Genomic DNA, 230,686 nt, shown 5'->3' on the forward strand with positions numbered 1-230,686 from the left:
GCGCGCGCCACCCGTAATGCCTTGGCTTTGGCGGAACGTTTCGGCGTTCCCGGCCTGCCGGTGGCGCAGGGGGCCAAGTTCCCGCTGGTGCAGTCGCCGTTGCCCCACCCGGAGTTTGTGCATGGCGCGGACGGCCTGGGCAATGTGAATTATGATCCGCCCACAGCGCAGGCAGTGGCTCAGAGCGCTGCGGAGTTTATCATCGAACAGGCCAACCGCCTCAACGGTGAGTTGACGGTAGTGGCGATCGGGCCGCTGACCAACTTGGCCCTTGCACTTAAGCTGGACCCGGAATTGCCGGGCAAATTGCGCTCTCTGGTGATCATGGGGGGGACCGTCGACGAGCCGGGCAACGTTTCTCCCGTGGCGGAAGCCAACTTCCTTTCCGACCCCCATGCGGCGGATGTGGTGTTGGGCGCGGACTGGCCTGTTGTTGTCGTGGGCCTGGATGTGACTCACAAAATCATTCTTACCGACAGCAATCTAATGCAACTGCGCGATAAGGCTGGCGAGACTGGTAAGCTGTTATGGGATGCCAGCCGGTTTTACGTGAATTACTACTCCAATACCGGCGCTGCGTCCGGGCATGACGAAGCGGGTTGCTGTATGCATGACGCTGCGGCGGTGGCTTATGTTGTGGCCCCTGAACTGTTCACCTGCATCAGCGGCCCGGCCCGGGTGATCAGCGAAGGCGTTGGAGCAGGGCAGTTAACGATTAATCGCAAGGGCTACACTTACCTGCTCAAGCATTGGGAAGAACGTCCCGCCGCCAAGGTTTGTATGGACCTGGAGGTGGAGAAAGTACGCTCTTTGTTCCTGGATACGATCATCCAGCACAAAGTGCGCTGAACTGATAAGTAGAATAATGACGGTAACGAACTTCTCATGATAAAAGGCCCTTGTATTCCAAGGGCCTTTTGCGAAGTGAGCGTTACTGAGCGGCCACGGGCGTTTAAGAATAACTCAGCTTAGGGCTTGGGTCTGTTGGCGATTGCTTTCGCCGCCCCTTTTTGGCTATTTTCCCTTTCTCATTGCCGGAGTCGCGACTCGGCGGCGTAGCCAGCTCGCCGGGGCCTCCACTGTGAGTGATGAAAAAATGTTTCAAAATCGGCGCTGTTCCCAGAGGACAACGGGCCCGGATATAAAAACAGAAAGGAAAAACACATGGTAGCAAAGCAACGCAAACTGGGCCTGGCCATTCTGGCGGCCTGTTCATTGACGGTGGTCGCCTGCGCCCCGATGCAAACGGGGCCGCAGAAAGACAAGACATACCAAATCACCCTCTTGCACACCAATGATCACCACGGCCGCTTCTGGCCCAACAAATACGGCGAATACGGCCTGGCGGCGCGTAAATCCCTGGTGGATGAGATCCGTCAGGAGGTGAAGGCGGAAGGCGGTCATGTATTGCTGCTGTCCGGCGGCGACATTAATACTGGCGTTCCCGAGTCCGATCTGCAGGACGCCGAGCCGGATTTCAAAGGCATGAACATGGTGGGCTACGACGCCATGGCTATCGGCAACCATGAGTTTGACAACCCCCTCGACATTCTGCGTATGCAGGAGCAATGGGCGAATTTCCCCTTCCTGGCGGCCAATATCTACGACTCCAACGGCAAGCGATTGTTCGAGCCATACAAGATTTTCAACATTGATGGTTTGCGTATTGGCGTGATGGGTTTGACGACGGAAGACACCAAGAAACTGGGCAACCCCGAGTTTATTGACGCGGTGCAGTTCACTAAGCCAACGGATGAAGCCGCGCAAGTGTTGCCGGAGCTGAAGAAAAAAGCGGATATCGTTATCGCCGCTACTCACATGGGGCACTATGTTGACGCCAATTATGGCATTAACGCGCCGGGCGACGTGACCTTGGCGCGCACAGTTCCCGGCATTGACGTGATTGTCGGCGGCCACTCTCAGGACCCTGTGTGTATGACCGGTGAAAACCAGGCCAATGAGTCATACCAGCCAGGCGACCCCTGTATGCCGGATGTTCAGAACGGAACCTTGATCATGCAGGCCCATGAGTGGGGTAAATATGTGGGGCGTGCGGATCTGGAATACCGCAATGGCCAACTGAAACTGGTTAAATATCAGTTGATTCCCGTTAACCTGAAGAAAAAGGTCAAAAACGCGCAGGGTGAAGACGAGCGCGTGTTCGTGAGTGAAGAGATCAAGCCGGATCAGAAAGTGCTGGCCTTCCTGCAACCCTATCAGGACAAAGGTCAGGAGCAACTGAATCAGGTCGTGGGCAATGTGGACAAGCGTTTGGAAGGCGACCGCAATGTTGTGCGTTTCAAACCCACCAACCTGGGCCACCTGATTGCGGCGGCGCAAATGGAAAAGGTTAAAGCGGATCTGGCGGTAATGAATTCCGGCGGCGTTCGCGACAGCATCGACGCTGGCCCCATCACCTACAAAGAAGTGCTGATGGTGCAGCCTTTCGCCAACATGGTCAGCTCAGTGGACCTGAGTGGTAAGGAGCTACTGGACTACCTGCGCGTTGTAGCTGAAAAACCAGTGGACAGCGGCGCTTTCGCCCAGTTCGCGGGCGTACGGCTGGAGGTGGTTGGCGGCAAGCTGAAGTCCGCCAAGGTCAACGGCAAGTCTATCAATCCGAAGCAAACTTACCGCATGGCTATCAACAGCTATATCGCCTCAGGTGGTGACGGATACCCCAAAATCGATACCCATCCCGGCTACGTGAACAGTGGATTCGTCGATGCGGAAGTGTTGATGACCTACCTGAAGAAACACTCTCCGGTTAAAGCGGCGGATCACGAAAAAGCGGAAGTTATCCGTAAATAAGCTTCTCCGAACAGAAAGCGCCTCAGCTTCCCCTTTCTCCTGGCATAAAACATAAATGGAGAAAGGGGGGCTTCGTTTCCCTTCTTCTGTCTTCTGTATTTTCCACTCAGAAAAAACTAATCCATCCGGCGATACATCACGTCCGTTCGAAGCACGTATTTGATTCCGGCTTTGACCTCGCAGCCTTCATGGAATATCTCGTGTTGAAACGCCAGCGCCAAACCCGGCTTAGGCGAAATTTTGACTTCCGGCGACACAAAAAATCCAGTTTCGCCGCCCGCTTCAACTTCATTCAGATATAGCAGCAAGGTGTAAAAGCTACGCTCGTCTTTTGAACGCCCGTAAAAGCCGTCAGAGTGAGGGGCGAACTTCATCCCTGGTTTGTAACGGTAGCATCGGAACAGCTCATTCAGACCGGCAATAGACCATCCAAATACGGTCTGAGGCAGCTCACTCTTTAGTTTCTGGTACAGGCAGGCGGCATAGTCAGGGTCGCTTTTCATCACCCTTTCGTTATTTCGATAGTCAGGTTTATAGACTTCGCCTTTATGCGTGTGAAGGGGAGCGATCTGAGGATTCTGATTATCAATGAACTGAATCCACTGATGGCATTCCTGCACAGTAATAATCTCTTCCACGGTGGAAATATATGGGGCGCTATGATCAATATTCATATGGATTTGCGGGCTGGATTATTAGGCGAAGAGAGCATTTTATGACGGCGTTTATTCTACCATTTTTTGCGTGCTTTTAGGGTTTTTTGTTGGTTGTTATGTTTGGTTAACTAATTGAAAATAAAGTGTTTAACTTGTTTTTTTGTGAAGGCTTGACTGGCTTTTCGGCGGAGTCATCAGGAGGTCAAATTGAGGCGCCAGTTGGATATCTCGAGAGCCTAAATCCGTTTATTAATCCTGAAAACGACCGGGCCTGCGCAGGGCAGGCCCGGTCTCTGTCTTCTCAGGTTCGTCGAATACGCGCGTAATTATTCCTTCTTCTTCAAATAAGCGCCTGGACATGCCCAAATATGCGCATCGGACAGAGGCTGATAGAAGACCCAGAGCGTGTCTTTAAGCGTCGCTATGGCGAGAGGCGTATCTGAGTTGCGGAATACGCCGGAGACCGCGCTGGAGCCACTCCAGCCCGCCTCGGCCAGGGTGCCGTATCCATTGCTGGTGGTGTCGTTTTCGGCCGGATTATAGGAAACCGGGTTGGCGGGCGTCAGTGTGCCGCTGATGGAGAAAGTTTCGAATAGCAGTTGTCCGTTAGCCGGTCCATTGGAGCATCGGTTGTGCGCCAGATAGACGACGCCATTCAGGGTTGCGGCGGCTAATTCTCCTGAGGCGCCGACGCCTTCCGCGACCGGTTCATCTTCATTCGGCGTTACCGGATTGGGCGCTTCGCTGAAGTGGTTCAGGGAGAAGGCGCTGGCCGACCACTGATTCACCGTGGTGTCGTCATAAGGGCCGGCGTATTTGCTGTTTTCCACAGTCACCTTATTGAATTCTCCGGTGTTATAGCTCATACAGGCTAACTGTCCGGTTTTCACAATCTTATAGATCAACAAAATAGTAGGCCCCAGGGCCGTGAGCGTGAAAGGACCTTCGCTGTGGGTGCAAATAGCGGGGGAGGGCCCCTGCCAGGCTCCATTGTTGAAGGTCAGGCTGTGCAGTTTCTGAGTCGCATTATCACGGTAGATCAGCATAAATCCTGGCTGATGCGGGATGCTGGTCAGGGCGATTTCTTCGACTTCTCCGGTATCGGGCGTTTCCGCCAACCGCCAACCGTTTTCAAGATCGTAGTGCTTGATGATCAGTCGCTTATTCGAGTCTCGATAGGCCAGCGTGAGCCCTTCTGCGTTGGAGGCCAAATGCAGGTAGCCATCGCCATCCTCGGCGACGGCGACTTCCGGTGACCATCTATGGCCGTCAAACACACTGCATTTCAGCGTTCCATCTATGTCCGCGCTGACCACATAGAGTTCATCCTGGTAGGCGGCGGCGCTCAGGTTCTGCTTGCCGCCAAGGGGTGTTTCTCTCGGAGGCAGCCACTTGAAAGACTTGCCCCACAGGAACTGAAACCAATTGGCGTCTCTGTCGTTTTTTTGCAGATCTCCGAGGTTGAAGTTCTTTTCGATAGTTCTGAGCAGACTGTAATGGTTATAGCCCTCGGTCTGTTTGCCGGGCTTGATCATGTCCCCGAGAAGGACGGTGTAAATCTGGTTGGGGCCGTCATAGGTGTATTTTTTGCCCTTGTCATAAAAGGCTTCGAAATCGGCTTCGTCGTAAGTGACGACCACCAGGGTTTTCGGCGGCAGTTTGCTGTTGGGTCCGGGAAAGTTCAGGCCGGCGAAAAACGATTGCAGCCATCTTGCCTGCTGGTCCACCAAAACCGGGGCTCGCTCGCCATTCAGACTGTTGTTGAGCGTACCCACCAGATAATGGCCGTCATTCCACATATTGGGCGTGAACCAGGCGTATTCAGGAAAGTCGCCGTTAAGCAGGTCGCGCCAGAACCCGGCTTCGTTGTCTATTTTTTTCCAGCGCTCCTGATTGTCCAGAATGTTTTTGAAGGATGAAAACGGATTGTGCTTGATGACATAGGGATAATGGTCGCGAGGCTTGAAGTTTTCGGGAACCCAGGGCGTATCGTCGGGGACGTAGCTGTCCATATAGGCTTTCCAGCGTAAATTCTGCGGAGAAGCCTCAATGAGGTCCACTATAGTTTTCTGGGGGAGGGGTTGCGGCTGCTCATCATCGCTGACATTGCAGAGTTCGCCGGCGATGGAGGTTATATAGTTGGTCTGGGAAGGATGCATGACGCCGAAGCTGTTGGTCAGCTCTATTCCCTGAGCGGCCAGATTACGCATGTATTCGTTCTCCTGCACGTAACCCCGGTACTCGTTCTCAAACATGATGATCAGGACATGATCAAAGACGCGCTCTTCCATAAAACCTCCCTGGCTTCGCTGATCGCTTCTTCATGGGCGCTGACTGATAGCCGTTTTTTACAGTCTACTGATGGTCAGTATAGACGTTTTTTTGATCACTCAGATGACTGGGTTTAGTTGCCTGGCCAGTAAGCCTTGCGCGCCAGCCTGCTTGAGCTTGTGTGTGAAATGCAGTGTATAGTCGCCTATGGTGTGGAAATGAATGAAAAAGGAAAGCGTGACAGGGGTAAGGATGTAACGTTGAGATTATTAACGGGGCCAGGCCCGGTCGTCGCAGACAAATAGAAGGAAGTTATTTGTCCGCCTGATTAATAGTGTGACTTGAACAAGGTGACGAGATTTGGACAAAGAAATACAGGATGAAATGATCCAGGAAATAGGCTCATTGATCATAAACCATAATAATTACGCCAAGGATCAATGGCGCGCTATCGCTTTGGTCGGCGACTTTTCCGATGGAATGGAGGCGATGCATGGCTATGCGTACTTTGAAGACGGTGAGTTTGCGTCACGAATAGCAGGCTTTGACTGTCTGGATAAAATTCAGGAATTGCGTGAGGAAATGATCAAGTGTGGCGACAAGGGGTGGAGCCAGTGTTTAATTCATATTGTCAGGCCAGACCTTCAAATAACAATTCGATTTGAGTACGAGAACCCTAAGCGCTGGTCTCCAGGAAAGGTGGCGCTTGATATGCGTGACTTTGCTGAACTCTTAAAGCCTTCCTTTTAAAGGTTGGCGAGTTAGGCGTTCGACCTGTTATTCGATGAGATTCGGAGACGTGTCAGCCTAACAAAAAAAGGCGACCTTGCGGCCGCCTTTTTTCGGGGACTTAGCGTGAAAATCGGTTCTTAGTGGAACTGATCTTCTTCAGTTGAGCCGGTCAGAGCGGTTACTGAAGACTGACCGCCCTGGATAACGGTGGTCATGTCGTCGAAGTAGCCGGTGCCGACTTCTTGCTGGTGAGCAACGAAGGTGTAACCCCGTTCCGCAGCAGCAAATTCGGTTTCCTGCAGTTCCACGTATGCGGACATGTCGTTGCGAGCGTATTTGTACGCCAAGTCGAACATGTTGTACCACATGTTGTGGATGCCCGCCAAAGTAATGAACTGGAACTTGTAGCCCATGGCTGACAGTTCGCGCTGGAACTTGGCGATGGTGGCGTCGTCCAGGTTCTTCTTCCAGTTGAAGGAAGGAGAGCAGTTGTAGGACAACAGTTGGTCTGGGTATTCCTTCTTGATCGCTTCCGCGAATTTCCTGGCTTCAGCCAGGTCCGGGGTCGCCGTTTCACACCACAGCAGGTCCGCATATGGCGCGTAAGCCAGACCGCGAGCGATGGCCTGGTCAATACCGGCCTTAACGCGGTAGAAGCCTTCGGAAGTACGGTCGCCAGTGACGAACGGCTTGTCGTAGTCGTCGCAGTCGGAAGTCAGCAGATCCGCCGCGTTGGCGTCAGTACGCGCCAGAACGATGGTGGATGTGCCGGAAACGTCAGCGGCAAGACGGGCTGCGATTAGTTTCTGTACAGCTTCTTGAGTCGGAACCAGAACTTTTCCGCCCATGTGGCCGCACTTCTTAACGGAAGCCAACTGGTCTTCGAAGTGAACGCCGGAGGCGCCTGCTTCGATCATGGCGCGCATCAGTTCGTAAGCGTTCAACACGCCGCCGAAACCGGCTTCCGCGTCTGCGACGATCGGAGCGAAGTAATCAATGTAGCCTTCGTCGCCTGGGTTCAGGCCTTTTTTCCACTGAATCTGGTCGGCGCGACGGAAAGAGTTGTTGATGCGCTTAACGACGGCTGGGACAGAGTCCACCGGGTACAGAGACTGATCCGGGAACATGGACATGTAGGAGTTGTTGTCCGCAGCAACCTGCCAGCCTGACAGGTAGATAGCCTGGATGCCTGCTTTAACCTGTTGTACGGCCTGACCACCAGTCAGAGCGCCCATGGCGTTTACGAAGTCCTTCTCAGGACGAAAAGCGGGCTTGGCGCCTTCATTGATCAGCTTCCACAGCTTCTCAGCGCCGCGCTTGGCGATAGTGTTCTCGATTTTCAGGGAACCACGCAGGCGCACTACGTCTTCAGCAGAGTAGGTGCGTCTTACGCCTTTCCAACGTGGGTTCTCCGCCCAATCCTTCTCGATGGCTGCTATTTCTTCAGCGCGATTATAATTTCCAGTTGTCATCGCTCAACGACCCTCTTTTGGTTTAGTTGAATTTTTGTACGAGACAAAGTGTACGACTTTAGTCATAATTTCTTAAATTTATAGTTTTTATTTTCGGTATTCGTAAAATGAATGTAAGTCGTATCGATTTGAATTTATTGGTCTTTCTTGACGTTTTGCTACGCGAAAAAAGCGTCACTAAGGCGGCGAATCATTTGGGAATTACACAGCCGGCGATGAGCAATGGTCTGCGTCGTCTGCGGGATATGTTTGGCGATCCATTGCTGGTGCGCACCAGTGAAGGCATGACGGCGACGGCGCGCGCGCTGGAGTTGCAGCCGATGGTGCGGTCGATTCTGTCCGATATAGACATGGTGGTGCAGCCGAAAGAGGTGTTTTCACCGGCCACCAGTCGCCGCGTCTTTCGCATTATGGCCAGCGACTATGCGGAAAGTACGCTGATTCCTGCACTGCTGCGTCACCTGCGCAGAGTGGCGCCGAATATCATTCTGGATGTGTTGACCCCCAGTGACGTCAGCTTTCTCGATGTGGAGCAGGGCAGGGTTGATATGGCGATCAACCGTTTTGATAAAATGCCTCAGTCTTTTCATCAGAAAACCATATGGGAGGACAGCTTTTCCTGCTTGCTGAGCGTGCATAACCCGTTGGTGTTTGATTTCACCCTGGAAAATTATCTGAACGCCAATCACATTTGGGTCAGTAAAACCGGCTTTGGCGTGGGCGTGGGCGTCAACCCCAAGGATGTGCAGCGTTTGGGATGGGTGGATGAAGCGCTGACCCGTTTGGGGCGAAAGCGGAAGATCAGCGTGTTTACCCGCCACTACCAGGTGGCGATGTTGCTCGCGCAGCAGCATGACCTGATCGCCACTTTGCCGAGTCGCGCTGCGCTGTTGACCCTGGACAGTCCGGGGGTAGTGGTCAAAGAGCCGCCTTTTCCCATTCCGCCGATCGAGCTGAAAATGGCGTGGAGCCCGCTGTTGCAGAACAATTCAGATCATCGCTGGCTGCGTCAATTGATTACTGAAGTCGCCAACGAACCCGAAGAGAGGGAGACCCGGGCGAAGGATTGACGCCAGGAGCCCCGTGCGCTCTCGTCGCTGACGGTTCAGGATTTTTGCATGACATCCACCAGCTTATTGTTCAGCTCCAATATCTGCTTGGCCATATTTTCCATCAGCGCCAGACAGGTGCGCGGCTGGTTGCGAATCAGAAAGATAAACTCATCCATGGGCGCGGACATGACCGTGCAAGGGCGGTCGGCGATGACGGTGGCGGTGCGCGGTGTTTTGGTCAACGCCGCCATAGCGCCAAAGATTTCATTGGGACCGACCTTGCCGACCAGTTGATCCTTCACATATACCGACGCTTCGCCGCTGATCAGGTCGAATACTTCGTCGGCGGGGTCGCCCTCATGAATGATCACCTCTCCCTGTTTGAAAGACTTGAAAGAAGTGTGAGTTTCATTCTGAGTGTCGAGACCGTGGCAGCAAGCTTCGGCGAAAAAGGCCGAGATTTGCATGAGATACTCTTTGAAATGCACCGAACCAGCAGCGGCGTCGCGAAAGCGTTTTTTGCTGATCTGCGCCAGCGTGGCGGGGCCGTCTGAGCGGATGATCGGTTCTGGGAAGCCTGATAGCACTTGAATGCCGATCAAGTCTCCTGGTTCAAAATGGTAAATCGGGCGGTCATCCGTCGCCGCCTCCAGCTCGCCGGATTCCACGAAATACAGATAGTCGCCGTCGAACTCCCGGTATAAGTCGTCGACGTAGTCGAATTTGACGCTATCGCACAGTATCTTGATGGCGTCATACAGTTTGACGCTGCTCTGGGTGACGTTTGCGCCCAGGGCCTGCAGCCTGTCCGTTGTGCTATTGATGAAACGCATGGTGTTAGTTCCCCCGCAGAGACGGACTATTGTTGTTCCATAAGCAAAAGACCTTCCACATGGACGCCAGGGTCGTCATATTGCTGCAAGTCGAATGAGCCGGCGAAGGCGTCTCCCGGCGCGACGAAAATGCCGTTGAGATTGCCAGTGACACAGTCGCTGCAATTGACGGAACCGCTGATATTTCCGCTCAGCACATGAAGGTAGGCCTGGGCGTCCTGATAAGAGCCTGAGAGCTGGCTGTTCCAGTTCTGGCTGGCGGTGCTGATGTCCAGCAGGCCATTGCTGATGACGCCGCTATCGAAGTCCACTTGAAAAGAGCCGTTGACGGCGGTGACCGACCCGTCTGAACCGCTGCCGATAAAGTCGCCGGTGGTGGCGAAGTTTGCAGTTCCCGTCAGCTCGGTGGTGTTGGCGGCTTCCGCTGACAGCCAGTAGACCGAACGCTCCTCGGATTCGTAGACGTCGGGATGGGCTACATCGTCGTAAACGTGTATGCCGGCGGTGGCGGATGATTTCCATAGTCCCCAACTGATATTGCTGCGGCCGCCCACGCTGGGGTCAAATTTTTCCAGCACGGCGTCGCCGCGCCGCACTACAGTGTAAGGTTCGGGAAAGTTATCCGGGTCGAAAAACATGACAGTGGCGGGGGGGCTGCCGGAGCCAGGATCGTCTACATCCGGCAGGATGAAAACCGGCGCGCCGTTGGCGTCGAATACGATTTTCAGGTTAGCGGACTGGGAGCCGTCGATACTGCCGTAGCCATAAGTCCCTTCCATGATGCCGCCCAGCGTGCCGGCGATATCCGTGCTGGAGGCGGAGGAGGAGATGGGGGCATAGGTCACCAGACCAAACAGTAAGGTGACGTCTCCGGTGGTGGTGTAAAACTCCAGCTTGCCGGGGTTCTGCATGGACTCGCGTACGCCGATGGGCGCGCCGGAGAGAGACAGGTCGTCGTCAATATCGGCGATGAGGCCGGCCAGATCGGTAATATTGTCCTGCAGCATGATGGTGACGGTATTAATCGGCGGCGCGCCGCCAGAGCTGCTGAAGGAATATTCGATATTGAACGTCACCGGGCCCGCGCTGGTGTAATCGAAAGGCGTGATCGTCTGGGGCGCGATGATGGTGGCGAGCACTTCTTCGCCAGCTCCGGTCACCACGGCGGCGCCGAATATGCGGTCATTGATGAACTGCTCATATTCGGCGACGGTCAGGCGCGGGTCCTGAGTGGAGGGGCCGGAGTCGTCGTCAGGCGGTTCCGGCGTCAGCTCGCCGCTCAAGTCAGGGTTGGTGTCGGTGAAATTAGTGGTTTCCGGGTCGCTGACGAGGTTAACCGGATTGGATTCGGCAAGCGTCGTCGCAGAGATCAGTTCCGCGTCGCTGTTGTCGGTGCTGGCGGTTGTGTCATCGGTGAAACCATCGGGTGACGTTTTGACTTCGCCAGTCGCCGCTGTTTGGCCTGGCGAAGTCGATGTGCTTTCGCTTTCTTTATCAGTCTCCTCTGCGGAGTCGGCGTTGTTTGCGGTCGATCCCTGGGAGCGTGAGCGGCGGGCTTCCTTCGGGATGGGAATACTTTGCTGCATTTCAGGCGGCGCTTGTAAGAGGCCTTGCGGGGCCTGGCCGGGTGTAACGGCGGAGAAACGGAAGGCGACATCTTCGCCCAGGTCTAGGGCTCCGGCGGTATTCTCTATCCGCAGGCCACCTTGCCAGACTGCCAGCAGCAGCCTTTGTCCGCTGCCTTCCAGCGCTTCGTAGTGAGTGCCGCGGATACCTATGCTGGCCGCGTGGGTGGAGACTTTGTAGGCGTCGCTGTCGCCTTTGCCGATGGACCCTGTAATAGTGCGGAATCCCCCTTCCAGCAGCTGCATGATGGCGGCCCCGCCTTTATCCTCGTCTCCAGGCGAATATTCCTCAATGGTGAAGCGGGTGTTTTCCCGCAGCGTCATCAGGGCTTTGTCGGTGAATCTCAGTTGCAACATGGAGTCCGCCCCGGTAGTGAGCGTATCTCCCACATAAATAGCGGCGCGGCGGTTCAGCGGGCGTTCTTCGCCATTATTCCCCATCGCAGTGGCGTCGCCGCGGGACATAATTACTTTTCCCGCCTCTAATGGCGCAGCGCCGGCCACTGACGCAAGCAAGCCGTACGTCATCATTACGGCGGCGAACACGGGGCGCATAAGTTCTCGCATAAGGGAACCTCCTTAAAACCGCCAACGGATGCGGAATTCTCCGCGCCATCGGGTGTAGTCATATAAATCCAGATTGCTTTGATTGTCTGTGTAGGACAGCTCGGCGAGGGCGCTTAGCTCATGGGTGAGCTTCCATTCGCCGCCGGCGTTGAACTGGGAGGATTTATCATCGCGCACTTCCCCGAACACCGGATTTTCCGCTTTGTAATCAGCGAAAAAGCCCGAGTACCCCAAGTACGGCGTCAGGGTGGGAGACAGCTTGTAGCTAAGCCGATAGCCCAGGCTGTAGAAATCTTTGGCGAGAGAGGCGGCGTCCTGTTCCCGTGGGTTTTCCGTTCCGGCGAATACACTGAGGGTGTGCAGGAGTCTGGCGCGAGGAACAAGCAAAGACAGGCCGGTAAGCGGTTGGTAGTTGTTCAGGAGCGGGTTGGCGAAAGAATCTTTGATGAATACGCCGGCGTAGAAGAACGTCAGCAAATGCGCATTCCATTGTTCTCGCCACTGCATGAATGCGCCGGTGTTGCGCTGGTAGTCTTCGGTATCCAGCAGCACATGTTGATAGGAAGCGCCAGCCTCTAATTCCCGTCGGGAGCGACTGTACTTCCAGGAGGCGCTGAGGCGGGCGGAGTCGAGGTCAAAGTCGCTGTTTTCAAAGTTGTGCTTGTGTTGACTGTCGAACTCCATCTTGGCGGCGTTTAACTGTGAAACCGGGTGTTCGTAAGCGAAACTGGTGCGCAATGCGGCGTAGCCGCTTTCGGTTTCCTGGGCGGAATCGGGCAGCTCAAACAGACCGACGAAGCGCTCGTCGGTGGCGTTGTTAATGTTGCTGTCATAACCGCCGCCTAGCCCAATGTAGCCGCGCCAGCGTCGCTGTCTTTCGTGCTCGCGTTCATCCAGCGCGGCGAGAAAGCGAGCGATGTTGTCTTTGACGGCGGGGGGCGGCTCTCTGGCCAGAACGATAAGAAACTGCTCTCGCGCAGCGCCATACTGCTGCAAGTTAAAGAGCGTCCTCGCGTATTCCAGACGGAAACGGTCATTGTCCGGATACAGCGCTGTGAGCCTTTCGAACATAAATTGCGCTTCTGGATAGTGTCCGCTCTGCAGGGCGGCCATACCGAAATAGAAATCGAACTCCGGGTCCCCCTCCATGTTCTCCATCTGCTCGGAGCCGAGTCGATAGGCCTGTTCATAGTCGGCTGTGGCGTTCAGCGACTTCAAGGTCGCAGTGATTGAGCTACTCTTAACGGAGTCCTGCGCGAAGGCGGGTAAGCCCCACATTATCAGCAAAATCAGTAACGGGCGGCGAGTTTTTTGGTTTATCAACAAAGCGATAATTCCTTTTGCCGATGGCTACGGAAACATCCAGTGCTTTAAGTCTAGAAAGAGAGCGTGATTTTGCCAGCCGCAGTTTTTTCGGAGTCGGCAATAAATTGATGAATTGCAACAAGTTCACATGCGAACGATTTCTGGGTTTCTCAAACATCTTCCCGCACTGCTGATCGCTGTGGTCATGATCGGCTGGCAGTTGATCACGCAGTCAGGCGATCGTTCTTTGTTGAATCGCCTCGATTATGTGTTCTACGACTGGCGGGCGCAGACGGCGGCGCTTTTCACCAGGGCGGAGTTGTACACGGACGTGGTGATTGTGGATATTGATGAGGAGTCCATCCAGCGTGAAGGACGCTGGCCCTGGAGTCGCGCACGTGTAGCGGCTCTGGTGGAGGCCCTGCAAGAGTCCGGCGCCGCGGTGGTGGCGTTTGACGTGGTGTTCTCTGAATCTGAAAGTAATAACTTTATTGAATCCGTGGCGGCCTCCGCCGGGCCCGATCTTAGTGACGAAGAGCGCGCAGCGCTCAATCGTATCGCCATGTCCTGGCGGCCGGATGAACAACTGGCGGAACGTTTGGCGGAGATCGATACGGTGCTTGGGTTCTTCATGCACTTGGACACGTCGATGCAAATCGGCAGGCTGCCGAATCCACTAACCTCAGCGCCGGCAGGCAATGTCCTGATCAATGCCTCTGGCTATGCCGCGCCGCTATTGGAGTTGCAGGATGAGGCGGCGGGAAGCGGGTTTGTCACTACTTTTCCGGATGCGGACGGCGTGATTCGACGCACGCCCCTTTTCATGTCCCACGATGGCTCTGTCTATCCCTCCTTGGCGCTGGCGGCGGCGATGACCTATTTGCTCATGGACGAAGTGGAACTGGAGTTTACTCCTTTGGGCGTAGTGCAGGCCGTGAGCGGCATGCGTCTGACAGATGCGCTCGTGCGCACCGACGCCGTCGGCAGGGTGATGATTCCCTACCGGCAGGGTCGAGGGCAGTTCCGGTATATTCCCGCCTGGCTGGCGTTGGCGGGCGGGCTTGCGCCCCAGGAGCTGGAAGGCAAGCTGGTGTTTGTAGGGACGTCCGCTATCGGTCTTGCTGACCTTGTCAGCACGCCTTTCGCCACCGTTTTCCCCGGGGTGGAGGTGCAGGCGCTGGTGGCGCAAGGGTTGCTGCGAGGCGAATTTCCTTATCGTCCGGTATGGGAGCCAGGGGCTGTGCTGGTGTTTCAGCTGCTTTTATTGCTGTTGCTGGTATGGGTGCTGCCGGGGCGTCGTCCCCTGACGATGGTGCTGGCGGCGATTATGATCAGTCTTTTGTTGGTGGCGGTGAACACGTTGATATGGACACGCTGGCGTATGGATTTTCCCATGATCAGTACACTGTTGCTGGCCCAGGGCGTTTTTGGCTGGTATCTGGTGACGGAATTTATTCATGAGTACGCCGTTGAGCGACGTGTTCGCGGCATGTTTGCGCAATATGTGCCGCCCGCGCATATCGACCGCATGTTGGATAACCCTGAGCAATACTCCATGGCGGGGGAGAGTAAGGAACTGACGGTGCTGTTCTCTGATATTCGCAGCTTCACCACCATTTCCGAGCAGTTATCCGCCGCACAACTGAAAGAACTACTGAATCTCTACTTTACGCCGATTACAGAGTCTATTTTTCGCAATGACGGCACCATCGATAAGTATGTCGGCGATATGGTCATGGCTTTCTGGGGCGCGCCGGTGGACGATCCGGAGCATGCGGAAAAAGCGGTCAAAACCGCTATGGAGATGCAAGCGATCACCCGGCGCTTGTCTTCCGAACTCACAGCAAAAGGCTTTCCCCCTATTCAAATTGGCGTGGGGATCAATACCGGCCTGATGAATGTGGGCGATATGGGATCGCAGTATCGCAAGGCCTATACAGTGTTGGGGGACGCGGTGAATCTGGGCTCCCGGCTGGAGGGACTGACCAAGTTCTATGGCGTGGACGTCCTGGTGGGAGAAACGACGGTAAAGGCGACCGAGGGATACGCCTTTCGCTTCTGTGACCGTATTCAAGTGAAAGGCAAGGATATTCCAGTGGACGCCTACGAACCATTGGGAGAAAAGGGACGGCTCGACGCGGTGACCTTGAATCGTCTGACCCGCTACCAAAGAGCGATCGAGTGTTACAGGGCGCGGCAATGGGAGCAGGCGGACGCTATTTTTCAGCAGTTGCAGCTAGAAGATCCAAGCTGTCGTTTGTACGGCCTGTATAGGGAGCGGATCAGCGGTTTGAGGCGACAAACGTTGCCGGAGAACTGGGATGGCGTCTATCGCCACACCTCCAAATAACGGCGCGTAGAAAACCTGAGTGCGAAAGTGGAACGCCGGGGCTATAGGGAGAACTGACGCAGTTCCTGTGAAACCTGACTGTGCTGCAATAAACGCATGAACTCATCTTTAAGGCGCTTCACCGTACCGGGGTCCTGGTAGCAGCAGAACCCTTCCCACTTTTCGTAATGGTGGCGCAGCAAGACGCCGTCATCGTCGATCAGGACATAAACCTGTTCGGGGAAGCTCAGCTCTGGGTTGAGCATTTTAATTTCAATGTTGGAGGTTAACCGACGGGCGAGGGCGAGCAACTGGTTGCTCTGCGCCACGGGCGTCTTGGGCGCGCCCAGTAGAATTTTAATCTGAGTGGCGCGGCCACTCCGGGCGAGACGGCTCAATGCGTCCAATACGTCGGGATTGTCCAGGACATTTTTTTCCAGATCCCAGGTCAGGATTAAAGCGCTTTGTTTCGCCTGGGAGGTAAGCGACTTGAGGTGCTCCAGATAGTCGGGCTCGGCGTGGATGCGATACACGCGTTCGTCTTGTCCCAGGGCAGTGGCGGCTTCGACTTTGGCGGTTCCTAACGTCAGCTCCATGCGCTGATGCAGGGAGCCGGCTTCTTCATGAGGAGAGCCCAACGCCTGGAAACCTTCATTGGCGTAGAGAGACGTGGCGTCGATGTTGGCGCTGAGCGTCAGATGATTGAATCCCTCTGAGCGGGCGTAGCCGATAACAAACTTGAGCAAACTCCTGGCGATACCCTGGCGGCGAAACTCCGGCAGCACAGCCAGGCGACCGAATTTCGCCTTTTCCGGCGACAGGCGCACCAGACGGGCGACCGCCAGGTTGCGGTCCTCCACGTCTTTCACCAGAAAGTGAACGGCGTTCTCGTCCTTGTTGTCCCACTCCAGTTCCGGGGGAACGCCTTGTTCTTCTACAAACACCTGTTGGCGGATCGCACGCAGTTCGCTCTCGTTTTCCAACCAAGTCGTAATGCGGGTGTACTTAAGCGTCGTCATCGTCCCAATCTTCCTCGTCGTCATCGAAGCCTTCTAACACCAGACTGCCTCTATTCAACAAGGAACTCAACAACTTCAATGCGTCCTTATCGGCGCTCCACGGCAGCAGCCGTTCGCGGTCTACGTTGTTGCTGCGGCACAGTATTTCCACCAGAGGAGCAAAGCGCTCATCGGCGTCATAAGCCTCGCCGTCGACGGCGAACATAACGCGGCGCGCGCCAGCCTCTTCATACAGACTGTAGGTGTAGCGGGAGCCTTCATTCCAGCGCCATTGGATTTCCTGATCCTGCAGCGACTCGCCTGCGTCTTCCGGCGAAAGTCGCATAGCTGCGTCCAGCGGCGGCACGGCGGCGTCAAACTTGGGCGCGCTGATAAAGCGACCGAAGCTGCGGCGGAGCCCTGCTTCGTCATCCAGCAGGGCCTGTAAGCGGGATCTGATGTCTGCAAAAACGTCGTCGCTTATCAGACCCGGATTGCTCAATGGCGCTTCGGTGGCGTCATGCAGGTGAGTGGATAAAGCGGGGTTCTCGAACCAATCGTCCGCCAGCGCGGACATCAGCTCCGCGTAGGTGGGGGAGCGAAAGCCTACCGAAAGGGTGATGCAGGATGTTTCCGCGACGCCGTAGTGGGCGTAACCTGGCGGTAAGTACAGCGCGTCGCCCGGCTCCAGCACCCATTCTTCCGTCTGCTCGAAATTTTGCAGGATACGCAATGGCGTGCCGTCTACACGGGGCGATTGGTCATCGCAGGGCGGGCCGATGCGCCAGCGGCGAGCGCCTGTAGCCTGGATGAGAAAAACGTCGTAATGATCGAAGTGCGGACCCACGCTGCCGCCTGGGGGCGCGAAACTGGCCATGATGTCATCCACACGCCAGTTGGGCAGGAAGCGGAAGCGGTCGAGCAAATCGGCGATTTCCGGAACCCAGGTGTCCAGCCCCTGCACTAAGAGGGTCCAGCCCTGATGAGGCATGTTCTCCAGCTTTTCAATGGAAAACGGGCCATGCTCAAGTTGCCAGGGCTGACCGTTCAGCTCTTCATAGACCAAGCGGGATTCAACTTCTTCTTCCGTGGCGAGCCCCGCCAGATCATTCTCATCCAGCGGACATTCGTAACCGGGCAACAAGCCGCGAATGATCAGCGGCTTCTTTTGCCAGTAATGCGCGAGGAAGTCGGCGACGCTGATGTCGCCCAAGTGAGTCAACATATCGCCGTTACTCGCCGCTATAGTCTTTGATGCGCGCAGCCTGCTCTGCGGCGTTGCCGGTGTAAGTCGCCGGCGTCATGGCAAGCAGACGCTGCTTGGCTTCTTCCGGGATTTTCAGGGATTCAATGAAAGGCTTCATCGCTTCTTGGGTAATCGCTTTGCCGCGGGTCAGTTCTTTCAGCTTCTCGTAGGCGCCTTCAATACGATAGCGACGCATGACGGTCTGAATCGGTTCCGCCAGTACTTCCCAGCTTTGATTCAGGTCTTCGTCCAGACGCATGGGGTTCAACTCCAGCTTGCCCAAGCCTTTAAGAGTAGAGTGATAAGCGATCAAGGACTGCGCCAAACCAACGCCCAGATTACGCAATACAGTGGAGTCAGTCAGGTCGCGCTGCCAGCGGGAAACCGGCAGTTTGCGGCTCAGGTGCTCCATCACCGCATTGGCGATGCCAAGATTGCCCTCGGAGTTTTCAAAATCAATCGGGTTGACTTTGTGAGGCATGGTGGAAGAACCGACTTCGCCGGCCACCGCTTTCTGCTTGAAGTAACCCAGGGAAATGTAGCCCCATACGTCGCGGTTCAGGTCGATCAGGATGGTGTTGTAGCGACAAACTGCGTCAAAGGCCTCGGCGATAAAATCATGGGGTTCGATCTGAGTGGTGTACGGGTTCCATTCCAGCCCCAGTTCCTTGATCAGATCCTGTGCGTGGGCTTCCCAATTTACATCGGGATAGGCGCTCAAGTGCGCGTTGTAGTTGCCAACGGCGCCGTTGATCTTGCCCAGCATTTTGATCTGGCGAATCTGCGCCATTTGTCTTTTCAGACGAGCGACCACATTGGCAAGCTCTTTGCCAACCGTCGTGGGGGATGCAGTTTGGCCGTGCGTGCGGGACAGCATGGGCTGAGCGGCGAAGTTCAGAGCCAGTTCTTCCAGTCTGGCGACGACCTGCTGCATGACCGGCAGCACTACGTCCTGCACGCCGCGTTTCAGCATCAGGGAGTAAGACAGGTTATTGATGTCTTCCGAGGTGCAGGCGAAGTGGACGAACTCATTGATGTCCGTAAGGATTTTAGGGGCGCCTTCGCGTTTGAACTGTTCTTTGATAAAATACTCCACCGCTTTCACATCGTGATTGGTGGTGCGCTCGATTTCCTTGACGCGGGAAGCGTCTTCCAGCGACAGATTCTCATAAATAGCGGTCAGAAAGGCCGTAGTGGCGTCGTCAAAAACGGGAACTTCTGGGATACCGGGATTGGCGGCCAGTTGCAGCAGCCATTTGATTTCCACTTCAATCCGCGCTTTGATCAGACCAAACTCACTGAAGATCGGCCGCAAATCGGCGACCTTACCGGCGTAACGGCCGTCGACGGGGGAGAGTGCTGTCAGCTCGTTAAGTATCATGTTTCTATCTCTTGCAGCGGTTGAACAAACGTTGAATTCTAACATTAAAGGGGCGTGCGATCAGCGCAACATGCCATTGGCGATCTGCAGTATCTTTTTGCGCATGAAGAACAGTTTCCAGCGTCGTCCGCCGACCTGTCTCCACAACACGGCGGCGCGAATGCCAGCCAGTAGCAGGGCGCGAATTTTATCGGCGTTTTCATCCACTCTCAGGAATCTGGGGTCGCCAGTCACCTGTATACGCTGAGGGAAGGTGCTGATGGTATCGCTGTACAGAGAGGCGAAAGCGCTGATGATATTGGTGTGTGTGGGTTCGAAATGCAAAGTCTGGGTGTTTATTTGCGCGATGCGCTGACTCATAACGTCCAGCATATCGCCACGCTTGTTCACCTTGCCTTCCAGATACAGGAGCGTCAGGGCGTAACGCACGACATCCACTTTTTTGCGGTCCTGCTTTCTCTCCAGTACGGCGATCAACTCTTTCAAGCCCAGTTGCAAGCCATAAATATCGCCATACACATCCAGAGTTGAGGTCGCATCGACCTTGAGCAGGCTTTTCAGACTGCATTCGTAGCTGGTTGGAGCGACAGTACCTTGCTTGGCCAATTGATCCACCAACGCGGCGGACTGAAAAACGCCCGCCAACGCTATCACTTGATTCTCAAGGTTATAGGACAATGTCGACAGACTCCTATTTGAATACGGATTCGATAACGCCGCCGCCCAGGCAGCGCGCGCCATCATAAAATACAACTGACTGGCCGGGGGTGACCGCCCGCTGGCGTTTATCAAAAGTCACCCTTACGCCGCCATCCTGCACATCCACCCGACATAACTGATCGGGTTGACGATAACGGGTTTTTGCGTAGCAGGAGAAGGAGGATTTGGCGGGAACGCCATTAATCCAATCCAGCTTGCTGGCGGTGAGGCCGGCGCTGAACAGGCGAGGGTGATCGCCGCCCTGGGCGACGACCAGTTCATTGTTGTCGAGATCTTTCTCCACCACATACCAGGGCGCGTCGTCATACCCTTTCAGGCCGCCAATGCCGAGGCCCTGGCGCTGACCGATAGTGTGGTACATCAAGCCCTGATGACGGCCGATCTCTTCGCCTTTATCCGTTACGATTTTCCCAGGCTGGGCGGGCAGGTAGGTTTTTAGAAAGTCGGAAAACTTACGCTCGCCGATGAAGCAGATGCCGGTGCTGTCCTTTTTGTCATGGGTGATCAAATCCAGCTCCCGGGCAATGCGGCGAACTTCTTTCTTCAATAGACCGCCGACCGGGAATAAGGTTCGCGCCAGCGCCTGACCAGGGACGGCATGGAGAAAGTAGCTCTGTTCTTTGCTGGGGTCCGCGCCTTTCATCAGGTAGGTGTGTTCGCCAAAGCGGGAGAACTGAGCGTAATGGCCGGTGGCGATAAGGTCGCCGCCAAGGGCTTGGGCGTAGTCCAGGAAGGCTTTGAATTTGATTTCTTTGTTGCACAGAATATCCGGGTTTGGCGTTCGTCCTGCGCGATATTCATCCAGGAAATGCTCGAAAACGCGGTCCCAGTATTCGGCGGAAAAGCTTGCCGTGTGCAACTTGATGCCCAGTTTGTCGCAGACTTTTTGAGCGTCCTCCAGATCGGAAAGCGCGGTGCAGTATTCGGTGCCGTCATCCTCATCCCAGTTTTTCATGAACAAACCTTCGACTTCGTAGCCGAGAGCTTTTAGGAGATAGGCGGATACAGAAGAGTCGACTCCTCCGGAAATGCCAACGATGACGCGTTGATTACGATGTGTGGACATGCTTTAAACTTTCAGGGCTTGAATTGACTAAGGGACGCCAAGACTTCAGGGTGAAAAAACGCCCTATTATAGGCGTCCGCCAGCAAGATTTCTAAAGTTTCATTAACCGGCGCCGGAATTTGCGCATGAGCCTTAAATTTTGTGGTGGCGAATCGTGTCCAGGGGCAAGCGACGTCCTGCAAGATAATCTTCCAGACAGAGCCTTACCAGATCGCTACGCAAAGGGAGTTCGCCATTAAGGAGCTGGGTATGGGACAGCCAGTGGATGGCGCTGATGTCCGAATCCAGTGTGCGTCCGGTTTGACGTAAGGCGCGCGCGCTGAAGCAGTAGCGGTGATAAACCGTCTCTGGGTCAGGCGTATTCAGGACATATATCCCGATAAAGTTTTCCAGCTCCACTTCCCACCCGGTTTCTTCAAGCGTCTCACGGAGAACCGCGCCAAATATGCTTTCGCCTTTTTCGATATGGCCCGCCGGCTGATTTAGTACGGCGCGCCCGTCAATCTCTTCCTCTACAAACAGGAATTTATCGTCTTGGGGGATGATCGCGGCCACAACGGCTCTAGGGCTCCACACCATAAAAATGCTCCGAATATTTGTGTTAGCGTTTTTTGAAACGAACGACTTTTTGAGGATTTCTGCGACTGGAGGTTGGGGCTTTCTGTGAGGCATGCACATGCTCCTCCCGCCACTCTCCAGGCTGTAAGCCATTAATGCTCCAGGGGCCGATACTGTATCGGATCAAACGCAAGGTTGGGAACCCTACGGCGGCGGTCATGCGCCGAACCTGTCTGTTTCTGCCTTCAAAGAGGGTTAAGGCGATCCAGCTGGTTGGGATGTTTTTACGTTGCCGGATGGGAGGGTCGCGCTCCCAGACTTCGGGCGGACTAATGAGGCTGGCGTGCGCGGGACGAGTAGGGCCGTCATTGAGCATTACCCCTTTTTCCAGTCTGCGTAACGCGGCCTCGCCAATGACGCCCTCAACTTGCACCCAGTAAGTTTTCGGGAGTTTAAATTTCGGTTGACTGATGCGCGCCTGAATCGCGCCGTCATCCGTCAGCAGCAGTAACCCTTCAGAGTCGTAATCCAGTCTGCCTGCGGCGTATACGCCAGGCTTGTCGATAAAGTCAGATAGGGTGGCGCGTCCTTGGGAGTCGTTAAACTGGGTCAGGACGTTCATGGGCTTGTTGAATACGACTAAAATAGCCATTGCTCGGAGTTACCAACTTCTGTAATAAAATTACGGTTTTCGTAGTGCTATACTATGGGCGCGGTAATAAAACTACAAAACGCTCCTGCTTCACACCGCTCGGTGGAAGCTTCTTTCTGTTCGATAGTATGGAATAACACAAACTTTAAACCTACGGAGTAGAGAATGGGATACCAAAAGATCAGAGTTCCTGCCGACGGTGACAAAATCACGGTAAACGCGGACCTGTCCATGAATGTCCCCAATCATCCAATTATACCTTTCATCGAAGGCGATGGGATTGGCGTCGACATTACCCCTCCAATGATCAAAGTTGTCAATGCGGCAGTTGAAAAAGCCTATGGCTCCAAACGCGCCATCGCCTGGATGGAAATCTATTCAGGCGAGAAGGCGACCAAGGTGTATGGACCCAATGACTGGCTGCCTGAGGAGACTTTGGAGGCGTTGCGGGAATTCTCTATTGGTATCAAGGGACCGCTGACTACACCTGTCGGTGGAGGCATTCGGTCCCTGAACGTTGCGCTGCGGCAGGAGCTTGATCTCTATGTCTGTATGCGTCCGGTGCGCTGGTTTAAGGGCGTGCCCAGCCCGGTGGTGGCGCCGCAGAAAACCGATATGGTGATTTTCCGAGAGAACTCTGAGGACATCTACGCAGGGATCGAATGGAAAGCGAACAGCCCGGAAGCGCAAAAAATCATCCGTTTTCTACGCGAAGAAATGGGCGTCACAAAGATTCGTTTTCCTGATAATTGCGGCATCGGCGTCAAGCCTGTGTCGGAAGAAGGCACTAAGCGTCTGGTGAGAAAAGCGATTCAATATGCGATTGATAATGACAAGCCGTCGGTGACCTTGGTCCATAAAGGCAACATTATGAAGTACACTGAGGGCGCATTTAAGGACTGGGGCTATGAACTGGCGGTGGAGCGTTTCGGGGCGGAGCCTTTGGATGGCGGACCATGGCGCGCATTCAAAAACCCGAAAACAGGGCGCCAAATTGTCATTAAAGACGTTATTGCCGATGCGTTCCTGCAGCAAATTCTGATGCGCCCGGAAGATTACAGCGTCATTGCGACACTGAACCTGAACGGCGACTATATTTCCGACGCTTTGGCGGCGGAAGTCGGGGGAATCGGCATTGCGCCGGGCGCCAACATCGGCGGCAGCGTGGCCTTGTTTGAAGCGACGCACGGCACGGCGCCGAAGTATGCGGGTCAGGACAAGGTGAATCCCGGGTCGTTGATCCTTTCGGCAGAGATGATGCTGCGTCATATGGGATGGGAAGAGGCGGCGGATCTGATCTTGAACGGCATGGCGGGCGCCATAGAAGCCAAAACAGTGACCTACGACTTTGAGCGCTTAATGCCGGACGCGACTTTACTGAAAACCTCTGAGTTTGGTGACGCGGTCATCAGGCATATGAAGTAGGATTTTACATCCGTCGGAAACTAAAAAGCCCCGCACTCTGCGGGGCTTTTTTCGCCATCTCGTTTGTGTTTATCGCCATGGTCTGGCGTACATAAAGATGATGGCGCAAAGGCGGTGATTTGGCCGATTGATGTCGCAAGCAGGGCAAAACACGCCCCGTACAAGCCGGAGCATGTTTGGAATTACAAGTATCCGGATGGTTGCTAAGCTAGGCGCTTGCGGCCATTGGCGTCCTTGAATTCTCTTTTGATTTATTCTCGACTGATTCGGTTTTGGCGGCGCTTTCAGGGCCTTCCGCAGTTTCCGTTTCAGGATTTTTCGAGGATTTTTCTGGTTCGGATTCTAACGGAACAATATTGACCGCGTGGAATCCTTTGCCGCTGGGCTGTGCGTCAAAATTAACAGCTTGTCCCGCTTTCAGCGTCTTATATCCTTCCATTTGGATTGACGAGAAGTGGACGAACAGATCTTCTTTGCAGAGATCGCCGTTTCCTTCATCAGCGATGATAAAGCCGTAGCCCTTGGCATTATTGAACCATTTTACTTTACCTTGAGGCATGATCGACTCCCTTGTCTCCATAGAGATGGGCTTTTACCCTAGTTATTTTTGTCTATTGGCCAGTCCACTCTAATTTTACTACTTTCGCTTTACTACTGAAGCACCGGTAGCAGCAGTACAACAATTCGAGTATCTCGGCCTAGTTTGCTACCAATGCAGATAGTATTATAAAGCAGCGCATATTGAAAGTAACCGGCCAAAAGGCTGGGCCCATTGAAGTTTGGATGGGGCGACTCCACTTTTATAATTGGCGTATAGTGTAGTTGGCGGGCAGTTATTGTGTTGCAAAAAAGAGCTCAGAGCTGGTTGCCGGAAAGTTACGAACTACTGTAAAAATTTAACTAAATTATTCAATCCGGCTATGGGTAAAGTTGAAAATAGTCTACTAATATTAAATCAGGACAACGATGGCCTGGAGGATGAAGGGAACCAAGATGGGGACCACCCCGGGAGTCTAGCGCTAGCGCCTGAGAAACCGGCGCTGAAGCGGCCTTCGATGTATCAGGTTGTTATGTTGAATGACGACTATACACCGATGGACTTCGTTGTTGAGGTGTTGATAAGGTTTTTCAACATGTCGGAACCTAAGGCTACGCAAGTTATGCTGGCGGTGCATACCCAAGGGCGTGCAGTATGTGGAGTGTTCACCAGGGATATCGCTGAGTCGAAGGCGGCTCAGGTAAACCAATACTCGTCCGAGTGTGAACACCCACTGCTATGTGAGATAGAAAGAGCGGATTAGTCATTCCTGAGGTGCCAAATGCTAAGTAAAGACCTCGAATTAACTCTTAATGCAGCTTTCAAAAGCGCGCGCGAGAAACGTCATGAATTCATGACAGTCGAGCACCTTTTGCTTGCCCTGCTCGACAATGATTCAGCGCTGAAAGTGTTAACAGCATGCGGTGCGGATCTGGGTCAGCTGCGTAACGAGCTTTCGGAGTTTGTTGATTCGACTACGCCGTTGATTCCGAACAATGATCCGGAGCGGGAAACTCAGCCGACTCTTGGGTTTCAACGGGTGCTTCAAAGAGCCGTATTTCATGTCCAGTCTTCAGGCAAAAAAGAAGTGACTGGCGCTAATGTACTGGTCGCTATTTTTAGCGAACAGGAAAGTCAGGCGGTGTACGTCCTGAAGAAACAGAATGTCGCTCGTATTGACGTGGTTAATTATATCAGTCATGGCATTTCCAAAGTTTCCGGCGACCGTGAACAGGACGAGGAACACGAACACCAGGAGGAAGGCTTGGAAGAGGGCGGCGGTTCAAAACCTTTGGAATCGTACGCAACCAATCTGAATGAGCAGGCCAGACTGGGGCGGATTGATCCTTTAATCGGTCGTGACAAAGAGCTGGAAAGAGTCATGCAGATTCTTTCGCGCCGGCGTAAAAACAACCCGCTACTGGTGGGTGAGGCCGGTGTTGGTAAAACCGCTATCGCTGAAGGTCTGGCGAAGCAGATTGTTGAAGGCAACGTGCCAGATATCATCAAAGACGCTGTGGTCTATTCTCTGGACCTTGGCGCGCTGCTCGCAGGAACTAAATATCGTGGCGACTTTGAAAAACGTTTTAAAGCGTTACTGAAAGAATTGAAGCGCCAAACCAAGTCCATTCTGTTTATTGACGAGATTCATACGATTATTGGCGCAGGTTCCGCTTCCGGCGGCGTGATGGATGCTTCAAATCTATTGAAACCGTTGTTGAGTTCCGGTGAAATTCGCTGTATCGGCTCAACCACCTTCACTGAATTCCGCGGCATATTTGAGAAAGACAGCGCCTTGGCGCGTCGTTTCCAGAAGATTGACGTAGTCGAGCCTTCCGTTAACGATACCTATCTGATTCTGAAAGGTCTCAAGCGGCAGTTTGAGAAGCATCATGAAGTCGAGTATACCGATGCTGCGCTGCGTTCCGCTGCGGATTTGGCGGATCGCTATATCAATGATCGCCACATGCCGGATAAGGCGATTGACGTGATTGATGAGGCGGGGGCCAGCCAGAGGCTGAAGCCAGAGGCTGAGCGCGCCAAGATCATTGATATTCATATTGTCGAAAGCGTTGTGGCGTCGATCGCCAGGATTCCGCCGAAAACAGTTTCCTCTTCAGACAAAGACAAGCTGCGTAACCTGCAGCGCAACCTCAAGATGGTGGTGTTTGGTCAAGATCCTGCCATTGAGGCGTTGGTGACTGCTATCAAACTCTCCAGAGCGGGCCTGAAGTCAGAAGGCAAACCTGAAGGTTCATTCCTGTTTGCCGGTCCTACTGGGGTTGGTAAGACGGAGGTGACTCGTCAGTTGGCCAAAATTCTCGGTGTGGAGCTGGTGCGTTTTGATATGTCCGAATACATGGAAAGGCACACTGTTTCCCGCTTGATTGGCGCGCCTCCCGGCTATGTCGGATTTGATCAGGGCGGCTTGCTGACAGAAGCGGTGAATAAGAATCCTCACTGCGTGTTACTGCTGGATGAGATTGAGAAGGCGCACCCGGAAGTCTTTAACTTGCTTCTACAGGTGATGGACCATGGCACTTTGACTGACAACAATGGCCGTAAGGCGGATTTCCGCCACGTCATATTGGTAATGACCACCAACGCCGGCGCTGAAGAGATGAGTCGTCGCTCAATCGGTTTCCGGACTCAGGATCACACCACTGATGGTATGGAAATTATTACCAAGACCTTTACGCCAGAGTTTAGAAACCGTCTTGATGGGATCATTCAGTTTGGTCCATTGGACACTACAACGATTACTCATGTGGTGGACAAGTTCCTGACCGAAATGCAGGCGCAGCTGGACGATAAGCGTATTCTTCTGGAGTTCGATACTGAAGCCAAAGCATGGCTGGCGGTGCATGGATATGACGAGAAGATGGGGGCGAGACCCATGGCTCGGCTTATTCAGGAGAATATCAAGAAGCCTCTTGCCGAACAGATCCTGTTCGGAGATTTGGCGGAGTGCGGCGGCACGGTGTTTGTCAGCGTGAAAGACGACAAGCTGGACTTTAAGTATGTGCCGGAGCGTGAGCTGCTGGATGAGTCCACGCATTAATTGGAAAGGGTGTTGGAAACTAAAAAAGGGGCGATAAGCCCCTTTTTTATTTCGCCTGATTAAATGACCGCATAGTTGCCGGTGATTTATGAATCTTCCCAGCTATAGAACTTGCTTAGAATGTTCTGGCGGCGATATGGGAAAATTAATGTGAGGTATTAGCGGGCGCGGTATACGATGCGACCTTTGCTCAGGTCGTAGGGGGTCATTTCTACTTTGACTTTGTCTCCAGTCAGAATGCGGATGTAGTTTTTGCGCATCTTCCCAGAAATGTGGGCAGTCACAACATGACCATTTTCGAGTTGAACCCTAAACATTGTATTGGGAAGGGTGTCAATGATGGTCCCTTCCATTTCAATATTACCTTCTTTCGCCATTCAGCTTTGTCCTCATGAAATTCGTGTTAAGCGCAAAAAGTTAAAAAATAGTAAGCGCTTTTTAAAGAGAGCGAATTTTGCCTTAATTATAACCAAAGTGCAAAAGCCAATTCTTTATTATCTGGATAATCAGCCTCTATTTCGCAAATTTTTCGGGTTGACGTCGAGATAAGGTCGTTTTGTTATCCAGAGATGTATGAATATTAGCCGTTAAATGGTGATCCAGGAGTCTCTGACTAACACTTGAATAGGTCTGTAATTGGTTTTGTAGGACATTTTTCGGCAGCCTCGAATCCAGTATCCCAGATATAAATAGGGGAGGCGTTGCTCTCGTGCGAATTGAAGCTGCCAAAGAATGGCGTAGACGCCCAGTGCGCGCTTGTCTTCATTGGGGTCGAAGAACGTATAGATGGCAGAGAGGCCGTCGGTGGTTCTGTCTGTCACTGCGATAGCGAGCAACTTGCTATCCTTGCGAAACTCAATAAACAGGGTTTCTGATCGAGCCTCCAGCAAGAACGACTCATACTGGTCCAGCGTGGGGGGGTACATATCCCCGTCCTGGTGTCGGGCGCTGATATAGCGTTGATAAAGCGCAAAATGTTCTTGTTCGAACTGGGCGGAGCGCAGACGTACCGTCAAGTCTGAGTTGCGCTTCCAGGTGCGTTCCTGGCTTCGCGTACGGTTAAATTCTTCCGTGGGGATGCGCACGGCGATGCAGGCGTTGCAACCATTGCAGCGAGGCTTGTAGTAATGATTGCCGCTGCGACGGAAACCCAGTTGCGACAACCGAGTGTACAGGTCCAGGTTAATGTCCGCTTTAGGGTCCACAAACATGGTGGTGGCCAGGCGATCGTCTAGGTAACTGCACGGGTGTTCCGGCGTAGCGTAAAAAACCAGAGTCCTTAAGTTCGACATCGTCAGTAGCCTGTGGGGTCTATCGTCATCTTCCAGGGGTGTGAGAAATCGGCTCGCACCTCTATTTCTAGTATAGATAAAAACTCTTTTCTTGAAATCTGGCAAGCCCCTAAAGAGAGAAGGTGCGGATTGGGCACCTGGCAGTCAATCAGTCGATAGCCCCAGGCGTGCAATTGCCGAACTAAAGTGATGAAAGCGGCTTTGGATGCGTTGGTTTCTTTGGAGAACATAGACTCGCCAAAAAAGCAGCGACCGATGGCGAGGCCATACAGGCCTCCCACCAGTTCAGACTCCCGCCATACTTCAATACTGTGAGCGACGCCAATCTGATGGAGATCACTGTATGCCTGTAGCATGTCCCGGGTTATCCAGGTTTCGTTTGAGTAGGATCGCGGAGCGGCGCAGGCCTGCACTACCAGGGTGAAATGCTGGTCGAAACTGTAAGTTAGCCCGCTGTTACGAAGAAAGCGGCGCATGCTGCGGGATATATGCAGGTCTTCGTGTCGAATGATGCAGCGTGGATCGGGAGACCACCATAGTATCGGCTGGTCCTCACTGAACCAGGGAAAAATGCCGTTTTCATACGCCAGACGTAAGCGGGCGGGATGAAGATCGCCGCCGACACAGAGCAGGCCGTTTGGGTCCTTCAAGGCGCTGTCAGGATGAGGAAACCATAGGTTTTCATCTAACCAGGGTAGGGCGGGCATAGAAATGAATCTTGCTGGGCTTGTTTTAATACACAATATTGAAGAAAGCGGAAACAAAAACGCCCATTAGGTTTAATGGGCGTTTAGGCGCATTCCCGGTGGGATTATTGGTCCAGGAACTTCTCGGCGTCAAGTGCGGCCATGCAGCCAAAGCCCGCCGAAGTTACCGCTTGACGGTATATGTGGTCGGCGACGTCGCCTGCTGCGAATACGCCAGGAACGCTGGTTTGGGTCGCGGCGCCTTCAGAACCAGAGCGAATTTTGATGTAGCCGTCTTTCATGTCCAGTTGGCCAGCGAAAATGTCAGTATTGGGCTTGTGACCAATAGCGATAAAGACGCCTGTCACTTCCAGTTCCTGGGTGCTGTCGTCCTTGGTGCTGCGCAGGCGCAGGCCCGTTACGCCAGAGTCGTCGCCGAGGACTTCATCCAGGGTATGATCCCAAATGATCTTGATGTTGCCGTTCTGCTCTTTTTCAAACAGTTTGTCCTGCAGGATTTTCTCCGCCCGCAATTTATCGCGGCGGTGCACCAGAGTGACTTCCGCTGCAATATTGGACAAGTAAAGCGCTTCCTCAACGGCAGTATTGCCACCGCCGATAACGGCGACTTTCTGCTTGCGATAAAAGAACCCGTCGCAGGTGGCGCAAGCGCTGACGCCTTTGCCTTTGAACGCTTCTTCTGAATCCAGGCCGAGATACTGAGCGGAAGCGCCTGTGGCGATGATCAGCGCGTCACAGGTGTATTCGCCGTTGTCGCCTTTCAGGCGGAAGGGACGCTGGCTCAGATCTGTTTCGTTGATGTGGTCGAAAATGATTTCGGTGTCAAAGCGCTCCGCATGCTTTTGCATGCGCTGCATCAGCTCTGGGCCTTGCACGCCAGCATCGTCGCCGGGCCAGTTGTCTACATCCGTGGTGGTGGTCAATTGTCCGCCCATTTGCATGCCGGTGATGATAACCGGATTCAGGTTGGCGCGGGCTGCGTAAACCGCAGCGGTGTAGCCGGCGGGGCCGGAGCCGAGAATAAGCAGTTTAATGTGCCTGGTTTCTTTACTCATTGACGTTCCTTAATGCTGAAATAAAACAATGCCTGGTACGGACCCCTTGCCGTTGTATCCAATGATCCCTGTGGCTGGAAGGCATTAAAAATAATGCGCTTAAAGTACCATATTTGTTTAACTGGATTGATTATATTTGGTTATGGGGCATATAGAGCTACGTAATTATAGGCGACGTAGTCTTCAGACTACGGTCACTTCTCTCAGTATTTGGGTGGTTAACGGATAATGCTCCGCACGGCTTGAGCCCCCGAGTCGGTGTTCGACGACGGCCGGCAGGACAGTCTGGACATCGTCGGGCAGCACATGTTGTCGGCCTTCCAGTAATGCCCAGCCTTTAGCGGCCCGCAATAGTGCGATAGCTCCACGCGGCGATATGCCGTCTTTAAAGCCGCTGTGGCTGCGAGTGTAGGCGATGATGCGCTGTATATAGTCTATGAGCGGGTCAGTGGCTCGCACTTCCAATACTTTCGCTTGCAGATCCGCCAGTACGTCTGGCGGCATAACAGGCTGTAACTTGCTCAGCAGCGAGCGGCGATCACTGCCTTTTAGCAGTTCGCGCTCGGCTTCCGGCGGTGGATAGCCGAGGTGAATGCGCATGAAGAAGCGGTCCATTTGCGACTCTGGCAGCAAAAAGGTGCCGGACTGGTCGGATGGGTTCTGAGTCGCAATGACGAAGAATGGCTTCGGAAGCGTGTAAGTGGTTCCTTCAACGCTGATCTGGCGTTCTTCCATGGCTTCCAGCAAGGCGCTCTGAGCCTTGGGCGTGGCGCGATTGATTTCGTCGGCCAGCACCAGCTGTGCGAACAGGGGGCCTTTGTGAAAAGTGAACTCACTTTTATTTTTATCGAAAAGGTTAATCCCAATCAGGTCTGAAGGCAGCAGATCGCTGGTGAACTGCACCCGGTTGTAACTCAGGCCCAGGGTTTGCGCCATGGCGTGGGAAAGGGTGGTTTTGCCCATGCCGGGCAGATCTTCTATCAGCAGGTGCCCTTGGCAGAGGAGGGAGGTGAGTGCGAGCCTGATCTGATGCTCTTTGCCTAAAACTACTTTGCCAATCTGTGCGACGGCCTGTCTGACGGTTTCTGTCATGATTCGTCCAATCAGTGATTAACGGTCATCAGTCGGCTGCGCGCCGCGCTGATTGTATGAGAATTATAGTCGCCCCAGGATAATTTGGGCGCTAAATAGAGAAGCGGACGTGAAGTCCGCTTCTGGCTCCAACTAGTCGATATAACGACGAGTCAGGTTTTGGTAGGCGTCTACTCTACGGTCGCGCAGATAAGGCCAGATGCGGCGGACGTCATCCGTGCGCTGCAGGTCAATCTCGGCGGCGATAACCTGCACGCTGGAGTCGTCGGCCTGCCGCAGGATTTCGCCCTGCTGTCCGGCGATAAAGCTGTTGCCCCAAAACAAACTGCCGGGAGATTGTTGCGAAGGATCGGGTTCTTGACCAACGCGGTTAGCGACGATAACCGGCAACCCGTTGGCTACGGCGTGAGCTCGCTGGATGGTAATCCAGGCATCCAGCTGGCGTTTGTGTTCGGCTTGATCGTCACGTACGTCCCAACCGATAGCGGTGGGGTAGATCAGTATGTCCGCGCCAGCCAGCGCCATCAATCTCGCCGCTTCTGGATACCACTGATCCCAGCACACCAGCACGCCCAGTTTGCCGACAGAGGTCTGGATTGGTTTGAAACCCGCCTCAGTATCGGCGTCGCCAGGGGTGAAGTAAAACTTCTCATAAAAGCCGGGGTCGTCGGGAATGTGCATTTTGCGGTATTTGCCGACCAGTGAGCCGTCTTTTTCCAGTACGACTGCCGTATTGTGATATAGGCCAGGCGCGCGTTTCTCAAACAGGGACCCGACGATCACCACATTGTGTTTGCGTGCGCACTCGGACAGAAATTCGGTGGTCGGGCCGGGAATCGGCTCCGCCAAATTGAATACGTCGACGTCTTCCGTCTGACAGAAGTACAGGGTGGCGTGCAGTTCCTGTAACACGATCAGTTCGGCGCCTTGCGCCGCAGCCTGAGCGATAAGCTCCGCCGTCAGGGCAAGACTTTTTTCTTTCTCAGGAAAGCTCTGCTGCTGGAGGGCCGCCACCTGTAAGGTGGTTTTTTTCATCAGATTACCCCCTCTGGTAATTGCATGGTGACACAGTGGAGGCTTCCATGCTGTTCAATCAGACTGCGACAGTCAATGGCTTCAATGTTTCGATCAGGAAAGCATGATTGAATGGCGTCCAGCGCCGCCTGATCTTCGGGGACTCCATACACAGGGACCAGCACAGCTTCGTTGATGATCAGAAAGTTGGCGTAGGTTGCTGGCAGGCGCTGGCCGTCTTCATCATAGGCGGCGCTCGCCATTGGCAGTGGAACCAGTTTGTAAGGGGCTCCGTCCGCATCCACGAATGACTGCAATTGTTTTTCCATCGCCGACAATTCTGCGTAGTGCTCATCTTCTGTATCCAGGCACTGTACGTAGCAAATAGTGCGTTCATCGCAGAAGCGGGCGAGCGTATCAATATGGCTGTCGGTATCGTCTCCAGCCAAATAGCCGTGATCCAGCCACAAAGTTCGTTTGACGCCCAAATGCTCCGCCATAACGGCTTCCACTTTTTCTTTAGTGGCGTCTGGATTGCGCGTTGGCGTCAACAAGCAGGCGGAGGTGGTCAGCAGCGTTCCGCGCCCATCCGTCTCAATCGAGCCGCCTTCCAGAATATAGGGGATATGGCGTAAGGCGGCGCCGTCAAACGCGCCCAACTCGTAAAGCGTAGCGGTTATCTGGTCGTCTTTTTCGGAATCAAACTTTCCACCCCAGGCGTTGAAGTGGAAATCCAGCAGCACCGGCTCTTCATTGTCGTAAATGGTGATGGGCCCGTGGTCCCTGCTCCAGGTGTCGTTTGACGGGGCGCAGAACAGCGCCACTTTTTCAGGAGGCACGCCGTTTTCGTGCAATGCGTCGGCGATCGCCTCCAGGCGCGGAAACGACTGACAGTTAATGACCAGATTCTGGTATTTGCATACCGCTATGGCGATTTCCAAAAAAGTTCTGTCAACCTCTTCCAGGCGGTCGGCCCAGTCGGTTTGCTCATGAGGCCAAGTCAGCAGAACGGCGCACTGCGGCGCCCATTCAGGAGGCAGGACAATAGTGCTCACTGGTTAATCCATCGTAAACAGTTTAAGGGGCGAGTAGTTTACGGTTTGACAGGCTTAAGTACAGTATGAATTACGCGATCGCCCTCAAAATATACGGAATAGCTTCCGTACTCCCATATTGTGATTGGCGGGTCTCCGACCGGGCCTTTGACATGAGAGGGGCTGCCGTAGCGTTTTTCCACTGAACTCATGGTTTGGCCTGTGCGTGGCGTATCCATGCCGGCGTTTGATGAGCCTTGTTGCATGACGGGGGTGACTAGCTCATCGGCGGTGGCCAACGGCGCCAGACTGATTAAAGCGACAGCGAATAACTTATTCCAAGAATTTAGCATCGACTTATTCCTAAATTCGTTTCTTTAACATACTAGTCTAGCTGTATTTAGCTGATTAGACACTTAAAATTTCATACGCAAGTCTTTGTCATTAATTGAATAACGCTCTTGGATTTGCGTAGCGTCACTATCTTATTCCAGTTGGCGCCTGCGTTGCTGTTGCTGGGTTCTCAGAATGTGTCTTGCAATGATTTGTCGCTGCGATTCGCTGAAATTAATGAAATTGACTCGCGTAATAAAACCGTCTCCGTTTTCCTGCTCGTAGCTCAGGGCGTGCTCAGGATGCTCTTTGACGGACTCTGAGCTGACCACTTCGGCTTCGGTGAGAATGGATATGTAACTTGGCACCAGCGTCGCCTTCAGAATCAGCTGCAGGCCCGTGCGTTCTTGTTGGGCGCTGACAAAAGCCATACCGCCCTCGCTCAGGTCGATGAACTGAAGTCTATCCTCGTTGACGTCTGTCTCCACCAGCGCGAGCGTGCGGGCGATCAAGTCGACTTTTTTGTTGAACACCTTCAGCAGCGCCGCCAGAGAGCGGTCCTTTTCCGCAACATGGCTCATCAGCTTGGCGGTCTCCAGGTCCAGGCTTTGTAACTCATTCAGCATCTCGAAATAGACCGGGTGTCGATAGAATTCCGCCATTGCGTGATTGCTTGCAGTGCGTTCCTGATACTCAACCAAAGCCTGGTCATGAATTCGGTAATAATCCCTCCGGTTATCTGATGTGACGTCTGGATCGGACATATTAATAAACCGTAGTAGTGAAACACTTATTAATAGATTATAGTTTTACGCCGCTTAATTTGGGCTAATTAACTTATCCGCTTAAGCGGCCAGTCGGAAGCTCCCATCCGATCACACTTTCAGGCGGCGATTTAAGCCCGCCAACAAGCCAACAATTAATACCAGGTGCTCTGTGGATGTATAAACCCTTATCTCTATTTATAGGCTTGCGCTACACCTCGGCGAAGCGAGATAACCACTTTATTTCTTTTATCTCCTTAACGTCCATGATTGGGTTGATTCTTGGGGTGCTGGTGTTGATCACGGTCATGTCCGTCATGAATGGCTTTGATCGGGAGTTGCGGCAGCGAATATTGGGAATGGTTCCGCACGCCGTGATTAAAAGCCATGACCCTATGGGCAGTTGGCGGGAAGTCAAAGAGTTTGCTTTGCAGCATCCACAAGTGGAGGGCGTTGCGCCATTCGTCTATGCGCAGGGCATGGCGACAGCGGCGGGAAATGTACACGGCATCATGATTAACGGTATTGATCCTGAAGCGGAGAAGGGCGTTTCCATTGTTCAGAACCATCTAATCTCCGGCAGTCTGGATGATTTGAAACCGGGGGAGTTTGGTATTGTTCTTGGCGATATATTGGCTAGCTACATGCGCGCCAGAGTAGGGGACAAAATTACGGTTATCTTACCTGAAGCTTCGGTAACCCCTGCGGGCGTATTCCCCAGAATGAAGCGATTTACGGTGAAAGGGATATTCAGTGTGGGGGCTGAATTAGACAGTACGCTGGCGATTATCAATATTGAAGATGCAGCCAGGATAAAGCGCCTGGGGGATTCTGTAGAGGGCGTGCGCCTTAAGCTGACGAATTTGTTTGATGCTTCAAAAGTGTCCCGGACAATTGTGGCGGAATTAGGCAGCGGGTATTACGCCAGCGACTGGACGCGGACCCACGGTAATTTGTTTCAAGCTATCCAGATGGAAAAGACTATGGTTGGATTGCTGTTGATGTTCATCGTTGCGGTGGCGGCGTTTAACATTGTTTCCACCCTGGTAATGGTTGTCACGGACAAGAAAGCGGATATAGCGATACTGCGCACGATGGGCGCGACCCCCGGCAATATTTTGCGCATTTTTATGGTTCAAGGCTTGTTTATAGGGGTTGTGGGGACCGCTTTGGGCGTTCTGCTGGGTTGTCTGCTGGCGGTTAATATCAGTGATATGATCGCTTGGTTTGAGAAGGCGGCGGGTATTCAGTTACTGAGCTCCGATGTGTATTTCATCAGTTACCTCCCCTCCGATTTGCAGTGGGGGGATGTCGCGTTGATTAGCGCGGTTACTCTGACTATCAGCTTTGTTGCGACTATGTATCCCGCATGGCGCGCGTCCAAAATCGAGCCGGCGGAGGCGTTGAGATATGAGTAGTCCAGTATTGAAATGCCAATCTGTGCATAAGGTGTATGTACAGGGAAAAGAGTCTATTGAAGTTCTGCGTGGCGTTAATATTGCGCTTTACCCAGAGCAGACCGTCGCCATTGTTGGCGCATCCGGCTCAGGGAAATCCACGTTGCTGAATATTATGGGCGCTTTGGATCATCCAAGTTCAGGCTCTATCAGCATCTCCGGGCAAGATGTGAGCGATATGGATGAAAAAGCCAAGGCCAGGCTGCGCAACGCTCATGTCGGTTTTGTCTATCAGTTCCATCATCTTTTACCTGAGTTTAGCGCGCTGGAAAACGTCTGTATGCCTTTGCTATTGAGAGGCGTTGCAGTCAAGGAAGCTAAAAAGGAAGCGGAATATTGGCTGGGGCGTGTGGGTTTGTCGCACCGGCTCAAGCATCGCCCTGGGCAGTTGTCTGGTGGTGAGCGCCAACGTGTGGCGATAGCTCGCGCGCTTTCTCCCAGGCCGTCTTGTGTTTTGATGGACGAGCCTACCGGTAACCTGGACCCGGAGACCGCAGAATCTGTGCAGGCGCTGTTATGGGATCTGGTTCGTCAGAATCAGACCTCGTTTGTGTTGGTGACCCATGATTACAGATTGGCGGCGCGCATGGATGAGCAATACTCTTTAGAAGAAGGCGTATTGGCGAAAGTGGCGCCCAACTCTTTGTAAAATAACCATTGCGGCGCATGTCGTCGCGGAAATAAAAAAGGCGGACCCGGATAGGGAACCGCCTTTTTTATTAAGGAAACCCCGAAAGTTTTACAGGGATTAGCCCATCTTTTTGAGCAGCATTTGCTCTAACTTAACTTGATCCTCGGCGAACTTACGAATGCCTTCGGCCAGTTTTTCCGTCGCCATGGCGTCTTCGTTCATGCCCCAGCGGAAAGCGGCTTCAGTAAGAGGCGCGTCGCGTTCTGCACTGGGCTGCTCGGAGGATAGAGCGCGAGTCAATTCGCCGGAGTCTGCTTCCAGATCGTTCAACAGCTCGGGGCTGATAGTCAATTTATCGCAGCCTGACAGGGCTTCAATTTGTCCGGCATGGCGGAAGCTGGCGCCCATTACGATAGTGTTATAGCCGCGTGACTTGTAGAACTCGTAGATTGACTTGACTGACTTCACGCCCGGATCTTCGTCGACGGAAATCTCATCTTTGTTCCACTTGGCCTTGTACCAGTCATAGATACGCCCAACAAATGGCGAAATAAGAAATACGCCGGCTTCAGCGCAAGCTACGGCTTGCGTGAAGGAAAACAGCAGCGTCAGGTTGCAGCGAATGCCTTGCTTTTCCAGCACCTCTGCGGCGCGAATACCTTCCCAGGTAGAAGCGATTTTAATCAGAATGCGGTCTTTGCCAACGCCCACGTCACTGTAAAGCTTGATCAGCTGCTTGGCTTTGTCGATGGTGGCGTTGGTATCAAAAGATAAGCGAGCGTCCACTTCGGTAGAAATATATCCCGATATGACTTTAGAGATTTCTTTGCCGATGGAAACTGACAGATAGTCGATAGCGTGGGCCACGGCTTCCTGAGGTGCGGACGCTTGTTGCTTGCCATAGTTAAGTGCGTCGTTGACCAGGCTTTCATAGACGGGTAGAGACGCAGCCTTCAGCAGCAATGAAGGGTTGGTGGTTGCGTCGTCAGGTTTGTGCTTTTTGATTGCTTCGATATCGCCTGTGTCGGCGACAACGGAAGTCATTTGGCGTAATTGCTCGAGCTTGCTTAAAGCCATTGTATTTTTATCCCTGGGTTGGTTCTTTCAGACCGCCTCGGAGGCGGTGTTCAGAGAGTTGGACTGTTTGTATGAAGATACTATATCTAAAGCGTCTCTAAAAACAGTCGGTGAGGCGGTGCGTTTGATGGCGTTTTCGCTTAAATATCTGCGAAACTGTTTCCCACCTTTTTGGCCATGAAACAACCCCAGCGCATGTCGCGCCATATGCCAGACCGCAACGCCGTTCTGATAGTTGCGTTCGATATACTCTAGAAACTGATAGCCGATATCCGTAGCGCTGAAGCTTGGCGGCGGACAGTGAAACAGACGATGGTCCACGTCCGCCAGCATCCATGGTCTCTGGTAGGCTTCGCGTCCGATCATGACCCCGTCGACTTCCTGTAAGTGGCTTTCCGATTCGTCCATGGTTTTTATGCCGCCATTGATAATGATCTCAAGTTCCGGAAAGGTTTGCTTGATCAAATAGGCGCGCGGATAAATCAGCGGCGGAATTTCCCGGTTCTCCTTCGGGCTGAGTCCTTTAAGGATCGCCTTGCGCGCATGAATGATAAAGGTGGAGCAGCCTGCTGCTTTGACGGTGCGGACAAAGTTCAGTAAGAACTCTTCAGAGTCCTGGTCATCAATGCCTATGCGGTGTTTGACCGTCACTGGGATGGAAACTGCCGAGCACATTGCGGCCACGCATTCCGCCACTCGCTCAGGATATCCCATCAGACAGGCGCCGATCATGTTGTTCTGTACGCGGTCGCTGGGGCAACCTACATTCAGGTTGATTTCATCATAGCCCCAGTCTTCGCAGATCTTGGCGCACTCCTTTAATTCATCAGGATTGCTGCCGCCAAGCTGGACGGCGATGGGGTGCTCTTCCGCATTGAAATCCAGAAAACGGTTGCGGTCCCCATGTATGATGGCGCCGGTGGTCACCATCTCGGTATATAAATAGGTATGTCTGGAAAGGAGACGGGCGAGGTAACGGTAATGCCGGTCTGTCCAATCCATCATCGGGGCCACGGAAAAGCGGCGAAGTCCTGAAATGCCTGAATTTATTCGCTTAGTGCTTGATTTTGTTGACATACTGCGTTGTATAAAACTGTACTTTCTTGTGCAAGATTAGGCGGTTTTATACGATTGGCGCACCACTGGGGTGCGCCATGATCCACTAAAAATGCACCATGGAATTTTAGGAAAGTGCACCAGCAATTGCGGTGCAAAATTCGTCCGGAAGGCAGTATAACATGGCAACCATCATCAAGCGTAAAGCCAAAGGCGGCAGTGCCCGCTATCGAGTGCAGATTAGAACGTGTTCACGATCTTCTGAGTAACAAGACCAAGAACGCCACATGGACGAATTGCAGACTGGTGTTAAGCCAGCGCTCGCAGTTTTTCCACAACAGCCGCCGATTTTTGTCGGGGCAGGCAAAGCTGTGCTCTGCGATCCAGCGCTTGGGCATGCTCACCCAGTATGTCTCGTACTCCCTGGGCGAAGGGCTCCCCTGTGTAGCCGCTGTCACACAACAGACTTTGCACGCGGTTCAGAACCGGTTTGCAGCGCTCGAGCGCCTGCAACACCCCCTTGCGGTCGGTCACATCAGCTGTACTGATCGCCACGGCATGCGGCAGACCTTGCGTATCAACCGCAATGTGGCGTTCCCGTATCTCGCGGGCCGCGCCAACCTGATTTTTTTAACGCCCACTCAAGCAGGTTCACTCCACTTGGCAAAGTACGAGTGCACCGTGCGCCACTTGGGGACGTCGCTGGGCAGGGCCCTCCACTGGCAACCGGTGCGCAGCAGATACAGCACCCCGCAAAACACCTCATACAAATCTATCGTTCGGGGCTTGGTTTTGCGCCGCGCCTGCACCAGCAACGGCTGAATCTTCTCGAGTTGTTCGCAACTGATGTCGCTCGGGTATCTCTTGGTTCGCATCTTTTCGTCTTCTCAGATACGAACAAGATTGTTAACACGTTCTAAGGCGCGGCAAGGGCAGAGGGCTAAAAGCGTCAGACGCCGCCACGTTCCCTTTGTGCGCGCCCTGTCATATGCAGTTTGACCAAGTCAAGGAACTGACGAAGACGGAACGGGAGCAACTGACCATGGACTGGCTTGCCTGGACGCATATCCAACTTATTGAAAACGAACTGATAGAGGTAAAACGATGAGACGAGCAGTAGATGAAACCGCGTGGTTACTGGAACAGTGGGCGAGGTGGTCTAAATTTAATACAGATAACGTGGGCTATCCGTCGTCCACGCCATTTGCGCGGATGGCGGGGAGTTCGGTGCGGTCGCCGGTGATTACGGATCAGGAAGCTGCCAAGGTGGATATGGCTGTTTCCAAGTTGCGGGCGCGTGATGGAGTGATGGGGGAGGTAGTTTGTCTATACTACATGGCCGGTGAGAACTTGTTTTATGTGGTCCGACATATACCTAAGTTGATCGGCGTAAAGCTGACATTTTAGTTAAGTCAGGAACTGCGTGGATCGACTCAGTGCTTCATTCTGCTGCGGTTGTAGATTGAAATAACCCGTAGGGTGGGTGTAACGAATATAGTAAGAAGGACCTATGAAATTTTCAATTAAAGATTACACCGGTACAGAGTACTCATTCGAAGATATTGATAGCTTATTTGAATTTTTGAGTGAAGAGGCAAGTTATTGGAGTAGGTGCTTCGAAAGGGCTTCAAAAAAAAATGATGGAAATATTCCGAACTTACTTAATTCACATAGAAGGTTGGATGAGTTGGCTAAAATGGTTGGTGACTTAAAGGCTGATGGCAATGCTTATGAGGATGCTCAGGAGAAAGGGATCGAAAAATTGTCTAATAAATCTGCTGGTATCAATAAGGTGTGGATTTCTAGACTAAGCAAATATACAAGCAGCTATGTTAAATATTCTCTGGATTTTGGTTTCGAAATAGGAGCTGCTTTCTTAGATACAGTCCTTTCCAGGGGGGGAGTGGCTATTTCTGTTGGAACGGCACCTAAACTCTATGGCGCTATCTTGGCGTTTAACTATGAATTCCCATTTCTAAATGGTAGTAATATTAAAGAAAATAATAACGTTGATGATTTGAGTGAACATTTCTTTAAAGTTTTTGAGGGTAAGGTTAAAGAATTTTCTCAGATTGTCGACAACAATGTATTGGAGTATGAAAAAGCAAGAAATGAATGGACTGGTCAGTTTGCTGAAGCCAAAGACGACTGCTTACACTATACGAATTCTCAAAAGGAAAAGTTGGATAATATAATTGCTAAAAATAAAGATGAAATGAAAGTATTGGCACAGGTTTATGAAGAAGAGCTTCGATTGAGGAAGCCCGCAGAATATTGGCGAAGAGTTGCTAAGAAGTATGGAAGGCAAGGCAATTTTTGGTGTTCGCTATTAATCGTATCTGTTATTGCTGGACTTTATCATTTAGGACGAATTTACAGTGAATGGGTTTCTGGAGTACATACTACGCTTGGGCTAAATACTGTGCAGGGAGTAATAATTCTAGGAGCTACTGTTGCATTCTTTGGGTATTATTTGAAAGTTTTATCTAAGCTAGTATTTAGCTCATTTCATTTAATGAGAGATGCGGAGGAGAGGCGACAACTAACTTATTTATACTTATCACTTAGTAAAGATAAGGCTATTGATGAGACCTCTCGAGATATTGTTTTGCAATCTCTTTTTAGCCGTTCTGATACTGGGTTGCTATCATCTGATTCGTCACCAACAATGCCTGGGATACCTGATGTTGTTAAATCAATCCCCAAGTCGTCTAATTAATTCTGCGAAGATATGCGTGTTTTATTGGAGATGTTTTTATATATGGCTTTTTGGATTGTGTTATGAATAGAACCCCGCCCGTTTCAGTTGTTCGAGCTTTGAGAAAGGAAGTAGGATTTGGATGTCCAGTTGAGAATTGTGGTAATCCTTACTTAGAGTGGCATCATTTTGATCCGCCATGGGCAGAGTGTAATCATCATAACCCTGAGGGGATGATTGCTTTATGCAGGATGCATCATATACAAGCGGATAATGGCGCATTTACATTAAATCAATTGCAGAGACTAAAACAGAAAGGGAGAGAAAATTGGGGGAATGTAAGTGAGCGATTTAATTGGATGAGAAATGAGTTGGTGTTTGTGGTGAGTAACTATTTTGTCTTAGAGCCTAAAGTTTTTTTTCGATATCAAAATAAGCCTTTGATATGGTTTGAGCGAAATGAAGATGGTATGTTTATGGTTAATTTTTATGCATTTCTGCGCTCGCCGGATAAGAGATTTTGTATTGATAATAATGTTTGGTATTTGGCAGGATGTGAATCTGATGTTGTATGTCCACCAGCGGGGAAATATCTCAATGTAGAGTATGATAATGGGGACAAATTTGAAATAAAATTTAAACAAGTTAGTGGAGTGGACGAGGCGATAAGTTCATTTGGCAGTGAAGGATTTAGTGAGTGGGGTATAAATTATCCGGTTACGTTTGTAGAGCTTGTTGTAAAAGGGCCTGGAACTATATTTGATAATAGAGGAGGTATAAGAAGTGTTTTTGATACTAAGGGAGGATTTTTTGAGAGGCCTGGAGTGGTTTTCAATGTTATGAGTGATGACTATTACTGAGATTTTTTGTGCTTGATTTTTTGTTTGGAGACTTGTACGTATTTTTTGTGTCCTATGCTCCCATTTTGTTCTTTGCTTTTGTTATTTTCTCGGCGGTATTATGGGAGGATCATGAGGCTCGTCTTTTCCTGGTTTCTTTTTTGTCTCTGATACTTGTTTGCTATTTTGTTTATAATTTTGGCGGGATGTCATTTGTATTTATATTTTTCTTTGTTTTGGTTTTTGAATTTGTTGATATGTATAGGCGTGGAATTGGTTGTCAACAAATTTGTAGTGTGCTTTGGAGGGTGGTGCGTAACTCTTTTATTATATATATTCTATTTGTATTAATTGCTGGGCTGTTTTTTTAGATTTTTGCCCTTGGAAGGGTGGGTGATTTGATGCGGGTTTTGTTGATTTGTTATATTGATGGAGAGAGGCCTGTTAATGTTGTATATGCATTGCAAACTCTCTCGTATAGGTCGTCATACGTAATTATTTCATCAACTCTGAACTGTCTAATAAGCTGCCCTTTGTATCGATTCATATCTTCTATGTTGCTGAATTTTTCTTGTTGAGATCTGCTTATTATTATGCAGGTTTTACATTTGCTGTTTATTCCTGGGTAATCGTTTCTTATTTCGTTATAGTGCTCGCTTATGAAATCGGTCCACTCAGCAATTTGATATGCAGCCTGACTAACTTCTGCGCGAGGGTGGCCTTGAACTGTTGCTACCCTTTTTGATGCTCTTTCTAGTTCGATTAGTTTATATGACTGATCTGGGTAGCAGACTATAAAGTCTGGTTCAAGGTATTTCTTTCCTATAGGGCTTTTGTGATCGACGGGATAATGTAGCTGTGGTTTGCTAATGCAACTTCCATATACGTCAAGTAGTATTGGGTTATTCTCTATTAGCTTGTGAAAGGTTTCCTCTTTGTCATCGCTCTGAAAAAGAAGTATTCCCTTGAATTCATTAATCGCTTTTTCTAGCTTGCTAAGTCTGTTTGTATAGTTTTCAATCCAGTTATTTAAAGACCCAAGAGTTAAAGTGCCATGGACTTTTTCGTCTGCTGAAATAGATAGGGCTCTAGCGAAGTCTCTCCTTAAATCATTGCTGATGCGCAATTTAATATTTCTTGTACTCCACCCGATTTCGTCGCTATAATTATATATTTCCAAATAATTGAAAAACCTCCTGCTATTAAGGTCTGCCGGGAAAAAACCAAACTTTTGAATGATGGTTGGCTCTCCTAGGTTTAGTTCTTTGTTGATTATGTAGTTGTCAATAATTATCCCAAGTGCGCCGAAAGTTAGGGAAGAAACCAAATCCCGGAGATCTGTTTTTACTAAGGTTAAATTGAGGGTTATATTTAATTTTTCATGTGTAAGGGCTCGTGATTCAGAGATGTTTTTTATCCTACCTCTCCATATTCTTGTTGGAATGTAATCCTTGGCGACGCATCTGTATATTCCAATGTTTCCTTTTATGTTGTTTTCTTTTAATGTATCGATTATATGTTCGGGTGTGCTTGTTGGTTCAGTATCAACTTTTATTGCTGGTCCGCCAGCCACAAACCAAGCGTGTTGTGGCTCCTCTTTAACTTCCGAAATCACAACCCCATTATTCGCTAAAAAAACATCAAACTCTTTTGCAGATATAAAGGGCGATACTGAAATGCGTGGATATCCTGCACCCTCTGGTGGGGTGGATGTGAATTTTTCGTACTCTGATCGATATAATGATATATATTTAATTATATAGTCACTTAGTTGATCTAGGTCCATGTTCGCTATACAAGGTAAGATAGATTATCGTTAGTTAGTGGATGGAATCTCCCCCCACCTAGTAGTATAAGCAGGAGAAAGCCTCCCTCGTTTCATTCCCCAGGGCTGTTGAATACCCTGTCCAGCAAACCAAACAACGCCACCTGTTCCCCTATTAAGCTTATCCAATGTCTCCATAAGCTCCACACTACCGCGCCTCCCTTCGTCCTCTTCGAATAGATGACGCTGACAAACCCCAGGAGGAGAGAAGTCACAAAGCATTACTCCGGCCTTCAAATAGCGATAGCCATCCCGCCAGATCCTCTCCAGTAACACCCTGGCATGCTCTATAAAATCGCGGGTATCGTCAGAAGGAAAAGGCAGCTTTCCGGTTGCTGCATCGGAGTAGTATGGTTCACCTTTGGAGAATTTGCCTGTCTGACATGTAGCGGTAACTGCGTAAAATCAACACTGTGCTATCTTTAGTTTACAGCCTGCGGACTCCCGCAGTTTGACAAAGCAGGCGCTCGAGTTAGAGGCGACCAACCCTATAGACATTGGACTTGGATCAATGAATCGATATGAATAGGTCCAGGGCGATACTTGTCACAATCATTACAGGTTTGCTGGCGGTGGCTGCACCAATTTTATTCGCCCTCCATATTGCAGACCAACAAGGGAAAAACATTGAGAAAAATCGAGTGCTTAGCTTTGCGAGAGAAGCTTTAAGCCGCTCAGACCGGGCTGCAGACCAGATATACGAAGGCATAGATCGTCTATCGAGCGCTCCTGATCCTTGCTCCCCCTCACAGCTTTTTCTAATGAGGGACATCGACCTTTCTTCAAGCCAGATACAAGCCATAGGATGGGTGTCTAATAATATTTTGAAATGCTCTTCTTTGGGGGCTTCTGGAACAATGCAGATAGACCTTGGTGATCCAGATGTTGTGACGACCACTGGTAGCAGGCTGCGTACAAATGTAACGTTTCCGTTTGCCAAAGATAGTGCATTTACTGTTGTTGAGCGTAATGGATATGCCGCCATCATCCATAAGGACTTACCCATTGACGTAGTCACTGAGTCCAGCGATATATCGATTGCAACCGTAACCCCTGAAAATAGAAAAGTACGCAGCTTGCGTGGGCATATTAATGTTGAGTGGATGAGTCGGCTCGGTGAGCTGCAGGAGGTAACCTTTGTAGAGCAACAGTATGTTGTGGCAGTGGTGCGCTCTAAGCGTTACGCAACGGCTGTGATAGCTGCCTTACCTATTCATTATTTAAGGGCTCAGACAAGAGAAGCTGCGCTAATATTGGTTCCTACGGGGTTGGCTGCAGGCGCAGTTCTGATATGGGCGATCTTGTATGTGGTTCGTTTGCAAATGGCTTTGCCGACACTGCTTAAAGTTGCATTGCGCCGCAAAGAACTCTTTCTTGTGTACCAGCCTATTGTCGACTTGCGAAGCGGACGTTGGATTGGAGCGGAGGCGCTAGTTAGGTGGCGTAGACCAAGCGGAGAGTTAGTTCGGCCTGACCTGTTTATTCAGGTAGCGGAGGATACAGGCTATATACAGAAAGTAACCGAGCAGGTGATAGAAATCGCTGCTCGTGACGCCTCAAATATTTTCAGAAAATTCCCTTATTTCCATATTGGTATCAACTTGGCGGCTGCAGACCTACAGTCCCATCATACAATCGAATTACTAGAAGACCTGATGCGAGAGACGAGCGCAAGCGATGGAAACATTCTGATAGAGGCTACCGAGCGGGGCTTTATGAATACAACCATCGCTCAAGAGATAATGCGCAAAATCAGAGCAAAAGGAATTCGCATTGCGATTGATGATTTCGGAACTGGTTATTCGAGTCTTTCATATTTGGAAAGTTTTGAGCTGGACTACCTGAAGATAGATAAATCATTTGTCGATAAAATAGGCACAGAGGCTGCGACAAGCCAAGTTGTGCCTCATATCATCGAGATGGCGAAAGACTTGCAGCTGGAAATGATTGCGGAAGGGGTCGAAACCGAAGCCCAGGCCCGTTACCTTCGTGACAGTGGGGTTCAATTTGCGCAAGGGTGGTTGTTCAGTAAGCCATTGCCGTACAGTGAATTGCAGTCAAAGCTACGTGACCTCGATGACTCCCTAAGCGGTAGCCATCCCGCCAGATCCTCTCCAGTAGCACCCGGGCAAGCTCTATAAAATCGCGGGTATCGTCAGAAGGAAAAGGCGGGTTTCCGGTTGCTGCATTGGAGTAGTATGGTTCACCTTTGGAGAATTTGCCGGTTTGTTCTGCTTCTCCCAAGTCGCCATATACTTCTGAATTAACTCTCCCAGAAGCCCCTCCTTACTGTATTGCTTAATTTTTTCACTCAGATAATCGGCATACCCTATACAGTTGGAGGTCTTACTGAAAGCTATGTAAATGCCTTCTTCAGTGATGGGGGTAGGTAGGAACTCCAGTTGACGATTTAGATTGAGTTCTTCAGCAAGGCTAATTCCCGGATAGAGGCCGTATAGGAAGTAATCAAGGCGACCTGCCATCGTCATGCCATATAACTGCTCAAATTGCCCCACCCGCTCAAGATTCAAGTGTTGTTTGGCGAACTCATCAAACTCGACGCCAAAGCTGTCTCCTAGCCGGGCGCCGCCTTTCTTCCCTTTCAGGTCTTCCCAGGATTTAAACGGAAATCCATGCCCTTCTTTTACAAATATGACATTGGGATCGGACATAAAGGGTGGTTGAACAAAGTGGAGTAAGGCGCGGCGTTCCTCACTAATGTACAAACCTGAAATCATATCGACGCTATCCGTGCTCGCTAAGACGCGTTTCCATGGCCCCTTGTATTTGGACTCCACTTTAACGCCTTTGTCTGCCATGGCCAGTTCTACGATTTCGATCGCAACGCCGATAATGCGATGCGGGTTTTGTTTATCTTGCCAAGATATAGGGGGGTAGTTAGGGTCGCTGGTGACGGTCAGACTTACACAGTTTTTTGCCCATACGGGCTCTTGCAGTAATGCTGTGAGCAATATAATTACCCATCGCTTCATGGGCTCCCCCTCTACTATGCCCAGGGGGCGGTAAGGTGGCTCAACATGATGAGTCCCAAAAAGAGGGGGCTGTCCCCCCCTTCAGAATGATGTACTGAAGAATTTATACAAATAATAAGACTAGTCTAAAGGGGGGCTGACCGCCACTAACAAGCTCATATGGCTCTAACGGCCTATTCTTTTGATAGGCGTAGTGACTCGCTGCTTAAGGGGTTTCATGAGAAAAGGAGGTCCAGTGTGTTTACCTCTATACGATCAACTGGTCCACCGCAAGAACCTGTCGAACGTGACCCATTCGGTGACGCTCTCCAGCCTACCAAGGCAGCGAGGCATAGCCGGCGTCTTTCTATGGGCGAAGCCTTTTGACGAGTCGGAGTTTCCGGCGGCGTTCGATTTGGAGGACTTCACGGTCGCCCAGATTTTCACGCTGTCGGAAGTCTACAATCTGGGCTGTATGAACGCCCTGGGCGAAGGTCAGATGCTGGTCTGCGCTGAAAGCGGCGACATTGAGATAGGCGACTACATTGTCACATCAAGCCGCCCTGGCATTGGTATGCGCCAGGAAGATGACGTGCTGCGCAGCTACACCATCGCGGAGGCCCGCGAGGCGGTTAACTGGACAGAGGAGGAAAGCGACGAGAGATTGATCTCGTGTAAGTATCTTTGTGGTTGAGCAGAATGGGCCTGAATTTGTCAGGCCCTGCATGTTTGTTGTGAGTTAGAACTTAAGGTTTTCCGCTTTGATGTTTACCCACTTATCCTCATCCTTTGTGAAGGCAAATTCAGGGATTGTAATTTCAAGGCTTTGAGCGTCGATTGCATAAAGCTCCGCCGACATTGGCCTTTTGATGGCGATTACATGTTCCCCGTCTTTTACTCCCGCATACCACCACGTCTCAGAGGAGTTGTTGATGGTATCTTCGAACTTAGCTTCTAAGCTTTGCTTATCAATTGGTTTCATATCAGCGTTGCACCCCGTGATCATTGATGCTACTGCCAGCATTAACAGGAATCGTTTTATCATGAACTTGATCCAGCATTTTTGAGAACTTTAGGACTGGTTTTGCTTGTTGGGTCTTTAAGGTTCTTTATTTAAAATTGTAAGAGGGAAGCCTCTTTTTTATATCTAAATGAATCACTCACGATATAAAAAATATAATCAAGTGTAATTCGACATATGGTATAGGCCAAACAGGCTGCCGAAGGCATTGGCAACATGCCGGTCCTTGTTGGTGTGGCGAGTCAGATTTCGCACTGGTCGGATATTGTTCCCTCGCAGGAAGAGGTATAGCTGACGCACTTCAGCCTTTGTTGCCTCTATTCAGGTTATGTGCGTAGATCGCTTCCATCACAAGGGCGTATGGCGTCCAAGTTAAAATGATCAAGACGCTGAAGAAAACGCTCGAACCGATATGTATCCAGCTAGCGCCCGCTGAGTACGCCAGTGCGAGTAAAGTGAGAAAAGCGGCGATGGACACTAGCCCAAACCTCTTGCGTTCAATAAGAGCGCGGTATAAATGCTCTCTGGCTACAATGAAAAAAAACGCGATCCCGATAAATAGGAGCCCTGATTCTATCTGTGAATCCGCTGGATCTTGGCTGCAAAGCAGGTTTACGCCGAAGGAAAAGTTGATGGGAGAGAATACCAAAGAAATATGATGATGTGGGTTACTCTTAATGTAATCGCATGTAATTGAAAGCCAATGGCCCTCTTTAGTCTCGTTTTTGGTCAGGAACGAGACCCAGAAAGGCGCCGCCAGGAAGAAACCTAGAAACAGCAGCATGGCGAGAGCGATAACCAAGGAAGATACCTCTGTGACGGATGTCAGATTTTACATTTCATAAAGATAATTTCTCATCATCTTTCGATTTATGAGTATAAGATACGCGCCCTGAAAAGTGTTGGTGCATGAAGTGCTGCGTTAGGTGGTGCTCGCCATGACAGTATTAATTGAGATGATTAAATGATTTACGAGCATAAACGAAATACCAATATCGGCGTCGGCTTGGGCGTCATAATGCAGTTGTGGGGAAAATCCATGAGCAGCGCCAGTCCAACAATGGGATTTATCGTCGTCTTATTGGGTATCGTCCTCTTTGTCTGGGGTTGCGGACAATATGCGAAAAGCAAAGGGTATTCAGGTGTTTGGGGGGGGCTCGGACTTTTCAGCTTGATTGGCCTGATCATTCTGGTTTTTATGAAAGATAGAGATCGGTAGCCAGGCATCCTGGCCATTTTATGCGCCTTCCCAGGGCGCATAGTCCTTCTGTGTTGTTGCAAGCACTCCTTAAATCATCTATCTCTTAGTATTCAGACTGCGATCGGAATCGGCCGCTATGAATCTGGGCATTCGAACCCTGCTATCTCTCACCCTCGCCGGAATAGTCTTTATCACCACTAGCCTGGTGAATGGGATTATCGACTATGAGGCTTCGCACCGGTTACGGAATGAGCTGGGAGAGCAGTATTCTGAGCTCGCCTATCAAATGGCGGATCGATTAGACAGGGAAATGTTCGAAAGGCTCAGTGACATGATTAATGTGTCCAGTCTCCCCACTATCCGCAATCTCAATGGCTCCCAGGCGGAGCTGCAGCGCAACATTCTGGAAACTCTCAAGCGAACTTACGGCTACTACGCCTGGGTGGGGCTCACTGATGTTAACGGTGTAGTGCTCAGGGCTACAGGGGGCTTGATGGAGGGAATGGACGTCTCCGGCTTGCCTTGGTGGAAAGAAGGGCATCTCGCCCCTTATGTTGGCGATGTAAGAGACAGCGAGTTACTTGATCGTTATCCGCGTCAGGGCGACCCGACGCGACCTCTGCGTATTGTGGACTTTGCTGCGCCTATTCTCGGGCTGGATGGCGCGCAAATTGGAGTGATGGGCGCTCATCTCAACTGGGACTGGGTTAAAGAGGCTGCTTCCAGCCTGCTGCAGCAACGCAATAGGGATATTGAGTTGCTGGTGCTTTCAAAGGATGGCGATGTCCTGCTGGCGCCCGAAAATACGCCTTTTACGAAGGTGTCGCTTCCTGACTCGCTTAAAGGCAACGAAACCCACATTATGACTTGGCCGGACGGTAAGAAGTATTTGACGGGTTTTTCCGGCACCAAGGGTTTCCTGGAGTACTCCGGGCTTGGCTGGACGGTGATTGCGCGGAGAGAAGTCTCGCAGGCTCTTGGCCCGGTTCGACGTCTCAGCGCTGCTATATGGATGTGGGGCGGCTCGATTACTGTCATTTTTGCAATGATTGGCTGGATGGTCGCGGCGCGCATTTCCCGACCACTACGGGAATTGGCGGCTTCCGCTGAAGCGGTTGAGCGTACTGATGGTCGATTGGCGTACTCGGAGGCATTCGCTCCCAGAGAAATTCGCGGATTGGCGGCGGCTTTGCAAGATATGCTGGACAAGTTGCGTAACCGGGAGGAAACGCTGAGACGTCAGTATTCAGAGCTGCAGATGCTGTACGAGGGGTCTCCAGTGGGGATCGTTATGATCGGGCGGGATTTAAACTGCCTGCGCATCAACAGTCGCCTGGCGGACTGGTTTGAGCTGGATAATACCCAGGTGGTGGGGCGCAGTATCAATGAAATCTCCAGCGAGCTGATAGAGTGGACAAAACCGGTGGTATTGCAAGTCCTGGCTTCCGGGGCCCCGGAGTTTGGCATTGAAATGAAAATGAAGGGGGGCGGGGCAGGGAAGACGCGTCACTTCTTGGCCTCTTGTCTGCCCTTGTTTGAGGAGGGAAAAGCCTCCGCAGTGGGTGTGGCGCTGTTGATCAGCGAGATGACTGCGCAGCGGCAGGCTGAGTACTTCGCCACCCATGATACGTTGACTGGGCTTCCTAACCGACGCTTTCTATCCACTTTTATTACACAAGAGCTGGCCGTGGCGAGGCGACAGAACAAGAAAGTCGCCGCGCTGTATCTGGATCTTGACCGTTTCAAAGACGTCAATGACACCCATGGGCATAGCGTTGGAGATGCGCTGCTTCAGGAGGTGACACGGCGATTGCGTCAGGTGGTGCGTGAATCGGATTTGATCGTCAGATTGGGGGGCGACGAGTTTGTGGTGGTGCTTCTGGATATCAAGGGAGTTTCCGATCTTACGCGGCTTGCGGAAAGTATCATCAGGAGTCTATCCGCTACATACCTTTTTGGAAGTGCGGAGGTGCGCACGTCTCCCAGTATTGGCATCGCCGTCTATCCTGATGACGTCTCGGGCGAGTCACAACTGCTTTCCTGCGCGGATGAGGCCATGTACGAAGCTAAAAAAAGCGGTCCTGGGCAGTATCGGCATTACGCTGACCTGCATGGCAAAGAGGAATATTAATATGGCAATGATACTGGCATGTTGATAATCAGGCGCATGGATGCGCCTGCGCGGCGGCTGGCCGCGGGAGACAGGGCCTGACATGTGCGTGCCCTGTCGTTGCAGACAAATAGAAGGAAGCTATTTGTCTGCCTGATTAATAGTTTGGATCTGTAGCGTTACAACACGCAGACGTTTCACGCATAGGCATTTACTCATCGTCTTGCGTCCTGTATTTAATGATCGCCAAAGTAAGCATTTCATGTGGCTATCAGTTAAGGAGAAGCATGTACGATCAATCCGTTATCGTCTTTGAACGCTATTTGAAGCGATTGTCCGCCATGATGAACCGACTGGAGACGTTTGCCGACACGGCCTCCAAGCAAAAAGCGATACTTCAAACAAGCCTCGCGCCCAATATGTTCCCTCTTGTTCAGCAGGTACGCACGACTATCAGTTTTTCTCTGCGGACCTGTTATCCGTTGGCGGGGCTGGAGATTCCGGAGATAGAATCTCGTGAAGACACTATTGCAGATCTGCGTCGACAGATTAAGGAGGCCGGGCGCTATTTGCAGGCTTTGCCAGCGAATGATTTTGCAACAGCGGCGGAACGGGAAATTGTGACGAAAGCCGGATTCAAAGAACTGCGATTGGATGGCGAAACCTTTCTTACCCAATATGCGTTGCCGAACTTTTTCTTTCATCTCAGCATGGTCTACGCGATTTTACGATATTGCGGGGCTCCGGTCGGGAAGGGGGACTTTGATGGCTTTCATGAGTATCCTCCGGGATTTGCATTTTGAGCCCCCATGAACATCGACCTTTGCGTTTCGGTTGCTTTCGACCGGAAAGAGGTGATCTATACTGAGGTGGCTTAATCGCCTGTTGCGCTCGGTGCGCAAACTAAAATCAATATGAGGAGAGTGATCCATGGAAAAGTTGTCCGGCGAACCTGAAAAGGGGAGTAAGACTGACCGTATTGAAGAGCAGTATTCGTTCAAGTCCCGTTTTGTGTTTATTTTCGGCGAGGTTAATCATGAGATGGCGCAAGCGACCTGTCAGCGCTTGATAGCCTTGGCGGAAGATTCTGAAGACCCTATCAGAGTGCTGATATCCTCTCCGGGTGGCCATGTGGAGTCGGGGGACGCTATTCACGACATTATTCGCTTTATCCGCGCGCCGGTAATTACGGTGGGCGCCGGGTGGGTCGCCAGCGCGGGAACGCATATTTACTTGGCGGCGGAGAAAGAGCGTCGTGTCTGTTTGCCCAATACGCGCTTTATGATTCACCAACCTGGCGGTGGCGCTGGCGGCCCTGCTTCGGATATCGCAATTCAGGCGAAAGAGATTTTGAGAGCCCGTGAGCGTATCGCCCATGTTGTCGCCAGGCAGACGGGTAAACCGTTTGAGAAAGTATTGGTGGATATAGAAAGGGATTTCTGGATGAGTCCAGAAGAGGCGATGGACTATGGGATTGTCTCTCGTGTAGTCGAATCCTACAAAGACCTTCAGTAGATTTAATATTCCCTAAAATTTCATGAGCGCCATTTAAAGCGCTCATGATTTCCTTATAACGATATATATAACCGACATTGTCATATATATACTTTTGGAACGAAAAATAGATAACAATCTGTCTCTATATTTTTCCCAGTCTACTGATACTAAATAATTTTTTTAAGTCATTTGGCTCTAGAGCATAGGAAAAAATACCAGCCTCGTCACTATCCTATTCAGCCGATAAAATTGAAACTTGCAACATTCTTCTCAAAAATATTAAAAAAATTGAATCACTGAGAAACTTTTTGGAAAACATGTTGTATTCTCAAATGACCGGTGGACCTCTCATGCATATAAAGTCGTTATCAAAATCCAGTGCGTTCTCCGGCAGTAACCCCTGATGGGGGCTATTCGCTCTTTTCCATTTATCCAGCGCTCGTAGTAGAGGGAATAGGCCCGTATCAGGGCTCTATCAATAAGGAACTAATAAGGAATTCAGTATGAGGAAAAGTACTGCTTTGGGATTCGTAACTTTGTTGGCGTGCAGTTTTATGTCCACTATCACGGCGGCCGAAACGGCTCCTGTTGATAACTCGCCAGCAAACGTTCCTGCTATTCACTCTAAGTTTACCCCGCCCGGATTTATCAAACTCGCTAATGAAAAACGCATGATGGCCAGCGCCGCCGCCCGGGAAATTAATCCAGCGGACCTTGTGCGGCAATTAAAGGAAAATAACGGTAGCGTTTCGGTCGCCAATGTACTGAAGGATGTAAAAGGATTATCCAATTCATTCGTTAATCAAGCGCAAAGCGCAGAAAGAAGTATCCTGAGCAAGAAAGGCGTGCGCACCAAAGGGGAAACATTACTTGAGTTACGTATAGCCGCTCCGCAGATGATGTCGCAATTGCAGGAGGGGGTAGAGCCTCTCTATGCATATGAGCCGGATGGAGATGAATCTACCTGGCAATATATTGAAGCCTATGACAGTAATGGCGGTTTGCACTTGCTGGACGTCTGGAGTATGCCGGAGCGGCCGGTAGTCGTCGTCGACATCAATGCGAAAAAGGATATGCAGCTCGGTCTGGCGCAAATGCGTGAGGTTTTTTCTCGCTCCGCATCTAAATCCATTCAGATAAATAAAGCCCAGTCGGATAGCATCAATGTGACCATACTGGACAGTATCCGTTTGGGAGATGATGAGGAGCCATGGATCTCGGGCAACGCTGAGGTATACGCGATTGTGACTGGCGTTGATCCCAGCAGAGATGAGCCGGCGCTGGACATTGTGGATATGCCTTATCTCGATGAAGATGGTAAAACCTATTACCCCAACCAGGTTGTCGTTTATTGGGATAGATATCGTTGGGGCGCCGCGAATATCATTCTGATGGAGCATGACGATAACACCAACTATCAAACGTTGGCGCAAAAACTTCTAACTACCGCTGCTCAAGTGCTTTCGGCGCTGGGACAACCGGAGATTGGAGCGTTGGTGGCTTTGGGTAGCGGGATTGTCGAGCTGATGCCTGAGCACTGGTTCAGTAACGACGATGACTATTTGGACTCTTTCTATACACTTGAAAAGAGTATGCACTATGGGAATCACATGGGTGTATCGGGTAATGCGATGACGACTATGAGGCCCTACACGCTGAATGGAATTAAATAATTGTAAATAAGCAGGCGCGCTAACACGTCTGCTTTAAAAGTTAGGCCCCTCCGAGGCAGTATATTACTGCCTCGGAGGGGCCTTCCGAATGCCTCAATATTATTCCAGAACAATCAAGCTACGGTTCTTCTCCACGGTTTTCTCACCAATACCTTTAACCAGCGCCAACTCGGATATATCCTTGAAAGGGCCATTGGTAGTGCGAAACTCTATAATAGCTTCGGCTTTTTTAAGTCCGACGCCATTTAGTGCTTTTGCTAATGCTTCGGCGTCCGCTGTATTAATATTCACTACGTTCTGTTGTTCGGCCGATTGTGTTTGTTGCGGCGCGGAGTCCGTAGCGAATGAAACATTAGCGAAAGCGAGAGTAAAAGCGAAGAAAATAACTGATAGCAGTTTTTGCATGTGAAATCACTCCATTGAAGTATTTGATTTAATATCCACCGGTCCCGGTGGTGGCGCTATTATGCTCAATGCGCATAAAAAAGCTGTACGCTTTATTCTGAATTTTTTGTAAGAAATAACGTACGGCTGTAAGAAATGCTCCATACACCCCTTGATATTTATTTATTTTTAATTACATTGTTATGTGATGATTGTAAACCTGATCGAATAACCCCGGAGCTATAAATGAATAAACTATCTGCTTATATTGAAGCAAAAGCCGCCTACGAAGATCTCAAGAAGAAAATTGAAGCGTTGGAGAGCGACGAGAGTGTTAAGAAAAACCTGGAGTTTCAAAAGAAACTACAGGACTTAATGGATAAATACGGGGTATCCAAAGAAGATGTCGTTCGTATGTGGAAGAAAGACGAGAAACCCAGTGCGACAGATAAACGTCGCGGCGTTCGTCCTTTGAAAGTATACAAAAACCCTCATACTGACGAAGTTGTTAAAACCCGCGGCGGCAACCATAAAGTGCTGAACGAATGGCGCGGTAAATACGGTAAAGAAACCGTCGACAGCTGGATCAGCTAAGCTTTTGGCGCTACCAGCAACGCTTTTTGGCCGGTAGCGCGCACCATTTTAGTTACCTAATGCATTGATTTGGTTAAATAATGCTCAAAAATTAATTTTCCCCGCTTCCTACACATTCCAAAACATCTCTCCTATAATCCTTTTAAATAGCTGTATCTAATTATAATAACGCCAGCTCTCCTAATAAGAGTGGTATCAGACAACTACAAAAATCGGTAATAAGGGTGAAGGAATCACTAATTCCGGGGAGGAAGTCTGTACTTGCCTTGCTCCTGGTCTGGTCACTTAATACGCATGGTTCGCCATGGGCGGATACTGACGACATCCGTCTGCGCCACAGCCTGCAGCTTCTTGTAGATTCAGGGTATGCGAACCTGAATATAATGGCGTGGCCTGTTTCCTGGTCCAGCATTGATAGAGAGTTGATGCTGATTGACCGCTCCAGTCTCCCTTCCAATCGTATCCGTACGGCCTTTGACTATCTTCAGTTTGAGCTGCACCGCTATAAGACTGAATCGCTCCATTTGGAGGCGCAGTTTTATGCTTCCAACCGCTCTCCTTTTCTGAAAGGCTTTGGTGATAACTTTACAGAAAAAAATGAAGCTTGGTTTCAAGCAGAGTTTTTAGGAAGTTCCTGGGCTGCGGGACTTCGTGTTGGCGGTGTGAATGGAGATTATGATGATGTCCCGACTTTCAGGGCGGACGGCTCCTATTTTGCCGGCCTGTTGGGAAACTGGGTTTTGGGCGTAGGGGCCATAGATCGCTGGTGGGGCCCAGGCTGGCAGTCCAGCCTTGTTCTCTCTGATAACGCGAGACCGGTCCCTGGTGTGTTCATCCGACGTAATGCTGACACTTCGTTTGAGAGTCGCTGGCTTTCTTGGTTAGGGCCATGGAGTTTAGAAATGTTTGGCGGTCAGCTGGAAGGCGATCGTGCGATTCCAGAAGCCAGGTTGCTGGGCGCCCGATTCTCGTTCAGACCATTGCAAAACTTAGAACTAGGTCTTTACAGGGTAGCCCAGTGGGGAGGGGAGGGGCGCCCTCAATCAATGTCCAGTCTGATGGACTTACTGTTGGGAAGAGACAACATCGGCGATGGTGGCGTAACGGCGGAGAACGAACCTGGAAACCAGCTGGGAGGCGTCGACCTTCGTTTTTCGTTTAATTTCTTTTCATTGCCTTCAGCTTTGTATCTGCAGATGGTGGGAGAAGATGAGGCTGGAGGATTGCCGTCCAAGCGATTATGGCTCGGCGGCTATGAAAGCTCATTTAATCTCAATGAATGGGATTATGGCTTTTTTCTTGAAGCTGCAACGACCTCCGCTGGAGGGGTCTTTGGTTCCCTTTCTTCCAATGTCGCGTACAACCATCAAACATATCTGACAGGTTATAGATATCAAGGACGCTCTATCGGCGCCTCCGTGGATAATGATGCGGAAATTTACTCTATTGGGATGCGTTTAATTTCACCAGGCTCTACCGTAATAACTGGCTCCATTTCGACAGTGCGAGCAAATATTGATAGTGCGCGTACAGCCCATTCGCCCAGTGGTGAGCTTTATGAAGAGTCGCTATGGGAAGCAAAGCTGACATATCAGAGCGAATGGGGGCGTTTACGGTATGAGTTGGGAAGTGATTATTACTCTGATGAGCTAAGCAACGACTATGCCTCCAGCGGCGAATTTCAGTTTTGGCTTCAAGGGACATACAGATTTTAATAATGAAGAGCTTATCTATGCACAATATGTATAAAGCTATCGCGATTTTATTTCTCTGGGGCTGGAGTATGATCTCTGGCGCACAGACGCTAACGCAAGAGCAAGTGCAGCAGTTTCTCTCGCTTCCAGAGGCGCAGCAAAAGGCGTTGGCTCAGCAGTATGGCCTGGATATAAACGCATTAAAAAAGTCACAAACTACCACAAACAGTAAGAGGCTTGAGCCCGCCCCGGAATCGCCTGTTAGGCCGTTGCCTTCTGATGAAGAAGAGCGCTTTAGGGACAGCGATGTCCCTAATAATCGCATGGAAGAATATGGATATGATTGGGAGCCGGACGAAGATTATTACTCCTATGAGCAAGACTGGCTATTGCGAGATGATGGCCCTCCTGCTGAAAGAGATCAGCGTCAACGTTCAAGGTATGAGGAAGAGAGGGGCTCGTACTCAAGAGAGAGCAGAGAGGAAAATAAAGAGCGCTATTATAAGGATCGGCGCAGCGAGCAGTTCAGGAGTGAGGCATCCTCTACCGCCGGTAAGTTGAAGCCATTTGGTTATGATTTATTCGCCGGCGCACCGACCACGTTTGCGCCAGTCACTGAAATTCCCATACCCGCAGAATATATCGTTGGACCTGGAGATACCATTCGGGTGCAGATGTTTGGCAAAGAAAACCAACTGCACGAGTTGATAGTAACCAGGGACGGTCAGATTCAGATACCTCAAATAGGCCCCATTTCCGTAGCGGGTTTATCTTTCAACGAATTGAAAGATCAATTAACACGCTTGATTCAACAAAAATTTATTGGTGTTGAGAGTGCGATTTCTCTTGGCGAGTTAAGAAGCATAAGAGTGTTTATTTTAGGGGAGGCCAGGACGCCGGGAGCGTATTCGGTAAGTTCATTATCTACTATGACCAATGCTCTGTTTGTCAGCGGAGGAGTCAGGTCTACTGGTTCGTTGCGTGATATTCAGCTAAAGCGTCAAGGTAAACTGGTTTCTACTTTGGATTTGTATGACTTGCTGTTGCGTGGAGATACAAGCGCTGACAGGCGCTTGCAGCCTGGCGATGTCATTTTTATTCCTCCTAAAGGTAAAGCAGTGGGCGTTGATGGTTATGTCCAGCGTCCAGCTATCTATGAACTGAGAAATGAAAAGGTGATATCCGAAGTCGTAGAGTTGGCTGGGGGGCTTCGGGCAGAGGCCTATCCGAAATTTACTAAGGTGGAGCGGGTCGCCGATGGCTTTAAAAAAACGGTTCAGGATGTGAACCTTCTTACCAAGCAGGGAGAAAGGTTTGGCATTAAAAATGGCGACTTAATTACCGTCGGCGCAGTGGATGATCTTGTGGAAGGCTACGTAAAAATCCTGGGTGAAGTCAGCCGTCCAGGCGTTTACGACTGGAGTCCCGGCATGAGGGTTAGTGACGTGTTGCACTCAATTAAGTCGGGATTGAAGCCTTTGGCGGATTTGGACTATGCGCTGATAGTGAGAGAAAAGAGCGCTTACAAAGATATCGAAGTTATCCACGTCAAACTGGGAGAAGCGCTATCCAGGCCGGATAGTTCTGCGAATGTGGCGATGCTCGACAAGGACCGATTACTGGTCTTCGATAAGTATCGTAGTAGAAGCAAGATGTTGGCGGGGGTGTTGAGAAAATTAAAGGCTCAATCCAGTCCGACGGAGAAAGAGAAGACTTTTTCTGTGCTCGGGACCGCTCGCCTGCAAGGTAAATTTCCTCTACCCGCCAATTACTCAGCGAAAGAGGCGATCATGGCCGCAGGGGGGATAGATCCGGCGGTGACTGATCTCAACTACGCAGTATTAGTGAGAGAAATTAACCCCCGAGGCGATATTGTTGTCCAGTACTTGGATTTAGTGGATATCTTTTCAGACAAGGCGCGTGCGGGCTACGTTATCAATCCTCTGGATAAGCTTATCCTCTTTAACAAGGACGCTAGCAGGATGCCGCTCCTGGATGACGTTATAGGCAGATTAAGAGAACAGGCTCGGCCTGGTCATCCACCTCAGTATGTAACTATTGGTGGAGCAGTGAAGTTCCCTGGTTCATATCCGATTACGGAAAACTTTTCACTCGATCGATTAATTCGCGCAGCAGGAGGCTTGCTCGACTCTTCATATACGTTGCAGGCAGAGATCTCACGAATCAATGTCTCTTCTGCAAAAAGTGATCTGGAAGTATTCAATACACCAGTAAGCTCTTTAGACAATAGCCGTACGAGTCAGCTGAAGGCGATGGACAAGGTATTTATAAAAACTATACCTGAGTACGCGGAGCGGTATACGGTTACTTTGGCAGGCGAAGTTCAGTTTCCTGGTGAGTATGTGGTTAGAAAGGGAGAGACATTGTCACAGGTAATTCAGCGAGCAGGAGGCCTCAGCTCGAATGCATTTATAAAGGGCGCGATCTATACAAGGGAGCGTCTTGCAGAGTTGGAAGCTGAAAGACTGAAGGAAGCGGAAGCCCGCTTGAAGAGGGACTTGGTTTCACTGGAGCTGCAACTAGCTAGAGAGGGCAAACCAGGAGAGGAAATACTCCCGGCTGACTTAAGCACATTGGAAAATTTACTTTCCCAAGTTAAAGAAAGTAAGCCATTGGGTCGCTTGGTTATTGACTTGAATGCGCTGATGCAGGGAGATCAAAAACAGGATGTCATTCTTCAGGAGGGCGACAAACTAATCGTCCCACCAACTACGCAGTCTGTAACGGTTATTGGGGAAGTTCAGTTTTCCACCAGCCACATTTTTTATCAGAACCTTTCTGTTGAAGACTATATTAAACGCAGTGGAGGAGAAACTGCGCAGGCTGATGCTGGTCGTACATATGTTGTAAGGGCAAATGGTTCGGTTTGGCTCCCAGGAAGCTCCCCCTGGTTTAGTCAAGGCGCTGAGAAAGTGGGTCCAGGAGATACTATTGTTGTGCCTTTGGAGACAGACCGGCTTAGCAAGTTGCAGCTATGGACTAACGTCAGTCAGATCTTCTATCAGATCGCATTAGGGGCGGCGGCGGTGGCGAGTTTATAGGGAGAGTAATTTCTTGGTATATCTATACTAACGTAGTTATTGTTACTTTAGTCAGGAGGGAATATGGAGAGATCATCTATCCAATCAGGAAGAAAAATTATCTTCTCAGTGGACTATTGAACTATGGAAAGAAAGACTTTTCCTGTTATAGAGACATATAAGGATAATGAGGTCAGCCTCAGGGATATACTTCTCACTCTGTGGAAGGGAAAGTGGATAATTATATCCCTTACAGTATTGTCTTTGGTTGCCGCCTTAGTAATGGCAAAAAATCAACCTAATATATATAAGTCATCTATATTGTTAGTCCCGGCCCAGGAGGAGCAAAAAGGAGGACTTGCAGGAATTGCGGGTCAATTTGGAGGGTTGGCCAGCATTGCAGGGATAAATATTGGCGGAGGGAAGTCTGATGTGGCTGAGGCGTTGGCTATCTTGAAATCTCAGGAATTTCTGACGCGCTTCTTAAAGGATGAGCAGATTAAGTCCTCTTTGTTCATTGAGAATTGGAATAAAGAAAGTGGCCAGTGGGAGAAAAAAGACTCTTTTCTGGGTAGTCTGTGGGGGAGACTTAAAGGTGATTCGAATCCCAAAGACCCTTCATCGCTTGAGCCTTCGTGGCAAAAAACGTATCAGCTTTTTATAAGCAAGCATCTAAGTGTATCAGAAGATCCTAAATCCGGGTTGGTGACCGTTTCGGTGATGGCCTATGAGCCGGAAGACGCTGCGCATTGGGCGGCACTACTGATTGATAAGCTTAATAGCCATGTCAGGCTGCAAAAAAAAGCTGAAGCTGAAAGAAGCATAGAATATCTAAACAACCAGATTAAATTAACTTTAAACGCGGAAATGCAACGGGTTTTGTATCAGTTGGTCGAGGCGCAGGCGAAGGTGGCTATGCTGGCTAGCGTCAGAGACGATTATGTTTTCAGGGTGATAGATCCTGCCTTTATTCCTGAGCAGAAATATAAACCGAATAGATTTCAAATGGTTATTGTCGGCGGTATCGCTGGATGCGTTTTTGGCGTTTTACTGGTTCTGTTTATTCAAATTATTACTGAAAAAAAACAAAGTGAATGAGCCTGAGTCTGCTGTTCTTGAACTATCACTTTTCACATAAATGATATGAGGGCTCCTCAAGCTAATGTGTGGAATAGGCGGTTTTTATTATAAACCATTACAGAGCATGCCGCCGAATGGCGCTGCGCTGTTACAAGGAATGTTGGCGAAACAGCGGCATCGCGGTCCAGACGCATCTTCCTATTGGCTTAACGACTCCCAAACAGTAGGACTCTGTCACTCCCGGCTGGCTATAGTCGACTTATCTCCACAAGGGAACCAACCCATGCACAGCTATTGTGGAAAATTGACTGTAGTTTTTAATGGGGAAATATATAACTACAAAGAGTTAAGAACTAAATATGAGGCGCTGGGCTATACATTCAACACCCGCTCTGACACTGAGGTTTTGCTGGTCGCTTACCAAGCGCGAGGAAAGTCTTTTCTCGAAGAGCTAAGAGGAATGTTTTCTCTAGCTCTATTTGATCATCAAAAAAGTATCTTGATTTGCGCGCGAGACCCTATAGGAAAAAAGCCTTTTATATACGCTGAAACTAAAAGCGGATTTTATTTCTCTTCTGAAATTCCGGCGCTAGATATGGTCAAGGATGTTGATAGATGTATTGACCACAATGCGTTAGCGGCAATGCTCTTACATAATCTACGTCACATTCCTGAGCCCCACACAGCATTTCAAGGGGTGAAAAAGCTGCGTCCGGGACACGCCATTGTGGTTTGCGAAGGACGTTTAGAGTCGATGTGGCGCCACTGGAGCCCTGCTCCTGGAATGGTGAAAGGCGCTGGCGAACTGCGGGAAATTATTGAAAATGCAGTCGCAATCAGGTCACAAGCTGATGTGCCTGTTGGTGCGCTGTTATCTGGCGGAGTCGATAGCTCAGCTATTGTCGCAATGATGAAAAAGCATACAAGTCACACTATTCGCACCTATGCTTTTGGTTCCGGACCTGGTGATGAGGACTTATGCCGGGCGAGAAAAATGGCGAAATATTTTGGTGTGCGGCATAAGGAATTTTACTTCGACGCTAATCGGCAGTTTCAGGTTTTTAAAAGTATATTGGCGACTTTCGGTGAGCCGATAATGCTGTTGCCATTGATACATACTTATGAAATGTCTGAAGCGATTCATGAAGACGGGATTAAAGTCGTGATGAGCGGCAATGGCGCTGATGAATTGTTTTTTGGATACACCGGGCACTTTCATACCGCGAAAATATCAAGGTTGCTGAATGGCGTAGCTCTGTTTCTTGCGTGCGCCCGCGTCGCTCCGGATAGTTGGAGAAAAGGGCCTCTGAAGTTTCTACTGGAAAGGCCGGGGCTCAGAAAGGCTGCATATTATAGATATAAAGCTGCTGAGCAATGGCCTTTAATTATACCGCCGGACATAGCTCGGACTATGCTGAACTATGTGTCTGAGGAAATGAGTTACTGGGGGCCGCTGCTGCCAAATAAAGACTTTATTGACGAATCTAATTACTTGGCGCTGTTAATTGAGAACTCGCACTCTATAACAATTGCGTCAGACTTGCCCGCTATGATGGCGTCAGTAGAGTTCCGAGCCCCTTTTCTTGATAGGGAAGTTATTTCCGCCGCTATGGGAATAAGCTATAGAGATAAGGTGCGCAAAGGGGGCAGCGGGGTAGGTCTGAAACATATTCTCAGAGAAGCAGTTAAAGACTTAATACCAGAAGAAATACTTTTTGCGCCCAAACGTGGCTTTGGTATGGGTATTCAAGAAGAAGATGTTCTGAAAGGCCCCTGGCGTCAAATTGGAGAGCGGATTTTTGCAGAAGCGGATGATTGTGAGGGAATGTTTGACGCAAAAAACTTGAATAGTGTCTGGAGCCGATATCTAGGAGGAGACAGCCACGTTGACACCAGCACCGTAGCGAGACTCTTCGCCATTCAACTGTGGAGGAATCATGAGAGCGCTAACTTCTGAAGCGGAGGCCCTTTGGCGGGATTTTTTGAATAACTCTGATAACAGAGGACATGCTGAGCGAAACTTACAAGGAGAAAACCTCCAGCGCCATTATGAAGCATGCTCTCAGTCATCGCGTGGCGTTGTTAGGTGGGTCTCTCAGTTTGCCGACAGAAATCATGTAAAAAGTATCCTTGAAGTCGGCTCGTCTATTGGCATGAATTGCATTGCGCTTGCTGAAGAGTATCCAGAGGCTAGGGTTACGGGCATTGAACCGGAAGGTGAGGCTGTCAAAGTGGCTGAAGCCCTATCCAAGGACGTCGCCTCCTGCCGGTTCATTCAAGGTTTTGGCGAAAACATGCCTTTTGAGGATGGTGAGTTTGACCTGATTTTATGCAGCACTGTTATTGAGCATGTCAAAGACGTAGATAAGGTCATAAGCGAAATGTCGCGGGTGCTATCGAAGAATGGGGTCATATATATCGAAGCGCCAAACTATATATGGCCTTATGAGCCCCATCTACAGATATGGACGGTTCCAAAGCTGGGTAAGAAATGGATGGCGTTGAGTGCTCTGGCGCAAGGTAAAAGCAGGCATATTCAGTTTCTAGACCATTTGCAGCTGGTAACGCCTCATCAGATCAGGAGGCTGTTACTGAAAAATGGACTTCTTGTTAGAAATGTATTTTCGGAAAAAGTGGAGCGATCACTATTGGGAAATTCTATTGAAATAAAGGCCTATCCTGGAATTGCAAAAGCCCTGCGCTTTATGAACAAGTTAGGTATAGCTAAGTCCATAATTAATATTATTTTTACTATAGGGCTTTACCCAAGTCTTATGTATGTCGCAAAAAAGGGATAGTGCGTTGTTTGCCTTGGCGTCAATAAAAATAATAAAGCCGTACCTAAGCACTCTCTCAAGTGGTTATGTTCTCATGTTTGTAACAATGTTGGCTCAGCTTGTTACCATACCCTTATATCTTGGTAGTTACGAAAAATGGGGTTTTGGCGTGATATCCATGATGCTGGCGGTAGTTCCCCTTATGGCGCTGGGTATAACTTGGGTTAGTGGCGGTGGAATGCGGTTAATGGGGGAGGCTGTAGCAAAAAACGATATAGTCGGCGCTCGTCGGATTTATTCGGCCTCTAAATATTTGTTTACATTATATGGGGTTGTTGTCGCTTTTATTTTAGCTGCGATAGGCATTTCTTTTCAGGATTACTGGATTGATGATGCTCCAAATTATTATACAAGAGAAGACTTGCATTATTTGATAATAAGCTTTTGTGTATATATTGTTGTCCAATATGAGTTTTCCTCTGAATTGGCAGCATTCGCAGCGACAAAGAAGCAGCATGAAGGGAATATTATTCAAATTATTAACCCAATAGTTATGGCTGCCGCTGTATATGTTATGATTTTGTTTGGGGTTGGAATTCAGTCTGTTTTTATTTCAATGACTTTAGGCTACTTGGTGATGCGTGTATGTACTCATTATTATTGGCGTCGGGTTTCAACGTATGGGAACTATGTTGTTCTATTAAGTCCGGATAGGGAACAAATAGAAGCAACGGCTGATATGCTTAAAGATTATGCTGTGAGCTATTCCATATATGGAGTGTTACTGCTTTTTCTTTTTTCAGACGTCATAATTGTAGGGTATTTAATGGGAGCGGAAGCTGCTGCTACTCTCGCTCTTATTTGGAAAATTCCCAACCTTCTTATGCAGACGCTATGGCGGGTGCCTATTTATGCTGAGCCTTATGTTATTCATATGGATGCTAAAGGTGAAATGGAAAAACTACGAAGTCTATTTAAAAAAGGATTCTTTGCATACTCCTTAATGTGTTTCATTGCTGCATCTGTTTTTTACATTATAGGGGAGGATGTTTTGCAATTATGGGTGGGGAATATTCCGGATTTAAAGGGCGATTTTAAATTTTTGATGTGCGCTGGCGCAATATTTTTTCTAAGCCTTTCGCGATGGCCAATTAGTTTTCTTTATGCGATGGTTAAACTACGTATGCTGATAAAAGTTATGGCAGTGGAACTGTTAGTTAAAGTTTTTTTTGTGATATTTTTTTATAACTACCATGGGTTTATTTCTCCTATCGTTGCTATTAATGTTGAGTACATTTTAGGATTGGCTCTGGCATATTATTTCATAATAAAAAGAGAGAGATTGGCCTGATGAAGATGCTAGCAATTCATGTCGGTCATAATTCCACTGTCGCAGCGATGGAAGATGGTGAGATTAAAGGCGCATTAAGTCAGGAAAAACTGGATAACAAGAAAAACTCGGCTGACTTTCCTATTGATGCTATTCAGGCGCTTTGCAATGAGTTGGGTTGGCGTACGGATGAGATTGATAAGGTATTAATAGCAAGTCTGGAAGTGTTTCCTGAGATATGCTACGACTATTTGTTCGGTTCCACACCAGAAACCCAAACTTCGTTAAGTATCGCAGAACTTATAAAGAAAGCTGAGAAAGGAATTGCGGGACGCATAGCGCCTAAAGCATTCGACAGGCTAAGGACAATGCGAGCAAATCAGCTGAAAGAAATGGGGGGAGAGGAACTTCAAGCTAATATAAAAAAGGCTGGGCTGGAATGTAAAGCTGTAGAGCATATTGAGCACCATACCTGTCATGCTCGTGCGGCCTTCCATTCTTTTGCTTCTACGCCTTCATCAAAAGACGCGCTTATTTTTACTTTGGATGGTAGTGGCGACGGTTTGTGTGCGACTGTCAGCATTGCTCGCGCCAACGGGAGGTGGGAGAGAATAGCCGAGACGCCGATGAGATCTTCCCTGGGAGGAATATACAGTAACACCACGCGATTTCTGGGCATGAAGATCTTGGAACATGAATATAAAGTTATGGGACTGGCTCCTTATGCTAAAAGCTACTATATGAAAACCTATGAAAGGTTATTCAAGCCAGTCATAGATCTGGACCCACTAAACTCGCTTAGCTTCGCTGCTAAAGTGGATACGACAAAATTCTATGATTACCTAGTTGAGAATGCAGTTGGAGAGCGTTTCGATAATATCGCAGCTGCATTACAGCATCTGACTGAGGACCTGTGCGTTAGATGGGTTAAAAAAGGTATTGAGAAAACTGGGCTGCGGAATATATATGTCGGCGGCGGAGTCTTTATGAATGTCAAATTAAACCAGAGAGTTAAGGATTTGGCTGAAGTTGATACAGTGTGCTTTATGCCTTCATGTGGGGATGAGTCAAATCCTATTGGGGCGTGTTATGACTATGCGGCGAGAAACCGTCAGCCTACCAAGCCCTTAAAAGACCTGTTTTTAGGTATTGGCTACTCACGCGTAGAGTTGGTCAACTATATAGAGAAGACTCGACTGAGTGAGAAGTATCAAATTCAGGAATTCGATGATATCGAGCTGAAAATAGCGCAGTTGCTTGCAAGTAAAAATGTAGTCGCCAGATTTCATGGGCGATGTGAGTGGGGCGCGCGCTCTTTGGGTAATAGGGCGATATTGGCGCACCCAAGTTATATGGAAAGTTTCTATATTGTGAATGACTTAATTAAGTCGAGAGACTTTTGGATGCCATTCGCCCCCAGTATTTTGGAAGAGAGCGCGCCTCTCTATCTGCAGAACTATGATCCCGATAAGTCTGAAGCGCCCTATATGATATGTACATATCAAGCGACGGAACAAGGCGTTTCGGAATTGCGGGCGGCAATTCACCAAGGTGATCATACGCTTAGGCCGCAAGTTGTTAAAAAGTCGATAAATCCTGACTATTACAAGCTGATTAATGAGTTTAAGAGCCTTTCTGGCGTAGGAGCTGTTTTGAATACGAGCTTTAATCTCCATGGCTATCCATTAGTGGCTACGCCGGGCCAGGCGATCATGACATTTGAAAACTCAGGGTTGCGCTACTTGGCGCTCGGAACGTTCTTGATATCAAAAGTTTAACTCTGTTTATTTCTCTGACAAAGGTGCGCAATTATGAACGACATTGTACGGCTCTCAGAAGATAGAGTAGCTTACTTTGATCATGACTCCACTGCTGTACATGCTGTTTCTCCAGTTGTAAACATAGTTCGCTCCCTTTTGGGAAGTCCGACTTCAGTAAACTTACTTGATGTCGGAGGAGGAAATGGGACTTTTTTAGATACCATGCTGAACTCTATGCCGGAATCAAGAGGGACAATTGTCGAAATGAGCCCGGCAATGGCTGGCAAAAACGCATCTCGTCATAACAAAGTAGTTGTGTGTGATAACTACTTGGATTGGGCAAATAGAAAGCTAGATAGCGATGAGAGATTTGACGTCATATTTTTCAACTTTGTACTTCATCACTTCGTTGGAGATAGTTGGGGTTCCTCGGTGGAATTGCAGAGAAAAGCCTTGGAAGTGTCTAAAAGCCTACTTAAAGAAAACGGCGTTATTGTCGTGTACGAAATTCACTATAATGGTGGTGTATTTGACGAAATAACAAGCAAAATTATATATGGTGTTTCATCTAGTAGAATATTGGCGCCAGTTGCCAAAATTATGGGATCTAATACTGCAGGGTTTGGCGTATGTTTCCATTCTGAACCTTTTTGGATAGATCTATTTTGTAAGCAAGGATTGGTATGTAAGAAAGAGTATGTGATTATGAAAGGTGTTTTTAGGGGGGTGTTACCAAAAATACATAAGTTTCTCCTAAACATTAAAAGCATGAATTATAAGATCCACTTTATTGGAAGTGAGTAGAGATGCTTTTAGCTTTTCTGGCTACTTCTTGTGCTTTAATTGTTGGCCTTTGGCTATACGATACATACCGTGTTGGAATTTCTAAATCCTGCTTAAATCATTTTTGGTTTTTTTCATTGTTATGGATAATCTATTTTCCTTTTAGAGGGGTATTAATAGATCAAGGGATCATATCTCTTCAAGTTACTAGGGACTGGCAGGAATCAGATCTTGTTACCTCACTTTTTGTTGCATCTTTGTTCTGGATTTTTGTACTGATTGGGTATTTGTCCTTGAAAGGAGCTAATCGAGATTTATCAGTAAAAGGAGGGCCGCGGATACAGTTTTCAAGTTTCAAGATACTTCTTCTTGTTGGGCTTGCATGGGCGTTCTTGTTTAGTAGAGTTATTCACGAAGGTGTTTTTGTCCCTTTTCATGGCAATGAGCAAAATGAGATGAGAACCGGAGGGGGGCATATATTTTTGTTTTCGGAACTATATTCGAATGCTTTTTTTTCTTATATATGCATATTCTTGATATACAAAAAAAAGCCGGCTTCAGATGGCGCATTTTTATTGGTTGTCTCTGCGGTTCTGCTCACATCTCTTGCAATGACTGTAGCATTAGCCTCTAGGCGAATAATATCAATGACAATTTTTGTTTTGGCGGTGTGCTTTGTTGTGAGAAGAGGAAAGGGGACTTTTCTTGCACCTGCGCTAATACTTTCTTCAATTTTTCTTGCGCCGCTACTTCATACTTTGAGATATACAGACCCATATTTACTTATATCTGATGATGTGTCTGTTTGGAAGATTATACTTAATACATTTGTACTGAGAAACTTTCTCACCTCGTTATCCTCCTCATTTGAAGGTATCGATCACTTGGCGGCATTTCTGGAAAAGTCTGATCTCAATCAGCTTCTTTTTGGCGTCGATGGTGGTATGGCTTGGGTGTTCAATCTTCTTCTAGGAGCTGTTCCCAGAGCCATTTGGTCCAGTAAACCAGAAATATATGGAAGCATATCTGAGCAGCAGTTCCTTTATCCATGGATGTATGAAAATGGTTCTGCTACTACAACGCTGCCCTCTAGTTTTGTTGTTGATTTTATCTTTGGGATGGGAATATTTGTTGGGCTCTTGATTTCATTTTTTATGGGGAGACTATTTAAAGTTCTTTATATCAAGATGTGGATGCTGGAAGAAAATTACGCAGGGAAAGCTATATCTATATTTATTCTGGCTAATTTGTTTAATATTGTCAGGGGGGGCACAGGCTTTGCTCAGCCATTAATAATATTTTTAATCGCTTCTGTAATCGTATTAGGTGCTGGTCGGGTGTTCAGGGAATCCAAGTCTATAATTAAAGCGGTGTTAAATTTTAATGGAGATAGTCTTAAAAGTGATGCTGGGAATGGTTTGACTATAAGGTAGGGTTGAGATTATGGATGCAATATATTTCTATCCCCATGGCTATTTTAGAGATCGACAACTTGACACGGTTAGGCACTGGCCGGGCGAAGTCGCTAATCCTGACGTAGGAAAGCAGTCAGGAAAACAGGTAACCTCAAAAAAGTCTGTTGCAAGTGCGGGAATAAAGTCCTGGGTTACCAGAATTCCTTTAATAAACTTCAAAACCAGGCCGAGAGAAATTGATAGTCATGTAGTTGTGTATGTCTGGGGGGCATTAGTTTTAACAGGTAAGTTTATTGTGGATTTAGATAATCCATATAGCTTAACGGGATATAATATACGTGCATTCAATTTGTATAAATATATTTTGAAAATAGTTCTTCTTTCTGGACGGTGTTTGCAAATTCGGTGTATGAGCCATGCTTGTCTTGAAAATCTGCGGCTAACACTTGGGGAAAAGGTCGCTGCCAAAGCTGTTGTAACTTACCCGTATATGCCTGTTGTTAGAAAATCGGAAGACATATTTGCCTCAGATGAAAGAAAAATTATAAAGTTTTTATATATATCAACTCAATTTGATATAAAGGGGGGGAGGGCTCTTGTAAATGCATTCTTGAATGCTTACAAGGATAACCCCAATATCACTTTGGAGATGATTACTCACCTGCCTGAGCAATATAGAGCTGCTGTCGCGAGTTGTCCTGGCATAAGTCTCCATCCTGCCGAGTTTAGCAGGCAGGAAATAGCGGAGAGATTTATGAGTCACTGTGATGTGCTGATTCATCCAACTTATGTGGACTCATTTGGTATGGTGGTGTTAGAGGCCATGTCATATGGAATGGCCTTAATCGCCACAGATGTGTACGCCATATCCGAGATGGTTAGAGATGAGAAGAACGGCATTTTATTAGAGCCCCCAGTATCTATATGGAATAAATATCTTCCCTCCTATTACTACTACAAACTGGGAAAAATTAAATCCTTGATTGAAAAGGCGGATGACACATTATTTTCGCATAGTCTGGAGAAGGCGATTTTATATGTGGCGGAGGATAAAGAGCGCTTACTGCGTTACAGAAGGAATAGCCTTCGAATATTTTTGAAGGAGTTTAGTCGACATGCTGCTTAGTGTCATTGTTCCAGCATTTAATGCCAGCGAGACTGTCCGAGCGACCTTGAAAAGTATAAGTGTCGCCCTTGGTAACGCTGACTTCGACGTAGAAGCGGTGGTGGTTGATGACGGTAGTGATGACGGTGTTTTGCTCGCGGCTGCGGTGACGGAGTTTCCATTTGTGCGCTTGGTTAGGCATGAAGTAAATAAAGGTATGTGCGCTGCGCGAAACACTGGAATAAAGGCCAGTCGTGGCGATTTTGTTACGATTCTGGACGCGGATGATGAGTTTGTCGAAGGCTGGCCGGATCGTCTTGCCTCTATTATTTCTGAGTGGCCGCAGGATTGCTTATTGTGCTACAGCGCATGTGTAAACTCTAACGGCGTTTCTACTGTGTCTGAACCGAATTATAGAGGGAGACTGACATACGAAGATCTTCTTAACGAAAGGCGCTCTGGGGAATATTTGCCTGTTTTTCGTGGAAATTTTGTAAGAAGTCAACTATATCATGACTTAGGATTACGCAAGTCTTGTGGAATAGTAAGTTACTTATATTTTGCAAGAGAAAGTAACTTTTGGGTTACGCCTATTGTGTTGAGGATATATCACGATCAAAGGCAGGGATCTGTTTCCAGCGGTTGGTTAACAGAAAAGAAAGCCAGAGAAACCGCCTTATGTTACGAGAGACTATTTCAGGAATTCAGCGCTGAATATCGGCGATATGCTCCTAAAGTCTATCACACCAAAATGTTGCGCTACGCCATATATCGAAAAGTCGGGAACTTATCTGGCGTATGGACGCCCTGGTTGCGCGGTTTTTCCTTTCGAGCTGTGCCTGAATTTCTAGCTACGGCTTTCATTCTTGTTATGGGGGAGGGGGTAATGCGCCCTCTTATAATGTTCGCACGTAGAATCGGAGTGCTGAGAAAATATGGATAATACACTGGATGACTCTGAATTTTATGAAGATTTTTGGAGGGATGCGGGATACCAGTATACCTATGCGATGGATTCAGCGGTCAGGGACCGTTTCCCAGCGATTGAGAAAGTCTGGGGAGGGCTGAGGCGGCCGCACCGGGTTCTTGATTTCGGCTGCGGCAATGGAGTTCTGTCTTACTGGATGTATCAAAACAGCTTTGCTTATAAGGTGCTGGGCGTAGATGTAAGCAAAACCGGGGTTCGTAATGCGCACCGCGAGTTTGCGCAGCCAGGATTGGACTACAGAGTTATTACGTCACCGATGAACGTCAGACAGTTGGGCGCGTTTGATGCTGTGGTTTCTTCTCATGTGCTTGAGCATATTCCAGATGTTGATGAGGCGCTGACGTCATTAAAAGGAGTTGCTAAGTGGTATGTATTTGAGGTGCCTATAGAGGACTGTCTTTTCCAGACCCTTAAATGGACTGTGTTAAAGAAACCAAGACATGAGAATGCGCTTGGCCATGTGCAGTTTTGGACTCGGAAAAGCTTTCGTGACTTATTGTCCAGGCATGGGTACGTTGTCGTGCGCGACTATCATTACGCATCGGCGCCGTTTTCTCCTTATAACCCAAGCTGGGTCAGAATGATGGAAAAATTACTCCTGCGGACAGCTGGACTGAATCTGTACTCTAAAATCATGGCTACTCATTACGTTGTATTGGCATGCGAGAACCCCTGGAAATAATAACTGTAATTTCGTTTGAAAGGCTGAATTTCACTAATGAAACTAAAACCGGAAGAGTTGATAACAAATGCTTTTAGTATAAGCCTGTCTCACCGCTGCATCTCTATTGTGTTATTGGGGCGGGAGGCCAATTGATTAAAATACGGCTGGTTGTAATTAAATAATACGGATGACACGAGAGAAGCCTTTCTGTGAAAGTTTTAATATTATTTACCAGTAGTGAATTAGGCGGGGCGGAGCGTAGTCTGACTAAAATGGCCCGAGCGGCTACACAATCAACTCCAGAGGTTAAGTATTTCTTGGGTACGCTGGATGGAGAAGGGCCATGGTGTGAATGGTCTACTGGAATAGGTATGTCGCCACTTCCATTTGGAAGGCGTGAAGGAAGACATGGGCGGATAGGACTATTGGCGGTACTTAGCGCTATCAGGTTCGTTCGAGAAAGAAATATAGACATTATATATACTATCGGTTTCCGTTCTTCTGTTCTTCTTAGAGTATTTAGATGGTTTATGCCGGGTGTGAAAATTGTTCAAGGCGTTAGGTGGAACCCGAATTCAACAAGTAGATTGGATGTTTGGTTCCGGCGCATAGAAAGTTGCGCGCACAGAATAACTGACGCTTATATCACCAACTCAGCTGCGGCGTACAATACTTTACTTAAACTTGGCGTTCCCAGAGACAAACTTACTACGGCCTACAATGGTCTAGATGCTATGCCTTCTGCTGCAGACTCGCGGATACAGACTCCTCCTGTCGTCATTACAATCGCAAATTTAAATTATCGAAAGGGGTATGAACTATACCTGCACGCCATCTCGAAAGTAGTGACGGAGGTCCCTTCCGCTCAGTTTATATTTTTGGGGAGGGATGACATAAAAGGGGTCATTCAAGGCAAGATAAGCTCAATGAACCTGGATGGATGGATCACATACGCAGGGTTCCAGCAGGACGTAAGCTCTTATCTTCGGTCGTCCTCTTTGATGGTATTGCCCTCGCTTTATTGTGAAGGATGTCCTACTTCCGTTATGGAGGCGATGAGCCACGGGGTGCCAGTAGTGGCTTATGCAATAGATGGTATTCCTGAGTTAGTGGAGTCTGGAAAAGAGGGTTTTTTGATTGATCAGGTTGGCGATATTGACGCATTGGCGGACGCTATCGTCAACATCTTGAGAGATCCGGAGTTACGAAGCGAACTATCTGTCGCCGCCAGATCAAAGGCGGAAACCAGTTTCTCTATCGTCACCTGTTGTAAGTCTCATGAGGTTTGTTGGAACAAACTGATCAGCCAGATAGAACCACTGGCCGCCTATGACGGGAAGTAAATAAGGCGGGGGGTTAAAGGAATAAAGGTTTATGCTGCGCTAGCCGATAGCGCCGCGATAATGTGGAAGCTCCTGTTTATGTGTGGAATCTTTGGTTGGATTGGCGCTCGGTTAAATGTGCAACACGCGAATCAAATGCTGGACCAGTTGGCGCATAGAGGGCCGGATGATCGTGGGGAATGGTTTTACCCCGAACATAAAGCCTGGCTTGGGCATCGTCGTCTCTCTATTTTAGATTTAAGCCGCGCAGGCAGGCAGCCCATGCTGAGTGAAAATGGGCGTTGGGCGCTGACCTTCAATGGAGAAATATATAATTTCAGACAAATAAGGCGTCAGTTGTTGGACATTGGTTGTCATTTTACAGGAAGTTCGGACACGGAAGTTTTATTAAGGAGTATCGAGCAATATGGCGTCATGGAGACTTTAGAGCGGCTGGTCGGAATGTTTGCTTTCGCCGCCTATGATGTTAGCGATAGAAAACTTTATTTGGCGCGCGACCGTATGGGGGTCAAACCGCTGTATTACACTGTCAACGGAGAGGAAATCGCCTTCTCCTCTGAGCTGGGGCCTCTAAGGCGATTGCCTTGGTTTGACGCTCAGTTAAATAGTGATGCGATGCATGCTTACTTTCGGTACTTGGCTGTACCCGCTCCGGTTTCTATTTTTAAACAGATATTAAAATTAAAGCCTGGTGTTGTGATCGAATGGTCTCAATCGTTGGGAGTGAGAGAGCGCGCTTACTGGTCAGTTACTGAATCTGTCAGTAAAGGGCTGCTGAGTAGAAAGGAAAAAGACCCTCTCGATATTTCAAGAGCTGCGGACGAAATGGAGTCGCTTCTCAGTGAAGCAGTATCCCTAAGGATGGTTTCTGATGTGCCGTTAGGAGTTTTTTTATCTGGTGGAGTGGACTCCTCGCTTGTCGCTGCAATGATGCGCAAACTGTCAGATAAGGATATTTCCTCCTTTTCTATCGGCTTTGAAGAGCAGTCACACGACGAGTCGGGTTATGCGAGAGACGTGGCGCGCAGTTTGCGGCTTAAACATCACGAAGCCGTACTAACGGAGCGTGATGCGATAGATTTAGTTCCTGAAATTGCCGGCGCACAAGATGAACCATTTGCTGACAACAGCGTTATTCCCACTTATCTATTAAGTAAATTCACGCGTGAAAAAGTCACGGTAGCGCTTTCAGGCGATGGGGGGGATGAACTGTTCGCCGGATATCCCCGTTATTTTTGGGGCGATCGAATAAGTTCGTTAAGAAAGATATTGACCCCGCTGGGGGCGAGGGCGGTAAGCGGATTATTGAAATCTGCGCCTGTTTCTTTTTGGGACGGATTTATTCATCGCTTGACGAGTGGGCGGTATACCGGCAGCGAGGGGTTGGCCTATAGGGTTCGTCGATTCGCCGACTATCTTTCCATTCCAGAAAGTGAGGCGTATAGAAAGATCATATCAGTTTGGGATACGCCTGGTATCTTGGTTGGCGTAAGAGAGTTGCAGGATCTGGGGTCTTGCATTGATCAATATCCTGACATCCCATGGTCTGAACAGATGATGGCTTGTGATCAGGAGCATTACTTGCCCAACGATATTTTGATGAAAGTAGATTGGGCGTCTATGCGATGCTCTCTGGAGGCGAGAGAACCTTTGCTTGATCATCGTCTGGTCGAGTGGTCTTGGACTTTGCCTTTTCGATTAAAAAAAGCAGATGGCGTGGACCAGGGCAAACGGGTGATGAGGGAGTTGCTGTATCGGTATGTGCCGTCGCACCTGATAGAACGGCCAAAGAAAGGGTTCGGGCTACCTATGGATCGGTGGCTTAGAGGGTCCCTCCGCGATTGGGCGGAGTCTCTCTTGGATAGAACGGCGATGGAGCGCTCCTGTCTGATAAATTCCGATTATGTGACGAATATGTGGAGACGCCATATAGGCGGAGAAAACTTCTCTTCACGATTATGGACAATACTTGTGTTTAGAAGTTGGGAAGAGAGAGTTTTGCTGAGCCGTAGAAAAGAAGTAGTTGCTCCACCGGTGGCGCTCGTTTGATAGGGCGATTCCGGAATACCCGTAATTATAAAACTACTAAGGGGGTGTCTGGTGTGTGGTATAGCAGGCTTTTGGGATACTGCGACGATAACTAAAAAACCGGAAAGCGTATTGCGCAATATGGCGAACGCCATTCGCTATCGGGGCCCAGATGATTTTGGCGTATGGCATGACCCGACCACAGGGATTGGTCTGGCGCACCAAAGACTATCTATCCAGGATTTATCTGAGTTAGGCCATCAGCCTATGACATCGCAAAGTGGGCGATATACCATTATTTTTAATGGTGAAATTTATAACTTTATTTCATTGCGAACTGGACTGGAGAAAATCGGGTATAAGTTTCATGGCCACTCTGATACAGAAGTTATACTTGCATTAATTGAAGAAAGAGGAATAGAAGACTCCTTAAGGGCAATGGTGGGAATGTTTGCTATCGCTCTATGGGATAAATTTGCAGATAAGTTATATTTGATTCGCGACCGTTATGGTGAAAAACCTTTATACTATGGCGTATGTGAAGGTGTCCTGTTGTTTTCTTCTGAGTTGAAGGCTATAAGGGCTCACCCCTGCTTTAATAGTGATATTGACAGAGATGTTCTGTCGACATATTTAAGATTTAATTACATACCTACCCCCTATTGTATTTATAAAGGGTTTAGAAAAGCCGTTCCGGGTACTTATCTTGTATTTTATGCTGGAAACTTTTCTCAGCCGGAGTGCGTTAGTTATTGGACTGTGTTTGATGACGCCAATTCACCACGAGATTCATTTTCCGGCGATGACCATGAGGCAATTGATAAATTAGAGCAGGTGTTGCTGGATACTATCAGCGACAAGATGATTGCGGATGTGCCCTTGGGGGCTTTCCTATCTGGCGGCGTCGATTCCTCAACAATTGTGGCGCTGATGCAAAAGCAAAGCCGAAGGAAGGTAAGAACGTTTTCTATTGGCTTTCATGAAGATGCTTACAATGAGGCTCACTATGCGAAAGAGGTTGCGTCCTATCTGAATACCGAACATACAGAGTTATATGTAACGCCTGAGATGGCGCAATCAGTTATTCCAGACTTACCTTTAATATATGACGAGCCATTCGCTGATGTATCCCAGATACCGACATATCTCGTTTCTCAGCTTGCGCGGCAGCATGTAACTGTTTCGTTGTCTGGAGATGGGGGAGATGAACTTTTTGGCGGATATACCAGGTATTCTTGGGCGACGAGCATTTGGAGGGCAATGAGATATGTTCCGCTGCCGTTTCGGCGGGCGGCTCAGGCTTTAATCAGCGGCGTGTCTGTTGAGCGGTGGAACAGCGTTGCGAGCCTCATAAGTCCATTGACGCCATCACAATTCAAACATTCGCATCCTGGAGATAAACTTCATAAGTTAGCTGGCGTTCTCAGTTCTACGAGTGGAGTCGATGTATACCGCTACTTAGTTTCTCAGTCTAAAAGCCCAGACCTTCTAGTAAAAGGAGGTAGGGAGTTGCCCACTGCATTGAACGATCCATCAGCTTGGGGGGCGTCCCTGGATTTCAGCGAGCAAATGATGTTGATGGATCAACTCAGCTATTTGCGTGATGACATCCTGACCAAGGTAGATCGGGCGGCGATGGCCGTAAGCCTGGAAACCAGAGTTCCCTTTCTGGATCATCGCGTTACCCAGCTTGCCTGGCGCCTCCCTTTATCTCTCAAAGTCAGAGATGGAAAGGGGAAATGGATTTTGCGGCAGGTTCTATACAAATATGTGCCAGAAAAACTTATTGAGCGTCCAAAAACCGGGTTTGGCGTGCCAATTGCTGAATGGCTGAGAAGGGATCTGAGGGAGTGGGCTGAGTCGCTTCTATCCCCTGAAGCGTTATCAGTCTCGGACTGTTGGAATATTGATGTGGTCAGGGGCAAGTGGATCGAGCATGTGACAGGAAGGAGAAATTGGTGGTATGAAATTTGGGGTGTGCTGATGTTCCAGGCATGGCGCTTTTCCATTGATGATCGATTTGTCACCGGTGCGAAGAGCTTTAAGAAAGAGGTGGAAGCGAATACGTAAAGGAATACGATAATGAACAGAAAAATAATATTTTGTTCTAATACTTCCTGGTATTTATTCAAGTTCCGACGATCTACAATCGTCAGGCTACTCAAAGAAGGATGCACTGTGTATTGCCTTGCTCCTTACGATAACTATTCGAAAAAGCTATTAGAGCTTGGCGCTGAGTTTGTCGATATAAAAATGGACGGAAAGAGTATCAATCCATTCAAGGAACTCGGTGTCTTTTACGAAATATTTGGCGCTATTAGACGTATAAAGCCGAACTATGTATTTAATTTTACTCCTAAGATGAACCTATATAGTGGGCTTGTCTGCAGGACTATGGGGATACTTTATTCGAATAACATATCTGGTCTCGGCACAGCGTTTATTCACGACACTTTTGTTTACCGACTTGCTAGAAAGCTACTTGGCTTTTCCAATAAGGGGGCGCACAGAGTCTTTTTTCAGAATGAAGATGATAAATGCTTGTTTGAGCGGTTGAATCTCATAAAGCGGCAGGGCGTTGATATCCTGCCTGGGTCTGGGGTAAATACCGAAGAATTTTGTTTCTCCCCATTACCTGATGGTCCAATAGTATTCTTGATGATAGCGAGACTAATTGCTGATAAGGGCGTTCGAGAATTCGCTATGGCGTCTAAGGTGGTCAGGGAAAAGCATCCTGATGTTAAATGCATACTGGTTGGCCCGATGGGTGTAAGTAATAAAACCGCCATCTGTGAGGAGGAGATTACTGATTGGGAAAATGAAGGATGGATTGAATATCTAGGCTATCAAGAAGATGTCAGGCCATTGATCGGCCAGTCCCATGTTGTAGTGCTGCCTTCCTACCGCGAGGGGATGCCGAGAGTGATTCTTGAGGCGGCGAGTATGGGAAGGCCTGCTATAGTGACTGATGCTCCAGGGTGTCGGCAGTCAGTGGAGGCGGGGAGGACGGGGTTCCTCTGTCAGCTTCAGAGCGTGGAAGATTTAGCGCGAGTAATGCTTGAAGTTGTTGAGCTCGATCGTAAGCGGCTTTCACAGATGGGAATGGCTGCCCGCAGCAGGGTAGAAAAAGCATTCTCGGAGGTCTATGTCATTAATCGTGCATTAGAATGTGTTGAATTCTTGTGCTGATAAGGGCCAAGAATTTAATTCTATCTCCCGTCTGGAAAAACCTAAGCAAAAAAATAGAAAGCGTCTAAGCTGAATAATACGAATCCTATCAGGTCGGACATAGATCTGATAGTTCCTATATCTAAGGTGGAGCCCTGCTTGAGCGGTCTATTTGGGCGCGATTTATAGTGGGAAGTGGAAGTACAAGTTCCGGATTGGGATTGCGACTTGCGCAATGCAGGTTAAGTCACCGGAAAAAGCCAAGAAGTTAAGTAGTACCAGCTCTTTGACGTTCGCGCTCTATGCGCGGGGGCGTTCTATTAGCTGTATTTACTCATCTCTGGCCAGGCCAGAGCACCATTAACTGGTTCTATTCGAAGAATAAGAAGGGTGTATGGACGCGTTATTTCAGTTGGCTTTCTACAGTTTGGTGTTGGTAGGGACAATTGTTCTGCATAAAATTTTGATTCCGATGTCGCAAAAGTTGGAACTGGTCGATGTGCCGGGAGGACGCAAGGCTCACGATGGAAAAGTTCCCTTAGTCGGCGGCGTAGCTATGTTCTTCGGGTTTTGCGTTAGCGGCGTCATCCTCACTCACGGAAACGAATACTTCCTGCTCTTACTTGTCGCATTGGTAATTATCTTAACGACTGGCATTCTGGATGACTTAAATGAGTTGGGAGTGAAAACGCGCTTTGCCGCGCAAACTGCAGCAACCATGGTCATGATGATTTTTGGCGGAGTATCTCTGCAGAGTATGGGGAATCTCGTCGGAGTTGGGGAGGTGACTCTTGGCGTGTTGGCATTGCCTGTTACTGTGTTCTGCGTCGTTGGGGTGATAAATGCCCTCAATATGGCGGATGGAGTAGATGGGTTGGCGGGGGGAGTTAGTCTTGTCACCTTTATTGGATTTTATGTTCTAAGTCTGTTTGGAGGGGATGGACTTTTTAAGTCAGGCATACTCCTCTTATACATAAGCGTTATAGCGGCATTTCTCTACTTTAATATGCGTGGCCCTGGACAGCCTAAAGCTCGGGTGTTTATGGGGGACGCTGGCAGCATGTTTCTCGGGTTCTCAATAGCATGGTTTTCCATAGATTTGTCACAAGGCGATCATCAGGTTATGAGGCCCGTAACCGCTCTATGGGTTTTCGCAGTCCCATTATTCGACACTTGTAGAGTCATGGCGAGAAGAGTGAAGTTTGGGCGTTCGCCTTTTACTGCAGGTAGAGACCATATTCATCATATTCTTCTGGATCATGGCATTTCTATTAGCCGAGCCGTTTTTATGATTGTAGGCGGACACTTCACCCTGGTCGCATTTGGCGTTGTAGGAGAAATAATGGGCATTCCTGAATATCTTATGTTTCCCTTGTTTATCTTTGCATTTATTGCGTACAGCTTGGTAGTGAATGTGCTTGATAGTAAGCGTGTGAAACACAGTTCTTCATTGTGACGATGGGCTGCAAATGGATTTGGCTACTCTAAACAATTTTGATCACTAACTAATACTGGATATTGCAAGGTATAATGCAAAAGGATTCGAAATAGAGACGTTAGTTCATCAATGAATGTTTTGATAACCGGTTGTACAGGCTTTGTCGGCTCCGCGTTGGCGGCTGAAGCCGCTTCGCGAGGCTACGTGGTGACTGGTACTTCCCGTAGCGCTGATCAGCATCCGCAGTTTCCCGGAAAAATGGAGTTGGCTCCAGCCTATGAGAACGATGGCTGGATTGGTTTACTGCGCGGAGTAGACGTACTTATTCATTGCGCAGCTCGAGTTCACCAAGTCAAAGAGGACGCAGCTGAACCGTTGGCGGAGTTTCGCGCAGCGAATACAGAGGCAACCCGACTGTTGGCGTCTTGGGCCGTTAAGGCTGGCGTTAAGAAGTTTATTTACCTCAGCACCATCAAAGTCAATGGAGAGGGTAGCTCTCCCGGACGGCCATTTACTCCATCGGACCCTCCAAACCCGCTTTCTCCTTACGCTATATCCAAGTGGGAAGGGGAGTGCGCTTTACGCGAGGTCGCTGCAGGGGCGGAGATGTCTTACGAGATAATTCGTCCACCTCTGGTATATGGCGAAGGCGCCAAGGGAAATCTGGCTATATTGGAAAAGCTGGCGAAGTTGCGTGCGCCTTTGCCATTAGCCGGAGTAGAAAATCGGCGCAGCTTAATCAGTCGTGAAAATCTGGTGGATGTTATTCTCCGCTGTGCGGAGGCCCTGAATGTTGAGCCGGGTGCGGGAAATGTATGGCTGGTTTCCGATGGCTACTCCGTAACCACCAGCCAGATTTACCTTTCTTTATGTTGCTCCATGAATATTAAAGGGCGAGTTTTCAGTCTTCCCGGTCCTCTTAAATCGCTTATGTTCCATGCGTTGGAACGCATTGGCATACAGGAAAAACTCTTCGGAAACTTGGAAGTAGATTGCTCGGCGACAATGTCGGGATTGAATTGGCGTCCTGCGCCGGGTATTCGATAATATTGGCATGAATCGCCGCCAACAGACGCTGTTGGCGCACAGACTGCGGTTGCCTCTTATAGAAAAAGGTCGAATTTATCTTTTCTCGCTAAGCACTTACCTTTTGAGGTAAAGGCGCTGGCTTCTATCAGTGGATTGCCGGTCCCATCAAAGAATTACAAAAAGCCGTGTTTCGGGTGAAGGGCCTCCGAAATTGCGGTTTTGCTATATAACGGTTTATTTATGATCGGCATCGAGCACATCAGTACGTATTTGCCAGAGGGACGAGTTAACAATCTGGAGCGTCAGGAGCAGTTCAACGTTAGTGAGACCTTTTTGACCGAGAAGACCGGTATGCGGTATCTGGCGGTAAAAGAGGAAGGGGAAGAGACCTCCGACTTGTGTGTAAAGGCGTTTCGACGTTTGGAGGGTGAGCTTGGGCCGCTTGCGAGCGATATCGAATGCCTTGTTGTCTGTACGCAAAACCCAGACGCCTATGGCGTTCCCCATGCTTCCGCAATAGTTCACGGCAAGCTCGGATTACCAGTTCATTGCGCCTGCTTTGACGTCTCTCTCGCCTGTTCAGGGTATGTCTACAGCGTCTCCATCGTGAAAGCCTTTATGGAAGCTAACGGCTACAAAAAAGGCGTTCTCATCACAGCGGACCCATATTCGAAAATTATCGATATGTCCGACAAAAATACCTCTCTTCTTTTTGGCGACGCCGCTACCGCCACTTTATTCAGCGATAAGCCTAAATGGCGGATTGGCAAATGCGTTTTTGGTACCGATGGCGCCCGCAACGCAGCCATACGCGTACGTGCGGAAGATCGGAAATTCGAGATGGCAGGTAGAGCAGTGCTCGACTTTTGCGCCAATGTCGTTCCTGAAAATATTCACGCCACTTTAGCTCAAAACGACTGTATTTTGGGCGACATCGACAAGTTCATCCTCCATCAAGGCAGCAAGTTCATCGTAGATATGGTGATCAAACGCATGAAACTTGACCCCGCCAAAGTTCCCTTCGAAGCCGCTGATTACGGCAACACAGTCTCTTCTTCCATTCCAATGATTCTCGCCAATGAGAAAATGGCTAAGAAAGTGGTCATTTCTGGGTTTGGCGTAGGCTTGTCTTGGGGGAGTTGTGTACTTTCAAAAGCCTCTGATGGCTGATATTCGCTGTTAGTGTGGGCTAAGTTGCCTGTTACAGATGGATACATTTTGGTGCTGATTATAGCGTCGCCGGTTATGTAAGCGCGCATTAAAACCTGTTAAACTTCGCGCCGCTGCTAGAGCCTCTGTAACAAAAAGTAATGTCGCATTGCTTGGAGAGCTTGCAGCTAGATAATTCGCGGCTTCTAGACGTTTGTCGCCTGTGTGACTTTTCCGTTGCATCGTCTTGGCGGCGAAGAAAGATAGCCTTATCACAGCTCTATACTCAATATGGAATGAGTCTTGGATACTTTGGTTCTGCTTATTACCTTGGGCTTGGCTTCCTATACATTAACTGGATGGGCCACGAGTATGCGCTAGCAAACAAGGTGCTGGATGTTCCGAGCGCACGCAGCTCTCATTCTGCTCCCACCCCTAGAGGCGGCGGAGTTGCGATAGCCACTTGTATGCTAATAGCACTCCCCTTTTTAGAGATAAAGTACAGCGGGATCTTATGGTCCACTTTGGCGCTCCTGGCTTTGGTTGGTTACATCGACGATCACCGTGGCCTGGGTTTTAAAGTGCGTCTTCTGTTTCAGGTGGCGTGTGCATACTCGCTTATATGCTTCGTGAGTGAATTCGGTGACTTTCGCCTTTTTGCGAGGGATGGCTTTAATATTCCCAGTTGGGCGTCAATCCTGCTGGGGGTGTTGGGAATCGTCTGGGTTACGAACCTGTATAATTTCATGGATGGAATTGATGGAATTGCCGCTGCCGAAGCCATTTTTGTTGCACTGTCTTTAGGAGGAGTATACGCATACTCTGGAGAGCGTGAATGGGCTGGTTTTATGCTGGCGGTTGCTGTGTCGAGTCTGGGCTTTTTATGTTGGAACTGGGCGCCGGCGAAGATATTTATGGGAGACATTGGGAGTGTTTCTTTAGGGTGGTTGTTCGGCGGAGCAATGCTAATTAGTGAGCGGGATACTCAAATTGGAATTTGGGTGTACCTTATTTTAATGGCTGCATTTATTGGCGATGCAACCATTACATTGCTGGCTAGGCTTTTAAACCGGGAGAAGGTCTGGCTCCCACATCGCACCCATTTGTACCAGCTGATGAGCGTAAAGCTCGGAGATCATCGTAAAGTTAATTATTTATTGATATTCGTTAATGTTGTGTGGTTGCTTCCCATGGCGTTATCCGCTTTCATGATGCCAGATTGGGCATGGGGCTTTGCGGTAGTAGCTTATTCTCCTCTTCTGCTGACTTGTGCAGTGACGAGGGGGCGACTGATTGAAAATTCCAAGGCTGAGGAATGTTAAAGTGCTGGAAACACTGTTGAATGCCTCAAGGCGAACCAAACGGGTTTTTTCTGTAATTGCTGATTCACTATTTATTCTTTTTGCTTTCTGGGCTGCGATGAGTTTGCGGCTGGATGAGGTGTATCTTAGTTTTGACGCAAATCAGGTTGGGGTACTTGGTGTTACTATTGCGACAAGCATTTTCTTTTTTGCTCGCCTTGGCTTGTATCGAGCAGTAATCCGCTTTATGAGCAACCATGCAATGATGGCGGTGTTTATCGGGGCCTCATTTTCGGGGCTGATGTTGGCGAGTATGGGCTTTTTAGTTAAGGCGTTTATTCCCAGATCTGTTCCTTTTATGTACTGGTGCTTTGTTCTCCTGATGGTTGGTGGGTCTAGAATGCTGGTCCGCGCTTATTTGCACAATAAGCTGATTAAACCCAAGGAAAAGGTTGTTATATATGGCGCTGGCCATGCTGGCGTTCAATTGGCTATTGCTTTATCGCAGGGGAGCGATTATCAACCTGTATTGTATGTGGATGACGACAAGCGTAAACAGGGAAGTATTGTGCAAGGGCTACATGTTTACTCCCCTGCTGAGCTTGATGAGCTTATCAAAGACTATAAAGTAAAGAAGGTTTTGTTGGCTATTAGTGATGCGCCACAAAGCACCAAACGTTTGATACTTCGGTTTCTTGAGCCTTTTCCTGTGGAGGTTCTTAAAATTCCCAGCTTTACAGATCTGATTGAAGGTAAGTCGAAAATTCAAGAACTCAGAAGTGTAGAAATTGAAGACTTATTGGGAAGAGACTGTGTCGAGCCGGATATGGACTTAATGCTTTCATGTGCGCAAAACAAGAATGTTATGGTGACCGGAGCAGGTGGTTCCATAGGTTCCGAGTTGTGTCGCCAATTGGTCAGGCTAGCTCCTATTAAGCTGGTCCTTCTTGAGCAATCTGAATTTGCGCTTTATGAAATAACCAAGGCTCTATCGGAAATATGTGCGCTCCGGAATCTGCAGGTTGATCTGGTTCCTGTGTTAGGATCTGTCACCAACAAAGATTTAATCGGAAGTGTCGTCGCGAACTACGGTATACATACCCTTTACCATGCTGCGGCTTATAAACATGTTCCGATTGTAGAGCGAAATGCTATCGAGGGCGCTAAAAATAACGTACTAGGCACCTATTACGCTGCCTTGGCGGCTAGAACACATGGGGTGGAAAAGTTCGTGCTCATTTCCACTGATAAGGCTGTAAAGCCTGTTAATGTTATGGGGCAGACTAAGCGTGCAGCTGAGATTATTGTTAGAAAAATGGCGGAAAAACCCTCTCAAACAACTTTTTGCTCAGTAAGATTTGGCAATGTGCTTGGTTCTTCTGGATCTGTTGTTCCGTTATTTCGTGATCAGATCAAGAGAGGCGGACCTGTGACAGTCACTCACCCGGATGTGACGAGATTTTTTATGACTATTCCGGAAGCCGCTCAATTGGTGATACAAGCGGGAGGAATGGCTGATGGCGATGGTGAGGTGTTCGTATTGGATATGGGAACTCCAATTAAAATAAAAGACCTGGCGTATAAGATGGTCCATCTCATGGGGCTGGATGTTAAGGATGAAGATAACCCTGATGGTAATATTGAAATAGTTTATACGGGGCTGCGTCAGGGGGAAAAGCTTCATGAGCAGCTTTTTGATGAGGACGATGGGTTCGGCACTTCTCATAGTCGAATTTGGCGGGCCAGGCAGTCCAGAATGAGAGACTTTAATATGGAAAGTTACGCTGTAGCCCTTCTCAAGGCGTGCGAAGCACAATTGGAAGAGGTCGTGAAAAAGCTGCTGTTGCAAATTGTGGATAGTGACGCTGTGCAAGATCAAGGCTACCAAAATGTCGCGCTAACTCAATACCAGGGCAATGTTGTTGGCCTCGTTAAGTAAGCTTGTAGAGGGGCTTTTGTCACTTTTGGTTATTCCTGTTTATCTGATTTGATTTGTTCAAAGTGGTGTAGCCATCACTAATATATTCTGCTGTATGGCTTCCGCCATTAATTATGAGTGTAGATTATGAAGATATTGGTAACCGGTGGAGCTGGATTTATTGGTTCCGCTGTTGTTAGGTATATTATTAACTGTACTGGTGACAGTGTTGTAAATGTAGACAAGCTAACCTATGCCGGTAATTTGGATAATTTGTCTAACATTGAAAATAGCGAACGCTATGAATTTGTACAAGCGGATATTTGTGATAGGGCCGTTATAGCTAATGTGCTCTCAAGCTATAAGCCTGACGCTGTTATGCATCTGGCCGCTGAGTCGCATGTAGACCGTTCAATTGATGGTCCAGGCGATTTTATTCAGACAAACATTGTCGGGACTTATACCTTGTTGGAAGAGTCTCGCAAATACTGGCTGAAAATGCCGACAGAGCGAAAAAACGCATTTCGCTTTCACCATATCTCTACTGATGAGGTATTTGGGGATCTGGATGGCGTTACTGATCTTTTTACTGAAGATACGCCATATGCGCCTAGTTCCCCTTATTCCGCGAGCAAAGCCAGCTCTGACCATCTGGTTAGAGCATGGGGACGAACTTATGGTTTGCCAGTGATTGTGACAAACTGCTCGAATAACTATGGTCCATACCACTTCCCTGAGAAACTCATCCCCCTCATGATTCTCAATGCGCTTGAGGGACGTCCTCTGCCCGTATATGGGAAGGGGGATCAAATAAGGGATTGGCTATATGTCGAGGACCATGCTGCTGCGCTATACAAAGTGGTGAGCGAAGGTGTTGTAGGAGAGACCTACAATATTGGTGGCCATAACGAGAAAAAGAATATTGAAGTTGTTCAGGCAATCTGCCAGTTATTAGAGGAGCTGGTTCCTAATAAACCTCAAGGCGTATCGTGTTATCAAGACTTGATTTCTTTCGTAAAAGATCGCCCAGGGCACGATGTGCGTTACGCCATTGATGCGTCAAAAATCCAACGGGAGTTGGGGTGGGTTCCTGCGGAGACGTTTGAGAGCGGACTCAGAAAAACCGTTGAATGGTATTTGACTAATAGTGCCTGGTGGCAAAGAGTGCTTGATGGTTCATACAAGGGGGAGAGATTGGGTCTTGGTTACTAGAGGCCATATCTTTTTGTTGGGATGCGGTAAGCGTATAAGATCGCTTGGTTTTTAATTAGTGTGGCGGGGAACAGGTAGTTAGGATGAAAGGTATTGTATTGGCGGGTGGTTCAGGAACGCGGCTGCACCCGATCACGCGGGGAGTATCCAAGCAATTGCTCCCAATCTACGATAAACCGATGATTTACTACCCTATTTCAGTATTAATGCTGGCTGGAATCAGGGATATCCTCATCATATCGACTCCGGATGATTTGCCTTACTTCAAAAAGATGTTGGGAGACGGTGCGGATTTTGGCGTAACGCTTGCGTACGCTGAGCAGCCATCCCCCGATGGCCTCGCGCAGGCCTTTATAATCGGTGAAGATTTCATTGGCGACGACAGTGTGTGTTTGGTGTTGGGCGATAATATTTTTTATGGGGAACACTTTTCCGATAAATTGAAAATCGCTGCTCAAAAGGACAAGGGCGCTACAGTTTTTGGCTATTTTGTGAATGATCCTGAGCGGTTTGGCGTCGTTGAATTTGATCCACAAGGAAGGGCTGTTTCTATCGAAGAAAAGCCTGAGAGTCCTAAATCAAACTATGCGGTGACAGGCCTGTACTTCTACGATAATGACGTGGTGAGTATAGCTAAGTCGGTTCGCCCCTCAGAAAGGGGGGAGCTTGAGATAACTTCTGTCAACAAAGTATACCTCGAACGCGGTGATCTCAATGTGACTCAGCTGGGTCGTGGATTTGCTTGGCTGGATACAGGGACCCACGACAGCTTGCTGGAAGCTGCGCACTTTGTGAAAACAATTGAGTCTAGACAGGGGCTCAAGATAGCGTGCTTAGAGGAAATTGCTTTTCATAATGGATGGCTAACGAAAGAAAGGCTGCTGGAACAAGCAAGTATGCTTTCAAAGACCGGATATGGTCAGTACTTGATGCACTTGGTTAAAAAGCAACTTTGATATAAGAGATTATGAAAGTTATACAGACGAAGTTGAGCGGCGTTGTGATTATTGAGCCCAGAGTATTTGGTGACCACCGCGGTTTTTTTATGGAAACCTATCAGGTTGCCAGATATCGTAATGAAGCTGGAATTGAGTTGGAGTTTGTGCAAGACAATCACTCACGTTCTGGGCGTGGAGTCCTGCGAGGGCTGCATTTTCAGAAGACTAAGCCCCAGGGCAAATTGGTCAGAGTGACTCAGGGGGAGGTTTTTGATGTAGCGGTAGATTTGCGCAAAGGGTCGTCTACTTATGGTCAGTGGGAGGGCGTTATTCTCTCAGGAGAAAATCATCTTCAGTTTTACATACCCCCGGGATTCGCACATGGCTTCTGTGTATTAAGTGAGACAGCAGACTTTCAATACAAGTGCACGGATTATTATGATCCAGCGGATGAAGGTGGTTTGATATGGAATGATCCCGATATTGGTATAGTCTGGCCTATAGAGAGTCCAAACTTATCTCAAAAGGATTTGGCTCTGCCAACTTTGCGTGAGATAGGAGGTGACTAATGGAAATTATGGTGACTGGCGCAACCGGGCAGTTAGGTTGGGAGTTGGCTAGAAGCTTATCAATGCTCGGAAGAGTTCGTGCTCTTGGTCGTAATCAGTGTGATTTGAATGATCCCGGTTCGCTGAGGGCCGTGGTAAGAGATATTAAGCCAGATGTGATTGTAAATGCGGCCGCCTATACTGCCGTAGATAAAGCTGAGTCGGATAGGGGTGGGGCTATGCGCGTAAACTCTGATTCAGTTGCGGTTTTAGCCGAGGAGGCTAAGAATTGCGGAGCGTTGTTTGTCCACTATTCAACAGACTACGTTTTTAATGGTGAGAAAGGCGCGCCTTATGTAGAGGTTGATCCGGTTTGCCCAATAAATACCTACGGCTACAGTAAGCTTTCTGGGGAAAATCTAATACGGCAGGTTGATGGAAACTATCTGATCTTTCGGACTAGTTGGGTATATGCATCGCGGGGGAAGAACTTTCTGCTGACCATGCTTAACTTGGCTCAAACTAAAGAAGTCTTGAGTGTTGTGTCGGATCAACGAGGGGCTCCGACATGGGCGCGCGATTTGGCGCAAATGACTTTGTTATCCGTCTATAAGTCAATCCATGCTATTCACAACAACTCCTTTAAGTCAGGGATATACAATTTAGCTTCCTCGGGCGAAACTTCTTGGCATGGCTTTGCATCTTATCTTATTGAGGAGTTTAAGAGTCAGTCAGGTGGCGGGGCTGGCCAAGTACTGGTTAAGGATATTAATAAGGTAACGTCCGACTTCTATAAGACCGATGCGACCAGGCCTGCATATTCAAAGTTGGATGCGACTAAGTTTGAAGACGAATTCCAGGTTTTTATGCCGGACTGGAAAGATTCATGTCGTTTGTGTATCGCCGATATAATTGCTGGTTTGACGAGATAGTAGTAAGTAAGTTATTTCCTCCCCCTCCTTTTTGTTTTTATCTGAGCGGAATTAAAGTGAGAGGGCGATATGTGTGTAAAAGAGGTATAAGCACTTTAGTATACGTCTTGGTCTAGTAAGGGTTTAAGTACATGGTGAGTGAAGTGAGAAAAGATGACTCATCCAATCTGACTGTATCGTGCGTGGTATTTGACTCAGACTATGACTTGCTTGGTAGATGTCTCACATCATTATCTGACTCAAGCCTTCAACTGGGAATTCAGGTGAGGGTTATAGTTGTAAATAACTCTGAAAGCTGCGATCTGAAGCTCAAATCGTTTTTGGCGAAGCTGGAAAGCAAGTTCTCGTTTTCTCTTGAGTTAATATCCAGACATGGAAATGTTGGGTATGCCAAGGGAAACAATCTCGCTTTTGATAGGATTAACTCTACCTATCACCTGATACTGAACCCGGATGTTATTCTAGCCCCTGACACGCTAACTAGAGGCTTGGCATTGTTGGATGCGGATAGCAGTTTATCGCTTGTATCGCCTGCGTCCTTTGATTATCTTTGCGGACCAATTCAGTACCTATGCAAACGCTACCCTTCCTTTCTAGTCCTTTTTCTCCGTTTTATTAAGTCACCATGGCTAAATGCTCGTTTTAGTCGCGCACTATCGGAGTATGAATATAGACAAGAGACTGACTCTGGAGTCAGCTTTTCTCCCGAGATAGTCAGCGGCTGTTTTATGTTGTGTCGAACTTCGGCTTTGAAGAAAGTGGGCGGTTTTGACGAGCGCTTTTTTTTATACTTTGAAGACTTTGATCTATCGCTGAGGATGGGGAAAGTTGGTAAAGTGGTTTATTTGCCGGAAATGAAAATTCAGCATTATGGGGGAGGCGCAGGGCGCAAAGGATGGAAGCACGTTAGAATGTTTATCGTGTCTGCTGCTAAGTTTTTTCATAAGCACGGCCTAAAGTGGATCTGATTTTATCAATTTTGGGGAGTAGCAATGCTTACTGCGATCATTCTCTGCGGCGGCTCAGGCACGCGTCTTTGGCCATTATCCAGAGAAACCTATCCTAAGCAGTTTTTAAGCTTGGCGGCTGACGGCAGTCTGTTGGCTGAGACAATCGCCCGAGTGGCGGCGGTTGATAAACACGCTCATTTAAGCGTGGTCTCCAATGAAGATCACCGTTTCCTGGTGGCGGCTACATTGCAGGTGCAGTGTCCGTCCTCAAAGAAAAATATCATTCTTGAACCTTGCGCCCGTAACACGGCTCCGGCGATTGCTTTGGCGGCATTGGACGCTATCTCGTCTGATAAAGAGGCTGTTTTACTGGTATTGCCGGCGGACCATGTGATTCGCAATGTGACTGCTTTTGCTGAAGCGGTAAAGATCGGTGAGCAAGCGGCGGCGCAGGGCAAATTGGTGACCTTTGGTATTGTGCCGGATTCCCCTCATACGGGTTATGGGTATATCAAAGCGAATGTTGGCGATAAAGATTGGGCGCCGGTAGAGCAGTTTGTTGAGAAGCCGGATCTTGATACAGCCAAAAGTTACGTAGACTCAGGAAATTATTTCTGGAACAGCGGCATGTTCATGTTTCGTGCAGATCGTTATCTGGACGAGCTGAAAAAGTTTCGCCCGGATATTTATGATGCTTGTGTTAAAGCATACGCCGGCAAGTCCTCTGACTTGGATTTCGTGCGCGTGGATAAGCAGGCGTTTTCTGACTGTCCGGATGATTCCATTGACTATGCGGTGATGGAAAAGACCTCCGATGCAGTTGTGATTTCACTTGACGCGGGATGGAGCGATGTCGGCTCCTGGTCGACCCTGTGGGAAATACAGGATAAAGACGTAGCCGGAAATGTGTGTCGTGGCGATGTCATCACTGAAGACGTTGAAGGTTCTTACATTCACTCTGAAGGCCGCTTGATCGCGGCGATCGGTCTGAAAAATCACGTTATTGTGGAAACGGATGATGTGGTCCTGGTGGCGGACAAAGAGCGTGTGCAGGATGTTAAAAAGCTGGTGGCGCAAGTCAAACAGCAGAACCGCGCTGAACACCGCTTCCATAAGAAAGTGCATCGACCATGGGGGACTTACGAAGGTATCGCTATATCTGATCGCTTTCAGGTGAAGCGGATTGTGGTGAATCCAGGCGGTACGCTCTCCTTGCAAAAGCACCACCATCGCGCAGAGCACTGGGTGGTAGTGAAAGGAACAGCAAGCGTTACCCGCGGTGACGAGGTAATGCTGCTGAGTGAAGATCAGTCAACCTACATACCGCTTGGGGTTGTGCATCGCCTGGAGAATCCAGGGGTGATTCCACTTGAACTCATCGAAGTGCAGACGGGAAGTTATCTGGGAGAGGATGACATCGTGCGCTTTGAGGATACCTACGGGCGATCATAAGCAAACGCTGGAGCGCACCGCGCGGTGCGCTTTTTTGATGGCTTAATCAGTCGCTGCAGCTCAGCGGTTGCTCAGGCACTCCAGTACTCTTTTCACCATACCGCGATAGTAATCTGAATACGTTGTGTATTCGCTTCCCATTGGGTCTATTTCTGTGATCGCCAGGTTGGGGATTGTGAAAAAGCGGTCTATGGCGGCGGCGCGATATTGTGGTTCGACCACGATACAGGCTTGCAAAGAGATGGCTTTCGACTTTATCTCCGAGAGATGGCGGGCTCCTGGGGAAGTTTCAGGTTGCAGCGCGACGACATCTACGATATTCAGGCTTAACTCATTGGCGAAATAATTGAACCCGTTATGGTAGGTGAGCAGATTCTTGTGACTGAGCTGCTGCGCAGCCATTTGCGACGTGTCCGTTAGCTGTCGCATTTGTGTTTGATATTTCCTGGCCAGCGCCTGATAGTCGGCCCCGATGGGGTCTATTCGGGAGAGCGTCTCCGCCAGGTTTAAGGCGATGGCGCCAGCTACATTCGCGCTTAACCAGACATGAGGGTCGTGAGCTCCATCGTGACTGTGATCATGTGAATCGTCTTGTCTGGACTGGTTGAACGCCAGCAGTAGGGCATCCTGGCTGCTCTCCAGATAGCTGAGGGCGTCTACTTTCTCCAGTTGTGAATATTTCTCCAGAATTTTCGGAAGGAACCGCTCCAGCTCCGGCCCTACCCATAAAAATACGTCCGCCGCTTGCAGACGGCGCGCATCGCTGGGCTTGAGCTGATACATATGAGGGCTGGCCATCGGCGGAAGTAAATAATCTACTTGCACTGTATCGCCAAACGCTTCGTTGACGATCAAGCTTAACGGTTTGATGGAGGTCAGCACTTTGATTTTATCCGCCGCCTGGGCGGGTAGTGTGGACAGGTTGAGCAAAAGCAAGACTTTGAATAATTGTGACAGCGTGCGAATGATTGACTGCATGGTTTTCTGGATAATGCGGCGTTTCGCCTTGAGAGTTTCAGGAAAGGTTATAACATAACATTATACAAATAACCTGGGGCTTTTGATAGCTATTACGCTAAACTCTGCGCGAGTTTGATTGAATTGGTATATGCTTGTCTTAGAACGAAAATCAAGGGAAAAGAATACTATGCCTCCAAAATTTGGTGCTCGCAGTGGCATATTGACGTTAACCATAAAAGACAAAGCAGTTCTGTATGCTGCTTACATGCCTTTTGTTCGTAATGGTGGACTGTTTATTCCTACCTCCAAGAACTACCAATTGGGCGATGAGGTCTTTTTGCTGTTGAACCTGATGGATGAGCCGGAAAAAATTCCGGTGGCGGGTAAAGTGGTCTGGGTGACGCCGAAAGGCGCTCAGGGTAACCGCGCCGCGGGCATCGGCGTGCAGTTCAACAGCGACGATGAGACGGCGAAGAACAAGATCGAGACCTATCTGGCTGGAGCGTTGAACTCCGATCGTCCGACGCATACTATGTGATTGCGCGCTGTTCAGGTCACGCCGGAGGCCGGCTGACTCGGCCTCATGTCCTGAGCCCATTCTTTTTTCTACAGACCACACTTAAAGATGTTGATAGATTCCCATTGTCATTTGGATCGTATTGATCTGTCCCAGGCTGACGGTGACTTGACCGTCGCTTTGAACCAGGCGCGAGCGCGTGGAGTTTCCGGTTTCCTTTGTGTTGATATCGATTTAGATAACTTCAACGATGTCTACCGCATCGCCCAAGTCTACGATGACGTCTGGTGCTCTGCGGGCGTGCATCCCTTGGCAAAAATGAACGCGGCGGATTTAAGTCCTGATCATCTTACCCAGTTGGCGATGTCTGGCGATAAGGTTGTCGCTGTGGGCGAGTGCGGGCTGGATTACTATTACGATCAGGACAGCAAAGCCAACCAGCAGGAAATGTTTGAAAAGCAATTGAGCGTGGCGTGCGATCTCGGCAAACCGGTCATCGTGCACACTCGCGAGGCGCGGGAAGATACGCTTCACCTGTTGAGAAAGTACTCCGCAAAGGGGCTGCAGGGCGTTTTGCATTGCTTCACCGAAAGCTGGGATATGGCGAAAGCGGCGTTGGACCTGGACTTCTATATTTCGTTTTCCGGCATCATCACCTTTCGTAATGCGGAAGAGTTGCGAGAGGTCGTGAAAAAGACGCCGATAGAGCGCTTGTTGGTGGAGACCGACTCTCCTTATCTGGCCCCTGTTCCTTACCGGGGCAAAAGCAATCAGCCACAGTGGGTGGTGGAAGTCGCTCAATGCGTGGCGGACTTGAAAGGGTTGTCTTTGGATAAAACGGCGCAAGCCACCACCGACAACTTTCATCGCCTGTTCAAAACGCATCAGAATGAGGAGCGTCGCTAATATACGCCATGGATGAACTGACCCTGCAGCTCCCTCACCTTAAATTAGCGGCATTACGTTGGGGGGAAGGGCGACCGAATAAAATTTTGGCGCTGCATGGATGGTTGGACAACGCCGCTTCATTCTCTTTTCTTGGACCTCGTTTAGCCGCGGCTGGTTATGAGGTTGTCGCTGTGGATTTGCCCGGGCACGGCTACAGTCAACACCGGCCCCATGGAGCCAGTTACCATTTGCTGGATTACCTGCATGACGTTGACCAGGCTCTTCTTGCTCTCGGGTGGAATCGACCGATTCTGTTAGGGCATTCATTGGGCGCCGTGATCAGTTCTTTGTATGCAGCGGCGGCTCAGGACCGCATTGCTCGTTTGATATTGGTCGAGGCGTTGGGGCCGGTCGCCGCGGCGTCAGTAGATATCGCAGCCAACCTTAGCAAAGCCTTGGTCAAAACCCGCACCAAATCAGGCCAGAAAAAGGTCTATTATACCATTGAGAAATTGGTGGAAGACCGCCAGCGCGGCTTCGGCGGACTGTCGGCGGAGGCCTCCCGCATATTAGTGGAACGCAACATTCAACCGGTGAAAGACGGCTGGGTATGGCGTACGGACGCGCGTTTGCGCTGGCCGTCATATTTGCGATTCAGCGAGGAGCAAGTGAGAGCGTATTTGCGCTCAATTTCGACGCCAACCTTGTTGGTGGCGGGAGATAAGGGGTTTATTTCGCTCGATTCTGAGAGGAATGGGCGGGTTGAGGCTCTGGCGGCGGCGAGAAAAGAAACCCTGCGTGGCGGCCATCACTTGCATATGGATGGGGATGTCGATGGTCTTGCAAAAATAATCGAGGAATTTTTGCGCTAAACGACGATACATACGATACGGATGGATAATGAAGAAAAAAGTTAGTTTGCGCTTGTTGATTGTATTATGGGCTGCGTTTAGCCAGATGGCTGCGGCGGCTGATGGAGGTAAAGTGGATGATCTGCTGCCCCGGTTTCCGCTGGCGGATGTCGTCGGCGACCGGGTGGGGAATGCCCCGGAATATCGCTTGGCGACAGGCCCGCTCGCCTCTCTCGGCAGTGTGGCGAGACCGGAAAAGGAGGAGCGAGTCAGCGGTCAGCTGACGCAGAGATCTTACGAGATTCCGCAGGGGCATGAGCCTCGGGAAGTCATGCAGCACTATCTTAAAGAGTTGCAGCGTCTGAGCGCGAATATTCTGTATCGTTGTGAAGGTCGTGGCTGTGGGCGCAGCAACGACTGGGCTAACGTGATATTCAAACGTTCTTTTCTATATGGGCTGGATGATTACCAACAATATCTCGCCGCGACATTTCAAGCAGAAGACGCCGTCTATGCGGTGGCTATCTACACGGTGCGCCGCGCGAATCAGAGAGTGTTTGCGCATGTGGAGCTGGTTGAACTGAATGACGCCAAGCTTGCCCCGCAGGAACGAAAGCGGGATCTGATCGCTATTAACGAAGCTGAACTGGAGCGGCTCAATTCTCTAAACGATAAGTTGGGCCCCTGGTTGAACAAAGTGAGGGCGAAGCCTTCAGACTTCCAAATCTTTATCGCCTCATATAGCCACTCCTCAAAGCGGACGGATATTGAAAATTATGAACACGCTGCTGATCTTGCCCGCAGGTTTCGGGTGTTTTTGACGCAGCAGGCGATTCCCTCAGGCGCGATCCGACTGATTGTGGTGGGACCGTTCGCGGATGAGGAGGATTTTGCGGAGAGCGCAAGCTATATCGAGATACATACGGTTAAAACAGGCGTCTAAGCGTCTCTCTATGACTGGGAGTGAATAACTGGCTATGGCGGCGAAAACAGTTGCATTAGTGTTGGGTAGCGGCGGCGCGCGCGGATATGCGCATGTGGGCGTCATCGAAGTGTTGCTGGAGCGCGGCTATAACATTGTTGCGCTTTCCGGGTGTTCAATGGGGGCGCTGGTTGGGGGCATCTATGCGGCGGGTAAGCTGAGAGAATTCAAAGACTGGGCTACCGGGCTGGACCAATTTGACGTTCTGCGTCTGCTGGATATTTCCTTATCATCTCCCGGCGCCATTCGGGGGGAGAAGGTTTTTTCCGTCGTGCGGGAATTGATAGGCGATATTCGTATTGAGGACCTGCCTATCGCTTACACGGCTGTCGCTACGGATTTGCTGCATCAAAAGGAAGTCTGGTTTCAGGAAGGGCCGTTGCATCAGGCGATCAGGGCGTCCGTCGCCATTCCCAGCCTGCTGACCCCGGAAATCATCAAAGATCGCGTGCTGGTGGACGGCGGCCTTTTGAATCCCTTGCCGATTATCCCTACTATCTCCGCACACGCTGATTACATCATTGCGGTCAATCTCAGCTACTACGATTATCAGGTTGAGAAAAAGCTCTATGAGAAAACCGAGATCAAACAGGACCGCCGTTTTGAAGAATGGGTGGCGGGCGTATGGGAGAAGGCTTCCCAATTCTTTGATCGCGATGAGGAAGCCTTGGCTGGCGTCGTGGCGTCGCCGCCCAATGCGCCAGCGATAGGCGAGCCGATTTCGGAAAGCGGCGGGGGAGCGGAAGCCGTAAACGCTGCAGAGGTAGAGCAGGTTGGCCAGACAATGCAGACTCGACTCAGTCTGGGTAAGTTCGACATTATGAACTTGTCATTTGAGGCGATGCAGAGTTCGTTGACGCAGTACAAACTGGCGGGATATCCACCCGACATTCTGATCAATATTCCCAAAGGCGTGTGTCGAACCTTTGAATATCATAAAGCTCCGGAATTGATTCAACTGGGGCGCGATATCGCCGCGCGCACTCTGGATAAACTCGCCAAAGAAGGCAAGTTAGAGGGGAATGGCGTTGAATCCGGTTAGGCGCGGCCGCCAAGCGTCGCTATAATAGGGCTCCATTTTTTCTGAGGTGTGCTGTGTTCGAACCAGAGTCTTTTCTGCAGTTGCAGACTATTCGTGATTTTATTCGTTATGCCTGGTCCCGTTTTAATCAGGAAGCACTGTTTTTTGGCCATGGTACCGACAACGCCTGGGACGAGGCGGTGCATCTGGTGCTGGGTTCATTGCACCTTCCCTGGGATGTAGACGCCAACATGTTGGACGCCCGCCTTGTAGATCACGAAAAACTGGCCTTGGCTGAGGCTATCGGCAAGCGTGTGCTGCAGCGGATTCCCACTCCCTATATTCTTGGCGAAGCCTGGTTCATGGGGTTGCCGTTTCATATCACTCAGGACGTTCTGATTCCGCGCTCTCCCATTGCCGAGCTGTTAGAACATGAGCTGCAACCCTGGCTTGAGCAACCCCCGTTACGGATTCTGGATTTGTGCTGCGGCAGCGGTTGTATTGGCATCGCTGCGGCGCACGTATTCCCGGAAGCGGAAGTCGTATTGGCGGATATTTCTCCATTGGCGTTAGACGTTGCGCGTAGAAACGTGGCCCGCCATCACTTGGGGGATCGCTGCAAGGTGGTGGAGTCCGACATGTTCGATGCGCTGCAGGGCGAATTCGATGTGATCCTCACCAACCCCCCATACGTTGACAAGCCGGATATGGACAGCCTGCCGCCGGAATATCTGCATGAGCCCGAGCTGGGGCTGGCCTCCGGGGTGGACGGTCTTGACGCAGCGCGTATTATTCTCGCCCGCGCCGCGGACTTTTTAAGCGATGGCGGCTTTATGGTGTGTGAAGTCGGCAATAGTATGGAAGCACTGCAGAACTCCTATCCGGAGATTATGTTCATCTTCCCTGAATTCGAAAAAGGCGGAGACGGCGTCTTCGTCATGACTAAAGACGATTTGCTCGGCTGTCGCGAACTGTTATAGGCGACGGCCGTCGATTAAGTTTCACATTGCAAAAAGTGATATACCCCTATGTCTGGAAATACATTTGGCAAGTTATTCACAGTCACGACCTTCGGTGAAAGTCACGGCCTGGCGCTGGGCTGCATTGTTGACGGTTGCCCTCCAGGATTGCCGCTGACGGAAGAAGACCTGCAGGTTGACCTGGATCGCCGCAAGCCGGGAACCTCCCGACACACGACGCAGCGCAGAGAGCCGGACCAGGTGCGCATTCTGTCTGGCGTATTCGAGGGTAAAACCACCGGTACGCCGATTGGTCTGTTAATCGAAAATACCGACCAGAAATCCAAAGACTATTCCAATATCAAAGACCAGTTCCGTCCGGCGCACGCGGATTACGCCTACTGGCACAAGTACGGCGTGCGCGACTATCGCGGCGGCGGCCGCAGCTCTGCTCGCGAGACCGCCATGCGGGTGGCCGCCGGGGCCATCGCCAAGAAGTTCCTGCAGACCGTCTATGGCGTGCGCATTCGCGGATATTTGTCTCAACTGGGACCGATCAAAGTAGAGAAAGTGGACTGGTCTATCGTCAACGACAACCCTTTCTTTTGTCCGGACGCGGATAAGATTCCAGAAATGGAAAAGTACATGGACGCACTACGTAAAGAGGGCGACTCCATCGGCGCTAAAATCACCGTGGTCGCTGAAGGCGTTCCTCCCGGACTGGGAGAGCCGATTTTTGATCGCCTGGATGCGGATCTGGCGCACGCTCTGATGAGCATCAATGCGGTCAAAGGCGTGGAAATAGGGGCAGGGTTTGATGTAGTTGAGCAGAAGGGAACGGAACATCGTGATGAGATGACGCCGGAAGGCTTTCTGAGCAACAACGCAGGCGGCGTGTTAGGCGGCATCTCCAGCGGCCAGGATGTCATCGCTCATATGGCGCTCAAGCCGACTTCCAGTCTGCGCCTGCCGGGTAAGTCCATTGATGTGAATGGCGATCCTGTGGAGGTTATTACCACCGGGCGCCACGATCCCTGCGTGGGCATTCGCGCCACGCCGATTGCGGAAGCCATGATGGCGATGGTGCTGATGGATCACTTGCTGCGTCATCGCGGACAGAATGCGGACGTTAAAGTGGACACGCCTGATATCGCCGCCATTGCCCGGGTGAAGGCGCAAGACTAAACGACGCGCTGTCGCCGATATCCGAGCATGGCTAAGGCGCATGGGGCCGTTGTTTCTGCAGGGAAGTCAGGAATAGCTGGTGCGTCAGCGCCTAATCGCTGCCAGAATGTCGGGGCCTGCGTGTCCCGGTCAGCCTTGATGAAAGGATGACGCCCTAGGTTGAAAGTATTGGCGCGGCTTCTCTCTCACAGAGGCGGCGTCTTGTCCTCAGTTGTAATCTGACAAACGGATATCTCGTGACCAGAGAGCCCATATGGAAGCTCGCGGGCTTCTACTTTTTCTATTTCGCCCTGGTGGGCGGCATCTCGCCTTATTTCCCGGTTTATTTGGAGTATGTCGGCTTCGACGCGCTGGAAGTCGGGCAGCTCATGTCCATTCTTATGCTGACGCGGATTCTGGCGCCGAACCTGTGGGGCTGGATTGCGGACGCCACTGGCAAACGTCTCTTGATGATCCGTATGGGCAGCGCCTGCGCCACCTTCTTTTTCGCGGGGCTGTTGATCATTCAAGGGTTCTGGTGGCATGCGCTGCTGATGACGCTGTTCAGTTGTTTCTGGAATGCGGTGCTGCCTCAGTTTGAGGTGGTCACGCTGCATAACCTGGGCGACGAGAGGGCGCGATACAGCTCCGTGCGTCTGTGGGGCTCCATTGGTTTTGTGGTGTCCGTCACCAGTTTCGGCGCTTTGTTCAACCTGTATTCGGTGGCGCTGTTGCCCTGGCTGTTATTGGCGCTTCTGCTTGGCATCTTCCTTAGCGCCTGTATTATTCGGGGCGACACTGGCAAGGTGGAGTCGGCTGGTTTTTCCGGTTTTCTGGGGCTGTTGCAGAACCGCTCGATACTGTTGTTTTTCTTTATCGCCTGCCTTGGACAGATTTCTTTCGGTCCGTTCTATACCTTCTTCAGCATTTATCTGAAGTCGCTGGGCTACGACATGACTATGATCGGTCTGTTCTGGAGCGTGGGCGTGGTGGCGGAAATTCTGTTGTTTTCCGCTATGCATCGACTGCTGGGACGCTATTCGCTGTATGTCATTGTGGTCAGTTGCCTTTTGCTGACGGCGCTACGCTGGTCAGGGGTGGCGTTGCTGGCGGAGTATTGGTGGGTGCTGGTGTTGACTCAGGCGCTGCACGCCGCCAGCTTTGGCGGACTGCACGCCGCCGCGATTGAGTTTGTGCATCGCGCCTTTCCCAAAGAATATGCAGGGCAGGGACAGGCGATGTACAGCGCCGTCAGCTTTGGCGTTGGCGGAGCGATTGGCGCCAATGTCAGTGGCGCGATCTACGACACTCAGGGCGCCGCCTTCACATTTCTCGCCGCCGCAGGTGTTTGTCTCCTTTCTGCAATAATTTTGATACTTAAACGCCGTAATCTTGGTTCGTTATGGGACTGACCTTCCGCTGCGTGCGCAGCCTGGGGTGGCCTTTCTCTGACGTGACGCAGAGGTCGCCGCGAGCTGCCTCTGGTGCGCTGCTGGCTGGCGGATAGTCGTATTGCAGGGGGCGGGAGGATGTTCCTACTATTTTTGTCAGCCTGACGGAATGGCGTTAAGCCGGGCTCACGATTAGCAGTGAGCTTTGACTTGCATCAACGGCGCTGACAGGTCGCCGCTCTACACTGGGTAACGGCTGTGAGCAGTCGCCTTGGAATAGAGCGCAATTTTTTGCTGTGAAGTTTCAGATATGGCAATAAAATACTTCTGCCCAGCAGGGAGTTTGTTGTCGCCGGGACAGGGTAGTTACGTTCAAACCAATCAGGAATATTTGGGTGATTACTATGCAATCATACTTCGGGAACTTTGCTGACCAAGCAAAACACATGTATGAACCGGTTGGGAAAATCGGCTCTCTGGTTGTATCCAACCTGGAAAGAGTAGCCGAGTTCCAGATGGATGCCGCCAAGTCCTACGCAGACTTGACCATGAAGCAATGGAAAGATATCGCGGACATCAAGGATGTGGAGTCTCTGAAAAACTTCGCCGCCGGCCAGGCGGAACTCGCCAGTGAAATCAGCAAGAAGTGGGTTGAAGACATGAAAGTGCTGGGCGACATGGGCATTGAGTTCAAAGACGAAGTTGAAAAAATTCTCGCCACCTCACGCAACGGCGCTGATAAACCGGCTGATAAAGCCGGCGCTTAACAGCGATTGATAGACTTTCCAAGATGAACGCCTGTCCAGCAGGCGTTTTTTCATGAGTCTGGCCGGGCCGCGCCCGGAGTTGCTGGGTTCCGGCCGACTCCTTAAGTCATTTTGGCCAGGGGGAAATGGAAATAATGAGCGACGACAAGGGAAGCGTGGCTGGTAGAGCGCTGCGCAGGGTTTTTCACGCGGTTAATACTTCCTCGGAAAATTACAGAAACTCTCTGCAGGATTTTTTAAATAAAAACTGGGACGTCAACGACGCCCAAGTATCGGCTCTGATGGACATGCTCGGCTCTTACAGGGATATCGCCGAGCAACTGGCGCTGCATCCGGTGCGTCTCGCCGGCAAGGAATTTGAGCTGGCGAAAGGGCATGTATCTCTATTGGGCGGCAGCCTGAAGCGCCTTCTTGGCAAAAAGACAGATCCGGTGGCTATTCCGGAAGATGGCGATCGCCGCTTTACGGACCCGGAGTGGAACGACAACGTTCTCTTTGACTACCTCAAACAAGCCTACCTGCTGAACTCCAAGGCAGTGTTGGATCTGGTCGATACGCTGGAGGACTCTGGCAATCACACTCACGATCAGTTCATGTTCTATACCCGTCAGCTGGTCAATGCGATGGCGCCGACCAATTTCTTCCTCACCAATCCCGAAGTGCTGCGGAAGACGCTATCCAGCGGCGGCGGGAATTTATTGGAGGGCATGAAGAACTTTTGGGAAGACTACAAGAAGAATCCCAATCTGCTCAATATCTCCATGACGGACTTTTCCGCCTTTGAAGTGGGGCGCAACGTCGCCACCACGCCGGGTAAGGTGGTCTATCAGAATGATTTGATGCAGCTGATTCAGTACACGCCCACCACAGAGCAGGTGTATAAGACGCCGCTGTTGATTATTCCGCCCTGGATCAACAAGTACTACATTCTGGATCTCAAAGAGAAAAACTCGTTGATCAAGTGGATTGTGGATCAAGGGCATACCGTGTTCGTCGTGTCTTGGGTGAATCCGGGTCCGGCTCTGCGGGACAAAACGTTTGAGAGCTACATGGTGGAAGGGGCCTTGGCCGCCATGGATGCGGTGGAAAAAGCCACGGGTGAGAAGGAAATGAACGCGATCGGCTATTGCGTCGGCGGCACCTTGCTGGGCTGCACTCTGGCGTATCTGGCGGCGAAGAAGCAGGCCAGGCGCATCAAGTCGGCCACCTATCTGACGACCCTGCTGGACTTCACTGACCCCGGCGGCATCGGCGTATTCATCAACAAACACGCCATCAGCGGTATAGAAAAGCAATTGGACAAAGCCGGCTATTATGACGGTCGCGCCATGGCGTTCAGTTTCAACATGCTGCGGGAAAACGATCTGTTCTGGTCTTTCTTCGTCAATAACTACCTGAAGGGAGAGAAACCGGCGGCTTTTGACTTGCTCTACTGGAACTCCGACAGCACGAATTTGCCGGCGGCCATGCATAGCTACTATCTGCGCAATATGTACCTGGAGAACAAGTTGATGGAGCCGGGTGGGATTTCTCTAATGAACACCCCCATTGATCTGCGCAAGATCAAAACGCCAGCCTTCTTTCTCTCCACCATTCAGGACCATATCGCCAAGTGGAAGTCCACCTACGGCGGCGCCCGCGTGCACTCTGGTCCAACGCAGTTCGTATTGTCCGGCTCCGGACACATTGCTGGCGTGGTGAATCCTCCCAGTGCGGAAAAATACGGCTTTTGGACAAGCAATCAGCTGCCGGATGACCCAGATGACTGGTTCGCCATGGCGGAGAAGCACAAAGGTTCCTGGTGGCCCCATTGGAACGAGTGGATTGCGCCGTTCGCGGGAGAAATGGTGGCGGCGAGAAATCCGGGCGACCGGGAGTTGGCGGTGATCGAAGACGCGCCTGGTACTTATGTGAAGCAGCGTATCGCAGATGTGATCGGGCATTAACTCGCCTGTATCGGCGCTTCTCCCTGAAGCTGCTGAAGAAAGGCTTCCGCCACTCTGCTCAGGGTGCGTCGGGAGTCATAAATGACGCCGAGTTTGCGGGTGAGATTCGTCTCCAGCCCCAGCTCGGCGACGCTGTCGTCAAGCATGGAGTCCGGCAGTACGCCCCAACCCAGACCCACCGACACCATCATCTTGATCGTCTCCAGATAATTAGTAGGCATGGAAGTAGCCAGCGGTAAAGACTGTCCGGCGAACAGCGATGAAATCAACTGAAAGGTTACGGTATGCGGCGCCGGCAGCAACGCGCGATATTCCGCCAGATCGGACAGTTGCAAGTCAGAGCGGTGAGTTAAAGGGTGCCCCGGTTCCGCCACGAAGACCAAACGGTCCAGCCAAAACTCATGGGCGGTGAAGGGCGCTTTTACCTGCTCTGGAAGTGTGACCAGGGCCAGTTGCACCGATCCCGCCAGCAAAGCCTGTTCTGCATCCTCTGACGCCAAAAACTGCAAATCGAATTCAGCCTCAGGATGGGCGCGGGAAAAGCGCCTGATTTCTTTTGGCAGTCTGTGCAGACCGATGTGATGGCTGGTGGCCAGATGCAGCACGCCAGTGACGCTGCTTTGTAAGTTGAGGATTTCCGCCTGCGTGTTGTCGACTTCGCGCAGTATCGTCGCGGCGCGTTGGCGTAGCAGTTTACCGGCGTCGGTCAGCACCGCTTTGCGCGGCAGACGTTCAATCAACGGCGTGGCGAAATGCTGTTCCAGATTGGCCAGACGCTTTGAAACCGCCGGCTGGGTGACATGCAGCAGTTCTGCGGCCTGCGAGAATGAGCCCGTATCTGCGATAGCCATGAAGGTTTTCAGATCAAGTAAATCCATGTTATTCCGTTTGGTTATGGAAAATATGAAAAATATGAATTGGATTTATTCTAACCTGAATACTAGCATTGCCGATACATGTCGCCTCACGACGTCGTTATCAACGAATGAATGTCGGAGTGGCGACCCGGACGCGGATCAAGCTGCAACAAAGTCCGGATAACAAATTCAAGAAGCGATGAATACTCCGAGGTAACTATCATGGCGGGCAAAACCCTCTACGACAAATTATGGGATTCCCATGTAGTGAAACAGCGCGACGACGGCAGCGCGCTTATCTATATCGATCGTCAATTACTGCACGAAGTTACCTCGCCCCAGGCGTTTGAAGGTCTGCGTCTGGCGGGCAGAAAGCCCTGGCGCGTGGACGCCAATCTGGCGACGCCGGATCACAACGTTCCCACCACAGAGCGCAGCGCTGGCGTGCAGGGCATTGAAGATCCCATTTCGCGCATCCAGGTGCAGACGCTGGACGAAAACTGCGAAGAATTCGGCATCGTAGAATTCAAGATGCTGGACAAGCGCCAGGGCATCGTACACGTCATTGGACCGGAGCAGGGCGCGACTTTACCGGGTATGACTATCGTCTGCGGCGACTCTCACACCTCGACGCACGGCGCTTTCGCCGCTTTGGCCCATGGCATCGGCACCTCGGAAGTCGAGCATGTGCTGGCCACGCAGTGTCTGGTGCAAAAGAAAATGAAAAACCTGCTGATCAAAGTGAATGGTCAATTGGCGCGCGGCGTCACCGCAAAAGACGTGATCTTGGCGATCATCGGTGAGATCGGCACCGCTGGCGGCACCGGCTACGCCATGGAATTCGCGGGCGAGGCGATCGAAAGTCTGTCGATGGAAGGGCGCATGACCATCTGCAACATGGCTATTGAAGCCGGCGCGCGCGCCGGACTGGTGGCGGTGGATGATAAGACCATCGAGTACGTGAAGGGACGTCCTTATAGTCCCAAAGGAGAGTTGTGGGACAAGGCTGTTGCAGCATGGCGCGACTTGAAAAGCGACTCCGACGCCGTATTCGATAAAGTCGTTGAGTTGAACGGCGCGGACATTGAGCCGCAAGTAACCTGGGGCACCTCGCCGGAAATGGTCGCTGGCGTCAGCGGCAGTGTGCCCGATCCGGAAAAAGCAGAAGACGCCACCGCCAAAGAAGGCATCAGCCGCGCCTTGAAATATATGGGCCTGCAAGCTGGCGCTGCGATTACCGACATCAAACTGGATCGCGTCTTCATCGGCTCCTGCACTAACTCGCGAATTGAAGACCTGCGCGAAGCTGCGGCGGTCGTCAAGGGGCGCAAAGTCGCCGCCAATGTCAAACAGGCGTTGGTGGTGCCGGGCTCCGGACTGGTGAAAGAGCAGGCGGAGCAGGAAGGCCTGGACAAGATCTTTATCGAAGCGGGACTGGAATGGCGCGAACCCGGATGCTCCATGTGTCTGGCCATGAATGCGGATAAGTTAGGGCAGGGCGAGCATTGCGCATCCACTTCCAACCGCAATTTTGAGGGCCGTCAGGGCTTTGGCGGCCGCACTCATCTGGTCAGTCCCGCGATGGCGGCTGCGGCGGCGGTGTTTGGTCATTTTGTTGATGTCAGAGAGTTGATTTAAGGAGCGGCCCCATGAAGAAATTTACTCAAGTAACCGGTGTGGTGGCGCCCATTGATCGCGCCAACGTTGATACCGATATGATCATTCCGAAACAGTTTTTGAAATCCATCAAGCGCTCCGGCTTCGGTCCGAATCTGTTTGACGAATTGCGTTATCTGGACGAAGGCCAGCCTGACGCAGACTGCAGCAAACGCCCTATTAACCCGGACTTTGTGCTGAATCAACCTCGTTACCAGGGCGCGAGCATTATGTTGGCGCGACGTAACTTCGGCTGCGGCTCCAGTCGCGAGCATGCCCCCTGGGCGCTGGACGACTACGGTTTTCGCGCCGTGATTGCCCCGAGCTTTGCGGATATTTTCTTCAATAACTGTTTTAAAAATGGCTTGTTGCCTATTGTTTTAGAAGAAAAAGAAGTGGATAAGCTTTTCGAGGAAACTCTCGCGACGGAAGGCTATCAGTTGACGGTGGACCTGGAGCGCAAGAAAGTCGTTAAACCTGACGGAACGGAGCTGTCATTTGAGGTAGACGAGTTCAGGCAGCACTGTTTATTGAAAGGGTTGGACGAAATCGGCGTCACGCTGGAAGACCGTGACGCTATCGGCGCCTACGAAGAGCGTCGCAAGGCGGAAGCCCCCTGGATGTTCCTGGGTGTGCAATAGTCGCCCTGATTGAACCCACTTTGATAGCAAAAACTAAAACGAATTCCAGAGATTGAACATGGCGAAACAAGTACTGATTTTACCTGGCGACGGTATTGGGCCGGAGATTGTGGCGCAGGCGCGCAATGTATTGGATGTGGTGAACAACAAGTTTTCCCTGGGACTGACCTTCACTGAAGGTCTGGTGGGCGGCGCGGCCATTGACACCACCGGCGTCCCCTTCCCTGAAGAGACGCTGGCCACCGCCGAAGCGGCGGATGCGATTCTGCTGGGCGCGGTGGGCGGTCCCAAATGGGACAAGCTGGACATGGCGATTCGTCCCGAGAAAGGGTTGCTCGGTCTGCGCAGTGGATTGGAGCTGTTCGCCAACCTGCGTCCGGCTATTCTGTATCCGCAGTTGGCGGAAGCGTCCTCCCTGCGTCCGGAAGTGGTCGCGGGCCTTGATATTCTGATCGTGCGCGAGCTGACCGGCGGCATCTATTTCGGTAAGCCACGCGGCGTTCGCACGCTGGAAAATGGCGAACGCGAAGGCTTCAACACATATGTTTACAGCGAAAGCGAAATTCGCCGCATCGGCCGCGTGGCGTTTGAGGCGGCGCAGAAGCGCAATAAGCGTCTGTGCTCCGTGGATAAAGCCAACGTACTGGAAGTCACTGTGCTTTGGCGCGAAGTGATGGACGAGCTGGCGAAGGAATACCCAGACGTCGAATTGAGCCATATGTACGTGGATAACGCCGCCATGCAGCTGGTGCGCGCGCCCAAGCAGTTTGACGTAATCGTCACCGGCAATATGTTTGGAGACATTCTGTCTGACGAAGCCGCCATGCTGACCGGCTCCATCGGCATGCTGCCATCCGCGTCGCTTAATGCGGCGGGCAAGGGCATGTACGAGCCCTGTCACGGCTCGGCTCCGGATATCGCCGGACAGAACATGGCCAACCCCCTGGCGACTATTCTTTCAGCAGCTATGATGCTACGCTATTCTCTCGCTGCGGAAGACGCGGCGGCGGCGATTGAGCAAGCGGTCAGCGACGTGCTGGACCAGGGATTAAGAACCCGCGACATTGCCGGCTCCAGCGGAGAGTCCGTTTCAACTCAGGCAATGGGCGAAGCCGTGGCGAGGGTCCTGGCGGATCGCTGACCCGCCGTTTCCCAACGCAATCAAATTCTGCGAACAGTCGCCTTGTACGGCGGCTGTTTCAGTCTGTCAGCTTAATTCACAGAACACATAGAGGTCTTGAAGCAAATGAAGAAAGTGGGTCTGGTAGGATGGCGGGGCATGGTAGGCTCCGTTTTGATGCAGCGCATGCAAGAAGAGAACGATTTCGCGCACATCGATCCGATATTCTTCACCACATCCCAGGTTGGTCAGGCGGCGCCTGACTTTGGCAAACCCGCGCCAGCGTTAAAAGACGCTACCTCCATTCAAGACCTGAGTGAAATGGACATTATTATTTCCTGCCAGGGCGGGGATTACACCAATGACGTGTATCCGCAATTGCGCGCCGCCGGCTGGAACGGATATTGGATCGACGCCGCCTCCGCTTTACGTATGAAAGACGATGCGGTCATCGTACTGGACCCGGTTAACCGTAAAGTTATCGATCGCGCGATCGATCAGGGACGCAAAGATTTCATTGGCGGCAACTGCACTGTCAGCTTGATGTTGCTGGCCCTGGGCGGTTTGTTTGAACAGGATCTGGTGGAGTGGGTCAGCCCGATGACCTATCAGGCGGCCTCCGGCGCAGGCGCGCAGAACATGCGCGAACTGATCAAACAGATGGGTTCCGTTTACGATAGCGTTTCTGCCGAACTGGCTGATCCCGCCAGCTCCATTCTGGAAATCGATCGTCTGGTGGCGGAGAGAATGCGTGGCGGCGAATTCCCTGTGGATCAGTTCGGCGTACCGTTGGCCGGCAGCCTGATTCCCTGGATCGACAAGCCGATGCCTTCCGGTCAGAGCAAAGAAGAGTGGAAGGCGCAGGCGGAAGCCAACAAAATTCTGGGCAGAGAAGGGGCGCCGATTCCTATCGATGGCCTCTGCGTACGTATCGGCGCCATGCGCTGCCACAGCCAGGCGATGACGATCAAGCTGCGTAAGGATGTTCCTCTGCCGGAAATCGAACAGATGCTGGCCACGTCCAACGATTGGGCGAAGGTTATTCCTAACGACCGTGACATCTCCATGCGTGAGCTGACCCCGGCGCGGGTCAACGGCGGCCTGGATATTCCGGTGGGTCGCCTCCGTAAGCTGAGTATGGGGCCGGATTACCTGGGCGCCTTCACTGTCGGCGATCAGTTATTGTGGGGCGCAGCCGAGCCGTTACGTCGCACGCTGGCGATTTTGCTGGGTAATATCTGACCTTAGGGTTTTGCGACGGCGCCGGTTTTTTGACGCAATCGACGCCGTTAAATCTGGAAAAATTTGCATTCGTCGTTACAATACCGTTCAAGTGAAAGGCTTATTCCGATTCACTTGAGCGGTAATCCCGCCTGACTCGGACGGAGTTATCAGTTTCCGAATAACTACCTCCGCCTTTGTTGCTCATTTCCATCTCTGGACTAAATTTAAGTGTGTGCCGGCCGATACGGCTTTTTAGCGCAAGCGCTTATGATTCATTATCCGTTTCCAGAGTGGGGGAAGTGATTGATCTGCCTGCAAATTGATCAACCGGACGGGCTTGTATTAAAAATCATCCGTTTGGCCGTTTTGAATAGGCCTAATTTCTTGTAAAAATGCAGGACCTAATTAATACTTAGTAGCAATATTGAAAGTTTATTCTAAACATTCTCAATCAACTGAGATTTTTAACGACATTTGACGCCGTCAGATAACCTCGGGCAGCGCCGGAAGCATCGGCGCGCCACCTGATGAGGTGAAGAATTAATAGAAAGGAAAGACGCTATGGTTCGCAAACTCGCGATTGCAGTATTAACAATGTCCGCGCTTTCATCGGGGGTGGCTAAGGCGCTAGGGTTAGGCGAAGCAAAAGTTTATTCATCGCTCAATCAGCCGCTGAATGCGGAAATCGAGTTGGTCAGCGTTCGCGATCTTACCGAGAGCGAAATTTTGACGAATCTGGCCTCCCGGGAAGCGTTCCAACGCGCCAACCTGGACCGGGTGTATTTCCTTTCGGATTTGCGCTTCAAAGTTTTATTTAAAGACGGCAAGGCTTTTGTTCGAGTCACCAGCTCCAAGCCGGTGCGCGAGCCTTATCTCAACTTCCTGATGGAAGTGACCTGGCCCAGCGGAAGACTGTTGCGTGAGTACGCGCTGCTGATCGATCCGCCTACGTTTAGCAGCGAGAGTGTGAAGCCTGCGCAGGTTGCGCCGGCCCGAACCACCACCGCCAGTGCGCCTGCTACGACAACGCGTCCTTCCACTTCAACGACCACTACCCGAACAACCGCTCCTTCCTCTTCGTCCACCTATGATGCGCCTTCTACTGCCGGCTCTTATGGACCGACAGGCGGTGATGACACTTTGTGGGAGATAGCGCTGAAAACCCGTCCGGACAGTAGCGTGTCTCCGCAGCAGATGATGTTGGCGATTCAAGACTTGAATCCGGACGCTTTCTTCGACAGTAATATCAACAAGCTTAAATCCGGTCAGGTATTGCGTATTCCTGACATCGAGCAAATCCAGCAGCGCAGCAATCGCGACGCAGTGCGTCAGGTCAGCCTGCAAAACCGTGAGTTTGCGGAAGGACGCGCGCCTTCCACCCGTCAGGTGGATGCGTCAGGAACCGGTCGCAGCCAGACTGGCTCCGCAGCGTCGCAAACCGACGAAGACAAGTTGAGAATTATTGTCGCCAAAACCGGCGAGAATGCTTCCACAACGCCTGAGCAGGCGGGTGAATCCAGCGGCTCACGCGGCGGCACGTCGAAAACCGCAGAAGAGTTGAGCCTGGCTCAAGAGAAGCTGGATCAGGTTTCTCGTGAGAATGAGGATCTGAAGAGCCGGATGGAAGATCTGCAGAGTCAGTTAGAGACAATGCAGCGCTTGGTGTCGCTGAAAGATGATCAGTTGGCGGCCTTGCAATCGAAAGTGGGCGAAACCGGCGGCGATACCACTGCGCCGACGCTCCCTGAAGAGCCTGTCATGCCAGGAGACGAAGGCATGATCCCCGGGGAAGAGCCCATGACGCCAGGCGAGCCTTCACTGGGCTTGGGCGATGAGCCGTCCACGATGGGTGAGGGGACGCCAATGTCCCCTGGAATGGATACCCCGGAAGATCAGACCGGCATGACTGCGCCGGACACGCCTGAGCCTGTTGCGCCAGTCACGCCGACTGAGCCTGAGCAGCCCCCTGTAGTGGTTGACAAAAAACCGCCGGTAACGCCAGCGGTCACCGAACCGACTCCGCAGCCCGAGCCGGAAAGCTGGATCGACATCATCAAGAACAACGTGATTTACCAGGCCGCTATTGGCGGCGGCGCAGTATTGTTGCTGTTGATCCTGTGGCTGTTGGCCCGTCGCGGCGGCAAAAAAGAAGCGGCGGCGGATGATGAGGCTCTGGATATCGCAGACCACGATAATCTGGCGCTGGACCTGGATATCGAAGCGGAAGACGGCGAAGGCGAAACCAAAGTCGGCGGCGATGATCCTATCGCGGAAGCAGATGTTTACATCGCGTATCAGCGTTTCGACCAGGCGGTGCAAGTGCTTGACTCCGCACTGGAAGAAAATCCCAACAATCAGGAATACCGGCTGAAACTGTTGGAAGTGTTGGGCGAAGCCAAAGAAGGCGCGCGCTTCAATGAGACCTATAACCATCTGCGCGAGGCTGGCAATGCTGGCGTCGTGAACCGCGCGGATGAAATCAAATCCCGTTTCGCGGATCTGGATGACGAGCCAGGTTTGTCTCTGGACGATCTGGAGAGCCAGCTGCTGGGCGGAGACGACTTTGCGTCTTCAACCGCTGACGAAGAGGAGTTGGATCTTGACCTCGACGCGAATTTGGACGCCACTGTGCCCAATCGGCCTTCTGCGCTGAGCGAGCCTGAAGAACTGGAGTCAGTTGAAGAGGCCGAAGATAATCTGGATATCGACTTTGATCTGAGTGAAATCGATCTGGGCGAAACCGACAAGGAAGAGGTGGATGAAGCAAAATCCTCTTCCGGTTATGACAAAGGCATTGATTATGTATCCAGCAAGCCGGCTGCGGAGGAGACCTTAGAGGATTCTTTCGAGACAGCGGATGATTCTCTCGAATCCCTGGAGGAAGAAGGGTTTGAGCTGGCGGACGTCGAGGAGCTGGAGTCAGATTTTGAACTGGATACAGTGGGCCTGGATGACGACCTGGAGGCGCTGGATCTGGAGAGCGACCTCAGCGATGAGTTGCTGGATATGGACGCGCCCGCTGAAAGCGACGAGCTGGACGAAAGCCTTGATCTGGATATGACTTTGGAAGAGGAAGAGCCATCTCTGGACTTGGATGACAGCGACTTGGATTTGTCTCTCGACGAACAGCCGGCGCAAAGCAAAGATTTCGCAGGCGCTGAGTTATCCAACGATGTGGCGGAAGAATTCGTGCAGCAGGTCGATAATCTGGAAGATGAGCTGCCAGACTTGAGCGCCTCCTTTGAGGAAGAGCCGAAGGCGGATGTCGCCGCAGAGCTGGATTCGGATCTGGACTTCAATCTGGATGATGATTTTGGCGACAAGACCATTGTGCAGCCGCAAGAGCCTGCGCCAAGCGTAGTGGCCGAATCGAAGCCAGCAGTCAAAGAAGGCATGCAGGATGAATTCGTGGAGGAATTGGAAGAGGATTTCAACTTCCTGTCCGACACTGACGAAGCCGCCACCAAGCTGGATCTGGCCAGAGCCTATATCGACATGGGCGACCGTGAAGGGGCTCGCGACATCCTGGAGGAGGTTGTCGAAGAAGGCAACAATGATCAGAAGCAGGAAGCCGCTTCCTTGCTGAAGAGACTTGCATAATTCCGCTACTTTTCAATAATGCTGCCCTCAAGTATTGAGGGCGGCTTATGAATCCAACCAGTTCGAACCAGTCATTGTATCCACTTTCCAACGATCTCCTGCCGGATACCGGGCGCGTTGCGCTGGTGTTGGGCTATGACGGCTCCCGTTATCACGGCTGGCAGGCGCAAAACTCTGGCGTGCCCTCCGTGCAGGCGGAAGTAGAGTCTGCTTTAGCAAAAGTCGCGGACCATCCTGTTAGCGTAGTATGCGCCGGGCGCACCGATGCAGGCGTTCATGCGGTGAATCAAGTGGTTCACTTCGAGACGAAGGCGTTGCGCAGCCCGTATTCCTGGGCGATGGGCGTTAACCACTTCCTGCCGGCGGATGTGTCTGTGAGCTGGGCGGGCGCGGTACCTGAAGACTTTCATGCCCGTTATACCGCCACGTCCCGTAGCTACCGCTACGTCATTTATAACCATCCGATTCGACCCGCATGGCTCAATAACAGCGTCACCTGGAACTACCGTCCTCTCGATGTGGAAAGTATGTCCGCCGCTGGCGCGCATCTGATCGGAGAGAATGACTTCAGCGCCTTTCGCGGCTCCGACTGCCAATCTAAGTCGCCTTTTCGCAATCTAACCCGTCTTGAAGTGAGCAGGTTTGGCGACATGGTTGTGATAGAGGTGGAGGCGAACGCGTTTCTACATCACATGGTGCGCAACATTTCAGGCACCTTGATGGCGGTGGGAACGGGCAAGAAGCCGTCGGACTGGGTGGCGGACGTTCTCGCTTCCAAAAAGCGCTCAAAAGCCGGGGTGACGGCGCCGCCCTTTGGGTTGTACCTGACTTCGGTTACCTATCCGGAAACGTTTGCGATACCATCGTTGCGGAAAGGGCCGTTTTTTCTCGGCGCCTGATTTCCTCGATTTCCCGAAGCCGCTTTAACTCGCTATAATCCCAAGCCTGTTTGTTTATGCGCCGCCGAATCGCTGATACGAAACTTTTCCGGAAAAACGAAAAACAGCATAAAAAGGAAGAGATAAAATGACTGCCCGCAACAAGCGCGTCCGCTGCAAAATCTGCGGCATCCTTGAGCTGGAGCATGCGCTGGCGGTGTCCGACGCCGGCGGCGACGCCATTGGATTTGTTTTTTATCCGCCCAGTCCCCGATACATTGATCCCGCCGCAGCCAGCCGCATTATCGCCAAGCTGCCTCCCTTCATTACTACTGTTGGCCTCTTCGTCAATCATAGTGCGGAGCAGGTGAGGGAGATTTTGAATGTCGTCCCTCTTGATGTGTTGCAGTTTCATGGCAACGAAGACAACGATTTTTGTCGCAGCTTTTCCCGTCCTTTCTACAAAGCCATTGGCGTGGGCGATGAGACGGATGTGGTTGCGGAGGCGGCCAAGTATCCAGATGCGGCGGCCTTACTGTTTGATACCCATGACCCGCAGTTACGCGGCGGGACCGGAAGAGTGTTCGACTGGTCTCGCATTCGTCATGAGCTGGGCAAGCCGGTGATTCTCGCCGGCGGCCTCAATCCGACCAATGTGGCGGAAGCTATTCGCACCGTCAGGCCCTACGCCGTCGATGTCAGCGGCGGCGTTGAAGCAAGCAAGGGCGTGAAGAGCATTGAATTAATCCAGGAATTTATAGGTGAGGTATATCGTGAGTACGAGGTTTGATGCTGAAACGCTGGCCAATATTCCGGACCATCGCGGCCACTTTGGTCATTACGGCGGCCGATTCGTATCCGAGACGCTCATGTCTTCGCTGTTGGAGCTGGAACGGCATTACGAAAAACTGCGTATCGACCCCAAGTTTCAGGAAGAGTTCGACGCGGATCTGGCTGATTACGTAGGCCGACCTTCTCCTTTGTATTTTGCGGAGCGTCTGACCAAACAGGTTGGCGGCGCTAAAATTTATCTGAAGCGGGAAGACCTCAACCATACCGGCGCCCATAAGGTAAACAACACCATTGGTCAGGCGTTGCTGGCGAAATACCTCGGTAAGCCGCGCATCATCGCCGAAACCGGCGCAGGCCAGCATGGCGTCGCCACGGCGACCGTCGCAGCGAGACTGGGATTGAAGTGCGTGGTCTATATGGGGGAAGAGGATGTGCATAGGCAGTCTTTGAATGTCTACCGCATGAAGCTTTTAGGCGCTGAAGTGCGCCCCGTCACCAGCGGCACGAAGACCCTCAAGGATGCGATGAACGAAGCCCTGCGGGATTGGGTCACCTACGTCGACGACACTTTCTACATCATTGGTACGGTGGCGGGTCCGCACCCTTATCCTAAGCTGGTGCGGGAGTTCCAGTCCATTATTGGCCGCGAAGCGCGCCTGCAGTGCATGGAGAAAGAGGGGCGGCTTCCAGATGCACTGGTGGCCTGCGTGGGCGGTGGCTCTAACGCTATCGGCTTGTTTTATCCTTTCATCGCGGATGAGCAGATCAAAATGTACGGCGTTGAAGCCGGCGGGCTTGGCCTGGAGACCGGTCAGCACGCCGCGCCGCTTTGCGCGGGGCGTCCCGGCGTATTACATGGCAACCGTACTTATCTGATGGAAGATGAAAACGGCCAGATTTCCGCGACGCATTCTATTTCCGCGGGACTCGACTACCCGGGCGTCGGTCCTGAGCATGCCTGGCTCAAAGACATCAAGCGCGCGGATTATGTTGCGGCAACTGACGAAGAGGCGCTGCGCGCTTTTCATACCCTGACTCGGGTGGAGGGCATTATGCCTGCGCTGGAATCCAGTCATGCGGTGGCTTACGCCATGAAGCTCGCCAAGACCATGGATAAAGACCAGATCATTATCGTCAACTTGTCCGGGCGCGGCGATAAAGACATCCATACTGTGGCCAAGCTTGACGGAATTGAAATTTAAAAAGGGTATGACATGAGCCGAATTAAGCAATGCCTGGAGACATTAAAGGCGAACAACAAAACCGCGCTGATTCCCTATGTGACCGCAGGCGATCCTGCGCCGCAGCATACTGTCGCTATCATGCACGCCTTGGTTGAGTCGGGCGCTGACATCATCGAATTAGGCGTGCCGTTTTCCGACCCCATGGCGGACGGCCCCGTGATTCAGCTGGCCTGTGAGCGCGCCCTGGAGCACGGGACCTCCCTGAGAATGGTGTTGGGCATGGTGGAGGAGTTCCGCAAGACCAACACTGAGACGCCTGTCGTACTGATGGGTTATTTGAATCCGGTGGAAGCCATGGGCGTGCATCCGTTTACCGACGCAGCCAAGGCGGCGGGCGTGGATGGCGTATTGCTCGTGGACTTGCCGCCGGAAGAAGCGGACATGGCGGCGCCGCACCTGAAAAGGGCGGGGTTGGATGTTATCTTTCTGATCGCTCCAACCACTACAGAGGACCGTATCGCCGCCGCTGCGAAATTCGGCAGCGGATATTTATATTATGTGTCGTTGAAAGGAGTGACTGGCTCTAATGCTCTGGACATTGACGATGTGGAGAAGCATGTCAACGCCATCAAGGCTCTGACCGACATGCCTGTCGGCGTGGGCTTCGGCATCAAAGACGCGGCCACGGCGAAAGCAGTGTCGGCAGTATCCGATGGTGTAATTGTCGGTAGCGCACTTGTGAATACAATAGCGACTAATGCTGAAAATCCTGAGCAAATGCGCGCCAAGGTAAAAGAGCTGCTTAGCTCCATGCGCGCCGCTATGGACGAATAAACAAGTGAGTAGGGTTTAATATGAGTAACTGGTTAGAAAAAATTATTCCGGGAATGGGGGGAGCTCAGTCGAAGCACAAGAGTAACGTTCCCGAAGGCTTGTGGAAAAAGTGCCCTAAGTGCAGCGCCGTACTCTATCGCCCTGAATTGGAGAAAAACCTGGATGTGTGCCCGAAATGCCAGCATCACATGCGCATATCCGCACGCAGGCGTATCGACATTTTCCTGGACGGCGCCGACAGGATGGAAATCGCCCCTGAGCTGGAGCCGGCGGATCGTCTGAAATTCAAAGACACCAAACGCTATAAAGATCGCCTGGTCAGCAACCAGAAAGCGACGGGTGAGAAAGACGCTCTGGTGGCCTTTAAGGGAACTGTCGCCGGCGTGCCGGTTGTGGCGGTGGCGTTTGAGTTCAACTTCCTGGGCGGCTCCATGGGCGCTGTGGTAGGCGAGAAATTCGTTCGCGCAGTGAATGTCTGTCTGGAAGAAAACCGCGCCCTGATCTGCTTCTCCGCCAGTGGCGGCGCGCGTATGCAAGAGGCGCTGATCTCTCTGATGCAGATGGCGAAAACCGCAGCGGCGCTGGAAGTGATGAAGCAGCGCGGTCTGCCGTACATCTCGGTGATGACCGACCCCGTGTTCGGCGGCGTATCCGCCAGTCTCGCCATGCTGGGCGATCTGAATGTGGCCGAGCCCAATGCGCTGATTGGCTTCGCGGGTCCTCGCGTTATTGAGCAGACCGTGCGTGAAAAGTTGCCTGAAGGCTTCCAGCGCAGTGAATTCCTGCTGGAGCATGGCGCGCTGGATATGATTCTTTCCCGTAATCAATTGCGCCGCAGACTATCGATGCTCATCTCCAAGATGATGAAGCTGCCAGAGCCTGAATTTGAAAACGAAGAAGAACTTGAAGAAGAGGAAATGGAAAGGCCCGAGCCGCCAGATAACGTAGAATAATCGGCCTCAAGCCTGATATCGGATCTCTAAGCGTAGATAAGGAATATGGAACCTCGAAGACTGTCTGACTGGCTTGACTATGTTTCGCAACTGCATAGTCAAGTTATCGAAATGGGGCTGGACCGCGTCAATGACGTATTCCGCCGACTTTGTCGCAACGCCAGGCTGGCGAAAACCGTCGTAACTATTGCGGGAACCAACGGCAAGGGGTCTACGTTGGCGGCGGTAGAGGCGCTTGCGCTCGCTGCTGGTAAAACTGTCGGCGCTTACACCTCGCCCCATATTCTACGTTTTAACGAGCGCGTGCGCATTAATGGCGTTGATGTCAGCGATGAGGCGCTTGAGGCGGCGTTCGCCGCCGTCGAATCGGCCCGCGGTCAAACGGCGCTGACCTATTTCGAGTTCACCACTCTGGTGGGCTTCTATTTATTCCAGCAAGCCAGGCTGGATTTGGTTCTGCTGGAAGTCGGCCTGGGCGGACGCCTGGATGCGGTTAACATTGTTGATCCGGATTTGGCGGTGATCACCAGCGTGGATCTGGATCATCAGGAATGGCTGGGTGAGTCCCGTGAAGACATCGGTCGTGAAAAGGCCGGTATTCTGAGGCCGGGCATCCCTCTGATCATTGCCGAAGAGGCTCCGCCTACCAGTGTGGTGGACGTGGCTGGGAAACTGGGCTGCGCAACCTTCATCTGGCGTCAGGACTTTACTCTCGAGCGCACTGGCGACGCGTCGCAAGCCTTGCAATGGCGTGGTCGCCGCAAGCATGCGGACATTGTTGTTGACGGCCTGAGTGATAATGGCCTGCCTATGGCCAATATGGCGGCGGCGATGCAGGTCGCCATGCTGCTCGACTTTCCACTGTCTGAATCCCAGGTCGCCGCTGTAATCGCCGGCGTCAAAGTTCCGGGACGGTTCCAGTTGCTGCGCCGTGACCCAGAGGTATACGCCGATGTGGGGCATAACCCTCACGCCGCGCGCTATCTCAAGCAATGGCTGGGTGGATTGCCAGTTAAGAAGCCGCAAATCGCGGTGTTTTCTGCACTGAAAGATAAAGATGTGGCGGGTATCGTAAAAGAGCTTGCTGGCGTATTCGACCGCTGGATTGTCTTTCCTCTCAATGTGGATCGGGCTATGCCGCTGGCGCAACTGGCGGAACTGGTCGAACGGAACCAATCGGCGCCGCTGCAAACCTGTGCTTCCTTATCGGAGTGTCTGGCCCAGGCGACATCCGAAGCGGGTTCAGATGGGCGCATTGTCGCTTTCGGTTCTTTTTTCACCGTAGCGGAAATTTTTCAAAACGGTATGATGGGAACCGATGAGGGAGACGGCGGCTAAGCGGATCGTCTCCACAGTCTTTTAATCCATTTGGTTTTTTCCATCATGATTTCTATTTACAGTCTCAAGGTTTTTCTATGGATGGATTAAAGCAGCGTATTGTCGGCGCTATTGTGCTGGTGTCTCTGGCGGTCATATTTCTGCCCATGTTGTTTGATAACGCGCAGCAGGAAAAGACATCTCAGATTATTATCATTCCTGATAAGCCGGAAACGCCCAATTTCACTATCGAAGAAGCAAAAGCGCCGCAACTAAGCACAGGCGACGCCAACGCTGAATCGCCGACGCAGTCGGCAAATGCGCAGACCGGCGATTCCGTTGCCGACGAAGCTTCCAGGATTTCCGGTTCCGCAGAAGAGATCGCCCAAGAGGCGGCGATTGCGGAGATGCCTCAAATGAACGAATCTAAACCAGCGACTTCTGTACCGGAGCCGGCTCAGGAAAAAGTCGTAGAGACGAAGCCTGAACCTAAGCCAGAGCCAAAACCAGCGGTGAAGAAGGAAGAGAAGCCTGTCACGACGGTAGCTGCGGCGACTCCTGCAGCCAGCGTCAAGAGCGAGACCAAAGAAGCGCCTAAAGATTACAGTCTTGATAAGGACAAGTCTCCCGCCGCATGGTCGATCCAGATCGGCACCTTCAAGAATCGCGACAGCGCTTTGAAAATCCGCAACGAGCTACATGGCGACGGCCATCCTGCATTTACTCAGGAATACCGCAGTTCAGAAGGCGAAAACCTGGTCAGAGTTTTCGCTGGGCCAGTCATGGAGCGCAGTCAGGCGGACAAGCTAAAGAGTCAGGTGGACAAGCGCTACAAAGTCAACTCTCTCGTTGTGCTATATCGCCCAGGGCAATAGTCCGCCGCGACAAAGCATTAGTTTTTCTATACCCTCCTTTTTGCTAGAATGATGCGCCCTCGAAATACGGGGGCTAATTACGCTGTTTCCAGGATGCTATGATGATTTGGGCCGATTGGGTCATTATTGGAATTATTGGTTTATCCACGGTAGTCAGCCTGGTCAGAGGCTTCGTCAAAGAGGCGCTTTCTCTGGTTACCTGGGTTCTCGCATTTATTGTGGCGCGCATGTTTTATGTGCATTTGGCCACGCTGCTGGAAGGGCTTATCTCCGTACCTTCCGTCAGGCTGATCGCAGCCTTTGTCATACTTTTCATTGTGACGCTCATCATCGGCGCGTTACTGAACCATTTGATTTCCGCATTGGTGAAGTCCACAGGCCTGTCCGGTACCGATCGTACCCTGGGTATGGCGTTTGGAATGATCCGGGGCGTGGTGTTGGTTGTCGTGGTCGTGGCGCTGTTGCGACTGACTCCCGTCGTACAGGACCCTTGGTGGTCGGAATCGACCTTAATTCCCCATTTTGAAAAACTGGAAGCTTGGTCGCGGTCGGTCTTCGGAGACCCCATAGCGTCTATGCTTACATAAAACGCTTAAATTTTGCGCGAGATTCAAAGACGAGGTAACCATACATGTGCGGTATTGTTGGTATTGTGGGTAAAGCGAATGTTAATCAGGACCTTTACGACGCACTCACCGTGTTACAACATCGTGGCCAGGACGCCGCGGGAATCGTTACCTTCCAGGACGACCGTTTTTTCCTGAGAAAGGACAACGGTCTTGTGCGCGACGTGTTCCGCACCCGTCATATGATGCGTCTGGTTGGCAACGTGGGCATCGGCCATGTTCGCTATCCCACGGCGGGTTCTTCCAGTTCTGCGGAAGCCCAGCCTTTTTATGTGAATTCTCCTTACGGCATTACGCTGGCTCATAACGGCAACCTCACTAATGCGGAAGAGTTGGCGCGCGATATCTTTCGCACCGACCTGCGCCACGTCAACACCAGCTCCGACTCTGAAGTGCTCCTGAATATTTTCGCTCATGAGCTGCAGAAACTGGGCAAACTGGTGCCGGAAAAAGACGACGTGTTTGCGGCGGTCAAAGCTGTTCATAAACGCGTGAAAGGCGCCTACGCCGTCATCGCCATGATTACCGGCTATGGCATTGTCGCGTTCCGTGACCCCAACGGTATTCGTCCAGCCTGCTTCGGCAAGCGCGAGACTGCGAAGGGACCGGAGTACATGATCGCCTCCGAAAGCGTGGCGCTCAGCGCGCTGGGCTTCGAGCTGCAACGGGACATCGCCCCGGGCGAAGCGGTATACGTCGAGACCGACGGCAGTCTGCACACGCAACAGTGCGCGGAAAATCCGAAACTGAACCCCTGTATTTTCGAGTACGTGTACTTCGCCAGACCCGATTCCATCATGGACGGCATTTCCGTCTACAAGGCGCGTTTGCGCATGGGGGATCACCTGGCCGAGAAGATCCATCGTCTGCGGCCAGATCATGACATTGATGTGGTGATGCCGATTCCCGACACCAGCCGCACTTCCGCCATGCAAATGGCGTTAAGTCTGGGAGTGAAATACCGGGAAGGCTTTATCAAGAACCGCTACATTGGTCGCACTTTTATCATGCCGGGCCAAAACCAGCGTAAGAAGTCCGTGCGCCAGAAGCTGAATCCGATTGCCTTGGAATTCCGCGGCAAGAACGTGCTGTTGGTGGATGACTCCATCGTGCGCGGCACCACCTGTCGTGAAATCGTGCAGATGGCCCGGGACGCCGGCGCCAAGAAAGTCTATTTCGCCTCTGCGGCGCCGGCGGTGCGCTATCCCAACGTGTATGGCATCGACATGCCTTCCGCCAACGAGTTGATCGCTCACGGCCGTACGACGGAAGAGGTGCAGGAATTGATTGGCGCGGATTGGCTGGTGTATCAGGACCTGGAAGACTTGGTGTCTTGTGCTCTGGAAGGTAATCCGAATATAGAAAAATTCGATTGCTCTGTGTTCGACGGCGACTATGTGACTGGCGATGTGAATGACGAGTATCTCCAGCGACTGGAGGCTATCCGCAATGACAGCAGCAAGTCCAAGCGTGAGCAGGAACTGATGATGGCGCAAGCGCCCCTGGACCTGCACAACGACAACTGATCGCTTGTGCACGACGCCGGTCGCATACCGGCGTCAGTCGCTCTACTGTCTATTTAGTTTTACTACGATCTATTCGGTCGCACTACTGTCCATGCTGCGGTCAATTCAATAGACTGCACGGAACAACACTATTGCGCCGGATAGGGGAGGGCGCTCACTTGCTCTCCTCAGGCGGTCCCACTTCTTATCCAGGAACAAACGATGTCAGGCAGAAAAACTGAAACCCGTGAGCTTCTGTTGCCCCCGGAGGTAGACTGGCGCGACGCCACGCAAGCGATTCGCGCGGGACAGATCCGCACTCAGGAGCAAGAGCATGCGGAAGTGATTTATCCCACTTCCAGCTACGTTTTCAAGTCGGCGGCGGAAGCTGCCGCGACGTTCGCCGGCGATAATCCCGGTAATGTCTATTCGCGCTACACCAATCCCACCGTGCGCATGTTTGAAGAGCGTCTGGCGGCGCTGGAAGGGGCGGAAAACTGTGTGGCGACTGCTTCCGGCATGGCGGCGATTGTGTCCGCCTGCATGGCCCTGCTGAAAAGCGGCGACCATGTGATCTGCTCCCGTAACGTATTCGGCACGACTCACGCCGTGTTCGATAAATACATGAAAAAGTTCGGCGTGGAGACCACTTTTGTCCCACTCACGGATATGGAAGGCTGGCGGGCGGCGGTGAAGCCCAATACCCGCTTGCTGTTTATCGAGACGCCGTCCAATCCCTTGAATGAAGTGGCGGATATCGCGAGCCTGGCGCAATTGGCGCACGCCAATGGGGCTTTGCTGGCGGTGGACAATTGTTTCTGTACGCCAGTGCTGCAAAAACCGCTGAGCCTGGGGGCGGATTTAGTCATTCATTCGGCGACTAAGTATCTGGACGGCCAGGGGCGTTGCCTGGGCGGCGCGGTGGTAGGCGATAAGGCTTTAACGTCAGAAGTGCTGGCGTTCTTGCGCTCCGGCGGTTTCACGATGAGCCCCTTCAACGCCTGGGTGTTTCTGAAGGGCCTGGAGACGCTGCCAATCCGGATGAAGGCGCATTGTGAGAACGGCATGAAAGTCGCGCAGTGGCTGAATGAACAAAGCTGGGTGGAGACTGTTCACTACTGCGGACTGCCTGACCATCCCGGACATGAATTGGCCACCCGACAGCAGAAGGGATATGGCGGCGTACTGTCCTTCAGAGTTAAAGGCGGAAGAGAGCAGGCCTGGGCGTTTATCGACAACACCAAGTGGATCTCCATCACTGCTAACTTGGGAGACGTTAAGTCCACGATGACGCATCCGGCGACCACCACTCACGGGCGTCTTTCCGATGATGACAAAGCGTTGGCGGGCATTTCCGAGAATCTGATTCGTCTCTGCGTGGGGCTGGAGGATTTTGAGGATATTCGCGACGATCTGCTGGCCGGCGCAGCGGCGTTGGGCGCTTGATTTCGACCGCCGGGGCGGCTCAAAGCCCTGGCGTTTTCCGTCTGATCCCGCCTGACATGACCCACAGCCTGTCGAAAAATGCATCTCCCGCCAATCTGAGCTAGAATAAAATCAATATAAACAAATAGATAGGGCGCAATTTTAATTTTTGGCGTTAAATTCTATTAATGCGCGGTTAAGCTGGGTTCACCTAGACTCCCGGCTTGTGTACACTACTGAATATTTAGCCAGCTAAAATCCTTATGCCAGCAGATATAGAAGACAACAGAGCGAAACGCTACCTGGAGCAAGGGGTCCGCGAGGGCGTGCTTATCGCTTGTGTTACCATCGCCGTTTATCTGGTGTTGGCCCTGGTCTCGTACAATCCATCAGACCCTGGCTGGACCAGCACGGGGCAGCATTCTCAAGTGGTCAATTACGCTGGGCGCGTCGGCGCCTGGATTTCCGATGTATTGCTGTATTTCTTCGGTTACGTTGCGTATTTATTCCCCTTTCTGTTTGTTCTGCGTTCGGTGCAACTGTTCCGTCAACGTCATATGCGTCATCCCATTAATTGGTGGATGGTGGTTATACGCGTCGTTGGGTTGATCGTTCTTGTCCTGTCCACCTGTTCGCTGCTGACCATGTATTCCGTGAGCGGCCTGAATTCCAGCTCTGGCGGTATTGTCGGCGCGGAAGTCGCCGGGATGGCCGTTGACACGTTCAACATTATTGGCAGCACGCTGGTATGGGTGGCGCTGTCTTTATTTGGTTTCAGCATCGCCACCGGTTTGTCCTGGCTTAAGATCATGGACTGGGTCGGCGCCAGGACTCTGGCGTTGTTCCGTCGCATCGGCGAAGAGTTTTCGTCTGCGAAAGCGAAGATGGGAGAGCGTGCGGAAGCTCGTCGTGAAGAGAAAGTCAGATTAGAAGCCGAGGCTCCGCCTCCCAAGCCTAAAAAGGCGAAACGGGAAACGAAAGACTTCGACGATGAAGACGATCGGATTCCGTTGCTGGACTCTCGGGTAAACGTCCCTGAAGAACAAGAGACCAAGAAACGCTCTCTACTGGGATTCGGCAAAAAGAAAGCCGAGGCCAAGGTTGAGCCCAGTCTGGGCGACACCATGGACGTGGATAGCGATACGCCTGCGGATAAGAAGATCAAGATCCTGCCGTTCCAGAAAGAAGCGGGGGGCGATAGCAAGCGGGCCAAGCGCGCGTCTCAGCCTTCGCTGTTTAACTTTGCGGAAGGCCCGTTGCCGTCACTGAATCTGCTTGATCCGCCCGAATCTTCCAAGAAAGGCGGTTACTCGCCTGAGGTGCTGGAAAATATGTCGCGCCTGCTGGAAGTGAAGTTGAACGACTTTGGCGTCGTCGCCGAGGTTGTGGAGGTGAATCCCGGTCCGGTTATCACCCGGTTTGAAATCCAGCCGGCGCCTGGCGTCAAAGTCAGTCGCATCAGCAATCTGGCCAAGGACCTTGCCCGTTCACTGGCGGTGATCAGCGTGCGCGTAGTGGAAGTCATTCCCGGCAAATCCGTGGTGGGCATTGAAATTCCCAATGAAAACCGGGACATCGTGCGGTTGCGCGAAGTGCTGTCTTCCAAAGCCTACGATGATTCCAGCTCGCCCCTGTCATTGGGACTGGGCAACGATATTGCGGGTAATCCGGTCGTCGCCAATCTGGCGAAAATGCCGCACTTGCTGGTGGCGGGCACCACAGGCTCCGGTAAGTCCGTGGGCGTGAACGCCATGTTGATCAGTATGCTATACAAGGCGACGCCTGAAGAGCTGCGGTTGATTATGATCGACCCCAAAATGTTGGAGCTGTCCATCTACGACGGTATTCCCCATCTGCTCACGCCAGTAGTGACGGACATGAAAGAAGCCGCCAATGCGCTGCGTTGGTGTGTGGGGGAAATGGAGCGTCGTTATCGTCTCATGGCTGCGATGGGGGTGAGGAATATCGCTGGCTTTAACAAGGTCGTGAAGGACGCTATCACTGCTGGCGAGCCCATTCGCGACCCGCTGTGGAAGCCGGGCGACAATGCGCTGGAAGAAGAGCCGCCGATGCTGACCACGCTGCCCTTCGTGGTGGTGGTCGTGGACGAATTCGCTGATATGATGATGATCGTCGGCAAAAAAGTGGAAGAGTTGATCGCCCGTATCGCCCAAAAAGCGCGGGCGGCGGGAATTCATTTGATTCTGGCGACCCAGCGTCCGTCAGTGGACGTCATTACCGGCCTGATCAAAGCCAACGTGCCAACCCGTATGGCGTTTCAGGTGTCGTCCAAGATCGACTCCCGTACTATTTTGGATCAAGGCGGCGCCGAGCAGCTGCTGGGGCACGGCGACATGCTGTATTTGCCTCCGGGTACCGGTTTGCCTATCCGCGTCCATGGCGCTTTTGTCGACGATGATGAAGTGCATCGCGTGGTGGATGACTGGAAACAGCGGGGCGAGCCTGACTACCTTGATGAAATTCTCGACGGCGCCACCGATAGCGAGTTTGTCGCCAGCTTCGATGGCGGCGGCGACAATAACAATGGCACGGAAAAAGACGACCTGTTCGATCAGGCTGTGGCGTTTGTGACGGAAAGTCGCAAGGCGTCCATATCCGCGGTGCAGCGTCGTCTGAAAATAGGTTACAACAGGGCGGCCAATCTGGTGGACGCGATGGAATCGGCGGGCGTCATCTCGTCAGCCGGCCATAACGGCTCCCGGGAAGTTTTGGCTCCACCTCCTCCTAGAGATTGATATCCATGAAATTATTGAAACTACTCTCCGTGGCGGCGTTGAGCGCCGCCAGTATGATGGCGAATGCGGCGGGCGTGGATGCGCTCTCCGGTCTTTTAAAAAATGTAGAAACCTTTACCGCCAATTTCACCCAAACGATGCGTTCTCAAAGCGGGCAGGTGTTGCAGGAAGTAACCGGCACTTTGAAGGCCAAGCGCCCGGGATTGTTCTTCTGGAAAACCAGGGCTCCATTGGAGCAGACCATCGTGACGGACGGTCAACAGGTTTGGATCTACGATCCGGATCTGGAGCAGGTCACTATTCAGCACCTGTCGCAGCAACTTTCCAACACCCCGGCGCTGCTGCTTAGCGGAGAAGTCGGAAAGATTGATGAACAGTATCAGGTCGAGCAGCAACCGGAATCTCAGCCGGGGCAGGTGGATTTCCTGCTGCGTCCAAAAGGCGTTGACTCTCTGTTCGACACGCTGCAACTGAGCTTTGTCAATGATCAGCTGGTGAGTATGAAGCTGAAGGACTCTCTTGGTCAGCAAACCAGTCTTTTTTTCACTGCGGTTTCAGTCAATCAAACTATCAGCGAAAAAGCGTTTCACTTTGAGATTCCCGATGGCGTAGACGTTATCCGGGAGGCGCCTTGACGCTAAACCTGTTTGAATCGGAAGAACGCCGTCGGAGTGCGCAGTATGCGCCTCTGGCGGCGCGAATGCGTCCCCGCGTTATTGATGAGTATATTGGGCAGACGCATCTGCTGGATGCAGATAAACCGTTACGCAAGGCGCTGGAGCGCGATCAACTGCACTCGGTTATATTCTGGGGGCCGCCTGGAGTAGGCAAAACCTCTCTCGCCCGGCTGGTGGCGGGATACACCGGCGCAGAATTTATAACCTTGTCCGCCGTACAAAGCGGGGTCAAGGAAATCCGAGAGGTCAGCCAGCGCGCCCGCGCGAATTCACAAAGCGGACGCAAAACCATTGTGTTCGTGGACGAAGTCCATCGTTTCAACAAATCCCAGCAAGACGCCTTTCTTCCTTACGTCGAGGAGGGCGCTTTTGTGTTTATCGGCGCCACCACGGAAAACCCCTCTTTTGAGCTGAATAACGCCTTGTTGTCGCGGGCGCGGGTGTATCCGCTAAAGCCGCTCACTATTGATGATTTAACGGCGCTATTGCAGCGAGCCCTGTCCGATGCGGAAAACGGCTTGGGGCAAACATCCTGGAGCTATGACGCCGACCTGTTGCGGATGATCGCGGAAGCCGCCAACGGCGATGCGAGACAGGCGCTGAACATACTTGAAACCATGTCTGATCTGGCGGACCCGGGCGAGCAGGGTGGGATTCTCTCGCGTGAGCTTCTGGCGTCGGTAATGCAGGTTTCACTAAAACGCTTCGACAAAGGCGGAGATGCGTTCTACGATCAGATCTCCGCATTGCACAAATCCGTGCGCGGCTCCAACCCTGACGGCGCCCTGTATTGGTTCGCCCGTATGCTGAACGGGGGCTGCGATCCTTTGTACGTCGCCCGCCGTGTGGTGCGGATGGCAAGCGAGGATATCGGCAACGCCGATCCGCGGGGTTTGGATCTCGCGCTTTCTGCCTGGGACGTGCAAGAGCGCCTGGGCTCTCCGGAAGGGGAGCTGGCGATTGCGCAGGCGATTGTTTATCTGGCGTGCGCGCCGAAGAGCAATGCGGTCTATAGCGCGTTTAACGCCGCGATGAAATTGGCGGCGGAATCGCCGGATTATCCAGTTCCCGTTCATTTACGCAATGCGCCGACCAAGTTGATGAAGGAAATGGGCTACGGCAAAGAATACCGTTATGCTCATGACGAACCCGGAGCCTATGCGGCCGGCGAGACGTATTTGCCCGAAGAGCTGGACGGCTTGCGTCTGTACCACCCGGTGGAGCGGGGACTGGAAAGCAAAGTTAAGGAAAAGCTGGAATACCTGCGGAGTCTGGACGAAGCGTATCAGAACCGCTCCTGAATCACCTGAAATCTGTCCGTGATCATTATGAGCGTCCCCCATCTTGTGTATGTTGCTCTTGGCGGCGCGCTTGGCGCCGTCAGCCGGTATTTAATCGTGGCCTGGGTCAGTAACGTAGCAGGCGCCAAATTTCCCTGGGGCACGCTGGCGGTCAATCTGCTTGGCTCTTTTCTTCTCGGGACGGCTTTTGTGTATGTGGTGGAGAAACTGCATGGACAACCCGAGCTGCGATCTTTGATAATGGTGGGTTTTTTAGGGGCGTTGACCACGTTTTCCACCTTTTCGCTGGAAGCCTGGAGCCTGATGCAAAGCGATCAGCTATTGCAAGGCCTCGCCTATATTTTAATGAGCGTTATACTATGCCTCTTCGCCGTGAGCGCAGGTATCGCTCTGACCCGGCTTATTCTTTGATTTAAAAATTACTGGATGAATTCATGTTAGATCCAAAATTGCTTCGCAACAGCCTGGATGAAGTGGCTGCCAGACTAAAGACCAAACGCTATGACCTGGACGTGGATGCGTTCAGTCAATTAGAAGAGCGGCGCAAGTCCGTTCAGGTCCGTACTGAGGAACTGCAGAGCGAGCGCAACAGTAAGTCGAAGAATATCGGCATGATGATCAAGCAGGGCCAGGACCCGCAGCCCCTGAAAGACGAAGTGGCTAAAATCGGCGAACAACTGGAAACCGCCAAAGCGGAGCTGCAGGACATCCAGGACAAGCTGGACGACCTGCTGCAAGGCATTCCCAATCTTCCTGACGCTTCAGTGCCTGAAGGGGCGAGTGAAGACGACAACGTAGAAGTACGCCAATGGGGAAGCGTCCGCGAATTTGATTTCGAGCCCAAGGATCATGTTGATCTTGGCGAGAGCTTGGGCCTGTTGGACTTCAACAGCGGCGCGAAGCTGGCTGGCTCCCGTTTTGTGGTGATGCGCCGCGAACTGGCGAGACTGCACCGTGCGCTGGCCCAGTTCATGCTGGATATTCACACCACTGAGCACGGTTATCAGGAAACCATGACGCCGTTTCTGGTGCATGCGCATGCATTGCAGGGCACCGGACAGCTGCCCAAATTTGAAGCGGACCTGTTTAAAGTGCCGGGCGAGCATGACTTTTATCTGATCCCTACTGCGGAAGTGCCAGTCACCAATTTGGTGCGTGAAGAGATTCTGGACGCCAAAGAGCTGCCTCTGAAAATGACCAGCCATACCCCTTGTTTCCGTAGCGAAGCCGGCAGCTACGGCCGCGATGTGCGTGGAATGATCCGCCAGCACCAGTTTGAGAAAGTGGAGCTGATTCATGTGGTGGCGCCGGAGCAGTCTGATGCAGCTCTGGAAGAGCTGACCGGCAATGCGGAACGAATCCTGCAGTTATTAAACCTGCCGTATCGTGTTGTGGCGCTGTGCGGAGGCGATCTGGGCTTCTCTGCGGCGAAAACCTACGACATCGAAGTCTGGTTGCCGGCGCAGAAAAAATACCGCGAGATTTCTTCTTGCAGCAACTGCCGTGACTTCCAGGCGCGTCGTATGCAGGCGCGGTGGCGTAACCCGGAAACCGGCAAGCCGGAGCTGGTGCATACGCTGAACGGCTCTGGACTGGCGATAGGGCGCACCCTGATCGCGGTGCTGGAGAATTACCAGCAGGCGGACGGCTCCATTTTGGTGCCGGATGTGCTGGAGCCATACATGGGCGGCGTGAAGGTGATCAAATCAGCTAACTGAGGTAATTGATGTCCACACAACTACAGACCTGGGATTTTCTGCCCATATCCATGAATCTACAGGGCAGGGAGTGTCTTGTAGTTGGGGACACCGAGCAGGCGGTGCGAAAAACCGACCTGCTACTACGCGCGGGAGCCAAGGTCCGGCTCCTGGGCGACCCGCATGCGAAAGCGCTCAAGGAGAGCGCTGACGCACTCAACGCTATTACCGTTATCCCAGACCCCTTTCATCCCGATTTGTTGCAGCTGTGCGCGGTTGTCGTCGCTGCGTCCGATTCCGCGATGTTGAATCAGCAGGTGGCGCAAGCCGCCCAGGCGCGCGGGATTCCGGTCAATGTCGTCGAACAGCCGGAATTAAGCAGTTTTATCTTTCCTTCTATTATCGATCGTCATCCGGTGCTGGTATCCGTCACCAGTTCCGGCGGCGCGCCCGTATTGACCCGTTTGTTGCGCAACCGACTTGAGTCGCTGATCCCTCATGGTTTCGGCAGACTGGCGGATTTGGCGATGGAGTTCAGGGATAAGGTTCGGTCTCGTTTTGGTCATATCAATCAACGGCGTCGCTTTTGGGAGTCCGTGTTGGAAGGCGTTGTTTCTGATCTGGTGTTTTGCGGGCGCACGGACAAAGCCAGGGCGATGCTGGATGACATGTTAAGTGGTGAACAGGCGGACGCGATTAAAGATACAGGTGAAGTGTATCTGGTTGGCGCAGGGCCCGGCGATCCGGATTTGCTGACGTTTCGCGCGCTACGCTTGATGCGTCAGGCTGATGTGGTGTTGTACGACCGTCTGGTGTCGCCGCAGATTCTGGATCTGGTGCGCCGGGACGCCAAACGTATCAATGTGGGCAAAGCCCGCTCCAACCATACGCTGCCGCAACAGGAAATCAACGCTATGTTGGTGGAGTTGGCCAAGGAGGGAAAACGGGTGTTGCGTCTTAAAGGCGGCGACCCCTTTATTTTTGGTCGCGGCGGGGAGGAGATCGATCAGTTGGCGGACGCTGGCGTCCCGTTTCAGGTGGTGCCCGGAATTACCGCCGCTTCCGGATGTGCGGCTTACTCCGGTATTCCGCTCACACACAGGGATCATTCACAGTCGGTGCGTTTCGTGACCGGCCATTTGAAGTCCGACACCTGCGACCTGCCATGGCATGAGTTTGTGCAGGATAATCAGACCCTGGTGTTTTACATGGGGCTGGTGGGGCTGCCGATTATCAGTCGTGAGCTGATCGCCCATGGTATGAAGCCGTCAACGCCAATCGCTCTGGTATCCAGGGGGACTCTGCCGGATCAACAGGTGCTGGTGGGCGAGTTGGGCAATATCGCCAAGAAGGTGGAAGAGCAGCAGATTCCTGGCCCAACCATCATTATTATCGGCGATGTCGTGACCTTGCGTGATCGTTTGCGCTGGATGGATTAAATACTGAGTACAGGCTCCGCTGTGTTAGGCGGGGCCTGAGCCGCCTTGATGGGCTCTCAGCGGCTTTCCCCGTTATCCGGACGCCACAAATACGCCTCAAGCTCCTTCCGCACCTCGTTTTCCAGTAATCCCACCACGACGTCTACCCCCGCTTGTTTGAGGATATCAATGCCGGCCCCGCGATTTTTCGGATGAGGGTCGATCATGCCGACATACAAAGTACGTATGTCTCGCTTAACCAGCGCTTGAGCGCCAACACACAACCCACCGGCGGGTTAGGGCGGCAGTGCGCGATGGCTTTTCGGCCTTCCGCGATAGCCAGCCCCATGAAGCGCTCCAGTTCTCTTGTTTCCATTAGGTCTTCTTTTCCAAAGGGGTTAGTCAATCAAGGCTACGCTTTTCACCTGGGCGAACACTGACATGCCTCTCTCGATATTCAGCTGGTCAATGGAGCGGCGGGTGACCCGGGATAGGATGGTTTCTTCGCCCAGGGCCAAACGCACCACTACCTGGGACGGCTCTCGGTCCACATTGATATCGATGACCTTGACGGGAATGCAGTTGGAGATGCTGCTCAACTCCGGCGGCTTCAGCGCCAGACTCACATCCTTGGCGTGTATGCGCAGCCTGACCTGCTGGCCGATGGGGCCTTGTTTATGATGCACCGCCAAGACGCCGCCGGGCACGCTCAACAGGGTCTGGTGATATTCCAGGTCATGGGCCTGGATAGTGGCGTGTACGACGGCGCTGGCTTCTTCCAGGTGCGCCAGGGGCAGGTCAGGGCGGGTGAGCAGCTCGTTGATGGGGCCGCCGGCGCGGACGCATCCATGGTCCAGCAGCACCAGATGCGAAGCCAGACGCATGACTTCATCAGGCGAGTGGCTGACATAGAAAACGGGAATGTCCAACTGCTGGAACAGCTCATCCAGATAGGGAAGGATCTCTTCCTTGCTCTGTAAATCCAGACTGGCCAGTGGCTCGTCCATCAATAGCAGTTTCGGGCTGGTAAGCAGAGCGCGGCCAATGGCCACCCGTTGGCGCTGCCCGCCGGACAGTGATTGCGTATTGCGTCCAATCAGCGGCTCCAGTTCAAGCCAGCGAATGACTTCTTCCGGCGCCACCCTGCGTTCCCATTGCGGAATGCGCTGGTGGCCGTAGAGCAGGTTATCCATGACCGATAAATGCGCGAACAGGCTTGGCTCCTGAAACACATAGCCAAGGGCGCGACGATGCGGCGGCACGAAAAGGTCGGCGCTCTGCCAGACCTCATCCTTGATTTGCAAGGCCCCTTTTTCCGCCCGCTCCAGGCCGGCGATAAAACGCAGCAGCGTGGTCTTGCCGGAGCCGGAGCGACCAAACAGTGCGGTGACGCCTTGCCCCGGCGTGTGGAACGCGACATCCAGGGTGAAATCCCCTCTGTGGGAGAAGAAAGACGCAGAGATATCGTCGTTCATGAAATCACCTTCGCCGGCTTGCGGATAATCTGCAGCGCCAGCAGCACTGTGAAGGAAAAGATCAGCATACCGGCGGAGAGAATATTAGCCTGTGTGTATTCGATGGCCTCCACATGATCATATATGGCCACCGACAGGACTTTGGTCTCGCCAGCGATAGCGCCGCCGATCATGAGCACGATGCCGAATTCACCAATAGTGTGAGCGAACACCAGCACGGCGGCGGTGATAAGGCCGGAGCGGGACAGCGGCAATGCGACAGTCATGAATCTATCCCAGGGGGAGGCGCGCAAGGTGGCGGCGACCTCCAACGGGCGGGCGCCGAGAGTTTCGAAGGCGTTCTGAATAGGTTGCACGGCGAAGGGCAGCGAATAAATAACGGAAGCGACCACCAGGCCGGGAAAAGTGAAGGGCAGCACGCCCAATCCCAGAGCCTGGGTGATTTCTCCAATAGGGCCTTTGGGGCCCAGCAACAGTAACAGATAGAAACCCAGCACTGTCGGCGGCAGCACCAAAGGCAGAGAGATAATCGCCTCCAGCGGACGTTTGCTCCAGTGCCGACTCTGCGCCAATCCCCAGGCGATAGCGGTACCCAGAGCCATCAGGATGAGGGTGGTCAGCCCCGCCAGTTTCAGCGTGATCCACACCGCCTGCCAGTCGACCAGCCCCTGGACGCCCACTGCATTCATCTAATCAAGTTCCTTATGCCGGATATCGGGATGAAATAGGGCGTCATTATCGGCATTTCTCCTTATTCTTCAACATTGTAACCAAAGGATTCGATAATCGAGCGGGCGCGGGGGGATTTCAGGTAGTCGATAAACGCCACCGCCGCCGGATTATCCTGGCCTTTGGACAACAACACACCCTCTTGCCGGATCGGCGTATACAGGGATTGAGGAACCAGCCAGTAAGCGCCGCGCTCAGCTTCATCCATAGCGATCACCTGCGACAACGCTACGAATCCCAAAGTCGCTGCGCCGCTGTAAACGAATTGATAGGTTTGCGAGATGTTTTCTCCAAACACCAACTGAGGCTGCAAGGAGTCGTAAAGCTTGAGTGACTGCATGGCTTGAATGGCGGCGGCGCCATAAGGCGCGGTTTTGGGATTGGCGACAGCGAGCTTGCCTTTGTTGATCTCCAGCCACTGGCGACCATCCTCGCCAGGGACGGGCTCTAGACTCCATAGCGCCAGGCGTCCACTGGCGTAGACGAAATTGCTCCCTGGGACGCCGACTCCGGCCTCTATCGTCTTTTTGCCGCGCACGTCGTCCGCCGCCAGGAACACTTCAAAGGGCGCGCCATGGGTGATCTGCGCGTAAAGTTTGCCGGTAGAGCCGAAGCTGGGTTTGAGGCGATGACCGGTCTGCGCCTCGAAATCCGGAGCCAGAGCCTGAATGGTGGAGGTAAAATTGGCGGACACCGCCGCCAATACCTCGCCTGCATGGGCGTGCGACGCCAGAAACAAAGCGATGATCGTCGCCGAGAAAGCGCGAACGAGAGTAAAGCGTGTCAACATGTACAGATCCTTTTTGTGGTGTTTGGTCCTGGTTCACAGGGCGGCGTTTTTGGCGGCGTCGCCGATGCTGCGTCGTAGAGCGCTTGGCGCACTGTGCGACGGCGCGCGTCATTGATTGATGGCCAGAATAATATGGGACGCCTTAACGTAAGCCTGACAGGGTGCGCCATGCGTAAGCCCCAGGTCTTCCAGGCTTTGTTCCGTGATGACGGCGGTCAGGGTCCGGTCCCCGTTCAAGCGCACGTGCACCTCCGCGTTCACCTGACCGCGCCGGATGTCGCTGACGACGCCGCATAGACGGTTGCGGGCGCTCAGTCGTAAGGTCTCATCCGTCGCCAGAATGACAAAACTGGATTTAATGATCGCGGTTGCTGTGCGTCCCGGCGTCAGACCCAGGTCCTGAACTGACTCCCGGGTCACCACCGCCACCAGTTCCAGGCCGTCTCCCAGATCAAGGGCGACCTCCGCATTGACTGCGCCGGACTGCACGCGACTGACGACTCCTCGAAACTGATTGCGCGCGCTGGTTTTCATCGCCATGGCCTGAAGCACTCCATGAATATCGTCAAAATCGTCAATGTCCCGTTGTAGGCGGCTTAATAAAGCTGAGTAGTGTGTTTCCATCGCCCGGTAGGCGGATACCAGCTTGTGACCCTGGGGAGTCAAACGCGCCCCACCGCCGTGCTTGCCTCCAGTCGCGCGCTCAACCAGTGGACGCGGCGACAGGTTGTTCATTGCGTCCACGGCGTCCCAGGCGGTTTTGTAGCTGATTCCGGTAAGCTTGGCCGCCTTGGTGATGGAGCCGGCGCTGTCGATATGCTCCAACAAGGCGATGCGAGAGCCGCCTTGTACGCCGCGCACGTTCTGGTTAAGCCAGAATTCTCCGGCGAGCTCCAAAACCCTGGCGTTGTCGTTATTTTCACTCATAGTTAACAGTAGGCGTTGGTGACGATAGAAAAATGGGCGCGGGGGCCCTGTCAGCGCTATATAGTATTCTATATAACGCTGACGCGATCAACTCTCACCTAAGCGGCGACAGGGGATTGCGAGGGGATAGGCATTGCATGACCCTTCGCCGCCGCCGTAAACTTTGTGAAAAAAGAATGACTGATTTCGCCTTCGTTTGGCGCTTATACGCCTGATGTTTTGTCTAAAATTTAAGAACAGTGAAAAAGTAAATGGAACTCATCCTCAAAGTGACTAAATGTCCCCCCGGAAGCGACATGTCTGGGGTGACTGTTACCGTCGGCAAAGACGGCGCGACCATAGGGAGATCGACCACGAACTCCCTGGTGCTGCCGGACGCCAATCGGTATGTATCCTCGGACCACGGACGGATCGAGTTCGACGGAAGTCGATACAGCTTTATCGATATCAGCACTAACGGCAGTTATCTGAATCATCTGGGGCATCCGCTTATCAAAGGCCACCCAGAGCCGCTCAAGAACGGCGACCGCCTGATGCTTGGGCAGTATGAGCTGCAAGTAGAACTGGCGGAGCCCAGCGACGACCGTACGCAGATGTTTGCGCCTGACTCGGATATCGAGGCGACCCGAATTTCATCCGATATTGCTTCTCAGACCGCTATGTCAGATTTAGATGACTGGATTGGGTCCGGTCAGGAGCCCTGGCCGGTCTACCAGCATGCGGCGAATACCACCGCCGTGCCGCCGGAGCAGGTGGAGGCGGAAATGCAGGGCGACCTGGAGCCACAGAGCGCGGCGGACATGGATGACGGCATCCTGGACGCGGAAATCATTGAAGATGTGGAAGCGCCGACGCTGGTGAATCACGCTGCGTCGCGAGACGCGGAGGCGGCGCTTGATGATGAGTTTGAACCCACAGCGGAACCCGCCGCAGAAGAAGCGAGGACTCCTGAAGTGGATGAGCAGACCTCGCAGTTCAGCAAAAAGGACATGACCCCGGATTGGCTGACCCAGGCTTTGGGCATGATGACGCTGACGGAAGAGGCGCATAAGCAGGTTGTTGATAAGTCTATGGATCTGCTGCGTGAGGCGGTGGAGGGCGTGCTTACGACTTTGCGCGAAAAGCAGTCGCTGAAGAATGAGCTGCGCATTAATCAGACTCAGATTCGCGTGGCGGAAAACAACCCCCTCAAGTTTTCACCCACTCCCGAAGTGGCGTTGGAAAATCTGTTGCTGAAGCAGGGGACGACTTATCTGTCCGCCGACGAGGCGATGAAAGAAGCGTTCGCCGATATCCGCGATCACCAGCGTGCGCTGTACAAGTCTGTGCGCGGACTATACACCCGCATCATCAAATCTCTCGATCCAGAGCAGATCGTCAAACATATCGACAACAAGCATGGACAGCCCTGGTTTGGCGGCAATCATCGCAAGTACTGGGATGAATATCTGAAAGCCTACAACAAACTGCGCAAAGACGAAGAGCAGGCGTTTCAAGGTAAGTTCTCGGAAGACTTCGCCAACAGCTACGAGTTCTATTTCAACCAGCTCAAGGCGCAGCGCAGGAATAACAAAACGGACGATGACGATATGTGAGCGTCAGCATCGTTTTCCTTAATGCGCCCGCGGTGGCGGGCGCATTTGTTCTGACAGGCTTGTTGCGCCGCGCTCTCAATCCCCTCCTGTATTTTTGTTCTATACTTTTCCAACATAAACGAGTCCCAGGGGCGTCATTGCTCTGTCCTGCGATATGCGCTGTATCGCAGTATGGCGGTCATACGAATGGTATGTGTTCCTCAGGGCGAGATGTATTCCAGACGAGGAAGAATGCACTATGAAGATTCGTCCGTTATTCCTGACCATTTTCGGTGTGATAATCGCCAGCACCCTGGCCAACTTTCTGTTGGCGTTTTACCTGCGCTCGGAAGTGTCGTCGCTGAAACAGACCACGGAAAACCGCTACGCTTCCTATCAGCGGGCGGATGAATTGCGGCAGAGTTCGGACGACCTGACCCGGCTGGCGCGAACCTATGTGGTGACTGGCGAATCCAAATATAAGGACATGTATCAAGCGGTTCTGGATATTCGTAATGGCGTCAAATCCCGTCCGGAGGAATATCATCGTATTTACTGGGACCTGGTGTTGAATGCGGGGGATAAACCCAAGCCGGACGGCGATATGATTTCTCTGCAAAAGATGATGGAGAATCTTGGCTTCTCGAAAAAAGAATTTGATCTGCTCAAAGAGGCGCAGAATAACTCGGATGGACTGGTGAATCTGGAAGTCGAGGCGATGAAGGCGGTGGAAAGCGGAAATCCGGAGCGCGCCAGAGAGCTGATGCATGGCCAGGACTATCACCGTGAGAAAGCCAAAATCATGCGTCCCATTGATGAGTTTTTCAAAGCGCTGGAGGCGCGGACCAGTCAGCAGCTTTCCGGTATTCAGAATACGGTATCGGATATTATCCTGGCGCTGATCTGTTTCCTGATTTTGCTGACCAGCGCCGCCATCGTTGGTTATCTGGTTGTACTCAAGAAGATCGAAAGACCGGTGTTGAGCCTGTACCGGTTAATTGGCGATGTGGAGAAAAACGCGGACTTAACCCTGCGCTCCGATTATGGCAGTCAGGATGAGATCGGCATGATGGCGAAAGGTTTTAACAGCCTCGTCGGGCGCTTTAGAGATATTCTTGGCGATGCGCGATCCCTGATCAGCCATGTGGCGGACGACTCCTCCATCGTCGCCCGCCTGACCGCGGACTCCAACGCCAGAATCGAGAGGCAGGCGAACGAAACGGATATGGTGGCGACCGCGATTACCGAAATGACCGCTGCAATGGAGGAGGTGGCCGCGTCCACCAATGAAGCCAAGACGTCCGTTGCGGAAGCGACGGAATACGCCGCCACCGCCAACGGAGTGGGGCGGCAGTCCATCAACAACATGAAGCGCTTGAAAACCTGCTTCGACGACGCCTCCGGCCAGGTCAACGCGCTGTCGCAAGAGTTTTCCCAGATTGAGAATGTCCTTCAGGTTATCAAAAGCATCGCCGAGCAGACCAATCTCCTCGCGCTTAATGCGGCGATCGAAGCGGCCCGCGCGGGCGAGCAGGGGCGTGGATTCGCCGTGGTGGCGGACGAAGTGAGAACGCTGGCCAAACGTACGCAGGAATCGACGGGAGAAATCGAATCCAACATCGCCAAACTGAGAGAAGGCATGGACAATACCGTTACTTCAATGAGTAACGGCCTCGGAGAGGTGTCCCGCAGCAGTGAGTCAGTGGCGCAAACCATGAAGTCGCTGGAGCAGATCGCCTCCAGCATAGACGCCATCAACAATCTGAGTCTGCAAATCGCTTCCGCCACGGAAGAGCAATCGGCGACCATTGGCTCCATTGACCAAAGCGTCGGGGCGGTCAGAGATTTGGCGGAAGAAACCACTCAGGATCTGCGCGCCTTGGAGGAAAAGGCGAAATCCTTAAGCCAGTTGACCCGTGGACTACAGAGTAAAATTCAGGTCTTCAAGTTGCCTTGATAGATTCCATCTCCAGCACCACAAATGCGTTGCGGCTTTGGCGTTTGGCCTCATACATGGCTTCGTCCGCGCGCGACCCGCTTATCCGGCGTTAAACTGCGGTCTCCCATCGCCACCGCGACGGCATTTTCTTATACACATGGGGGCGTCTCCGCTAAAATGTCTGGCTTTTCGCGCTCTTGTTGCTGAGGGTCTGCGCCCATCTTTTGCTAGACTGAAAAAGACTGCAGCGCTGCGAGACAGTCCGTAACGAAGCCTATGAGAATCCCGTGTCATTGATGCCGCAAAATAGCCGATCCCTTGTCAAAATTTCTGTGTCCGAACTTCAGGTCGGCATGTATGTGGCGCAATTGGACCGTCCCTGGGAAGAAACCCGGTTCGTTTATCAGGGCTTTTTCATTTACGACTGGCGCGACATTCAGGAACTGCAAGCGCAATGCGAGTTCGTCTTTGTGCAGGCGGAAACGGAAGTGGTGGAGGAAGAGAAAACCGTCACCGCGCCCAGCGGTAAAAAGATCCGTACTCGGGTGAAGAAAGAAAAGACGCGTCTGGTGCACAAAGCGCCCGCCTATCGTGAGCTCACCAAAGCGGCCAATTCCATGGGGCAGGCCAAGCAGACGATTCATGATGTGTTCCGCGCCGTCAAGCTGGGGCGGGATATCGACATGAAGGCGGTAACCGTCGCCGTAACGGATATCGTCGACAGCATCATGCGTAATCCTAACGCACTGCAATGGCTGTCTCTGATCAAGGATAAGGATGATTACACCGCAGAGCATTGTCTGCGGGTCTGCGTGCTATCCATCATTATCGGACGGGAAATGGGGTTCAACGAGCCCGAAATGGTGGATATCGGCGTTTGCGGCATGCTGCATGACGTGGGCAAGGTGAAAGTGCCGGATGAAATTCTCAATAAACCAGGCAGTCTGGACAAGGATGAATTTGAGATCATGAAACAGCACTCCCAGTACGGCCGGGATATTCTTATCTCTTTGTCCTCTGCGCCCAAGAGCGCCGTTGACGTGGCCTACAGCCATCATGAAAAAGTGGATGGCACCGGTTATCCGCGAGGGTTGGCGGCGCATCAGATTCCACTCAAGGCGAAAATCGTCGGCGTCGTGGACGCCTATGACGCCATGACTTCCGCCCGGGTCTATAAAGATCCCATGTCCGCGCTGGAGTCTCTGCGCATCATCTATGACGTGAGAGGCAAGCACTTCGACTTGGAAGTGGCGGAGTTCTTTATCAAAACCATGGGGGTGTATCCAGCGGGCCACATCGCCGAACTCAATAGCGGCGAAGTGGGAATCATCGTCCGCTCCAGTAATGAACATCGCCTCAAGCCCAAGGTTTTACTGGTGCTGGATGAGAAAAAGCAACTGCGCAAAGAAGCCATTCTCGATCTTTCCGTTAACTGCCTCACCGATGCCGGCAAGCCCTTGCGCATCAAGGAAATCCACCCCAACGGCGCTTTTGGCGTGCGTTTGGAGAACTACGTGAAGAAAGGGCTGCGGCTCGCCGAATACGACGACTGAGCCGCATTGGACTCAGGCGCTTTTTGTTTTCTCCGCCCGCGCCTGTTTGAACTCCATGGTCATTTGATGTCCTTTGAGCGCGGGTCCCGACAGGGCGTTTAGCATCAATTTACCGAAGAGAATAAGCGTCGCCGTGGCCAGAGCGTCCAGAAACCACAGTGTCGGCGTGGTCAGCCACGCCGCCTCGAACGGGGGATGGAAAGCGGCGCCCAGTGTCGTCATTCCCGTCAACCCGTGCAACGCCAGAGCGATCCAGAAGCCGGAGCAATATGGACAGCGCCAGTCTTCGTAAAGCTTGACCAGCGGCCGCGGCAGGCTCGCAATAAAGCGGTTAAACCATGTTCCCCAATCCGGCAGCTTTTCCCATAGCAACAGATAAATACCCAATCCCACCAGAGCGGCTGAAAAGTCCATGATTTCGTGTCTCCTGATGCTTCACTGAAAGATTAGCCATAAGAACGAGAATTATGATACGTCAGGCGCAGAGAGGCGGGTAGTGGACGGCTTAGGTAAAAATCGGCTTATTTTTAGATTGATGGAGAAGAATATCTGAAATCGATATCCGCTCATATGATTGTACTTTGCTCTTGATTTGCGATGAGTTTTCATCTGCATATAGTTCTATTTGTAATATTTAAATAGCAGTTTACTTGAAGTATGTGTGTGAGGATTAATCCTTGCAATAATTAAGTAATTACCGGAATAAATTAATGCGAAGGCGGCTTTTAATCTTACGGTGAGTGCTCTCAACCGCATGAAAAATATGGTTTTTATGAAATATTGTTTTATCGGTAAGGTTTAACTTATTAATAAATAGTAATATCGTGAATTTATTGCCGGGAAGCAGGGTTGAGGCATAATCAGGAAATTGCCGATTAAACAGGCTGTTAATATAAATTAGAACATATAGGACTGCTTATGCCAGCCAATTTTACTTCAAGAGACTTACACTATAACGGTATAGATCGTCGGTCAGGTCCCCGGCGTATAAATGCTGATCGACGCACCAGCGTCCGGTTTGAGCCTGGAAATCCAGATCGCCGTCAGGTGGCTGGACGACGCGCCGGGGAAATCGGCGGCTGGGCGCGGACCACCCTTTAATCATCTGGTCGATACCCACTGATGCTCATCGTGGCGGCTTATTCCGCCTCATAGGTAATCAGCCGGTAGCCGACGCCCTGTTCCGTCACTAGAAAGCGGGGAGCGGAGGGGGCGTCGCCCAGTTTATTTCTCAGTTTGGCCACCACAATGCGCAGATAGTGCGTGTCCTCCTTGTGGGTTGGCCCCCAGATCTCCGCCAGCAACTGCTGCTGCGTCACCACATGGTCAGGCGTGGCCGCCAGCCGGGCCAGCAGGGCGTATTCTTTCTTGGAAAGATGAATGTCTTCACCGTCCAGCGTCACCGAGCGCTTCACAAAGTCGATGTGCAGGCCGGCGGAATGGTAGATGTCTGCGGAGGGGCGCAACGCTGCGGGTTCACGATCGCGCAGCAGCACTCTGATACGGGCGACGAACTCGCGAATGCCGAAGGGCTTGGTGACGTAATCGTTGGCCCCGTTATCCAGCGCCTCCACTTTTTCCGTCTCTGAAGAGCGCACAGATAAGACCAATACTGGCGTGCGGCAGGTGCGTCGCAATTGCCTCAACGCTTCCTGGCCGTCCATGTCCGGCAGTCCCAGATCGAGTACGATCGCGTCCGGCGCTTCGGTGGCCGCCAACATTAATCCTTCAGTGGCGGAGCCTGCCTGCAATACTTCATAGCCTTCCGAGCGCAGGCTGATACGCAGAAAGCGCAGAATCTGCGGTTCATCGTCGATAACAAGTATACGCGGCTTGGCGGCGGTCAATGAGTTGGCTCCCGTTGTTCGGTAAGCGGGTGAAAAACCGCACGAGAATATAGCCCCGGATGCAAAAGCTCAACAAGCGTCAGTGTATCGGGATGGGAGCGTCACTCAAAAGGTATAGTCTGACTTACCTATGTTTTTTCCGAGACAGCTTTGCATAATGCAGTAATCTGGAAAACGATTTCATAAGTTGGTGATCACAACAGTGTTGTGAATGACGTGAAAATTATGACGAAATATATCAGTGGACCGCCGCTAAGCGGTTTTGAAATGCGCGACTGGAAAGGAACGGATGTATAGAAAAAGTGGCGATCCAGGTCTAGACCCAAAAACCGATACTTTTTTAGGTGATTTCATATCATGATTGATGGAAATAGAGATATATCGGGCTATTTGGCGTCGTGGAGCAGGCTCTGATCCACCCTGAAACGGGCGTATTTCAGATCTTTTTTACAAACGGGAATTAGCAAACTAGACTGCTTTTATCATATGAGCCCACGCAAGGGCGCATTCTTGTCGGGGCGGGTGAAAGAGTCGAAACAACGCGTAAAAAAATTTTACGAATGGTTGAAAACGTTTTCAAATTAGATCAAAAAATAACCCTGTCTCACTCGGGGCGGATCGGAAAACAAGAACGCGACCAACGCCCTGTCTCCGGCAAGCAATGTGGCTGACGTGAATCGGAATGGCGAAGTAAGGAGAAAGAATATGAATAAACTACCAGTATGGGCCCTGTTAGGCGGATGCTCTCTCATCTCCGCTCAGGGAATGGCGCAGGAGAACTACGGGGAAGCCCTGCAAAAGTCCATTTATTTCTATGAAGCCCAACAGTCCGGCGTTTTGCCGGACTGGAACCGCGTTGAATGGCGTGACGATTCCGCCATTCAGGACGGCGCGGATGTCGGGAAGGATCTCAGTGGCGGCTGGTACGACGCCGGCGATCACGTCAAGTTCGGTTTCCCCATGGCGGCGTCGGCGACCTTATTAGCCTGGGGAGCGGTGGAGTACCGGGACGCTTACGAGCAATCAGGACAACTACCGCATCTCCTCAACAACCTGCGTTTTGTCGCAGACTATTTCGTAAAAGCCCACACCGCGCCCAATGAGCTGTGGGGGCAGGTCGGCAATGGCGGCGTCGATCACGCATGGTGGGGCTCCGCTGAAGTCATGCCGATGGCGCGCCCATCCTATAAAATCGACGCCAGTTGTCCGGGCTCGGATCTGGCGGGAGAAACCGCCGCGGCGCTGGCGGCGATCGCCATGGTTTTCAAGCCGGTGGACAGCGCATACGCCAATAAACTGCTGACTCACGCCAGCCAGTTGTACGAGTTCGCCAATACCTATCGCGGTAAATATTCCGACTGCATCACTGACGCCAGCAGCTATTACAAATCCTGGAGCGGCTATCAGGATGAACTGGTCTGGTCCGCGCTATGGTTGTATCGCGCCACCGGCGAAGCCAGCTATCTGCAGCAGGCGAAACAGGAATATCAAAAGCTGGGCGGAGAAGGGCGGCAGGACGTCAAAGCCTACAAATGGGGGCACGCCTGGGACAATAAAGCCTACGGCTCCTATGTCTTGATGGCGCAGATCACCGGCGAAGCAGCCTATCAGGCGGATGCGGAGCGTTGGCTGGATTATTGGACGACCGGCTACAACGGCGAGCGGGTGAATTATACCCAGGGCGGACTGGCGTATCTGGATGTGTGGGGCGCCAACCGTTACGCCGCCAACACCGCTTTTATCGCGTTGGTTTACGCAGACTATCTGAAAAACGCCGGCGTTAAGGCGGAGAAAGCGCAGACCTATTACGATTTCGGCCGCAGCCAGATTGAATATCTGCTGGGAAACAATCCGGCGGGCGTCAGCTATCAGATCGGTTATGGCGCTAACTCTCCCACCAACCCCCATCATCGTACGGCCCATGGAACCTGGACCAACAACCTGCGCACGCCGGAGCAATCCCGCCATTTGTTGATTGGGGCGCTGGTAGGCGGTCCCGATAGCAATGACAACTATGCGGATGATCGCGGCGATTATGTAAAAAACGAAGTGGCTACGGATTATAACGCTGGCTTTACGTCAGCCTTGGCGCGACTTTATCTGGATTTTGGCGGCGACCCGATACCCGACAGTGCTTTCCCGCAGGCGGAAGCAAAAGATGAAGAGTTTTATGTGGAAGCCAAGTTGAATTCCAGCGGTCCCCGTTATGTGGAAATCGCCGCGCAAGTGCATAATCACAGCGCCTGGCCGGCGCGAGGCAGCGAGCAGCTGCGCTTCCGCTATTGGGTGGACCTGTCAGACGAATTCGCCGCCGGTTATGGTTTGCAGGATGTAAAAGTCACCACCGCCTACAGCCAGGCGACGGAAGTGAGCGGCCTGCAACCCTGGGGCGATCCAGACGATCATATCTACTACGTAGACGCTTCTTTTCAGGGCGTGAACATCTATCCTGGCGGTCAGTCTGAGTCCCGCAGGGAAGTGCAGTTCAGAATTTCCCTGCCGACCAATAGCAACGCCAGTGAGTGGGATAACGAAGGCGATCCGTCCTGGGACAGCTATGACGGCGCCTACAAAAAAGCGGGCAAAATCGCTCTGTATGACGGCGCTGAACTAGTCTGGGGCGAAGAACCCGGCGCAGGTTGCGGCGGCGACTCCGGCGTCAACTGCCTGCCGCAGGCGCAATCATTAAGCGTGAATACGAATAAGGACGAGGCGGTCGACATCGTCTTGCAGGGCGAAGACAGCGATGGCTCCATCGTCGCCTATGAATACACGCAACCCGCCCATGGCTCCGTGACAGGAACAGGCCCAGCGGTCACCTATATGCCCCATCCCGGATATCACGGCCTGGACGCCTTCACCTACACCGTATTGGACAATGACGGCGGACGCTCGCCGCAGGCGCAGGTTGACATCAACGTAGACGCGCCGGATCTGCCAGCGCTAGAGATCACTGATCCTGCTGACGGATTCGAAGTGAGTCCGGGGCAATCCTTCACCGTGCGCTATCGCCTGGATAACGCCGCCGGCGTTCGCGTGTATCTCAATGATGTAGTCGCCGGGGAAGGGGGCTTGTCGGGTGCAATTGAGGTCGCAGCGCCAACAGCGGAAGGAGATTACACCCTGAAGCTGATTGCGCTGTCCTCCGATGGCCAGGAAATCGACGACGCTTCTGACGCGATCCTCATCAAGGTCGCCGAACCGGACGCAGGCGGGGATATCTCCTGCAGCGTCGGCGGACTGAATGTCTGGAATACCGGCTATGTGCTGGGTGACGTCAAAGTCGTCAATAACTCATCGTCTTCTATCAATGGATGGGAAGTCGTTCTCACCTTTGATGAACCCACTTCTATCGTGAACCTGTGGAACGGGGCGCACACGCTGTCCGCGGACGGTAAAACCCTCACCGTGAAAAACATGCCTTACAACGGCTCATTAGGGCCCGACGCGGCGACCAGCTTTGGTCTGCAAGGCGTTCACGATGGAAGTTTCTCACCGCCAACCTGCACCGCCAGATAACCCGGCAATACCGCCAAACTCCGACCGGAAGCGGTTCCAGCGCGCTGGATTCCGGTCGGCGGGCGGAGACATCTGAGCGAGTGTGAATTAATAAAACCTATGGAGTCACAACATGGACTTAACGTTCAAGAAAAGACCATTGAAGGGGATGCTGCTGCCTATCGCCGCAGCGGTTAGCTTCGCTACTTTCTGCTCTCACGCCCAGGCCAGCGCGGAAGAGTATAACGAGCGCTTTATGGAGATGTGGAACAAGATCCACGATCCGGCCAATGGCTACTTCAGCGCCGACGGCGGCCCTTATCATTCAGTGGAGACCCTGATCGTCGAAGCGCCTGATCATGGCCATGAATCAACCAGTGAAGCCTATTCCTACTTTCTGCTGCTGGAAGCCTACTACGGTAAAGTGACCGGCGACTGGAGCAAGCTGCGCAACGCCTGGGCGAAGATGGAAGAGCACATCATTCCCACCCAGGAAATGCAGCCGACCAATAATTTCTACAACCCCTCCAAGCCTGCGTCCTATGCGGCGGAGCATGCGCAGCCGTCCGGTTATCCGAGCCAGTTGGAATTCGGCGTTCCCGTCGGCGAAGACCCCATCTCCGCCAAACTGGCGCAGACCTACGGCAGCTGGGATGTCTACGGCATGCACTGGCTGCTGGATATGGACAACATCTACGGTTACGGCAACCTGGGCGATGGCGTCAGCACGCCTTCCTACATCAACACCTTCCAGCGCGGCGAGCAGGAGTCCGTGTGGGAAACCGTCACCCATCCTTCCTGGGAAAGCTTCAAGTGGGGCGGCCCCAATGGGTTCCTGCCCTTGTTCACCAAGGACAATAACTACTCCAGACAATGGCGCTACACCAACGCTCCAGACGCCGACGCCCGCGCGGTGCAGGTGATGTACTGGGCGTATCAGTGGATCAAGGAGCAGGGTAAAGACCCGGAACAGGAAGTACCTGGTTTGATGGCTAAGGCGGCCAAGATGGGGGACTACCTGCGTCTGGCCATGTTCGATAAATACTTCAAGAAAATGGGAACCCAGGACAAAAACGCCCAGGGAGGCAAAGGTTACGAGAGCGCTCACTATCTGATGTCCTGGTATTACGCCTGGGGCGGGGCGGCGGACGCTAACGCCGGTTGGGCGTTTCGCATCGGCAGCAGTCATGTGCATTTCGGTTATCAGAACCCTATCGCCGCCATGGCGTTGTCGGAATTCGATCCGTTGAAGCCGAGAACCCCTGGCGCCACGGAAGACTGGGCCACCGGCCTGAAGCGCTCCATGGAGTTCTATACTTGGTTGCAATCCGCAGAGGGCGGTATCGCCGGCGGCGCCACCAACAGCTGGGACGGCTCTTACAAGCCGCATCCCCAGGATCGCGCCGACGCCACGTTCTACGGCATGGTGTACGACGAAAATCCGGTGTATCACGACCCAGGCAGCGGTACCTGGTTCGGCTGGCAGGCCTGGTCCATGCAGCGCGTGGCGGAGTACTACTACCTGAAAGGGGACGCCCAGGCCAAGCAGTTGATGGACAAATGGGCCCCCTGGGTGTTGAGCAATATTAACTGGCTGGAAGACGGCTCCTTTGAAATTCCCGCCACCCTGGAATGGACCGGTAAACCGGAAAAATGGGACCCGGCCAACCCGAAGGCTAATACCAACCTGCATGTAAGCGTGGTGGATCATGGTCAGGACCTGGGTATCGCGGCGGGCGTAGCCAAGGCGCTGATGTTCTATGCGGCGGCGGCGGAAAAATACGATACGCCTCAGAACGAAGCCAAAGAAGCGTCCAAGAAACTGCTGGACGCCATGTGGACCCACTTCAAGACACCGAAAGGATTGGCGGCGCCGGAAAAACGCGGTGATTACGCACGCTTCTTTGACAAAGTCTACGTGCCGGGCGAGTTCAACGGTTCCATGGCTAACGGCGACGCCATCAACAGTGAGTCCACCTTCCTGAGCATGCGTTCGTTCTATCTGGACGATCCTATGTTCAAGCAGGTGGAGGACGCGTTGAACTCCGGTGAAGATCCTGTGTTCACCTATCACCGTTTCTGGGCGCAGACGGAGGCGGCGACCGCTTACGCCAACTACGCGGCATTGTTTGAAGGGGACAATCCTTGTGACGAGGGCTGCGCGCCCACAGCGCAACCGTTGTCCGTCTCCACCCGCGTCAACAAGGCGGTTTCCATCACGCTGAAAGGAACGGATAGCGACGGAACTGTCGTCGGTTACACCGTCAGCAAGCCGCCTCAGCATGGAACCCTGTCCGGCTCGGGCGCCAATTTGACCTATCAGCCCGAGGCGGGATTCAGCGGTCAGGATGCTTTTGAATACACCGTCACCGACAACAGTGGAGAGGTGTCCGCGCCAGCCAAGGTCAGTATCGATGTGGCGGAAGCCTCAATCAGTCTGACGTCTCCCGCGGATGGCGCTGAGTTCGAGACCGGCGCGACCATTACGGTCAAAGTCAACAAAGAAGCAGGCTTGCAAGCGCAAGTCATACTGAATGGGGCAGTCGCGGCGACTATCGCCGGCGATAGCGACGCCGCTCAGGTGACTTTGCCGACCAGCGAAGGATCGCACAGTCTGTTGGCGAAGTTGCTGGATGAAGACGGCGCCGTCATCGCCACTTCCAATAGCATCAGCGTGAAGACCAAGAAAGCGCCTTCCGGCGATGGCCTGACCTGTACTGTACGTGAAGATGTTTGGAACAGCGGATTTGTCGCGCACATTACACTGACCAATAACACCAATGCGGTGATTGATGGTTGGACAGTGAACATCCCGCTGGGCGCGACGGATCAATATACCAACGGCTGGAGCGCGCAATACAGCGCCAACGGTTCGGTGCTGAAAGCCTCCAACATGAGCTGGAATGCGACATTGCAGCCTGGCGCCTCCACCAGTATCGGCTTTCAGGGAACCCATGGCGGCGATCATGCGCCGATTAAGTGCACAGAGTAATCAGGGAATATTAGAGCGACCTATTACGCCTATCGCGTCGACTGACCATTAGGTGTTGATAGCCCTTTTGGGGACGATTACGTCCCCTTTTTTGCTTTGGTCACAGGCTCTACGCGTTGGTGTAGAGAATGATTCTTTGCTTAGACCGAAGCCCGCAAATCACCCTCAATAATAATATCGCTTCCTTCGAAACCAGGGTTTTCAATACGATCCAGCAGCATGTTGATGGCGGAATGGCCCATCTGATAAGTGTCGTGATGTACGCAGGGAATATTGAAATCGAAAATGTCCGCATAGGGCGCCTCATCGATGCTGAACACGGCGGGATTGTGGCGCTTGTTCCCCAGTTTACGCAGCGCTTTAAGCGCGCCCAGGGTGATCAGAATGTTAAGACCGAACACTGCATCCGGTGATTGCTTATGCTGTTTGAAGTAGGCGGTGGCGTTTTCAAACGCCGGTTGCATGGTGTAGTCGCCGTAGAGCACTTCCAGTCGGGTTGGTTCTTTGCATTCGGCAAGCGCTTGTTTCAGCCCTTCGAGGCGCTGTTTGGAGATATTGGACTGCTCCGGGCCCGCCAGCGCCAGGATATGGCGATGGCCCTGTTCCAGTACATAACGGCCGCCTTTGTAGCCGCTTGCGAGATTATCCAGATACACGCCGGGGAAGGGCGCTCCCGACAGGCGACGGTCCACTTGCACCACCGGGATATTGGCGTGAATCAGCTGCTCCAGATATTGCGGGTGGTATTCATCATAGTCGGACACCACCGACAGAATGATGCCGTCCACCTGATAACTGAGCATGGTTTCCATGGCTTTGTTTTCCAGCTCGGGAGAACCGTCAGTGTCGAACAGCATGATGGAATAATTACGCTTTTTGGCGGCGCGGGAGATGGCCTTGATCATCTCGCTGTAGAACGGGTTGTCCAGGCTGGCGGTGATGATGCCGATCAGCCGGCTTTTACTGCCTTTAAGGTTGCGGGCGAAAGCGTTGGGGACGTAATTCAGCTCCCGCGCCACTTCCAGTATCCGGTCCAGAGTTTCTTTCTTCACCAGCTCCGGCTTGGTTAATGCTCTGGATACGGTGATGGTGGTCATGTTCACCCGACGGGCGATATCAGTAATCGTTACTTTACTCTTTTTGGGCATGATGCCTCTCAAACGCTTTGTGGGTAAGGGATGCAGCGATCCCGAAATGCGTGTCGCGACTTGCTTGTTGCAATGGAAAATTCGCTATGATAGCTTAATGTTAACGTTAACATTCTCTCAATGCGAGGGATTGTTGCAAAAGTTGATATTTATTCTATATAGATGTCAACGTTAGCGTTCCCGTAGACGGAGGCTGGCTCAGGCTCCCATCTACGGGTTTGTTCGACGTGAAAATGTTAACGTTAACATTTGGCGTAGAAGCCGCTTCGAACCACTAAAAATAACTAAAGGTTGAGTCATGTTGAAAATAAGTAAAACCCTTAAGTCCCTAGTCGCCGGTATCGCTTGCAGTTTGGGCCTGGCCTCGCCAGCCGGAGCTGAACAGCTGAAAATCGGCATGTCCTTTCAGGAGCTGAACAACGCTTACTTCGTCACCATGAAGAATGCGCTGGAAGAGGCGGCCAAGGATATTGGCGCAGAAGTCTATATCACCGACGCCCATCACGACGTTTCCAAACAAATCAATGACGTAGAAGACATGCTGCAAAAAGGCGTGGATATTCTGCTGCTTAACCCCACCGACTCCGTCGGCGTGCAGTCCGCCGTGGTGTCCGCCAAGAAAGCGGGCGTCATCACTGTCGCCATCGACGCTGAAGCGGAAGGCCCCATCGACTCCTTCGTCGGCTCCAAGAACTACACCGCCGGTTACCTGGCCGGTAGATACCTGGGCGAACAGTTGGGCGGCAAAGGCGAGGTCGCCATTCTTGACGGCATTCCTGTCGTGCCCATTCTCGAACGGGTGCGCGGATTCAGCGACGCCATGCTGGAATTCCCCGACATCAAAGTGGTCGGCAAGCAGAACGGCAAACAGGAGCGCGACGTCGCTATGAACGTGACGGAGAACATGCTGCAGGCCAACCCTGGTCTGGATGGCGTGTTCAGCGTTAACGACACTGGCGCTCTGGGCGCGTTGACCGCTATCGAAGCCAGCGGTATGGACGTCAAGCTGGTCAGCGTGGATGGCCACCCGGAAGCCATCAAAGCCATGCTGAAACCTGACTCCAAATTCATCGCCACCTCGGCGCAATTCCCCCGCGACCAGATTCGTCTGGGACTGGCCATCGCACTGGTCAAGCACTGGGGTTCTGAAATCCCCGCCACCATGCCGGTGGACGTGAAGCTGATCGACAAAGCCGGAGCCGCTGACTTTACCTGGTAGAGGTTAAACCGCGTTTCACTGGAATGAGTCTCTGTCGACGCCGGCCTTTCTCCCACCAAAGGGGAAGGCCCTTCGACAGGCTCAGGGTGAACGGAGCCGCGTGCTCTTCTTCGCATAAGCGCTGGGCGGCGAGCTTTCTATCGCCACGGCGTTCTCAGGAATAAGCAAGCCCGGAGACGGTTTCGCTGTGCGCGCCAGCGCAGTGCGGCGGTGTTCTGGGCGGTGCGGATGGAAGTTAGGTCGTATTACCGGGTGTAAGAGTCATGAACAGTCTTCTTTCCCTTGAACATATCAGCAAAGGATTTCCCGGCGTGCGTGCGCTCAACGATATCAGCTTTGAGCTGCAATCCGGGGAGATTCACGCCTTGCTAGGCGAAAACGGGGCGGGCAAATCCACGCTGATGAAAATTCTCTGCGGCGTTTATAAACAGGACGCCGGACGCATTCTGATCGATGGCGCGCCAGTGGATTTCCGTCATTATCACGACGCCACCGACGCCGGCGTGGGTGTTATTTTTCAGGAATTCAGCCTGATACCTTATCTCAATGCAGTGGAGAATATTTTTCTCGGCCGTGAGTTGCGCAATGCTCTGGGCATGCTGCGCAAAAAGGACATGCGCGCTCAGGCGGAGAAAATCTGTCAGCGTCTTGATGTGAACATTGATCTGGACGCGCCGGTGGATCATCTGAGCGTGGCGGAGCAACAGTTTGTGGAAATCGCCAAAGCACTGTCGCTGGATGCGCGCATCCTGGTGCTGGACGAGCCTACCGCCACCCTGACGCCCAACGAGGCGGAGCACCTGTTTCGGGTGATGCGGGAACTCAAGGCGCAGGGCGTAGGCATGGTGTTTATTTCTCATCACATGGAAGAGATCTATGAGATTTGCGATCGCATCACTGTTTTGCGGGACGGCGAGAAAATCGGCGATCGCGAGGTCGGCGAGGTGGCGGTGGACGAGCTGCTGGAAATGATGGTGGGCCGCAAAATCAGCAATAGCTTTCCGGAAAAAACGCCGTTGCGGAATGACGGCGATATCGTCATCGACGCCCGTGCAATTCAACTGCACAAGAACGGTCCGGTGAACTCTTTTCAGGTGCGCAAAGGCGAAATTCTGGGATTCGCCGGACTGGTGGGCTCCGGGCGCACCGAGACGGCGCTGGCCATGATCGGCGCATTGCCCGCCTGTCGCAAAGAGGTGTCCGTGGAGGGCGAGCCCGCCGCCATGAAAACGCCGGCGGAGGCCCTGCGTCGCGGCATTGGTCTGTTGCCGGAAAGTCGTAAGAAAGAAGGGCTGATACTGCCGTTCTCCATTCGCGAAAACATCACTCTGAACAACCTCGCCAAGGTCTCCGGCGCGGCTTCCGTCATCGATCGCAAACGGGAGAGCGAGGTGGCCGAAACCCTGTCGGCGAAGGTGCGGGTGAAAGCGCCGGACTGCGAAACCCCGGTGGGCAATCTGAGCGGCGGCAACCAGCAGAAAGTGGTGATCGCCCGCTGGCTGAACAACGACTGCAAGGTGCTTATTTTCGATGAGCCGACGCGGGGCATCGATGTCGGCGCCAAGACGGAAATTTATCGTCTGATGAAGCAACTGACCGCCCAGGGCGTGTCGATCATCATGATTTCTTCCGAATTGCCGGAAGTGGTGGGCGTGAGCGATCGCGTCGCAGTTTTTCGCCAGGGAAGCATCGTCAAGATACTGGAAGGGGATGCGGTGAATTCCAATGAAATTATGCGCTATGCAACCGGAGGCGTAAAAGATGAATAAAATGACTGGTGGCGCCACGGCGAATGTAGAGGTGAACCTGATGCAAGGCTGGCTGAAAAAGTGGCGGAAATCCCCCGCGTTTTATCCATTGCTCGGCTTTATCGTGATATTCGTCGCGATGGCGCTGGCGAACGAGAACTTTTTAACTACCGCTAACCTGAGCAATGTGGCGCGACAGGTGTCCATCAATGCAATTATCGCCGTGGGCATGACCTGCGCCATTCTCACCGGCGGCATCGACTTGTCGGTGGGACCTGTGATGGCGCTGTCCGGCACTATTACCGCCGGTTTGATCCTGGCGGGGTTTCCGCCGGAGGTCGCCATTATGGGCGGCTTGCTGGTGGGGGCGCTGTTCGGCGCGGGCAATGGCGCATTCGTCGCTTACGCCAAAATGCCGCCGATTATTGTGACGCTGGCCACCATGGGCATCGCCCGCGGGTTGGCGTTGATCTATACCGGCGGTTATCCCATCTCCGGCCTGCCTGATTCTTTCGCTGTGCTGGGGCGCGGCGAGGTCTTCGGCATCCAGGCGCCGATTCTGGTGATGGCGGCGGTGTATTTGATCGCCTACGTTCTGCTTAATCACATGCCTTTTGGCCGCTACGTATACGCGATAGGCGGCAACGAGGAAGCCGCGCGTCTGAGTGGGGTGAGGGTGCGGCGTTATAAACTGGCGGTCTACACTATTAGCGGATTCACCGCCGCGCTGGCGGGCATCGTACTCACTTCCCGTCTGATGAGCGGACAACCCAACGCGGGCATAGGCTTCGAGCTGGACGCCATCGCTGCGGTGGTGCTTGGCGGCGCGGCTATCGCCGGCGGTCGCGGGGCCATCATGGGGACTCTGATTGGCGCCATGATGCTGGGCGTGCTCAACAACGGCCTCAACCTCATGGGAGTCTCGCCCTACATTCAGAACATCATCAAGGGCGGCATTATTCTGCTCGCCATATTTATCAGCAGAAGCCGGGATAGGTAATCCCGGCCCGCTTCCAGAACTCGAACTCATACAACCCGAACAACAGCCATTTATATGGAGAATTCCGCATGTCTGCTTTACCTGAAATGATGACCGCGGTGGTCTGTCACGCTCCCAACGATTACCGTCTGGAACAACGCCCCCGTCCGGTGGCCGGCCCTGGCGAACTGGTGATTAAAATCGAAGCCTGCGGCATTTGCGGCAGTGATTGTAAAGCCAGCTCCGGCGCGGATATGTTCTGGTGCGGAGATAACCCCTGGCTGAAAGCGCCGGTGATTCCCGGCCATGAATTCTATGGTCGCGTGGCGGAAATGGGGCCGGGCGCGGCGGAGCGCTTTAACGTCAAGCTGGGAGAGAAAGTGATCGCCGAGCAGATCGTGCCCTGCGAACGCTGCCGCTTCTGCCGTTCAGGCAAATACTGGATGTGTGAAGTACACAACATCTTCGGGTTTCAGAAAGACGTCGCCGAGGGAGGTATGGCCCAGTACATGCGCGTGCCTGCTAATGCGGTCGTGCATCGCATTCCTGAGTCGGTGTCTCTGGAAGATGCTGCGTTGATCGAGCCGATGGCCTGCGCCATTCACACCGTCAACCGGGCGGACATTCAACTGGACGACGTAGTGGTGCTGGCGGGCGCAGGCCCCTTAGGGTTGTGCATGATCCAGGTCGCGCGATTGAAAACGCCGAAAAAACTGGTGGTCATCGATATGGTGGATGAGCGACTGGAACTGGCGAAGGACTTTGGCGCGGATGTGGTGTTGAATCCCGCCCGCGACGATATTGACGCCGCTATCAAAGGCATGACGGACGGTTATGGCTGCGATGTTTATATCGAAGCCACTGGCGCGCCGGCGGCGGTCACGCAGGGCCTGCGCATCATCCGCAAGCTGGGGCGTTTCGTCGAATTCAGCGTCTTCGGCGCGGAAACCACTACCGACTGGTCCGTCATCGGCGACCGTAAGGAACTGGACATTCGCGGCGCGCATTTGGGGCCGTACACCTATCCAGTGGCGATAGATCTGTTTGAGCGCGGTCTGGTGACTTCTCGCGGCATCGTTACTCATCAGCGTAAGCTGGATGACTGGGAGAACGCCTTCAAGCTGGCGTCCACCGCAGATTCCATCAAAGTGCTGTTGGTACCCTGAGGAGGGGCGTCATGAACTACGTCATTGGTGTCGATATCGGCACCCAAAGCGCCAAGGCCCTGTTAGTGGCGGCGGACGGAGCCATCATCGCGAAAGCGTCGCAAAGTTATCAGGTGGACACGCCGCGTCCGCTGTGGGCGGAGCAGTGGCCGGATGTCTGGCTACAGGCGGTGTATCAAACCATCGCTGAATGCGTCGCCAAGTCCGGGGTTGATCCCGCCTGTGTGCGAGGACTGTGCGTCAGCAGTCTTTATGGCGGCTCCGGCATTCCCGTTGATGCGGACGTCAAACCGCTGCATCCCTGTCTGATCTGGATGGACCGCCGGGCCACCGCTGAGACGGAATGGGTGCGCGAACATGTCGATGTGTCGCGCTTGCAGGACATTACCGGCAACGGTGTGGACAGCTATTACGGTTACACCAAGATGCTCTGGCTGAAGAACCACAAGCCTGACGTCTGGCGTGAAACCCACTATCTGCTGCCGCCCAACAGTTACGTCAATTACCACCTCACAGGGGAATTGGCGGTGGATCACAGCTCCGCCGGCAACATCGGCGGGGTGTACGACCTGCGGCGCCGGGACTGGTCGCAGGAGGTGCTGGCGATGCTGGGTATCGACGCGGAGAAAATGCCCAAACGACTGGTGGCGTCAGGCGACATTGTCGGGCGTCTCACTACAGAGGCGGGAGAGCGTCTTGGGCTGCCCGTCGGGGTTCCTGTGGTGGCGGGCGGCGTTGATGCGGCCATGGCGACCCTGGCTGCGGGCGTCGTGGAGCCGGGCAACCATGTCGCCATGATCGGCACCAGCATGTGCTGGGGCTTTGTGAATCGGGAGACGGATGCGCGCAACGGTCTGATCAGCATGCCTTATGTGGCTAATGGCGAAGAAGAGATATACATCTTCGGCGGCGCGATTACCGCGGGCGCTTCCATCAGCTGGTTTCGGGAGCAGTTCTGCGAACAGGATCGGCAGGCGGCGCAAGCGCAGGGCGAAGCGGATGTCCATCAACTCATGGAAAGGGAAGCGGCGAAAACGCCCGCCGGCGCCAACGGACTGGTGTTTCTCCCTTATCTGATGGGAGAGCGCAGTCCCATCTGGGACCCCAACGCTTCCGGCTCCTTTGTCGGGCTGACCTTGTATCACACCCGCGCCCATTTATATCGCTCCATTCTGGAAGGGCTGGCGTTTGCGCTGCGGCACAACATCGAATGCGGCAGGCAAGGGGCGGCGCGACTTGATCCAGAACTGATTGTGGTGGGCGGCGCGGCGCGCTCGGATCTGTGGATGCAGATTATCGCGGACGTCACTGGTTATCCGGTTTTAACCATTGAGCAGGACGTAGAGGCGCCCATAGGGGCCGCGTTGCTGGCGGCGCAGGCCGGTGGCCTGGTGGAAGACGCCGCGGCCATTCGCGACTGGATCAGTCTCACGCCCAGAGCCAGGCCCATTGCTGCGAACACGGAGGTCTACGAGCGTATGTTCCAACAATATTGCGCGCTGTATCCAAAGCTGCGCGACGCCATGCACGAACTGAGAGCCGTGGCGCAGGAGAAAGAGTAGAACGATGAAAAGCTTATTGAACCAATTACGCGATTATACCAAGGTCGTGGCCGATACCGGCGATCTGGAGGCGATTCGCCGCTTTGCGCCGGAAGACGCCACCACCAATCCCTCGCTGGTATTGAAAGCGGCGCAGTCCGGAGACTATGACGCCTTATTGCGGCGAAGCGTGGCGCTGGCGCGCAGACTCAATCCTCAGGACGAGGAAAGAGCCATTGAAACCGCCCAGGACAATCTGGTCGTGGCCATGGCGCAACGCATATTGGACGCGACGCCGGGCAAGGTCTCCATTGAGGTCAGCGCACGCTATTCCTACGATGTGGACGCCACTGTCACCAAGGCGCGGGAACTGCGGCGTCTATTGAGTCAGGCCGGCGCGCCAGTGGAAAGGGTGCTGATAAAAATCGCCGCCACCTGGGAAGGGGCTCAGGCCGCGCGTATTCTTGAGCGCGAAGGCGTCAACTGCAACCTGACGCTGATATTCAATTTGGCGCAGGCGCGGGCTTGCGCGGAAGCGGGGGCGTTTCTGGTATCGCCATTCGTCGGGCGCATTCTGGACTGGTACAAGCGGGCGCAGCCCGACATGGATTATGCGCCTGAGCAGGAGCCGGGCGTGCTGTCGGTGAAAGACATCTATCGCTATTACCGGCGTTATGGATATACCACTGTGGTGATGGGCGCCAGTTTTCGCAATATAGGAGAAATTAAAGCCCTGGCGGGCTGTGATCGCCTCACCATCAGCCCGGCGTTGTTGGAGGAATTGGCGGCGACCCAGGGGACTCTGCTGCCGTCCTTGTGCGACGACGGCGTACGCGCTGCGCCGCCAGAACCCTTGACGGAAAAAGAGTTCCGCTGGCTGATGAACGAAGACGCCATGGCGACGGAAAAACTGGCGGAAGGCATTCGTGGGTTTTACCAGGATCAACTCAAGCTGGAAGCCATGATTCGCGACTGCCTGCGCGCGGGAGATTAAAACTACGGTTGTAAGTCTTGGCGCGTGGGAGAACGCCAGGCAGCGTTATCTACCCTGAAATGAGGAAAATAAACGCTCTAAAAAAGCCGGATTACCGTATGGCGCGCTCGGTGAATCCGGCCTGGGCCTGAGCCGTTATCGCCAGACTGAGGTCAGGCTATTGATTGGTGGAGGCCAGTTCGTTGGCGTCTCCATTCGCCTCCAGATGCGGGTCCCGCCACCATTTGTCGTCCTTGGGCAAGGGTGACGTCAACGATCCCAGAAACGCCACCAGTTGCGCCAGTTCTTCTTCCGTCAATCCCAGTGGAATGATGTCAAAGTGCGGGCGGCTGGGGTGTTGTTCGCGGTCGTAGTAGGGCGGTTTGGGTTTGTTATAGTGTTGCGCCACGTCCATCAAGGTGGCGAACTGTCCCGCCTGCATATAGGGGGCTGTGGCGGCGATATTGCGTAAACTGGGTGTTTTGAACGCGCCCACCAGTTCAGGCCCTTGCTTCTTCAGAAACGCCATTTCCTCACACTGTTCCAGTTCCGCATCGCTCCAGGGGGACAGGCATGTGAACTCATTCTGGGTGAGCTCGGTGACGCCCTGATAGCGGCCCATGTCGACCATTTTCACGTCAGGCTCAGGCGCGCCGATATTGTGGAACTCGAAGTTGGTGAACAAAGGGCCGTTATGGCAACTGGCGCAGTTGGCCTTGCCCATAAACAGGCGCATGCCTTTGATTTCATCCTCGTTCATGACGGATTTCAGCTTCTCTTCGCCGGCTTTTTCATCCAGCAATGCAATGAACTGGTCGAAGCGGGCGGGAGGCAGTTCAAGCTTGCGTTCATAGGCCATGATGGCCTTGCCCATATTGGCGAACACGCGGTTGACCGCTTCCTGCTGGGCGGCGCTGAGTTGCGACCAGTTCTTTTCCGCTACGCCGGCGACCTTAGGGCTGGCGGGTAGCGTGAGTCCGGAAACTGCGTCCAGATCGTTGGCGTCGCCAAACAGTTTGACGTACTCCTCGCGATACTCCGTCGCCATGATTTTGGCGGCGCTGGTGCGGTCAAGACCGTGTTCGTTCTGATCTTCCACAGGCGACAGCGCCTGCGCCCACAGGCTGTCGGAGCGACCGTCCCAGAATTGCCAGGGACCGTAAATGGCGCCAGGAATAGACGGCGCGCTGCGGCGCGTCGTTCCAATCGCCTGAGACTGCGGCAGGCCATCGGTAAAATAAAGCTGTGGATTGTGGCATTGCGCACAGGATATCTGACCATTGCCGCTCAGGCTGCGATCAAAGAAAAGCTTGCGGCCCAGCTCAGCGGCTTCTTCGTTGTCCGCATACTTATTGCTGGGCGCGGCAGGTAGTTCGGGGAGGGCGGACAGGGAAAATCTGGCGATGAAATCCCGGTCCGCATTGGTGAACTGGTAGACGTCCGAGGCGGCCAACGCGACGCTGGATAGCGCCGCCAGTACGCCTGCTGCGATATGTTTGATCCTCAACATACAACCCTCTAGAGAACGAGATTGAATACGATAGTGTCGGACTTGCCGTTAGCGGTCACATCAAACTGGATGACCCACCAGCCCGCCATCTGGAACTTCACTCCGTCCACCAGGTAGACTCCGGGCGCGCTTTCGGCGGTGATGCGGGGCTGTGTCGGCAGACCATGCACGTGGCCGGGCATGTGACCGGAAAATTCAATCTTGGCGTCGGTGATGGGGTCTCCGTTCATGTCAGACAGCAGAAAGTTCCACTTATGGATCTCGTTCAAGGGCGTCAGCGGTTCCGGCGACCCTTTCGTCAGCGGTTCAATATGGGCGAAAAAATTCAGGTCCCGAGACGCCTGAAAAGTACGAATATCCAGGTCCGCCGGCGCCTGCTGGCCCGTCATCGCCGGCACTTCCAGGCTCATGGAGTCAGGCTGGACGGTTTCCGGCGTTGAGGTCATGCGGTTCAGCATGGACGGGTGTACGCTGCGGATCTGGGTGTTATGAGCGAGCATCTGGTTTTGTGACGATTCCAGCCGCATCGGGCCGGTTAGTTTCACCCAGTCGCTCCATTGGAGGATGAAACCTTCCTCGATAAGCGCCAGGGCGTAATTCTTCAGGTTGGCGCTGCTGGCGCGCAGATCGGCGCCCTGTTTTTGCCAGAGTTCCAGTTGACCGTTGAGGGTATCGATAGACTGGCCGTAGGACTCTTTCTGTTTCTTGTCCTTCAGGGAGCGTTCCACCACCCGCATTTCACTGACCTGTTTACGGATATGGCTGGCGTTGCGAAGGACGTTGACGGAGCTTAGCTCCAGCTCTTTGGCTTCTGTGAGCAGGCGACTGGCGACCTGCATGGAAAGATTGGGCGTTTCAGTTTCTGGCGCGGGAGGCTGCGTTTTGTCGTCAGCGACGGTGACTCCCGGAATCAGAGTGAGCAACAAAAAAACTTTGGCAATGTGTTTCATGAACAGTCCATCTTTATGTATTCCCTTCAGTTCCCCTTTCGTCTCTGCGGGGCGCTCTGCGTCGCCTTGGGGAAACTTCACTGAAGAGCTTTTTATTTTAATTTAGGGTTCGGGCCTGGCGACGTCAGCCCGCCGGCGGACCCTGATATAAACGAAAACAGGGGCAAGTCTCCCCAACTTGCCCCTTTATCCGATTAGCGGATCAGTTAGAACTTGACGCCCCAACTATTCAGCGTACCGGTGTCGCGTCTGGCCAGGTCTTTGACCCGAAGCTTCCATTGTCCGGCGGAGTCTTTGGCGCCGATGTCGACGCTAAAGGTCTGCTGGATGTTGTCAGCGGAGCCGCCAGTGCGGTTATGCAGGTTGAACACGGTTCCGTCCGGATGCAGCAGGTCCACCACCAGGTCGCCTTTATAGGTGTGGGTGATGTCCACGGTGACGCTGACTGTGCCGGAGGCGCCAGTGCGGGTCACGTCGATCGGGCTGCTGACGCCGGTTCCGTTGTTATCCGGAATAGCGAACGGAGTGGTGTTCTCGTAGCTGTCCGGCTCAGTAGGCGGCTCGCCGCCACCGCCGATCTCCACGGTGTAGTCTTCCACTTCGCCATAGTTGAAGGTTCCGCAAGGGATGGGCGCTGCGTTGTAACGCATGGCCACGCGCATACGGGTTTTGCCTTCAGCCGCTGCTGCAGGAATGCTCAGGGAGCCGGTCACCACGGACGAGGTGGCGCTGCCGGAACTGAACACTTCTTCGCCGCTGTCTTCGAAGTCGCCGTCGCCGTTCAGGTCAACCCAGATTTTCCAGTACTCTTTATAAGAGCTGCCGCTGAAAGACGGAGTCAACGTGAGGTCGGTGTCGCCGGAAGCCAGCGCAACGGTCATATCAGTGAAATCGCTATACTTGGACGAACCGGAAGCATTGGCGAAATCGCCGATTTCCACTTTACCGATCCACTCTTCGCTGGCGTTGTTACCAGAGGCTTCACAGTAGTCGCTGGGATCTGGATCGGGGTCCGGATCGGGGTTTTCGATGGCGTCCCAATCCGGTTTAACCGTGAACAGGCCGTTACCGATGTCGCTCAGGATGATATTGCCGCTGGCGAAGTAGGCGTAGTTACTCCAGGTGCCGGAGAACTGCGCTGCGTTGGAGCCTGGGATGGTGTCGAAGTACGCCACCTCCTCCAGGTTGCCGTTGGTAATGTCGTCTGCGTTAAGGATGCGCAGACCTGCGCGATAGTTGGTTTCGAACACATAACCGTCTTTGGTGTAGAGGTTGTGGTCGATCGCTTCGGTTGGACCAACGTAGCGTCCCAGTTCAACCGGATGCTCCAGATCGCTTACGTCCCAGATATAGGAAGTGGTGTTGATGCCGGAGTTCTGCTCATCCAACTCATCGTTCATGATCAACACAGAGTGGTTGTCGTCAATGAACCAGCCCTGGTGCGTATACTGCGAGCCTTGATAGGGCGTCCGCGAGATTTGCTGAGGGTTGCTCTTGTTGGACACATCAATGATGGTGATGGTGTCTTCGTTGTAGCCAACGCAGATTTCCTTGCCGAAGTAGCGCGAATCCGGACCGTTGTACACCACGCACTGAGTGTCGTGGGTATAACCGTCGGCGGAGAAGCAGCCAGCGTAGGAAGGCGCGCTGGGGTTGGAGACGTCCACCATGTACAAACCGCCGCTACACTGGTTGCTGCCCACGATGTAGGCGTAACCGGTTTCTTCGTTAATGGCGATGTTGTGCGCGTTGCCGAAACCGCCCAAATGCGTCGTTTCCGTCAGGGTGGAGCCTGGCGTCACGTTACGCAGGGTGGTCAGGTCGAAAACCTGCAGGCCATGGGTGCGGTTGCCGCTGCCGTCAGCGACGATGAACGCATGGTCATTGTAGGTCTTGATATCCCGCCAGGAGTCGGAACCGTTGTTGTGTGAAGGCAGGAAGCCCAGATAAACCGGGTTTTCCGCGTCTGTCACGTCAACGAAGGAGGTGCCGTTCTCACGACCGACAATAGCGATTTCCTTGCCGGTCTGCGGGTCGGTGTAACCCCAGATATCGTTCAGGTTGGCGGAGCCGCCGCCCATATCGCCTTTCGGCAAAAATGACATCAGATCGACGTTTTTGCAGGGGTAGCCTGCGGCGTCGCCATCTTGGCATTGTGTGCTTGCGGTGAAGCTTGCGACGTTCGCCGACCCCTCATCGGCCATCATCGCACTCATCATCGGGCTCGGCGCGCCTTCATTCGAATTGTCGTACTTAAAGCCGTCAGGAAACATTGCGCTGTGCCCCCAGGAATGGGAAGAGAGCAAGAGAGCGCTAGTCGCCGCTACAGCTTTTAAAGGAAGATTTTTCATCTTTATATTTCCTTATAACTCTGCGGTTTGAGTTTTATTAGTTCCGCTGAATTCCACTACCGACGAAGAAACGGTCATCGGGGAGAACATGACGTTATCCTTGTCTGTCGAGTACTGCGACTGGAAACCCCAAACCCCTGTTCGGTCTTCCACGTCACTCGCGTGAAATCACGCAATCTTCGCCACTACGGAAACGCCCTGTTATTGAATACGATCATTGGCTTTTGGCCTATATGTCGTTCGTCCTAATTCAGCTCGGGCGTTCGTTCTAGCCGTGGCGAACCGGCTATCCAGCAATAATCGCACCATACGCCGCTTCCCTGGAATCTGGCCTTGCGGTCAGCATCCGGACCGTGGCGGCGCTAAAACAGTGCGTTAATGCACCTTTTCGTAACACATTGATGTCACAATAGGTAACTAGAATTTACCAGTGTTAAATAAAATCGAAAATATCCGACGACTTGCGTCGCCGGATATTTACGCAGTCCGAGACTGCGGTCACATTAAATGGCTTAAAACAGACCTTTAGGGTCTTGTCTTAGAACACCATTTTCCAGCTGTCGATGTAGCCAACGTCGCGTCTTGCGCGGTCAGTGACTTTCAACTCCCAGGTTCCGTCAACGTTTTTGCCGCCTACGTTTACGGTGTAGGTTTTATTCAGGTTGTCTGCGCTGCCGCCGGAACGGTTATGCAGAGTCTGAACGCTACCGTCTGGACCGACCAGCTGAACAACCAGGTCGCCGATGTAGGTGTGAACGATGTTCACAGACACTTCAACGGAGTCGGCTGCGCCGATTTCTTTCACTTCGATCGGGCTGGAAACGCCGTTGGCGTCGTTGTCCGGAATCTGATAGTCATCCGTGTTTTCGAACTCGCCGCCGCCAGGATCGGTGTCGCCATTAAAGTCGCCGACCAGGGTGACGCCGGAGTAGCTGGAGTAGCCGCGCAGCATGACATAGTAGTCGCCTTCGCTTGGAGCCTCGAAGGCGCACACTTCATCGTTGCCGTTTTTGTATGGGCGGCAATCATAGCTTGAGGTGCTTGGCTTGGAGCCGAATTTGACGTACATGTCAGCGTCGCCGCTGCCGCCGCTCATGGTGAAGACCAGATCGGTAGCGCCAGCTGGTACGCTCAGTTTGTAGTACTTCATTGAACCCTGGTTGCCGGAGATGCCTTCGATGGGCGTCGCCTTCTCCATGGTGATGACCTGGTCGCCAGGATCAGTGCCGTCGCAGCTTACGCCGACCTGATCGAACGCAGCGGTGACGTCGGCTTTGCTGTAGCCTTTGTCTTCCGCAGCGGACTCAACGCCGCAAGCGCCGTCGTTGAAGTTGGAGTTTGGCGTCCAGTAGGTCTGGTTGGCGCGTACGAATACTTCAAAGGCTTTCTTGGTGTCCCAGCCGCTGGTGGTGGCCAGCAGATAGAAGGCTTTGTTGTAAACGCCGCTGCTGTAGTGCACGTCCAGGCCGTCATAGTAGTCGCTGGCGTGGCCGATGGAGCTGCCGTCACGGGGAGGGTTGTCCATGTAACGCAGACCGTCGCCGTTTTTCATGATGGCGGCGCCGACGTAGAAGTCGTTTTCGCCGTGCATGAAGAACTCAGCCGCTTCGCCCGCCATGTCGGAGAACGCTTCGTTCATGCCGCCAGGCTGTCTTTCATAGACCAGACCGGAGTTGAACTCAGTGAAGCCGTGAGAGACTTCGTGTGCGACCACGTTGATGTCAACCAGCGGGTAGAAGTAGCTGGCGCCGTCCCCGAAGGTCATTTGGCTGCCGTCCCAGAATGCGTTCTCATAGCCGTTGCTGTAGTGCACGCGCAGTTTCAGCTTGGTGTTGAGCGGGGAGGTGTCGAACCACTCGCTGTACATTTTGAACACTTCGATACCGAAGAAGTGGGCGTCGTTGAGTGGAGAATAAGCGCCGTTGATTTCCTTGACGGTGTTTCTCGGGCAAGTGAACTGGTGGATAGTGCCACCGGAAGTACGGTGATTCAGGTTGATCGTTTCCACATTGGCGGTGGTCATACGACATTGGGAATCCACTTCGAAAGTGGGGTAGTCGGAGCCGTACTCGTATTTTCCGGTTTTTTCGTTGCCTCCGGGACCAGTGGCTTCTTGATGCGCCAGTCCGTCCCAGGTCTTGATCACGTCGCCGCTATGAGCGTCGATGATGAAGAAAGGACGCTTGGGATCAGGCGCGCCTTTGGTCGCTTCGGAGAAATAGTTGACGACGTAGACCAGTTTCGCCTGTTCGGACTCCTGGTCGAAGTAGATCATCAGCTCGGAGGACTCATTGCGAAATTGCGGCGCATTCACGAAGGTGAATCCGCTGTTGTTTTTCGCAATGTTCAGTGCTTCCTTGTCGGAAATGGTGGGATTGGCTCCGGGTACGAAACCATTGTCCAGATCCGCCTGGATGCCCTGAATCAGGCCGCCGTTCATGTGGACCACTTCGTCGTTCGCATCGCGCACCATGATGATGTGCTCGCCGAAAACCTTCAGTCCTTGATAGGTTTGCTGCAGTCTTTCATAGGTGCGGCCGTTAGCTTCGGTTCGGCTCGAAAGCTTGACTAGGCCATTCTCCCCTAACAGTCCCAAAGCAGCATCGTTGCTCAGGGAAGCCATAGATGAGCCAGACGCTGCGAATCCCGCGCTTTGGTAAGTGCGGAGATCTACGCGCTCCGCCGCCATTGTGTGAGCGGAAGCGAGCGTAAGGCCTACTATCAAGGCATTAAGCTTAAAGTGTCGATCAGACATGCTAAAACTCCAGTTTTAATTATTTAACCGGGTCGAAACATACTGACGTTTAACGAGTAGGAAGGTATATACGAAAGGAAACGATATATAAAAGATAGGCAAACGAAATAGAACAGGCGTTGGATATAAGTACACCTGATCCCATAGGATCATTTCATGCTTTGGTAAAAGTATGAAACGCAGTGAAGTGACGGCAAATAAACTTCACATTCCATGTAAAAGTCATATAAGGCTTTTAGCAAACCCGTTTGTTATCTTTTTACGCGTTAACCCTGTCGCGTTAGAGCTATCCATACACTGCACTTGGTAGCCCTTTATTATCCGAATCGCCAAACATCCAAGTACAGTTCTTTCCCATCCTTGTTATGGGTATGCGCCACCCGGGTCACTCACACATCTGTTTGATGAGAGGGCTAACCCTCTGAATTCCCGGGCTTGGCGACAAACCGCCAACCTGATTGCCGGAGTCGTTCCTTGATGCGATTTTTGTATGAGTTGGTATTTCCATTCGCATCGTTTGCTGACGCCGCGGCAAGCAAGTGGAAAAAATAGTAGGTTAAAAAATTACAATCTGTCAACGTTAATAAGGACTAGGATAATCGATTATCTATAGGTATTTTCCGTAGTGGTAAAAGCCTATGTCTGGCCTCAAAACACAGGTTAAGTGGTTGATTCTTTCGGTTTTTACTGATGGTATTTAATAAATGGCATTAAGTTTTGAGAGCTGCCGCTCAACTCGACCGTCGCCGACTTTGACATAAATATTTTAAACGGCTCGGTAAATATTACGGAGATGAAATAAAGGTTCTGTTTAAAAATGGTTTTCCTTTCTTACTTTCAATAGAAGAAACGTATAGTGAGAATTTGGAAAAAGCGCGCTTTACTTGCTTTTAAATTTGCAACTTAGTTGTGTATTGGCGCCTGGGTATTAAAACCAATAGCACAATCGTCGCTTCAAAATTGGGACAATGTTTCCCTTTTATGGCGCTATCCGGGTACCGAGAAATTGTTAGAATCCCCAAAAAACGCAGGAAATTACCTGCCTTTCGAATGACGACGCGAGTCAGGGCGTAACAGGGTCGATTGTGCGGCGCATGTCTCCGCGCAGTAGGAAGTAAAGACAAGACAGGGTGATGGTGGAGCATGGGAACGATAAACGTGAAGGATTTGCAAGGCGCGGAAGTAAAAGTCCAGGCGGTCGAGGGATACTCTCTCATGGAGCTGTTGCGTGACAATGGCTTTGAAATGGCCGCCATTTGTGGAGGAGCCTGCATTTGCGGCACCTGTCATGTTTATGTGCGCGGGGAGAACGCGCGCCACTTACCTGAACCTGCTTATGATGAAGCCGAACTGCTGGAAACCAAGCCTGATTACATCGAAGGAGTATCGCGGCTGGCGTGTCAGATAAATTATGCGGAAGAGTTGGATGGTCTGACGTTGGAGTTAACGGAAGATAACTGACGGACGCATTATTTCTCTCGCCGGGAAGTTAAACGGCGGGAGACACACAAGCGGTTGAGGCCTGTTTATCCGGCGCGGCGACTTAATCGTTTTATAGTTCGCGACGATATGTTTGCGGAACTAAACCCGCCGCCGCGCATCTAGTCCTCTGATCTCTTCACGTATAAATGTCCTCATTCGAATGCACTGAATGAGGGCGTTTCATCTAAGTCGAAACTTGTAGGACAATAGGGTTAAGTTATGGTGACGGAAGCACTTTTTAAAAAAATATCCCAGTTTAGGCTAAAGGTTTATTTAAAGCTTCATCGAATCAGTTTACATTCTGGTCTGAGGATGAATGCTCACTCCACAAAATATCAAAAATACTGAATAACTATTATTACCCCTGGAACTGATAAGAACCGGGTTTGCCGGTTCATAACACCCTGAATTTCCGTGCGTGAACGCGATGTGTTCTCCACCGGAGGCGGCGCTCTTTGCGGTTGAGCGGTAAGGCGTTGCGACTGAAAGGGTTCACCAGATGTGAATATTTAACAGCACAGATGGTTGAACTTGTTTATAACTAAAAAGATGGAATATCAGCTGTTGGAATAGGTTGCAGTTTAGTTGAAAAGACGTTGGTTGCAGGACCAACTGACCGGTAGCTGGAGGCCAGACGCCGGGCGTTAATAAAACTAAGAAAATAAGCTTTTCATTATAGTTAGGGATGAATGCACTATGGATCTTAACAGTATGTGTATTTTTACCAAGGTCGCGGAAACGAAGAGCATTACTTCCGCAAGTCAGATGCTTGGTATAAGTAAACAAACCATCAGTCGTAAAATTATTCAATTGGAGGAATCTTTAGGCGTTTGCCTGATAAGGAGAACCACTCGTAACTTTGAATTGACCACCGCCGGTCAGGCTTATTTCCAGTATTGCACCTGTATAGTGCAGCAAGCGGAGGAGGCCAATGCAATGGTCAAATCCCTGCAAAGCACTCCTGTAGGTGAGATCAAAGTCAGTATGCCTCTGGCGTTTAATAACAATAACGCCATGTCGAAATTGTTCACCAATTTCCTCAAGAAAACCCCGCAGGTAAAAATCGATATTCATCTCAGTAACCGCCGCACCTGTCTTATCAGTGAAGGAATAGACATGGCGTTCCGGCTGGGGCCGTTGGTGGATTCGACCATGATTGCGCGCGGACTTGGCGTATTGACCTTTACCTACGTGGCGAGCCCCGAGTATGTGGAAATGAACGGTCTGCCCGACACGCCCAACGACGTCATCAATCACACCATCATCGCTATGCATGACTGCAAGCTTCTGGATGATTTCCGGATCAATGAAAAAATCGGCGACCGCGTGCAGATAAATGACTTCTCATTGGCGAAGCAAATGGCGATGGACGGCTTCGGTATTGCGGTGCTGCCTGTGTTTATGTGCGTGGATGAAATCAGAGAAGGCATTCTGACCCCCATTCAGAAAGAATGCTTCCAACCCACGCGGCATTTAAACCTGGTGTACACCCAATCCCGTCACCAACCCGCTCACGTCAGGAAGTTCATTAACCACGTTGTAGAGGAAACCCGCCCAATCCCCCCCTGGGAAATATACGTCGACGATGTTTTCCCCTCCCATACCATGATCTCCCCGCATAAGAGCGTCGACAGAGAACCGTTGCTGATGCAGAAATAGTCGAAGTAAGCAGCGCGCCCGAAGCTTTCCGATATTGTTCCATTTAAGGAGATATCGGGAAGCTCGCTCTTTTTAACGGTTTGGCTTGAGTTGGATTTTTGCTGCAGGGGTTTGGATTAATGGGGAGCTCCGTTTAGGAGTCGGTCGCGACAGCCCCGGACGCTCTCCGCCAATTGAACAACCCCAAAGACGTCAATAGCCCCAATATAACAAGTGAGACGCCGATATACTCGGCGGAGCTTGGCGTTTCGCCGAGGATCAGGTCGCCGAACAGCACCGCCAGACCTGGCGCCAGAGAGGTGAAGACGGCGGCTTGCGCGGCGCCCAGAATGGAGATGGATTTTGTGTAGCACACCAAGGCGATAGCGGCGGCGAGAACGCCCTGGAATACGCCCTGAACTATCAGCTCCTGGGCGCTGGCCTGAAAAATATGGGGCTCGCCAAAAGCCAACCAGGCAGGAACGTAGAGCAGCATGGATAGTACGGACACCACGGCGGCGCCCATCACCGGCGGCACATTGTAGCGTTTGCTGTTTAATGTATAGGACGCCCACAGGAAGCCGGAGAGTACGAATATCAAGTCGCCAATCCAGGCGTCCGCCAACGCTGCCGATGATGAGGTGATGCTTCGATAGCCAATGCTCAGGATGCCCAAGGCAATCAACACGAAGCCGATCCAGCGCTGGGAAGTGGGACGATCGCCCAAAAGCAGGACGCTGCCCAATGTGGCGAACAAAAAGGAGCAACCGGAAATAATGACGCCGCCATGGCTGGCGGGCGCCAGAGTGAGACCGCCAACGCTGATCAGAACATAGGGCGCGCCGGCCCCGGTAGTGAGAATCAGCGCCTGTCTCCAGGTCAGACCTCCCAAACCCGACTTGATGACCCAGGGTAGAAAAATCACGCCAGCCACGATAAAGCGAATGGCGGCCACATCGTAGGCGGTTAAAGTCTGCTGTACGCCCAGGCGGGAAATAACCGGCCAGATACCCCAAATCAATGCCGCCAGGACGCCCATGGCGATGCCTTGTCCAATACGAGCCCGCTCAACAGTCACGATTCACCTACTGCTATCTGAAACTTTGAATTACTGAATGCCAGAGCGACATTTTAGGAGGGTGGAGGGGGTGAATTTATGCATATTTATTATTTAGAATGTCGAAATACCGCTTATTTTCATAATTAACGCTTAAAAGAGGCGAAAATGAACGCGCTTGACTCGTTTGACGTCGCATTGCTAAAAGCATTGCAGGAAGACTGCCAGCAAACCTCCCAACAACTGGCGGAGAAGATCGGTCTATCGCCCACGGCGATCCAGCGTCGCATCAAAAGATTGAGAGAGCAGGGGATTATTCACAAGGAAGTGGCGATTCTGAACTCGCAACTGCTGGGTAACAGAATGACCGTGATCATTCAGGTAATTCTGGAAAAAGGCGGACCGCGAATCGTCGACGCCTTCAAGCGCCGAATCATCAAATTCCCCGAAGTCCAGCAATGCTATTACGTAGCAGGAGAATTCGACTTCGTACTAATCGTCAACGTAGCCAACATCACCGAATACGACCTACTCACCCGAAAACTGTTCCCAGATGATATGAAGATCAGTAAGTTCTATACCATTATCGCCATCGAAGCGGTAAAAGCCGACTTGAGTTTGCCGTTGTGAGTTTTTGTTGGGTTTGGCGCAGAGGGTTATCACCATGCAGTCACTAAGAGAATGCATATAAGCAAACTTGTAGAGGGGCTGAAACTTGTGGCTCACCGGATGTCAGTAATTCGAAATGAAGGGGGGAGTATTATGATTACTTTCAAATTTCCTGAAGAAAAAGAATATGTTTCTCATTACGCTAAGAAAATGAACGATTCTAGAGCGTTAAACATACTGGAGGCGGGAGAAATAGGTTCTGAAGACGAAGCTGAATATCTAAGTCGTTTCTTTTGGCGAATGGTGGATAAATCTATTGAAGATGAAGAACAAGGAAGGCCATCTTTGTTTGTTGAATCCAACGAGTTTTGGAATGAGAAAATAATGTATTCAATATCTGGATATCTTGAAAGGCAGGGATATGAAAGTATCTGGGAGAAAGTGTCAGACGAGCAATGATATCTATCGGCAGAAGTACTCGCCTATGATTGCGGATAAAAAAATTCAGAAAACAACCTGAACCAGCTCAGGGTGCGTACAACTCTACTGATACTGAGGCGCCCTAAGTCTCATCCTCTTTTTCGACGGCCAACTTGACAACTATTGAACATGCAGGGCGATTTCCCCTGCTACTCCCTCCGTTCGCCCTGAGCCTGTCGAAGGGCTCTTAGTGACCCGCTCCTTAATTCGACAGGCGAAATCCGGAACTAGTGGAACACTAGTGTGAAATCTGGCTGTTTTTTCTGCCCAGGCTGGTCATTTTAGATTAGCGCTCTGGGAGGCCCTTCGACAGGCTCAGGGCGAACGGGGCGTGTAGAACAGGGTAGGGCGGTGGGCGTCTAACTACTCATCAGTCCGCGCCTATGATTTTGGACAAATAAATTCAGAAAATCACCTGAATCTCCTTACAAGGAAGAAATACTTGCCCAAGAAATCGAATTCACCATGTATCTGAACCTGATTATCGACAGTGACTTTGTCCGCAAACGCAAAGGTGGACGCTCTTCTATCGGTGTCAGTCCTGCGTCGGCCGATTACCCGAAAAATATCGGCTTTGGCAGAGGCTACCACCAAAAAATCGGGTATAACCGTATCGGTCAGACCATTATCGACCGGATAAACGTACTACATAAGAGCCTATACAAAGCGGAAAGCAAGTTTATCGATTCTGGATATCTAGGCGAAACCATGAACATTCCTACGTACCGCCTTTAAGGTTGTGATTAAGACTGGACAACCTCCTTACTTTTTCACTTCCGCCCACCCATCTGTACCTTTAGGGATAAGTGGTGAACTTGCGTCGATTGTATCATGCTCAATTTCTATGACGGACAAAAAGCCATCTTTAATGTTGAAACTCTTCCAAGCAGAGAAGTAGGGCTTTAGCTCTTGAAAGTTACCGACGCGATCCGTTAAGTAGTTATACATGGCTCTAGACGGAAGTATTAAAATTCCGCCAATTATCACTCTTTCTAACATGCCAAGGACCATTTTGTTTATTGCCCTATGTGAAGATGAAATGTTTTCTGTTTCCCACTCCAGTGCGAAAGCCTTTCCTCCTATCATTTTAACGGCGTCCAACGGTCCAGGTTTCATATCTGCTTTAATAGTTAGCCTCTTTTCAAGATGCCAGCCATTTAATTTTAAGTGCTCCATGCACTCATTTTTTATCGGTTTTACTCCATTTCCTTTTCTAGTTGGATTAATGGCGAAGTTGTCATTCTTTAAAGGCCAGACTACCATTTTTATAACTGCTTCAACTTCTTTAATAATTGAATATAAATTGGGTACGGTACCAGTTTTAACTAGAATTTCATGATTTGTTATTCTTATCCATAATCTCCATTGTTTGCCGAATAAGCTCATATGCAGGAATATTAAGTGACTCGGATATGCTAAGAATTGAAGTCAGAGAAGGTTGTCGCTGACCCCTTTCAAGCATTGATATGAACGTTCTATCCAAATTGCTGTTAAGTGCTAACTGCTCTTGAGTAAAGCCCTTGCTTGATCTGGCAGTCTTTAGAGCTAAACCAAATGCGGTTTCTGGCTTCATAAACTCTCCTCAGAAAATAAAATTTTGCAGTTGACGTAGACCATGGTCGACGGACTATAGTCTACAAATACTGCCTGAGCGCTGTTATAATCGGGCGAAACTATCCAAGGCGGGTGAATCAGTGAGTTATTCAGATCAGTTTTTTAATGCCATAGGCATTTCTGGCGAGAGAGGTAGTGTGGAGCGCTTTGCGAAACTTTCCGGCGTTCCCGCTCAGCGATTGAAATTCTACAATCACAATAATGTGCTACCTTCAGGTAGCGATCTGGACAGGGTTATTAAAGGGGCGGGAATAACAGAGCTTTTATTGAAGCTGAAAATGGGGCGGGTAGATAAAAGTATATCAGATGCAATTCAGTTTTACGCCGATGAAATTAGTGAGCTTCTTGCTAGGTATAACCCTGAAGCGGAGTCACCTAAAACCGAATGCAAACTAGAGTTTGAAACTAGTCTTGGAAAGCTGTATAGAGGTGACTGTATACGATTTTTAAAGTCAATTGATAATGATAGTATTGACTTAGTATTCGCAGACCCCCCTTTCAACTTATCAAAGCTTTATCCTTCGGAGATTGATGATAGATTAAAGACGGAGAATTACCTACATTGGTGCCAAGAATGGCTTTTTGAGTGTGCTCGTGTAATTAAACCAGGGGGAGCTCTTTTTCTATGGAACCTTCCTAAATGGAATTCATCTTTGTCCAGCTATATTGAGTCGTTTTTAACGTTTCGTAATTGGATTGGAGTAGATATTAAGTATAGCTTGCCAATATCGAACCGTTTATATCCATCGCACTATTCCCTGTTGTACTTTATTAAAGGTGAAAGACCAAACACCTTCAATCCGGATAGGCTGCCTATGCAAGTATGCCCTAAATGCTATGGTGATCTCAAAGACTATGGTGGCTATAAAGATAAGATGAACCCTGCTGGCGTTAACATGTCTGATATCTGGTTGGATATTCCTCCAGTTCGGCATGCAAAGTACAAACGTCGAGATGGCTCCAACGAATTATCTTTAAAATTGCTTGATCGTATTATACAAATGGCTACGAAAGAGGGGGATGTGGTCTTAGATCCATTTGGAGGGGCTGGAACGACCTATATGGCGGCAGAACTAAAAGGAAGAAGATGGTTGGGGTGTGAGATTGGCCCTATCGATGTCATTGTGGAAAGGTTTAATTTAATCGAAAAAGAGAGAGAGATAATCGACTCCTACAGAAAAAACCTTAACTCTCTTTTCCCAGAAAATATTAAACATAACCGTGAGAAGTTGGGGCTTTGGACATGTGAAACGGTAAGAAACCCTGCTTGACCAGTACGGTTGGAAATTTGGCTTTTAATTAAAGCCCACCGCAAAACGCAGTGGGCGCCAACCACTCCCAAATTCATCAAGCCGCAACGGTATTTTTCAACGGTTCAGTAACAGGTTTTGGTTTGGGGCCGAAGGCCAGGAGGAGGAGGGGGAGCATGATGAAGTCGAAGATGAGGGCGATGAGGAAGGTGAGGGAGGACATGATGCCCAGGGTCACGTTCATGTGGAAGTGGCTGAGGGAGAAGGCGAGGAAGCCGACGGACAGGACGACGGTGGATATCAGCAGGGCGGGGCCGATGCTGCGGAAGGTTTCCACGACGGCTTCGTTGGGCGACATGCCCTGATCGCGGGTCAGGCGCAGGTACTTGCTGATGAAATGCACGGTGTCGTCCACCACTACGCCCAGGGTCATGGCGAAGATCAGCACGGCGGCGAAATCCAGCGAACCGCCGAACAGGGACCAGAACCCGAACGCCACCAGGATGGGGGCGAGGTTGGGGGCCATGGAGATCAGCCCCAGACGCACACTGCCCAGCGTCAGCGTTAACACCAGGCCGATCAGTACTGTGGCCAGGGCGGCGTTGATGATCATATTGTCCGCCAGCCGCTCAATCATGTATGAGAACATCACCAGCACCGACACGCCGCGGCTTTGGAAGCTCTGTACATTGTCCTGCAGCCATTGATGGGTGCGGTCCACCAGATGAATAATTTCACTGGAGCTGGAGGAGGCGATGGTGGCGATCATGCGGGTGGATGACTTGGCGATATTGATCTCATTGTTGATCTCCTGACCGAAGGGCAGGTTGGCTTCGTAGAACAACAGCGCCTGGGCGTTGGCTTCCTGCGAATCCGCTGTTTTGTAGAACGCCTGATCGCCGTTATGCAGGGACTTGTTGACGCGCTTCAGCGTATCAGTCAAAGACGTCACGTGATTAATCATGGGATCGTCGAGCAAATGCTGTTGGAACGCTTCCGCTTCTCGCAGGAAAACCGGATCGGATATGCCTTGCTCAACGCCGGTGTCGAGACTGAAGTGGATGGTTGTGGTGCCGGCGAGGCGTTCATCGATGAAGTCCGCATCGTCGCGGAATTCCGTGCCTTTTTCGAACATTTTCACCGGATGATCGTCGATCGTGAAGTAGCGCAACCCATACATCGGTGCGGCCATAAGCCCCAGAAACACCACTGCCGCCAGCGCCTTTCTACGCACCAGAAACTCCCCCAGCGCCTTGCAAACATGACTGATGGCGGAGGTGGCGGACTGGTCGCGCTGGATGTTCATTAACATCATGGACGCGGGTATCAAAACCATGGAGTTGATGTAGGCGAACAATACGCCCAGCGCGCACATCACGCCGAGATGTTGAAACGGCGGCACATCGCTGTACAGCATAGACAAGAAGCCAATGCCGGTGGTGAGGCTGGTCAGGGTCACAGGGTAAATATTCTGTTGCAGCGTGTGCTTCACCGCCTCGTCCCGGTTGGGATAACGGGCGCGACCGAACAGGAAGCTGAGCGCCACATGAATACCCACCGCCACACTGATGGTGAGAATGACGTGGGGCGCAATGGAGCTGTGCGGACTGAATTCAATTCCCAGAAAGCCCGTGACGCCGAAGGCGGAGAAAACTGTGAGAATCGTTGAAAACACGATGCACAACGTGACTTTCCAGGAACGGAACAATAGCGCCATGATGATCATGAATATCAGGAACATCAGTGGGAACAGGGTGGCCATATCGGCGCGGGCGTATTCGTCGAAGGCGGCGTTGAGCATAACGATGCCGCCCAGACGAATATCGATGTTGGCGTAACGCAGCTCATAGTCATCGCGAATAGAGCGCACTTTGGCGGCGGCTTCCGCGATGGCGTTTTCCTTGTCGGGAATCATCAACTGCAGATAGATGGCGGTGACCTTGCCGTCGGGAGACAGCATTCTATCCTTGATGCGCGGTTCGTTCTCGGCGATGGCGCGCCGGGAGCTGAGATAGCCCGGATTGCGCAGCTTCTCCGGCAGAATCAGGTCCTCCACCAGTATCTCCTCTGCGTCCGCCTCAATGTGCTGGAAGTTCGCGATCGAGTCCACCCGGGTGACGAAATCCACTTGCCACAACTCTTCCGTGAGCCGTTGCACCGCCTCCATGATTTCCGGGGAGAACAGATCCGCGCCCTGGGTCGCCTCCACCGTCACGATGAGCGGGTCAGTGCGGGAATAGGTGTCCAACAGGTTTTCCCAGGCCACCAGATCCACATTGTCCTTGGAAAAATACACCCGATAATCGTCGTTGAATTTGATGTGCTGCAACCCCGGCGACAGAAGCAGCGGCAGTAACAGCAGACACGCAATCACCCGTTTCGGGGCGGCGATGATCAGATGGGCGAGAAAGAGGGCTAGCCTGTTCATAATGAATCACCGGATCAGTCGAAGTAGTAAGTGAATGAAGCGTTGATCAATGGGTCGTCGCGCAGGGGATACAACGGATCGCTGTCGTCAGGATCGTAACCGCGCAGGGTCAACTTCATGGCGATATTGGGCGTCAGACGCCGTTTGAAGTTGAGGTGATACACCGCGGCGCTGTGATTGAGATCTGCGATGGCGCCGACGATCAGCGTGCTGTCGTTGTAGTCGTTGGACGCCCAGCGCACGCCGACGAAGAGATCCTGGTCGAAGGGCGTTCCCAGTGCGCCATCGCCGCGAGAGTCGTAGATATACTCGGCGAAGACACTCAGGTCCGCCTGCTCTTCGGGGCGGATAAAGGTGTATTCCGCCCCCGTCACAGCGGCGAAAAAGTCTGTCGGCAATGCATAGCGGGAGTTGGATTCTTCGGTGTTGTTGTAGGCGAACTCGCCTTTGTACAACCAGCTTCCTGCGGTTCCCTGCACTGTAAAACCCGTTGTTCTCACCTTGTAATACAGCGGGCGCAAATGGCCGGGCTCGGCGCCGGGAACGAATAGCGGGTCCTGGCGATAACCGTCGTAATGAAAGGCGGCCAGATTCACCTCTCCGGTCACTTTCTCCACCCGCAGTGCGTAACCCAGGCGATGATTGTCCCGGTCATCGGTGAACAGGGCGTCGTCTTCGTCGAACTCCAGCTGTCCGCGGGTGGGATTTTCCCGTGCTTCGCGACTGGGCAAAGTACGCTCGCGAAACCAGGGCAGAGCGTAAACCTCATACTGCATGGATTCCGCCTGATAGGCGTAGCGCATGCTGGGAGCGCCGAGTTTGTCCTGGCCGGCGGGGTCGCCAGCGATGTCGCGCTGGTTGATGACGTCAGCCACCTGCAGCGGCAGTACGTTCACCGCTTCCACTGTGCTCCAGGACACATGACGCAGACCGATATTGACGATATGGCTGTTGTGGAAATACTCGAAATCCAGCTCTTTGAAATCGACGCGGTGACGATTGTCGTCGACAAAGTCCACACGGCCATAGGGCGTGGCTTTCAGGCTCCAGTTGCGCGGCAGATAGGTGAACAGCTCCGCTGATCCCGCCAGCGCCGCATTGCCGTGGTCCTGAATTGACGCTCCGTTCTGTGGATACCAGTAAACTTCGGGGCTCAGGTATGCGCTGGTGACGGAAATATCCGCTCCCCAGGCGTAACAGGGCAGGGCGGCGGTAAGAACCAGCCCTGCCGCGCCTAATCTGCGAGTTTGAAACCGCAAGCGTGTGTCCTTGGACATGACCATCCCTTTTGGCGCCGGGGTTAAAAGCGGCGCAGGGTGTCGTTGCTCACCCGGCTCAGATTAAAGCTGTTGAACTCGCCGCTGTCAGCCTCGCCAAACACATAGTCGCTGAGCTGCAGAATGGTTTGCTTCTTGTTCTGCAGGTTCACCATCTCAAAGTGCTTGGGACGCCAGAAGCGGCCTTCATATTTATTCCAATCCGTCATTTTCAAGGTTTTCAGCAAGTCGCCCTTGGCGTCGTAAAACTCGATATAACTGGTCTGATAGTTACTCTTGTCCACATGGGTGATTTGCTTGCTGTAACCGGAATAGCCGTACACCGGCGTGCGCTCCACCACCCAGTAATCCGGGGTTTCGCTTAGCAGGTTGTAGGTGTACTTGGACAGCTCTGTCGTAGAGATATCTTCCCAGCTGAACTCCGAGCCAACGAAGGAGCCGGATTTGTTCTGCGCGTTGATTTTCTTGGTGCGCTTGATGGTGGGCATGAACAGCCACTGATTGTCCGCGCCCTCAGACTGTTCGAAGGTAAGCATCACAGTGCCTTTGATGTCGTTGGGCTCGACGAAGATGCCGATGGTCTTATCGGGGACGCCGGTTTCCTCCATCATTTTCTTGATCACCAGTCTTTTGCTGGTGCGTCCCTGGGCGTCCACCAGGGTCATTTCCATGCGCGCCTCGGTTGAGGTCCAGCCCTCGTCGATCAGGTACTGATGGGTGTAAATTTCCAAGCCCTTTTTCTGGGATGGCGACTGATGGAGCGCCGCAATAGGGTCCAGATACCCACTGATGTTCTTCTCGTTGTAATTGCCCGCCTGAACCGCGCCGGCCGTCAGCGCCGCCGTCAGAAATGCGATGGAAAGTGCTCCTTTTTGCATGATGAATCTCCGCTGATTCCTGTGTGACCGCCGCCGGGCGACCCGCGACTCAAGCGTCGTGGGGCCGGGACAGGTGATTGATGACGTATCGGTTGGACACCACGGGTTTGAAGTAACGCGCAGCGATCTTTTTGTGCTCGGGATTGTCGATGAAGCGTTGCAGGTATTGCTCCGACTTGAAGGTCCAGATGGAAATGAAATCTCCATAGCAGACATCGGGCGACACCGCCGATAAGGATTCCTCTCCCTGCAGCCGGTGAATGGGGCCGCAATCCATGCTCAACAGACCTTCGGACAGGGCGGCGAGACGGTTGAGCGCCTGCTGAAAGCTGCCGATATCGGCGGGAGAGGCGTCGTCCTTGAACTTCACCATGACAATACGCTTGTAGGCGCCGGTTTCCCGGTGAGACCGGAACAGCCGGCTGCGCAGCGAGCGCAATGCGGCGGCGGGAGCGAACTTGCGCTCTTTTTCGGGAGGGATGGCGGCGTTCTCCGTCGCCTGAATGAGAAACCGCTCGGCGGCTTCGGCGAATTCCTCCGCCGTCTGGCGCACGAATCGCCAGAGAAAACTGTCGTTTTCATTCCAGGCCGCCGCACCGTTGGTAAATACGCGGGACAATCCTGCCTCCGCTCTGAATTTACCCGTCTCTGGTTTGAGTCTCATATTGGGCTCCACTTCCGAAATGCGCCTGCTGCATTCCTTATATCCTGTTAATTCAAACACTTAAATAAAGCGTTCCAACTTTGCTATGGGCCAAATTCTTAATGAGCGGGGCGCCTGTGAGCAACCGTTAATGGTGAGACATTGTGTCCCGATTTTGGTTGTAGCCAACGAGAAGGGGAGTCAATTAAGGTTTTTTAAACAGCGAAATCACGGATTGCAGGCTTATGTTATTCATCGAAGGCGAATACGAAACGATAGAAGACTGGGTGGCCGATGCGGACACTGGATACTTCAAGCGCACTAAGCCGGGCTCGCAACGTCAGGACGCAGCGATGCTTTCCAAGCTGCTGCGTAAGCGCAAGGCGTACAAACGCTTCCATGCGGAATGCGTCATTCCGGAAACGGACGTGGAGTACATCCTGCAGCAAGCGAGCCTGTCGCCTTCGGCTTTCAACATACAGCATTGGCGCGTGATCCGGGTGCGGCGCCAGGCGCTCAGAAACGAGATTCTGAAAGCGGCCTGGAATCAGAAGCAGATCAGCGAAGCGGCGGAGATACTGGTGGTGTGCGCCGACAAGAAAGCCTGGGCCAGTCCCGGCATGCCGTTCTGCCACAGCCGCAATCCCCAGGACCGTGCGGCGTTCGCCAACATGCTGCGTTCCATTTACGCCAACAATCCTGCGCTGGAAAGAGATGAAGCCATGCGTTCCGCGAATCTGTTCGCCATGTCGGTGATGTTGATTGCGGAGTCGCTGGATTATCAGAGCTGTCCCATGTCCGGGTTCAACTACAAACGGGTTTCCGAGCTTCTGCAACTGGATGAAGGCAGAGTGGAGATCGCCATGATTCTGGCCATCGGCAAAGGCGTCAGCCAGCCGGAGACAGGCAAAAGGCGCATCCCGACGGCCCGTTTCACCCATGAGGACAAGTACCGGGATTGAACGGCGGGCGCAGGGACGCTTCGGCGGATTCCACTGCGACAACAATTAAAAACACGCGAAACGAAGACTGTCTTTAGAAGGAGGCACTGTGGACACCATATTCATTATGGGCGCAACTGGATTCATCGGCGAAGAAACCGCCAGAAGCCATATCGCCAAAGGCAATAAAGTACTGGGGCTGGCGCGCAGTGAAGCCAGCGCCGCCAAATTGAGATCCATCGGCGTCACGCCGGTCATGGGCGATGTTTACCGCCCCGAAGAGTGGCTGCCGAAACTCCCCAAGATCGACTACGCCATCAATGTCCTGGGCTTTTTCACCGACGGCATGCCGGCCCGCTTCAGCGTCAGCCATGCGGAAAAATGCTGCGAGAAATACACCCGCTGGATCAAGGTCACTATTGACCTGGCGCGCCGAAAAGACATTAAAGCCGTGGTCAACGTCACCGGCACCACCATCTTCGAAGACATGGGCGTGGACTGGGTGACCGAAGAAACCCCTATTCGCTACACCCCTTCCGGCTTCAACCGGGTCGCGACGCCCGCCACCAAGCTTTGCCAGCAGGCCATCGCTGAAGGACTGCCGTTGATCATCGCCGTAGCGCCCAGCGTGGTGTACGGCGACAAGCCCACTTCCTCCTTTGACGAAGTCTTCGTCAAGCCGCTGGAGAAAGGGCAGATGGGCGTAGTCGGCGACGGCAAGAACTACATCACCACCGGACACGTGGAAGACGTCGGTCGCGCCATCGCGCACATCACAGACGTCAAATACGCCGGCGAATTCTTTCACATCGCCGACGACCAGCCGGTCACCCAGCGGGAATTCGTCACTTCTATCGCCAGAGCGCTCGGTAAGTCCCGGGTGATGACCATGCCGAGATGGCTGGTGGCGATCCTCGGCGGCAAGTGCGCGGTGGAATTCATGACCCTGTCCCAGCGCATCAGCAACGCCAAATTGAAGAGCACCGGCTTCACCCTGAAACACCCGCGTTTTCTCGATGAAGTCGGCGATGTGGTGCGCAGCATGAGACGCGCCCGCGCAGGTCAGAAACTGCAGGCGTCGCCCGCCTGATTCCGCAACGCCAGCAAGGAGACAAACATGGATTTTCGCTTTATCAACAATCGCCTGGATGAGTCCATCGCCATTCTGGAACTGGATGATCCGTCCGCCAACACACTGACTTACGACCTGCTGCATGAACTGGAGTACAAGTTCCTGGCGCTGGAGGCGGACCCGCAGGTGCAGGCGATCATCATCACTGGCAAGGGCGCGCGCTTTTTTTCCGGCGGGGTGAACATCGGCATGCTGCTGACCGCAGGCAAGAAGTTCAACTCCAACTTCATTCTGTACGCGGCGGAAGTGCTGGAAGCGATCACTCATTCCAAGAAGCTGATCGTCGCCGCCATCAACGGCAACATCACCGGCGGCGGACTGGAGCTGGCGCTGGTGGCGCACAAGCGGGTAGCGGTGGAAGGCGAGTACAACATCGGTTTCCCGGAAGTGCGCCTCGGCGTTATCCCGGGGATGGGCGGCACGCAACGTCTGACGCGTCTGGTGGGACCGCAGACCGCGCTGGAGATGATCACCCAGGGGCAGTTCATCAGTGCGGAACGGGCGAAGGAAATTGGTCTGGTGGATGAGATTTATCCCCAGGAAGGTTTCCTCAATCGCGCCATCGCCTTCACCCGCGAACAATTGAACGCGCTGAAACCGGCGCCGACGCTCTCCAGCGAAACCGGCGCGGCGCTGGCGCAGAGTCTGAGCACGCCGTTCCCTGAAGGATTGGCGACCTTGCGCAAAGAGAACGGGCTGGCGGTGATTACGCTGACCGAAGCCAGCGCCTCGGCGGATGCGTTCTCCACCTTGCGCGCGCTCAACGAACGGCTGCTGGAGGCCCGCATCGACGAAGACGTCTACGCCTTGGCGATTGACCTGTCTGCGGGCCTCCTGCGAGCCGACGAGCTGATAGATAACGATGACTTCGTGGTCGAGTACGGACGCAGGGTGTTCTCCCGTATCGACGGCTTCGCCCGCCTGTGCGTGCTCTATTGCGACCGCGCCATGTCGGAGCTGGAAATGGAATTGGCGCTGGCCTGCGACTTCCGCTTCTGCAACCAGGCTGGCCTGAACGCGGAGGTGGCGCTGCCCACAGGCGAACTGGCGATTCTGCAACGTTATCCCAGCCAGCTGCCTGCTGCGCTCGCCGGCAAGCAAGTGACCCTGGCGCGTCTGGTGGAGACTGGGCTGTTCCGCTGCATCGACGAAGAAGATCCCCTGGCCTGGGTGGCGCGTTACATGACCCGGTTTCTGCCCCCCAACGGCGCCAGCACCGCCATCGGCTACGCCAAGCTGGCCATCAGCAAAGGTTATGCGGAGAGCATTCCCTCAGCGCTGCTGCTGGAGCGCCACCTGCAGGAGCAACTATTCATCGGCGCGGACAGTCAGGAAGGCATGAGCGCGTACATCGAAAAACGCACACCCAACTTTAAAGGGGCATAGGAAAATGGCCGCCATTAACGAATACACCATTGATAAGAAGTATCACGACGCGTTGATCGAATGGCAGCGCAAGAACTTCCCGGACATCGGTCTGCTGGAGAAGTACTGGGATGTCTATTTTCCCAATGATCCGGCCTGGCGTTTGACCGCCAAGCTCTCCGAAGTGAAAGCGGACCTCATTAACCAGGGCAAGTATCAGGGCGTGAAGAAGTACGCCACCGCCCGGGAGATGAAAGGCTCCATGCTGTATCAGGCGCTGCGCATCATCAAGGCCCAGTGCAGCACTGAGCTGGGTTCTATCCAGCAGCACATGGACACGGTGAACACCTGCTACACGGATAAGGCGAAGTTCAGCGTGCTGCGCATCATGGCGGAAGAATTCCGTCACGCTTACCAGATGTTCTGGGTGCTGTCCCACGACCCCAGCTGGTCCGCCACCGGGTCCAGCCGCATTGCGGAAAACACCCTGGACGAGCTGTTGTCCATGAACACCGGCTCCCACGTGTTGGACGCCTTCAACATTCCGTTTACGGACTCGCTGGATAACGTCACTTTCGCCTGCTTTATCGATCGGGTGGGACGCTTCCAGCTCACCATGCAGGAAGAGTTCGCCTACGCGCCGATGGCCGCCAGCATGCGTCCCATGCTGAAAGAAGAAGCGTTCCACCTGAAGACCGGTTGGGAAGTGTTGAAGGAAATCTGCGAAATGGCGGCGGTGGGCGAAGGCCCATGGACCCTGGAGGACATCCAGAAAAAGATCAACCTCTGGTATCCCCGCGCTTTGGAGATGTTCGGCAGCGAAGAGGGCGGCGAGTCCAACCTCGAATTCAGCTTCAAAACCATGTCCAACAAAGAGGCGATCGGCGGCTATATCAAAGAAATCGAGTGGCTGCTCAATTCTCTCAACGCGGCCATCCTGCAGCGTCGGCATCCTGAACTGAGCAAGGAGCAGGTGCGACTGATGGCGAAAGAAACCGCCATTCTGCGGCTGCCGTCCACTCGCTTCCTGCGCTTCCGCAGCGGCGAGGGGATACATGAGTCCACTTTCGACGTGGATGGCAATCGCATCAGCCCCTTTGAATACATCAATTACCTGACCCGTGTGCTGCCGGAGAAACTGTGTAGCACGGAGTACTTCAAAAGCTACACGGACAGGATTCGTCAGGCCTTGCCGTCCATGACGGCGGCCTAGACGGGGACCTTGGACAGAAACGGGCACATTAATACGGATGGATAAAGTTATGTACGACGTTGCAATCATCGGATCAGGATTTGGAGGCGCCGCCAGCGCCATCATGCTGGCGAAACTGGGCCACACCGTGGCGCTGATAGAGAAGGGCAAGCACCCGCGCTTTGCGCTGGGCGAATCGACCACGCCCATTATGAGCAAGACGATTCGTCATCTGGGGCAGAAATACGACATTCCCGAGTTCGTTAACCTGGCCAGTTACGACACCATCATGAGCGCGCACATGCCGATCACCTGCGGACCCAAGGAGCTGTTCCACTATTTCTGGCATGAACCTGGATTGTCCTCCGCCACACTGAGCAATGGGATTGTGCCGGAAATCATCGTGCAGACGCCGGAAGTGGACACTCAGTTGTACCGTGCGGAGAGCGACAAATATCTGGTGGATGTGGCGATCAGCTATGGCGCGGATTATTTCGAGGAAACCACGGTCGAAGACATTGAATTCAATGACGACGGCGCAGTGATCAAGTGCTCCCGTCCAGACGGAAGCGCCAGCGAAATCAAAACCCGGTTCATCATCGACGGCACCGGCCATCGTTCGCTGATTTCCCAGCGTTACGACCTGATTGTGCCGCAGGAAGAGCTGGATACGCCGCTGAACAGCCGCAGCATTTTCACCCACTTCAAGGATGTCGGCGATTTCGAAAGCAGCCTGGAGTGCGATGACGCCTTTATCGGACGCACTCCGGTTCCGCGTATTCGCGGCACTCAGCACCACTGCTTCGACGGCGGCTGGATCTGGTTTATCCCGTTTGATAACGGCGTCACCAGCGTGGGGTTGAACCTGGATATCGACACTTATCCAATCAATGGCAAAACCGGGGAAGAAGAATTCTGGGAGATCATCGGACGTTATCCGATTGTCGAAAAGATGTTGAAGGGACGCGAAACCCTGATGCCGTTTATCAAGACCAAACGCATTCAGTTTCGCACTAAACAAGCGGTCGGCGATCGTTGGGCCATGTTGCCGGGTTCGGCGGTGGGAGGTGATGGTTGGTTTAGCACCGGACTCGGCTTTACCTTACTTTGCGCGCATCGCATCGTAGACATGCTGCATACCAAAATGCTCAAGGACGACGACTTTTCCCGTCAATATCTGGAGAACTACGAAACCGCGCTGTTCAAGGAGTGGAAGTACGTCTGCCGCATGGTGGACGGCATCTACAAGAGCATGCGTCATTTCGAGGTGTTCAAGTACTACTGCTTCTTCTGCTTCATGGGCGCGGAGAGCTTCGTGCACCGCGGCGGCATCAAACGTCCGCACGATCTCAAGTACCTGCTGCTCAACGTCGGCGACGACAACTTCGTCGCCAAGTTCGAAGAGTTCTACACCATGGTGAAAGACCTGCACGGACGCGAAGAGGCGACCCAGGAGCAGCTCGATTACCTGCGCGATTTCGTGCGCTACGAAATGAAAGACTACAACTACCGGGATTACGGCAACCCCATTTACGGCGGCGTACACCGCCGGTTGGACAAGTCATCCCGATACTTCGCGGAACTGGCCTGATCAACTGAGAAATGACCACGGAGAGGACAATATGGTTGCGAGTAATCTTGATCCTATAAGCGTTGATGTCGTCGTAGTGGGCGGAGGCATCGCGGGGTGCTGGACGGCGTTGAAGCTGTTGCGCAAGGGCATCCCCACCGCCATCGCCTTCTACAGCGATAGCGATCGGGGCGGCAAGCTGGGCGCTTCCGCCTTGTCGGTGGGCGCCATCAACACCTCTCCGTTGACGCGCGGGGATTATCTGGAATGGTTGACCGACCTGGGGCGCGGACAAGAGCACTCCGATGTCGGCGCCATCACCAGAAATCACCTGGCGTCGGAACTGGACGCGCTGCTGGAGTTCGACGCGCTCAAAAACATCCAATTGGGCGTGGCGCTGAAATCCGGTTCCGGTCGTCATCTGCTGACGCGATTGCTGCAGGAGATCCGTTATCTGGGCGGCGTCGTTTTAGATAACGCCTGGGTGACCCGCATCGTCGCCGACGCCAGGCGTTGCCATGGCGTACAGTATCAAAGCGGCGATCAGGTCGGCGCGGTATACGCCGGCGCGGTGGTGCTGGCCTCCGGCGGCTATTCCGGTCTGTTCCATGGCTCGGTGAAGACCGGCACATACGGGTCCGTGCATGGTCGCCATCTCGCCGCCGGCGGCTGGCTGAGCAATCTGGAGTTTGTGTTCAAACACGGCTACGGGCAACCGGATCTGGGTACGCTGACCCCCACAGAAGAACTGCCCGGCGCGGAAATCTATGACGAGAACGGCGAGCACGTGGACTGGCTGGAGCAGGAGCTGTTCTACGGACGCGGCACCAGCAATCACTTCCAGGCGTTTATGACCTGGCGTAAAGGCGGTGATCTCAAATATTACGTGGACTTCCGCTATCGCGAACTGCACCGCTGCGTCAAACGCATCGCCGTAGTCGGCTCCGACGACATCGAAGATATCTGCGCCGACAAAGAAGCCTTGATCGCCGGTCTGGTGGAGCGCTGCCCGGAAGCCAATCAAGACGCTCTGCGGGAGATTCTTGAAGCGGTGAATCGGCATGAACGGGAGTATAACTTCGAGACGTTCAACGAGATCAAAGCGCTGGTTGCGGATATCTATCCGGTGGATCGCAGCCGCATTCGCCAGATCTCCTATTTCTCCATGGGCGGCGTGGCGCACCACAAATTCAAAACCAACCTGAAGAACGTGTTCGTGTGCGGTGAAGCCATGCATGACTACGGCGCCCATCGGGTGGGCGGGTTGCCGTGGGCGCTGTATCTCTGCGCCGCCAAAGTAATTTCAGAAAAGATCGATCTGCTCAAGCGTCAGGGACACTTGCTGTCCACGCCGTTCGAGCTGGATGACAAGGCGTCCGCCTACGACAAGAAGCTAGTGGCGGAATTGCAGCAGGGATTGCAGCGCTATCAGGAAAGCGGTGTGGATGTGGCCGGCGCGGAAGCCTTCGCCGACTGGATTCGCCAACAACGCCGCGCGCTGACCGCGCAACAACGGGAACTGGATGACGTGGTGGCCTATCTGCTGGTGGGTGAAGCCATTATGCGCTCTTCCCTGGCCCGGCAGGAAAGCCGCGGCTGTTTCTTCCGGGACGATTTCGGGGATGAGAATCCCGCCCTGAGCTCACAACGGACGCTGACCCGCTATGACTCAGAATCCGATGAAGTACGCGCAGAGCTGGTCAGCGCCGAACAACTCTCCGCAATGATAGACAGAGGGCGATTAGCGATGGACGACAAATCTTTGATAAGCAGCGCGGCCACAAAAAACGCGGCTTACTTTCTGTTGAAAAAGCATGTTGAAACCGGACTGGGCGGCAAAGCGGCGGTGGAGACATTGGACGTTTCATACACTTACGACGAACTGTGGAGCCTGACCAGTCGATACGCCGGTTTCCTGAAAGCCAGCCGCATCGACGAGGGCGACCGCGTGGCGCTGCTGCTGAACGATCGTCCTGAATATCTGGCGATGTTCCTGGCGACGCAGCAAATCGGCGCCATCGCGATCCCGCTCAACACCTTCTCGAAAGAGCAGGAGCTGACCCATTATCTGGAGGACTCCGGGGCCAAGCTGCTGATCACCGAGGCGGAGCTGGTGGCTCGGTATTCCGTGGAGCAGATCAACGAACAGACCCATGTGGAAGTGGTCAGCTATGAAGATATTCCCACCGCGCGCATGGAGCCGGTGGAGGACATCCTGCCGGTGAGCGATGAAACCATCGGGTTCATTCTCTACACCTCCGGCAGCACTGGCAAACCCAAAGGCGCGATTCATCGCCAGGTGAGCATGGGCTTCAGCGCGGAGAATTTTGCGCGCAAAACCCTGAAGATCAACGATCGCGACCGTATTTTCTCTTCCTCCAAGCTGTTCTTCGCCTACGGACTGGGCAATTCGCTGTACTTCCCCTTGTACTTCGGCGCCACTGCGCTGCTGTGCAGCACCAAGGCGGCGCCGGAAGTGATCCGGGATATTCTGGGACAACTCAAGCCGACGGTCTTCTTCGCGGTGCCCGCCGTGTATCGGGGAATTCTGGAAGGCGGCGGCGCGACAGAAGACAACTTCCGCTCCGTACGCTTGTGCGTCAGCGCCGGCGAAGCGCTGCCGATCAAGCTGGCGCAGCAGTGGTGCGCCGCCACCAATGTGGAAGTGCTGGACGGCATCGGCAGCACCGAGGCCTTGCATATCTTCTGCGTCTCCAACCATTCCTCCGCCAGGGAGAGCTATTACGGCCGCGCCGTTCCTGGCTATGAACTGTGCGTGTGCGATGAGAGCGGCAAAGTCCTGACGGAAAACGCCATTGGCGAGCTGCGGGTGAAGGGGCCCACCTTGGCGCAGGGCTATTGGAACAATCCGGCCAAGACGGCGGAAACGTTCTACGACGGTTCATTGTTGACTGGCGATCGCTACTTCGCCAACGACAAAGGCGAATATGTCTTTGTCGGCAGACATGGCGACACCTACAAATCCTCCGGTCTGTGGGTCTCCACGTTGGAGATCGAGGCGGTGCTGGGCGAGCTGGCGGCGGTGGCGGAGTCCTCCGTGGTGGTGTTCCAGGGCAACGACGGGCTGTTGAAATCGAAAGCCTACGTAGTCGCCAGAGAAGCGGAAAGTTTCGAGGACAAACAGCGGGTGGAGACGGATACCCACCGCTTTCTGCGTGAACGTCTACCTAAATACAAAACCCCTCATTGCGTGGAGGCGCTGGACGAACTGCCTCGCACCGCCACCGGCAAAATCGCCAAGGCGATCCTGCGGGATATGGCTCAGGAAGTCATCTGGGCCAGACCGGTGAGAGAAAGCGCTCCGGAACGGGAGCTGAACATGGCGCAGTAGCGCCGCACTCTAAACGTCTGCGCCGGAATGGTTTCGGCGCGGCGAACTAATAAAAAACTTCCCCCAAGAAACTGATTCCGCCTGCGGGCGGAGGAGGTGGGGGGCTCTAAACCATACTCTTACGGAGAGAAGTAGAATGAGCTTCAGTAACCCAAAGTACTATTCAAACACAGCCACACTTTACAGCGCGGCTTTGGATGAGGGTGACTACCACGATTGGAAAGACTCCATCATTACAGGCCTGATGGGATTCATCACCCCGTTCCCGGAGAAGATGCGCATCAACCGCGCGTTCGTCCGGCAGATGTACGAGGGCTACCAGCAGGAAGGCTTCAACAATATTCTGGATATCGGCGCCGGACCCATTCCAAGAGGTCATGAGTGGGCGACCGAAGCCAATATCATGTATGTCGATCACAACCCGGATATCGTCGAGCATGCGCGCAGAAAGCTGCCCGTCGGCGCCAGCGCGCGCTATGAAACCTCCAGCGTCGGCGCATTGCCGGGTCTGTTGGAAAAAGGCCTGGTGGACGGCTTCTTCGACGACTCCAGAAAAGTGGCCTTCGGCTCCAACGCCGTGTTGATGTTCGTGGACGACGCGGAGATCAAAAGCACCTTCCAATACCTGTACGACTGGTGCGCGCCGGGCTCCGTGCTGAAGATCAGCACCACCGGCATCACCGGGTCGGAGAGCGACCTGCGGGCCAAGTTCATCCGCACCTTCTTCAAGAAGGTCAACGCGCCCATGCATATTCGCAACGTGGACAAATTCTGCGAGCTGCTGGCGCCCTGGAAAGTCACCCGTCGCCCCATGCCATTGTGGGAGTGGGTGAACTGGCCGCCTTCCAAAATGACCGCAGGCATTGGCTTCGATATCTACGGTATTGAACTGCGCAAAGAGTGAGTGACGCCAGGCATGCCGGGCGCTTCGCCGGCTCTTCCCATGGATCGCGGTTAACGCACGAGGAATAAGATATGGATAACATACAGAAGGACATTCCTTTCGGAAGTCCGGTTCAGGTGGGGCAGGGCGTTTTCCTGCTGAAAATGCCGCTGCCGTTTCGCCTGGATCATATCAACCTGTATCTGATCGACGATCAGGACGGGTGGATTCTGGTCGACACCGGCCTGAATCATCGCGCAGTGCGTGAGACATGGGAAGCGTTGGCGGATAGCATCTTTCAGCAGAAGCCGATCAAGAAGATCCTGATCACCCATCTGCATCCGGATCATATTGGTCAGGCGGCATGGCTGCAACGGCGTTTCAAGGCTGACGCCTATATTTCCGAAGGGGACTGGCTGATGGCGCAGCGGCTGTGGTTCTCTCCTGCGGAAAGCGCGATTCCCCGCTACGCGGCGCACTACCGGGCGTTTGGCGTAGACGGGGAACGCTTCGAGCAACTGATCGAAAACCGCGGCAATTATCAGCGTCTGGTGAAGGAACTGCCTTTGCAGGTGAAGTTCCTGCGCACCGGCGATATCGTCAGCGCCGCCAGCGGCGACTGGCGTGTGGTCAGCGGCAGCGGCCATTCTCCGGAGCATCTGTGCCTGTGGAATGAGGCCAGTCGCGAAATGATCACCGGCGATCACGTTTTGCCGAAAATCACCCCGAATATCGGCATTATCGTGGGTGGTCTGTCTAATCCACTTGAAAACTATCTGTTGTCGCTGGAGGATTTCCTGGCGATTGATTGCACCAGATATTTTCCCGCCCATGGGCTGCCCTCCGAGAACTACCACGAGCGCATCGCCGAGATCAAAATGCACCATCACCGGCAGTTGCAGAAACTTCTGGGCGGCTGCGGCGAACCGACCACCGTTTATGAAGCAGTGGGAATGCTGTTCAACACAGAACTACCGCCTCACCAGTATATGTTTGCGCTGGGAGAAACCGCCGCGCATTTGCGTTACCTTGAAAGCATTGGGCTGATGCATCGCGATGGCGAAAAAACCTGGTCTTTCAAATCCGTCTCCCAAGCGGACCAGCAGAGGGAGGAAACTGCCTGCGCGTCTTCAGTGTAAGATCATGACGGAGAGGAGCGGCGAGGTGATTAACGTCAGAAATGTCCTGGTGACCGGCGCCACAGGATTCGCCGGCAGTCATATTCTGGAGGCGTTGAGCAAAGTGGCGGGTATCCGGCCCATCGCCGCCTGCCGTCACCCGAGCGCATTGCCCGCGGAAGTTTACTGTGAAGTGCGGGAAGGCGATCTGCGCGACGCCAATTACATCAAAGACGTGTGCCGAGGCGTGGACGTAGTGATCCATGCCGCCGCCTGGACGTCTTTGTATGGCCACTGCGAAAGCTCGCAACGTCTGTATTTTCAGCCGACGCTGGGATTGATCGAGGCCGCGCGGCAGGCGGGCGTGAAAGTTTTCATCAATACCAGTACTGCTTCCGCCGCTGCGCCGGAGCGTTCCGCCGACCCCTATAGTCCAGGCGTTGAACCTCCTTATTGGCCCCATCTTTGTAACCTGGTGCGCATCGAAAATATCCTGCGCGGCTACGCCTGCAGTTGGTTCAAGGTGATTAATCTGCGCATGGGCATCTATGTGGGGCGGCGTTATCGCGTAGGTTTTCTGCCGATATTACTGCCACGGCTGAAAACTCGGTTGATCCCCTGGATTCGCGGCGGCAAAACCAGTCTGCCCCTGATCGACGGCCGCGATATCGGACAGGCGTTTTCCCTGGCTGCGCAGTGGACGCCGGGCGAAGACTACGCCGCCTTCAATATTCTGGGCTCCGGTCCGCCCAGCGTGCGCGAGGTGATCGAATATATCTCCGACCGTCACCATATCCCCAAGCCCTGCTACAGCGTCCCGTTCCCGGTTGCCTATGGTGTGGGCGAACTGATGGAACTGATTGATCCGTTAATGCCCTTTGACCCCTTGGTTACCCGCAGCCTGATTCACTTGCTGGAGGAAACCGGGGCTGACAACAGTCGCGCCACGGCTGTGTTGGGGTATCAGCCGCAGATCGACTGGCGCCGCTCCATTGACGAACAAATTGAAGAAATATGCCGCCAGAAAACCCTGGCGCCCATGCATAATTTGCTGGAGACCTGAGCGTTTGCTTAAACTGGCGCGATATGAGTGTTTTGGGAAATGGATCGCATAATGGAATCTCTTTTGTCCTTCATCAACAATTCTGTCTTATGGCTGGTCTATAGTGTTCTGGATCTGCCCCGCGAGATCAGCGTTCGCAATGCTGCGGAACGCCATCAACGCAACTTGTGCGCGCTGGAAGCGAAACTAAAGGGCGGCGGCCAAGCGGGCTCTACTATTGTTTCCAGTGGCGAGCGTATGCAGGCAGTGCTTCACTATGATGGGGAATTCAGGGCGACCCTCACGGGGGAAGAAAAGGAGTCGACAACGATGGGATTCCAAACCATCGACGCGCTGGATGAATACTTAACGAACTCAACGCCTTTTAGGGCGCGTGACTTTATTGCGTAACACCATGCTTAAAATAAAAAAGACGGAAAGGATTCATTATGAATAAAGACATCTGGTTGATTTATCACAAATCCTCACTTAGCCCCCGTTCGTCCATCAATATGGACGGCTCCGATTACATGGTCGGCGTCAGCGCCGTGCCTGCCAGAGAGATGATGGAAGCCATTGAGCTTTTCAAAGAACATTTGCGGGAAGACTATATGGCGCCCATGGAGCTGTGGAAGTGCGTGAAATGGGGTTCCGGCGATTACGGTCTGGAAAGTGAAATCGGCTCGGATATTGAAGAATCCGTCACGCTCGCTCAGGCCAGCAACACGACTATCACCACGGGTCTTTCCTCTGAATTTCTGGCTGACCTGGAGGAAGAACTCGTCACGGTGAAAGCAGAGTGATGCAAAAGCTGAGACGGTAAAAACGTGACGTTCTCAAAACCGTCCAGAAGCCGCCTAAAAAGAGAGTAAGCGCACAAGCCCTTACTGAGTAACGCGAAACGGGCGCATGCTGTTCAGGTGTGCGCGTTTTGCTGTGTCTGCATTTAAACTAGAACACCCCGATCCGCATCGTTATAATCGCCGGCTTTTTTCCAAAAAGGGGCCAGTTATGTTCGCCGGTTTTGATTATGGGACCTCCAATTGCGCGCTGGGCGTAATTCGTCGCGGAGAAGAGGCGTCAACGGAGGTGAAGTTGCTGGGCCTGGATCAGGACTCAGTGTTGCTGCCCTCCAACCTTTACGCTCTGGATCGCAGTCTGGTATGTGAATATGTAGCCGGACGCATCGCCGATCCGGACGTTCGTGAATCCTACCTCGCCTCCCGGCCCAATGCAGCCGGGCAGGCGCAACGCGCTCGACGGGAGCTGAGCATCGGCTCTGATGAGCAAGTGCTGTGCGTCGGTCGGCAGGCGGTGGATCTGCATATCGAAGCGCCGGATGAAGGCTTTTATATCAAGTCTCCCAAATCGTTTCTTGGCTCCGGCGGTCTGAGTCGACCGCAACTTGACTTCATTGAAGACGTAGTCACCGCCATGATGATATGGGCCAAGTCCCAGGCGGAAGTCAGCGCCGGCGCAGAGTTGCCGCAGGCGGTCATAGGACGCCCGGTTAATTATCAAGGTGCGGATAGCGACGCGGCGAACCCGCAGGCCATGGAGATCATGACCTCGGCGGCGCAGCGGGCGGGATTCAAAGACTTTGAGTTTATGTATGAGCCGCTGGCTGCAGGCGTTAACTTCGAAAGTCGCATGCAGCAGGATCAAGTGCTGCTGGTCGTCGATATCGGCGGCGGCACCACCGACTGCTCCATGGTGAGAATGGGGCCGTCGCATCGCAATAACGACAATCGTAGCGATGACTTTCTGGCGCACTGTGGTCAGCGCACCGGCGGTAATGACCTGGATATCTATCTGACGTACAAAGGCCTGATGCCGTTGTTTGGTCTTGGAACCGATAAGAAATCCGGGCTTACCATGCCCACGCAACCATTCTGGAACGCCATCGAAATCAACAATGTGCGCACCCAGGCGGAATTCAGCGCACGGCAGACCCGCGATGACATCGCACAGCTATGCCGCGACGCCAGGCGCCCGGATCTATTGAGCCGTCTGTTGCTGCTGCAGGAAGGCCGCAAGAGCTATCAGTTGGTGCGCAGCGGAGAGCAGGCCAAGATTGAACTGTCAGACGCCGACGCCCATGAGGTGAATCTCGACTACATCGAAAAAGGCCTCAGCCAGCCTTTGGACCGCGCGATGCTGGGCGAAGCGATTCAAAATCCGCTCAACCGGATTATCGACATTGTGCGCGAGGCGCTGAAACTGGCGCAGTGTCGCCCGGACCTGGTATACCTCACCGGCGGCAGTGGCAAATCCCCTGTGATTCGCGCCGCGCTTGAGCAGGAACTGGGCGACATTCCCGTGGTGGACGGCGACTTTTTCGGCAGCGTCGCGGCGGGCCTGACCCAATGGGCCGCTAAAATATACCGATAACAGGAACGGATAAACGTACTGGCAATGGTCGCAAAGTAAGGAAATAACAATGGGGCGAGTGATCAAGAAACTAACGTTAGGATTGTTTGGGTTTTGGTTGCTCGCTTTGTGCAATAAACGGAATAGATAAAGGTTAATCAGCTATTACGGAGTAGGCGGAGGAGCTAAGGAAAGGTTTTGCGCGCCGCGCAGTCTTAAATCGGATAAGTAAGTTATTTCAACAATGTTCAATTTACGGGGGAGAAATTTCCAAACACCCGCTTTTTACTTAGAGTCGCGCTGCTAAGATTGGCGGGCGCCTGGCTCATTTTGGGCTATCTTCCTGTGATAGTTCGTCATCCTTGCATTCCCTTTATTCTATTCCGCTTCTACCTGCATGTAGTCGATATAAGCGTTGAGTCCGTCCTCCGCTTCTTGCTGCGAGGCATAAGGCCCGATGGGAATTTGTTCTCGGGTCAGGTAAAACCACTCGCCGTTTTCGATATAGAAGCGGTCTGAGCGATCATAGCTGGGACGCTGGACGGCGTCGTCGTTGCGGGTCATTTGGTTCATGTCTACTCCATAAGAAACTGCTGTTAGAACCTGAAAAGGCGAAAAATTATACACAATTACACTTTGTTACAGAAGGGCGAAATGGCTCGCCCTTCTAAGACTTTCAGCGAATACCCATAAATTTAACAGGGATATTATTCAGAACCTTTACCGTACGCGACCGCTCTTCCAGGCTTTCAATAGCTCATCGTAGGACGCGGTGACGCCTTTGGGTTTTTCATTGGACAGCTTGGGCTTGGGCGCGCCAGGTTGACGCAGCCAGTACTCCGCGCCTTTGACTTCGCTGGCGTCTGCGATTTTGGGGGCGCAGGACTGTAGCTCCATATTTCTCTGAATCACCGCCATAGCCCGATCCTGTCTTTCCGCCAGACTGTCCAGGGCCTGTTGTGGCGTTTTCTTGCCGGTGATGGCGTCCGCCAGCGTCGGCCACCAGTAGCGCGACAGCTTGGGGTAATCCGGCACATTGACGCCGGTGGGCGTCCAGGCTTTGCGGGCGGGGCTGAGATAGAACTCCACCAGTCCGCCAAGCTTGGGCGCGGCTTTTTGCATGGCGGCGGACTTCAGGTCTGACTCACGAATCGGCGTCAGCCCCACCAGGGTTTTCTTGAGTGAAACGGTTTTGGCGACCGTGAACTGCGCATAGAGCCAGACCGCCTTTTGACGGGTTGGGCTCATGTTCTTAGGAATGGTCCAGGAACCGGCGTCCTGATAGCCCAGTTTCATGCCTTCCTGCCAATAAGCGCCGCGAGGTGAGGGCGCCATACGCCATTTGGGCGTGCCGTCGCTGTTCACCACCGGCAGACCGGGTTTGGTCATGTCCGAGGTGAAGGCGGTGTACCAGAATATCTGCTGGGCGATGTGGCCCTGCGCGGGTACGGAGCCCGCTTCGGTGAAATCCATTTTGATGGCTTCCGGCGGCGCATATTTTTTTAACCAGTCGATATATTTCTCCAGCGAGTACACCGCCGCAGGGCTGTTGGTGGCGCCGCCGCGATCCATGCTGGAGCCGACCGGATGGCAGCCCTCGATGCGAATGCCCCATTCGTCCACGGGTTTGCCGTTGGGCAGACCGGGGTCGCCAGCGCCCGCCATGGAAAACCAGGCGTCGGTGAAACGCCAGCCCAGAGACGGATCGCGTTTGCCGTAATCCATGTGGCCGTATACCCGTTTGCCGTCGAGATTTTTGACCTTGTTGGTGAAGAAATCGGCGATGTCCTCATAGGCGGACCAGTTAATCGGTACGCCAAGCTCGTAACCGTATATCTCTTTGAATTTTTTCTTCAGATCCGGGCGCTGGAACCAGTCATAACGAAACCAATACAGGTTGGCGAACTGCTGATCGGGGAGTTGATAGATTTTTCCGTCCAACCCGGTCACGAAGCTGATGCCGATAAAGTCGTTGATATCCAGGGTCGGCAGGGTGACGTCTTTGCCTTCCCCCTGCATGAAGTCGCTCAGAGCCAGAATGCGTCCAGAGCGGGAATGATTGCCGATCAGGTCGGAGTCGCTGATGAAGGCGTCATAGCGATGCTGGTCGCCGATAAACTGCACCCAGAGGCGATCAATGACCGTGCCTTCCGGTTGCAGTTCATGATGAATTTTAACCCCTGTCAGCTCAGTGAACGCCCTGGCCAACACTTGGGATTCATATTCGTGGGTTTTAATGGTCTCCGACAGGACATTCAGTTCAAGGCCCTGATAAGGCTCAGCGGTATGAATAAACCAGGCCAGTTCTTCTATTTGCTGATCGCGGCTGATGGAGGAGTCTTTGAACTCGCTGTCCACCCATTTCTCCACTTGCGCGCGTTTTTGCGGGGCGAGCCTGTCGGCGTAAGGCCCGGCGGCGGCGTCCGCGGCATAGAGTCCCGCGGTGAGAGTGAGGGAAAGGATAGAGACGCTGAAAGTGTTTTTTATTGTGATCATAACTACTCAACCTGTCTTCGTATTTGTTCGTTTTTATTTGCGAAAGGAAAGATTGGCGACTCATTTCGAAATACGAAACGAATCGCAGTGGATAAAATTTATACACAAAATGCTCAAATTTAAATGGCTGATGAGGATTTATTTGTAATTATTCGTATTGATATAGCCTAAGTGAGTGTGGAAATTGAATTTTCCAAAACGAAAAATTTAGAAAAATGGTGTTTTTGTGCGCAGCGTGTATAATCCAACGCCCTTTTTTACAGGTCTCGCCGACGGGTGAAGGCCGCTCCGCTTCTGATCGTTCTTGGAACAAATATGCTGTTACTCTCAAAAAAACATGACTGGCTGGGAAATGTGCGCGCCGACCTGTTGGCCGGGCTGGTGGTTGCGCTGGCGCTGATTCCCGAGGCGATTGCGTTTTCCATCATCGCCGGGGTTGATCCCAAAGTGGGACTGTACGCTTCTTTCTGTATCGCCATGATTATCGCTATCGTCGGCGGCAGACCCGGTATGATCTCCGCCGCCACCGGCGCTATGGCGTTGCTGATGGTTGACCTGGTGAAAGGCCATGGCTTGCAATACCTGTTCGCGGCCACTTTGTTGACGGGCGTGCTGCAGATACTGGCTGGCTACTTGAAACTCGGCCAGTTGATGAGTTTTGTCTCCCGCTCGGTCGTTACGGGATTCGTCAACGCGCTGGCGATACTTATCTTTATGGCGCAATTGCCGGAACTGACCAACGTCACATGGCACGTTTACGCCATGACCGCAACTGGGCTGGCTATCATTTATCTGTTCCCTTATGTGCCGGTTATAGGCAAGGCCCTGCCGTCGCCGCTGGTGTGCATTCTTTCCATGACCGCGGTGGCGGTGCTGCTGGACCTGGATATTCGCACGGTGGGCGATATGGGCAAACTACCGGATACGCTGCCGATTTTTCTGTTTCCTGATGTGCCGTTGAACTTTGAGACGCTGGCGATCATTTTCCCGTATTCCGCCGCTTTGGCGGTGGTTGGTTTGTTGGAATCTTTAATGACGGCGACGATTGTTGATGATCTGACCGATACGCAAAGCGACAAAAACCGTGAGTGCAAGGGGCAGGGCATCGCCAACATCGGCGCGGGTCTGTTTGGCGGTATGGCGGGCTGCGCCATGATCGGCCAGTCGGTGATCAACGTGAAGTCCGGCGGTCGCGGCAGGCTATCCACTTTCGCGGCGGGCTTGTTGTTGCTGGTGATGATCGCCTTCCTGGGGCCTTGGTTGTCGCGCATCCCCATGGCGGCGTTGGTGGCGGTCATGATCATGGTGTCCATTGGTACTTTCAGCTGGGATTCCATCATTAATCTGAAGAAGCATCCGCTCTCCACTAATATCGTGATGATCTCCACCGTTGCGGTGGTCATTGCGACGCATAACCTCGCGTATGGCGTTTTTGTCGGCGTGTTGTTGGCCGCTTTGTTCTTCGCCAATAAAGTCAGCCATTTCATGTATGTAGAATCCGCCTTGAGTGAAGACGGCGCTCAGCGCACCTACCGGGTGGTGGGGCAGGTGTTTTTTAACTCTTCCGATAAGTTCGTTGCTAACTTTGATTTCAAGGAAGCGGTGGACAAAGTGGTGATCGACCTGCATCGCGCGCACTTCTGGGATATCTCTGCGGTTTCGGCGCTGGACAAGGTGGTGATAAAGTTCCGCAGGGAAGGGGCGGATGTCGAGTTGATCGGCCTGAACGAGGCCAGCGAGACAATTGTTGACCGCTTTGGCGTGCACGACAAACCCGAAGAGATCGAGAAAATCATGGGAGGTCATTAATGGAGAACAATAATAAGACGGTGCTGGCCTGTATCGACGGTTCGAATTTCAGCCGCGCAGTCTGCGATTACGCCGCCTGGATTGCGCAACGTGTCGGCGCGCCCCTCAAACTGCTGCACAACATTGAACACCGGGAAGCGCCCGCCGTGTCGGATCTGACCGGCAGCATCGGTTTGGGCAGCAGAGAGAAGTTGCTGGCGGAACTGACCGACCTGGAGCAGCGCCGCAGCAAAATCCTGCTGCAGGAAGGCAAATTGATGCTGGAGGCGGCGAAAGAAAGAGTGATCGCCGCCGGCGTAAGCAACCCGGTCGTCAACCAGCGCCATGGTGGTCTCACGGAGGCCTTGATCGAGCTGGAGGACGATATCCGGGTGCTGGTGATGGGCATTCGCGGCGAAGAGCATGAGAACCAGGCGGGACGCGTCGGCGCGCACCTGGAAACCATCATTCGCTCTCTGCATCGTCCTGTGTTGGTGGTGAATGGCGAATTCAGCGCGCCTCAGCGCATCATGCTGGCCTATGACGGCAGCGAGGCCGCCGGTAAAGCGTTGAATATGGTGGCGGAAAGCCCGCTATACAGAGACCTGCGTTGCCATGTCGTGCACGTCAGCCGCGACGGCAAAGCCAATGAGCAAGTGCTGGAGCAGGCGGTGCAACGTTTGCGGAACGCTGGCGTTGATGTTGTCGCGGCCAAACTGACCGGCGCGGTGGAGCAGGAACTATGTGATTACCAGCGTCAGCATGATATCGATCTGACTGTCATGGGCGCATACAGCCACACCCGTCTGCGTGAGTTGCTGCTCGGCAGCTTCACTGCAAAAATGCTGACAATGACGCAAAAGCCGTTGTTATTGCTGCGCTAGGGATGCTTCAAAAAAGCAGGGATGTTTTAAACAGGGTTACTTAAAAAAAGGGAAAGCGTCCGCCTGTGCGGCGGACGCGAACTTTCTGACCCGCCGCCTAGATACGCTTTGGTAAAACGTCTTTCAGCTTGTCGTGCATGTCGCGCAGGGCTTTTTCTGTGGTGGCCCAGTCGATACAGGCGTCGGTGATGGAGACGCCATATTGCAGATCCGCCAGATTGGCGGGGATTGGCTGATTGCCGAAGTTGATATTGCTCTCCACCATCACGCCCACGATGGACTTGTTGCCTTCCATGATCTGATGAGTGATGTCCTGCATGACCAGCGGCTGCAGAGACGCATCCTTGCTGGAGTTGGCGTGGCTGCAATCCACCATAATGGCTTCACGCAGTTTGGCCTTCTGCAGTTCCTTCTCACACAGCGCGACGCTGACCGAGTCGTAGTTCGGCTTGCCGCCGCCGCCACGTAATACGACATGACCGTAAGCGTTGCCTTTGGTGCGGATGATCGCGACCTGACCTTCCCGGTTGATGCCCAGGAAGGAATGCGGGTGCGATACGGAACTCATGGCGTTGACTGCGACAGTGAGGCTGCCGTCGGTGCCGTTTTTAAAGCCGATGGGCATGGACAGACCGCTGCTCATTTCTCGGTGAGTCTGGGACTCGGTGGTTCTGGCGCCGATGGCGGACCAGGAGATGGTGTCCTGCAGATATTGCGGAGAAATCGGGTCCAACGCTTCCGTTGCGGTGGGCAGGCCCATTTCCGCCAATTCCACCAGCAATTGCCGGCCGATATGCAGGCCTTTTTCGATTTCGAAGGAGTCATCGATGTTGGGATCGTTGATCAACCCTTTCCAACCGATAGTGGTGCGCGGTTTTTCGAAATACACGCGCATGACCAGATAGAGAGTGTCCTTTAATTCTTCCGATAACGTTTTAAGTTTCTGCGCGTACTCTTTTGCGGCGGCCACGTCGTGAATCGAGCAGGGCCCGACCACTACAAACAGGCGGTGATCCTTGCGATCAAGAATATTGCGGATGGTTTCACGACCCTCAATAACGGTTTGACCCGCTTGTTCGGATAGAGGGATGTCGCTCTTAAGCTGGTCAGGAGTAATGAGAATCTCCTGACTGTTTACATTTACGTTTTCAATCTGATTTAAGGACATGCTTGATCCCTACTTGATTTCCCGTGTCAGCACTCCAGGCGTCAGGCGAACTTCGCTTATGGGAAAAGAGTTCGTCAGGTCCCCGATGGCGCTGGTTTGATTTGATCCCGCCGGCGAACCCCGCGGCGCAGCCGGGCTCAGGCAGGACAAGAAGGATAGCAAGCTTGCCGGCGTTAGCCTATAGATTAATCGAGGAAATTCAGCGCACAGTGGGAGTTTGCGGGCGGTTTAACGGCAATAGGAACCCGGAGACGGAATTTTCCGTCTCCGGTAGGGTCGGCGTTAGCCGACTATAGGCAACACTGGGGCAGATAGGGAAATTCGTCCAATGGACGTCTGTCCCTGCGCCGGTCAGTGCTGCGACGCTCAAGGTTCTTGATCCTGGGCGCGTTCGATCCCGGTTGGTTGCGACGCTCTCTGTGGCGGCGATCTTCGCAAAGGTTATACATTGAGTCCTCCTTGTTATTCACTGCTGTTCGGTCATGCGGGACTCTGGTTTAAAGCATAACAGTATTACGTTTGTGAGGTCATATTGATTGGTCATAAGAGCGGTCTGCACAGAATCGGCGGTTATAGGCGATCAGCATGAAATATCTGTCAGACGCGACCCGTCCGCGACAAATCCGACTATACTTTTAAAGTCGTCCGGACATTTTTAACCTCGCGTTTTCATTCCCCTCTAACACCGGACCGCTTCGGCCCGGATCTCGCTGTTGCGGCTGTCTTGAGAAGATGGGTTGCGTGCAAAAGGTACATGATGGAGCAAGCTGAAGTTACAGTAGAAGCCCTTTCCGCGGCCCTGGTCAGGCTGGAGCTTCCAGAGACAAAAGAGATATTTTCTTTGCTTGGCGACACTGCCGCGGCGCCTCAAATGGATAGAGAGCGTCATGAGGTGGCGGACAAGTTGGCCAGCGTCAGCCGGGAGAAGCAGGAAAATCTTAAGGGAGTGGTGCTGGCGCTCAGTAAAGAGCTTGGCGGATTGGACAGAACGCTGGTCAACTGCCTTACTTTCATCGACCGCGCGGTGGAGCGCTGGGAAAACGCGAGCCCTCTGGACCCGTTCGTAAAGAAGAGTCTGCTGCGGCGCAAGTATATATTCGCCGCCTTGCTGCTCGATCAACCGGAATTCGTGATTAACGAAGAGCACCCAGTGGCGCGCTTGCTGGCGTTGGTGGAAAAGCTGTTCATGGGCTGGGAGGAAGGCGGAGGGCAGCCGCCGCCCTTTGTGATGAAGTCTCTGTCCGCACTGACGCATTTGCTGGATGACGACAACTGCCTCAGCTCCGACGAGCAGCGTCGCGCCTACGACGCCCTGATGACGGAGTGGCGGCGGGAAAGTCAGCGTCGTCATCAATTGGAAAAGCGCCTGATTGAAACTGAATTGGGGCTCGATAATGCCTGGTATATCCACCAGAAGGCCGCGATAGCGGTGAACCAGGCGGCGGCGGGAGTGGAGCTGCCGGAAGTGGTGGTCCAGTTCATGAAAGGGCCCTGGCTCGACTCCATACGGCTGGTGCTGTTGCAGGAAGGCGAGAGCAGCAAGCATTATTCGATTATGCGTAAGCTGTGCGATCGCATCGTGTTCACGTTTCGTGGCGACCACACACCCGCCAGCAGGCAGAAGTTATACACCTTCGCGGGATTGATTGTGGAAGAGCTGGAGAAGCATCTGGTCAGCCTGAATCATAATCCCAATGACGTCGAACAAACCCTGGCCTGGCTGGAGGATATCCTGATGAGCATCGTCAAAGGTCAGGATGTGGAGCGGGTTATGTTCACGCCGGCCCCGACGGAACTGGATGAGGCGAGAGATCAGTTGCAAGTTGACGAACTGGCGCTCACGGAGTTGCGCGGCGGATGGTTTCAGCGGTTCGACAAAGTGTGCAAGTTTCTGGCGTATCTGCCAGGACAGAAAGCGGTGGTATGGGGCGACTATAACGGCAGAAAAACGTCGTTGGAGCCCATTGAGGACTTGATCAAAGACAAGGAAAAAGGCCGCTTGCAGGCGTTCGACGGCTCAACGCGCATCCAGCAAGTGTTCTACGAGCTGGCCAGGGAGTATATTGTCTGGGACCGCGCTCAACGTCTGCGTCAGCAAAGTTTGCTGGCGAAAGAAAAAGCGCTGCGTAAGGCGGCGCAGGAAAAAGCGGAAGCGGAGGCCAGGGCGATTATCGCCGCTCGGGAAGAAGCAACCAGAAAGCTGGAGCAGGAACGCCTTGAGGCGGAGCAGGAATTGCGCCAGCGGGAGTTGGAAGAGCAGGAAAGGGAAGCTCTGGAGAGACGTCAGCAGGCGCGTAGCGCGATTGACGGCCTCAAAGTAGGTGGCTGGGTGCAGTTGCAGAAGGGAGGCGAACCTGTGCGCTGCAAGCTGGGCGTACGACTAAACGCCACGGACAAGCTGATATTTGTAGATGATTTCGGGATGAAAATAACAGAAATGAAACGCGACGAAGTAGTGGATCAGATTCTCGACGGTCTTTTTGAGGTGTTGGGAGCTGGCGTGGAAATGGAAGAAAGGTTGTCCCGCGCCTTGGGCAGAATAGGTATTGCGAAGAGGTGACGTATGTCGGTGAAAGAAAACCCCCTGGACGATAACCAGCGCACGGAGCCGCGTCTGCCGCACAATGAGGTGATTTATGTGGAGATCATGACGCCCGGCGCGGTGGAAAGCGATGATCTCAACCCGGCGGTGCGGGCGACTGAGACGGTGGATATCTCCGCCAACGGGCTGCAAGTGCGCATTCCAGAAGCGCTGCGAGTCGGCGCCATATTGCAGATATGCATCCTGCGTGAGAAAACCGGCGACAAGTTCCACCTTACCGCTGAAGTGAAGTGGCGAAAACGTCTGCCGGGAACGTATGGATATATGACGGGGCTGGCGCTGTTTGAGTCTGAAGAGACTTCCATTGCGGAGTGGAAAATGGCGGTGTCAGCCATGTTTTCCGATGAGGACGCCGACCACGCGGATCACGTCACCCACTGAGGATTCGTAATCCCCGGGGTGACGGAAATGATTATGGCGTCGTCGCTCGGAAAGGGCGGTGCGCAGAAGGCGTCAAATGCCCTCCATCGGCTCGAAGCCGCCGTCGCCCTGCAGAATGGATTCCAGCTCCTCAATGGATGGTTCGCTGCGGGTCGGCGCCTGCTGTAGGTCCGACAGAAACACGATAGCGTCCTGCACCGTTTGGTAGGCGATTTCTTCCATAGGTACGTGCCCTACGTCTGGATAGCTGATGAACTTGATGTTTCTGACATCCCCGCGCCAGCGCTCCGCCAGTTTTATGGGAACCCATCGATCCGCTTCTCCCCACATCAATAACGTCGGCGAGCGAATGTCCGCGAAGGGAAGGTTGCGTTGCTCCGCCGCAGCCTCTTTCATAATGCGCATGGTGCGCACGTAAATCTTTCTGGCGCCGGGGCGTTGCGACATATGTACGTAGCGATAAAGGTTGTCCTGACTGATTCGCTTGGGATCGCCATAAACCTGCTCCACATTGCGGGTCACCAAAAACGGCGGCTGCACGTAATTGGCCAGCGTTCCCACCACCGGCATGGTGGCCAGGTCGAATACCTTGGGAGTGTGTTCCTGCGGGTAGCCTACCGGGTCAACCAGAATGAGCTTTTCCACCTGTTCGGGATGCTCCGCCGCATAGCGTGCGGAGAGATATCCGCCGAAGGAGTTGCCCGCCAGACTGAATCGGGTCAGCTCCAGACGTCTGATGAATTTGCTAAAACGGGTGTAAACGTAGTCTTCATCGAAGTCGTCGGCGTCCTCCGGTCCTCCGGTCAGGCCGTAGCCGGGAAGATCCAGTGCGATGACTCGGTAATTCTTGCGTAATTCCTCGATCCAGCCTTCCCACGTATGTAGAGAAGACATGATGCCATGCAGTAACACGATGGTCGGCCCTTCGCCAACGTCGCGATAGTGGATTTGCAGGTCGTCTACTTCCATGAAGCGGGAGTCTTTATCCGCATATTGCTTTTTCAACTCTTTCAGGGGGATGTCCGCGACGCCTAAAGCGTTGGCGAGCGTAGGGCTGGCTTTGAGTGAAGGTTTGAGGCCGGCGCAACCACTGAGCCCGACGACGAATAGAAGGCAGAACGACAGTAAGAGCTTCCTGTTCATATGCGGCTGAAATACTCCAGGTGAGGATTTTATTCTTATAAGGCTTGTTGTGGCGGGAGATTTAGGTCCCGAGATAACAAAAGGTTACATTACCCCTAAAGGGGGACTCATACAGTGACGTGGTGCTAAAAACCAATACGCGTCAAGTGGATGAAACGAGGGGACGTCAACGGAAAGAGCAAGAGTGGAATAGAGCAAGAGTGGAATAGAGAAAGGAGCCGGCGTGATCCGGCTCCGCAGAACAATGGTCAGCCGGGGTGACTTATTCGCCGCCTCTGGCGGTGATGTTGAAGCCGCCGTCCACGTACATGATTTCACCGGTAACGCCGCTGGCCAGGTCGGAGCACAGGAACAGCGCAGCGTTGCCCACTTCTTCGATGGTTACATTGCGACGCAGCGGCGTCTGCTTCTCGTTTTCCTGCAGCATCTTACGGAAATCCTTGATGCCGGATGCGGCCAGAGTGCGGATTGGACCTGCGGAAATCGCGTTGACGCGAGTGCCTTCCGGCCCCAGGCTACACGCCATATAACGGGTGTTGGCTTCCAGGCTGGCTTTGGCCAGACCCATCACGTTGTAGTTGGGGATAACACGCTCTGCGCCCAGATAGGTCAAAGTCAGCAGGCTGCCGTTGCGGCCTTTCATCATTTCGCGAGCGCCTTTCGCCAATGCGACGAAGCTGTAGGAGCTGATGTCGTGAGCGATGCGGAAGCCTTCGCGAGTGGTGGCGTCCACATAGTTGCCGTCAAGCTCATGGCCTGGCGCGTAACCGACGGAGTGCACCAGAATGTCGACGCCGTCCCAGTGTTGGCCCAGATCTTTGAACAGTTGTTCGATTTCTGCGTCGCTGCTTACGTCGCAGGGAAATGTCAGCTTGGAGTCGTATTCGGCGGCGAAACCTTCCACTCGGCCCTTGAGCTTATCGTTTTGATAGGTCAGGGCGATTTCCGCGCCTTCCCGATGGAAAGCGTCAGCGATACCTTTGGCGATGGATAATTTACTTGCAACACCGACGATCAGTGCTTTTTTTCCGCTTAGTAATCCCATTTTTCTATCCTGTAGTTATCTTCAGAGAGACCTTCAAGCTGTTTATGAATAAACGGCCGATGATTGTATTTACTTAAGCTAACATCCAAAACTTATTGTCGGCTGAAACATTAAATATTTTCTTACTAATCACGGCGACGCTTCTATGAGTCTTTAGTATGACAGAAAAAGGCGCGCCGTGGCCCGCCCTGCAACGCTCCGCGAGGATTTACCGGTGCGCTTGAAGGCGTGTTGGTATGAGATGTGACCGCTTTGTATTAATAAAAAGCAGTTTCCAGCAATTTGCGTGTATACGGCTGCGTCGGATTGGCGTAAATAGCGTCGCAGTCGCCGGCTTCAACCAGCTCTCCGCCCTGCATGACCACAATGCGGTGACACAGCGCTTTCACCACGCGCAGGTCATGGCTGATGAATAAGTAACTGAGATGATGCTCTTTCTGCAGGCGCTGTAACAATTCAATGACCTGCTGCTGGATGGTGCGGTCCAGAGAAGAGGTGGGCTCGTCGAGAATCAGCAGTTTCGGTTTCAGCACCAGCGCACGGGCGATGGCGATGCGTTGCCGCTGTCCGCCGGAAAATTCATTGGGATAGCGATAACGCCATTCCGGATCAAGCTCCACTTCCCGCATCGCTTCAATCACGCTTTGCTCGCGGCTGGCGGCGTCGCCGATTTTATGGATTTCCAATCCCTCGCTGATAATCTCCTCGATAGTCAACCTAGGGCTGAGAGAGCCGAAAGGGTCCTGGAAAATAACCTGGATCTCCCGACGAAGCGGCTTCAGGGATTTGCTGTCCAGCAGGTCTATACGCTGACCGTTGTAATTGATGACGCCTTCGCTTTTCTCCAGACGCAAGATGCTGCGTCCCAGCGTCGACTTGCCCGAGCCGCTTTCGCCTACCAGTCCGACAGACTCGCCGGGTAGTATATTCAGGCTGATATTGTTCACGGCTTTGATGTGGTCCACTGTACGCTGGAAGACGCCTTTTTTAATCGGGAACCAGCATTTCAGTTCTTTGACTTCCAGGATGGGCGTTTTATCCGTTGCGATTTGGGGGGGCGTTCCATGAGGCTCCGCCTCAATCAGTTTTTTCGTATAAGGATGAGAAGGGCGGGTGAATAGCGCTTGTGTTTCTCCCTGCTCGACAACTTCGCCTTTTTCCATGACGACGACATAGTCAGAAAGCTTCCTTACAATGTGCAGGTCGTGAGTAATAAATAAGACGGACATATTCATCTCCGTCTGCAGCTCACGGATCAGATCCAGAATCTGCGCCTGTATGGTAACGTCCAGCGCCGTAGTCGGCTCATCGGCGATTAGTAATTTGGGCTTGTTGACCAGCGCCATGGCGATCATTACGCGTTGTCTTTCACCGCCTGAGAGCTGATGCGGGTATGCATTGAGCTTCTGCTCAGGATTGCGAATACCGACCTTATTGAGCCAGTCGAGCGCCAGTTCCATACACTGCTTTTTGGTCAATCCTTGGTGTCTTTCGATGGTTTCCGAAATCTGTCGATGAATCTTATGCAGTGGGTTAAGTGAGGTCAGCGGCTCTTGAAAGATCACGCTTATCTCATGGCCGCGCACTTGTCGCATCCGGGATTCCGGCGCACTGATCAAGTCTTCTCCTTGCCAGAAAATCTTGCCGCTTTTGAACTTGAGAGGAGGGGAGTTCAGCAATTTGAGTATCGACAGCGAGCTGACGGATTTTCCTGAGCCGCTTTCCCCTACTAGCGCCACAGTCTGTCCTGCCTTGATATCAAAGCTAACGTCATGGACCACCTGACTTTCCTTGCCCCCTTGGACAAAACTGAGAGTCAGGTCTTGCATGCTTAAAATTGTATCCATGTGTCTCTCTAGATTAGTAGCTGGTGCGTGGATCAAGGGCATCTCTAACCCCCTCGCCAATAAATACCAATAAGCCCATTAGTAGTGCGAGGACGATGAATGCAGTGATGCCCAGCCAGGGCGCTTGCAAATTTGCTTTGCCTTGCGCTAATAACTCGCCCAGAGAGGGAGAGCCGGCGGGAAGGCCAAAACCAAGAAAGTCCAAGGTTGTGAGGGTTTCTACGGAACCCGATAATATGAATGGCATAAAAGTCAGCGTAGCGACCATTGCGTTAGGTAAGATATGTTTGAACATAATTCTCCTGTCACCCATACCCATTGCTCTGGCTGCAGTAACATACTCAAAGTTTCTACCACGTAAAAACTCTGCTCTTACCGCTCCAACGAAGCCCATCCACGTAAAGAGAAGAATAAAACCGAGCAATACCCAGAAGGTAGGTTCTATTATGCTGGCCAGAATAATTAATAAAAACAGCGTTGGCATGCTTGCCCATATTTCAATAAAGCGCTGGAAAAACAAGTCTACCTTACCACCGTAATATCCTTGCATTGCTCCAGCGACAACTCCAATGATGGCGGAGATGATGGTTAAGCTAAAACCAAATAATACAGATATTCTGAATCCGTAAATTACCCGAGCCAGTACATCTCGTCCCTGGTCATCCGTTCCAAGCCAGTTTTTAGTGCTGGGAGGGCTTGGAGCTGGAGAGTCCAAGTCATAGATGATGGTCTTGTAGTTATAAGGAACCAGCGGCCAGATCATCCATCCCTTAGCGTTAATTAACTTTGCGACATAAGGGTCTTTATAGTCCGCTTCGAATTCGAACTCTCCATCGAACTCTGTTTCCAGATAGGTGTTCCAGATGGGGAGGTAATAACTGTCGTCGTATTTTACGAGAATGGGTTTATCATTGGCGACAAGTTCTGCAAATAGACAGAATATGAATATAAATAAAAACAACCAAAGTGAATAAAAGCCCATTCGATGAGACTTAAACGTTTGCCAGCGTCGCGCACTTTTATTACTGAGTTTTATTGATACCATGGACTAGCCCCTTTTCTCGAAGTCAATTCTGGGGTCTACCCAGGTATAAGTGAGGTCGGATATCAGTGATATCAGTAGTCCCAGTAAAGTAAAAATATAGAGGGTGCTGAATACAATGGGGTAGTCGCGTTGAGTGATTGCTTCAAAGCCTAAAAGGCCGATGCCTTCGAGCGAAAAGATTACTTCAATTATGATTGAACCTGTAAAGAAAATCCTGATAAATGCGCCGGGAAAACCAGAGATAATGATTAACATGGCGTTGCGGAATATGTGTTTATAAAGCACTTCTCGCTGAGTAAGTCCCTTTGCCTTGGCAGTCATGACATACTGTTTGTTGATCTCATCCAAAAACGAATTCTTGGTTAGAAGGGTCAGTGTGGCGAAGCCGCTGATAACCATCGCCAAGACCGGAAGAGTTATATGCCAGAAGTAATCCAGGATCTTATCTGGCCAAGATAAACTGTCCCAGTTTTCTGAAACCAGTCCACGTAATGGAAACCAATCAAAGTAGGTGCCGCCAGCAAATAGAATGACTAATAAGATAGCAAATAGGAATCCTGGAATTGCATAGGCGATAGACAGTACGCTGCTGGTCCATCTATCGAATGGATGCCCATTTTTTAGGGCTTTGGATATGCCGAGCGGAATGGAAATCATGTAAATAAGTAGGGTTGTCCAAAGTCCCAGTGATATGGTGACTGGCATTCGTTCTAATATAAGGTCAACAACACTGCCGCTTTTAAATAGACTATCGCCAAAGTCGAACATGATGTAGCTTTTTAACATGTCCCAGTAGCGTTCGTGGATTGGTTTATCAAATCCGAAACGTTTCTCTATCTCTGCTATGATCTCAGGGTCTAAGCCCCGTGCCCCGCGGTATTGAGAGCCTTCACTAGTGGCTGAACCTACATCTTGTTGGTTGGCTCCAGATATTTTATCCAGTCTGCTTCCATCAAGTGACATGGCTTGGGCCATGGCTTGATCCACAGGGCCTCCTGGCGCTACCTGGATGATGAAAAAGTTGATAGTGATGATCGCCCAAAGAGTAGGGATCATCAGAAGGAGTCGTCTTATTATGTAAGCGGCCATAGATTAACGCTCAAGTTGCGCAGCTTTGTCTTTGTCAAACCACCAGGTGTCCTGCCCTAAATCGTACTTTGGGCGAGTCTCAGGGCGACTGAATTTGTCCCAATAGGCGATGCGGAAGGCGCTTAGATGCCATTGCGGAATCATCAGGTATTTCCAGAGCAGCACGCGATCCAGCGCATGTCCGTAAACCATCAGTTTGTCCGGGTCTTCCTGGCTTTTTTCTATTCCTTCAACGATCGCGTCTACTGCCGGATCTCTGAGATTGGCGGAATTCCAGGTGGAATCGACAAAGCTGGAGTGGAACAGGATCTTGAGGTCGCTGGAAGGATAGGAGAGGGCGGGATAGCGGAACGACACCATGTCAAAGTCATGGGTGCGCACGCGGTTGATGTACTGGCTTGGGTCCACTTGGCGCAGATTCATGATGATGCCGATCTTTTCCAGGTTTCTCCTCAGCGGCGCTGCTGAACGCTCAGTCGTGGGGCTGTAGCTGAGTAGTTCAAATTCCATCTGCTGGCCGGTTTTAGCGTTGACGGTTTTCCCATCTCTCAGCTCCCAGCCCGCTTCCTTCAATAATTTGAGGGCGATGCGGATATTGTCCCGAATGTAACCGTCGCCTTTGGTGACGGGCAGTTCGAAAGGCTTCTCGAATACCTCTGGCGGTAGCTGGTCTTTTAGCGGATTTAAGATCTCCAGTTCCGCCTCGCTGGGAAGTCCCGAGGCAGTGTATGGCGTATTGGTGAAATAACTGGCTGTGCGAACGTACTGGCCATAAAAAAGCGCTTTGTTCATCCACTCGAAATCAAGCAGGTAGCTCAGTGCTTTACGGACGCGGCGGTCTTTGAAGATGGGGCGTTCCGTGTTGTAGACGAAGCCGGTGGTGCTCTGAGGAATACTGTGCGCGAGCTCTTCTTTCTTCACGAGCTTGTTCCTGATCGCAGGAAAATTGTAGGCCGTCGCCCAGTTTTTGGCTTCGCCTTCCTGCCAGAAATCAAACTCGCCGGACTTGAACGCCTCGAATGCGACCGTGGCGTCCCGATAATAATCGTAACGGGTGTAAGTGATGTTGTTGCGGCCCTTGTTGACGGGCAGGTCTTTACCCCAGTAATCATCCAGCGCTTTCACCACCACATATTGGCCGTAACTGTAATCGCTGATGGTTATGCCGCTGCTGCCCAGGGGAACGTCTTTGATGGGGTCGCCGAAATTGCGAGAGGCCCAGTAATGCTCCGGCAGGATTTTGAGACCGAATAAGGAGAACATCTGCTCCCTGTTCGCATCCTGCATGGAGAATTTGACCTGATGTTCGTCCAGGACGTCGATTGAGGTGATAAACGAGTAATATTTTTTGAACTGAGGCACGCCTTCATTGGCGAATTTTTCAAATGAAAATTTGACGTCTTGGGCGGTGATCGGCTTGTGGTCTTGAAAGGTGGCTTTGGGATTGATATGGAAAATGATCCAGGAATAATCAGACGCGAATTCAATCTTCTCTGCGATTAATGGATAGTAAACTTCGATTTCGTCCTGAGAAGCGATCAGCAGGCTGTCGTATAACTCATCCGCGCCAGCTCCGGAAGTCCCCCTTTGCGCATAGCGGTTAAAGTTGTCATAGGTGCCGATTGAATGGAGCCTGATCGTTCCCCCTTTGGGCGCGTCTGGATTGACGTAGTCAAAGTGAGTAAAATCGTCCAGATACTTGGGTTCGCCCCTGAGGGCGATGCCTTTTGCTGTGATGACCTTCGGCTCTCCATAACATACCAAGCTAACGGCGCATAAGAGCAGCAGAACGAAGGATCGAATCATTTCATAGCCTTGTTAAAGGTTAATTTATTGAAAACAAGCAGTTATTGATATTAGCAGTTTAATGCGGGCGTACAAGATGATTGACGGGCCGCCGCTGTAAACTGTGATCCACGCGTCCTTGCCGACAAAATCCCTGCGCCCGATGGGTGGGCGTTCCTGGTTGCATGTTGCTTTGTCCTGCGCGAGGCTTCAAGCGCTTTATATTACGATCCGTTTAGGCTGCGCCGCTCCCTGGTCACTGTCCCGCGGGTTGTTGAGAGTAGCGTGAGCCCGCATGAACGGCTGATTTCCCGTAAAGCGACTACACTTATTCAACGCATGACTTTTACGCATCCTGCGGCGACTTCTACTATTTAATTAAGAGAACCCAATAGAGCGATCATGGTTTTGGCAAAGACAAAGGCGCCTTTTGGCCTGGACGAATGGCTTGAAGAGTTGGCGCACATGGACGCTGTGGTGATGGGGGCGATTATCAGACAACTGAACCAGTTGACGGCCTCTGAAGAATCCTCCGTGGCGCAACTCTCGGATGTGGTGCTGAAGACCCCGGCGCTGACCTCGAAAATCATCAAGCTGGCGAACAGTGCAGTGTATAACCCCAGCAGGGCTCCTATTCCCACTGTCAGCCGGGCGATCATGCATATCGGCTTCAACGCCGTGAGGGCGATTTGCGTCTCCTCTATTTTGATGGAGGCGCTGTTGAAGCAGCATCCGCGCGATAGTCTGGTTATGCAGATGGCGCGCTCTTTTCACGCGGCAGTACAAGCGCGCAACTTGTGTGAGAAGGCAAGGGCTGATGTGAAAGAGGAAGTGTTTGTCGCAACGCTGTTGCTGCACCTGGGGGAAATGCTGATCTGGGGCTATCCTCACCCTGCCGTTGATAAGGCCTATCGCATGTTTCAACAGGGCGTCTCCACGCTGGAATTGGAGAAAGTGCTGGGTGTTACCTTTGATCGGTTGACGCGGGAATTGGCCGACGAGTGGGGATTGGGCGATACGCTCAGCGAAGCTTTGTCTCCCCCGGACGAACCCAGCAAAAAAGCCCAGGCGGTGTGTTTGGGTGAGGATATCTCTATTGCCGTCGAGAAGGGTTGGGATTCGCCGGAAATGCAGGCGGTGCTGAAACGTGTGTCGGTGTTCAGCAACACGCCTGTCAGTACGGTCAAGGCCAAGCTGCAAGCCAGTATGGATGAAGCGTCCGAGTTATCCAGGGAGTACTCAGATCCGCAGATCTCCAGAATCCTGGAGCAGACCAATCGTGAGGCGAAGTCTGCGGAATTGGCTGCGGATGACCCCCTGTTGCAGCCGGATCCACAGTTTCAGCTGGAAACGCTGCAGCGCATCATGCAAATGATGGCGGGCAAAATCGATACCGGAGTCTTGTTCCAAACGGTGCTGGAAGGTTTGCATCGAGGCGTCGGTCTGGAAAGAGTCGTGCTGGCGATTTTCAATCAACCCCGGACTCAGGTCGGCGCCAAATTTCTGTTGGGACAGAAAATGATTAACTGGCGTGAGCGGTTCAGATTCGCCTACGACAAGTCGCAGGATAATTTTTTCCACGCCGTGATGAGCTCGCATCAATCCGCCTGGATTGGCAGCGGCAGCTATGCTTCTCTGAGTAAGCTGCGCACTCGCAACTTTATCGACCTCGTAGGGATGGGGGATTTCTTTATCGGGCCGATTATCGCCAACGGTAGGGAGGTCGGTTTTCTCTATGCGGATCTAAGAGTCAGCGGGCGGCCAATGAGCGAAACATACTACACAGGGTTCAAGCATTTTGTGCAGCAAACCTGTCTTTGCCTGTCTCTGCTGGCGAAGAAATAAGATCGCTAGCTGGCGGATATTGATTCAAAAACTTCTCTTGTGCCCCTCAATAAATGTGTCCCTCAATAAAAAAGCCAGCGTTGTCGCTGGCTTTCGGTCGCTTTGCTTGCGTGACTATTTTGTCAGTACGCAGGTAAGCGTCAGTTGATTTGCGTGACGTCCACGTAAATGCTCAGGCGTTGGCCTGGGCGCAGAACGCTTCCTTTGTTGATGGAATTCCAGCGCAAGAGATCATTGACGCTTACGTTGAAGCGACTGGCGATGCGATACAAAGAATCGCCGCTACGGATTTTGTAGCCGATCTTGCGAATCACCTGACGGTTCTTGATGGAAGGCGATGAGGCTTTAGCGGTTTGCTGCACGCCGGACTTGGTCCATATAACCAATGTTTTGCCGGGAGAGAGCACATCGCCGGGCGCCATACCGTTCCAGCGCGCCAGTTTGCGAACATTGACTTTGTAATCCTGGGCGATATCCCACAACGTATCGCCGGCTTTCACCACATGCTCCACTTTCGCCGTGCCGCTGCCGCCAACCTGCTTCGACTGCTTGGCTTCCAGGCGATTGTCTGCGCTCAGGCTATAGAAATCTTCGCCTTCATAAGAGCTGGGAATCAGGAGCTGCTGGCCAACCCTGATCAGCGCGCCTTTCAGCCGGTTAACTTCCTGCACCACCTCTGGCGTGGTTTTGTGCTGTTTGGCGATGGTGATCAGCGTATCGCCTTGTCTGACTTTGTAGCGGGTCCAATTCACCAACTGCTTTTTCGGCGTGCTGGCGTAGGCTTCCTTAAAGACTTTCAACTGCGGCAAAGGCAACACCAGACGATGAGGGCCCAGCGGCGCGGTCGCCCATTGATTGTATCCGGGGTTGAGTACATAAAGGTCGTCAACGTCGATTTGCGCCAGCTTGGCGGCTTGGGCGAGATCGATTTGGGAATCCAGCTCCACAACGCCGAAGTAGGGCTCATCTGCGATATCCACCAGAGTCACGCCGTTAGTGTCTGGGTCCGCCACCACTTTGGCGATGGCCAGCAGACGGGGCACGTACATGCTGGTTTCACGGGGCAGGCTTAATGACCAGTAATCAGTCGGCAGGCCTTTCGCCTTGTTCTTCTTGATTGCACGCATGACGGTGCCGGCGCCTGAGTTATAAGCCGCCAGCGCCAACAGCCAGTCGCCATCAAACATATCAGAGAGCTTCTGCAAGTAGGTCAGCGCGGCGTCGGTGGAGGCGACAATATCGCGACGACCGTCGTACCACCAGTTTTGTTGCAGACCGAAATGCTTGCCGGTGCTGGGAATGAACTGCCAGATGCCGGACGCGCGGCCGTGAGAATAGGCGAAGGGGTCGAAAGCGCTTTCCACTACTGGCAATAACGCCAGTTCGAGGGGCATCTTACGCTTTTCCGCCTCGTTCACAATGTGGTGCAGATACAAGGCGCTGCGACCGAAAGTGCGGTCAAGATAGGATTGATGACTGGCGTACCATTTCTGTTCAGAGTCGATACGGGGGTTGGTCTGATTAACGAGATCCAGTGCGAAGCCGGCTCTAATCCGATTCCAGATATTAACTGGCGTTTCATCTACGCCAGCCTCTATGTCCCCGTCTTCGCCACGGGCGCCTTGGGCGGCCCAGGTCAGTTGTTCTTCTGGGGATAGATCATTCAGATCTAGATATTCGTAATCTGATTGCAGAGAAGGATTCCAAGGGTCCTGCCTGCCTCCCGCCGGCCCTTCGCCGTTTTTACGGGGAGAAGCGTTCGCTTGCTGTGCGGCGCTTTCGTCAGCCAGAGGCTCTCCGCCTTCCTTTGATAGTCCTTTTAATTGCGCACAGGAGGCGCAGACTAGTAATGACAACGTGATCGCGAGGCGCGAGATCCAAACCATAACTTCACAACTTTTCTTTTGAGCCTGAAAAATGCCAGGGTCGGATTTTAGGTATACATTTTATAGACAGCAAGTTAAAAAAATTTAGAACCGATCCTTCCAGGCGCGAATCGCCGCAAAAGTATCGGTTGCAGTGGCGCAGGGAGAACCGGAAACTTCCTGCGCCATCCGGCGCACTACGGGGTGTTCCGCCATTAAGAACGGATTGTAGGCGATCTCTTCGCCCAGCACGGCAGGTAATGTTGGGACGCCCCGGGCCCGCAAAGACTCGCATTGCAGTTTTCTTTTGTTTACCTCGTCCGATTCCGGCATTACGGCCTGAGCGAAACGGAGGTTAGATAACGTATATTCATGCGCGCAATATATATAAGTATCCCCTGGCAGACGTTTCAGTTTGTCCAGAGACTGACGCATCATCGCCGGATCGCCTTCGAACAAACGTCCGCAGCCGGCGGAAAACAGGGTGTCGCCGCAAAATAGACGCGGCGCGCCGGCGATGTCGCCGAAGTAGGAGATATGGTCCAAGGTATGTCCGGGGGTTTCAAGCACTTCCAGGGAAAAGTCGCCCAGATCCACACGGTCGCCTTCTTGTAAAGGAACGGTGATGGCCTTGATGGCGGAGCGCATGAAACCGTAAACCGGAACAGGATGATTGGCCAGTAGTTCATTCACGCCGCCGGTGTGGTCGTGATGATGGTGCGTAATCAGAATCCCCCTCAGGGTGAGGTGGTTTTCCGCCAAGTGGCGCAGAACGGGCTGCGCATCGCCGGGGTCCACCACCCAGGCGTCGCCCTGGTCGCTTTGGATCGACCAGATGTAGTTATCGTTGAAGGCGGGAATGGGGAGTATCTCGGTCATTCTGAATTACTGATTGTTATGCGTTGATGAAATATTAGAAAACTTGCCGTCAGGCGCTTATGATATTTCGAACTGCCCTTATCATTAACCCGATGGCTTGTGACCATGTTAATAGCATAGCTGCTCGCTGTCTGTTGTTAAGTGGTTTTCAAACGAAAGTAAGTTTTCTCAGAGAGCTGACCAAGGGGGATGCGTGCGAGGACTGAAAGTTAAAAGCGACATGGAAGCGGAGCGCCTGCAGAAGGAGCTTGAAATCTGGTTTCAGTCGCCTTTGGGGCAAACGATGCTCGCCAATCAGCGGCAGACTGTGGAGCAGAGTATTGGCCGCTTCTTCGGATATCACCAGCTGGAGCTGCTGGTCAGTCATGAGTTGCCGGTCGGGCAGTCCAGTCTGCTCGGTCACCGCATTATCTCTGTGCCCCGCTGGGAGAAAGAGCTTCCTGAAGGCTCCCTGGTTTGTCACTCCCACGAACTGCCGTTGGAGAGTGACAGTATTGATCTGGTGATTCTGCATCACACCCTTGACGTAGCGGCGCGTCCCCACCAGTCATTGCGTGAAGCGGCCCGGGTGCTGCGCTCGGGCGGCCATATGGTGATCATTGGTTTTAATCCTCTCAGCGCCTGGGGATTGCGCAGGGCCATATTCAGGAGCCCGAAAGCGCCCTGGTCTGGACGTTTCCTGACGTCCTCGCGTCTGGAGGACTGGTTGAGCCTGCTGGACTTCCGCCTCAAAGACGTGCGCTATCGTTTCTACGCTCCACCGGTCACCAATCAGCAATGGTTGAGTCGCCTGGCGTTTCTTGATAAGTTCGGCGCACGTTTCCGGCTGCCCCTGGGAGCTTATTACACCATCGTCGCTCAAAAGCGGGTGGGATGCATGATACCGCTGCGACCGCAATGGCGCAGCTCGCGTGTCGCGGGGGCGGCTGTGGTCCACCAATTTACGCCCTACAGGCCGTACAAAAAGAAATGAAGACAGTTGAAATTTATACCGACGGCGCCTGCAAGAAGAATCCCGGGCCCGGCGGGTGGGGAGCAATCCTGATATATGGAAAGAATGAAAAGGAGATATACGGGGGAGAGCTCGACACCACGAACAATCGTATGGAGCTGATGGCGGCGATCGAAGCGTTGCGGGCGCTGAAGCAAGGCTGCAAAGTCGAGCTCTATACGGATTCCCAGTACGTACGTAAAGGCATCACCGAATGGATGCAGAACTGGATCAAGAAGGGCTGGCGCACCAGCGGCGGCGATCCGGTCAAGAACGTTGATTTGTGGCAGGCGTTGGATAAAGAGCGCAACAAACACGATATCAGTTGGCGCTGGGTCAAAGGGCACAGCGGCCATCCATTAAACGAGCGCGCGGACGAGCTGGCCAATCTCGGCGTTAAAGAAGCGTTAGGCGAGACAGGCTGAGAAACTTTATATGCGTCAAATAGTGCTGGATACCGAAACCACAGGTCTGGAAACCTCCCAAGGTCACCGGATTATTGAAATCGGCTGCGTTGAGGTGATCGATCGTTCTCTGACCGGCAATCACTATCACGTTTACATCAATCCCGAGCGGGAAGTGGACGCCGGAGCCTTTGAGGTTCACGGCATTTCCAATGAGTTCCTGGCGGATAAGCCTAAATTCAAACAGGTTGCTCAGGATTTCCTGGACTTCATCAGCGGAGCGGAACTGGTTATTCATAACGCGGCGTTTGACGTGGGCTTTATCGACTACGAATTCTCTTTGCTGGGAGCGCCTTTCGGTAAAGTCAGTGATTATTGCTCCGTCGTCGATACATTGATGATGGCGCGCAAGAAGCATCCAGGCCAGAAAAACAACCTGGATGCGCTTTGTAAACGATACGGCATCGATAACAGTCACCGTGACCTCCACGGGGCCTTGCTCGACTCGGAAATTCTGGCGGATGTTTATCTCGCCATGACTGGTGGGCAGACCAGCTTATCCCTGCATTCTGAAGACGGCGGAACGGAAGAAGAAGCCTCTGAAGTGCGCAGAATTAATACGCAAAGGCCTTCGTTAAGAGTTATTCGGGCATCTGAAGCGGAATTGGCGGAACACGCCCGTCAACTGGACGCTGTAGAGAAAGCCGCAGGCTTTAGTCTTTGGCGCAAGAAACAAGAAGAAGGGTTGAACTGAGTGAGGCGGAAATAGTCTGACAATCGGTTTGTTCTGCGCAATGAAAAAGCCGCTCTGCTAAGCGGCTTTTTCATGCTGGGGTTTTGGGAGTCGGCGGCTCCGCGTTAAATAGTGATGACAATCATCACGTAGCCGAGCCCGCCCATGACGAGGGTGTAGGGCAGCGCCATCCATACCATCTTGCCGTAGGACAATCTGATCAGCGGGGCGATAGCGGAGGTCAGCAAGAACAGGAAGGCGGCCTGACCGTTTGGCGTGGCGACGCTGGGCAGGTTGGTGCCGGTATTGATCGCCACCGCCAGCGCTTCATAGTGAGCTCTATCAATCAAACCATCATTGAATGCGGTGCGCACTTCGTCAATATAAACCGTCGCGACGAAGACGTTATCGCTGATCATTGACAACACGCCGTTGGCGATAAAAAACATGCCGGGCTGAACGCTCTTCTCCAGGCCCAGCACGTAGTTGATGATGCCAGTGAACAGGTGCTGCTCATGGATCACGCCGACTACGGCGAAGAACACCACTAACAAGGAGGTGAAGGGGAGCGCTTCTTCAAAAGCTTTGCCTATCTGGTGCTCTTCAATAACGCCGCAGAACGCCGTCGCCAGGATGATCACCGTTAAACCGATCAGGCCCACTTCGGCCAGATGAAGCGCCAGCGCCACGACCAGGATAAGTGCGACGATAGCCTGCGTAATCAGTTTGGATTCATGCTGCAGGGTCATCTTTTTCTTTTCCGCTTCGTTGAAGTCTTCCAGAATTTTCCGGACGGAAGCGGGAATATCGTCGCCGTAGCCGAACCAGCGGGTTTTCTCCAGAATGACGCAGGTGATTAATCCTGCTATCAGTACGGGGATGGAGATCGGCGCCATGCGTACGAAGAACTCAATAAAATCCCAGCCCAGGCGTTGAGCGATCAGCAGATTCTGAGGTTCGCCCACCTGGGTGCAGACGCCGCCCAGCGCTGTACCCACCGCCGCATGCATCAACAGGCTGCGCAGGAAGCTGCGAAACTGCTCAAGATCAGCGCGGTGGTCATGATGAACGGATTCATCGTCGCCATGGTCGTGATCATGATGGAAGTGTTTGCCGGATGCGACTTTGTGGTAAACCGAGTAAAAGCCGACTGCGACACTGATGATGACCGCGGTGACGGTCAAGGCGTCGAGGAAAGCGGACAGCACCGCCGCCACCAGGCTGAACAGCAGCGACAGAATGGCTTTGGAGCGGATGCTGAGCAGTATTTTGGTGAATAGGTGGAGCAGCAGCTCCTTCATGAAGTATATGCCCGCCACCATGAATACCAGCAGCAGGATGACCTCCAAATTGCCGGACACTTCTTCATATACTGTGTGCGGCGACACCATGCCGATCAGCACGGCTTCAATGGCGAGCAGGCCGCCGGGCTGGAGCGGATAACACTTCAGCGCCATGGCCAGGGTGAAGATGAACTCCAGAATCAACACCCACCCTGCGATGTAGGGGCTGATTAGAAAGATAACGGGGTTAATAAGCAGAAAGAGGCAAATGGCCTTCTTATACCAGCTCGGGGCGTTTCCCAGAAAGTTACTGTAAAACGCCTGCGGCAAAGTGGTCACCATACACGGCTCCTGTTAGCGAATTCGGTCGCTTAAACGACTGGTTAAAAAATTGTAAGGGTCGACCATTCTAATGAAAAACGGCAATAAATCCATGTAATTGAGTTTGTATGGCCGCTTCAGAGAGAGCGTTCAGTTGTGACTCCCATAATAGCCAACTATTCTTGAATTCGCCTTTTGTACGCTCTCTCATTAGGCCTAATGCCTGTGCGGCTTTCGCGATTCCGCAAGCGGATAACAAATGAAACAGTTAGTTTCTTGTTTAACTTGAATTTTGTGTTATAAGTTAGTAATAACTCGGCGATTTTCCACTTTTTGGCAATAAACTCCCCAGTTGCTGATGAACTGAGGGTTAAGGACATCGTATATGGTTGACGCGACGCTAGCCGCGAAAAAGTCTAGTTCCTTCGATCTGGTCGAAAGGGAAATCAATAATACGATTGAGCAAGCGGAGCTTAGTCTCGAACGTTTTCAGGAAAACCGCGAAAGCGGCGAAGATCTACAGAATTGCATTGATTATCTGAATCAACTGCGCGGTATTTTTGTATTGATTGAACTGCAGGGCGGCACCGTTCTGTGTCAGGAGTCCGTGGCGATCGCCAATGAAGTTCCCGTTGGGGCGGCGGAAGACAAAAACGGATTGCTGTCGTCACTGAGTCAGGCTTTATTCGTACTGCGCCGTTATACCGAATACTACCAGCGCCGCCGTGAAGACCATCCCGAATTGCTGTTGGAGATCATCAATCTCCTGCGTCTGTCCCGTCGCGCCAAACCGCTGCCGGACAGCTATTTCTTTGATGTCGAGTTCCAGCGTTCTCCGCCCAGGCCTGTGCGCGACGCCAGCGTCACCACGGATGTGTTCGAGCATCGCAGCCGCCGTCTCCGTCACATGTATCAGGTCGGCCTGCTGAACCTGCTGCGCAGCAAGGAAACCGATATTGGCTATCGCCTGATGAGTCGCGCTGCGGATGGCATGAGTAAAATATGCTCAGGCTCCTCTATCTCTGAATTATGGTCATTGACTGCATATACCGTGGAGCTGATGCACTCTCAGGCCATGGAGCTGACGCCGACCCGTCAGCGTCTGTTGATGAAAATCGAAAAGTACGCGCGGGAAATCGTCAAGCTTGGCAAAGTGGCGACCGCCAAGGCCATTTCCGAGACGGTGGCGAAAGACTTGCTGTATCTGATCGCTATCAGCGGCGATAAAGGCGAGAAGACCCGGGAACTATTGGCCGGTTATAGTCTCGCGCCTGCGGATTTTGATCAGGCCAAGATCATTGCGCACCGCAGTCTGTTGATGGGGCCGGGTAGCGACGTTTTGGCGTCGCTGTCAAAAGCGCTGCATGAAGAGATCAGCCAGATCAAAGACAAACTGGATATTATCGAGCGCGGCATTGACGGCCAGGAAGACGGCTTGTCGCAGATCGCCGAAGGTCTGGGCAAGCTGGCGGACACGCTGACCATGCTGGACCTTATCAATCTCAGTGCGGTGGCCAGAGGCGTCCATCAGACCATTGCCTCATGGGCGATGGATAAGAAGCACCCCAGTAACACCGACCTGATGCAGGTCGCGGACTCCGTATTGAGTATTGAGCAAGCGATACTGCAACTGGAGGAAGATGGTCTCACCATCGAAACGGATAAGGTTGTCGGCGCTGATGCTGAGGAAATGATCAGTCCTTATCTGATGGAAGCTCATATCGTGGTTATCGGCGAGTCCCAGGCGGGGTTATCCCTCGCCAAGCGGGCGATTACTGCTTATCTGGAGTCGGGCGGCGACAAACTGCATTTAGCTAACGTGCTGCCTACCCTGGAAGGCGTCCTCGGGGCGCTGGTGATGATCGAGCAATCCCGTGCGGCGAAGGCGTTGCACGCTACGGCGCGTTGCATTGAGGAAAAGCTCATCAAAAACGAAAACAAGCCTGGCGACCATATTCTGGAAACGCTCGCCGATGCGCTGACTTCCCTTGAATACTATGTGGACAGTGTTGGTCGCTCCGGCGCCGGCAACCCTGATTTGCTGAAGCTCGCAGAAGAAAGCGTCCACTCTCTGGGGTATTAATCCCTAATTCACTTCTTTTTGAGCCTGACGATCAGTCAGGCTCAGGCTATTGCCACTCACCGGCTAGCACAGGCCTAGTCGCTTTGTCGGGTCAGGCATGTTAGTTGGCGCGTCCGGCTCCCTCTCGAACTCCTTTATCACTGTTATTCCTGAGAAAATATGAAAACCTGTGGGGACTGTCCTAGAATTCAAAGGGCGATTAACGCAGGATGCTTACCTTATTTTTGAGTAACAGAAGCGAGTGATCTAACAGTGTCTGGTGAAGAAAAGCGGTTTCACAGCCGCCGCCGTGTGCGGACAGGGGAGGGGTATGTTGTATTCCGGCATTAGCATCGCGTTGGTCGCGATTGCGATACTGACTGTTTTTATTTGCTTGCGCCTTCTGTTCCGGAAGTCCTGGTTTTTGGTTTGGTTGAAAGGCACGATGACTTTCGTCGCGCTCTTGTTTGCAGTGTTTCTCTGTTTTCTGGCTTTGGATATGTACCGTTACAAGGCCTATCAACAGGAGACCACCATCGCTACGCTCAGCATGCAGAAACTGGGAGACCAGTTATACCGCGTTAAAGTCGCCGCCCCCCCAGATGGCGAGTACAGTTTTGACGTATCCGGAGATCTCTGGCAATTGGACGCCAGATTGGTTTCCTGGTCGGGCCCTTTCAGTGCGCTCGGCATGCAGCCGGGTTATCGTCTGGAGCGCATCAGTGGGCGTTACTACTCACTGGAGCAGGAAAACGACGGCGCCCGCACGGTGTTCGCCATTGCCCCTTCCGATATCGGTTTTGATTTCTGGGCCTGGTTGAACAGTCACGAAGGGGTGCCTTGGGTAGACGCCAAGTATGGCAGCGCCACCTATTTGCCTATGCGCGATGGCGCCATCTTTACGGTCTCGATAGGGAATGACGGCTTGATTGCCCGGCCGGTCAATACGCCGGCGGTCGAAGCGGTGGAGATGTGGCAGTAGTGGGGCTGCGCATCCTAATGTGGAACTGAAATATCTCAGAGGCAAAGATAAAGAAATAAAAAAGGCGCCGTTGAGGCGCCTTCAGAAAATCTTATCACTTAGCCGATGTTGAACAGTTGGCCCAGCTTCATCGCCAGCATCATATCGCCTTCAGCACGCAGATCGCCCGCCATGAAGGCTTGCATGCCGTCAGTTTCGCCACTGACGATGCCTTTCAGCGTATCGGAATTCATAATCAGAGTAACGGAAGGATCGTCGTGGTCACCCTGAATCAGCTCGCAGCCGCCGTTTTTAACTACCAGGTGATAGTTGTCGGCGTCTTCAATAGAGAACTGAAAAACAAGATCAAGGTCGGAAGCGGCGTCGGCGTTAAAGTTGTCTTTCAGTTGTTGAAAAATTTGTGCTACAGGCATGGTGCTTTCCTTTATAAGAGTAATACACAATTATATTGTGGAGACTTTGGCGCATATGTTTTAGCTTAGAATTCAAAGAGTAGCAACTCCCTGAAGGCAAAACGTAAAGTCTTTCGTAAACAGCAGATATACACCGCTAATGCCTGAATGTAGGGGCTTTGCAGTTGTCTGTCAATAAAAAATCGAACGCTTGTTTGAATTGGCGGTGCAATTCATTTTTCTTCGTGGGTTGCAATTTACATAGACGCCCTTAATTTAACCGGATTGTATCTATCAGTAGAGATTGATAGCTATCACACGCTTTGAATAAATATCCATTTTAGGAGTACGACTTTGGACTTTTTAACCGATTACGGCGCTTTTCTGGCCAAAACTGTGACCCTCGTGGCGGCGATACTGTTTGTCGTGGGGACTATCATTGCACTGAGCCAGCGAGGCAAGAAGCATGCGGACGGTGAGATCGAAGTCGTACATCTCAATGAGCGTCTCAAGAGGATGCGCGAAGCGCTGGAGCACAGCGTTTTCAGTAAAGAATGGTTGAAGAACGCCGCCAAGGAAAAGAAAAAGAGCGACAAAAAGAATAAGAAGGAAGCTCATAAAGAGATGTTGCAGGAACAGGATAAGAGCAGAGTGTATGTGTTGGATTTTGACGGCGATATCAAAGCCTCTGAAGTATCCGCGTTGCGCGAAGCTATTACCGCTGTGCTCAGTCTGGCGAAGCCGGAAGATGAAGTCGTCGTGCGTCTTGAGAGCCCTGGGGGAATGGTGCACGGCTATGGTCTGGCGGCGTCGCAGTTGGAGCGCATCCGTCAGCGCGGCGTCAATCTAACGGTCTGCGTCGATAAAGTCGCCGCCAGTGGCGGTTATCTTATGGCTTGTCTGGCTAATAAAATCATTGCAGCGCCATTTTCCATCATTGGCTCCATCGGCGTGGTGGCGCAGCTGCCTAACTTTAACCGCCTGTTGAAAAAGCATGATATTGATTATGAAGTACTGACAGCTGGGGAGTATAAGCGTACGCTGACCGTATTCGGTGAAAACACTGAAAAAGGGCGGGAAAAGTTCATGCAGGACCTTGAGGAAACGCATGTTCTGTTCAAAGAGTTTGTCGCCACGCACCGGCCGCAGGTGGATATCGACGAGGTGGCGAAAGGCGAAGTATGGTATGGCGCTCGCGCCAAGGATATCAATCTGGTGGACGCTATCCAGACCAGTGATGATTACCTGGCTGAGCGTTGTAACGAGTGTGAGGTGTACCAGGTGCGATATATCGAGAAAAAGTCCCTGGCGGAAAAAGTGGGGCTATCGATGGCGGCGTCACTGGAAAGCCTCGGCCTCAAGCTCGCCAAGTCATTTAACTTTAAAAGCTAAAGACGCGAGCGGGGCGGGAATGCCGGCATGGGAACCGGGTTGTAGCGGGCGTCGCCTGTTGGGTTCATTCGGCAATGGAAAGAGATAACTGAGTGACGGAGTCTGCTCTATGAGCGATAGTAAATTTCGGGCGCTACGCGTGTTGGAAAAAGGGGGATATTTTCACACTGAGATTCAAGAGCAATCTCTGGATGATTTGCCCGATAACGATGTATTGGTGAAAGTGAAGTATTCGTCCTTGAACTTCAAGGACGCGCTATCTGCTCACGGCCATAAAGGCGTAACCCGTCAGTTCCCGCACACCCCGGGCATTGATGCTGCAGGGGTGGTGGTGGAAAGCCGCTCTCCTGAATTGAAACCGGGACAGGAAGTCATTGTGACTGGTTATGATCTGGGTATGAACACGCCGGGCGGGTTTGGCGAATACATTCGCGTGCCCGTGGAATGGTGTGTGGTTAAGCCTCCTAATCACGACTTGCATTACTTTATGACGCTGGGAACCGCTGGACTGACCGCCGGCCTTTCCGTCGATCGCTTAAGCCAGACTGTGGCTGCGGACGATGGTGAGGTGTTGGTGACTGGCTCCACTGGGGGCGTCGGGTGTCTGGCGGTAGCTCTGTTGGCCAGATTGGGTTACGACACTGTGGCGTTGACCAGCAAGGTCGATCACAGTGACCTATTGGCTAAGTTGGGCGCTCGCAGAGTTTTGGACCGCTCCCATCTGGAAGAAATGCCGGAGAAGGCGTTGATGAAAGAAACCTGGGCGGGAGTCGTGGATACCGTTGGAGGCGCGCTATTTTCCAAAATTCTTAAAACGGTGAAACACAGTGGCGCTGCAACCACTTGCGGTATGGTGGCCGGGACTGAGCTCACCACTTCTATTTTTCCTTTCATTTTACGTGGCGTCACGCTTTACGGCATTGATTCCGTGGAAATATCCAGAGAGAGAAAGCGTCATATCTGGGAAAAGCTGGATAGCGACTGGGCGCTGCCGGACCTGAAGTTTCTGGCGCAGGATGTGGTGCTGGAAGAATTGCCCGGCGTCATCGAGAAGATCTATTGCGGCAAGATGCTGGGGCGCGCGGTGCTCCGGCACATCGACCAGGAGTAATCAACCAAGACCAATTGCCTGCGGCGGGTTAATCCCGCCGCAATTTGTCAGAAATGGCGATCGGGCTGGGAAAGTTCAGCACGACAATATAAGACGACAACATGAACATGATAATCGCCGTCGCCTGAATCAACACTGACGCAGATTCTCCAATCATGGCCTTGCTGGCCGCCAAAAAGGCGATCAACAACGAAAACTCACTGATTTGCCCCAATCTGAAGCCAATTTCCCAGGATGTTTTTTTGTCCTCTTTCATGGTGCGCAGCAAGCCATAGAAAGTGGCTGGCTTGGCCGCCAGCAATACCAGTGACAACAGTATCGCGGGGATAGCGATATTCGGCAACAGTCCAAGGTTGAGACTGGCGCCAAGGGAGAAGAAAAACAGCACCAGAAAGAAGTCTCGCAGGGGTTTCAGGCTCTCGGCGATATACTGGGCGATGGGGCTGGTGGCGATCGTGACGCCGGCGATGAAGGCGCCGATTTCCAGAGAGAGGCCCATGGCTTTCGCCAGCTCCGCTACGCCGAGGCACCAGCCGATGGCCAGCAGAAATACATATTCGTGAAAGCGGTCGAACTTGGAGAACAGCTTCAACAATACATACTTGACCGCCAGAAATGTAACGCCGATCAGAATCGGTAGGGCCAGGAAGGTCTTGCCGAGATTCATGACGGAAATGCCCTCGTCGCCGGCGGCCAGTATCAATAGGGCCACAATGGCGATTAAATCCTGAACCAGCAGCAGACCGACCACCATCTCGCCGACATGGCGATGGTGCAGAACCGTAGTCGGTAATAACTTGATGCCGATAATCGTACTGGAGAAAGTGGCCGCTATCGCGACAATCATCGCCTCGTAAGAAGTGAAGCCAAATACGATGGCGATCACATAGCCGATAGCGGCGAACACCAAAGAGCTCAGCAGAGCGACCAGCGTCGCCTTGCGTAGTACATGTAGCAGCGCTTTCGGCTGCATGTCCAAGCCAAGCAGGAATAGCAGAAATATGATGCCGATTTCGGAAATGTCCGCGAGTAGCCCAAAGTTGTTAATCAGGCTCAGTCCGTAAGGGCCCACCAAAGCGCCAAGAACGATATAAGCGAGGATGAGAGGTTGTCGCGTGAACAAGGCGACGGAAGCCAAAACTGCGGCGCCGGAAAAGATCAGAAAGAATGAGTAGACGATATTAATTTCCATGGATGCTCCGCTATCGGCTTCTACCAAAGAGTATCGGCAGTCTCCGCCTCTGTCAAAGTACAACCTGTTGTTCTAAGAAGGAAAAGACTCATCCATCCAGGCGCAAAAAAGGGTGGACGACGCCACCCTTAAGCATTGCCTGCACTGGTGTTAGTGCATTCTGCGACGAAACAGCGGGTCCGGTTGGTCCACTGACGCCTGATAGGTCACGGTAAAGTCCGCCAGGCCCGCCAGGGCTTTTTCCGCGTCGCGATCCGCTCTCACCGCAAAGGCGTCAAAGCCGCAGCGCTTCATGTAGAAAAGCTGATCCATTAGCACGTCGCCAATTGCGCGCAGTTCGCCAGTGTAGTGAAGCTGCTCGCGCAGGATGCGTGCGATGGAGTAGCCGCGACCATCGGCGAACTTTGGAAAGTTCACAGCGATGACGTTGAAATGCTCCAGGTCTGCGCTGATTGCATCAGGTTCTTCATCGCTATCCAGCCAGAGACCGGTTTGTGCCGGCTCTCTCGTCTGTAACTGCTCTTTCTGCGCCAGCCAGGTGCTCAGAGGAATGATCACTTTGCCGGTTGGAACGATTTGCTCCGCAGGCGCATCAGCTTTGTCCAGAACAGCCCAATCGTCAGCGATAACCGCCGCGTTCTTAATTAGGTTTGGCATAAACGCGCTCCTTGAACGGGGTGATGCCAATGCGGCGGAAGGTGTCGATAAACAGTTCGTCGTCATTGCGGCTGGAGACATATACATCAAGAATTTTCTCGATGACGTCCGCCATCTGTTCGCGAGCGAACGACGGCCCCAGGATTTGTCCCAGAGACGCATCTTGTCCAGAGGCGCCGCCCAAGGATACCTGATACCACTCCTCGCCTTTCTTATCCACGCCCAGGACGCCGATGGCGCCGACATGGTGGTGGCCGCAAGCATTCATGCAGCCGGAGATGTTCAGGTCGATATCGCCGAGATCGTAAAGGTAATCCAGGTTGTCGAAACGCTCCTGAATCGCCTCCGCCACCGGTATGGACTTGGCGTTCGCGAGAGAGCAGTAATCGCCCCCAGGGCAGCAGATAATATCAGTCAGCGTACCCAGGTTAGGGGTGGCGAAACCAAGTGATTTAATGGCTTCCCACAGCTCGAACAGTTTGCTCTGTTCAACGTCGGCCAGCACCACGTTTTGCTCATGGGTGATGCGCATTTCGCCGAAGCTGTATTGGTCCGCCAGTTCCGCCAGACGGTCCATCTGCTTGTCCGTAATGTTGCCGGGAGGAACTCCCAGCTTTTTCAAGGTCAGAGTGACAATGGCGTAGCCGGGTTTCCTATGCTGGGCGACATTACGGTGATGCCAGTTGCTGAAAAATTTGTTTTCCGCCAGACGCTCGGTCAACGCAACAGGCTGCTCTTCCAGAGCAAGATAGGCCGGTTCTGTGAAGAATGACTTAATGCGTTCAATTTCCGCCAGCGTCAGCTTGGTGGGGCTGTCTTTTAAGCGTTCCCATTCCGCTTCGACTTTTTCAGCGAAGACTTCCGGAGACATGGCCTTGACCAGAATTTTGATGCGCGCCTTGTATTTGTTGTCGCGACGGCCGTAACGGTTATATACCCGCAGGATGGCTTCCAGGTAAGTCAGCAGGTCCAGCTCCGGCAGATACTCACGAATAACGGAGCCGATCATGGGGGTCCGGCCCAGTCCGCCGCCCGCCAATACCTTGTAGCCAATTTCCCCGGCGGCGTTTTTGACGATCTGAATGCCGATATCGTGAACCTGGATAGCTGCGCGATCGCTGTCTGGACATGCGTTGACGGCGATTTTGAATTTACGCGGAAGGAATGCGAATTCCGGGTGGAAGGTGGACCATTGACGAATGATCTCGCAATAGGGGCGAGGGTCTACAATCTCTTCCGGCGTTACGCCTGCGAATTGGTCGGTGGTAGTGTTGCGAATACAGTTGCCGCTGGTTTGCACCGCGTGCATCTCCACATCCGCCAGTTCGGCGAGAATCTTAGGAGAGTCTTCGACAGACGGCCAGTTCAACTGCAGGTTCTGCCGGGTAGTGAAGTGGGCGTAGCCTTTATCGTACTTGCGCGTCACTTCGCTCAATTTACGCAATTGAGTGGAAGACAACATGCCATATGGAATACAGATGCGCAGCATCGGCGCCAGCCGCTGCACATATAACCCGTTTTGCAGACGCAGGGGCAGGAACTCCTCGTTGCTGAGCTCACCGGCGAAAAAACGGTCCGTTTGCCCTTGGAACTGCTTGACTCGTTCCTTGATGATCTGGCGATCGTAATCGTCGTATCTATACATTGACACTACCTGACAGTTTCAATTACCCATTGAATGGGCGCCAATTTAGCAGGATATACTTATAATTAAAATGATTGATTATCTATATGGTAATTCGTTTTCATTATATGAATATGGCGGGGCGCTTCTAACTGCCGGACGCCTTTATATTAATCAGGCAGACAAATAGTTTCCTTCTATTTGTCTGAAACGGCAGGGCCTGGCTCTGTCTCCCGCGGCTAGCCGCCGCGCAGGCGTCAGGATTATGGGCGTTGCTCTGGATAAGCGCTTGCACTTAATAAAAATGTGGTTTAAAACAAACCAGTACATACCTTATGTGCAATCCGGACATCAAAAAAGGAGCTGGACTGTGTCAGAAAACAATAATCATAACGCGACTTCAAATCCCGACAGCAAAGTGGACGCCATCGCCGCAGTGGTGCTGATACTCAGCATTGCTTCCATGATGGTGATCTGGGTGGCGGGGCACTGACTGCTGCGGAATTTCATCCCGGGCGGATTATCGAGCCGTTTTTCCTGTTTCCCTGATGTGAGATGAACCAATGAAGCAAAGTGGGGACATCTGTTCTCATCCTCACTTTGTCTGGCGGGTCTGCTGATGCTTTAACTCAAAGCGCAGATGAGCTTAATGGACTTATGTGACATTGCTCAGCACCAGCTTAACGATAAGCGCCAACGTCAACACGAACAACACTCCAAAAACAATCCCGCCTATGATGTAGGCCTTGGGGTCCGCCTGTTTAAAGTCTCTCTCCCTGGTCTTGCTGCTCTGAACGCCGAAGGCCGCTCCCAAAACACTTACGACTAGCTGCCAAAGAGAGGGTTTTTGCTCTTTTTCCTTGTGCTCGGATACATTGCTCATGATGCTCTCCATACTCGCTCGTATTATTATTTTGACGTCCGCGTTCAGGTTGGCCTGATTTTCCGACGGGCGCTCCTTCTTATACTAGTCCTCCATGCAAATAGACTCCTTCTATTAGTTTATTGTGGCTTGTCGCCACGCAGGCGCGTCAATCCACTTGGTTATTAGCATATTAATAACAAAACCAGGGATACGAAAAGCCGGACTTTATATGCGCTGACGCCCCAGGAATGGGGCGTCATATTCCGTCTGGCGATCAGCGTGCGCTGGAGGGATCGTAACCCAGGTTAGGCGACAACCAGCGCTCCGCCTCCTGTAAGGTCATGCCTTTTCTGGCGGCGTAATCCTCCACCTGATCCCGTTGAATTTTGCCTACGGCGAAATAACGGGCTTCCGGGTGAGAGAAGTACCAACCGCTGACGGACGCCGCGGGATACATGGCGTAGTGCTCAGTGAGTTTGACGCCGGTATGCAGCTCCGCCTCAAGCACGCTGAACAGCTTGGCCTTTTCTGTATGATCCGGGCAGGCAGGGTAGCCTGGGGCGGGACGAATGCCGGCGTACTTCTCTTTGATGAGCGCTTCGTTATCCAGTTGCTCGCTGGACGCATACCCCCAGAACTCTTTGCGCACGCGTTCATGCATGCGTTCGGCGAAGGCTTCCGCCAGACGGTCCGCAAGGGCTTTAACCATGATGCTGGAGTAGTCGTCGTGTTGGCTTTCGTATTGTTTCGCCAGTTCTTCCGCGCCGATGCCGGCTGTCACCACAAAGGCTCCGATATAATCGTCTTTACCGGATTCGACAGGGGCGACGAAATCCGCCAGGGAATAGTTGGGGCGATTTTGTTCCCGCTGGGTTTGCTGCCTTAAATGGCTAAGCGTCGTCAGGGGCGCTGATTTGCTTTCATCCGTATAAAGAACCGTGTCTTCGTCGCTGATGCGATTGGACGGCCAGATACCTACTACTGCGCGCGCCTTCAACAGGTTGTTGTCGATAATGTGAGACAGCATTTTCTGGGCGTCCTGGAACAGTTGCCGAGCGGCCTCGCCGACTTTTTCGTCTTCCAGAATGCGCGGATATTTACCCGCCAGGTCCCAGGATATAAAGAAGGGGGTCCAGTCGACGTAATCGACCAGCTCCTGCAGCGGATAGTCGTCAAATACTTTCACGCCGGTGAACGTGGGCGCAGGCGGCGTGTAATCGCTCCAGTCGCCCTGGAAGCGGTTATCCCGCGCTGCAACCAGCGGAATCGGCTTGGCGGAAGGCTCACGGTTTTTTCTTCTTTCCCTGACGTCTTCATATTCGGTGCGAATATTCTGCACATAGTCCGCCTTTTGCGTGTCGCTCATCAGTCGCGTGGCGACGCTGACGCTGCGTGAGGCGTCAGTAACGTAAACCGTCACATCGTTCTTGTACTCGGGCTCAATTTTGACGGCGGTGTGCGCCTTGGAAGTAGTGGCGCCGCCGATCAGCAGAGGAATCTTGAAGTTAAGGCGCTGCATTTCGCGGGCGACATGCACCATCTCATCCAATGATGGCGTGATCAGGCCGCTGAGGCCTATGATGTCGACATTTTCCTCTTTGGCGACCTGCAGGATTTTTTCGCAGGGAACCATGACGCCCAGGTCAATAACTTCATAGTTGTTACACTGCAGAACGACGCCGACGATATTCTTGCCGATATCATGCACATCGCCTTTGACCGTGGCCATCAGGATGCGGCCTTTGGCTTTCTCTTTGGCGTCCTTTTCCTGCTCAATGTATGGAATCAAATGCGCCACCGCCTGTTTCATGACGCGTGCGCTTTTCACCACCTGCGGCAGGAACATTTTACCGGAACCGAACAGGTCGCCGACGACGTTCATGCCGTCCATCAGGGGGCCTTCGATTACTTCGATGGGGCGCGCAGCCGCCAGCCGCGCTTCCTCTGTGTCTTCAGTAATGTAAGCGTTTATGCCTTTCACCAGCGCGTGTTCCAGACGTTTGGTGACAGGCCAGGAGCGCCACTCCTGACTCTCTTCCTGTTTCTTCTCGCCAGTGCTGCGGTAGCGCTCAGCGGCTTCCAGCAATCGTTCGGTGGCGTCGGGGTGTTTGTTCAGAACGACGTCTTCCACCAATTCCTTAAGCTCAGCGGGAATCTCATCGTAAATAACCAGCTGTGCGGGGTTGACGATGCCCATGTTCATGCCGGCGTTGATGGCGTGGAACAGGAAGACGGAGTGAATCGCCTCGCGTACGGTGTCATTACCACGGAAAGAGAAGGAGACGTTACTGACGCCGCCGGACACGTTGGCGTAAGGCAGGTTTTGGCGAATCCAGCGGGTGGCCTGGATGAAGTCCACCGCGTAATTGTTGTGTTCTTCG

192 protein-coding genes and 4 pseudogenes (2 of these 196 only partly in view) are annotated in these 230,686 nt (G+C 52.4%); 123 read left to right on the plus strand and 73 right to left on the minus strand.

Annotated elements, in window-relative coordinates:
* Both HCH_RS10545 and ushA read left to right on the plus strand, forming a co-directional pair.
* On the plus strand, positions 1-849 hold the 3' portion of the coding sequence (locus tag HCH_RS10545; RefSeq protein WP_011396206.1) for a nucleoside hydrolase. It extends 123 nt beyond the left edge of the window; the window shows 849 of its 972 coding nt (coding positions 124-972); its start codon lies off the left edge, out of view; its stop codon occupies positions 847-849.
* Positions 850-1,164: 315 nt separating this feature from the next.
* Positions 1,165-2,811 carry a bifunctional UDP-sugar hydrolase/5'-nucleotidase UshA gene (gene ushA / locus HCH_RS10550; protein ID WP_011396207.1) on the plus strand — a complete coding sequence of 549 codons (1,647 nt, stop codon included), beginning with the start codon at positions 1,165-1,167 and terminating at the stop codon, positions 2,809-2,811.
* Positions 2,812-2,927: 116 nt separating this feature from the next.
* Here the strand turns inward: ushA and HCH_RS10555 are convergent, their stop codons facing one another.
* Both HCH_RS10555 and HCH_RS10560 read right to left on the minus strand, forming a co-directional pair.
* Positions 2,928-3,485, minus strand: a complete 558-nt coding sequence (locus HCH_RS10555; protein ID WP_011396208.1) for a 2OG-Fe(II) oxygenase — start codon at positions 3,483-3,485, stop codon at positions 2,928-2,930.
* 308 nt (positions 3,486-3,793) lie between these two features.
* On the minus strand, positions 3,794-5,758 hold the full coding sequence (locus tag HCH_RS10560) for an alkaline phosphatase family protein (RefSeq protein ID WP_011396211.1): 1,965 nt from the start codon (positions 5,756-5,758) through the stop codon (positions 3,794-3,796).
* A 340-nt stretch (positions 5,759-6,098) separates the two neighbouring features.
* Between HCH_RS10560 and HCH_RS10565 the strand changes: the two genes are divergently transcribed.
* Entirely contained in the window at positions 6,099-6,488 is a 390-nt protein-coding gene (locus HCH_RS10565; RefSeq protein ID WP_148212535.1) for a hypothetical protein, read from the plus strand.
* A gap of 119 nt (positions 6,489-6,607) precedes the next feature.
* On the opposite strand, the gene aceA is transcribed toward HCH_RS10565, so the two are convergent.
* Positions 6,608-7,942, minus strand: a complete 1,335-nt coding sequence (aceA, locus tag HCH_RS10570) for an isocitrate lyase (RefSeq protein ID WP_011396215.1) — start codon at positions 7,940-7,942, stop codon at positions 6,608-6,610.
* A gap of 107 nt (positions 7,943-8,049) precedes the next feature.
* On the opposite strand from aceA, the gene HCH_RS10575 reads away from it, so the two are divergent.
* A complete protein-coding gene (locus HCH_RS10575) occupies positions 8,050-9,012 on the plus strand; it encodes a LysR family transcriptional regulator (RefSeq protein WP_011396216.1) in 963 nt (320 codons plus the stop codon).
* A gap of 35 nt (positions 9,013-9,047) precedes the next feature.
* On the opposite strand, the gene HCH_RS10580 is transcribed toward HCH_RS10575, so the two are convergent.
* The 3 genes from HCH_RS10580 to HCH_RS10590 are packed head-to-tail and all read right to left on the minus strand — an operon-like array spanning position 9,048 to position 13,345.
* Positions 9,048-9,827 carry a cyclic nucleotide-binding domain-containing protein gene (locus HCH_RS10580; RefSeq protein ID WP_011396217.1) on the minus strand — a complete coding sequence of 260 codons (780 nt, stop codon included), beginning with the start codon at positions 9,825-9,827 and terminating at the stop codon, positions 9,048-9,050.
* A 26-nt stretch (positions 9,828-9,853) separates the two neighbouring features.
* On the minus strand, positions 9,854-12,019 hold the full coding sequence (locus HCH_RS10585; RefSeq protein ID WP_011396218.1) for a FecR family protein: 2,166 nt from the start codon (positions 12,017-12,019) through the stop codon (positions 9,854-9,856).
* 12 nt (positions 12,020-12,031) lie between these two features.
* Positions 12,032-13,345 carry a porin family protein gene (locus HCH_RS10590; RefSeq protein ID WP_238384990.1) on the minus strand — a complete coding sequence of 438 codons (1,314 nt, stop codon included), beginning with the start codon at positions 13,343-13,345 and terminating at the stop codon, positions 12,032-12,034.
* 127 nt (positions 13,346-13,472) lie between these two features.
* Here HCH_RS10590 and HCH_RS10595 point away from each other — a divergent pair, with 127 nt between their 5' ends.
* Positions 13,473-15,674 (plus strand): CHASE2 domain-containing protein, encoded by a 2,202-nt coding sequence (locus HCH_RS10595; RefSeq protein ID WP_011396220.1) that lies wholly within the window; start codon positions 13,473-13,475, stop codon positions 15,672-15,674.
* Positions 15,675-15,715: 41 nt separating this feature from the next.
* Here HCH_RS10595 and HCH_RS10600 read toward each other — a convergent pair whose 3' ends face one another.
* From HCH_RS10600 to HCH_RS10630, 7 genes are all read right to left on the minus strand, one after another.
* Positions 15,716-16,672 (minus strand): GNAT family N-acetyltransferase, encoded by a 957-nt coding sequence (locus tag HCH_RS10600; RefSeq protein WP_011396221.1) that lies wholly within the window; start codon positions 16,670-16,672, stop codon positions 15,716-15,718.
* Complete coding sequence (locus tag HCH_RS10605; RefSeq protein WP_011396222.1) at positions 16,659-17,876, minus strand: cupin domain-containing protein; 1,218 nt, start codon at positions 17,874-17,876, stop codon at positions 16,659-16,661. The genes HCH_RS10600 and HCH_RS10605 overlap by 14 nt, the downstream gene beginning before the upstream one ends.
* 7 nt (positions 17,877-17,883) lie before the next feature.
* Positions 17,884-19,278: an adenylosuccinate lyase gene (gene purB / locus HCH_RS10610; protein WP_041598569.1), complete on the minus strand. Its 1,395-nt coding sequence runs from the start codon at positions 19,276-19,278 to the stop codon at positions 17,884-17,886.
* A gap of 60 nt (positions 19,279-19,338) precedes the next feature.
* The gene (gene hflD, locus HCH_RS10615; RefSeq protein WP_011396224.1) at positions 19,339-19,956 is read right to left on the minus strand and encodes a high frequency lysogenization protein HflD; all 618 of its coding nucleotides are present in this window, start codon (positions 19,954-19,956) and stop codon (positions 19,339-19,341) included.
* Positions 19,957-19,969: 13 nt separating this feature from the next.
* Entirely contained in the window at positions 19,970-21,064 is a 1,095-nt protein-coding gene (gene mnmA / locus HCH_RS10620) for a tRNA 2-thiouridine(34) synthase MnmA (RefSeq protein WP_011396225.1), read from the minus strand.
* 132 nt (positions 21,065-21,196) lie between these two features.
* The gene (locus HCH_RS10625) at positions 21,197-21,643 is read right to left on the minus strand and encodes an NUDIX hydrolase (protein WP_011396226.1); all 447 of its coding nucleotides are present in this window, start codon (positions 21,641-21,643) and stop codon (positions 21,197-21,199) included.
* A gap of 22 nt (positions 21,644-21,665) precedes the next feature.
* Positions 21,666-22,274, minus strand: coding sequence for a pseudouridine synthase (locus tag HCH_RS10630; RefSeq protein ID WP_011396227.1), 609 nt, complete (start codon positions 22,272-22,274; stop codon positions 21,666-21,668).
* A 165-nt stretch (positions 22,275-22,439) separates the two neighbouring features.
* Between HCH_RS10630 and icd the strand changes: the two genes are divergently transcribed.
* Positions 22,440-23,699 (plus strand): NADP-dependent isocitrate dehydrogenase, encoded by a 1,260-nt coding sequence (icd, locus tag HCH_RS10635; RefSeq protein ID WP_011396228.1) that lies wholly within the window; start codon positions 22,440-22,442, stop codon positions 23,697-23,699.
* Between the two features lie 208 nt (positions 23,700-23,907).
* Here the strand turns inward: icd and HCH_RS34995 are convergent, their stop codons facing one another.
* On the minus strand, positions 23,908-24,258 hold the full coding sequence (locus tag HCH_RS34995) for a cold-shock protein (RefSeq protein ID WP_011396229.1): 351 nt from the start codon (positions 24,256-24,258) through the stop codon (positions 23,908-23,910).
* Between the two features lie 361 nt (positions 24,259-24,619).
* Between HCH_RS34995 and clpS the strand changes: the two genes are divergently transcribed.
* Both clpS and clpA read left to right on the plus strand, forming a co-directional pair.
* Positions 24,620-25,000, plus strand: coding sequence for an ATP-dependent Clp protease adapter ClpS (gene clpS / locus HCH_RS10645; RefSeq protein ID WP_011396230.1), 381 nt, complete (start codon positions 24,620-24,622; stop codon positions 24,998-25,000).
* A gap of 18 nt (positions 25,001-25,018) precedes the next feature.
* Positions 25,019-27,298: an ATP-dependent Clp protease ATP-binding subunit ClpA gene (gene clpA / locus HCH_RS10650; protein ID WP_011396231.1), complete on the plus strand. Its 2,280-nt coding sequence runs from the start codon at positions 25,019-25,021 to the stop codon at positions 27,296-27,298.
* Positions 27,299-27,456: 158 nt separating this feature from the next.
* On the opposite strand, the gene infA is transcribed toward clpA, so the two are convergent.
* From infA to HCH_RS10695, 9 genes are all read right to left on the minus strand, one after another.
* Positions 27,457-27,675 (minus strand): translation initiation factor IF-1, encoded by a 219-nt coding sequence (gene infA, locus HCH_RS10655; RefSeq protein ID WP_011396232.1) that lies wholly within the window; start codon positions 27,673-27,675, stop codon positions 27,457-27,459.
* 210 nt (positions 27,676-27,885) lie between these two features.
* Positions 27,886-28,590 (minus strand): arginyltransferase, encoded by a 705-nt coding sequence (locus HCH_RS10660; protein ID WP_011396234.1) that lies wholly within the window; start codon positions 28,588-28,590, stop codon positions 27,886-27,888.
* A 2-nt stretch (positions 28,591-28,592) separates the two neighbouring features.
* Positions 28,593-29,297, minus strand: a complete 705-nt coding sequence (aat, locus tag HCH_RS10665) for a leucyl/phenylalanyl-tRNA--protein transferase (protein WP_011396235.1) — start codon at positions 29,295-29,297, stop codon at positions 28,593-28,595.
* 104 nt (positions 29,298-29,401) lie between these two features.
* Positions 29,402-30,352, minus strand: a complete 951-nt coding sequence (gene trxB, locus HCH_RS10670; protein WP_011396236.1) for a thioredoxin-disulfide reductase — start codon at positions 30,350-30,352, stop codon at positions 29,402-29,404.
* A gap of 183 nt (positions 30,353-30,535) precedes the next feature.
* Entirely contained in the window at positions 30,536-31,444 is a 909-nt protein-coding gene (locus HCH_RS10675; RefSeq protein WP_011396237.1) for an AAA family ATPase, read from the minus strand.
* A 132-nt stretch (positions 31,445-31,576) separates the two neighbouring features.
* Positions 31,577-32,479: a carbon-nitrogen hydrolase gene (locus tag HCH_RS10680; protein ID WP_011396238.1), complete on the minus strand. Its 903-nt coding sequence runs from the start codon at positions 32,477-32,479 to the stop codon at positions 31,577-31,579.
* Entirely contained in the window at positions 32,479-33,513 is a 1,035-nt protein-coding gene (locus tag HCH_RS10685; protein ID WP_011396239.1) for an agmatine deiminase family protein, read from the minus strand. The genes HCH_RS10680 and HCH_RS10685 overlap by 1 nt, the downstream gene beginning before the upstream one ends.
* 38 nt (positions 33,514-33,551) lie before the next feature.
* On the minus strand, positions 33,552-33,845 hold the full coding sequence (locus HCH_RS10690; protein ID WP_011396240.1) for a hypothetical protein: 294 nt from the start codon (positions 33,843-33,845) through the stop codon (positions 33,552-33,554).
* A gap of 132 nt (positions 33,846-33,977) precedes the next feature.
* On the minus strand, positions 33,978-34,589 hold the full coding sequence (locus tag HCH_RS10695; RefSeq protein ID WP_011396241.1) for a PilZ domain-containing protein: 612 nt from the start codon (positions 34,587-34,589) through the stop codon (positions 33,978-33,980).
* 176 nt (positions 34,590-34,765) lie between these two features.
* On the opposite strand from HCH_RS10695, the gene HCH_RS10700 reads away from it, so the two are divergent.
* Both HCH_RS10700 and HCH_RS10705 read left to right on the plus strand, forming a co-directional pair.
* Complete coding sequence (locus HCH_RS10700; protein WP_011396242.1) at positions 34,766-36,007, plus strand: lipoprotein-releasing ABC transporter permease subunit; 1,242 nt, start codon at positions 34,766-34,768, stop codon at positions 36,005-36,007.
* The gene (locus HCH_RS10705) at positions 36,000-36,695 is read left to right on the plus strand and encodes a lipoprotein ABC transporter ATP-binding protein LolD (protein WP_011396243.1); all 696 of its coding nucleotides are present in this window, start codon (positions 36,000-36,002) and stop codon (positions 36,693-36,695) included. The genes HCH_RS10700 and HCH_RS10705 overlap by 8 nt, the downstream gene beginning before the upstream one ends.
* Positions 36,696-36,794: 99 nt before the next feature.
* On the opposite strand, the gene tal (HCH_RS10710) is transcribed toward HCH_RS10705, so the two are convergent.
* The 3 genes and pseudogenes from tal (HCH_RS10710) to HCH_RS33040 all read right to left on the minus strand — a co-directional run bounded on the left by tal (HCH_RS10710) (position 36,795) and on the right by HCH_RS33040 (position 39,685).
* Positions 36,795-37,754 carry a transaldolase gene (gene tal, locus HCH_RS10710; protein ID WP_011396244.1) on the minus strand — a complete coding sequence of 320 codons (960 nt, stop codon included), beginning with the start codon at positions 37,752-37,754 and terminating at the stop codon, positions 36,795-36,797.
* A gap of 27 nt (positions 37,755-37,781) precedes the next feature.
* Positions 37,782-38,831 (minus strand): tRNA dihydrouridine(20/20a) synthase DusA, encoded by a 1,050-nt coding sequence (gene dusA, locus HCH_RS10715; protein ID WP_011396245.1) that lies wholly within the window; start codon positions 38,829-38,831, stop codon positions 37,782-37,784.
* Between the two features lie 230 nt (positions 38,832-39,061).
* Positions 39,062-39,685, minus strand: a pseudogene (locus tag HCH_RS33040) (transposase).
* 229 nt (positions 39,686-39,914) lie between these two features.
* Here HCH_RS33040 and HCH_RS10730 point away from each other — a divergent pair.
* The 3 genes from HCH_RS10730 to HCH_RS10740 all read left to right on the plus strand — a co-directional run bounded on the left by HCH_RS10730 (position 39,915) and on the right by HCH_RS10740 (position 42,368).
* The gene (locus HCH_RS10730; RefSeq protein WP_041598570.1) at positions 39,915-40,217 is read left to right on the plus strand and encodes a hypothetical protein; all 303 of its coding nucleotides are present in this window, start codon (positions 39,915-39,917) and stop codon (positions 40,215-40,217) included.
* Between the two features lie 103 nt (positions 40,218-40,320).
* Positions 40,321-41,529, plus strand: coding sequence for a DUF6161 domain-containing protein (locus HCH_RS32250; RefSeq protein WP_011396249.1), 1,209 nt, complete (start codon positions 40,321-40,323; stop codon positions 41,527-41,529).
* 62 nt (positions 41,530-41,591) lie between these two features.
* Positions 41,592-42,368: an HNH endonuclease gene (locus HCH_RS10740; RefSeq protein ID WP_011396250.1), complete on the plus strand. Its 777-nt coding sequence runs from the start codon at positions 41,592-41,594 to the stop codon at positions 42,366-42,368.
* 400 nt (positions 42,369-42,768) lie between these two features.
* On the opposite strand, the gene HCH_RS10750 is transcribed toward HCH_RS10740, so the two are convergent.
* From HCH_RS10750 to HCH_RS35180, 3 genes and pseudogenes are all read right to left on the minus strand, one after another.
* Positions 42,769-44,133, minus strand: coding sequence for a Shedu immune nuclease family protein (locus HCH_RS10750; RefSeq protein ID WP_011396252.1), 1,365 nt, complete (start codon positions 44,131-44,133; stop codon positions 42,769-42,771).
* 30 nt (positions 44,134-44,163) lie between these two features.
* Entirely contained in the window at positions 44,164-44,310 is a 147-nt protein-coding gene (locus tag HCH_RS35175) for a DUF4113 domain-containing protein (protein ID WP_158304947.1), read from the minus strand.
* 54 nt (positions 44,311-44,364) lie between these two features.
* Positions 44,365-44,556 (minus strand): annotated as a pseudogene (locus tag HCH_RS35180) (DNA polymerase V subunit UmuC); the annotation flags it as partial.
* A gap of 137 nt (positions 44,557-44,693) precedes the next feature.
* Between HCH_RS35180 and HCH_RS10755 the strand changes: the two are divergent.
* Positions 44,694-46,313 carry an EAL domain-containing protein gene (locus HCH_RS10755; protein ID WP_049780916.1) on the plus strand — a complete coding sequence of 540 codons (1,620 nt, stop codon included), beginning with the start codon at positions 44,694-44,696 and terminating at the stop codon, positions 46,311-46,313.
* Here the strand turns inward: HCH_RS10755 and HCH_RS10760 are convergent.
* Positions 46,308-47,165, minus strand: a complete 858-nt coding sequence (locus tag HCH_RS10760) for a substrate-binding periplasmic protein (RefSeq protein ID WP_011396253.1) — start codon at positions 47,163-47,165, stop codon at positions 46,308-46,310. The genes HCH_RS10755 and HCH_RS10760 overlap by 6 nt on opposite strands.
* A gap of 235 nt (positions 47,166-47,400) precedes the next feature.
* Here HCH_RS10760 and HCH_RS10765 point away from each other — a divergent pair, with 235 nt between their 5' ends.
* A complete protein-coding gene (locus tag HCH_RS10765; RefSeq protein ID WP_041598571.1) occupies positions 47,401-47,838 on the plus strand; it encodes a hypothetical protein in 438 nt (145 codons plus the stop codon).
* A gap of 45 nt (positions 47,839-47,883) precedes the next feature.
* On the opposite strand, the gene HCH_RS10770 is transcribed toward HCH_RS10765, so the two are convergent.
* Positions 47,884-48,189, minus strand: coding sequence for a hypothetical protein (locus tag HCH_RS10770; protein WP_011396255.1), 306 nt, complete (start codon positions 48,187-48,189; stop codon positions 47,884-47,886).
* Positions 48,190-48,466: 277 nt separating this feature from the next.
* Positions 48,467-48,967, minus strand: a complete 501-nt coding sequence (locus HCH_RS10775) for a hypothetical protein (protein ID WP_011396256.1) — start codon at positions 48,965-48,967, stop codon at positions 48,467-48,469.
* A gap of 162 nt (positions 48,968-49,129) precedes the next feature.
* Here HCH_RS10775 and HCH_RS10780 point away from each other — a divergent pair, with 162 nt between their 5' ends.
* From HCH_RS10780 to HCH_RS10800, 5 genes are all read left to right on the plus strand, one after another.
* A complete protein-coding gene (locus HCH_RS10780) occupies positions 49,130-49,384 on the plus strand; it encodes a hypothetical protein (RefSeq protein WP_011396257.1) in 255 nt (84 codons plus the stop codon).
* Positions 49,385-49,502: 118 nt separating this feature from the next.
* Positions 49,503-51,497: a diguanylate cyclase domain-containing protein gene (locus tag HCH_RS10785; RefSeq protein WP_011396258.1), complete on the plus strand. Its 1,995-nt coding sequence runs from the start codon at positions 49,503-49,505 to the stop codon at positions 51,495-51,497.
* Positions 51,498-51,763: 266 nt separating this feature from the next.
* Positions 51,764-52,279 carry a DUF1993 domain-containing protein gene (locus HCH_RS10790; RefSeq protein WP_011396259.1) on the plus strand — a complete coding sequence of 172 codons (516 nt, stop codon included), beginning with the start codon at positions 51,764-51,766 and terminating at the stop codon, positions 52,277-52,279.
* A gap of 127 nt (positions 52,280-52,406) precedes the next feature.
* Complete coding sequence (locus HCH_RS10795) at positions 52,407-52,991, plus strand: ATP-dependent Clp protease proteolytic subunit (protein WP_011396260.1); 585 nt, start codon at positions 52,407-52,409, stop codon at positions 52,989-52,991.
* A gap of 485 nt (positions 52,992-53,476) precedes the next feature.
* The gene (locus HCH_RS10800; protein WP_011396261.1) at positions 53,477-54,646 is read left to right on the plus strand and encodes a DUF3103 domain-containing protein; all 1,170 of its coding nucleotides are present in this window, start codon (positions 53,477-53,479) and stop codon (positions 54,644-54,646) included.
* 99 nt (positions 54,647-54,745) lie between these two features.
* Here HCH_RS10800 and HCH_RS10805 read toward each other — a convergent pair whose 3' ends face one another.
* A complete protein-coding gene (locus tag HCH_RS10805) occupies positions 54,746-55,051 on the minus strand; it encodes a ComEA family DNA-binding protein (protein WP_011396262.1) in 306 nt (101 codons plus the stop codon).
* Between the two features lie 225 nt (positions 55,052-55,276).
* Here HCH_RS10805 and HCH_RS10810 point away from each other — a divergent pair, with 225 nt between their 5' ends.
* From HCH_RS10810 to HCH_RS10945, 28 genes are all read left to right on the plus strand, one after another.
* A complete protein-coding gene (locus HCH_RS10810; RefSeq protein WP_011396264.1) occupies positions 55,277-55,624 on the plus strand; it encodes a histone-like nucleoid-structuring protein, MvaT/MvaU family in 348 nt (115 codons plus the stop codon).
* Positions 55,625-55,848: 224 nt separating this feature from the next.
* On the plus strand, positions 55,849-57,339 hold the full coding sequence (locus HCH_RS10815) for a capsule assembly Wzi family protein (protein ID WP_011396265.1): 1,491 nt from the start codon (positions 55,849-55,851) through the stop codon (positions 57,337-57,339).
* Positions 57,340-57,356: 17 nt separating this feature from the next.
* Positions 57,357-60,380, plus strand: coding sequence for an SLBB domain-containing protein (locus tag HCH_RS10820; RefSeq protein ID WP_158304948.1), 3,024 nt, complete (start codon positions 57,357-57,359; stop codon positions 60,378-60,380).
* 123 nt (positions 60,381-60,503) lie between these two features.
* Positions 60,504-61,457 (plus strand): Wzz/FepE/Etk N-terminal domain-containing protein, encoded by a 954-nt coding sequence (locus tag HCH_RS10825; RefSeq protein WP_011396267.1) that lies wholly within the window; start codon positions 60,504-60,506, stop codon positions 61,455-61,457.
* 64 nt (positions 61,458-61,521) lie between these two features.
* Complete coding sequence (gene asnB, locus HCH_RS10830) at positions 61,522-63,396, plus strand: asparagine synthase (glutamine-hydrolyzing) (RefSeq protein WP_083769750.1); 1,875 nt, start codon at positions 61,522-61,524, stop codon at positions 63,394-63,396.
* On the plus strand, positions 63,377-64,237 hold the full coding sequence (locus HCH_RS32255; RefSeq protein ID WP_011396269.1) for a class I SAM-dependent methyltransferase: 861 nt from the start codon (positions 63,377-63,379) through the stop codon (positions 64,235-64,237). The genes asnB (HCH_RS10830) and HCH_RS32255 overlap by 20 nt, the downstream gene beginning before the upstream one ends.
* Positions 64,238-64,310: 73 nt before the next feature.
* Positions 64,311-65,567, plus strand: a complete 1,257-nt coding sequence (locus HCH_RS10840) for a lipopolysaccharide biosynthesis protein (RefSeq protein WP_148212539.1) — start codon at positions 64,311-64,313, stop codon at positions 65,565-65,567.
* A complete protein-coding gene (locus HCH_RS10845; protein WP_011396271.1) occupies positions 65,567-67,324 on the plus strand; it encodes a carbamoyltransferase C-terminal domain-containing protein in 1,758 nt (585 codons plus the stop codon). Before HCH_RS10840 ends, HCH_RS10845 begins: the two co-directional genes overlap by 1 nt.
* Positions 67,325-67,357: 33 nt before the next feature.
* Complete coding sequence (locus HCH_RS10850) at positions 67,358-68,110, plus strand: class I SAM-dependent methyltransferase (RefSeq protein WP_011396272.1); 753 nt, start codon at positions 67,358-67,360, stop codon at positions 68,108-68,110.
* A 2-nt stretch (positions 68,111-68,112) separates the two neighbouring features.
* Positions 68,113-69,522: a hypothetical protein gene (locus HCH_RS10855; RefSeq protein ID WP_011396273.1), complete on the plus strand. Its 1,410-nt coding sequence runs from the start codon at positions 68,113-68,115 to the stop codon at positions 69,520-69,522.
* Between the two features lie 10 nt (positions 69,523-69,532).
* Positions 69,533-70,630 carry a glycosyltransferase family 4 protein gene (locus tag HCH_RS10860; RefSeq protein ID WP_011396274.1) on the plus strand — a complete coding sequence of 366 codons (1,098 nt, stop codon included), beginning with the start codon at positions 69,533-69,535 and terminating at the stop codon, positions 70,628-70,630.
* Positions 70,620-71,552, plus strand: coding sequence for a glycosyltransferase family 2 protein (locus tag HCH_RS10865; protein ID WP_011396275.1), 933 nt, complete (start codon positions 70,620-70,622; stop codon positions 71,550-71,552). The genes HCH_RS10860 and HCH_RS10865 overlap by 11 nt, the downstream gene beginning before the upstream one ends.
* The gene (locus HCH_RS32260; RefSeq protein WP_011396276.1) at positions 71,545-72,279 is read left to right on the plus strand and encodes a class I SAM-dependent methyltransferase; all 735 of its coding nucleotides are present in this window, start codon (positions 71,545-71,547) and stop codon (positions 72,277-72,279) included. Before HCH_RS10865 ends, HCH_RS32260 begins: the two co-directional genes overlap by 8 nt.
* 191 nt (positions 72,280-72,470) lie before the next feature.
* The gene (locus HCH_RS35185; protein ID WP_148212540.1) at positions 72,471-73,604 is read left to right on the plus strand and encodes a glycosyltransferase family 4 protein; all 1,134 of its coding nucleotides are present in this window, start codon (positions 72,471-72,473) and stop codon (positions 73,602-73,604) included.
* Positions 73,605-73,664: 60 nt separating this feature from the next.
* On the plus strand, positions 73,665-75,653 hold the full coding sequence (asnB, locus tag HCH_RS10880) for an asparagine synthase (glutamine-hydrolyzing) (protein ID WP_011396278.1): 1,989 nt from the start codon (positions 73,665-73,667) through the stop codon (positions 75,651-75,653).
* A gap of 51 nt (positions 75,654-75,704) precedes the next feature.
* Positions 75,705-77,702, plus strand: coding sequence for an asparagine synthase (glutamine-hydrolyzing) (gene asnB, locus HCH_RS10885; protein ID WP_011396279.1), 1,998 nt, complete (start codon positions 75,705-75,707; stop codon positions 77,700-77,702).
* Positions 77,703-77,714: 12 nt separating this feature from the next.
* The gene (locus HCH_RS10890; RefSeq protein ID WP_011396280.1) at positions 77,715-78,821 is read left to right on the plus strand and encodes a glycosyltransferase family 4 protein; all 1,107 of its coding nucleotides are present in this window, start codon (positions 77,715-77,717) and stop codon (positions 78,819-78,821) included.
* Between the two features lie 373 nt (positions 78,822-79,194).
* On the plus strand, positions 79,195-80,256 hold the full coding sequence (locus tag HCH_RS10895; RefSeq protein WP_011396281.1) for an MraY family glycosyltransferase: 1,062 nt from the start codon (positions 79,195-79,197) through the stop codon (positions 80,254-80,256).
* A 111-nt stretch (positions 80,257-80,367) separates the two neighbouring features.
* Positions 80,368-81,285, plus strand: coding sequence for an NAD-dependent epimerase/dehydratase family protein (locus tag HCH_RS10900; protein ID WP_011396282.1), 918 nt, complete (start codon positions 80,368-80,370; stop codon positions 81,283-81,285).
* A 222-nt stretch (positions 81,286-81,507) separates the two neighbouring features.
* Positions 81,508-82,437 (plus strand): ketoacyl-ACP synthase III, encoded by a 930-nt coding sequence (locus tag HCH_RS10905; protein ID WP_011396283.1) that lies wholly within the window; start codon positions 81,508-81,510, stop codon positions 82,435-82,437.
* A gap of 446 nt (positions 82,438-82,883) precedes the next feature.
* Complete coding sequence (locus HCH_RS10910; protein WP_158304949.1) at positions 82,884-83,738, plus strand: MraY family glycosyltransferase; 855 nt, start codon at positions 82,884-82,886, stop codon at positions 83,736-83,738.
* Position 83,739: 1 nt separating this feature from the next.
* Positions 83,740-85,656 carry a polysaccharide biosynthesis protein gene (locus HCH_RS10915; RefSeq protein ID WP_041598574.1) on the plus strand — a complete coding sequence of 639 codons (1,917 nt, stop codon included), beginning with the start codon at positions 83,740-83,742 and terminating at the stop codon, positions 85,654-85,656.
* A gap of 126 nt (positions 85,657-85,782) precedes the next feature.
* Positions 85,783-86,847 (plus strand): dTDP-glucose 4,6-dehydratase, encoded by a 1,065-nt coding sequence (gene rfbB, locus HCH_RS10920; RefSeq protein ID WP_011396286.1) that lies wholly within the window; start codon positions 85,783-85,785, stop codon positions 86,845-86,847.
* An 83-nt stretch (positions 86,848-86,930) separates the two neighbouring features.
* Positions 86,931-87,803: a glucose-1-phosphate thymidylyltransferase RfbA gene (gene rfbA / locus HCH_RS10925; protein ID WP_011396287.1), complete on the plus strand. Its 873-nt coding sequence runs from the start codon at positions 86,931-86,933 to the stop codon at positions 87,801-87,803.
* A gap of 11 nt (positions 87,804-87,814) precedes the next feature.
* A complete protein-coding gene (gene rfbC / locus HCH_RS10930) occupies positions 87,815-88,354 on the plus strand; it encodes a dTDP-4-dehydrorhamnose 3,5-epimerase (RefSeq protein ID WP_011396288.1) in 540 nt (179 codons plus the stop codon).
* Complete coding sequence (gene rfbD / locus HCH_RS10935; RefSeq protein WP_011396289.1) at positions 88,354-89,265, plus strand: dTDP-4-dehydrorhamnose reductase; 912 nt, start codon at positions 88,354-88,356, stop codon at positions 89,263-89,265. Before rfbC ends, rfbD begins: the two co-directional genes overlap by 1 nt.
* A 143-nt stretch (positions 89,266-89,408) precedes the next feature.
* The gene (locus tag HCH_RS10940) at positions 89,409-90,233 is read left to right on the plus strand and encodes a glycosyltransferase family 2 protein (protein WP_202945298.1); all 825 of its coding nucleotides are present in this window, start codon (positions 89,409-89,411) and stop codon (positions 90,231-90,233) included.
* A gap of 24 nt (positions 90,234-90,257) precedes the next feature.
* Positions 90,258-91,667, plus strand: a complete 1,410-nt coding sequence (locus HCH_RS10945; protein WP_011396291.1) for a mannose-1-phosphate guanylyltransferase/mannose-6-phosphate isomerase — start codon at positions 90,258-90,260, stop codon at positions 91,665-91,667.
* Positions 91,668-91,727: 60 nt separating this feature from the next.
* Here the strand turns inward: HCH_RS10945 and HCH_RS10950 are convergent, their stop codons facing one another.
* The gene (locus HCH_RS10950) at positions 91,728-92,645 is read right to left on the minus strand and encodes a metal ABC transporter solute-binding protein, Zn/Mn family (RefSeq protein ID WP_011396292.1); all 918 of its coding nucleotides are present in this window, start codon (positions 92,643-92,645) and stop codon (positions 91,728-91,730) included.
* A 169-nt stretch (positions 92,646-92,814) separates the two neighbouring features.
* On the opposite strand from HCH_RS10950, the gene HCH_RS10955 reads away from it, so the two are divergent.
* From HCH_RS10955 to phaC, 10 genes are all read left to right on the plus strand, one after another.
* On the plus strand, positions 92,815-93,165 hold the full coding sequence (locus HCH_RS10955; protein WP_011396293.1) for a PilZ domain-containing protein: 351 nt from the start codon (positions 92,815-92,817) through the stop codon (positions 93,163-93,165).
* An 87-nt stretch (positions 93,166-93,252) separates the two neighbouring features.
* Entirely contained in the window at positions 93,253-94,050 is a 798-nt protein-coding gene (locus HCH_RS10960; protein WP_011396294.1) for a TatD family hydrolase, read from the plus strand.
* Positions 94,051-94,058: 8 nt separating this feature from the next.
* Complete coding sequence (locus HCH_RS10965; protein WP_011396295.1) at positions 94,059-94,904, plus strand: alpha/beta fold hydrolase; 846 nt, start codon at positions 94,059-94,061, stop codon at positions 94,902-94,904.
* Between the two features lie 28 nt (positions 94,905-94,932).
* On the plus strand, positions 94,933-95,826 hold the full coding sequence (locus tag HCH_RS32265; protein WP_011396296.1) for a DUF4892 domain-containing protein: 894 nt from the start codon (positions 94,933-94,935) through the stop codon (positions 95,824-95,826).
* Between the two features lie 34 nt (positions 95,827-95,860).
* Positions 95,861-96,907, plus strand: a complete 1,047-nt coding sequence (locus HCH_RS10975) for a patatin-like phospholipase family protein (RefSeq protein WP_011396297.1) — start codon at positions 95,861-95,863, stop codon at positions 96,905-96,907.
* A gap of 53 nt (positions 96,908-96,960) precedes the next feature.
* Entirely contained in the window at positions 96,961-97,866 is a 906-nt protein-coding gene (prmB, locus tag HCH_RS10980; RefSeq protein ID WP_011396298.1) for a 50S ribosomal protein L3 N(5)-glutamine methyltransferase, read from the plus strand.
* A 48-nt stretch (positions 97,867-97,914) separates the two neighbouring features.
* Positions 97,915-99,030 (plus strand): chorismate synthase, encoded by a 1,116-nt coding sequence (gene aroC / locus HCH_RS10985; protein WP_011396299.1) that lies wholly within the window; start codon positions 97,915-97,917, stop codon positions 99,028-99,030.
* A gap of 236 nt (positions 99,031-99,266) precedes the next feature.
* Positions 99,267-100,421, plus strand: a complete 1,155-nt coding sequence (locus HCH_RS10990) for an MFS transporter (RefSeq protein ID WP_011396300.1) — start codon at positions 99,267-99,269, stop codon at positions 100,419-100,421.
* A gap of 383 nt (positions 100,422-100,804) precedes the next feature.
* Positions 100,805-101,167 (plus strand): phasin family protein, encoded by a 363-nt coding sequence (locus tag HCH_RS10995; RefSeq protein ID WP_011396301.1) that lies wholly within the window; start codon positions 100,805-100,807, stop codon positions 101,165-101,167.
* Between the two features lie 134 nt (positions 101,168-101,301).
* Complete coding sequence (gene phaC / locus HCH_RS11000; RefSeq protein WP_011396302.1) at positions 101,302-103,113, plus strand: class I poly(R)-hydroxyalkanoic acid synthase; 1,812 nt, start codon at positions 101,302-101,304, stop codon at positions 103,111-103,113.
* Here the strand turns inward: phaC and HCH_RS11005 are convergent.
* Positions 103,110-103,991, minus strand: a complete 882-nt coding sequence (locus tag HCH_RS11005; RefSeq protein ID WP_011396303.1) for a LysR family transcriptional regulator — start codon at positions 103,989-103,991, stop codon at positions 103,110-103,112. The genes phaC and HCH_RS11005 overlap by 4 nt on opposite strands.
* A 201-nt stretch (positions 103,992-104,192) precedes the next feature.
* Here HCH_RS11005 and leuC point away from each other — a divergent pair, with 201 nt between their 5' ends.
* The 22 genes and pseudogenes from leuC to cysG all read left to right on the plus strand — a co-directional run bounded on the left by leuC (position 104,193) and on the right by cysG (position 130,470).
* Positions 104,193-105,608, plus strand: coding sequence for a 3-isopropylmalate dehydratase large subunit (gene leuC / locus HCH_RS11010; RefSeq protein WP_011396305.1), 1,416 nt, complete (start codon positions 104,193-104,195; stop codon positions 105,606-105,608).
* 11 nt (positions 105,609-105,619) lie between these two features.
* The gene (gene leuD / locus HCH_RS11015) at positions 105,620-106,267 is read left to right on the plus strand and encodes a 3-isopropylmalate dehydratase small subunit (RefSeq protein ID WP_011396306.1); all 648 of its coding nucleotides are present in this window, start codon (positions 105,620-105,622) and stop codon (positions 106,265-106,267) included.
* 58 nt (positions 106,268-106,325) lie between these two features.
* On the plus strand, positions 106,326-107,408 hold the full coding sequence (gene leuB, locus HCH_RS11020; protein ID WP_011396307.1) for a 3-isopropylmalate dehydrogenase: 1,083 nt from the start codon (positions 106,326-106,328) through the stop codon (positions 107,406-107,408).
* Positions 107,409-107,513: 105 nt separating this feature from the next.
* On the plus strand, positions 107,514-108,629 hold the full coding sequence (gene asd, locus HCH_RS11025) for an aspartate-semialdehyde dehydrogenase (protein WP_011396308.1): 1,116 nt from the start codon (positions 107,514-107,516) through the stop codon (positions 108,627-108,629).
* A 543-nt stretch (positions 108,630-109,172) separates the two neighbouring features.
* Positions 109,173-112,211 (plus strand): FimV/HubP family polar landmark protein, encoded by a 3,039-nt coding sequence (locus HCH_RS11030; RefSeq protein ID WP_011396309.1) that lies wholly within the window; start codon positions 109,173-109,175, stop codon positions 112,209-112,211.
* A 47-nt stretch (positions 112,212-112,258) separates the two neighbouring features.
* On the plus strand, positions 112,259-113,110 hold the full coding sequence (truA, locus tag HCH_RS11035) for a tRNA pseudouridine(38-40) synthase TruA (protein WP_011396310.1): 852 nt from the start codon (positions 112,259-112,261) through the stop codon (positions 113,108-113,110).
* A 127-nt stretch (positions 113,111-113,237) separates the two neighbouring features.
* Positions 113,238-113,879: a phosphoribosylanthranilate isomerase gene (locus tag HCH_RS11040; RefSeq protein ID WP_011396311.1), complete on the plus strand. Its 642-nt coding sequence runs from the start codon at positions 113,238-113,240 to the stop codon at positions 113,877-113,879.
* Positions 113,863-115,083 carry a tryptophan synthase subunit beta gene (gene trpB / locus HCH_RS11045; RefSeq protein ID WP_041598576.1) on the plus strand — a complete coding sequence of 407 codons (1,221 nt, stop codon included), beginning with the start codon at positions 113,863-113,865 and terminating at the stop codon, positions 115,081-115,083. Before HCH_RS11040 ends, trpB begins: the two co-directional genes overlap by 17 nt.
* Positions 115,084-115,095: 12 nt before the next feature.
* Positions 115,096-115,899, plus strand: a complete 804-nt coding sequence (gene trpA, locus HCH_RS11050) for a tryptophan synthase subunit alpha (RefSeq protein ID WP_011396313.1) — start codon at positions 115,096-115,098, stop codon at positions 115,897-115,899.
* Between the two features lie 20 nt (positions 115,900-115,919).
* On the plus strand, positions 115,920-116,852 hold the full coding sequence (gene accD, locus HCH_RS11055; protein ID WP_011396314.1) for an acetyl-CoA carboxylase, carboxyltransferase subunit beta: 933 nt from the start codon (positions 115,920-115,922) through the stop codon (positions 116,850-116,852).
* Between the two features lie 45 nt (positions 116,853-116,897).
* Complete coding sequence (gene folC / locus HCH_RS11060; RefSeq protein ID WP_011396315.1) at positions 116,898-118,190, plus strand: bifunctional tetrahydrofolate synthase/dihydrofolate synthase; 1,293 nt, start codon at positions 116,898-116,900, stop codon at positions 118,188-118,190.
* Between the two features lie 77 nt (positions 118,191-118,267).
* Positions 118,268-119,044, plus strand: coding sequence for an SPOR domain-containing protein (locus HCH_RS11065; RefSeq protein ID WP_011396316.1), 777 nt, complete (start codon positions 118,268-118,270; stop codon positions 119,042-119,044).
* A 98-nt stretch (positions 119,045-119,142) separates the two neighbouring features.
* Positions 119,143-119,631, plus strand: coding sequence for a CvpA family protein (locus HCH_RS11070; protein ID WP_011396317.1), 489 nt, complete (start codon positions 119,143-119,145; stop codon positions 119,629-119,631).
* Positions 119,632-119,675: 44 nt separating this feature from the next.
* Complete coding sequence (purF, locus tag HCH_RS11075; protein ID WP_011396318.1) at positions 119,676-121,196, plus strand: amidophosphoribosyltransferase; 1,521 nt, start codon at positions 119,676-119,678, stop codon at positions 121,194-121,196.
* 201 nt (positions 121,197-121,397) lie between these two features.
* Positions 121,398-122,621, plus strand: a complete 1,224-nt coding sequence (locus HCH_RS11080; protein ID WP_011396319.1) for an O-succinylhomoserine sulfhydrylase — start codon at positions 121,398-121,400, stop codon at positions 122,619-122,621.
* Between the two features lie 242 nt (positions 122,622-122,863).
* Positions 122,864-123,364: pseudogene (locus HCH_RS35190) on the plus strand (DNA translocase FtsK 4TM domain-containing protein); the annotation flags it as partial.
* A gap of 408 nt (positions 123,365-123,772) precedes the next feature.
* Positions 123,773-125,356: pseudogene (locus tag HCH_RS35195) on the plus strand (DNA translocase FtsK); the annotation flags it as partial.
* Between the two features lie 5 nt (positions 125,357-125,361).
* Entirely contained in the window at positions 125,362-125,991 is a 630-nt protein-coding gene (gene lolA / locus HCH_RS11090; protein WP_011396322.1) for an outer membrane lipoprotein chaperone LolA, read from the plus strand.
* On the plus strand, positions 125,988-127,334 hold the full coding sequence (locus HCH_RS11095) for a replication-associated recombination protein A (RefSeq protein ID WP_011396323.1): 1,347 nt from the start codon (positions 125,988-125,990) through the stop codon (positions 127,332-127,334). The genes lolA and HCH_RS11095 overlap by 4 nt, the downstream gene beginning before the upstream one ends.
* A gap of 27 nt (positions 127,335-127,361) precedes the next feature.
* Positions 127,362-127,745, plus strand: a complete 384-nt coding sequence (crcB, locus tag HCH_RS11100) for a fluoride efflux transporter CrcB (RefSeq protein WP_011396324.1) — start codon at positions 127,362-127,364, stop codon at positions 127,743-127,745.
* 23 nt (positions 127,746-127,768) lie between these two features.
* Positions 127,769-129,052, plus strand: a complete 1,284-nt coding sequence (serS, locus tag HCH_RS11105) for a serine--tRNA ligase (RefSeq protein WP_011396325.1) — start codon at positions 127,769-127,771, stop codon at positions 129,050-129,052.
* Between the two features lie 8 nt (positions 129,053-129,060).
* Positions 129,061-130,470 (plus strand): siroheme synthase CysG, encoded by a 1,410-nt coding sequence (cysG, locus tag HCH_RS11110; protein WP_011396326.1) that lies wholly within the window; start codon positions 129,061-129,063, stop codon positions 130,468-130,470.
* Between the two features lie 56 nt (positions 130,471-130,526).
* Here the strand turns inward: cysG and HCH_RS34585 are convergent, their stop codons facing one another.
* The 6 genes from HCH_RS34585 to HCH_RS11135 form a co-directional block, all read right to left on the minus strand.
* Complete coding sequence (locus tag HCH_RS34585) at positions 130,527-130,676, minus strand: hypothetical protein (RefSeq protein WP_202945300.1); 150 nt, start codon at positions 130,674-130,676, stop codon at positions 130,527-130,529.
* Positions 130,673-130,825, minus strand: coding sequence for a hypothetical protein (locus HCH_RS34590; protein ID WP_202945301.1), 153 nt, complete (start codon positions 130,823-130,825; stop codon positions 130,673-130,675). Before HCH_RS34590 ends, HCH_RS34585 begins: the two co-directional genes overlap by 4 nt.
* A 22-nt stretch (positions 130,826-130,847) precedes the next feature.
* On the minus strand, positions 130,848-131,924 hold the full coding sequence (modC, locus tag HCH_RS11120) for a molybdenum ABC transporter ATP-binding protein (protein ID WP_011396328.1): 1,077 nt from the start codon (positions 131,922-131,924) through the stop codon (positions 130,848-130,850).
* Entirely contained in the window at positions 131,921-132,613 is a 693-nt protein-coding gene (modB, locus tag HCH_RS11125; protein WP_011396329.1) for a molybdate ABC transporter permease subunit, read from the minus strand. Before modB ends, modC begins: the two co-directional genes overlap by 4 nt.
* A gap of 62 nt (positions 132,614-132,675) precedes the next feature.
* On the minus strand, positions 132,676-133,443 hold the full coding sequence (modA, locus tag HCH_RS11130) for a molybdate ABC transporter substrate-binding protein (protein WP_011396330.1): 768 nt from the start codon (positions 133,441-133,443) through the stop codon (positions 132,676-132,678).
* Positions 133,444-133,551: 108 nt separating this feature from the next.
* Positions 133,552-134,370: a TOBE domain-containing protein gene (locus HCH_RS11135; protein ID WP_011396332.1), complete on the minus strand. Its 819-nt coding sequence runs from the start codon at positions 134,368-134,370 to the stop codon at positions 133,552-133,554.
* Between the two features lie 251 nt (positions 134,371-134,621).
* On the opposite strand from HCH_RS11135, the gene tagH reads away from it, so the two are divergent.
* The 3 genes from tagH to HCH_RS11150 all read left to right on the plus strand — a co-directional run bounded on the left by tagH (position 134,622) and on the right by HCH_RS11150 (position 139,436).
* A complete protein-coding gene (gene tagH, locus HCH_RS11140) occupies positions 134,622-135,965 on the plus strand; it encodes a type VI secretion system-associated FHA domain protein TagH (RefSeq protein WP_011396333.1) in 1,344 nt (447 codons plus the stop codon).
* Between the two features lie 238 nt (positions 135,966-136,203).
* Positions 136,204-137,901 (plus strand): methyl-accepting chemotaxis protein, encoded by a 1,698-nt coding sequence (locus HCH_RS11145; RefSeq protein ID WP_011396334.1) that lies wholly within the window; start codon positions 136,204-136,206, stop codon positions 137,899-137,901.
* 278 nt (positions 137,902-138,179) lie between these two features.
* Positions 138,180-139,436, plus strand: coding sequence for an HD-GYP domain-containing protein (locus tag HCH_RS11150; protein WP_011396335.1), 1,257 nt, complete (start codon positions 138,180-138,182; stop codon positions 139,434-139,436).
* A 12-nt stretch (positions 139,437-139,448) separates the two neighbouring features.
* On the opposite strand, the gene HCH_RS11155 is transcribed toward HCH_RS11150, so the two are convergent.
* Positions 139,449-139,850 (minus strand): hypothetical protein, encoded by a 402-nt coding sequence (locus HCH_RS11155; protein WP_011396336.1) that lies wholly within the window; start codon positions 139,848-139,850, stop codon positions 139,449-139,451.
* A 577-nt stretch (positions 139,851-140,427) separates the two neighbouring features.
* Here HCH_RS11155 and HCH_RS35000 point away from each other — a divergent pair.
* Positions 140,428-140,559, plus strand: coding sequence for a hypothetical protein (locus tag HCH_RS35000; protein WP_274377838.1), 132 nt, complete (start codon positions 140,428-140,430; stop codon positions 140,557-140,559).
* 16 nt (positions 140,560-140,575) lie between these two features.
* Here HCH_RS35000 and HCH_RS11160 read toward each other — a convergent pair whose 3' ends face one another.
* The gene (locus tag HCH_RS11160; RefSeq protein WP_011396338.1) at positions 140,576-141,283 is read right to left on the minus strand and encodes a response regulator; all 708 of its coding nucleotides are present in this window, start codon (positions 141,281-141,283) and stop codon (positions 140,576-140,578) included.
* Between the two features lie 705 nt (positions 141,284-141,988).
* On the opposite strand from HCH_RS11160, the gene HCH_RS11165 reads away from it, so the two are divergent.
* Entirely contained in the window at positions 141,989-144,802 is a 2,814-nt protein-coding gene (locus HCH_RS11165; RefSeq protein WP_011396340.1) for a glycoside hydrolase family 9 protein, read from the plus strand.
* A gap of 112 nt (positions 144,803-144,914) precedes the next feature.
* A complete protein-coding gene (locus HCH_RS11170; protein ID WP_011396341.1) occupies positions 144,915-147,773 on the plus strand; it encodes a glycoside hydrolase family 48 protein in 2,859 nt (952 codons plus the stop codon).
* 140 nt (positions 147,774-147,913) lie between these two features.
* On the opposite strand, the gene HCH_RS11175 is transcribed toward HCH_RS11170, so the two are convergent.
* Positions 147,914-148,921, minus strand: a complete 1,008-nt coding sequence (locus tag HCH_RS11175) for a LacI family DNA-binding transcriptional regulator (protein ID WP_011396342.1) — start codon at positions 148,919-148,921, stop codon at positions 147,914-147,916.
* 298 nt (positions 148,922-149,219) lie between these two features.
* Between HCH_RS11175 and HCH_RS11180 the strand changes: the two genes are divergently transcribed.
* From HCH_RS11180 to tal (HCH_RS11205), 6 genes are all read left to right on the plus strand, one after another.
* Positions 149,220-150,140 carry an ABC transporter substrate-binding protein gene (locus HCH_RS11180; RefSeq protein ID WP_011396343.1) on the plus strand — a complete coding sequence of 307 codons (921 nt, stop codon included), beginning with the start codon at positions 149,220-149,222 and terminating at the stop codon, positions 150,138-150,140.
* A 263-nt stretch (positions 150,141-150,403) separates the two neighbouring features.
* Positions 150,404-151,909, plus strand: a complete 1,506-nt coding sequence (locus HCH_RS11185) for a sugar ABC transporter ATP-binding protein (protein WP_011396344.1) — start codon at positions 150,404-150,406, stop codon at positions 151,907-151,909.
* 40 nt (positions 151,910-151,949) lie between these two features.
* The gene (locus HCH_RS11190) at positions 151,950-152,888 is read left to right on the plus strand and encodes an ABC transporter permease (RefSeq protein WP_202945351.1); all 939 of its coding nucleotides are present in this window, start codon (positions 151,950-151,952) and stop codon (positions 152,886-152,888) included.
* Between the two features lie 68 nt (positions 152,889-152,956).
* Positions 152,957-154,033: an erythritol/L-threitol dehydrogenase gene (locus HCH_RS11195; protein WP_011396346.1), complete on the plus strand. Its 1,077-nt coding sequence runs from the start codon at positions 152,957-152,959 to the stop codon at positions 154,031-154,033.
* An 11-nt stretch (positions 154,034-154,044) separates the two neighbouring features.
* The gene (locus HCH_RS11200; protein WP_011396347.1) at positions 154,045-155,595 is read left to right on the plus strand and encodes an FGGY-family carbohydrate kinase; all 1,551 of its coding nucleotides are present in this window, start codon (positions 154,045-154,047) and stop codon (positions 155,593-155,595) included.
* A 4-nt stretch (positions 155,596-155,599) separates the two neighbouring features.
* Positions 155,600-156,568 carry a transaldolase gene (gene tal, locus HCH_RS11205; RefSeq protein WP_011396348.1) on the plus strand — a complete coding sequence of 323 codons (969 nt, stop codon included), beginning with the start codon at positions 155,600-155,602 and terminating at the stop codon, positions 156,566-156,568.
* Between the two features lie 157 nt (positions 156,569-156,725).
* Here tal (HCH_RS11205) and HCH_RS11210 read toward each other — a convergent pair whose 3' ends face one another.
* The 4 genes from HCH_RS11210 to HCH_RS11225 all read right to left on the minus strand — a co-directional run bounded on the left by HCH_RS11210 (position 156,726) and on the right by HCH_RS11225 (position 164,113).
* Positions 156,726-158,057: a cytochrome-c peroxidase gene (locus tag HCH_RS11210; protein ID WP_011396350.1), complete on the minus strand. Its 1,332-nt coding sequence runs from the start codon at positions 158,055-158,057 to the stop codon at positions 156,726-156,728.
* 8 nt (positions 158,058-158,065) lie between these two features.
* Positions 158,066-159,007 (minus strand): FixH family protein, encoded by a 942-nt coding sequence (locus tag HCH_RS32270; RefSeq protein WP_148212545.1) that lies wholly within the window; start codon positions 159,005-159,007, stop codon positions 158,066-158,068.
* 206 nt (positions 159,008-159,213) lie between these two features.
* Positions 159,214-161,358, minus strand: a complete 2,145-nt coding sequence (locus HCH_RS33055; RefSeq protein WP_011396352.1) for a choice-of-anchor B family protein — start codon at positions 161,356-161,358, stop codon at positions 159,214-159,216.
* A gap of 538 nt (positions 161,359-161,896) precedes the next feature.
* Positions 161,897-164,113 carry a M4 family metallopeptidase gene (locus tag HCH_RS11225; protein WP_011396353.1) on the minus strand — a complete coding sequence of 739 codons (2,217 nt, stop codon included), beginning with the start codon at positions 164,111-164,113 and terminating at the stop codon, positions 161,897-161,899.
* A 1,143-nt stretch (positions 164,114-165,256) separates the two neighbouring features.
* Here HCH_RS11225 and HCH_RS11230 point away from each other — a divergent pair.
* Complete coding sequence (locus HCH_RS11230) at positions 165,257-165,574, plus strand: 2Fe-2S iron-sulfur cluster-binding protein (protein WP_011396354.1); 318 nt, start codon at positions 165,257-165,259, stop codon at positions 165,572-165,574.
* Positions 165,575-166,291: 717 nt separating this feature from the next.
* Positions 166,292-167,254 carry a LysR family transcriptional regulator gene (locus tag HCH_RS11235; RefSeq protein ID WP_011396355.1) on the plus strand — a complete coding sequence of 321 codons (963 nt, stop codon included), beginning with the start codon at positions 166,292-166,294 and terminating at the stop codon, positions 167,252-167,254.
* A 133-nt stretch (positions 167,255-167,387) separates the two neighbouring features.
* Here HCH_RS11235 and HCH_RS11240 read toward each other — a convergent pair whose 3' ends face one another.
* Positions 167,388-168,311, minus strand: a complete 924-nt coding sequence (locus HCH_RS11240) for a DMT family transporter (protein ID WP_011396356.1) — start codon at positions 168,309-168,311, stop codon at positions 167,388-167,390.
* Between the two features lie 147 nt (positions 168,312-168,458).
* Between HCH_RS11240 and HCH_RS11245 the strand changes: the two genes are divergently transcribed.
* The 3 genes from HCH_RS11245 to HCH_RS11255 all read left to right on the plus strand — a co-directional run bounded on the left by HCH_RS11245 (position 168,459) and on the right by HCH_RS11255 (position 170,114).
* Positions 168,459-168,920, plus strand: a complete 462-nt coding sequence (locus tag HCH_RS11245) for an Lrp/AsnC family transcriptional regulator (RefSeq protein WP_011396357.1) — start codon at positions 168,459-168,461, stop codon at positions 168,918-168,920.
* Between the two features lie 132 nt (positions 168,921-169,052).
* Positions 169,053-169,358 carry a hypothetical protein gene (locus HCH_RS11250; protein WP_011396358.1) on the plus strand — a complete coding sequence of 102 codons (306 nt, stop codon included), beginning with the start codon at positions 169,053-169,055 and terminating at the stop codon, positions 169,356-169,358.
* 486 nt (positions 169,359-169,844) lie between these two features.
* Positions 169,845-170,114, plus strand: a complete 270-nt coding sequence (locus HCH_RS11255; RefSeq protein ID WP_011396359.1) for a hypothetical protein — start codon at positions 169,845-169,847, stop codon at positions 170,112-170,114.
* A gap of 27 nt (positions 170,115-170,141) precedes the next feature.
* Here the strand turns inward: HCH_RS11255 and HCH_RS11260 are convergent, their stop codons facing one another.
* Together HCH_RS11260 and HCH_RS35200 are read right to left on the minus strand one after the other, a co-directional pair.
* Complete coding sequence (locus HCH_RS11260; protein ID WP_011396360.1) at positions 170,142-170,765, minus strand: BamHI type II restriction endonuclease; 624 nt, start codon at positions 170,763-170,765, stop codon at positions 170,142-170,144.
* Entirely contained in the window at positions 170,713-170,952 is a 240-nt protein-coding gene (locus tag HCH_RS35200; RefSeq protein ID WP_041598579.1) for a helix-turn-helix domain-containing protein, read from the minus strand. Before HCH_RS35200 ends, HCH_RS11260 begins: the two co-directional genes overlap by 53 nt.
* Before the next feature lie 121 nt (positions 170,953-171,073).
* On the opposite strand from HCH_RS35200, the gene HCH_RS11270 reads away from it, so the two are divergent.
* Positions 171,074-172,264 carry a DNA-methyltransferase gene (locus tag HCH_RS11270; RefSeq protein WP_011396361.1) on the plus strand — a complete coding sequence of 397 codons (1,191 nt, stop codon included), beginning with the start codon at positions 171,074-171,076 and terminating at the stop codon, positions 172,262-172,264.
* A 76-nt stretch (positions 172,265-172,340) separates the two neighbouring features.
* On the opposite strand, the gene HCH_RS11275 is transcribed toward HCH_RS11270, so the two are convergent.
* Genes HCH_RS11275 through HCH_RS11290 form a run of 4 tightly spaced genes read right to left on the minus strand, consistent with a single transcriptional unit; the run spans position 172,341 to position 177,490 of the window.
* Positions 172,341-174,671 carry an efflux RND transporter permease subunit gene (locus HCH_RS11275; RefSeq protein WP_011396363.1) on the minus strand — a complete coding sequence of 777 codons (2,331 nt, stop codon included), beginning with the start codon at positions 174,669-174,671 and terminating at the stop codon, positions 172,341-172,343.
* A 14-nt stretch (positions 174,672-174,685) separates the two neighbouring features.
* Positions 174,686-175,948, minus strand: a complete 1,263-nt coding sequence (locus HCH_RS11280) for a hypothetical protein (protein ID WP_011396364.1) — start codon at positions 175,946-175,948, stop codon at positions 174,686-174,688.
* A gap of 23 nt (positions 175,949-175,971) precedes the next feature.
* Positions 175,972-176,826, minus strand: a complete 855-nt coding sequence (locus tag HCH_RS11285; protein WP_011396365.1) for an outer membrane lipoprotein-sorting protein — start codon at positions 176,824-176,826, stop codon at positions 175,972-175,974.
* Between the two features lie 49 nt (positions 176,827-176,875).
* Complete coding sequence (locus HCH_RS11290; protein ID WP_011396366.1) at positions 176,876-177,490, minus strand: Dabb family protein; 615 nt, start codon at positions 177,488-177,490, stop codon at positions 176,876-176,878.
* 224 nt (positions 177,491-177,714) lie between these two features.
* On the opposite strand from HCH_RS11290, the gene HCH_RS11295 reads away from it, so the two are divergent.
* The 12 genes from HCH_RS11295 (at position 177,715) to yegD (ending at position 192,455) form a co-directional block, all read left to right on the plus strand.
* Positions 177,715-178,431, plus strand: a complete 717-nt coding sequence (locus HCH_RS11295; RefSeq protein ID WP_011396367.1) for a nitroreductase family protein — start codon at positions 177,715-177,717, stop codon at positions 178,429-178,431.
* Positions 178,432-178,519: 88 nt separating this feature from the next.
* The gene (locus HCH_RS11300) at positions 178,520-179,500 is read left to right on the plus strand and encodes an NAD-dependent epimerase/dehydratase family protein (RefSeq protein ID WP_011396368.1); all 981 of its coding nucleotides are present in this window, start codon (positions 178,520-178,522) and stop codon (positions 179,498-179,500) included.
* Between the two features lie 27 nt (positions 179,501-179,527).
* Positions 179,528-180,928, plus strand: coding sequence for an enoyl-CoA hydratase/isomerase family protein (locus HCH_RS32275; RefSeq protein ID WP_011396369.1), 1,401 nt, complete (start codon positions 179,528-179,530; stop codon positions 180,926-180,928).
* A gap of 4 nt (positions 180,929-180,932) precedes the next feature.
* A complete protein-coding gene (locus HCH_RS11310) occupies positions 180,933-182,120 on the plus strand; it encodes a 1,2-phenylacetyl-CoA epoxidase subunit PaaC (protein ID WP_011396370.1) in 1,188 nt (395 codons plus the stop codon).
* A gap of 49 nt (positions 182,121-182,169) precedes the next feature.
* Entirely contained in the window at positions 182,170-183,690 is a 1,521-nt protein-coding gene (locus HCH_RS11315; protein WP_041598581.1) for an NAD(P)/FAD-dependent oxidoreductase, read from the plus strand.
* Between the two features lie 31 nt (positions 183,691-183,721).
* Entirely contained in the window at positions 183,722-187,021 is a 3,300-nt protein-coding gene (locus HCH_RS11320; RefSeq protein WP_011396372.1) for a benzoate-CoA ligase family protein, read from the plus strand.
* 136 nt (positions 187,022-187,157) lie between these two features.
* Positions 187,158-187,925 carry an SAM-dependent methyltransferase gene (locus HCH_RS11325; RefSeq protein ID WP_011396373.1) on the plus strand — a complete coding sequence of 256 codons (768 nt, stop codon included), beginning with the start codon at positions 187,158-187,160 and terminating at the stop codon, positions 187,923-187,925.
* 71 nt (positions 187,926-187,996) lie between these two features.
* Complete coding sequence (locus HCH_RS11330) at positions 187,997-189,043, plus strand: MBL fold metallo-hydrolase (protein WP_011396374.1); 1,047 nt, start codon at positions 187,997-187,999, stop codon at positions 189,041-189,043.
* Between the two features lie 25 nt (positions 189,044-189,068).
* Positions 189,069-190,085 carry an NAD-dependent epimerase/dehydratase family protein gene (locus HCH_RS11335; protein ID WP_158304951.1) on the plus strand — a complete coding sequence of 339 codons (1,017 nt, stop codon included), beginning with the start codon at positions 189,069-189,071 and terminating at the stop codon, positions 190,083-190,085.
* Between the two features lie 51 nt (positions 190,086-190,136).
* Complete coding sequence (locus HCH_RS11340) at positions 190,137-190,475, plus strand: hypothetical protein (RefSeq protein ID WP_041598582.1); 339 nt, start codon at positions 190,137-190,139, stop codon at positions 190,473-190,475.
* 38 nt (positions 190,476-190,513) lie between these two features.
* Entirely contained in the window at positions 190,514-190,867 is a 354-nt protein-coding gene (locus HCH_RS11345) for a hypothetical protein (protein ID WP_011396377.1), read from the plus strand.
* Between the two features lie 208 nt (positions 190,868-191,075).
* Positions 191,076-192,455, plus strand: a complete 1,380-nt coding sequence (gene yegD / locus HCH_RS11350) for a molecular chaperone (RefSeq protein WP_011396378.1) — start codon at positions 191,076-191,078, stop codon at positions 192,453-192,455.
* A 357-nt stretch (positions 192,456-192,812) separates the two neighbouring features.
* Here the strand turns inward: yegD and HCH_RS11355 are convergent, their stop codons facing one another.
* Positions 192,813-193,007 carry a DUF6316 family protein gene (locus HCH_RS11355; RefSeq protein ID WP_011396379.1) on the minus strand — a complete coding sequence of 65 codons (195 nt, stop codon included), beginning with the start codon at positions 193,005-193,007 and terminating at the stop codon, positions 192,813-192,815.
* A 147-nt stretch (positions 193,008-193,154) separates the two neighbouring features.
* Complete coding sequence (locus tag HCH_RS11360; protein WP_011396380.1) at positions 193,155-194,930, minus strand: ABC transporter substrate-binding protein; 1,776 nt, start codon at positions 194,928-194,930, stop codon at positions 193,155-193,157.
* A gap of 315 nt (positions 194,931-195,245) precedes the next feature.
* On the opposite strand from HCH_RS11360, the gene HCH_RS11365 reads away from it, so the two are divergent.
* Both HCH_RS11365 and HCH_RS11370 read left to right on the plus strand, forming a co-directional pair.
* Positions 195,246-196,739 (plus strand): SulP family inorganic anion transporter, encoded by a 1,494-nt coding sequence (locus HCH_RS11365; protein WP_041598583.1) that lies wholly within the window; start codon positions 195,246-195,248, stop codon positions 196,737-196,739.
* The gene (locus tag HCH_RS11370; RefSeq protein ID WP_011396382.1) at positions 196,739-197,602 is read left to right on the plus strand and encodes a universal stress protein; all 864 of its coding nucleotides are present in this window, start codon (positions 196,739-196,741) and stop codon (positions 197,600-197,602) included. Before HCH_RS11365 ends, HCH_RS11370 begins: the two co-directional genes overlap by 1 nt.
* A gap of 97 nt (positions 197,603-197,699) precedes the next feature.
* Here the strand turns inward: HCH_RS11370 and HCH_RS11375 are convergent, their stop codons facing one another.
* Positions 197,700-198,770 carry a 3-deoxy-7-phosphoheptulonate synthase gene (locus HCH_RS11375; protein WP_011396383.1) on the minus strand — a complete coding sequence of 357 codons (1,071 nt, stop codon included), beginning with the start codon at positions 198,768-198,770 and terminating at the stop codon, positions 197,700-197,702.
* A 754-nt stretch (positions 198,771-199,524) separates the two neighbouring features.
* Between HCH_RS11375 and HCH_RS11380 the strand changes: the two genes are divergently transcribed.
* Complete coding sequence (locus HCH_RS11380; protein ID WP_041598584.1) at positions 199,525-201,330, plus strand: DUF1631 family protein; 1,806 nt, start codon at positions 199,525-199,527, stop codon at positions 201,328-201,330.
* Between the two features lie 3 nt (positions 201,331-201,333).
* Positions 201,334-201,753: a PilZ domain-containing protein gene (locus HCH_RS11385; RefSeq protein WP_011396386.1), complete on the plus strand. Its 420-nt coding sequence runs from the start codon at positions 201,334-201,336 to the stop codon at positions 201,751-201,753.
* A gap of 72 nt (positions 201,754-201,825) precedes the next feature.
* Here the strand turns inward: HCH_RS11385 and HCH_RS11390 are convergent, their stop codons facing one another.
* The 6 genes from HCH_RS11390 to HCH_RS11415 form a co-directional block, all read right to left on the minus strand.
* A complete protein-coding gene (locus HCH_RS11390; RefSeq protein ID WP_011396387.1) occupies positions 201,826-202,896 on the minus strand; it encodes an alpha/beta fold hydrolase in 1,071 nt (356 codons plus the stop codon).
* A gap of 262 nt (positions 202,897-203,158) precedes the next feature.
* Positions 203,159-203,941, minus strand: a complete 783-nt coding sequence (locus tag HCH_RS11395; protein WP_011396388.1) for an enoyl-ACP reductase FabI — start codon at positions 203,939-203,941, stop codon at positions 203,159-203,161.
* 257 nt (positions 203,942-204,198) lie between these two features.
* Positions 204,199-205,788 carry an ABC transporter ATP-binding protein gene (locus tag HCH_RS11400; protein ID WP_011396390.1) on the minus strand — a complete coding sequence of 530 codons (1,590 nt, stop codon included), beginning with the start codon at positions 205,786-205,788 and terminating at the stop codon, positions 204,199-204,201.
* 13 nt (positions 205,789-205,801) lie between these two features.
* A complete protein-coding gene (locus tag HCH_RS11405) occupies positions 205,802-206,824 on the minus strand; it encodes a microcin C ABC transporter permease (RefSeq protein ID WP_202945353.1) in 1,023 nt (340 codons plus the stop codon).
* A gap of 12 nt (positions 206,825-206,836) precedes the next feature.
* Positions 206,837-207,922: a microcin C ABC transporter permease YejB gene (locus HCH_RS11410; protein ID WP_041598585.1), complete on the minus strand. Its 1,086-nt coding sequence runs from the start codon at positions 207,920-207,922 to the stop codon at positions 206,837-206,839.
* Positions 207,923-207,925: 3 nt separating this feature from the next.
* Positions 207,926-209,728 (minus strand): extracellular solute-binding protein, encoded by a 1,803-nt coding sequence (locus tag HCH_RS11415; RefSeq protein ID WP_011396393.1) that lies wholly within the window; start codon positions 209,726-209,728, stop codon positions 207,926-207,928.
* A 381-nt stretch (positions 209,729-210,109) separates the two neighbouring features.
* Here HCH_RS11415 and HCH_RS11420 point away from each other — a divergent pair, with 381 nt between their 5' ends.
* Positions 210,110-211,552 (plus strand): HDOD domain-containing protein, encoded by a 1,443-nt coding sequence (locus HCH_RS11420; protein ID WP_011396394.1) that lies wholly within the window; start codon positions 210,110-210,112, stop codon positions 211,550-211,552.
* Positions 211,553-211,692: 140 nt separating this feature from the next.
* Here HCH_RS11420 and HCH_RS11425 read toward each other — a convergent pair whose 3' ends face one another.
* Together HCH_RS11425 and gloB are read right to left on the minus strand one after the other, a co-directional pair.
* Complete coding sequence (locus tag HCH_RS11425) at positions 211,693-213,438, minus strand: LysM peptidoglycan-binding domain-containing protein (protein ID WP_011396395.1); 1,746 nt, start codon at positions 213,436-213,438, stop codon at positions 211,693-211,695.
* A gap of 84 nt (positions 213,439-213,522) precedes the next feature.
* Positions 213,523-214,296 (minus strand): hydroxyacylglutathione hydrolase, encoded by a 774-nt coding sequence (gene gloB / locus HCH_RS11430; RefSeq protein WP_011396396.1) that lies wholly within the window; start codon positions 214,294-214,296, stop codon positions 213,523-213,525.
* Positions 214,297-214,489: 193 nt separating this feature from the next.
* On the opposite strand from gloB, the gene HCH_RS11435 reads away from it, so the two are divergent.
* Genes HCH_RS11435 through dnaQ form a run of 3 tightly spaced genes read left to right on the plus strand, consistent with a single transcriptional unit; the run spans position 214,490 to position 216,445 of the window.
* Positions 214,490-215,269, plus strand: a complete 780-nt coding sequence (locus tag HCH_RS11435) for a class I SAM-dependent methyltransferase (protein WP_011396397.1) — start codon at positions 214,490-214,492, stop codon at positions 215,267-215,269.
* Positions 215,266-215,712, plus strand: coding sequence for a ribonuclease HI (rnhA, locus tag HCH_RS11440; protein ID WP_011396398.1), 447 nt, complete (start codon positions 215,266-215,268; stop codon positions 215,710-215,712). Before HCH_RS11435 ends, rnhA begins: the two co-directional genes overlap by 4 nt.
* 10 nt (positions 215,713-215,722) lie before the next feature.
* Positions 215,723-216,445 carry a DNA polymerase III subunit epsilon gene (gene dnaQ, locus HCH_RS11445; RefSeq protein ID WP_011396399.1) on the plus strand — a complete coding sequence of 241 codons (723 nt, stop codon included), beginning with the start codon at positions 215,723-215,725 and terminating at the stop codon, positions 216,443-216,445.
* A 104-nt stretch (positions 216,446-216,549) separates the two neighbouring features.
* Here the strand turns inward: dnaQ and nhaB are convergent, their stop codons facing one another.
* Positions 216,550-218,049 carry a sodium/proton antiporter NhaB gene (gene nhaB / locus HCH_RS11450; RefSeq protein ID WP_011396400.1) on the minus strand — a complete coding sequence of 500 codons (1,500 nt, stop codon included), beginning with the start codon at positions 218,047-218,049 and terminating at the stop codon, positions 216,550-216,552.
* Between the two features lie 364 nt (positions 218,050-218,413).
* Between nhaB and HCH_RS11455 the strand changes: the two genes are divergently transcribed.
* Entirely contained in the window at positions 218,414-220,111 is a 1,698-nt protein-coding gene (locus HCH_RS11455; RefSeq protein ID WP_011396401.1) for a methyl-accepting chemotaxis protein, read from the plus strand.
* Between the two features lie 310 nt (positions 220,112-220,421).
* Positions 220,422-221,072 (plus strand): hypothetical protein, encoded by a 651-nt coding sequence (locus HCH_RS11460; protein WP_011396402.1) that lies wholly within the window; start codon positions 220,422-220,424, stop codon positions 221,070-221,072.
* Positions 221,073-221,170: 98 nt separating this feature from the next.
* On the opposite strand, the gene HCH_RS11465 is transcribed toward HCH_RS11460, so the two are convergent.
* Positions 221,171-221,485: an SCP2 sterol-binding domain-containing protein gene (locus HCH_RS11465; protein WP_011396403.1), complete on the minus strand. Its 315-nt coding sequence runs from the start codon at positions 221,483-221,485 to the stop codon at positions 221,171-221,173.
* A 333-nt stretch (positions 221,486-221,818) separates the two neighbouring features.
* On the opposite strand from HCH_RS11465, the gene sohB reads away from it, so the two are divergent.
* Positions 221,819-222,856, plus strand: a complete 1,038-nt coding sequence (gene sohB, locus HCH_RS11470; protein ID WP_011396404.1) for a protease SohB — start codon at positions 221,819-221,821, stop codon at positions 222,854-222,856.
* A 109-nt stretch (positions 222,857-222,965) separates the two neighbouring features.
* Positions 222,966-223,967: a YhdH/YhfP family quinone oxidoreductase gene (locus HCH_RS11475; RefSeq protein WP_011396405.1), complete on the plus strand. Its 1,002-nt coding sequence runs from the start codon at positions 222,966-222,968 to the stop codon at positions 223,965-223,967.
* 28 nt (positions 223,968-223,995) lie between these two features.
* On the opposite strand, the gene HCH_RS11480 is transcribed toward HCH_RS11475, so the two are convergent.
* The 3 genes from HCH_RS11480 to HCH_RS11490 all read right to left on the minus strand — a co-directional run bounded on the left by HCH_RS11480 (position 223,996) and on the right by HCH_RS11490 (position 227,461).
* Entirely contained in the window at positions 223,996-225,159 is a 1,164-nt protein-coding gene (locus tag HCH_RS11480) for a cation:proton antiporter (protein ID WP_011396406.1), read from the minus strand.
* 150 nt (positions 225,160-225,309) lie between these two features.
* Positions 225,310-225,816 (minus strand): DUF934 domain-containing protein, encoded by a 507-nt coding sequence (locus tag HCH_RS11485; RefSeq protein WP_011396407.1) that lies wholly within the window; start codon positions 225,814-225,816, stop codon positions 225,310-225,312.
* On the minus strand, positions 225,800-227,461 hold the full coding sequence (locus HCH_RS11490; protein ID WP_011396408.1) for a nitrite/sulfite reductase: 1,662 nt from the start codon (positions 227,459-227,461) through the stop codon (positions 225,800-225,802). The genes HCH_RS11485 and HCH_RS11490 overlap by 17 nt, the downstream gene beginning before the upstream one ends.
* Positions 227,462-227,810: 349 nt before the next feature.
* Between HCH_RS11490 and HCH_RS35005 the strand changes: the two genes are divergently transcribed.
* Positions 227,811-227,933: a hypothetical protein gene (locus HCH_RS35005; RefSeq protein WP_255509308.1), complete on the plus strand. Its 123-nt coding sequence runs from the start codon at positions 227,811-227,813 to the stop codon at positions 227,931-227,933.
* Between the two features lie 162 nt (positions 227,934-228,095).
* On the opposite strand, the gene HCH_RS11500 is transcribed toward HCH_RS35005, so the two are convergent.
* The gene (locus tag HCH_RS11500; RefSeq protein WP_011396411.1) at positions 228,096-228,323 is read right to left on the minus strand and encodes a DUF2970 domain-containing protein; all 228 of its coding nucleotides are present in this window, start codon (positions 228,321-228,323) and stop codon (positions 228,096-228,098) included.
* Between the two features lie 256 nt (positions 228,324-228,579).
* Positions 228,580-230,686 carry the 3' portion of a methionine synthase gene (gene metH / locus HCH_RS11505; RefSeq protein WP_011396412.1) on the minus strand. Its footprint extends 1,601 nt past the window's final position, so the window shows 2,107 of its 3,708 coding nt (coding positions 1,602-3,708); the start codon falls outside the window, past its right edge — the gene reads right to left on this strand; its stop codon occupies positions 228,580-228,582.

It is taken from the genome of Hahella chejuensis KCTC 2396 (assembly GCF_000012985.1).
GTDB lineage: Bacteria > Pseudomonadota > Gammaproteobacteria > Pseudomonadales > Oleiphilaceae > Hahella > Hahella chejuensis.

Coding starts and splice junctions, on each gene's coding strand:
- HCH_RS33055 (WP_011396352.1), bottom strand. CDS start 161,358: ATGAAAAATCTTCCTTTAAAAGCTGTAGCGGCGACTAGCGCTCTCTTG.
- ushA (WP_011396207.1), top strand. CDS start 1,165: ATGGTAGCAAAGCAACGCAAACTGGGCCTGGCCATTCTGGCGGCCTGT.
- HCH_RS10840 (WP_148212539.1), top strand. CDS start 64,311: ATGTTTGTAACAATGTTGGCTCAGCTTGTTACCATACCCTTATATCTT.
- HCH_RS11400 (WP_011396390.1), bottom strand. CDS start 205,788: ATGGATACAATTTTAAGCATGCAAGACCTGACTCTCAGTTTTGTCCAA.
- icd (WP_011396228.1), top strand. CDS start 22,440: ATGGGATACCAAAAGATCAGAGTTCCTGCCGACGGTGACAAAATCACG.
- HCH_RS32260 (WP_011396276.1), top strand. CDS start 71,545: ATGGATAATACACTGGATGACTCTGAATTTTATGAAGATTTTTGGAGG.
- HCH_RS10785 (WP_011396258.1), top strand. CDS start 49,503: ATGAATCTGGGCATTCGAACCCTGCTATCTCTCACCCTCGCCGGAATA.
- HCH_RS10855 (WP_011396273.1), top strand. CDS start 68,113: ATGCTTTTAGCTTTTCTGGCTACTTCTTGTGCTTTAATTGTTGGCCTT.
- HCH_RS11135 (WP_011396332.1), bottom strand. CDS start 134,370: ATGAGTGAAAATAACGACAACGCCAGGGTTTTGGAGCTCGCCGGAGAA.
- HCH_RS11200 (WP_011396347.1), top strand. CDS start 154,045: ATGAACTACGTCATTGGTGTCGATATCGGCACCCAAAGCGCCAAGGCC.
- HCH_RS35175 (WP_158304947.1), bottom strand. CDS start 44,310: ATGGAGACATTGGATAAGCTTAATAGGGGAACAGGTGGCGTTGTTTGG.
- HCH_RS11040 (WP_011396311.1), top strand. CDS start 113,238: ATGACTGCCCGCAACAAGCGCGTCCGCTGCAAAATCTGCGGCATCCTT.
- HCH_RS10595 (WP_011396220.1), top strand. CDS start 13,473: ATGCGAACGATTTCTGGGTTTCTCAAACATCTTCCCGCACTGCTGATC.
- HCH_RS11370 (WP_011396382.1), top strand. CDS start 196,739: ATGGAGAACAATAATAAGACGGTGCTGGCCTGTATCGACGGTTCGAAT.
- HCH_RS11225 (WP_011396353.1), bottom strand. CDS start 164,113: ATGTCTGATCGACACTTTAAGCTTAATGCCTTGATAGTAGGCCTTACG.
- HCH_RS11210 (WP_011396350.1), bottom strand. CDS start 158,057: ATGTTGAGGATCAAACATATCGCAGCAGGCGTACTGGCGGCGCTATCC.
- crcB (WP_011396324.1), top strand. CDS start 127,362: ATGAGCGTCCCCCATCTTGTGTATGTTGCTCTTGGCGGCGCGCTTGGC.
- HCH_RS11310 (WP_011396370.1), top strand. CDS start 180,933: ATGGCCGCCATTAACGAATACACCATTGATAAGAAGTATCACGACGCG.
- HCH_RS10555 (WP_011396208.1), bottom strand. CDS start 3,485: ATGAATATTGATCATAGCGCCCCATATATTTCCACCGTGGAAGAGATT.
- HCH_RS10740 (WP_011396250.1), top strand. CDS start 41,592: ATGAATAGAACCCCGCCCGTTTCAGTTGTTCGAGCTTTGAGAAAGGAA.
- HCH_RS11290 (WP_011396366.1), bottom strand. CDS start 177,490: ATGAGACTCAAACCAGAGACGGGTAAATTCAGAGCGGAGGCAGGATTG.
- cysG (WP_011396326.1), top strand. CDS start 129,061: ATGTCCACACAACTACAGACCTGGGATTTTCTGCCCATATCCATGAAT.
- HCH_RS10770 (WP_011396255.1), bottom strand. CDS start 48,189: ATGATAAAACGATTCCTGTTAATGCTGGCAGTAGCATCAATGATCACG.
- HCH_RS11155 (WP_011396336.1), bottom strand. CDS start 139,850: ATGGACTTTTCAGCCGCTCTGGTGGGATTGGGTATTTATCTGTTGCTA.
- HCH_RS11295 (WP_011396367.1), top strand. CDS start 177,715: ATGTTATTCATCGAAGGCGAATACGAAACGATAGAAGACTGGGTGGCC.
- HCH_RS10965 (WP_011396295.1), top strand. CDS start 94,059: ATGGATGAACTGACCCTGCAGCTCCCTCACCTTAAATTAGCGGCATTA.
- HCH_RS10825 (WP_011396267.1), top strand. CDS start 60,504: ATGGAAAGAAAGACTTTTCCTGTTATAGAGACATATAAGGATAATGAG.
- HCH_RS11320 (WP_011396372.1), top strand. CDS start 183,722: ATGGTTGCGAGTAATCTTGATCCTATAAGCGTTGATGTCGTCGTAGTG.
- HCH_RS10705 (WP_011396243.1), top strand. CDS start 36,000: ATGAGTAGTCCAGTATTGAAATGCCAATCTGTGCATAAGGTGTATGTA.
- purF (WP_011396318.1), top strand. CDS start 119,676: ATGTGCGGTATTGTTGGTATTGTGGGTAAAGCGAATGTTAATCAGGAC.
- HCH_RS10630 (WP_011396227.1), bottom strand. CDS start 22,274: ATGGCTATTTTAGTCGTATTCAACAAGCCCATGAACGTCCTGACCCAG.
- HCH_RS10945 (WP_011396291.1), top strand. CDS start 90,258: ATGCTTACTGCGATCATTCTCTGCGGCGGCTCAGGCACGCGTCTTTGG.
- HCH_RS11255 (WP_011396359.1), top strand. CDS start 169,845: ATGTATCTGAACCTGATTATCGACAGTGACTTTGTCCGCAAACGCAAA.
- HCH_RS10755 (WP_049780916.1), top strand. CDS start 44,694: ATGAATAGGTCCAGGGCGATACTTGTCACAATCATTACAGGTTTGCTG.
- HCH_RS32255 (WP_011396269.1), top strand. CDS start 63,377: ATGAGAGCGCTAACTTCTGAAGCGGAGGCCCTTTGGCGGGATTTTTTG.
- HCH_RS11475 (WP_011396405.1), top strand. CDS start 222,966: ATGAGCGATAGTAAATTTCGGGCGCTACGCGTGTTGGAAAAAGGGGGA.
- HCH_RS32265 (WP_011396296.1), top strand. CDS start 94,933: ATGAAGAAAAAAGTTAGTTTGCGCTTGTTGATTGTATTATGGGCTGCG.
- HCH_RS11360 (WP_011396380.1), bottom strand. CDS start 194,930: ATGATCACAATAAAAAACACTTTCAGCGTCTCTATCCTTTCCCTCACT.
- HCH_RS11195 (WP_011396346.1), top strand. CDS start 152,957: ATGTCTGCTTTACCTGAAATGATGACCGCGGTGGTCTGTCACGCTCCC.
- HCH_RS10955 (WP_011396293.1), top strand. CDS start 92,815: ATGCCTCCAAAATTTGGTGCTCGCAGTGGCATATTGACGTTAACCATA.
- dnaQ (WP_011396399.1), top strand. CDS start 215,723: ATGCGTCAAATAGTGCTGGATACCGAAACCACAGGTCTGGAAACCTCC.
- leuB (WP_011396307.1), top strand. CDS start 106,326: ATGGCGAAACAAGTACTGATTTTACCTGGCGACGGTATTGGGCCGGAG.
- HCH_RS11170 (WP_011396341.1), top strand. CDS start 144,915: ATGGACTTAACGTTCAAGAAAAGACCATTGAAGGGGATGCTGCTGCCT.
- HCH_RS11385 (WP_011396386.1), top strand. CDS start 201,334: ATGTCGGTGAAAGAAAACCCCCTGGACGATAACCAGCGCACGGAGCCG.
- HCH_RS11235 (WP_011396355.1), top strand. CDS start 166,292: ATGGATCTTAACAGTATGTGTATTTTTACCAAGGTCGCGGAAACGAAG.
- HCH_RS34585 (WP_202945300.1), bottom strand. CDS start 130,676: ATGATCGACCCTCATCCGAAAAATCGCGGGGCCGGCATTGATATCCTC.
- HCH_RS32270 (WP_148212545.1), bottom strand. CDS start 159,007: ATGAAACACATTGCCAAAGTTTTTTTGTTGCTCACTCTGATTCCGGGA.
- HCH_RS11410 (WP_041598585.1), bottom strand. CDS start 207,922: ATGGCCGCTTACATAATAAGACGACTCCTTCTGATGATCCCTACTCTT.
- trxB (WP_011396236.1), bottom strand. CDS start 30,352: ATGAGTAAAGAAACCAGGCACATTAAACTGCTTATTCTCGGCTCCGGC.
- HCH_RS11380 (WP_041598584.1), top strand. CDS start 199,525: ATGATGGAGCAAGCTGAAGTTACAGTAGAAGCCCTTTCCGCGGCCCTG.
- HCH_RS11340 (WP_041598582.1), top strand. CDS start 190,137: ATGGAATCTCTTTTGTCCTTCATCAACAATTCTGTCTTATGGCTGGTC.
- phaC (WP_011396302.1), top strand. CDS start 101,302: ATGAGCGACGACAAGGGAAGCGTGGCTGGTAGAGCGCTGCGCAGGGTT.
- HCH_RS10895 (WP_011396281.1), top strand. CDS start 79,195: ATGGACGCGTTATTTCAGTTGGCTTTCTACAGTTTGGTGTTGGTAGGG.
- modA (WP_011396330.1), bottom strand. CDS start 133,443: ATGTTGACACGCTTTACTCTCGTTCGCGCTTTCTCGGCGACGATCATC.
- HCH_RS11480 (WP_011396406.1), bottom strand. CDS start 225,159: ATGGAAATTAATATCGTCTACTCATTCTTTCTGATCTTTTCCGGCGCC.
- infA (WP_011396232.1), bottom strand. CDS start 27,675: ATGGCGAAAGAAGGTAATATTGAAATGGAAGGGACCATCATTGACACC.
- HCH_RS11245 (WP_011396357.1), top strand. CDS start 168,459: ATGAACGCGCTTGACTCGTTTGACGTCGCATTGCTAAAAGCATTGCAG.
- HCH_RS10585 (WP_011396218.1), bottom strand. CDS start 12,019: ATGCGAGAACTTATGCGCCCCGTGTTCGCCGCCGTAATGATGACGTAC.
- mnmA (WP_011396225.1), bottom strand. CDS start 21,064: ATGTCCACACATCGTAATCAACGCGTCATCGTTGGCATTTCCGGAGGA.
- asnB (WP_011396278.1), top strand. CDS start 73,665: ATGTGGAAGCTCCTGTTTATGTGTGGAATCTTTGGTTGGATTGGCGCT.
- HCH_RS10995 (WP_011396301.1), top strand. CDS start 100,805: ATGCAATCATACTTCGGGAACTTTGCTGACCAAGCAAAACACATGTAT.
- HCH_RS11325 (WP_011396373.1), top strand. CDS start 187,158: ATGAGCTTCAGTAACCCAAAGTACTATTCAAACACAGCCACACTTTAC.
- asnB (WP_083769750.1), top strand. CDS start 61,522: ATGTGTGGAATAGGCGGTTTTTATTATAAACCATTACAGAGCATGCCG.
- tagH (WP_011396333.1), top strand. CDS start 134,622: ATGGAACTCATCCTCAAAGTGACTAAATGTCCCCCCGGAAGCGACATG.
- trpA (WP_011396313.1), top strand. CDS start 115,096: ATGAGCCGAATTAAGCAATGCCTGGAGACATTAAAGGCGAACAACAAA.
- HCH_RS11080 (WP_011396319.1), top strand. CDS start 121,398: ATGTCAGGCAGAAAAACTGAAACCCGTGAGCTTCTGTTGCCCCCGGAG.
- HCH_RS11065 (WP_011396316.1), top strand. CDS start 118,268: ATGGATGGATTAAAGCAGCGTATTGTCGGCGCTATTGTGCTGGTGTCT.
- HCH_RS11280 (WP_011396364.1), bottom strand. CDS start 175,948: ATGTCCAAGGACACACGCTTGCGGTTTCAAACTCGCAGATTAGGCGCG.
- aat (WP_011396235.1), bottom strand. CDS start 29,297: ATGCCCGCCCTACCCTGGTTAGATGAAAACCTATGGTTTCCTCATCCT.
- HCH_RS10790 (WP_011396259.1), top strand. CDS start 51,764: ATGTACGATCAATCCGTTATCGTCTTTGAACGCTATTTGAAGCGATTG.
- HCH_RS11180 (WP_011396343.1), top strand. CDS start 149,220: ATGTTGAAAATAAGTAAAACCCTTAAGTCCCTAGTCGCCGGTATCGCT.
- HCH_RS11150 (WP_011396335.1), top strand. CDS start 138,180: ATGCCGCAAAATAGCCGATCCCTTGTCAAAATTTCTGTGTCCGAACTT.
- HCH_RS10700 (WP_011396242.1), top strand. CDS start 34,766: ATGTATAAACCCTTATCTCTATTTATAGGCTTGCGCTACACCTCGGCG.
- HCH_RS10850 (WP_011396272.1), top strand. CDS start 67,358: ATGAACGACATTGTACGGCTCTCAGAAGATAGAGTAGCTTACTTTGAT.
- HCH_RS11425 (WP_011396395.1), bottom strand. CDS start 213,438: ATGGTTTGGATCTCGCGCCTCGCGATCACGTTGTCATTACTAGTCTGC.
- HCH_RS10975 (WP_011396297.1), top strand. CDS start 95,861: ATGGCGGCGAAAACAGTTGCATTAGTGTTGGGTAGCGGCGGCGCGCGC.
- HCH_RS32250 (WP_011396249.1), top strand. CDS start 40,321: ATGAAATTTTCAATTAAAGATTACACCGGTACAGAGTACTCATTCGAA.
- modB (WP_011396329.1), bottom strand. CDS start 132,613: ATGAATGCAGTGGGCGTCCAGGGGCTGGTCGACTGGCAGGCGGTGTGG.
- HCH_RS10905 (WP_011396283.1), top strand. CDS start 81,508: ATGATCGGCATCGAGCACATCAGTACGTATTTGCCAGAGGGACGAGTT.
- HCH_RS11415 (WP_011396393.1), bottom strand. CDS start 209,728: ATGATTCGATCCTTCGTTCTGCTGCTCTTATGCGCCGTTAGCTTGGTA.
- HCH_RS11250 (WP_011396358.1), top strand. CDS start 169,053: ATGATTACTTTCAAATTTCCTGAAGAAAAAGAATATGTTTCTCATTAC.
- HCH_RS10695 (WP_011396241.1), bottom strand. CDS start 34,589: ATGTCCGATCCAGACGTCACATCAGATAACCGGAGGGATTATTACCGA.
- modC (WP_011396328.1), bottom strand. CDS start 131,924: ATGAACGACGATATCTCTGCGTCTTTCTTCTCCCACAGAGGGGATTTC.
- HCH_RS10605 (WP_011396222.1), bottom strand. CDS start 17,876: ATGTTGACTCACTTGGGCGACATCAGCGTCGCCGACTTCCTCGCGCAT.
- HCH_RS10575 (WP_011396216.1), top strand. CDS start 8,050: ATGAATGTAAGTCGTATCGATTTGAATTTATTGGTCTTTCTTGACGTT.
- HCH_RS11390 (WP_011396387.1), bottom strand. CDS start 202,896: ATGAACAGGAAGCTCTTACTGTCGTTCTGCCTTCTATTCGTCGTCGGG.
- HCH_RS10810 (WP_011396264.1), top strand. CDS start 55,277: ATGAATAAACTATCTGCTTATATTGAAGCAAAAGCCGCCTACGAAGAT.
- rnhA (WP_011396398.1), top strand. CDS start 215,266: ATGAAGACAGTTGAAATTTATACCGACGGCGCCTGCAAGAAGAATCCC.
- HCH_RS11375 (WP_011396383.1), bottom strand. CDS start 198,770: ATGTCCTTAAATCAGATTGAAAACGTAAATGTAAACAGTCAGGAGATT.
- HCH_RS34590 (WP_202945301.1), bottom strand. CDS start 130,825: ATGGAAACAAGAGAACTGGAGCGCTTCATGGGGCTGGCTATCGCGGAA.
- HCH_RS10910 (WP_158304949.1), top strand. CDS start 82,884: ATGCTAATAGCACTCCCCTTTTTAGAGATAAAGTACAGCGGGATCTTA.
- HCH_RS11460 (WP_011396402.1), top strand. CDS start 220,422: ATGTTGTATTCCGGCATTAGCATCGCGTTGGTCGCGATTGCGATACTG.
- HCH_RS10890 (WP_011396280.1), top strand. CDS start 77,715: ATGAACAGAAAAATAATATTTTGTTCTAATACTTCCTGGTATTTATTC.
- HCH_RS11455 (WP_011396401.1), top strand. CDS start 218,414: ATGGTTGACGCGACGCTAGCCGCGAAAAAGTCTAGTTCCTTCGATCTG.
- HCH_RS10690 (WP_011396240.1), bottom strand. CDS start 33,845: ATGCTAAATTCTTGGAATAAGTTATTCGCTGTCGCTTTAATCAGTCTG.
- HCH_RS10580 (WP_011396217.1), bottom strand. CDS start 9,827: ATGCGTTTCATCAATAGCACAACGGACAGGCTGCAGGCCCTGGGCGCA.
- lolA (WP_011396322.1), top strand. CDS start 125,362: ATGAAATTATTGAAACTACTCTCCGTGGCGGCGTTGAGCGCCGCCAGT.
- HCH_RS10780 (WP_011396257.1), top strand. CDS start 49,130: ATGATTTACGAGCATAAACGAAATACCAATATCGGCGTCGGCTTGGGC.
- HCH_RS10675 (WP_011396237.1), bottom strand. CDS start 31,444: ATGACAGAAACCGTCAGACAGGCCGTCGCACAGATTGGCAAAGTAGTT.
- HCH_RS10950 (WP_011396292.1), bottom strand. CDS start 92,645: ATGCAGTCAATCATTCGCACGCTGTCACAATTATTCAAAGTCTTGCTT.
- HCH_RS11175 (WP_011396342.1), bottom strand. CDS start 148,921: ATGCCCAAAAAGAGTAAAGTAACGATTACTGATATCGCCCGTCGGGTG.
- yegD (WP_011396378.1), top strand. CDS start 191,076: ATGTTCGCCGGTTTTGATTATGGGACCTCCAATTGCGCGCTGGGCGTA.
- HCH_RS11465 (WP_011396403.1), bottom strand. CDS start 221,485: ATGCCTGTAGCACAAATTTTTCAACAACTGAAAGACAACTTTAACGCC.
- HCH_RS11185 (WP_011396344.1), top strand. CDS start 150,404: ATGAACAGTCTTCTTTCCCTTGAACATATCAGCAAAGGATTTCCCGGC.
- truA (WP_011396310.1), top strand. CDS start 112,259: ATGAATCCAACCAGTTCGAACCAGTCATTGTATCCACTTTCCAACGAT.
- HCH_RS11070 (WP_011396317.1), top strand. CDS start 119,143: ATGATGATTTGGGCCGATTGGGTCATTATTGGAATTATTGGTTTATCC.
- tal (WP_011396244.1), bottom strand. CDS start 37,754: ATGGCTTTAAGCAAGCTCGAGCAATTACGCCAAATGACTTCCGTTGTC.
- aroC (WP_011396299.1), top strand. CDS start 97,915: ATGTCTGGAAATACATTTGGCAAGTTATTCACAGTCACGACCTTCGGT.
- HCH_RS11355 (WP_011396379.1), bottom strand. CDS start 193,007: ATGAACCAAATGACCCGCAACGACGACGCCGTCCAGCGTCCCAGCTAT.
- nhaB (WP_011396400.1), bottom strand. CDS start 218,049: ATGGTGACCACTTTGCCGCAGGCGTTTTACAGTAACTTTCTGGGAAAC.
- HCH_RS11420 (WP_011396394.1), top strand. CDS start 210,110: ATGGTTTTGGCAAAGACAAAGGCGCCTTTTGGCCTGGACGAATGGCTT.
- HCH_RS11030 (WP_011396309.1), top strand. CDS start 109,173: ATGGTTCGCAAACTCGCGATTGCAGTATTAACAATGTCCGCGCTTTCA.
- HCH_RS11145 (WP_011396334.1), top strand. CDS start 136,204: ATGAAGATTCGTCCGTTATTCCTGACCATTTTCGGTGTGATAATCGCC.
- HCH_RS11330 (WP_011396374.1), top strand. CDS start 187,997: ATGGATAACATACAGAAGGACATTCCTTTCGGAAGTCCGGTTCAGGTG.
- HCH_RS11485 (WP_011396407.1), bottom strand. CDS start 225,816: ATGCCAAACCTAATTAAGAACGCGGCGGTTATCGCTGACGATTGGGCT.
- HCH_RS10820 (WP_158304948.1), top strand. CDS start 57,357: ATGCACAATATGTATAAAGCTATCGCGATTTTATTTCTCTGGGGCTGG.
- HCH_RS11395 (WP_011396388.1), bottom strand. CDS start 203,941: ATGGGATTACTAAGCGGAAAAAAAGCACTGATCGTCGGTGTTGCAAGT.
- HCH_RS10805 (WP_011396262.1), bottom strand. CDS start 55,051: ATGCAAAAACTGCTATCAGTTATTTTCTTCGCTTTTACTCTCGCTTTC.
- HCH_RS11345 (WP_011396377.1), top strand. CDS start 190,514: ATGAATAAAGACATCTGGTTGATTTATCACAAATCCTCACTTAGCCCC.
- HCH_RS11500 (WP_011396411.1), bottom strand. CDS start 228,323: ATGAGCAATGTATCCGAGCACAAGGAAAAAGAGCAAAAACCCTCTCTT.
- HCH_RS11365 (WP_041598583.1), top strand. CDS start 195,246: ATGCTGTTACTCTCAAAAAAACATGACTGGCTGGGAAATGTGCGCGCC.
- HCH_RS10800 (WP_011396261.1), top strand. CDS start 53,477: ATGAGGAAAAGTACTGCTTTGGGATTCGTAACTTTGTTGGCGTGCAGT.
- aceA (WP_011396215.1), bottom strand. CDS start 7,942: ATGACAACTGGAAATTATAATCGCGCTGAAGAAATAGCAGCCATCGAG.
- HCH_RS10625 (WP_011396226.1), bottom strand. CDS start 21,643: ATGGTGTGGAGCCCTAGAGCCGTTGTGGCCGCGATCATCCCCCAAGAC.
- leuD (WP_011396306.1), top strand. CDS start 105,620: ATGAAGAAATTTACTCAAGTAACCGGTGTGGTGGCGCCCATTGATCGC.
- HCH_RS10860 (WP_011396274.1), top strand. CDS start 69,533: ATGGATGCAATATATTTCTATCCCCATGGCTATTTTAGAGATCGACAA.
- HCH_RS11315 (WP_041598581.1), top strand. CDS start 182,170: ATGTACGACGTTGCAATCATCGGATCAGGATTTGGAGGCGCCGCCAGC.
- HCH_RS11490 (WP_011396408.1), bottom strand. CDS start 227,461: ATGTATAGATACGACGATTACGATCGCCAGATCATCAAGGAACGAGTC.
- HCH_RS10845 (WP_011396271.1), top strand. CDS start 65,567: ATGAAGATGCTAGCAATTCATGTCGGTCATAATTCCACTGTCGCAGCG.
- HCH_RS10865 (WP_011396275.1), top strand. CDS start 70,620: ATGCTGCTTAGTGTCATTGTTCCAGCATTTAATGCCAGCGAGACTGTC.
- asd (WP_011396308.1), top strand. CDS start 107,514: ATGAAGAAAGTGGGTCTGGTAGGATGGCGGGGCATGGTAGGCTCCGTT.
- HCH_RS10960 (WP_011396294.1), top strand. CDS start 93,253: ATGTTGATAGATTCCCATTGTCATTTGGATCGTATTGATCTGTCCCAG.
- HCH_RS10900 (WP_011396282.1), top strand. CDS start 80,368: ATGAATGTTTTGATAACCGGTTGTACAGGCTTTGTCGGCTCCGCGTTG.
- HCH_RS35000 (WP_274377838.1), top strand. CDS start 140,428: ATGCTGATCGACGCACCAGCGTCCGGTTTGAGCCTGGAAATCCAGATC.
- leuC (WP_011396305.1), top strand. CDS start 104,193: ATGGCGGGCAAAACCCTCTACGACAAATTATGGGATTCCCATGTAGTG.
- HCH_RS10750 (WP_011396252.1), bottom strand. CDS start 44,133: ATGGACCTAGATCAACTAAGTGACTATATAATTAAATATATATCATTA.
- HCH_RS11005 (WP_011396303.1), bottom strand. CDS start 103,991: ATGGATTTACTTGATCTGAAAACCTTCATGGCTATCGCAGATACGGGC.
- serS (WP_011396325.1), top strand. CDS start 127,769: ATGTTAGATCCAAAATTGCTTCGCAACAGCCTGGATGAAGTGGCTGCC.
- HCH_RS10660 (WP_011396234.1), bottom strand. CDS start 28,590: ATGTCGAACTTAAGGACTCTGGTTTTTTACGCTACGCCGGAACACCCG.
- tal (WP_011396348.1), top strand. CDS start 155,600: ATGAAAAGCTTATTGAACCAATTACGCGATTATACCAAGGTCGTGGCC.
- HCH_RS10795 (WP_011396260.1), top strand. CDS start 52,407: ATGGAAAAGTTGTCCGGCGAACCTGAAAAGGGGAGTAAGACTGACCGT.
- HCH_RS10730 (WP_041598570.1), top strand. CDS start 39,915: ATGAGACGAGCAGTAGATGAAACCGCGTGGTTACTGGAACAGTGGGCG.
- clpS (WP_011396230.1), top strand. CDS start 24,620: ATGGGTAAAGTTGAAAATAGTCTACTAATATTAAATCAGGACAACGAT.
- HCH_RS34995 (WP_011396229.1), bottom strand. CDS start 24,258: ATGCCTCAAGGTAAAGTAAAATGGTTCAATAATGCCAAGGGCTACGGC.
- HCH_RS11275 (WP_011396363.1), bottom strand. CDS start 174,671: ATGAACAGGCTAGCCCTCTTTCTCGCCCATCTGATCATCGCCGCCCCG.
- HCH_RS32275 (WP_011396369.1), top strand. CDS start 179,528: ATGGATTTTCGCTTTATCAACAATCGCCTGGATGAGTCCATCGCCATT.
- HCH_RS11285 (WP_011396365.1), bottom strand. CDS start 176,826: ATGCAAAAAGGAGCACTTTCCATCGCATTTCTGACGGCGGCGCTGACG.
- HCH_RS35200 (WP_041598579.1), bottom strand. CDS start 170,952: ATGAAGCCAGAAACCGCATTTGGTTTAGCTCTAAAGACTGCCAGATCA.
- dusA (WP_011396245.1), bottom strand. CDS start 38,831: ATGTCAACAAAATCAAGCACTAAGCGAATAAATTCAGGCATTTCAGGA.
- HCH_RS10680 (WP_011396238.1), bottom strand. CDS start 32,479: ATGAAAAAAACCACCTTACAGGTGGCGGCCCTCCAGCAGCAGAGCTTT.
- HCH_RS11165 (WP_011396340.1), top strand. CDS start 141,989: ATGAATAAACTACCAGTATGGGCCCTGTTAGGCGGATGCTCTCTCATC.
- HCH_RS10760 (WP_011396253.1), bottom strand. CDS start 47,165: ATGAAGCGATGGGTAATTATATTGCTCACAGCATTACTGCAAGAGCCC.
- rfbC (WP_011396288.1), top strand. CDS start 87,815: ATGAAAGTTATACAGACGAAGTTGAGCGGCGTTGTGATTATTGAGCCC.
- accD (WP_011396314.1), top strand. CDS start 115,920: ATGAGTAACTGGTTAGAAAAAATTATTCCGGGAATGGGGGGAGCTCAG.
- HCH_RS10600 (WP_011396221.1), bottom strand. CDS start 16,672: ATGACGACGCTTAAGTACACCCGCATTACGACTTGGTTGGAAAACGAG.
- rfbA (WP_011396287.1), top strand. CDS start 86,931: ATGAAAGGTATTGTATTGGCGGGTGGTTCAGGAACGCGGCTGCACCCG.
- HCH_RS10560 (WP_011396211.1), bottom strand. CDS start 5,758: ATGGAAGAGCGCGTCTTTGATCATGTCCTGATCATCATGTTTGAGAAC.
- rfbB (WP_011396286.1), top strand. CDS start 85,783: ATGAAGATATTGGTAACCGGTGGAGCTGGATTTATTGGTTCCGCTGTT.
- gloB (WP_011396396.1), bottom strand. CDS start 214,296: ATGACCGAGATACTCCCCATTCCCGCCTTCAACGATAACTACATCTGG.
- clpA (WP_011396231.1), top strand. CDS start 25,019: ATGCTAAGTAAAGACCTCGAATTAACTCTTAATGCAGCTTTCAAAAGC.
- purB (WP_041598569.1), bottom strand. CDS start 19,278: ATGATACTTAACGAGCTGACAGCACTCTCCCCCGTCGACGGCCGTTAC.
- rfbD (WP_011396289.1), top strand. CDS start 88,354: ATGGAAATTATGGTGACTGGCGCAACCGGGCAGTTAGGTTGGGAGTTG.
- HCH_RS11260 (WP_011396360.1), bottom strand. CDS start 170,765: ATGAGCTTATTCGGCAAACAATGGAGATTATGGATAAGAATAACAAAT.
- folC (WP_011396315.1), top strand. CDS start 116,898: ATGGAACCTCGAAGACTGTCTGACTGGCTTGACTATGTTTCGCAACTG.
- HCH_RS11190 (WP_202945351.1), top strand. CDS start 151,950: ATGCAAGGCTGGCTGAAAAAGTGGCGGAAATCCCCCGCGTTTTATCCA.
- HCH_RS11230 (WP_011396354.1), top strand. CDS start 165,257: ATGGGAACGATAAACGTGAAGGATTTGCAAGGCGCGGAAGTAAAAGTC.